The sequence below is a fragment of the Chryseobacterium sp. AC417 genome (assembly GCF_979258215.1).
Genome location: NZ_OZ409845.1, coordinates 1,266,266 through 1,496,951, shown reverse-complemented (window position 1 = coordinate 1,496,951; position 230,686 = coordinate 1,266,266). Strand labels below are relative to the sequence as shown.

Annotated in this window: 215 protein-coding genes, 4 tRNA genes, 3 rRNA genes and 1 pseudogene (2 of these 223 cut by a window edge); 113 read left to right on the top strand and 110 right to left on the bottom strand. The window is 35.1% G+C overall.

Features of this window, described 5'->3' with window-relative positions:
• The 7 genes from ACZZ9T_RS07255 to kduI form a co-directional block, all read right to left on the bottom strand.
• A protein-coding gene (locus tag ACZZ9T_RS07255; RefSeq protein ID WP_463441507.1) for a tagaturonate reductase crosses the window boundary here: on the bottom strand, nucleotides 1–530 show its 5' portion. The gene continues 934 nt to the left of window position 1, outside the view; only the first 530 of its 1,464 coding nucleotides appear in the window; the start codon lies at nucleotides 528–530; its stop codon lies beyond the left edge, outside the window.
• A gap of 271 nt (nucleotides 531–801) precedes the next feature.
• A complete protein-coding gene (locus tag ACZZ9T_RS07250) occupies nucleotides 802–2,331 on the bottom strand; it encodes an MFS transporter (RefSeq protein ID WP_463441506.1) in 1,530 nt (509 codons plus the stop codon).
• An 11-nt stretch (nucleotides 2,332–2,342) separates the two neighbouring features.
• Nucleotides 2,343–3,002, bottom strand: a complete 660-nt coding sequence (locus tag ACZZ9T_RS07245; RefSeq protein ID WP_463441505.1) for a beta/alpha barrel domain-containing protein — start codon at nucleotides 3,000–3,002, stop codon at nucleotides 2,343–2,345.
• A gap of 205 nt (nucleotides 3,003–3,207) precedes the next feature.
• The gene (locus tag ACZZ9T_RS07240; RefSeq protein WP_463441504.1) at nucleotides 3,208–4,215 is read right to left on the bottom strand and encodes a sugar kinase; all 1,008 of its coding nucleotides are present in this window, start codon (nucleotides 4,213–4,215) and stop codon (nucleotides 3,208–3,210) included.
• A gap of 208 nt (nucleotides 4,216–4,423) precedes the next feature.
• Nucleotides 4,424–5,821: a glucuronate isomerase gene (gene uxaC / locus ACZZ9T_RS07235; protein ID WP_463441503.1), complete on the bottom strand. Its 1,398-nt coding sequence runs from the start codon at nucleotides 5,819–5,821 to the stop codon at nucleotides 4,424–4,426.
• Nucleotides 5,822–5,839: 18 nt separating this feature from the next.
• Complete coding sequence (locus ACZZ9T_RS07230; protein WP_463441502.1) at nucleotides 5,840–6,622, bottom strand: gluconate 5-dehydrogenase; 783 nt, start codon at nucleotides 6,620–6,622, stop codon at nucleotides 5,840–5,842.
• 10 nt (nucleotides 6,623–6,632) lie between these two features.
• Nucleotides 6,633–7,469: a 5-dehydro-4-deoxy-D-glucuronate isomerase gene (gene kduI / locus ACZZ9T_RS07225; protein ID WP_463441501.1), complete on the bottom strand. Its 837-nt coding sequence runs from the start codon at nucleotides 7,467–7,469 to the stop codon at nucleotides 6,633–6,635.
• Nucleotides 7,470–8,330: 861 nt separating this feature from the next.
• Between kduI and ACZZ9T_RS07220 the strand changes: the two genes are divergently transcribed.
• The 16 genes from ACZZ9T_RS07220 (at nucleotide 8,331) to ACZZ9T_RS07145 (ending at nucleotide 29,071) form a co-directional block, all read left to right on the top strand.
• Nucleotides 8,331–11,339 carry a SusC/RagA family TonB-linked outer membrane protein gene (locus ACZZ9T_RS07220; RefSeq protein ID WP_463441500.1) on the top strand — a complete coding sequence of 1,003 codons (3,009 nt, stop codon included), beginning with the start codon at nucleotides 8,331–8,333 and terminating at the stop codon, nucleotides 11,337–11,339.
• 10 nt (nucleotides 11,340–11,349) lie between these two features.
• Nucleotides 11,350–13,188, top strand: coding sequence for a RagB/SusD family nutrient uptake outer membrane protein (locus ACZZ9T_RS07215; protein ID WP_463441499.1), 1,839 nt, complete (start codon nucleotides 11,350–11,352; stop codon nucleotides 13,186–13,188).
• Between the two features lie 85 nt (nucleotides 13,189–13,273).
• Nucleotides 13,274–14,299: a pectinesterase family protein gene (locus ACZZ9T_RS07210; protein ID WP_463441498.1), complete on the top strand. Its 1,026-nt coding sequence runs from the start codon at nucleotides 13,274–13,276 to the stop codon at nucleotides 14,297–14,299.
• A gap of 28 nt (nucleotides 14,300–14,327) precedes the next feature.
• Nucleotides 14,328–15,746, top strand: a complete 1,419-nt coding sequence (locus ACZZ9T_RS07205; RefSeq protein WP_463441497.1) for a pectate lyase family protein — start codon at nucleotides 14,328–14,330, stop codon at nucleotides 15,744–15,746.
• A gap of 47 nt (nucleotides 15,747–15,793) precedes the next feature.
• Nucleotides 15,794–16,804: a DUF4861 family protein gene (locus ACZZ9T_RS07200; RefSeq protein ID WP_463441496.1), complete on the top strand. Its 1,011-nt coding sequence runs from the start codon at nucleotides 15,794–15,796 to the stop codon at nucleotides 16,802–16,804.
• Between the two features lie 11 nt (nucleotides 16,805–16,815).
• Nucleotides 16,816–18,075 (top strand): glycoside hydrolase family 88/105 protein, encoded by a 1,260-nt coding sequence (locus ACZZ9T_RS07195; RefSeq protein WP_463441495.1) that lies wholly within the window; start codon nucleotides 16,816–16,818, stop codon nucleotides 18,073–18,075.
• Between the two features lie 139 nt (nucleotides 18,076–18,214).
• On the top strand, nucleotides 18,215–19,855 hold the full coding sequence (locus ACZZ9T_RS07190; RefSeq protein ID WP_463441494.1) for a glycoside hydrolase family 43 protein: 1,641 nt from the start codon (nucleotides 18,215–18,217) through the stop codon (nucleotides 19,853–19,855).
• 130 nt (nucleotides 19,856–19,985) lie between these two features.
• Nucleotides 19,986–20,825, top strand: a complete 840-nt coding sequence (locus ACZZ9T_RS07185; RefSeq protein ID WP_463441493.1) for a rhamnogalacturonan acetylesterase — start codon at nucleotides 19,986–19,988, stop codon at nucleotides 20,823–20,825.
• Nucleotides 20,825–22,486 (top strand): glycoside hydrolase family 28 protein, encoded by a 1,662-nt coding sequence (locus ACZZ9T_RS07180; protein WP_463441492.1) that lies wholly within the window; start codon nucleotides 20,825–20,827, stop codon nucleotides 22,484–22,486. The genes ACZZ9T_RS07185 and ACZZ9T_RS07180 overlap by 1 nt, the downstream gene beginning before the upstream one ends.
• 12 nt (nucleotides 22,487–22,498) lie before the next feature.
• On the top strand, nucleotides 22,499–23,401 hold the full coding sequence (locus tag ACZZ9T_RS07175; RefSeq protein ID WP_463441491.1) for an alpha/beta hydrolase: 903 nt from the start codon (nucleotides 22,499–22,501) through the stop codon (nucleotides 23,399–23,401).
• A 41-nt stretch (nucleotides 23,402–23,442) separates the two neighbouring features.
• Nucleotides 23,443–24,420, top strand: a complete 978-nt coding sequence (locus tag ACZZ9T_RS07170) for a pectinesterase family protein (protein WP_463441490.1) — start codon at nucleotides 23,443–23,445, stop codon at nucleotides 24,418–24,420.
• A gap of 96 nt (nucleotides 24,421–24,516) precedes the next feature.
• Nucleotides 24,517–25,254, top strand: coding sequence for a rhamnogalacturonan acetylesterase (locus ACZZ9T_RS07165; protein WP_463430845.1), 738 nt, complete (start codon nucleotides 24,517–24,519; stop codon nucleotides 25,252–25,254).
• Nucleotides 25,255–25,270: 16 nt separating this feature from the next.
• Nucleotides 25,271–25,612 (top strand): cupin domain-containing protein, encoded by a 342-nt coding sequence (locus tag ACZZ9T_RS07160; RefSeq protein WP_463441489.1) that lies wholly within the window; start codon nucleotides 25,271–25,273, stop codon nucleotides 25,610–25,612.
• A gap of 46 nt (nucleotides 25,613–25,658) precedes the next feature.
• The gene (locus ACZZ9T_RS07155) at nucleotides 25,659–26,561 is read left to right on the top strand and encodes an alpha/beta hydrolase (RefSeq protein ID WP_463441488.1); all 903 of its coding nucleotides are present in this window, start codon (nucleotides 25,659–25,661) and stop codon (nucleotides 26,559–26,561) included.
• Between the two features lie 34 nt (nucleotides 26,562–26,595).
• The gene (locus ACZZ9T_RS07150) at nucleotides 26,596–28,815 is read left to right on the top strand and encodes a glycoside hydrolase family 95 protein (RefSeq protein ID WP_463441487.1); all 2,220 of its coding nucleotides are present in this window, start codon (nucleotides 26,596–26,598) and stop codon (nucleotides 28,813–28,815) included.
• Entirely contained in the window at nucleotides 28,784–29,071 is a 288-nt protein-coding gene (locus ACZZ9T_RS07145) for a hypothetical protein (RefSeq protein ID WP_463441486.1), read from the top strand. Before ACZZ9T_RS07150 ends, ACZZ9T_RS07145 begins: the two co-directional genes overlap by 32 nt.
• Nucleotides 29,072–29,305: 234 nt before the next feature.
• Here the strand turns inward: ACZZ9T_RS07145 and pelA are convergent, their stop codons facing one another.
• The 6 genes from pelA to mce form a co-directional block, all read right to left on the bottom strand.
• The gene (gene pelA / locus ACZZ9T_RS07140; RefSeq protein ID WP_463441485.1) at nucleotides 29,306–30,319 is read right to left on the bottom strand and encodes a pectate lyase; all 1,014 of its coding nucleotides are present in this window, start codon (nucleotides 30,317–30,319) and stop codon (nucleotides 29,306–29,308) included.
• A gap of 7 nt (nucleotides 30,320–30,326) precedes the next feature.
• The gene (locus tag ACZZ9T_RS07135; RefSeq protein WP_463441484.1) at nucleotides 30,327–31,514 is read right to left on the bottom strand and encodes a DUF4861 domain-containing protein; all 1,188 of its coding nucleotides are present in this window, start codon (nucleotides 31,512–31,514) and stop codon (nucleotides 30,327–30,329) included.
• A gap of 158 nt (nucleotides 31,515–31,672) precedes the next feature.
• On the bottom strand, nucleotides 31,673–33,475 hold the full coding sequence (locus ACZZ9T_RS07130) for a metallophosphoesterase family protein (RefSeq protein WP_463441483.1): 1,803 nt from the start codon (nucleotides 33,473–33,475) through the stop codon (nucleotides 31,673–31,675).
• A 384-nt stretch (nucleotides 33,476–33,859) separates the two neighbouring features.
• A complete protein-coding gene (locus ACZZ9T_RS07125; protein ID WP_463441482.1) occupies nucleotides 33,860–34,621 on the bottom strand; it encodes a GLPGLI family protein in 762 nt (253 codons plus the stop codon).
• Nucleotides 34,622–34,789: 168 nt separating this feature from the next.
• Nucleotides 34,790–34,863: transfer RNA gene (locus ACZZ9T_RS07120), tRNA-Ile, on the bottom strand.
• A gap of 62 nt (nucleotides 34,864–34,925) precedes the next feature.
• Nucleotides 34,926–35,324, bottom strand: coding sequence for a methylmalonyl-CoA epimerase (gene mce, locus ACZZ9T_RS07115; RefSeq protein ID WP_463441481.1), 399 nt, complete (start codon nucleotides 35,322–35,324; stop codon nucleotides 34,926–34,928).
• A 92-nt stretch (nucleotides 35,325–35,416) separates the two neighbouring features.
• On the opposite strand from mce, the gene rbfA reads away from it, so the two are divergent.
• From rbfA to ACZZ9T_RS07080, 7 genes are all read left to right on the top strand, one after another.
• Nucleotides 35,417–35,776 (top strand): 30S ribosome-binding factor RbfA, encoded by a 360-nt coding sequence (rbfA, locus tag ACZZ9T_RS07110; RefSeq protein WP_463430803.1) that lies wholly within the window; start codon nucleotides 35,417–35,419, stop codon nucleotides 35,774–35,776.
• 6 nt (nucleotides 35,777–35,782) lie between these two features.
• Complete coding sequence (locus ACZZ9T_RS07105; RefSeq protein ID WP_463441480.1) at nucleotides 35,783–36,988, top strand: ABC transporter permease; 1,206 nt, start codon at nucleotides 35,783–35,785, stop codon at nucleotides 36,986–36,988.
• A 49-nt stretch (nucleotides 36,989–37,037) separates the two neighbouring features.
• Complete coding sequence (locus ACZZ9T_RS07100; RefSeq protein WP_463441479.1) at nucleotides 37,038–38,813, top strand: endonuclease; 1,776 nt, start codon at nucleotides 37,038–37,040, stop codon at nucleotides 38,811–38,813.
• A gap of 60 nt (nucleotides 38,814–38,873) precedes the next feature.
• A complete protein-coding gene (locus ACZZ9T_RS07095; protein ID WP_463441478.1) occupies nucleotides 38,874–39,611 on the top strand; it encodes a shikimate dehydrogenase family protein in 738 nt (245 codons plus the stop codon).
• A 70-nt stretch (nucleotides 39,612–39,681) separates the two neighbouring features.
• A complete protein-coding gene (locus tag ACZZ9T_RS07090) occupies nucleotides 39,682–41,484 on the top strand; it encodes a DUF349 domain-containing protein (RefSeq protein WP_463441477.1) in 1,803 nt (600 codons plus the stop codon).
• A 56-nt stretch (nucleotides 41,485–41,540) separates the two neighbouring features.
• The gene (ribD, locus tag ACZZ9T_RS07085; protein WP_463441476.1) at nucleotides 41,541–42,566 is read left to right on the top strand and encodes a bifunctional diaminohydroxyphosphoribosylaminopyrimidine deaminase/5-amino-6-(5-phosphoribosylamino)uracil reductase RibD; all 1,026 of its coding nucleotides are present in this window, start codon (nucleotides 41,541–41,543) and stop codon (nucleotides 42,564–42,566) included.
• Nucleotides 42,567–42,576: 10 nt separating this feature from the next.
• Nucleotides 42,577–43,182: an IMPACT family protein gene (locus tag ACZZ9T_RS07080; RefSeq protein ID WP_463441475.1), complete on the top strand. Its 606-nt coding sequence runs from the start codon at nucleotides 42,577–42,579 to the stop codon at nucleotides 43,180–43,182.
• Between the two features lies 1 nt (nucleotide 43,183).
• Here ACZZ9T_RS07080 and ACZZ9T_RS07075 read toward each other — a convergent pair whose 3' ends face one another.
• Nucleotides 43,184–43,873 carry a zinc metallopeptidase gene (locus ACZZ9T_RS07075; RefSeq protein ID WP_463441474.1) on the bottom strand — a complete coding sequence of 230 codons (690 nt, stop codon included), beginning with the start codon at nucleotides 43,871–43,873 and terminating at the stop codon, nucleotides 43,184–43,186.
• A 106-nt stretch (nucleotides 43,874–43,979) separates the two neighbouring features.
• On the opposite strand from ACZZ9T_RS07075, the gene ACZZ9T_RS07070 reads away from it, so the two are divergent.
• The 19 genes from ACZZ9T_RS07070 to ACZZ9T_RS06980 all read left to right on the top strand — a co-directional run bounded on the left by ACZZ9T_RS07070 (nucleotide 43,980) and on the right by ACZZ9T_RS06980 (nucleotide 62,996).
• Nucleotides 43,980–45,104 carry a GNAT family N-acetyltransferase gene (locus ACZZ9T_RS07070; RefSeq protein WP_463441473.1) on the top strand — a complete coding sequence of 375 codons (1,125 nt, stop codon included), beginning with the start codon at nucleotides 43,980–43,982 and terminating at the stop codon, nucleotides 45,102–45,104.
• A gap of 1 nt (nucleotide 45,105) precedes the next feature.
• A complete protein-coding gene (locus ACZZ9T_RS07065; RefSeq protein WP_463441472.1) occupies nucleotides 45,106–45,282 on the top strand; it encodes a hypothetical protein in 177 nt (58 codons plus the stop codon).
• Between the two features lie 121 nt (nucleotides 45,283–45,403).
• Nucleotides 45,404–45,775 (top strand): NADH-quinone oxidoreductase subunit A, encoded by a 372-nt coding sequence (locus tag ACZZ9T_RS07060; RefSeq protein ID WP_047447213.1) that lies wholly within the window; start codon nucleotides 45,404–45,406, stop codon nucleotides 45,773–45,775.
• A 101-nt stretch (nucleotides 45,776–45,876) separates the two neighbouring features.
• Nucleotides 45,877–46,437, top strand: coding sequence for an NADH-quinone oxidoreductase subunit B (locus ACZZ9T_RS07055; protein WP_229985859.1), 561 nt, complete (start codon nucleotides 45,877–45,879; stop codon nucleotides 46,435–46,437).
• A 4-nt stretch (nucleotides 46,438–46,441) separates the two neighbouring features.
• Entirely contained in the window at nucleotides 46,442–46,936 is a 495-nt protein-coding gene (locus ACZZ9T_RS07050; RefSeq protein WP_463441471.1) for an NADH-quinone oxidoreductase subunit C, read from the top strand.
• 60 nt (nucleotides 46,937–46,996) lie between these two features.
• Nucleotides 46,997–48,220, top strand: a complete 1,224-nt coding sequence (locus ACZZ9T_RS07045) for an NADH-quinone oxidoreductase subunit D (protein WP_463430778.1) — start codon at nucleotides 46,997–46,999, stop codon at nucleotides 48,218–48,220.
• A gap of 121 nt (nucleotides 48,221–48,341) precedes the next feature.
• Entirely contained in the window at nucleotides 48,342–48,851 is a 510-nt protein-coding gene (locus ACZZ9T_RS07040; RefSeq protein WP_463441470.1) for an NADH-quinone oxidoreductase subunit NuoE family protein, read from the top strand.
• An 86-nt stretch (nucleotides 48,852–48,937) separates the two neighbouring features.
• The gene (gene nuoF, locus ACZZ9T_RS07035) at nucleotides 48,938–50,293 is read left to right on the top strand and encodes an NADH-quinone oxidoreductase subunit NuoF (protein WP_463441469.1); all 1,356 of its coding nucleotides are present in this window, start codon (nucleotides 48,938–48,940) and stop codon (nucleotides 50,291–50,293) included.
• A gap of 14 nt (nucleotides 50,294–50,307) precedes the next feature.
• The gene (locus ACZZ9T_RS07030; RefSeq protein WP_463441468.1) at nucleotides 50,308–51,144 is read left to right on the top strand and encodes a hypothetical protein; all 837 of its coding nucleotides are present in this window, start codon (nucleotides 50,308–50,310) and stop codon (nucleotides 51,142–51,144) included.
• A 55-nt stretch (nucleotides 51,145–51,199) separates the two neighbouring features.
• The gene (locus tag ACZZ9T_RS07025) at nucleotides 51,200–52,198 is read left to right on the top strand and encodes an NADH-quinone oxidoreductase subunit G (RefSeq protein WP_463441467.1); all 999 of its coding nucleotides are present in this window, start codon (nucleotides 51,200–51,202) and stop codon (nucleotides 52,196–52,198) included.
• Between the two features lie 88 nt (nucleotides 52,199–52,286).
• The gene (gene nuoH, locus ACZZ9T_RS07020) at nucleotides 52,287–53,348 is read left to right on the top strand and encodes an NADH-quinone oxidoreductase subunit NuoH (RefSeq protein WP_463430770.1); all 1,062 of its coding nucleotides are present in this window, start codon (nucleotides 52,287–52,289) and stop codon (nucleotides 53,346–53,348) included.
• A 63-nt stretch (nucleotides 53,349–53,411) separates the two neighbouring features.
• On the top strand, nucleotides 53,412–53,969 hold the full coding sequence (locus ACZZ9T_RS07015; protein ID WP_463430769.1) for a NuoI/complex I 23 kDa subunit family protein: 558 nt from the start codon (nucleotides 53,412–53,414) through the stop codon (nucleotides 53,967–53,969).
• A complete protein-coding gene (locus ACZZ9T_RS07010) occupies nucleotides 53,969–54,466 on the top strand; it encodes an NADH-quinone oxidoreductase subunit J family protein (protein WP_242804485.1) in 498 nt (165 codons plus the stop codon). The genes ACZZ9T_RS07015 and ACZZ9T_RS07010 overlap by 1 nt, the downstream gene beginning before the upstream one ends.
• Before the next feature lie 3 nt (nucleotides 54,467–54,469).
• The gene (nuoK, locus tag ACZZ9T_RS07005) at nucleotides 54,470–54,799 is read left to right on the top strand and encodes an NADH-quinone oxidoreductase subunit NuoK (protein ID WP_047447237.1); all 330 of its coding nucleotides are present in this window, start codon (nucleotides 54,470–54,472) and stop codon (nucleotides 54,797–54,799) included.
• A gap of 3 nt (nucleotides 54,800–54,802) precedes the next feature.
• A complete protein-coding gene (nuoL, locus tag ACZZ9T_RS07000) occupies nucleotides 54,803–56,716 on the top strand; it encodes an NADH-quinone oxidoreductase subunit L (protein ID WP_463441466.1) in 1,914 nt (637 codons plus the stop codon).
• Nucleotides 56,716–58,209: a complex I subunit 4 family protein gene (locus ACZZ9T_RS06995; protein ID WP_463441465.1), complete on the top strand. Its 1,494-nt coding sequence runs from the start codon at nucleotides 56,716–56,718 to the stop codon at nucleotides 58,207–58,209. Before nuoL ends, ACZZ9T_RS06995 begins: the two co-directional genes overlap by 1 nt.
• Nucleotides 58,210–58,367: 158 nt before the next feature.
• Nucleotides 58,368–59,753, top strand: a complete 1,386-nt coding sequence (locus ACZZ9T_RS06990) for an NADH-quinone oxidoreductase subunit N (protein ID WP_463441464.1) — start codon at nucleotides 58,368–58,370, stop codon at nucleotides 59,751–59,753.
• Between the two features lie 244 nt (nucleotides 59,754–59,997).
• The gene (locus ACZZ9T_RS06985) at nucleotides 59,998–60,525 is read left to right on the top strand and encodes a hypothetical protein (protein ID WP_463441463.1); all 528 of its coding nucleotides are present in this window, start codon (nucleotides 59,998–60,000) and stop codon (nucleotides 60,523–60,525) included.
• Between the two features lie 167 nt (nucleotides 60,526–60,692).
• Nucleotides 60,693–62,996, top strand: coding sequence for a GAF domain-containing protein (locus ACZZ9T_RS06980; RefSeq protein ID WP_463441462.1), 2,304 nt, complete (start codon nucleotides 60,693–60,695; stop codon nucleotides 62,994–62,996).
• 9 nt (nucleotides 62,997–63,005) lie between these two features.
• Here ACZZ9T_RS06980 and ACZZ9T_RS06975 read toward each other — a convergent pair whose 3' ends face one another.
• Nucleotides 63,006–64,178 carry a Pycsar system effector family protein gene (locus tag ACZZ9T_RS06975; protein WP_463441461.1) on the bottom strand — a complete coding sequence of 391 codons (1,173 nt, stop codon included), beginning with the start codon at nucleotides 64,176–64,178 and terminating at the stop codon, nucleotides 63,006–63,008.
• Between the two features lie 26 nt (nucleotides 64,179–64,204).
• Here ACZZ9T_RS06975 and ACZZ9T_RS06970 point away from each other — a divergent pair, with 26 nt between their 5' ends.
• The gene (locus tag ACZZ9T_RS06970; RefSeq protein WP_463441460.1) at nucleotides 64,205–67,915 is read left to right on the top strand and encodes a metallophosphoesterase; all 3,711 of its coding nucleotides are present in this window, start codon (nucleotides 64,205–64,207) and stop codon (nucleotides 67,913–67,915) included.
• Between the two features lie 81 nt (nucleotides 67,916–67,996).
• Here the strand turns inward: ACZZ9T_RS06970 and ACZZ9T_RS06965 are convergent, their stop codons facing one another.
• From ACZZ9T_RS06965 to ruvX, 6 genes are all read right to left on the bottom strand, one after another.
• Nucleotides 67,997–68,776: a hypothetical protein gene (locus tag ACZZ9T_RS06965; RefSeq protein ID WP_463441459.1), complete on the bottom strand. Its 780-nt coding sequence runs from the start codon at nucleotides 68,774–68,776 to the stop codon at nucleotides 67,997–67,999.
• A 48-nt stretch (nucleotides 68,777–68,824) separates the two neighbouring features.
• Nucleotides 68,825–69,700 (bottom strand): hypothetical protein, encoded by an 876-nt coding sequence (locus ACZZ9T_RS06960; protein WP_463441458.1) that lies wholly within the window; start codon nucleotides 69,698–69,700, stop codon nucleotides 68,825–68,827.
• Complete coding sequence (gene mazG / locus ACZZ9T_RS06955; RefSeq protein WP_463441457.1) at nucleotides 69,697–70,425, bottom strand: nucleoside triphosphate pyrophosphohydrolase; 729 nt, start codon at nucleotides 70,423–70,425, stop codon at nucleotides 69,697–69,699. Before mazG ends, ACZZ9T_RS06960 begins: the two co-directional genes overlap by 4 nt.
• Nucleotides 70,426–70,765: 340 nt before the next feature.
• The gene (locus tag ACZZ9T_RS06950; protein ID WP_463430715.1) at nucleotides 70,766–71,329 is read right to left on the bottom strand and encodes a DUF5606 family protein; all 564 of its coding nucleotides are present in this window, start codon (nucleotides 71,327–71,329) and stop codon (nucleotides 70,766–70,768) included.
• 76 nt (nucleotides 71,330–71,405) lie between these two features.
• Nucleotides 71,406–71,978: a peptide deformylase gene (def, locus tag ACZZ9T_RS06945; protein WP_463441456.1), complete on the bottom strand. Its 573-nt coding sequence runs from the start codon at nucleotides 71,976–71,978 to the stop codon at nucleotides 71,406–71,408.
• Nucleotides 71,975–72,391, bottom strand: coding sequence for a Holliday junction resolvase RuvX (gene ruvX, locus ACZZ9T_RS06940; protein WP_463430711.1), 417 nt, complete (start codon nucleotides 72,389–72,391; stop codon nucleotides 71,975–71,977). The genes def and ruvX overlap by 4 nt, the downstream gene beginning before the upstream one ends.
• Nucleotides 72,392–72,505: 114 nt before the next feature.
• On the opposite strand from ruvX, the gene ACZZ9T_RS06935 reads away from it, so the two are divergent.
• Nucleotides 72,506–72,988, top strand: coding sequence for a SixA phosphatase family protein (locus tag ACZZ9T_RS06935; protein ID WP_463430709.1), 483 nt, complete (start codon nucleotides 72,506–72,508; stop codon nucleotides 72,986–72,988).
• Nucleotides 72,989–73,049: 61 nt separating this feature from the next.
• On the opposite strand, the gene ACZZ9T_RS06930 is transcribed toward ACZZ9T_RS06935, so the two are convergent.
• On the bottom strand, nucleotides 73,050–73,496 hold the full coding sequence (locus tag ACZZ9T_RS06930; RefSeq protein WP_463441455.1) for a hypothetical protein: 447 nt from the start codon (nucleotides 73,494–73,496) through the stop codon (nucleotides 73,050–73,052).
• Nucleotides 73,497–73,589: 93 nt separating this feature from the next.
• Nucleotides 73,590–75,131: a serine hydrolase gene (locus ACZZ9T_RS06925; protein WP_463441454.1), complete on the bottom strand. Its 1,542-nt coding sequence runs from the start codon at nucleotides 75,129–75,131 to the stop codon at nucleotides 73,590–73,592.
• 82 nt (nucleotides 75,132–75,213) lie between these two features.
• Between ACZZ9T_RS06925 and ACZZ9T_RS06920 the strand changes: the two genes are divergently transcribed.
• The 4 genes from ACZZ9T_RS06920 to ACZZ9T_RS06905 are packed head-to-tail and all read left to right on the top strand — an operon-like array spanning nucleotide 75,214 to nucleotide 77,691.
• Nucleotides 75,214–75,711: a metallophosphoesterase family protein gene (locus tag ACZZ9T_RS06920; protein ID WP_463441453.1), complete on the top strand. Its 498-nt coding sequence runs from the start codon at nucleotides 75,214–75,216 to the stop codon at nucleotides 75,709–75,711.
• A gap of 22 nt (nucleotides 75,712–75,733) precedes the next feature.
• A complete protein-coding gene (locus tag ACZZ9T_RS06915) occupies nucleotides 75,734–76,303 on the top strand; it encodes a Smr/MutS family protein (protein ID WP_463441452.1) in 570 nt (189 codons plus the stop codon).
• A gap of 16 nt (nucleotides 76,304–76,319) precedes the next feature.
• Nucleotides 76,320–77,036: a DUF3822 family protein gene (locus tag ACZZ9T_RS06910; protein WP_463441451.1), complete on the top strand. Its 717-nt coding sequence runs from the start codon at nucleotides 76,320–76,322 to the stop codon at nucleotides 77,034–77,036.
• Between the two features lie 58 nt (nucleotides 77,037–77,094).
• A complete protein-coding gene (locus tag ACZZ9T_RS06905; protein ID WP_463441450.1) occupies nucleotides 77,095–77,691 on the top strand; it encodes an RsmD family RNA methyltransferase in 597 nt (198 codons plus the stop codon).
• A gap of 57 nt (nucleotides 77,692–77,748) precedes the next feature.
• Here ACZZ9T_RS06905 and murI read toward each other — a convergent pair whose 3' ends face one another.
• The 5 genes from murI to ACZZ9T_RS06880 all read right to left on the bottom strand — a co-directional run bounded on the left by murI (nucleotide 77,749) and on the right by ACZZ9T_RS06880 (nucleotide 83,020).
• On the bottom strand, nucleotides 77,749–78,579 hold the full coding sequence (gene murI, locus ACZZ9T_RS06900; RefSeq protein ID WP_463441449.1) for a glutamate racemase: 831 nt from the start codon (nucleotides 78,577–78,579) through the stop codon (nucleotides 77,749–77,751).
• 66 nt (nucleotides 78,580–78,645) lie between these two features.
• Complete coding sequence (gene hemW, locus ACZZ9T_RS06895) at nucleotides 78,646–79,770, bottom strand: radical SAM family heme chaperone HemW (protein WP_463441448.1); 1,125 nt, start codon at nucleotides 79,768–79,770, stop codon at nucleotides 78,646–78,648.
• Nucleotides 79,771–79,821: 51 nt separating this feature from the next.
• Nucleotides 79,822–80,772 carry a PorP/SprF family type IX secretion system membrane protein gene (locus ACZZ9T_RS06890; RefSeq protein WP_463441447.1) on the bottom strand — a complete coding sequence of 317 codons (951 nt, stop codon included), beginning with the start codon at nucleotides 80,770–80,772 and terminating at the stop codon, nucleotides 79,822–79,824.
• 51 nt (nucleotides 80,773–80,823) lie between these two features.
• Nucleotides 80,824–81,888: an RluA family pseudouridine synthase gene (locus tag ACZZ9T_RS06885; RefSeq protein ID WP_463441446.1), complete on the bottom strand. Its 1,065-nt coding sequence runs from the start codon at nucleotides 81,886–81,888 to the stop codon at nucleotides 80,824–80,826.
• Between the two features lie 70 nt (nucleotides 81,889–81,958).
• On the bottom strand, nucleotides 81,959–83,020 hold the full coding sequence (locus ACZZ9T_RS06880) for a PASTA domain-containing protein (RefSeq protein WP_463441445.1): 1,062 nt from the start codon (nucleotides 83,018–83,020) through the stop codon (nucleotides 81,959–81,961).
• A gap of 155 nt (nucleotides 83,021–83,175) precedes the next feature.
• Here ACZZ9T_RS06880 and ACZZ9T_RS06875 point away from each other — a divergent pair, with 155 nt between their 5' ends.
• From ACZZ9T_RS06875 to ACZZ9T_RS06860, 4 genes are all read left to right on the top strand, one after another.
• Entirely contained in the window at nucleotides 83,176–84,165 is a 990-nt protein-coding gene (locus tag ACZZ9T_RS06875; protein WP_463441444.1) for a D-alanine--D-alanine ligase, read from the top strand.
• Between the two features lie 72 nt (nucleotides 84,166–84,237).
• Nucleotides 84,238–84,705 carry a pantetheine-phosphate adenylyltransferase gene (gene coaD / locus ACZZ9T_RS06870; protein ID WP_463441443.1) on the top strand — a complete coding sequence of 156 codons (468 nt, stop codon included), beginning with the start codon at nucleotides 84,238–84,240 and terminating at the stop codon, nucleotides 84,703–84,705.
• A gap of 40 nt (nucleotides 84,706–84,745) precedes the next feature.
• The gene (locus tag ACZZ9T_RS06865; RefSeq protein WP_463441442.1) at nucleotides 84,746–85,105 is read left to right on the top strand and encodes a four helix bundle protein; all 360 of its coding nucleotides are present in this window, start codon (nucleotides 84,746–84,748) and stop codon (nucleotides 85,103–85,105) included.
• Between the two features lie 55 nt (nucleotides 85,106–85,160).
• Complete coding sequence (locus ACZZ9T_RS06860) at nucleotides 85,161–85,793, top strand: trimeric intracellular cation channel family protein (protein ID WP_463441441.1); 633 nt, start codon at nucleotides 85,161–85,163, stop codon at nucleotides 85,791–85,793.
• A 71-nt stretch (nucleotides 85,794–85,864) separates the two neighbouring features.
• Here ACZZ9T_RS06860 and ACZZ9T_RS06855 read toward each other — a convergent pair whose 3' ends face one another.
• Both ACZZ9T_RS06855 and ACZZ9T_RS06850 read right to left on the bottom strand, forming a co-directional pair.
• Nucleotides 85,865–86,431, bottom strand: coding sequence for a DUF2892 domain-containing protein (locus ACZZ9T_RS06855; RefSeq protein ID WP_463430679.1), 567 nt, complete (start codon nucleotides 86,429–86,431; stop codon nucleotides 85,865–85,867).
• A gap of 69 nt (nucleotides 86,432–86,500) precedes the next feature.
• Nucleotides 86,501–87,001 (bottom strand): dihydrofolate reductase, encoded by a 501-nt coding sequence (locus ACZZ9T_RS06850; protein WP_463441440.1) that lies wholly within the window; start codon nucleotides 86,999–87,001, stop codon nucleotides 86,501–86,503.
• Between the two features lie 168 nt (nucleotides 87,002–87,169).
• Here ACZZ9T_RS06850 and ACZZ9T_RS06845 point away from each other — a divergent pair, with 168 nt between their 5' ends.
• The 5 genes from ACZZ9T_RS06845 to ACZZ9T_RS06825 all read left to right on the top strand — a co-directional run bounded on the left by ACZZ9T_RS06845 (nucleotide 87,170) and on the right by ACZZ9T_RS06825 (nucleotide 91,643).
• A complete protein-coding gene (locus ACZZ9T_RS06845) occupies nucleotides 87,170–87,778 on the top strand; it encodes a LemA family protein (protein WP_463441439.1) in 609 nt (202 codons plus the stop codon).
• On the top strand, nucleotides 87,778–88,206 hold the full coding sequence (locus ACZZ9T_RS06840; RefSeq protein WP_463441438.1) for a TPM domain-containing protein: 429 nt from the start codon (nucleotides 87,778–87,780) through the stop codon (nucleotides 88,204–88,206). Before ACZZ9T_RS06845 ends, ACZZ9T_RS06840 begins: the two co-directional genes overlap by 1 nt.
• Nucleotides 88,187–88,984 carry a TPM domain-containing protein gene (locus tag ACZZ9T_RS06835; protein WP_463441437.1) on the top strand — a complete coding sequence of 266 codons (798 nt, stop codon included), beginning with the start codon at nucleotides 88,187–88,189 and terminating at the stop codon, nucleotides 88,982–88,984. The genes ACZZ9T_RS06840 and ACZZ9T_RS06835 overlap by 20 nt, the downstream gene beginning before the upstream one ends.
• Nucleotides 88,985–89,174: 190 nt before the next feature.
• Entirely contained in the window at nucleotides 89,175–89,756 is a 582-nt protein-coding gene (locus tag ACZZ9T_RS06830; RefSeq protein ID WP_463441436.1) for an NAD(P)H-dependent oxidoreductase, read from the top strand.
• Nucleotides 89,757–91,643 carry a monovalent cation:proton antiporter-2 (CPA2) family protein gene (locus ACZZ9T_RS06825; RefSeq protein ID WP_463441435.1) on the top strand — a complete coding sequence of 629 codons (1,887 nt, stop codon included), beginning with the start codon at nucleotides 89,757–89,759 and terminating at the stop codon, nucleotides 91,641–91,643.
• A 1-nt stretch (nucleotide 91,644) separates the two neighbouring features.
• Here the strand turns inward: ACZZ9T_RS06825 and ACZZ9T_RS06820 are convergent, their stop codons facing one another.
• The gene (locus tag ACZZ9T_RS06820) at nucleotides 91,645–92,445 is read right to left on the bottom strand and encodes a head GIN domain-containing protein (RefSeq protein WP_463441434.1); all 801 of its coding nucleotides are present in this window, start codon (nucleotides 92,443–92,445) and stop codon (nucleotides 91,645–91,647) included.
• Nucleotides 92,446–92,581: 136 nt separating this feature from the next.
• On the opposite strand from ACZZ9T_RS06820, the gene ACZZ9T_RS06815 reads away from it, so the two are divergent.
• The 3 genes from ACZZ9T_RS06815 (at nucleotide 92,582) to ACZZ9T_RS06805 (ending at nucleotide 95,592) form a co-directional block, all read left to right on the top strand.
• Nucleotides 92,582–94,723, top strand: coding sequence for a M3 family metallopeptidase (locus ACZZ9T_RS06815; protein ID WP_463441433.1), 2,142 nt, complete (start codon nucleotides 92,582–92,584; stop codon nucleotides 94,721–94,723).
• A gap of 132 nt (nucleotides 94,724–94,855) precedes the next feature.
• A complete protein-coding gene (locus tag ACZZ9T_RS06810) occupies nucleotides 94,856–95,194 on the top strand; it encodes a superinfection immunity protein (protein WP_463441432.1) in 339 nt (112 codons plus the stop codon).
• 20 nt (nucleotides 95,195–95,214) lie between these two features.
• Nucleotides 95,215–95,592, top strand: coding sequence for a YchJ family protein (locus ACZZ9T_RS06805; protein ID WP_463441431.1), 378 nt, complete (start codon nucleotides 95,215–95,217; stop codon nucleotides 95,590–95,592).
• A 70-nt stretch (nucleotides 95,593–95,662) separates the two neighbouring features.
• Here the strand turns inward: ACZZ9T_RS06805 and ACZZ9T_RS06800 are convergent, their stop codons facing one another.
• On the bottom strand, nucleotides 95,663–96,163 hold the full coding sequence (locus ACZZ9T_RS06800) for an FKBP-type peptidyl-prolyl cis-trans isomerase (protein ID WP_463441430.1): 501 nt from the start codon (nucleotides 96,161–96,163) through the stop codon (nucleotides 95,663–95,665).
• Nucleotides 96,164–96,275: 112 nt separating this feature from the next.
• Nucleotides 96,276–96,527 (bottom strand): VF530 family protein, encoded by a 252-nt coding sequence (locus ACZZ9T_RS06795; protein ID WP_463441429.1) that lies wholly within the window; start codon nucleotides 96,525–96,527, stop codon nucleotides 96,276–96,278.
• Between the two features lie 121 nt (nucleotides 96,528–96,648).
• Here ACZZ9T_RS06795 and ACZZ9T_RS06790 point away from each other — a divergent pair, with 121 nt between their 5' ends.
• From ACZZ9T_RS06790 to ACZZ9T_RS06780, 3 genes are read left to right on the top strand one after another with little or no spacing between them, the layout of a single operon-like run.
• Complete coding sequence (locus ACZZ9T_RS06790; protein ID WP_463430653.1) at nucleotides 96,649–96,801, top strand: hypothetical protein; 153 nt, start codon at nucleotides 96,649–96,651, stop codon at nucleotides 96,799–96,801.
• A complete protein-coding gene (locus tag ACZZ9T_RS06785) occupies nucleotides 96,798–97,997 on the top strand; it encodes a metallophosphoesterase family protein (RefSeq protein ID WP_463441428.1) in 1,200 nt (399 codons plus the stop codon). Before ACZZ9T_RS06790 ends, ACZZ9T_RS06785 begins: the two co-directional genes overlap by 4 nt.
• 48 nt (nucleotides 97,998–98,045) lie before the next feature.
• A complete protein-coding gene (locus ACZZ9T_RS06780) occupies nucleotides 98,046–101,084 on the top strand; it encodes an AAA family ATPase (protein ID WP_463441427.1) in 3,039 nt (1,012 codons plus the stop codon).
• A 56-nt stretch (nucleotides 101,085–101,140) separates the two neighbouring features.
• Here the strand turns inward: ACZZ9T_RS06780 and ACZZ9T_RS06775 are convergent, their stop codons facing one another.
• The 3 genes from ACZZ9T_RS06775 to ACZZ9T_RS06765 form a co-directional block, all read right to left on the bottom strand.
• On the bottom strand, nucleotides 101,141–102,160 hold the full coding sequence (locus ACZZ9T_RS06775; RefSeq protein ID WP_463441426.1) for an LLM class flavin-dependent oxidoreductase: 1,020 nt from the start codon (nucleotides 102,158–102,160) through the stop codon (nucleotides 101,141–101,143).
• 81 nt (nucleotides 102,161–102,241) lie between these two features.
• Complete coding sequence (locus ACZZ9T_RS06770; RefSeq protein WP_463441425.1) at nucleotides 102,242–103,333, bottom strand: acyltransferase family protein; 1,092 nt, start codon at nucleotides 103,331–103,333, stop codon at nucleotides 102,242–102,244.
• A gap of 15 nt (nucleotides 103,334–103,348) precedes the next feature.
• Nucleotides 103,349–105,490, bottom strand: coding sequence for a S9 family peptidase (locus ACZZ9T_RS06765; protein WP_463441424.1), 2,142 nt, complete (start codon nucleotides 105,488–105,490; stop codon nucleotides 103,349–103,351).
• 233 nt (nucleotides 105,491–105,723) lie between these two features.
• On the opposite strand from ACZZ9T_RS06765, the gene ACZZ9T_RS06760 reads away from it, so the two are divergent.
• The 3 genes from ACZZ9T_RS06760 (at nucleotide 105,724) to ACZZ9T_RS06750 (ending at nucleotide 108,367) form a co-directional block, all read left to right on the top strand.
• Nucleotides 105,724–106,236 carry a YceI family protein gene (locus ACZZ9T_RS06760; RefSeq protein WP_463430637.1) on the top strand — a complete coding sequence of 171 codons (513 nt, stop codon included), beginning with the start codon at nucleotides 105,724–105,726 and terminating at the stop codon, nucleotides 106,234–106,236.
• A 75-nt stretch (nucleotides 106,237–106,311) separates the two neighbouring features.
• On the top strand, nucleotides 106,312–107,139 hold the full coding sequence (gene ygiD, locus ACZZ9T_RS06755; RefSeq protein WP_463441423.1) for a 4,5-DOPA-extradiol-dioxygenase: 828 nt from the start codon (nucleotides 106,312–106,314) through the stop codon (nucleotides 107,137–107,139).
• 58 nt (nucleotides 107,140–107,197) lie between these two features.
• Entirely contained in the window at nucleotides 107,198–108,367 is a 1,170-nt protein-coding gene (locus ACZZ9T_RS06750) for a carboxypeptidase-like regulatory domain-containing protein (protein ID WP_463441422.1), read from the top strand.
• 67 nt (nucleotides 108,368–108,434) lie between these two features.
• On the opposite strand, the gene ACZZ9T_RS06745 is transcribed toward ACZZ9T_RS06750, so the two are convergent.
• On the bottom strand, nucleotides 108,435–109,934 hold the full coding sequence (locus ACZZ9T_RS06745) for a S8 family serine peptidase (RefSeq protein ID WP_463441421.1): 1,500 nt from the start codon (nucleotides 109,932–109,934) through the stop codon (nucleotides 108,435–108,437).
• A gap of 264 nt (nucleotides 109,935–110,198) precedes the next feature.
• A complete protein-coding gene (hutH, locus tag ACZZ9T_RS06740) occupies nucleotides 110,199–111,689 on the bottom strand; it encodes a histidine ammonia-lyase (protein ID WP_463441420.1) in 1,491 nt (496 codons plus the stop codon).
• 127 nt (nucleotides 111,690–111,816) lie between these two features.
• Here hutH and ACZZ9T_RS06735 point away from each other — a divergent pair, with 127 nt between their 5' ends.
• Both ACZZ9T_RS06735 and uvrC read left to right on the top strand, forming a co-directional pair.
• Nucleotides 111,817–112,581 (top strand): hypothetical protein, encoded by a 765-nt coding sequence (locus ACZZ9T_RS06735; protein ID WP_463441419.1) that lies wholly within the window; start codon nucleotides 111,817–111,819, stop codon nucleotides 112,579–112,581.
• An 86-nt stretch (nucleotides 112,582–112,667) separates the two neighbouring features.
• Nucleotides 112,668–114,461 (top strand): excinuclease ABC subunit UvrC, encoded by a 1,794-nt coding sequence (uvrC, locus tag ACZZ9T_RS06730; RefSeq protein ID WP_463441418.1) that lies wholly within the window; start codon nucleotides 112,668–112,670, stop codon nucleotides 114,459–114,461.
• 53 nt (nucleotides 114,462–114,514) lie between these two features.
• Here the strand turns inward: uvrC and ACZZ9T_RS06725 are convergent, their stop codons facing one another.
• Both ACZZ9T_RS06725 and ACZZ9T_RS06720 read right to left on the bottom strand, forming a co-directional pair.
• Nucleotides 114,515–115,339: an anti-sigma factor gene (locus ACZZ9T_RS06725; RefSeq protein WP_463441417.1), complete on the bottom strand. Its 825-nt coding sequence runs from the start codon at nucleotides 115,337–115,339 to the stop codon at nucleotides 114,515–114,517.
• 6 nt (nucleotides 115,340–115,345) lie between these two features.
• Nucleotides 115,346–115,912: an RNA polymerase sigma factor gene (locus tag ACZZ9T_RS06720; RefSeq protein ID WP_463430623.1), complete on the bottom strand. Its 567-nt coding sequence runs from the start codon at nucleotides 115,910–115,912 to the stop codon at nucleotides 115,346–115,348.
• 128 nt (nucleotides 115,913–116,040) lie between these two features.
• Here ACZZ9T_RS06720 and msrB point away from each other — a divergent pair, with 128 nt between their 5' ends.
• Together msrB and ACZZ9T_RS06710 are read left to right on the top strand one after the other, a co-directional pair.
• On the top strand, nucleotides 116,041–116,520 hold the full coding sequence (gene msrB / locus ACZZ9T_RS06715) for a peptide-methionine (R)-S-oxide reductase MsrB (protein ID WP_463441416.1): 480 nt from the start codon (nucleotides 116,041–116,043) through the stop codon (nucleotides 116,518–116,520).
• A gap of 136 nt (nucleotides 116,521–116,656) precedes the next feature.
• On the top strand, nucleotides 116,657–117,226 hold the full coding sequence (locus ACZZ9T_RS06710; RefSeq protein ID WP_463430621.1) for a fasciclin domain-containing protein: 570 nt from the start codon (nucleotides 116,657–116,659) through the stop codon (nucleotides 117,224–117,226).
• Nucleotides 117,227–117,290: 64 nt separating this feature from the next.
• Here ACZZ9T_RS06710 and ACZZ9T_RS06705 read toward each other — a convergent pair whose 3' ends face one another.
• The 3 genes from ACZZ9T_RS06705 to ACZZ9T_RS06695 are packed head-to-tail and all read right to left on the bottom strand — an operon-like array spanning nucleotide 117,291 to nucleotide 120,055.
• Entirely contained in the window at nucleotides 117,291–118,055 is a 765-nt protein-coding gene (locus ACZZ9T_RS06705) for a hypothetical protein (RefSeq protein ID WP_463441415.1), read from the bottom strand.
• 25 nt (nucleotides 118,056–118,080) lie between these two features.
• Entirely contained in the window at nucleotides 118,081–119,163 is a 1,083-nt protein-coding gene (locus ACZZ9T_RS06700; RefSeq protein WP_463430617.1) for a putative type IX sorting system protein PorV2, read from the bottom strand.
• 13 nt (nucleotides 119,164–119,176) lie between these two features.
• Nucleotides 119,177–120,055: a DMT family transporter gene (locus tag ACZZ9T_RS06695; RefSeq protein WP_463441414.1), complete on the bottom strand. Its 879-nt coding sequence runs from the start codon at nucleotides 120,053–120,055 to the stop codon at nucleotides 119,177–119,179.
• Between the two features lie 387 nt (nucleotides 120,056–120,442).
• Between ACZZ9T_RS06695 and ACZZ9T_RS06690 the strand changes: the two genes are divergently transcribed.
• Nucleotides 120,443–122,071 carry an acyl-CoA carboxylase subunit beta gene (locus ACZZ9T_RS06690; RefSeq protein ID WP_463430613.1) on the top strand — a complete coding sequence of 543 codons (1,629 nt, stop codon included), beginning with the start codon at nucleotides 120,443–120,445 and terminating at the stop codon, nucleotides 122,069–122,071.
• Nucleotides 122,072–122,255: 184 nt separating this feature from the next.
• On the top strand, nucleotides 122,256–122,726 hold the full coding sequence (locus tag ACZZ9T_RS06685) for a VanZ family protein (protein WP_463441413.1): 471 nt from the start codon (nucleotides 122,256–122,258) through the stop codon (nucleotides 122,724–122,726).
• Nucleotides 122,727–123,316: 590 nt separating this feature from the next.
• On the opposite strand, the gene rrf is transcribed toward ACZZ9T_RS06685, so the two are convergent.
• From rrf to ACZZ9T_RS06625, 12 genes are all read right to left on the bottom strand, one after another.
• Nucleotides 123,317–123,424 (bottom strand): 5S ribosomal RNA (gene rrf / locus ACZZ9T_RS06680).
• Between the two features lie 149 nt (nucleotides 123,425–123,573).
• Nucleotides 123,574–126,333, bottom strand: a 23S ribosomal RNA gene (locus ACZZ9T_RS06675).
• Nucleotides 126,334–126,537: 204 nt separating this feature from the next.
• Nucleotides 126,538–126,611: transfer RNA gene (locus tag ACZZ9T_RS06670), tRNA-Ala, on the bottom strand.
• Between the two features lie 88 nt (nucleotides 126,612–126,699).
• A tRNA-Ile gene (locus ACZZ9T_RS06665) sits at nucleotides 126,700–126,773 on the bottom strand.
• Nucleotides 126,774–126,992: 219 nt separating this feature from the next.
• Nucleotides 126,993–128,509, bottom strand: a 16S ribosomal RNA gene (locus ACZZ9T_RS06660).
• Together the 16S, 23S and 5S rRNA genes with 2 tRNA genes alongside form the textbook arrangement of a ribosomal RNA operon.
• Before the next feature lie 947 nt (nucleotides 128,510–129,456).
• Entirely contained in the window at nucleotides 129,457–129,816 is a 360-nt protein-coding gene (locus ACZZ9T_RS06655) for a VanZ family protein (protein ID WP_463441412.1), read from the bottom strand.
• Nucleotides 129,809–130,186 carry a glycine cleavage system protein GcvH gene (gene gcvH, locus ACZZ9T_RS06650; RefSeq protein ID WP_463430608.1) on the bottom strand — a complete coding sequence of 126 codons (378 nt, stop codon included), beginning with the start codon at nucleotides 130,184–130,186 and terminating at the stop codon, nucleotides 129,809–129,811. Before gcvH ends, ACZZ9T_RS06655 begins: the two co-directional genes overlap by 8 nt.
• A gap of 157 nt (nucleotides 130,187–130,343) precedes the next feature.
• Nucleotides 130,344–137,468 carry a T9SS outer membrane translocon Sov/SprA gene (gene sov / locus ACZZ9T_RS06645; RefSeq protein ID WP_463441411.1) on the bottom strand — a complete coding sequence of 2,375 codons (7,125 nt, stop codon included), beginning with the start codon at nucleotides 137,466–137,468 and terminating at the stop codon, nucleotides 130,344–130,346.
• 6 nt (nucleotides 137,469–137,474) lie between these two features.
• Nucleotides 137,475–138,059, bottom strand: a complete 585-nt coding sequence (gene ruvA / locus ACZZ9T_RS06640; protein ID WP_463442987.1) for a Holliday junction branch migration protein RuvA — start codon at nucleotides 138,057–138,059, stop codon at nucleotides 137,475–137,477.
• Nucleotides 138,060–138,227: 168 nt separating this feature from the next.
• Nucleotides 138,228–140,516 (bottom strand): NADP-dependent malic enzyme, encoded by a 2,289-nt coding sequence (locus ACZZ9T_RS06635; RefSeq protein ID WP_463441410.1) that lies wholly within the window; start codon nucleotides 140,514–140,516, stop codon nucleotides 138,228–138,230.
• A 17-nt stretch (nucleotides 140,517–140,533) separates the two neighbouring features.
• The gene (locus ACZZ9T_RS06630) at nucleotides 140,534–141,385 is read right to left on the bottom strand and encodes an ATPase (RefSeq protein ID WP_463441409.1); all 852 of its coding nucleotides are present in this window, start codon (nucleotides 141,383–141,385) and stop codon (nucleotides 140,534–140,536) included.
• Between the two features lie 86 nt (nucleotides 141,386–141,471).
• Nucleotides 141,472–141,735 (bottom strand): hypothetical protein, encoded by a 264-nt coding sequence (locus ACZZ9T_RS06625; protein WP_463430598.1) that lies wholly within the window; start codon nucleotides 141,733–141,735, stop codon nucleotides 141,472–141,474.
• A gap of 229 nt (nucleotides 141,736–141,964) precedes the next feature.
• On the opposite strand from ACZZ9T_RS06625, the gene ACZZ9T_RS06620 reads away from it, so the two are divergent.
• The 5 genes from ACZZ9T_RS06620 to ACZZ9T_RS06600 all read left to right on the top strand — a co-directional run bounded on the left by ACZZ9T_RS06620 (nucleotide 141,965) and on the right by ACZZ9T_RS06600 (nucleotide 146,422).
• Nucleotides 141,965–142,423: a GtrA family protein gene (locus ACZZ9T_RS06620; RefSeq protein ID WP_463441408.1), complete on the top strand. Its 459-nt coding sequence runs from the start codon at nucleotides 141,965–141,967 to the stop codon at nucleotides 142,421–142,423.
• A 3-nt stretch (nucleotides 142,424–142,426) separates the two neighbouring features.
• Complete coding sequence (locus ACZZ9T_RS06615) at nucleotides 142,427–143,152, top strand: lysophospholipid acyltransferase family protein (protein WP_463441407.1); 726 nt, start codon at nucleotides 142,427–142,429, stop codon at nucleotides 143,150–143,152.
• A gap of 49 nt (nucleotides 143,153–143,201) precedes the next feature.
• Complete coding sequence (locus ACZZ9T_RS06610; RefSeq protein WP_463441406.1) at nucleotides 143,202–144,647, top strand: MFS transporter; 1,446 nt, start codon at nucleotides 143,202–143,204, stop codon at nucleotides 144,645–144,647.
• Nucleotides 144,610–145,692, top strand: coding sequence for a DUF3810 domain-containing protein (locus ACZZ9T_RS06605; RefSeq protein ID WP_463441405.1), 1,083 nt, complete (start codon nucleotides 144,610–144,612; stop codon nucleotides 145,690–145,692). The genes ACZZ9T_RS06610 and ACZZ9T_RS06605 overlap by 38 nt, the downstream gene beginning before the upstream one ends.
• A 406-nt stretch (nucleotides 145,693–146,098) precedes the next feature.
• A complete protein-coding gene (locus tag ACZZ9T_RS06600) occupies nucleotides 146,099–146,422 on the top strand; it encodes a glycoside hydrolase family protein (RefSeq protein WP_463442986.1) in 324 nt (107 codons plus the stop codon).
• Between the two features lie 80 nt (nucleotides 146,423–146,502).
• Here ACZZ9T_RS06600 and ACZZ9T_RS06595 read toward each other — a convergent pair whose 3' ends face one another.
• Nucleotides 146,503–147,450, bottom strand: coding sequence for a hypothetical protein (locus ACZZ9T_RS06595; protein ID WP_463441404.1), 948 nt, complete (start codon nucleotides 147,448–147,450; stop codon nucleotides 146,503–146,505).
• A gap of 195 nt (nucleotides 147,451–147,645) precedes the next feature.
• On the opposite strand from ACZZ9T_RS06595, the gene ACZZ9T_RS06590 reads away from it, so the two are divergent.
• The 3 genes from ACZZ9T_RS06590 to ACZZ9T_RS06580 all read left to right on the top strand — a co-directional run bounded on the left by ACZZ9T_RS06590 (nucleotide 147,646) and on the right by ACZZ9T_RS06580 (nucleotide 149,591).
• Nucleotides 147,646–147,807, top strand: coding sequence for a hypothetical protein (locus tag ACZZ9T_RS06590; protein ID WP_463441403.1), 162 nt, complete (start codon nucleotides 147,646–147,648; stop codon nucleotides 147,805–147,807).
• Nucleotides 147,808–148,173: 366 nt separating this feature from the next.
• Nucleotides 148,174–148,779 carry a hypothetical protein gene (locus tag ACZZ9T_RS06585; protein ID WP_463441402.1) on the top strand — a complete coding sequence of 202 codons (606 nt, stop codon included), beginning with the start codon at nucleotides 148,174–148,176 and terminating at the stop codon, nucleotides 148,777–148,779.
• Between the two features lie 8 nt (nucleotides 148,780–148,787).
• A complete protein-coding gene (locus ACZZ9T_RS06580; protein ID WP_463441401.1) occupies nucleotides 148,788–149,591 on the top strand; it encodes a CPBP family intramembrane glutamic endopeptidase in 804 nt (267 codons plus the stop codon).
• Between the two features lie 12 nt (nucleotides 149,592–149,603).
• Here the strand turns inward: ACZZ9T_RS06580 and ACZZ9T_RS06575 are convergent, their stop codons facing one another.
• From ACZZ9T_RS06575 to greA, 9 genes are all read right to left on the bottom strand, one after another.
• Entirely contained in the window at nucleotides 149,604–150,140 is a 537-nt protein-coding gene (locus ACZZ9T_RS06575; RefSeq protein ID WP_463441400.1) for a tyrosine-type recombinase/integrase, read from the bottom strand.
• 16 nt (nucleotides 150,141–150,156) lie between these two features.
• Nucleotides 150,157–150,819 (bottom strand): hypothetical protein, encoded by a 663-nt coding sequence (locus ACZZ9T_RS06570; RefSeq protein WP_463441399.1) that lies wholly within the window; start codon nucleotides 150,817–150,819, stop codon nucleotides 150,157–150,159.
• A gap of 43 nt (nucleotides 150,820–150,862) precedes the next feature.
• Nucleotides 150,863–150,936 (bottom strand) — tRNA-Met (locus ACZZ9T_RS06565).
• Between the two features lie 44 nt (nucleotides 150,937–150,980).
• Nucleotides 150,981–152,264 carry a TlpA family protein disulfide reductase gene (locus ACZZ9T_RS06560; RefSeq protein WP_463441398.1) on the bottom strand — a complete coding sequence of 428 codons (1,284 nt, stop codon included), beginning with the start codon at nucleotides 152,262–152,264 and terminating at the stop codon, nucleotides 150,981–150,983.
• Between the two features lie 60 nt (nucleotides 152,265–152,324).
• Nucleotides 152,325–152,534, bottom strand: coding sequence for a signal peptidase (locus ACZZ9T_RS06555; protein ID WP_463430574.1), 210 nt, complete (start codon nucleotides 152,532–152,534; stop codon nucleotides 152,325–152,327).
• Between the two features lie 8 nt (nucleotides 152,535–152,542).
• Nucleotides 152,543–154,534, bottom strand: coding sequence for a T9SS type A sorting domain-containing protein (locus ACZZ9T_RS06550; protein ID WP_463441397.1), 1,992 nt, complete (start codon nucleotides 154,532–154,534; stop codon nucleotides 152,543–152,545).
• A 71-nt stretch (nucleotides 154,535–154,605) separates the two neighbouring features.
• Nucleotides 154,606–155,793, bottom strand: coding sequence for an ATP-dependent Clp protease ATP-binding subunit ClpX (gene clpX / locus ACZZ9T_RS06545; protein WP_463430570.1), 1,188 nt, complete (start codon nucleotides 155,791–155,793; stop codon nucleotides 154,606–154,608).
• 62 nt (nucleotides 155,794–155,855) lie between these two features.
• Nucleotides 155,856–156,245, bottom strand: coding sequence for an HIT family protein (locus ACZZ9T_RS06540; protein ID WP_463441396.1), 390 nt, complete (start codon nucleotides 156,243–156,245; stop codon nucleotides 155,856–155,858).
• Nucleotides 156,246–156,282: 37 nt separating this feature from the next.
• Entirely contained in the window at nucleotides 156,283–156,753 is a 471-nt protein-coding gene (gene greA, locus ACZZ9T_RS06535) for a transcription elongation factor GreA (RefSeq protein ID WP_463430566.1), read from the bottom strand.
• A gap of 108 nt (nucleotides 156,754–156,861) precedes the next feature.
• Between greA and ACZZ9T_RS06530 the strand changes: the two genes are divergently transcribed.
• The 3 genes from ACZZ9T_RS06530 to ACZZ9T_RS06520 all read left to right on the top strand — a co-directional run bounded on the left by ACZZ9T_RS06530 (nucleotide 156,862) and on the right by ACZZ9T_RS06520 (nucleotide 158,907).
• Nucleotides 156,862–157,320, top strand: a complete 459-nt coding sequence (locus ACZZ9T_RS06530) for a hypothetical protein (protein WP_463441395.1) — start codon at nucleotides 156,862–156,864, stop codon at nucleotides 157,318–157,320.
• Nucleotides 157,321–157,770 carry a D-aminoacyl-tRNA deacylase gene (dtd, locus tag ACZZ9T_RS06525; protein WP_463441394.1) on the top strand — a complete coding sequence of 150 codons (450 nt, stop codon included), beginning with the start codon at nucleotides 157,321–157,323 and terminating at the stop codon, nucleotides 157,768–157,770.
• Nucleotides 157,771–157,992: 222 nt separating this feature from the next.
• The gene (locus tag ACZZ9T_RS06520) at nucleotides 157,993–158,907 is read left to right on the top strand and encodes a hypothetical protein (RefSeq protein WP_463441393.1); all 915 of its coding nucleotides are present in this window, start codon (nucleotides 157,993–157,995) and stop codon (nucleotides 158,905–158,907) included.
• A 75-nt stretch (nucleotides 158,908–158,982) separates the two neighbouring features.
• Here ACZZ9T_RS06520 and ACZZ9T_RS06515 read toward each other — a convergent pair whose 3' ends face one another.
• The 9 genes from ACZZ9T_RS06515 to ACZZ9T_RS06475 all read right to left on the bottom strand — a co-directional run bounded on the left by ACZZ9T_RS06515 (nucleotide 158,983) and on the right by ACZZ9T_RS06475 (nucleotide 164,843).
• Nucleotides 158,983–159,504 (bottom strand): hypothetical protein, encoded by a 522-nt coding sequence (locus ACZZ9T_RS06515; protein ID WP_463441392.1) that lies wholly within the window; start codon nucleotides 159,502–159,504, stop codon nucleotides 158,983–158,985.
• A gap of 46 nt (nucleotides 159,505–159,550) precedes the next feature.
• Complete coding sequence (locus ACZZ9T_RS06510; protein ID WP_463441391.1) at nucleotides 159,551–160,090, bottom strand: hypothetical protein; 540 nt, start codon at nucleotides 160,088–160,090, stop codon at nucleotides 159,551–159,553.
• 38 nt (nucleotides 160,091–160,128) lie between these two features.
• Nucleotides 160,129–161,502, bottom strand: a complete 1,374-nt coding sequence (locus ACZZ9T_RS06505; protein WP_463441390.1) for a DUF4153 domain-containing protein — start codon at nucleotides 161,500–161,502, stop codon at nucleotides 160,129–160,131.
• A gap of 39 nt (nucleotides 161,503–161,541) precedes the next feature.
• The gene (locus tag ACZZ9T_RS06500) at nucleotides 161,542–162,027 is read right to left on the bottom strand and encodes a Coq4 family protein (RefSeq protein WP_463441389.1); all 486 of its coding nucleotides are present in this window, start codon (nucleotides 162,025–162,027) and stop codon (nucleotides 161,542–161,544) included.
• 123 nt (nucleotides 162,028–162,150) lie between these two features.
• On the bottom strand, nucleotides 162,151–162,990 hold the full coding sequence (locus ACZZ9T_RS06495) for a metallophosphoesterase (protein WP_463441388.1): 840 nt from the start codon (nucleotides 162,988–162,990) through the stop codon (nucleotides 162,151–162,153).
• A gap of 21 nt (nucleotides 162,991–163,011) precedes the next feature.
• Nucleotides 163,012–163,299 (bottom strand): hypothetical protein, encoded by a 288-nt coding sequence (locus ACZZ9T_RS06490; protein ID WP_463441387.1) that lies wholly within the window; start codon nucleotides 163,297–163,299, stop codon nucleotides 163,012–163,014.
• Between the two features lie 64 nt (nucleotides 163,300–163,363).
• Nucleotides 163,364–163,654 (bottom strand): winged helix-turn-helix domain-containing protein, encoded by a 291-nt coding sequence (locus tag ACZZ9T_RS06485; RefSeq protein WP_463441386.1) that lies wholly within the window; start codon nucleotides 163,652–163,654, stop codon nucleotides 163,364–163,366.
• 255 nt (nucleotides 163,655–163,909) lie between these two features.
• Entirely contained in the window at nucleotides 163,910–164,224 is a 315-nt protein-coding gene (locus ACZZ9T_RS06480) for a hypothetical protein (RefSeq protein ID WP_463441385.1), read from the bottom strand.
• Nucleotide 164,225: 1 nt separating this feature from the next.
• Nucleotides 164,226–164,843 carry a hypothetical protein gene (locus tag ACZZ9T_RS06475; protein ID WP_463441384.1) on the bottom strand — a complete coding sequence of 206 codons (618 nt, stop codon included), beginning with the start codon at nucleotides 164,841–164,843 and terminating at the stop codon, nucleotides 164,226–164,228.
• 101 nt (nucleotides 164,844–164,944) lie between these two features.
• Between ACZZ9T_RS06475 and ACZZ9T_RS06470 the strand changes: the two genes are divergently transcribed.
• The gene (locus ACZZ9T_RS06470; RefSeq protein WP_463441383.1) at nucleotides 164,945–166,546 is read left to right on the top strand and encodes a class I SAM-dependent methyltransferase; all 1,602 of its coding nucleotides are present in this window, start codon (nucleotides 164,945–164,947) and stop codon (nucleotides 166,544–166,546) included.
• A 102-nt stretch (nucleotides 166,547–166,648) separates the two neighbouring features.
• On the opposite strand, the gene ACZZ9T_RS06465 is transcribed toward ACZZ9T_RS06470, so the two are convergent.
• From ACZZ9T_RS06465 to ACZZ9T_RS06380, 18 genes and pseudogenes are all read right to left on the bottom strand, one after another.
• A complete protein-coding gene (locus ACZZ9T_RS06465) occupies nucleotides 166,649–167,380 on the bottom strand; it encodes a hypothetical protein (protein WP_463441382.1) in 732 nt (243 codons plus the stop codon).
• Between the two features lie 125 nt (nucleotides 167,381–167,505).
• Nucleotides 167,506–168,270, bottom strand: coding sequence for an enoyl-CoA hydratase/isomerase family protein (locus ACZZ9T_RS06460; RefSeq protein ID WP_463441381.1), 765 nt, complete (start codon nucleotides 168,268–168,270; stop codon nucleotides 167,506–167,508).
• Nucleotides 168,271–168,622: 352 nt separating this feature from the next.
• Nucleotides 168,623–169,153, bottom strand: coding sequence for an SMI1/KNR4 family protein (locus ACZZ9T_RS06455; protein ID WP_463441380.1), 531 nt, complete (start codon nucleotides 169,151–169,153; stop codon nucleotides 168,623–168,625).
• A gap of 305 nt (nucleotides 169,154–169,458) precedes the next feature.
• Nucleotides 169,459–171,954 carry a phenylacetic acid degradation bifunctional protein PaaZ gene (gene paaZ / locus ACZZ9T_RS06450; protein ID WP_463441379.1) on the bottom strand — a complete coding sequence of 832 codons (2,496 nt, stop codon included), beginning with the start codon at nucleotides 171,952–171,954 and terminating at the stop codon, nucleotides 169,459–169,461.
• A 75-nt stretch (nucleotides 171,955–172,029) separates the two neighbouring features.
• Nucleotides 172,030–172,860, bottom strand: a complete 831-nt coding sequence (locus ACZZ9T_RS06445; RefSeq protein ID WP_463441378.1) for an alpha/beta hydrolase — start codon at nucleotides 172,858–172,860, stop codon at nucleotides 172,030–172,032.
• A 25-nt stretch (nucleotides 172,861–172,885) separates the two neighbouring features.
• Nucleotides 172,886–173,713, bottom strand: a complete 828-nt coding sequence (locus ACZZ9T_RS06440) for an alpha/beta hydrolase (protein ID WP_463441377.1) — start codon at nucleotides 173,711–173,713, stop codon at nucleotides 172,886–172,888.
• Nucleotides 173,714–173,732: 19 nt separating this feature from the next.
• On the bottom strand, nucleotides 173,733–174,326 hold the full coding sequence (locus tag ACZZ9T_RS06435; protein WP_463441376.1) for an acyltransferase: 594 nt from the start codon (nucleotides 174,324–174,326) through the stop codon (nucleotides 173,733–173,735).
• A 162-nt stretch (nucleotides 174,327–174,488) separates the two neighbouring features.
• Nucleotides 174,489–175,697 carry a 3-oxoadipyl-CoA thiolase gene (gene pcaF / locus ACZZ9T_RS06430; RefSeq protein WP_463441375.1) on the bottom strand — a complete coding sequence of 403 codons (1,209 nt, stop codon included), beginning with the start codon at nucleotides 175,695–175,697 and terminating at the stop codon, nucleotides 174,489–174,491.
• 53 nt (nucleotides 175,698–175,750) lie between these two features.
• Nucleotides 175,751–176,104 carry a four helix bundle protein gene (locus ACZZ9T_RS06425; protein WP_116097637.1) on the bottom strand — a complete coding sequence of 118 codons (354 nt, stop codon included), beginning with the start codon at nucleotides 176,102–176,104 and terminating at the stop codon, nucleotides 175,751–175,753.
• Nucleotides 176,105–176,152: 48 nt separating this feature from the next.
• A complete protein-coding gene (locus ACZZ9T_RS06420) occupies nucleotides 176,153–176,566 on the bottom strand; it encodes a PaaI family thioesterase (RefSeq protein WP_463441374.1) in 414 nt (137 codons plus the stop codon).
• Between the two features lie 88 nt (nucleotides 176,567–176,654).
• On the bottom strand, nucleotides 176,655–177,785 hold the full coding sequence (locus ACZZ9T_RS06415; protein ID WP_463441373.1) for a 3-hydroxyacyl-CoA dehydrogenase NAD-binding domain-containing protein: 1,131 nt from the start codon (nucleotides 177,783–177,785) through the stop codon (nucleotides 176,655–176,657).
• A gap of 110 nt (nucleotides 177,786–177,895) precedes the next feature.
• A complete protein-coding gene (locus ACZZ9T_RS06410) occupies nucleotides 177,896–178,696 on the bottom strand; it encodes an enoyl-CoA hydratase/isomerase family protein (RefSeq protein WP_463441372.1) in 801 nt (266 codons plus the stop codon).
• A gap of 120 nt (nucleotides 178,697–178,816) precedes the next feature.
• The gene (gene paaD / locus ACZZ9T_RS06405; protein ID WP_463441371.1) at nucleotides 178,817–179,281 is read right to left on the bottom strand and encodes a 1,2-phenylacetyl-CoA epoxidase subunit PaaD; all 465 of its coding nucleotides are present in this window, start codon (nucleotides 179,279–179,281) and stop codon (nucleotides 178,817–178,819) included.
• 169 nt (nucleotides 179,282–179,450) lie between these two features.
• Nucleotides 179,451–180,200, bottom strand: a complete 750-nt coding sequence (gene paaC / locus ACZZ9T_RS06400) for a 1,2-phenylacetyl-CoA epoxidase subunit PaaC (protein WP_463441370.1) — start codon at nucleotides 180,198–180,200, stop codon at nucleotides 179,451–179,453.
• A gap of 89 nt (nucleotides 180,201–180,289) precedes the next feature.
• Nucleotides 180,290–180,571 carry a 1,2-phenylacetyl-CoA epoxidase subunit PaaB gene (paaB, locus tag ACZZ9T_RS06395; protein WP_463430523.1) on the bottom strand — a complete coding sequence of 94 codons (282 nt, stop codon included), beginning with the start codon at nucleotides 180,569–180,571 and terminating at the stop codon, nucleotides 180,290–180,292.
• Between the two features lie 105 nt (nucleotides 180,572–180,676).
• Nucleotides 180,677–181,616, bottom strand: a pseudogene (gene paaA / locus ACZZ9T_RS06390) (1,2-phenylacetyl-CoA epoxidase subunit PaaA).
• A gap of 81 nt (nucleotides 181,617–181,697) precedes the next feature.
• Nucleotides 181,698–182,783 (bottom strand): 2Fe-2S iron-sulfur cluster-binding protein, encoded by a 1,086-nt coding sequence (locus tag ACZZ9T_RS06385; protein WP_463430521.1) that lies wholly within the window; start codon nucleotides 182,781–182,783, stop codon nucleotides 181,698–181,700.
• A 94-nt stretch (nucleotides 182,784–182,877) separates the two neighbouring features.
• A complete protein-coding gene (locus ACZZ9T_RS06380) occupies nucleotides 182,878–183,450 on the bottom strand; it encodes a TetR/AcrR family transcriptional regulator (protein ID WP_463441369.1) in 573 nt (190 codons plus the stop codon).
• A gap of 347 nt (nucleotides 183,451–183,797) precedes the next feature.
• Between ACZZ9T_RS06380 and clpB the strand changes: the two genes are divergently transcribed.
• The 4 genes from clpB to ACZZ9T_RS06360 all read left to right on the top strand — a co-directional run bounded on the left by clpB (nucleotide 183,798) and on the right by ACZZ9T_RS06360 (nucleotide 189,097).
• A complete protein-coding gene (gene clpB / locus ACZZ9T_RS06375) occupies nucleotides 183,798–186,392 on the top strand; it encodes an ATP-dependent chaperone ClpB (RefSeq protein ID WP_463441368.1) in 2,595 nt (864 codons plus the stop codon).
• 163 nt (nucleotides 186,393–186,555) lie between these two features.
• Nucleotides 186,556–187,044, top strand: a complete 489-nt coding sequence (locus tag ACZZ9T_RS06370; protein WP_463441367.1) for a hypothetical protein — start codon at nucleotides 186,556–186,558, stop codon at nucleotides 187,042–187,044.
• Nucleotides 187,044–188,459 carry a sensor histidine kinase gene (locus ACZZ9T_RS06365; protein ID WP_463441366.1) on the top strand — a complete coding sequence of 472 codons (1,416 nt, stop codon included), beginning with the start codon at nucleotides 187,044–187,046 and terminating at the stop codon, nucleotides 188,457–188,459. The genes ACZZ9T_RS06370 and ACZZ9T_RS06365 overlap by 1 nt, the downstream gene beginning before the upstream one ends.
• Nucleotides 188,456–189,097, top strand: coding sequence for a response regulator transcription factor (locus ACZZ9T_RS06360; RefSeq protein ID WP_463430515.1), 642 nt, complete (start codon nucleotides 188,456–188,458; stop codon nucleotides 189,095–189,097). The genes ACZZ9T_RS06365 and ACZZ9T_RS06360 overlap by 4 nt, the downstream gene beginning before the upstream one ends.
• A gap of 114 nt (nucleotides 189,098–189,211) precedes the next feature.
• On the opposite strand, the gene ACZZ9T_RS06355 is transcribed toward ACZZ9T_RS06360, so the two are convergent.
• From ACZZ9T_RS06355 to ACZZ9T_RS06315, 9 genes are all read right to left on the bottom strand, one after another.
• Nucleotides 189,212–189,916, bottom strand: coding sequence for an FKBP-type peptidyl-prolyl cis-trans isomerase (locus tag ACZZ9T_RS06355; protein ID WP_463441365.1), 705 nt, complete (start codon nucleotides 189,914–189,916; stop codon nucleotides 189,212–189,214).
• Nucleotides 189,917–190,058: 142 nt separating this feature from the next.
• Nucleotides 190,059–190,886 (bottom strand): endonuclease/exonuclease/phosphatase family protein, encoded by an 828-nt coding sequence (locus ACZZ9T_RS06350; protein ID WP_463441364.1) that lies wholly within the window; start codon nucleotides 190,884–190,886, stop codon nucleotides 190,059–190,061.
• Between the two features lie 68 nt (nucleotides 190,887–190,954).
• Complete coding sequence (locus tag ACZZ9T_RS06345; protein WP_463430512.1) at nucleotides 190,955–191,158, bottom strand: hypothetical protein; 204 nt, start codon at nucleotides 191,156–191,158, stop codon at nucleotides 190,955–190,957.
• Nucleotides 191,159–191,160: 2 nt separating this feature from the next.
• Nucleotides 191,161–192,417, bottom strand: a complete 1,257-nt coding sequence (locus ACZZ9T_RS06340; protein WP_463441363.1) for a S8 family peptidase — start codon at nucleotides 192,415–192,417, stop codon at nucleotides 191,161–191,163.
• A gap of 11 nt (nucleotides 192,418–192,428) precedes the next feature.
• Nucleotides 192,429–193,007, bottom strand: coding sequence for a hypothetical protein (locus ACZZ9T_RS06335; RefSeq protein ID WP_463441362.1), 579 nt, complete (start codon nucleotides 193,005–193,007; stop codon nucleotides 192,429–192,431).
• Nucleotides 193,007–193,705 carry a hypothetical protein gene (locus ACZZ9T_RS06330; protein WP_463441361.1) on the bottom strand — a complete coding sequence of 233 codons (699 nt, stop codon included), beginning with the start codon at nucleotides 193,703–193,705 and terminating at the stop codon, nucleotides 193,007–193,009. Before ACZZ9T_RS06330 ends, ACZZ9T_RS06335 begins: the two co-directional genes overlap by 1 nt.
• A gap of 18 nt (nucleotides 193,706–193,723) precedes the next feature.
• Nucleotides 193,724–194,608, bottom strand: a complete 885-nt coding sequence (locus ACZZ9T_RS06325; RefSeq protein WP_463441360.1) for a DUF2589 domain-containing protein — start codon at nucleotides 194,606–194,608, stop codon at nucleotides 193,724–193,726.
• 169 nt (nucleotides 194,609–194,777) lie between these two features.
• On the bottom strand, nucleotides 194,778–195,659 hold the full coding sequence (locus ACZZ9T_RS06320) for an SDR family oxidoreductase (RefSeq protein ID WP_463430507.1): 882 nt from the start codon (nucleotides 195,657–195,659) through the stop codon (nucleotides 194,778–194,780).
• Between the two features lie 182 nt (nucleotides 195,660–195,841).
• Nucleotides 195,842–196,255, bottom strand: coding sequence for a DUF1573 domain-containing protein (locus ACZZ9T_RS06315; protein WP_463441359.1), 414 nt, complete (start codon nucleotides 196,253–196,255; stop codon nucleotides 195,842–195,844).
• Between the two features lie 165 nt (nucleotides 196,256–196,420).
• On the opposite strand from ACZZ9T_RS06315, the gene ACZZ9T_RS06310 reads away from it, so the two are divergent.
• The 5 genes from ACZZ9T_RS06310 to ACZZ9T_RS06290 all read left to right on the top strand — a co-directional run bounded on the left by ACZZ9T_RS06310 (nucleotide 196,421) and on the right by ACZZ9T_RS06290 (nucleotide 200,391).
• On the top strand, nucleotides 196,421–197,668 hold the full coding sequence (locus ACZZ9T_RS06310; protein ID WP_463441358.1) for a sensor histidine kinase: 1,248 nt from the start codon (nucleotides 196,421–196,423) through the stop codon (nucleotides 197,666–197,668).
• 15 nt (nucleotides 197,669–197,683) lie between these two features.
• Complete coding sequence (locus ACZZ9T_RS06305) at nucleotides 197,684–198,364, top strand: response regulator transcription factor (protein ID WP_463441357.1); 681 nt, start codon at nucleotides 197,684–197,686, stop codon at nucleotides 198,362–198,364.
• 111 nt (nucleotides 198,365–198,475) lie between these two features.
• On the top strand, nucleotides 198,476–199,477 hold the full coding sequence (locus tag ACZZ9T_RS06300) for an aldo/keto reductase (RefSeq protein WP_463441356.1): 1,002 nt from the start codon (nucleotides 198,476–198,478) through the stop codon (nucleotides 199,475–199,477).
• A 16-nt stretch (nucleotides 199,478–199,493) separates the two neighbouring features.
• The gene (locus ACZZ9T_RS06295) at nucleotides 199,494–199,778 is read left to right on the top strand and encodes a hypothetical protein (protein WP_463441355.1); all 285 of its coding nucleotides are present in this window, start codon (nucleotides 199,494–199,496) and stop codon (nucleotides 199,776–199,778) included.
• Nucleotides 199,753–200,391 (top strand): helix-turn-helix domain-containing protein, encoded by a 639-nt coding sequence (locus tag ACZZ9T_RS06290; protein ID WP_463441354.1) that lies wholly within the window; start codon nucleotides 199,753–199,755, stop codon nucleotides 200,389–200,391. Before ACZZ9T_RS06295 ends, ACZZ9T_RS06290 begins: the two co-directional genes overlap by 26 nt.
• A 34-nt stretch (nucleotides 200,392–200,425) precedes the next feature.
• Here ACZZ9T_RS06290 and ACZZ9T_RS06285 read toward each other — a convergent pair whose 3' ends face one another.
• A complete protein-coding gene (locus ACZZ9T_RS06285) occupies nucleotides 200,426–201,763 on the bottom strand; it encodes a dihydroorotase (protein WP_463441353.1) in 1,338 nt (445 codons plus the stop codon).
• A 122-nt stretch (nucleotides 201,764–201,885) separates the two neighbouring features.
• Between ACZZ9T_RS06285 and ACZZ9T_RS06280 the strand changes: the two genes are divergently transcribed.
• The 8 genes from ACZZ9T_RS06280 (at nucleotide 201,886) to ribA (ending at nucleotide 208,798) form a co-directional block, all read left to right on the top strand.
• Nucleotides 201,886–203,340, top strand: a complete 1,455-nt coding sequence (locus ACZZ9T_RS06280) for a lipopolysaccharide biosynthesis protein (RefSeq protein WP_463441352.1) — start codon at nucleotides 201,886–201,888, stop codon at nucleotides 203,338–203,340.
• 29 nt (nucleotides 203,341–203,369) lie between these two features.
• Nucleotides 203,370–204,389, top strand: coding sequence for a sugar phosphate nucleotidyltransferase (locus tag ACZZ9T_RS06275; protein WP_463430499.1), 1,020 nt, complete (start codon nucleotides 203,370–203,372; stop codon nucleotides 204,387–204,389).
• Between the two features lie 89 nt (nucleotides 204,390–204,478).
• The gene (lolB1, locus tag ACZZ9T_RS06270; protein WP_463441351.1) at nucleotides 204,479–205,324 is read left to right on the top strand and encodes a lipoprotein insertase outer membrane protein LolB1; all 846 of its coding nucleotides are present in this window, start codon (nucleotides 204,479–204,481) and stop codon (nucleotides 205,322–205,324) included.
• Complete coding sequence (locus tag ACZZ9T_RS06265) at nucleotides 205,321–206,874, top strand: murein hydrolase activator EnvC family protein (protein ID WP_463441350.1); 1,554 nt, start codon at nucleotides 205,321–205,323, stop codon at nucleotides 206,872–206,874. Before lolB1 ends, ACZZ9T_RS06265 begins: the two co-directional genes overlap by 4 nt.
• A gap of 27 nt (nucleotides 206,875–206,901) precedes the next feature.
• Entirely contained in the window at nucleotides 206,902–207,117 is a 216-nt protein-coding gene (locus ACZZ9T_RS06260; protein WP_463430496.1) for a twin-arginine translocase TatA/TatE family subunit, read from the top strand.
• A 14-nt stretch (nucleotides 207,118–207,131) separates the two neighbouring features.
• Entirely contained in the window at nucleotides 207,132–207,743 is a 612-nt protein-coding gene (locus ACZZ9T_RS06255) for a DUF4254 domain-containing protein (protein WP_463441349.1), read from the top strand.
• Nucleotides 207,740–208,204 carry a hypothetical protein gene (locus ACZZ9T_RS06250; RefSeq protein WP_463441348.1) on the top strand — a complete coding sequence of 155 codons (465 nt, stop codon included), beginning with the start codon at nucleotides 207,740–207,742 and terminating at the stop codon, nucleotides 208,202–208,204. The genes ACZZ9T_RS06255 and ACZZ9T_RS06250 overlap by 4 nt, the downstream gene beginning before the upstream one ends.
• Nucleotides 208,205–208,798: a GTP cyclohydrolase II gene (ribA, locus tag ACZZ9T_RS06245; protein ID WP_463441347.1), complete on the top strand. Its 594-nt coding sequence runs from the start codon at nucleotides 208,205–208,207 to the stop codon at nucleotides 208,796–208,798.
• A gap of 83 nt (nucleotides 208,799–208,881) precedes the next feature.
• Here the strand turns inward: ribA and ACZZ9T_RS06240 are convergent, their stop codons facing one another.
• Complete coding sequence (locus tag ACZZ9T_RS06240) at nucleotides 208,882–209,433, bottom strand: hypothetical protein (RefSeq protein WP_463441346.1); 552 nt, start codon at nucleotides 209,431–209,433, stop codon at nucleotides 208,882–208,884.
• A gap of 115 nt (nucleotides 209,434–209,548) precedes the next feature.
• Here ACZZ9T_RS06240 and ACZZ9T_RS06235 point away from each other — a divergent pair, with 115 nt between their 5' ends.
• Entirely contained in the window at nucleotides 209,549–211,279 is a 1,731-nt protein-coding gene (locus tag ACZZ9T_RS06235) for a glycoside hydrolase family 3 protein (protein WP_463441345.1), read from the top strand.
• A gap of 65 nt (nucleotides 211,280–211,344) precedes the next feature.
• Nucleotides 211,345–212,493, top strand: a complete 1,149-nt coding sequence (gene bshA / locus ACZZ9T_RS06230; protein WP_463430490.1) for an N-acetyl-alpha-D-glucosaminyl L-malate synthase BshA — start codon at nucleotides 211,345–211,347, stop codon at nucleotides 212,491–212,493.
• A 167-nt stretch (nucleotides 212,494–212,660) separates the two neighbouring features.
• Here bshA and ACZZ9T_RS06225 read toward each other — a convergent pair whose 3' ends face one another.
• Nucleotides 212,661–213,053, bottom strand: coding sequence for a helix-turn-helix domain-containing protein (locus ACZZ9T_RS06225; RefSeq protein WP_463441344.1), 393 nt, complete (start codon nucleotides 213,051–213,053; stop codon nucleotides 212,661–212,663).
• 157 nt (nucleotides 213,054–213,210) lie between these two features.
• Between ACZZ9T_RS06225 and ACZZ9T_RS06220 the strand changes: the two genes are divergently transcribed.
• From ACZZ9T_RS06220 to ACZZ9T_RS06180, 9 genes are all read left to right on the top strand, one after another.
• A complete protein-coding gene (locus tag ACZZ9T_RS06220) occupies nucleotides 213,211–214,545 on the top strand; it encodes a hypothetical protein (RefSeq protein WP_463441343.1) in 1,335 nt (444 codons plus the stop codon).
• A gap of 17 nt (nucleotides 214,546–214,562) precedes the next feature.
• Nucleotides 214,563–215,111: a DUF6705 family protein gene (locus ACZZ9T_RS06215; RefSeq protein WP_463441342.1), complete on the top strand. Its 549-nt coding sequence runs from the start codon at nucleotides 214,563–214,565 to the stop codon at nucleotides 215,109–215,111.
• 191 nt (nucleotides 215,112–215,302) lie between these two features.
• Nucleotides 215,303–215,890, top strand: a complete 588-nt coding sequence (locus tag ACZZ9T_RS06210; protein WP_463441341.1) for a DUF6705 family protein — start codon at nucleotides 215,303–215,305, stop codon at nucleotides 215,888–215,890.
• A 282-nt stretch (nucleotides 215,891–216,172) separates the two neighbouring features.
• Entirely contained in the window at nucleotides 216,173–217,183 is a 1,011-nt protein-coding gene (locus ACZZ9T_RS06205) for a hypothetical protein (protein WP_463441340.1), read from the top strand.
• A gap of 24 nt (nucleotides 217,184–217,207) precedes the next feature.
• Nucleotides 217,208–217,612, top strand: a complete 405-nt coding sequence (locus ACZZ9T_RS06200) for a DUF6794 domain-containing protein (protein ID WP_463442985.1) — start codon at nucleotides 217,208–217,210, stop codon at nucleotides 217,610–217,612.
• A gap of 4 nt (nucleotides 217,613–217,616) precedes the next feature.
• The gene (locus ACZZ9T_RS06195; RefSeq protein ID WP_463441339.1) at nucleotides 217,617–218,501 is read left to right on the top strand and encodes a hypothetical protein; all 885 of its coding nucleotides are present in this window, start codon (nucleotides 217,617–217,619) and stop codon (nucleotides 218,499–218,501) included.
• A gap of 139 nt (nucleotides 218,502–218,640) precedes the next feature.
• Nucleotides 218,641–219,915: a DUF2851 family protein gene (locus ACZZ9T_RS06190; protein WP_463441338.1), complete on the top strand. Its 1,275-nt coding sequence runs from the start codon at nucleotides 218,641–218,643 to the stop codon at nucleotides 219,913–219,915.
• A complete protein-coding gene (locus ACZZ9T_RS06185) occupies nucleotides 219,908–220,129 on the top strand; it encodes a PspC family transcriptional regulator (protein WP_463430488.1) in 222 nt (73 codons plus the stop codon). The genes ACZZ9T_RS06190 and ACZZ9T_RS06185 overlap by 8 nt, the downstream gene beginning before the upstream one ends.
• 2 nt (nucleotides 220,130–220,131) lie before the next feature.
• Nucleotides 220,132–220,644, top strand: coding sequence for a GNAT family N-acetyltransferase (locus ACZZ9T_RS06180; protein ID WP_463441337.1), 513 nt, complete (start codon nucleotides 220,132–220,134; stop codon nucleotides 220,642–220,644).
• Nucleotides 220,645–220,655: 11 nt separating this feature from the next.
• Here ACZZ9T_RS06180 and ACZZ9T_RS06175 read toward each other — a convergent pair whose 3' ends face one another.
• On the bottom strand, nucleotides 220,656–221,429 hold the full coding sequence (locus tag ACZZ9T_RS06175) for a carboxypeptidase-like regulatory domain-containing protein (RefSeq protein ID WP_463441336.1): 774 nt from the start codon (nucleotides 221,427–221,429) through the stop codon (nucleotides 220,656–220,658).
• Between the two features lie 32 nt (nucleotides 221,430–221,461).
• Complete coding sequence (locus ACZZ9T_RS06170; RefSeq protein ID WP_463441335.1) at nucleotides 221,462–222,205, bottom strand: hypothetical protein; 744 nt, start codon at nucleotides 222,203–222,205, stop codon at nucleotides 221,462–221,464.
• A 180-nt stretch (nucleotides 222,206–222,385) separates the two neighbouring features.
• Between ACZZ9T_RS06170 and ACZZ9T_RS06165 the strand changes: the two genes are divergently transcribed.
• The gene (locus tag ACZZ9T_RS06165; protein ID WP_463441334.1) at nucleotides 222,386–225,523 is read left to right on the top strand and encodes a UvrD-helicase domain-containing protein; all 3,138 of its coding nucleotides are present in this window, start codon (nucleotides 222,386–222,388) and stop codon (nucleotides 225,521–225,523) included.
• Between the two features lie 78 nt (nucleotides 225,524–225,601).
• On the opposite strand, the gene ACZZ9T_RS06160 is transcribed toward ACZZ9T_RS06165, so the two are convergent.
• The 4 genes from ACZZ9T_RS06160 to ACZZ9T_RS06145 form a co-directional block, all read right to left on the bottom strand.
• Nucleotides 225,602–226,111, bottom strand: coding sequence for a ferritin (locus ACZZ9T_RS06160; RefSeq protein ID WP_463430483.1), 510 nt, complete (start codon nucleotides 226,109–226,111; stop codon nucleotides 225,602–225,604).
• Between the two features lie 135 nt (nucleotides 226,112–226,246).
• Nucleotides 226,247–226,711 (bottom strand): hypothetical protein, encoded by a 465-nt coding sequence (locus ACZZ9T_RS06155; protein WP_463441333.1) that lies wholly within the window; start codon nucleotides 226,709–226,711, stop codon nucleotides 226,247–226,249.
• 179 nt (nucleotides 226,712–226,890) lie between these two features.
• Nucleotides 226,891–227,853: a hypothetical protein gene (locus ACZZ9T_RS06150; protein WP_463441332.1), complete on the bottom strand. Its 963-nt coding sequence runs from the start codon at nucleotides 227,851–227,853 to the stop codon at nucleotides 226,891–226,893.
• A 189-nt stretch (nucleotides 227,854–228,042) separates the two neighbouring features.
• On the bottom strand, nucleotides 228,043–230,686 hold the 3' portion of the coding sequence (locus ACZZ9T_RS06145) for a 4-alpha-glucanotransferase (RefSeq protein ID WP_463441331.1). The gene runs 8 nt beyond the window's last position; 2,644 of the gene's 2,652 nt are visible here — the last part of the coding sequence; its start codon lies beyond the right edge, outside the window; it ends in the stop codon at nucleotides 228,043–228,045.

Sequence of the window (230,686 nt, the reverse complement as noted above, 5' to 3'; positions counted from 1 at the left end):
AGTTCGCAAGGAATAATTCTTAAACCTTTATCGGTCGCTCCATTGAAATGCTTGTACCTTTCATGAAGTAAAACCGCCACTTTCGCCGGGAAATTTTTGTGCGGACCTTCGTAAGTATTTTCAGTTTCGTCGTAAGCAATTCCGGTTTCTGTTGTATTCGAAAAAACAAATTCAAGCTCTTCTTCTTTTGCTAAATCTAAGAAATCGCTGTAATCTGCATAAGGATTGATCGACTTTTGAATCGCCGAAATCACGCATTTCTCATCAATGATTTCTCCTTTTTTTATTCCTCTTGAAAATAAAGTGTACAAATTTCCCTGTTCTTCAAGTTTGTGAACCGAACCGTTTGGTGTTGGCTGTACGTTGACAATACCTGCATTGAAATCTGCTTCTTTATTTAATTTGTCAATCACATAATCTGTAAATCCGCGCATGAAGTTTCCTCCGCCGAATTGTACGATCTTGATTGGTAATTTTGTATTTAATCCGCTGTTTTGACGGTTTAATTGTTGTTTTGTCTGATTTTCCATCTTCTTGTTGATGATTTTTTTAAAGCAAAGTCCGCAAAGATTGTTTTGGACAAAATGCTGTATATTTTTAAGTTCGCAAAGGCGTTCTACTTAGCGAAGAACTCCATGTCTTTATTTGGACTGTTAAGAGTCTGCTTAAAATTTCATCAAAATTAATTTACCCCGACCCTAAAGGGAGTTAATTTGATGAGATTTTCAAGGCATTTTCCACCCTTTAGGTTTTGTGGAAAAGAAAAATGCTTTGAAAATTTTAGTTTTTTAAATCTTAAATTTATTTACTGATCACTTTATATTTTGGAACCAATGTTTTCATTACTACCCATGCAATCAAATAAGCGACTGCACAGATGGAGAAAATAATCATGTATCCTTTGTCGATACCATCTGAAACTACTGCACCTGATTTTTCTAATTGTTTGAAAAAATCATCCGGTAAACGGCCATTGATATACTGAGGATATTTTTCCAGCAAAGGAACTCCATCAACGGTCGACCAGGCTTTGTGAGCGTGATCAAACAAAACTCCGGAAGATTTATTAATGATAAAAGAACCGATTCCTCCAGCCATTCCGCCAATTCCTGTGATGGTTGCGATGGCTTTTTTAGGGAACATATCGCCTACTGTTGAGAAAATATTTGCCGACCAAGCCTGATGAGCCGCTCCTGCAATCCCGATAATTAAAACCGGAATCCAATACGTTGCTTTTCCTAAAGGTTGAGCTAAAAGTGCCAACAGAGGGAAAAATGCGAAAATCAACATCGCTTTCATTCTTCCGTTATAAGCGTTCATTCCTTTCTTTTCAACAAAATATTTTGGAAGCCATCCTCCGATGATCGATAGCAAAGTAATCATATATAATACAAATAATGGCAATGCACTTTCAGTAGAATCCATTCCGTAGACCGAACTTAAATAAGCCGGAGTCCAGAATAAAAAGAACCACCAAACACCGTCAGTCATAAACTTTCCAAAAGCAAACGCCCAAGTCTGTCTGTAACTGAAACATTCTTTGAATGTAAAAACTTTTTCAGGAACTGAAGTATCTTCGTTGGGAAGATCATCCTGATCCTGGTTGATATATGTTAATTCTTCTTCATTGACTCTCTTATGCAAATGCGGTTTTTTGTAAACGAATACCCAAAGTGCCATCCAGACAAATCCTAAGGCACCAATAATGATAAATGCCCATTCCCAGCCCATTGATCTTGCAATAAACGGAATCGTAAGCGGCGCAGCTAAAGCTCCGACTGTTGCTCCTGCATTCCATATACTCGTAGAAAATGCTCTGTCTTTTTTAGGGAAATATTCTGCAGTTGTTTTGATCGCCGCCGGAAAATTTCCTGCTTCACCAATTGCCAGTACAAAACGTGCAAAAACAAATAAAGTTACACTCGTACTGATGATTGCAGATGTGTTGGAAACCGTACCGATTAATTCTTTAGAACCATGAAAACCGGCTGCCCATTCTCCGGTAAGGATTCCTGAAGTTGCGATTCCACAAAACGCATGTAAAACTGCACCCACAGACCAAACTCCGATTGCCCAAAGGAAACCTTTTTTGGTATCCATCCAGTCAACAAATTTTCCTGCGAATAACATTCCCACTGCATAAAAGATAGAAAATAATGCGGTGATATTTCCATAATCGTTGTTATTCCAGTGAAATTCTGGTGCGATGAAGTCTTTCCACGTCAAAGATAAAACCTGACGATCCAGATAATTGATCGTGGTGGCAAGAAATAACAGCAGACAGATCGTCCATCTGTATTGTGTCGGCTTAAGAGATTTAACTGAACTCATAGTCAATTTATTTATTTTAAAGTCTGGATAATATCCAGCACTTTTTTGGTTTCACTTTCTATTGTCGCATAGTCTTTTGCAAGCATCAATTCTTTGCTTACCAACTTGCTACCCATTCCTACTGCAGAAACTCCTGCTTTGAACCAGCTGTCAATGCTTTCTTTGGTGGTATCAACACCTCCTGTCGGCATAAATTTAAGATTCGGGAAAACATCTTTAATGGCACTCATAAATCCCGGTCCCAAAGCATTACCGGGGAATAATTTAATAAAAGTAACGCCTGCAGTTTCCGCAGCGATAATTTCTGTAGGAGTCATACAACCCGGACTGTACAATAAGTCTTTTGGAATTAAAAATACTGCAACTTCTGCTACAAAACCCGGACTGATAAAGAAATCTGCACCTGCTATGTAATATTCTTCGGCTTGTTTTACATTTTTGATGGTTCCGATTCCGAGAAGCATTTCAGGCATTTCGGCATTACGAACTTCTACCATTTTTGTGAAATTACTCAACGCAGCTTCTCCACGGCTTGTATATTCTACCGCACGAATCCCGGCTTTGTAAAGCGATCTCAATATTTCTAAAGTTACCGTCTCATCAGCATTGTAATAAAGAGGCAAAGCTCCCTGATTGATGATGGTGTTTGTAACTAACTGAATTTTTGTCATTTTTGTTGAATTATTTTGTTAAAATAATCTTTGATTAGGATTTATCTATCCTTTGGTATGCTGTAACTTCAACACTTCATTTTTTTAACGCAAAGGGCGCAAAGATTTTCTTTTTAAACTTGATGTATATTTTTAAGTTTGCAAAGGCGTTTCACTCAGCGAAGTCCACTATGTTTTAGTTGTAGCAATAAGCCAAAGGCAAACTCTATCTTTTGATGCGCCCTCCGGAATTTCCGTTCATTACTTCTTCAATATCTTCAGCGCTGCAATAATTGATATCCCCTAAAATGGTGTGCTTTATTGCACAGGCTGCATTGGCAAAATTTAAAGCTTTTTCGTCATCGAAATTTAATAAACCATAAATCAAACCTGCTGCAAACGCATCACCAGTTCCGATTCTGTCGACAACATTGTCTATTTCTAAAAATTTAGTTTCAAAATACTTTCCGTCAACCAAAGCTCTTCCCTGCGTTTGCTGAGAACTCGCTGTAACCCCGATTCTTATTTTATCGAAAATTTTATGAATAGAAGGACATTGTTTTTTTAATTCTTCACAAGCTTCCATGAAACCTTGCTGATCTGATGAAAACTGAGTTCCCAAAATTTCATTAATCTCATTTACCCCACCGATAAAAATCGTTGAATAAGAAACCAATTCTTTTAAAACTTCATTTCCTTTTTTGCCATATTTCCAAAGGTTGGAACGGTATGCAGGATCTGTTGTCACTTCAATTCCCATTTCACGGGCTGTCAACAAACCTTCTTTCAAAGTTTTGTAAGCATCCTCAGAAATTCCCGGACTAATGCCTGTCCAGTGGAAATATTGGCAACCTTCCAGGGCTTTTTTCCAGTCTATCTGTTCGGGTTTAATGTTGGCAAAAGAACCGTTCAGTCTGTTGTAAGCAATTCTGCTCGCACGGACGGATGCACCTACTTCGAGGAAATATAACCCTAAAGGATGTTCGTTTTTATGAATGAAAGTCGTATCAATCCCAAAACTTTTGATGAAAGACAATGCAGATTCTCCCACAAAATCATCAGAAACATTGCTGATGTGCGTCACATCGCAACCCATTGTCGCCAATGAAGAAGCTACGTTGAGCTCAGTTCCGCCGAAAAAGAATTCCATTTCGTGGCTCTGTTTCATTGTTTTGTTTCCGGGAGGTGAAAGCCTCATGATTACTTCACCGAAAGTGACTATTTTATTGTTCATTTTCTTAATTTAAATAGACTTTATTCTATTTTTAATTTTGACATTTCTTTTTGGAATCACAAAAGCACAAAGGTTTTTTAATTTTAATATTTTTTAAGACATAAAACACTTCGACAAGCTCAGTGTGACATTCCTAATACTAACTGTTCATTTCAACGCTGTCATGCTGAGCTTGTCGAAGCATTTTGCGAGTTCCAATTTTAATTATTTAAAAATCAAAATAATTTTTAGCATTATGATAACAGATATCGGAAATGGTTTTTCCGATTAATGCCATATCATCCGGCAATTCGCCGTTTTTCATTTCTTCTCCGAAAAGATTACACAACACTCTTCTGAAATATTCGTGTCTCGGATAAGATAAGAAACTTCTGGAATCTGTCAACATTCCAACGAAACAGCTGATTAATCCCATATTTGAAAGGGCATTCATCTGCTTGATCATTCCGTCTTTCTGATCCAGAAACCACCAGCCCGAACCGAACTGCACCTTTCCTTTGATACTCCCGTCATTGAAATTCCCGATCATTGTAGCGAAAATTTCGTTGTCGGCAGGATTTAAGTTATATAGAATTGTTTTGGTTAATTTATCTTTTCCGTCTAAAGCGTTTAGCAATTTAGACAAAGTTTCAGCCTGTACGAAGTCACCGATAGAATCCCATCCTGTATCCGGACCCAGAATTCTGTGCATTCTTTCGTTGTTGTTTCTCAAAGCTCCCAAGTGGAACTGCTGAACCCATCCAAATTGATGATATGTCTCGCCTAAGAATAATAAAATGGCAGTTTTGAACTGATTGACCTGCTTTTCAGCAATTACTTTTCCTGAAATTTTATCATTAAAAATGGCGCTTACTTCTGCTTCGGAAGCTTCTTCAAAAGAAATATTGTTCAGTCCGTGGTCGCACAATCTGCATCCGTTTTCATGGAAATACTCTACTCTTTTTAATAAAGCATCACACAAAGTCTGGTAAGAATTGATTTCGATTCCTGCTGACTCGCCTAATTTAGAAATATAATCTGCGAAGTTGTGGTTTTCAATTAAAATTGCCTTATCAGGACGGAAAGCAGTACTTACTTTGATACTGAAATCACTTTTCGCCAAATCCTGATGGTAGTTTAAAACATCAATCGGATCTTCTGTTGTACACAAAGATTCTACGTTCATCATTTTCAGCAAACCTCTTGTAGACTTTTCAGGAGTCTGAAGCTGAGCTGTGATGTTATCGTAAATATCTGAAGCGTTTTTTTCGTTTAATAATTCATCAATACCGAAATAACGCTTTAATTCTAAATGCGTCCAGTGGTACAAAGGATTTCTCAACGTGTAAGGAACCGTTTTTGCCCAGGCTTCGAATTTTTCTTTATCTGTTGCGTCACCCGTGATGAATTTTTCGTTCACTCCCATCGTACGCATTGCACGCCATTTGTAATGATCGCCCGCAATCCAAACTTTAGAAATATTTTCGAAAACCGTATCTTCAGCGATATCTTTTGGTATCAAGTGATTGTGATAATCGATGATCGGCTGCTTTTCTGCAAAATTGAAGTATAGTTCTTCTGCGTATTTATTTTGTAATAAAAAGTTATCTGTAATAAAAGATTTCATTTCTGTAAAATTCTTATGTTATTCATTAGCAGGTTTCCCGATGGTCGCCAAAATACCTCCATCCACATAAATAATGTGTCCGTTGATAAATTTACTTGCATCTGAAGCTAAGAAAATAGCTGTACCTGCAAGATCTTCGGGATTTCCCCATCTGCCTTCCGGAGTTCTGCTGATGATAAAATCGTTAAACGGATGCCCGTCTACTCTGATTGGTTCTGTTTGGGTTGTCGCAAAATAACCGGGACCGATACCGTTTACCTGAATATTGTGTTTTGCCCATTCTGTTGCTAAATTTTTAGTCAGCATTTTCAGTCCGCCTTTTGCAGAAGCATACGCTACTACATTGTCACGGCCAAGCTCACTCATCATAGAGCAAATATTGATGATTTTACCGGATTGTCTTTTGATCATGTGTTTCCCAACCAGTTGAGACATGATGAAAGGACCGGTAAGATCTACATCGATTACTTTTCTAAAGTCTTCCACCTCCATCTCAATAGCCGGAACACGTTTGATGATTCCTGCATTATTAACCAAGATGTCTATTTTTCCATGCGTTGCAAGCATTAATGCTACTTTTTGAGCGGCTTCACGTTCGTCTGTCACATCGAATAGATAACCTGTAGCATTATATCCTTTACTGCGATAATATTCTAAGGCTTCATCTAATTTTGAAGGAGTCGTACTTGTGATTGCCAATTCAGCACCTGCAGAGGCAAGACCTTCAGCCATTGCCATTCCTAATCCGTGAGTACCGCCTGTTACAACAGCTACTTTTCCGGATAAATCGAATAAATTCATGTAGAGAAAATTACTTTAATTCGTTAGTTTTAACAGCGTCCATGTCGCCATAATCCATATTTTCTCCTGCCATTCCCCAGATAAAAGTGTAGTTGGAAGTACCAACTCCTGAGTGAATAGACCATTCCGGAGACAAGACAGCTTCATTGTTTTTCATAAAGATATGACGAGTTTCATTCGGCTGTCCAAGAAAATGACTTACCGCCTGTCCTTCTTCAAGATCAAAATAAAAATAAGCTTCCATTCTTCGGGTATGCGTGTGAGAAGGCATCGTGTTCCAAACACTTCCTTCGTGCAACTCAGTCATTCCCATTTGTAGCTGACAGGTTTCCAAAACGCTGTTGACGATCAGTTTGTTAATGGTACGTCTGTTGGCGTATTTTGCTTCACCTAATTCTACGATTTCGGCCTCATTTTTAGTGATTTTCTTTGTAGGGAAAGTGTGATGCGCAGGTGCAGAATTGAAATAGAATAAAGTCTGACCTTCATTTCCGTTTTCAAAAACAACCTCTTTTGCTCCTTTTCCGATGTATAAAGCTTCTTTATTTCCAAGTTCGAAAACTTCTCCGTCAACGGTTACCTTTCCGGCAGCACCCACGTTGATGATTCCCAATTCTCTTCTGTCTAAGAAGTTCTCTGCCTTCAGATCATCAGTAGGTTCCAGTTTCAACGCACTTTTTACAGGCATTGCACCCCCTACGATCATTCTGTCGTACATAGAATACACTACATTGATTTGATCTTCATTAAATAAATCATTGATAAGAAACTCCCTTCTTAAGTCTTCAGTTGTATATTTTTTTACATCTTCAGGATGATGGGCGTATCGAAATTCTGATTTTGTCATACTCTAGATTTTAAACTTAAATTATGGTTTCTAAAAACCTTTTAAACATTGTGTAATCGATTGCATTAAATTACACTGAAATTGTACAGAAATACTTGTCGATAAATATATAGATAATATGTATTCCGTTAACAAAAAATTCATTTAAATTTTTATTGAACTGATTTTCAATACAATAAAATTAATATTTTAAAAATTTTCAGGAAGTTTTAAGAATGTATGGCTCGAATTTTTAACGAAATTGAGTAGCAAAGCTTAAAGAAATAAAAATCATGCCACAAAAAACGATTCTAATTGCTGTTATATAATATTTATAATGATATTTCAAAAAAAATAAAACAAGAATGTTAAATTATGGCAATTTGGCAACAATTAGAAAATACACATTTTATTCTACTCTTGAAAACTGATAAAAATCACATAATTTTTTCAATAAACCATCCTTGAGTGTCTGTTTCGGGAATTTTTTTGTACCAAAAAACTCATTTTTTACTTAAAACTGTTGGATTTATATGTGAAAAATGATTCATTTTTTAAATTTTTTTATCATTAAAACACATACAAACAAAATTTATAAAATATTAAAAATCAATTGTTTAATAAAAATCACCTCTTAAGAATTTAATAATTTTAACAAATTAGACACTTTCAATTCATAAAAAAATAATATTTTATTCTTTGTGTATTGGAAAATAATATTAGTTTAGAAGCCACAGATAATTATCTGTTGTAAAAATTACGCAATCGATTGCACAAGAATAGCGTAAAACATAAAAACAGACAGAAGTACTTAAAAATCCACAAAAACTAATTGGAAAGATAACCTTTCCAACCCACATTAAACTATATAAGGATATAATAATGAATAAGAAAGTACATTCAATAAAGTGGTTATATTTAACTGTTTTCTTACTTCCGGTACTTGGCTTTGCGCAGGAGAAGGATAAAGAAAAAGAAACCAACATTGACGAAGTTGTTTTAGTTGGTTACACTAAGGTTTCTAAAAAAGATGTAACCAATGCGGTATCATCTGTAAAAGCCGAAGCTATTAAAGATATGCCATCAAACAGCGCAGCAGAAGCAATACAGGGAAGAATGGCCGGAGTACGGGTTTCGTTAAGTGAAGGCTCACCGGGTGCTGATGTTGATATCGTAATCAGGGGTGGTAACTCCATTACGGGCAGTAATGCACCTCTCTATATCGTAGACGGAGTGCAGATGGATAACGCCTTATCTATTTTATCCCCAAAAGAAATTGAATCTATTGAAGTTCTGAAAGACGCATCATCCACCAATATCTATGGAGCACGAGGAGCTAACGGAGTAGTTTTGATTACAACAAAAGGAGGTCGTAAAAAAGCAAAAACATCGATTAATTATAACGGATTTTTGGGAGTAAGAAAAATACAAAATACGATTGATGTACTGGATCCTTACCAGTATGTTCTTTATCAATACGAATTGTACAACAAAGCTGGCGTGCAGACAGATATTGATGCTTTTAAGACAAGATACGGTACGTACGACCAACTGGGAAAATATAAAGACATCAAAAAAAGAGACTGGCAGGATGAAGTTTTCGGCAGAGAAGCTTTTAACTTTACTCATAATGTAGGAGTTACGGGTGGATCAGAGAATTCTGCTTTCTCATTAACTCTCAATAATGTACAGGAAGATGGTATTATGATTGGTTCCGGTTTCAAAAGAAACATGGCTAATTTTAAATATGACTATGACATTTCAAAGAAATTAAGTATTGGTCTGAATACCAGATACAGCAGACAGACAATTTATGGTGCAGGAACGTCATCTACGGGCTCTCAAAGTTCTAACAGACTAAGAAATGCTGTAAGATATCAGCCATTTGAGGGAGGTTCTACCGTAAACGTGGATGAGTTTGACCCATTATTTGCAGATCAGACAAATCTTGTTAATCCGGTGTTATTAGCTAATAATGAAGTTAGAGAAAACAGCAGAAATGACTTGTTGCTTAATGGAACGATAGAATATAAATTCAACAAAAATTTCACCTTCAGAAGTGTTATTGGTTATGTGCAGAGAGATGAGTCTGTTAATCAGTTTTCAGGGACGGTAACTAGCCTTGCAAGACAAAACAATGATCAACCTGTTGTTTTCCTAAGCAAAACTCAAACAAGAAGAATCACAAATACCAATACTTTAAATTTTAAAAAGACATTTGGAAAGCATAAGCTGGACTTATTAGCTGGACAGGAAATTGTAAAAACAGATGGAGAATCATTGACAATGAATATCAAATGGTTTCCAAAATCGATAAGTGCTGAAGAGGCATTTGCCAACATTCAGTCTGCTTCACCTCCATCGGGATTGGTACAGGATGCTCCAAGAGCAGGAAGAGTACCTGATCGATTAGCGTCCTTTTTTGGTAGAGCCAACTACATTTATAATAACAAATATATCTTTACCGCTTCGATGAGAGCAGACGGCTCCAGTGTATTCGGACCAGGAAACAAATGGGGGTACTTCCCTGCCGCTTCTGTAGCATGGAAAATCGCCGAAGAAAATTTCTTAAAGGACAGTAGAACAATCAGTGAATTAAAGCTTCGTGCAGGATACGGTTTATCCGGAAACAACAGAATCGGTTCTTTCTTATATGATACATTTTTTACTACCTCATCTGATTACGGATATGCTTTCGGAACCAATGTAACTCCCGGTGCTACTACCGGAAATATTCTGGCTAATAAAGGCGTAAAATGGGAATCGGCAACATCCAAAAATATCGGTTTAGACTTTGGTTTATTCAATGGAAGAGTATATGGTAATATTGATTATTATCAGACCGATACAAAAGATTTATTGCTTTTAGCTAAAATTCCTCAAACCACAGGATATGAGTTTCAATACCAAAACTCTGGAAGTACTACCAATAAAGGAATTGAATTCACTGTTGGAAGTACAATCATCGACAAAGAAAACTTCACCTGGAAAATTGATGCCAATATATCTTCTAACGAAAACACAATCAAAAGCTTAGGAAACAATGCATCTGCAAGTGCCAATTATTATCTATATCCTTCTGGGTGGCAGAATAATTTAAATGACTTCTTGGTACAGGTAGGCAAACCGGTAGGTACTTATTGGGGCTATGTTACAGCAGGAAGATATGAGTTAAGCGACTTTGATTATAATGCAGCAACACAAGTTTACACATTGAAAGCAGGTGTCCCAAGTGCTGCCTCTGCAGCAAACGGAGCTAGAGCAATACAGCCGGGAGATCTTAAACTTCAGGATTTGAATGGTGACGGTGCTATTGATAACAATGACATGACTGATTTAGGAAATGCCCAACCTAAATTCTATGGAGGATTTAATCAGACTTTCCGTTACAAAAACTGGGACATGAGTTTAATGTTTAATTTTTCTGTCGGAAATAAAGTATACAATGCCAATAAACTTGAATATTCTACCCAGTATCTATACAGAGACAACAATATGTTGACAGAAGTAGCAGACAGATGGAGATGGTTTGATGATAACGGTGTTAAAGTAAATGATCCTACAGCGCTGGCTGCATTAAATGCTAATACAACGATGTGGACTCCTCCTGCCGGCGCTTATTTCTTACATTCTTATGGTATTGAAGACGGATCTTTCTTAAGATTAAATAACCTAACACTAGGTTATTCACTTGGAAAAGACTTTACCAAGCAGCTTGGCCTTTCAAATTTCAGAATGTATTTCACTATGAACAATGTATTTACGATCACAGGATATTCTGGATATGATCCTGAGGCAAATACAAGAAGAAACCCTTTAACACCTGGTGTTGACTATGCTGCATATCCAAGAAGCAGATTTATCTTATCAGGAATTGATATCACTTTTTAAACCTAATATTATGAAAAAATATAAATATCTAAAGCTTTTATTTTCTGTTGCGGGAGTTTTAACTCTAAGCTCTTGCAGTGACTATCTTGAGGTAGAAAGTTTATCCAATACAGCAGAACAACAACAGTTTGACTCTGCTTCAGATACATTTTCTGCATTAGTCGGCGTTTACAACAGTACCATGGGAGATAATACCTATGGTCAAAGAATGAATCTTATCCTTACACAGTCTGGTGATGACTTTAGAACTTCCGGCGATTACAATGCCAATGACAGAAGAGGTATCAGCTGTTTCGGAGCAATTCCTACAAATACAGAACTTCTCAGACCGTTCTTAGATACCTATGCCGGGATTGAAAGAGCAAATCTTGTTATTAAAAATATTCCGATTTCACCCGTTTATAAAACAGGATCTGAAACAGATAAAAAGCTAATGGATCGTTATTTGGGAGAAGCTTTAACGCTAAGAGCACATTTCTATCATGATTTGATTAAAAATTGGGGTGATGTGCCTTTTCAGGATGTACCTTCTGCTGATCTTCCTTCGCTGTATCTTCAAAAAACAGACAGAGATGTTATATACGACAAGATGCTTGACGATTTACTGAAAGCAGAAAGCTTAGTTCCATGGAAATCTGAAGCAGGTACTACCGCCCAAAGAATTTCCAAGGGAGCGGTAAAAGGTTTAAGAGCAAGAATCGCTTTAGCCCGTGCAGGATATTCTTTAAGAAGAAATCCTCAACTGATGATGCAGGGTTCAAATCCTCAAAAATACTATCAGATTGCTTACGATGAGTGTAAATCTATCATGACTTCCGGTCAACATGGTTTAAATCCAAGTTACGAAGGGATGTTCAGAAATTTACATACCAACACACAGGATGCTACCAATGAAGTGATTTATGCGATCGGAGCTTTTGGTGGAAACTCCAGAACAGACAGTAAAATTGGTTACTACAATGGTTTGAGACATGATGATACAGACTGGAAATCTTCAGGAGGTATCAATGCAATACCTGTATATTTTTATGAGTTTACAAAATTCGATTTAAGAAGAGATGTTAACGTTGCCATCTACAGAGTAAGTACTACAAAACAGGAAGAGCTTCAAACATCTGTCAACTGGAATGACGGAAAGTTCAGAAAATCATGGACAAGTATTACCGGAACATCCCAAAATCTTGGAATTGACTGGCCTTTACTCAGATATGCTGACATTCTTTTAATGTTTGCTGAAGCTGATAACGAATTAAACAACGGTCCTTCTCAGGAAGCTATCAATGCCGTTTTATCGGTAAGACAAAGAGCTTATGCCGGTAATTTGGGACAGGTTGGAACAATTCCTACAGACAAAACAGGTTTTTTCAACTATATTGTAAAAGAAAGATCACTGGAATTTGGTGGAGAAGGTCTTAGAAAGTATGACCTGATCCGTTGGAACTTACTGGAAACTAAAATCAACGAAACAAGACAAAAACTTACCCAATTCATGAACGGTACGGGTATTTATGCCAACGTTCCGGAATATATCTTCTATAAAAAACCTGCGTCTACCATCGTTAACTATGTTCCTTCAAAAACCGCACAGCAAAACGTTTTAGATATCGATTTTTATACAACCGGCGGCGTTGCTAAAGCTGATATTTTCTACAGCCCTAATCAATCAGTTGCGACCCCTTCAGGTTATACAAAGGTTAACTGGAGACTTGCAGTAACACAACCATACATCAGTGGAGATCCTGTAAAAAGTTATGCACATTTCTTTCAGCCAAATAAAAAAGAATTGCTGCCAATTGCACTAGACGTTATCAACTCTAACTACAATCTTACACAAGATTACGGTTATTAGAACAAAGATACATTCATATTAATTTTGATACAGACTTTCTCCTTAATTGGAGCAAAGTCTGTATTTTCCTAATGAAATTTAATCTATGAAGATTTCAAGTTTTAACAGAAAAATAAAATTTTTATTCCTGTTATCAGCAGTTGTAATCAGTATTCTTTCTTTCAAGGTTAATGATGATAAAACCATCATTGTTTCGAAAGACGGAAAAGGTGATTTCACTACCATTCAGCAGGCAATAAATTCTGTTCAAGATGGAAAAACACTAAGAACAAAAATCATTGTAAAACCCGGAACTTACAGAGAAAAGATCACAGTATCTGCTACAAAAAGCCCCATAAGTTTAATGGGAGAAAATGCAGAAAGCACCATTTTAGTGTACGGCGATTACGCTTCAAAACAGGATACTGAAGGTAAAAACATCGGCACAACAGGTTCGTCAACTATTTTTATTTTCTCCAATAATTTTTCAGCTAAAAATATCACCTTTCAGAACGATGCAGGTCCCGTTGGACAGGCAGTTGCAGTTTTGACAACAGGTGACAAAATATCTTTTGAAAACTGTAGATTTTTAGGATTTCAGGATACACTTTATACAAAAGGAACTCAGGATAATCCTGATAAAAGCAAAACTTCACGCAATTATTTTAAAAACTGCTATATCGAAGGAACTACCGACTATATTTTCGGAGCCGGAACTGCCGTTTTTGAAAATTGCACAATTTATTCTAAAAAAAATGCGTCTTATATTACCGCTGCATCTACTCCACAGGGAAATGAGTTTGGTTATGTATTTTTTAACTGTACTTTAACAGGTGATGCCGAACCAAATTCCGTATATTTGGGAAGACCTTGGAGGCCATTTGCAAAAACAGTTTATATCAACTGTGCAATCGATTCCACAATAAAAAAAGAAGGTTGGCATAATTGGTCGAAACCAGAAGCTGAACAGACTACTTTCTATGCAGAATACAAATCTCAAGGAGTTGGAGCTGATGTTTCAAAAAGAGTTTCCTGGTCGCATCAATTAACAAAAAAGCAAAGCAAGAAATATAAGGCAAAAAATATTTTAAAAGGAAATGATAACTGGAATTTTAAAGAAAGTTTGAAATAACAACCATAACCTTCACCTACTTTTTTAAATGAAATTAAATCTTAAAAATATAATCTCTTACGCAGGAATTCTTCCAAGTATTTTGGCAACCCTTTCCGCACAGGAAAAGGTGATAAGTTTTCCGGGTGCAGAAGGTTTTGGGAGATATACGACAGGCGGAAGAGGCGGAAAATTTTTTACAGTAACCAAAATAAGTGATGATGGATCTGAAGGAACTTTAAGATTTGCTTTAAACCAGGAAGGGCCGAGATATATCATTTTTAAAATTGCCGGAACTATTTTCCTTGAATCTCCATTAAAAATAAAAGAAGGTAACGTTACAATTGCCGGACAAACTGCTCCCGGAGACGGAATTACCGTTGCCAACTACGAAACTTTTGTAGCAGCAGACAATGTCATCATCCGTTACATGAGATTCAGAATGGGTGACAAGAAAAAGTTTGAAGGTGATGCTTTTGGTGCAAGATTTATCAAAAATCTGATGGTCGATCATTGTTCGATGAGTTGGTCAACAGACGAAACGGTTTCAATGTACGTTAATGAAAACACCACGCTGCAATGGTGTTTGATTGCAGAAAGTCTGAGAAATTCTGCCCATCAGAAAGGCGCTCACGGATATGGCGGAATTGCTGGTGGAAAATCTGCATCTTTTCATCATAATCTATATGCCAATCACGATAGCAGAAATCCGAGATTGGGAGAATATGCAGGAAGCAAATTTGCACTGACTGATTTGACGGATTTCAGAAACAATGTAATCTATAATTGGGGACACAACAGCATCTATGGCGGAGAAGGAATGAATGTAAACCTCATCAACAATTACTACAAACCCGGTCCCGCTACAATGAACAAGAAAAGAATTGTTGCTATCGATAAAAATGAAAAACCCGAAACTGAAGTTTACAATATCTGGGGAAAATATTACATCAACGGAAATGTAGTTGAAGGAAGTCCGGAAGTCACAAAAGACAACTGGAATTTAGGCGTTTTTAATCAAATGAAAACTTCATACAATATAACAGATTCAGATAAAAATTCTATCAAAATCAATCATCCACACGATATTCAGAATAATATTAGAACACATTCTCCAAAAGAAGCTTACGAAAAAATATTAAAAATCGGCGGAGCGAGTTTAGTGAAAGACGCTGTAGATACAAGAATTGTAAAAAATGTAAAAAACGGAACTTTTTCTCATCAAGGTTCGCTCGGAAGCGACAACGGAATCATCGATTCGCAGGAAGATGTAGGAGGATTTCCCGATTTGAAATCAGGAAAAATTCTTTTAGATTCAGACAATGACGGAATGCCAGATGAATGGGAAATTAAAAATAATCTTGACCCGAAAACTTCCAGTACCAACGGAAAAGATTTAGATAAAAATTATGATAATATTGAGGTATATATGAATAGCCTCGTTAAAAAAATAACCGATCATCAATGATAGTCACTTAACTTTCAGACCAATCAAATGATCCAAATTAAAAAATAATGTCAGTACAAATAACATCAAACGTATTCAGAATATTTTTAGCGGCAGCCGTTTTCGCCGGCGGTTCCTCTTTCGCACAGAAAAATGTGATTGAAAAAATCCGTAAAAATCCAAAAGCTCCTTTTTCTTACGCTGAATTATCCGTAAAAGAAGGCGGAAAATGGCAGGAAAACGAATATATCGGAGGAAGTTTTAAAAACGTTAATGAGTTAAGACTTCCCGCAGAACATACCGACCATTCCTACTACATCCGATACGAAGGCATCGGTTTAGAAAATAATCAAATCGGCTACAGACTGTATTTAGACTGGAGAAATGCGACAGATATTTTTGGTAAAAAAGTAAATACTTTAGTTTTACCAGAAGTTGGGCAAGACGGTTTTGAATCTTATCACCACGATTCAACTTGGGGGCAGGATATTTTGAAATCAGGTCGTACCATCGGCGTTGGTTCTTACGGAAGATATGATGAGCAGAATGATTTTGTGGAAACTTTTAAAACTGTAAAAAGCACCACTGCAAAAGTCGTGAACGAAAGCGACAAATCTTTTGCAACCATCGATTACAAAGGCTGGAAAACATGGGGAAAATCAGTTGACCTTCAATCTAAGCTGACAATTTTCAATAAAGACCGTTTTGTAAAAGTTGATTTAAGTTTAAATGAAACACTTTCAGGTTTGTGTACAGGGATTGTTGCATTTAAAGACATCCCAATGAAACAGGCGGTCAGCAAAAATAAAAAATGGGGCTACATTGCTACTTACGGAACGCAGACTTTGGCCAAAAAAGAGGATAATTTAGGAATGGTGATCTTCTACCCTGTCGAAAGTTTCGACAAATATGTGAAAACAAAATCTACGCACACGGTAATTTTTAAAAAGACTAAAAATGTTTCGTATTATTTTATGGGAGCATGGTCACAGGAACCGAACGGAATTAAAACCGAAGCAGAATTTTACAAAGATTTAGATAAAAAATTAGAAATTCTAGATAATAACAATCAACTTTAAAATTGAATACAATGAATTTTATTCTTCAAAAATTAAAAATATATTCTGTTGCTGTTTTAGGTTCAGGAATATTCTTAGCTTGTGCACAGACAAAAACTGCAACTGCTTCGAAACCTTCTTCCGAAACCCTACAATCAGGAAAAGTAGTTCCTACCAATCTAAAATGGTCAGAAAGAATGATGCTTTCAGAAATGCAGAGATTTCCTGAAGCATGGATGCTTGATTTTAGCAAAAGCCCGAAATGGACATATCCTTCAGCCATCGTTTTAGACGGTGCAGAGCAACTTTATATGAAGACAGGTAAAAAAGAATACTATACGTATATCAGCGATTTTGGAGAAAAACTGATCAAAGAAGACGGTACTATTCTTACTTACGACCTAGACAAGTACAACATTGATATGCTGAACAGCGGAAATGTGTTGCTTTATCTTTATGAAAAAGAGAAAAAAGAGAAATACCTGAAAGCCCTTCAGACACTTCGTTTACAAATCGACGGTCAACCGAGAACCAACGAAGGTTCTTTCTGGCATAAAAAAATATATCCTTACCAAGTTTGGTTAGACGGTCTTTACATGGGAATGCCTTTCTACACGCATTATACAAAAGATTTCGTAAAAGGTGATGCTGCTGCAAAAGCGTATGACGATATTGTTTTCCAGTTTGATTCGGTTCAGAAAAACCTTTTAGACAAAAAAACAGGATTGCTGTATCACGCTTGGGACGAAAGCAAAGAACAAGCATGGGCAGATAAAAAAACCGGACTTTCACCTAATTTCTGGGGAAGAGCAATGGGATGGTACGGAATGGCAATGGTAGACGTTCTTGATTACTTACCTGAAAATCATCCGGGAAGAGCGAGAATTATATCTTACATCAAATCCTATTCTGATGCTGTTATTAAATATCAGGATCAAAAATCAGGACTTTGGTATCAGGTTTTGGATAAGCCTTTGGCTAACGGTAACTATGAAGAGGCAACGGCTTCGGCAATGTTTGTCTATACAATGATTAAATCGGTGAACAAAGGATATCTTCCAAAATCATACAAAGCTGCTGCTAAAAAAGGCTACGACGGAATCATCAAGAACTTAATCACCGTAGACGAAAACGGAGTGGTGAATTTAAATAAATGTTGTGCGGTTGCCGGTTTAGGCGGGAAACCTTACAGAGACGGCTCTTATGAATATTATGTGAATGAAGAAATCCGTTCAAACGACGGAAAAGGAACGGGACCTTTCATTCTGGCAAGCTTAGAATTTGAAAAATAATTAAAAGCTAAGAATTTAGCCTTTGCTAAGTGAAATCGAAAATTCGAAGAAGTCAAACACCTTTCCGAACGAAAAATATTAGGGGAACAAGAGAACTTTTCGCCTATTGCGTTTAAACCCAGATTAAAAATCTGATTTTATGACAAACAAATTTTTAAATATACTTTCAATCACCGCATTTTCAATTGCATCAACTTATCTGAATGCACAGGAAAAACCGTACGTATCAGAAGTCTGGACTGCCGATCAGGGGAAAAACTTTAGAAACCCTATTTTATATGCAGATTATTCAGATCCCGACGTTACCCGAGTTGGTGATGATTATTACATGACCGCTTCAAGTTTCAACGAAGCTCCGGGATTGCCTATTCTTCATTCAAAAGATATGGTCAACTGGAAACTGGTTAACTACGCCATTCAGGATGTTTTGCCAAAAGAACATTTCTCTGTTCCAAGAAGAGGAGATGCAGTCTGGGCGCCGAGTATCCGTTTTCACAAAGGTGAATTCTACATCTACTGGGGCGACCCGGATTACGGAATTTACATGGTGAAAACAAAAGATCCCCTTGGAAAATGGGACGAACCTGTTTTGGTGATGGAAGGAAAAGGTTTAATTGATTCTTGTCCTTTCTGGGATGAGGATGGGCAGGTCTATTTGGTTCACGGTTGGGCAGGAAGCCGTGCCGGAGTTAAAAGTATTTTGTCATTGAATAAGATGAATCCCGAAGGAACAAAAGTTTTAGACAAAGGTGTTCATATTTTCGATGGTCACGATGCGCATCCTACAGTTGAAGGTCCGAAAATGTACAAGAGAAATGGCTACTACTATATCTTCGCTCCGGCGGGAGGGGTAGCAACAGGATGGCAATTGGTTTTAAGATCAAAAAATATTTACGGTCCTTACGAAGAGAAAATTGTTCTTGAGCAGGGAAAAACAAAAATCAACGGTCCGCATCAGGGAGCTTGGGTTGATACACCTTCTGGTGAAGACTGGTTCTATCATTTTCAGGATGTAGATGCAGGAGGAAGAATCGTGCATTTGCAGCCAATGAAATGGGAAAAAGACTGGCCTGTAATGGGAATCGACAACGATAAAAACGGAATCGGCGAACCTGTTTCAAATTATAAAAAACCGAACGTTGGTAAGACATACCCCATCGTTACCCCAACTGAAACGGATGAATTTGATGGTGAAAAATTAGGTTTACAATGGCAATGGAGCGCCAACGAAAATATCGTCTGGTCATCTAAACTTCCCGGACAGAAATTCCTGAGATTATTCTCAATGAAAGTTCCTGAAGGTGAAGTAAACCTTTGGAATGTTCCGAATTTGTTAACTCAGAAATTTCCGGCTCCTAATTTTGTAGCTTCCACTAAAGTTAAATTAACACCCGAAGATGCCAAAGAAGGAAAAACTGCCGGACTTTTGGTTATGGGATTAGATCATGCTTCAATCGTAATTACCAACAAACCAGACGGATATTACGTTCAGTTAAGAAAAGCTGAAAAAGCAGATAAAGGAGGTGCAGAAAAAATATTATTTGAAACAAAGTTAAAAGGAAACGAAGCTTATTTTAAAGTAAACGTTAGTGAACCAAACGGAATTTGTACATTCAGCTACAGCGAAAACGGTAAAAATTTCATCATAGCAGGCGAGCCATTTCAGGCAAAACCCGGAAAATGGATTGGGGCTAAAGTGGGATTATATTCTGTTAGCACACAGAAAGCAAACCGAGGTGGTTACGCAGATTTTGATTGGTTTAGAATTACTAGAAATTAATAATTATTTCCCGCTGATTACACAGATTTTCAAAGATGATTGCGCATAGCTTTTAAAGTTCATAAATAAAAATATATAAACATCTGTGAAATCTGTGGGTAAAAAAACATTAGATTTTAAAATTAAATCAATGACAAAAAAAATAAAGAAAATCGTTTCATTTTTAATCGTCGTTTTATTGTTGTCTGCATGTCAGTCACAAAACAATGCTCAAAAAGAAACCATAAAACATAATAAAAAAGTCACTCATATTTACCTCATCGGCGATTCTACAATGGCAGATTACACCGGAGATTATGAGCCTGGAAAAGATTACATGAAAGTGCGATATCCCATTACAGGATGGGGACAGGTTTTTCAGCCGTTTTTTGTAAAAGACAGTTTAAAAGGTTTAACAGCATTAAAAGATTCAGTACAAATTATCAACCGAGCGCATGGGGGAAGAAGTACGAGGACTTTTTTTCAGGAAGGAAGATGGCGATATGTTTATGAAAATCTGCAACCAAATGATTACGTGATCATGCAGTTCGGGCACAACGACGGTTCAGAAAAACATACAGAACGTTATGTTAATATTCAGGGTTACAAAGAATTTTTAAGATTATTCGTAACTCAGACTCTGCAGAAAGGCGGAAAACCGATAATTCTCACTCCGGTTGCAAGAAACTATCCCTGGAAAGAAGGAAAATTAGAAAATATTCACGGAGAATATTGGCAAGCTCCGATTGATATTGCGAAGGAAATGAATGTTCCTTACATCGATTTAAACAAATTATCAATGAATTTTTTCACCAGAAAAGGTCAAGATTACGTAACCAATCGTTATTTTATGAATTTTCCGGAAGGAATTTATGAAGCTTATCCTAAAGGACAGAAAGACAACACGCACTTTCAGACCGAAGGAGCAAAAGTAACCGCACAGATGGTGTTCACCGAATTTAAAAATATAATTAAACTAAATAATAAATAATGAAGAAGTCATTCAAAATAGTTGCTCTCATTGCAGCAATGATGTTTTCGGGACAGACATACGCACAAAACGTAGACATTTACAAAAATATTGAATTTAAAATGCCGCAGGTTGCGGAAACGTCTTTTCCTGCAAACACGGTTTCCATTAAAGATTTTGGTGGTATTTCTGGCGGAAAAGTTAAAAATACAGAAGCTTTCAAAAAAGCAATCGATGCATTGGTAAAAAAAGGTGGCGGTAAACTGGTTGTTCCCAGAGGAATGTGGCTGACTGGTCCTATTGAATTAAAAAGCAATATCAATCTTCATGTGGAAGAGGGCTCTTTTTTGGTTTTCAGTAAAGATAAAAATGATTATCCTTTGGTGGATGTAAGTTTTGAAGGTTTAGAAACGATCCGTTGTACCTCTCCCATTAATGCCAAAAATGCCAAAAATATAGCCATCACCGGAAAAGGTGTGATTGATGGCAGCGGTGACGCATGGAGAGCCGTTAAAAAAAGTAAACTGGCAGAAGGTGAGTGGAAAAAATTTGTATCATCCGGCGGTGTTCTATCTGCAGACGGAAAAACTTGGTTTCCATCAGAAAGTTATAAAAAAGGATTTGAAAGCAGCTCAAATTTTAATGTTCCGGACAAAATTTCAAAATCAGATTTAGAATCTGTAAAAGATTTTCTACGTCCGGTTATGGTTAGTTTGGTAGGATGTGATCAGGTTCTCTTAGACGGCCCTACTTTCCAGAATTCTCCCGCATGGAATCTTCATCCGTTGATGTGCTCGAATGTTATTTTAAGAAATCTTACGGTAAGAAATCCTTGGTATTCTCAGAACGGTGACGGTGTAGATTTAGAATCTTGTAAAAATGTTTTGATCTATGACAATACTTTTGATGTGGGTGATGATGCGATCTGTATAAAATCCGGAAAAGATCTGGACGGAAGAAAAAGAGGAATGCCTACCGAAAATGTAATCATTAAAAACAATGTAGTGTACCACGGTCACGGAGGTTTCGTTATCGGCAGCGAAATGTCGGGAGGCGCAAGAAACATCCACGTCTCAGATTGCACCTTTATCGGCACAGACATCGGTCTACGTTTCAAAACTACTCGGGGAAGAGGTGGTGTGGTAGAAAATATTTATATTAAAAATATTGATATGATTGATATCCCTACACAGACGATTGGCTTTAATATGTTCTACGAAGGAGCTTCTCCTGTTTTGGAAGACGGACAAAAATCTGAAGGCAATAAAGTTCCTGAAAAAGTATTTCCGGTAACAGAAGAAACGCCGGTTTTCAGAAATATTTATTTTAAAAATATCAATGCGGTAAATTCTTATGAAGCACTTACCATCAACGGTTTGGCTGAAATGAATATTAAAAACATTGTGATTGAAGACTCTCAGTTTGACACAAAAAAAGCTTTAACAATAGTTGATGCAGACGGAATTACATTAAAAAATGTAAAATTAAATTATACTGAAGGTACTGGCGCAGTGATTTACAACAGTAAAAATATAGATCTTTCAACATTGCAGTTGACATCATCCCAAAAGCCAACCATTAAGGTTTTAGGAGCTAAAACTTCGGCAGTAAAACTTCCGAAAGAAGTAAAAGGCGAGCAATTGCAGATTTCGAAAGAGATTGCAAAAAATGCAGTTAAATAATTTCATTTGAATATGAGTTTTCACAAACTATATTTTCTTTTTGTTTTTTTTGTAGGAGCAAAAGCATTCGGACAGATAAAGCCGAATGCTTCTCCTTACACCAACGAAGCAACCTACGAAAAACTGAAAAAGAAACATCCTTTCATCACTCCTTTGAACAGACCTGTTCCGCAAAATATCGGGATCGATAAAGACGTGGAATACGCCAATATCAACGGATTATCTTTAAAAGCAGATATCTATTATCCTCTTGATCAATCAGACAGGCATCCGGGAATTGCTTTGGTTCATGGGGGCGGCTGGATTTCCGGAAGTAAAGAAAACGAAAAATATATGGCTCAGGAATTGGCTGCAAAAGGGTATGTTGCCATTGCAGTCGGTTATCGTCTGAGTGAAGTGGCAAAATATCCTGCAGCAATAGATGATGTGGAAAGTGCCATTCAGTTTTTAAAGAAAAATAAAAAAAAATATTTTTTAGACCCTAAAAAAATCGCAGTTTTGGGAGAATCAGCAGGAGCACAAATTGCTACGTTGGTTGGGGTAAAATCTAAAGGTAAAATAAAAGCTATTGTGAACATAGACGGAATTGTTTCGTTCATTCATCCAGAAGCCGAAGAAAGCACTTATGCAGCATTCTGGCTGGGTGGTGACAGAAATGTGAATCTCAAGAACTGGACAGATGCCTCACCTTTGGAATTTGTAAATAAAAATACACCTCCTACCCTTTTCATCAACAGTTCACAGCCCCGCTTTCACGCCGGACGGGATGATATGATGAAAAAACTGAGGAGTTTTAATATTCCGACAGAGTTTCACGAAATAAAAGATACGCCCCACTCATTCTGGTCTGCTGAACCTTGGTTTACAGAAACATTAAATTTGACGGTTAACTTTTTAGATAAAACATTAAAATAAAACTGAAACTGAGGCTAAGTTTAAATAAAGATGAGAAATTTATGAAGAAATTAATTTTAATATGGTTCATTTCTGCAGCCAACTTTCTTTTTGCCGGAACAGATCCGTATATCACGATCACTGTTGCCAAAGACGGAAGCGGAGAATTTACATCCATTCAGAAAGCCATTACTTCGATTCGGGATTTGGGTCCAGGAGAAGCTTTGGTAAAGATAAAAGCAGGCACCTATCACGAAAAAATTGTTATTCCGTCCTCAAAACATCAGATAACTTTACAAGGCGAAAATAAAGAAAACACCATTATCACAAACGATGATTATTCCGGAAAACCGGATGCTTTAAACGAGAAAATGACTACGTTCAATTCGTACACGCTTTTGATCATGTCGGATGATATTAAAATTTCTAATTTAACCATTCAAAATAGTTCTTGCAATCAGGGACAGGCAGTTGCCCTTCATGTAGAAGGTGACCGGTTTGTAATTAAAGATTCTAAAATCTTAGGTTGTCAGGACACTATTTATACAGGCGGAAATCACAGCAGACAGTATTACGAAAACTGTTATATTGAAGGAACAACAGACTTTATTTTCGGTTCAGCAACAGTTGTTTTTAAAAATTGTACCATTAAAAGTTTAGCCAATTCTTTTATTACTGCTGCTTCAACAGATCAGTCTAAACAATTTGGTTATGTTTTTTTTGATTGTAAATTGATTGCAAAAGATGACATTACAAAAGTATTCCTAGGAAGACCCTGGAGACCGTATGCAAAAACAGTCTTCATCAATACAGAAATGGGAAAACACATCCTTCCCGAAGGCTGGAATCCGTGGAAAGGTGACAAAATGTTTCCCGATAAAGATAAAACCGCATATTACGCAGAATTTAAAAGTAAAGGTGAAGGCGGAAATATTTCTCAAAGAGTTGCGTGGTCGCATCAACTGACAAAAAAAGAAGCAAAAAAATACACCATCAAAAATATTTTCAGCGGTTGGAATCCTAATATGAGTAATAAGTAATTAGAAACGAATCATTATTACTGCAATAAACGACATAGGAAAATGAAATATCATGCTGAGCTTGTCGAAGCATCTCCTAAAAAATCAATTTATAAAATGAAAAAAATACTTTTAATTCTAAGTTTCGTAATTTCAGTAGTATCGTCAGCACAGAAAAAGCCTACTTTATTTTTAATTGGCGATTCTACCATGTCAAATAAAGATAATCCCGATAAAAATCCTGAACACGGTTGGGGACAGGTTTTACCTCAATTTTTAACAACAGGTATTGAAATTCAAAATCACGCAATGAACGGACGAAGCTCAAAAAGTTTCCGAACAGAAGGCAGATGGGACAAAGTGGAGAAACAGCTTAAAAAAGGCGATTTCGTCATCATTCAGTTTGGGCATAATGATCAGAAACTGAAAGACTCAACAAAATTTACAAATCCTCACACCCAGTACAGAGCCAATCTCGAAAGATATGTGAATGAAACCAGGGCAAAAGGAGCAACACCCATCCTGATGACATCCATTACAAGAAGAAATTTTAATGAAAATGGAGTTTTGATTGATACTCACACAGATTATCCTTTGATGGTAAGAATGGTTGCCGATAATATGAAGGTGGATTTTGTAGATATGCAATTACTGACCGAGCAAATGGAAATTTCTTACGGTCCGGAGAATTCAAAAAAACTTCATTTATACTTTAAAGAAGGTGAAAATGCATATTACACCAAAGATAAAGCTGATGACACGCATTTATCAAAACTAGGTGCAGAGACGGTTGCAAAACTGGCTTTGAAGTCTTTGAAAGGTCTGAAAACTGGTTTAGAAAAATATATAAAATAGTTTAACACAAAATAAAATGAATTTCAAAAAAGAATCATTCTTCGATGGGAATTCCGAATGGGAAGATTTAGGAAACGGTGTTTCACGACAATTTGTAGGATACAATTCTCAGATTATGATGGTCATCGTAAAATTTGAGAAAGATGCCATCGGAGTTTTACATCAGCATTTTCACTCGCAGATCACGTATGTTGCTTCAGGTCAATTTGAAGTAACTGTGGACGGTGAAACAAAAATCTTACATCAAGGCGACGGATTTTTTGCCCAGCCTAATATTTTTCATGGGGTAAAATGTTTGGAAGCCGGTCAGTTAATTGATTCTTTTACACCTTTCAGAGAAGATTTTCTAAAAGATTAATTCTAATCATTCGAGGATTTTTTTTAATATCTAAAATTACCAGGCCATGAAAAAAACGGTTTTCTTACTTATGATTTTACTTTTTAATCAGTTTTCAGCTCAGGAAAAAATCATCGTCTGGCCAAAAGGTCAGATGCCCAATTCTAAAGGGCTGCAATTGAAGACAGAAGAAAAAGACGGCAGAATTGTACAATTAAAGGAGACTGAACTTTTCGCATTCTTACCACCCAAAGAAGACAGAAAACAGATGGCAGTAATCGTAATTCCTGGTGGCGGATATTACAAACTTACTTACGATCTGGGGGGTTACCAAATTGCAAAATGGTTTAATACGTTGGGAATTTCTGCTTTTGTTCTAAATTACAGACTTCCCACTTCGCCCGATTTAAAACAGAAAGAAATTGCTCCTTTACAGGATATTCAGGCGGCGATAAAATACATCAGAAAAAACGCTTCACAATATGGGATTTCGCCCGATCAGATTGGTGTGATAGGTACTTCTGCAGGAGGACATCTTGCTGCGACAGTGAGTAATATTTCTACAGATTACACAGAATTAAAAGGCGATTGGGAAGGTATTTCAACCATTCCTAATTTTGCTATTCTGGTTTCTCCTGTTATTGATCTGGGAGAATTTGCTCACGTAGGAAGCCGCAACAGTTTACTTGGTGAAAATGCTTCGCCGGAAAAAATCAGCGAATATTCTATGCAAAACCGAGTAACAGAAAAAACACCGCCTACCATTTTATTTCATGCACAGAATGACCGTACAGTTCAGGTTACCAACAGCATTCTTTATTATCAGGCAATGACAAAAAACAAAGTAAAAGGCGCAATGTTTATTTTTCCTGAAGGTGAACATAAAATCGGTATTACAAACAAATCTGAACTGACAGACAACTGGAAAAAAATATGCTCAGACTGGCTTAAAACGCTCATTAATAAATGATAATTTTAAAAAATGATAACAATTAAATGAAATCATGCGTAAAAACATTCAACATAAAAGATTTTTACTGGCTTTTGGATTATTGATTTCAGTTTTCACATTTGCACAACAGAATTTAAAATTAACCTACAACATACCTGCAGAAAACTGGAATGAAGCTCTTCCCATCGGAAACGGAAAATTGGGTGCAATGGTTTTTGGAGGTGCAACTCAGGAACACCTTCAATTGAATGAGGAAACGATCTGGGCTGGTGAACCCGGAAATAATGTTCCGAAAAATACTTTTGACAGCATTCAGAAAGTCAGACAACTCATTAATGAAGGAAAATATGAAGCCGCACAGGATTTAACAAACAAAACCTATCCAAGACAAGCACCAAAAAATTTAAATTACGGAATGCCGTATCAGACGATGGGCGATTTGTTCTTAGATTTTAAAGGTCATGAAAATTATAAAAACTACAATCGCACTTTAGATATTGAAAAAGCAATCAGCACGGTTTCTTATGAAGTGAATGGAGTGACTTTTAGGCGTGAAATTTTCTCCTCATTTGCCCATAATGTGATCATGATCAGATTATCTTCCAGTAAAAAAGGAAGCTTAAATTTCAACATCAATGCCTCTACTCCCCATTTGAAAAAATCTATTTTCACAGAGAAAAATAAATTGGTCATCAACGGAACAAGCAGTACGGTTGATAATAAAACTGGAAAAATTAATTTCAAAACGGTGATCTTTCCTGTTCTGAAAGGAGGGAAGCTGACATCAACACAAGATCAACTAGAAATAACAGACGCTGATGAAATCATAATTTATGTTTCCATTGCAACCAATTTCAAAAAATACAATGACCTTTCCGGAAATTCTGATGAAAGAGTTTCACAATATTTAAATAAAGCTACAAGCAAAAAGTTCGATGATGAATTGAAAGCTCATGTTGAAAAATATCAAAAATATTTTAACCGGGTAAGTTTATATTTAGGAACAACCGAACAGGGAAAAAAGACAACTGATATCAGAATAAAAGAATTCCGGAACTCAAATGATCCTGATTTGGTAGCTCTGTATTTTCAGTTTGGCCGCTATCTTTTAATTTCGTCATCACAACAGGGAACTCAGCCAGCCAATTTGCAGGGAATCTGGAATTATCAGTTAAATCCTGCATGGGATAGTAAATACACGGTTAATATCAATACAGAAATGAATTATTGGCCTGCCGAGAACACCAACCTCAGCGAAATGCACGAGCCTTTGTTTGATATGATTCAGGATTTGTCGGTGACCGGACAGGAATCTGCTAAAGAAATGTACCATGCAAGAGGCTGGAACATGCATCACAACACTGATCTCTGGCGAATCACCGGAATTGTTGACGGCGGTTTCTACGGAATGTGGCCCATGGGTGGAGCATGGCTTACCCAGCACATTTGGAATCATTATTTATACACCGGAGATAAGAAATTTTTGAAAAAATATTATGAAGCTTTAAAAGGTTGTGCTCTGTTTTACTTAGATGTTCTGCAGCAGGATCCTTTAAAAAAATATCTGGTCGTTTCACCATCAATGTCTCCCGAAAATAAATACTTCAAAAATGTAAGCATCACAGCAGGAACAACGATGGATAATCAGTTGATCTTTGATGTGTTTAATAATTTTATTAATGCTTCAACAATTTTAAATCAGGATAAAAGCCTTTCGGATGAAATAAAAACAGCTTTAAGCAAACTTCCCCCTATGCAAATCGGGCAGCACAATCAGTTGCAGGAATGGCTGACCGACATGGACAGAACCAATCATAAACACAGGCATATTTCGCATTTATACGGATTATTTCCTTCGGGACAGATTTCGCCTTTCAGAAACGCAGAGTTAGCTGAAGCAGCAAAAAATTCAATGATTTACCGTGGTGATAAATCTACAGGCTGGTCGATGGGGTGGAAAGTTAATTGGTGGGCAAGATTATTAGACGGAAACCGGGCTTTCAAGCTTATTTCAGACCAATTATCACCTGTTCCTGTTGATAACAAAGGAGAATCCGGCGGTACGTATCCTAATTTACTAGATGCGCATCCGCCGTTCCAGATCGATGGAAATTTTGGCTGTACTTCAGGAATTGGAGAGATGCTTTTGCAAAGCTACGATGGTTATTTATATATTTTGCCTGCACTTCCTGATGCTTTACCACAAGGTTCAGTAAATGGTTTGAAAGCGAGAGGTGGTTTTGAAGTTGATTCTGGAATGGAAAAATTCTAAATTAACGAAACTGACTGTGAAATCTTCTTTGGGAGGCAATGCGAGAATCAGATTAGGGAACGATGTGCAGCTTCAATCCAAAACCCAGTTAAATCCTGCGGTCGGCGAAAATCTGAACGAATATTATCAGGTAAATGCTATTAAAAAACCTTTAAAATCTACGGGATCAACTTTAAAAGGATTCGTTGTGAAACAAACTCAGCTTTTTGATTTTAAAACTGAAAAAGGTGGTGTTTACATCTTTAAAGCGAAATAATTTTTTGCCGCAGATGGCACGGATTTTCACTGATGTTTGTATGTGAAAATCTGTGAAAATCTTTGGGGGCGTTATTTTATGCTCTCCCGGATTTTGCGGATTCAGGAGATTCTTTAATCACAAAATCTGCATGAAAAACTGCACAAAAAATCCTGACACTTTTCTGCGTCAGGATTTCGTATTATATCAAACCTTATAAGTTTTAAAAACTATGAGGTTTCTTTTATTATTGTGTCAAATTATTTTCTTCAGCCACTTTTGATATTCGCTGTTAATCAGTTTCGTTCCCGATTCGTTGTACCAGCTGTAGCCCATTCTGCGCTCTTCTGATACTTCTTCGTAGTTGAACTTCACACTTCCGTCACGATCGCCAAAGACTGGTTTGTTGGTAGGAATATCATAAAATCTCGCCCAAACTGTTGATCCTTCTTTTTTATTTAGAGTACGCACTGCTTTTCCATTTACATTTGAAACCTCATACATATAGCCATCGATTTTGCTTTCTTTAAACCATTGTACTGCACATTTAATTGATTTTTCGATCTCAGGATTTACAGGCTGCATCATCAGAAACTTTACAATATTTACCGATTCTCCGGTGGCCAAAGACATCGGTTCGAAAGCTCTGGCTTTTTCAGGTTTTAAAGTAATTTCGTTATACTGATCTGCCCAAATAGACAATTTTCCGTTTTGTATAATCTGAGTTTTCAAAATACATCCAATCCCTTTTTGCAAAGCGATTTTTGACTTTTCTTTTAACTGAGACTTTACAACGTCAAAACCATCTTTTCCTTCAGAAATTTTGTTAAAAATCGTCAATACATTAATCATCGCATTATCATTATACGTCACTTGCTTTCTGTAAATCGATGAGTTGGGAAAATACTGAGGAAAACCACCATTATCGTATTGCATAGAAAGCAGATATTCAATTCCTTTTTCTGCTGATTTTAAGTAGGCAGGATTTTTTGTCGATTGATAGGCTTTGATTAAACCATTAATTTCCTTTGTCGTTGCATTATTATCAATCGTTGCAAAATCATTGTCAGCCGTTTTGATTATTTTTAAAAGTTTAGGGTCAATCTTTTTAGTATAATCTACATTTTGTTTATCACTGGTATGTTTTCCCCAACCACCATTTGGCAGCTGATAAACCATCATTTTTTCGGCTAAAGTATCTTTTACCTGTGCAAAAGATGCAGTTGTTATCAGACAGAAAGAAGCTATCGTCAATTTTATATTCATCATTTTAAATTTATTTAATAGAAATTAGTAACGGATTGGCAATAAGCTGAGCTTGTTTTTTCAATAAGCTTTCCCAATCTTTTTGTGTTTTTATCTGTCCGCTTTTCTGCCATGCAAATCCTGCGTAATACGTCAGTTTTTTCTGAGGTTTTGTTACAACCAGCAAATTACTCTGATCAGGAGTTTCAGATTTGAAAGCTATGGATTTTTCAATAATTTTCGGATCAACGACAATACCTTCACCAACAAAAGCATCATCAATTTTTTCCCAATGCAGGTAATATCCGTTTTTATCATTGAGTTTGCTTTCTCCTTCGTTTTTGTGAAGTGTGATTCCGATCGTGTAATTCGGGGCAGATCTTTCAGATTCAAAATTTGATTCAAACTTAGAAAAATTTGAGCCGAGATCAAGAGAAATTCTTTTTGTTTCTTTCACTCCAAATTCACTCCATGGAGCATAAGTTAATTCGAAAACCGTTCTTAGCGGACCTTCTGCAATGGTTTTTGAAGTCACGAAATTTTGTGAAACCTGTAATTTTTCATCTTTCCATATTCCGATTCCGCCTGTTCCACGGCTGTCTCCTACGTGATATGGGTCATAACCCTCACCTCTCGTGTCTTTGTGATAATACATCGGATCAGTTAAATAACCTTTGTACCAATCATTAATAACAGATTTCTCGGTTCTTTTTAACCAAATATCAACTCCGCTGGACAATGTACTTCCTTTTACTTTAGCCAAAGCTTCTGCCTGACCTTTCGGACCATAAACCCGGAACGCAATTTTATCATTTTCCCAGGTATAATCGTCAACTCTTTCCGGAACCAGTCTTGAATAAGTTGTCAATTCACTTTTGGGAACTGGCGTTTTTGAATCTGCAACAATCGTATATCTTGCGGTTTTCTCTGCATCAATTTTTGCCTGAAAAAGAAGTTCGTCACTTCTACCGTCGCCATCATCATCCACCCACTGTATCGGAAGATACTGATTCTGAGCATTTTTTATTCTTAACTCTGATTCTTTATTTTGATTTAAAAAAGATTTCAATTGACTGACAGAAATTGAAACTACTTCATTTCTCGAAAAACTCTGAGTATTTTTCACTTGAATTGAAGATTGAGCTGATGCGAGATTGACACCAACAATGCAATCGATTGCGCATATCAGTCCGAAAACTGATCTTTTGCTTACATACATCTTATATAGTTTTTTGTAAAAATAACAAAATTATCGAATATCCATTGATGAAAGTATTGTAAATTTTGTTAAATAATTTTACGTTTGATTCTATTTTGATGTAAATGTTAAGTTGAATTTCGGATAAATATTGATTTTAATTTGATTTTAAAGACATTTTACAGCCTTTTGATTTCATTCGTTTTAAAATTTATTCGAAAATGATGTGCAGGTTCCCCGGAAGAAAGCTTATTTAAAATATTAAAAAAAGTGGTAAGCTGAAGAAGAAACTCATCTTTGGTATTCAATTTTTCGAAGTTTTTATTCAAAATTTCAAACTGTAAAAGTCTTTCTTTAGAAATGTCATTTTTTGCCAGTTCATCTGCTGATTGCAATTGATACAAATTCACTAAGGCGTCTTCAAAATTCCAATTTCTATATTTTTTTGAATCTTTAAGGGTTGACTTTTTATTGTTTAGACTTAAAAAAAGTAAATCTTCACCGGAAATTTTTTGAGCCTTTTCTATAAAATCTTTTGGCCAGTCTGAAGGAACAAATCTCATTCGCACCAATTCTTTTAAATGAAATAAAGTGAAATCATGATAATTTTTAGTTTTCAGAATATCGGCGTTCCAGATATCTTTTGTATCCCTGCTTTTTAAGGCTTCGAATTCCTTTTTATACAACGGGAAAAGTTCATCAAATCTTGGAACGTGGGTGATAGAAACCGTTTTTACCTCAAACTGATCCTTCGAATTTACAGTCAGAATTGTATATCCCGGAAGATAAGCCGCCAATGACGGAACCTGAATATTGACCAGCATTTTCCCATTTTCAAATTTTTTCACTCCGGTATCATTGATGTGCATATGACCAGCAAAATGCAATTTTATGCCGGCTTCAGAAAAAACCTCAGCAACTTCGTTGGTGGGAACTCTCTCCAGTTGCCATTTATTTTTGCCTAATAAATTCTTAATGTCAGCAGAAGCTCCGTCATTAAAATCCAACATCGGATAATGTGTAAAAGCAATCAATACTTTACCTTTTTTCTCTGCTTCCTGAGAAATATTCTTAACCCATTCAATGAGGTGCTTTTTGTTTGATAAGACCTTATTATACCCAACATATGCGCCTTGAAGATTATTCGGATCTTTAGGATTTCCTTTGATGTTTTTGGGTAAATACGTATTTCCGTCAATCGCCAAAAGCCAAATTCCATCAACTGGTTCTACAACATAACTCAGATCTGGTATCACAAAACCCGGACTGACTTCGTACATCCGTTTGGTATAGTCTGAGCTTTTCAGAGCATTTTCAAAATTATAATCCTCATAAAAGTCTTTATTAAAAGGGGTCTGCCAGAATACATCATTTCTGGAAGGTAAAAAACCGAATTCTTTTAACTCGTTCATAATTTCAAGATAACCGGACATAGCGATATCTTTCGTTATAATGGTTTCCACATTCTTATTTTGAACTAAATTCTTATCACTGAAAATATTGAACGGACTTCCATTTTCGCCTAAAAAATCAGATTTACCTCCATCCTTCAAAAATGGGCTTACCGGATCATGATTTCCTGTTGTGATAAAAAACCTTATCCCATATTTGTTCTGATATTCATTGAGGATTTGCTTAAGTCCGCGCAAATTATAGGCTTGTCCGTCATCTGTGTAATCTCCGGGAAGAGCTACTAACTTAATCCCTCTTTTTGCAACGTCATCCAATGCCGCTAAAAATGCAAAATAATTTTCATTAAAAATTCTTGTAGAATGCAGCTGCGAATTCATCGTTCTCAGCAGAGTTTTCTTTTTGGTTTTAGGATTTTCAACTCCCTTGAAAGAGTTATCTGAAAAATCACCGTACAAATCCTGAAAATGGACATCTGCAAGAAAAGCAATCTGAATAGGTTTTTGCTGAGCATTTAGCGTTCCCAAAAGAAATAAAAAAAGAATAAAAAAGCATGTGAAATGTTTCGCCAAAACTGAAAATTTTAATTCTTGAAAAGTAGTGTTTCCGTATCAATTGAATGTTGCCGTAAGTTTATTTTTGTTTTAAGTTTATTTGACAATTCTATCTGATGATACTTTAAACTTATACTAAAATGAAATGTTTTTTCTATAGTGAAACAAAAAAGCACCTACTTTTTGTAAGTGCTTGATTTGATTTTGGTTCCACCTTATCAAATAATTTTTATTTTCCCCTTTATTTATGGGCTTTCAAGTATTTTAATTTTGATATATAAATAAGTACTAGATCGAATTCATGATTCTTGTTTAAAAATCTTCAAAAAAAAACCGCTCTCTAAGAGAACGGAATATAAAAATATTTTAAAAAAACATAATTTACAAACAGTTATGCAATATTTACGGTTGAATCTCGATAGGATTATTAAACATCTTTTTAAGAGCCGTGGTAGTTTCGTCATATTCTCTCTTCATATCACCATACATCGGAGGAAAAGCAGCACCTTCAAAATCTAACGAAAATTTTGCTTTAAGGTATTTCGACTTTGGAAAAAGCTTAAATTTTCTTTCATTAAAAACTAATTTTTCACTGAATTTCTCAATTTTTGAAAGTGTAAAATGATAATCATCTCTTGTATCAAAAACTTCAAAAACCAAATCTGGTAAGCCATAAAATTTATATGGTCCAATGTTTTGTTTATATTCTTTTGAAAAAAATGCAATCCATCTCATTCCAAATGCATTTGTAGCAGCTTTCTGGCATTTAACCCCAGCAATGATTTTAGTATCAGAATAAAGCACCCATTTTAAAGGTACATCTTCAGAATAGTAAATATTGACATCAGCACGGGAATAAAATACGTTTAAATCTGTACTGGTTTTAATTATTCTTTCCTGAAAATAATCACTTATTGCTTGTAAATCTACACCAGATTCTTTATACTTTTTAAAGTCATTAAGATAATTCTGATATCCTGCAAAATAATATTCTGTTGAATTACCGACTAAAATAAAAGATTGCTTCTTTCTGAATTTCTCACCTAATTTTAGTGAAGATTCATAAGACATTTTTATTACAGTCTCAATATTGAATTTTTGTGAATAAAAATTATGACTAACTATTATACATATAATTAAAATAATCCTCAATAACAACTTCATAATTATATTTAAAAATTAAAGATAATATTCATCAAAGAATTTATTCTCCTCCGTCTTCCCAACCTGAATTTCTAAACTACTTTAAGTCAAATTTACAAATTGTTGCAGTATTGTTGCAGCCTAAAATAAAAAAGCACCAACATTTCTGTAAGTGCTTGATTATAAAAGTGGTCCCACCTGGGCTCGAACCAGGGACCACCTGATTATGAGTCAGGTGCTCTAACCAACTGAGCTATAGGACCTCAAAATTTGGTTAAATTTTGTGATTGCAAAAATAGTAAAATTTCTTTCATTACAAAATTTTTTATCGCTTTTCTTGGCAAAGTTCTATCAGCACTCCATTCGTAGATTTGGGGTGCAGGAAGACAACTAATTTATTATCAGCTCCTTCTTTGGGTTGTTCAGAGATAAATTCAAAACCTTCATTTTTTAACCTTTTCACTTCCTCAACTATGTTTTCTACACCAAATGCCAAATGATGGATTCCTTCACCTCTTTTTTCTATGAATTTAGAAATCGGGCTTTCTGCGTGAGTTGCCTCCAGCAACTCAATTTTGCTTTCACCTGTCTGGTAAAAAGATGTTGTGACTCCTTCCCTCTCCACAGTTTCATTTTTATATGATTTTTTTCCTAACAGCTTTTCAAAAAGTTCGTCAGAAAAGCCTAAAGTTTTTACGGCAATACCGATATGTTCTAGTTTCATAAAATAATTTTACAATGATTAATCATAGATTTGAATGTTGTCTACATTTTCAAACAGGCAATTCAAACAAAAATAGTAAATTTGCAGAACTTATGGAAAGTAACAGACAAAGAAAAGTAGCACAAATAATACAGGAAGATTTCGCAGAACTTTTCCGAAAACAATCAGCAGAAAGCAAACAGAGTTTTTTAGTTTCGGTTTCTGATGTGAAAATTTCACCCGATTTGGGAGTGGCAAAAATTTATTTAAGCATATTTCCGCAAGAGTTCAGAGCTTCGATCATGAAAGAAATTGAGCTTAATAAAGCACAATACAGAAATTTCCTTGGTCAGAAGATGGCTAAACAAGTGCGTGTAATCCCCCAGCTTAACTTTTATCTGGATACAGCTCTTGATGATGTAGAAAAGCTGGAAAAAGAACTCAGAGGTGAAGGCGACAATCCTGTATTGTAAACTATTTTGAAAAACATTGCATTTTATATCGCATCACGCTACCTTTTATCTAAAAAAGGAAGTACAGCTGTCACGTTTATTACGTGGTTGGCTGTAGGAGCTATGATGGTTGCTGTTGCAGCAATGTTTGTTATCATCTCGGTATTCTCCGGGTTAGAGGTTTTTAATCAGAATCTTATTTCAAATCTGCATGCCGATTTAACGGTAAAAAGTACTTCAGGCAAAACAATTAAAGATTTTAATAAGATAAAAGACATCTTACATAAAAATAAAGAAATTCAGGATTTTTCTCGTGTTATTGAAGAGAAAGTATATCTGAATTACAACGGAAAAGGTGACATCGGATATCTAAGAGGGGTAGATTCTTCATATATCAAAGTAAATCCTATTGATAAAACTATTTTCTTCGGAAAATATCCCGGGTTTCAATATTCGAATGAGGTCATTATGGAGCATTCGTTAGAAATGCGGCTCTCAATACCTGTAGATACTTTAAATAATTTTGCTACCGTTTTTATGCCAAAATCCGGAACAGGAATTATTAATAAAGAAGAAGATATTTACAATAAAAAAAATATTCTGGTTACTGGTATTTTTCCGGGAAATGATCAGCTAAACAATTATATCATCGCACCGATTGAGTTATCTGAAGAATTACTTGATCTTCCAAAGAATTCAGCATACCAAATTGTTATTAAGCTCAAAAATCCTGACAAAATAGATAAAGTAAAAAAAGATTTGCTTTCATCAATCGGGAAAGGAATTGAGATAAAAACCAAACAGGAAGAAAATGCCGCTTTCTGGAAGATGATCAATACAGAAAAACTTTTCATTTATTTAATATTCGCTTTGGTAATTTTCATTACCACATTCAACTTGGCAGGAGCAATTATTATCTTGCAGCTTGATAAAAAACAACAGGCAAAATCCTTAGTCTCTTTAGGATTTCCTTTAAGTCATTTAAGAAAAACATATTTCTACACTGGTATTCTGATTGTTGTTCTGGGTGTTATCTCAGGCTTAATTTTGGGAACAGCATTATGTTTTTTCCAACTGGAAACTGAGTTTTTTAAAGCAGTTGAAACACTCCCTTTTCCAGTAAAAATTGTTGCAGAAAATTATTTCATTGTAGCTGCAACGGCATCTTTATTCGGAATTTCCATTTCCTGGTTCTTCTCTAAAATCAGTAAAGATTATATTACTAAAAATTAATATATTACACTTCAATTTTTTCGTAGATTTGCCATCCAATTAAAAAAAAATGAAGCGAATTTTATATTCTTTAATATTAAGTATTGTATTCATCAATGCTTTTGCACAGATTCCTGCGGGATATTATAATGGGACAGCTACTCTTACGGGTGCAGCTCTGAAAAGCCAACTGAAAACCATTATTACCAATGGTCATACAGATAATGGATATGGCGGATTGTGGATCGCATACCAAACTACAGACCGCGATTATTATTACGAAAACGACGGTTCTATTTTAGATATCTATTCCGAAAGACCAACCGCTGCAGATCCGTACAACTTTACCGTAGTTACCAACCAATGTGGAAATTATACTGTAGAGGGAAACTGCTACAACAGAGAACACATCGTACCACAAAGCTTATTCAACGAAGCATTTCCTATGAAATCAGATGCACATTTCGTAAGGGCAACTGATGGAAAAGTAAATGGTATGAGATCTAATTATCCGTTCGGTGTCGTGCAGACCTCATCATTCGTATCTTTAAATGGTTCAAAATTAGGAACTTCAGCATCAGCAGGATATTCAGGAACTGTTTTTGAACCAATCAATGAATTCAAAGGCGATGTTGCAAGAATGATATTTTACTTCGTTACAAGATACGAAACACAACTTTCAGGGTTTTCTTCGGGAGACATGCTTGGAAGCACAGCATTCCCGGGATTGCAAACATGGGAACTTAATCAACTGCTTGCTTGGCATGCTCAGGACCCTGTTTCACTAGCTGAGATTAGTAGAAACAACGCTACATATTCTTTCCAGGGAAATAGAAATCCATATATTGACAATCCGCAATTTGTAAATGCGGTTTGGGGAACTCCTGTAGTAGACACTCAGGCTCCGACAGCTCCAACCAATCTTGTAGCAAACAATCCTACTTCCAATTCAGTTTCATTAAGCTGGACAGCTTCTACAGACAATATAGGTGTTGCAGGATATGCAATTTATGTTAACGGAACATTCAATTCAACCGTAACAGGAACTACTGCAACGGTTCAGGGATTAAACCCACTCACAACCTATACATTCTATATCATTGCCACAGATGCTGCCGGAAACCCATCGCCACAAAGCAATACTGCAACCGCAACAACTTTAGCAGGACAACCCGGAGGCGGAAGTTGTGGAACCGAAGATTTTACAAATATTCCGGCAAGTGCAACGAACTATACAACAAGAACATGGACTAGTAATAACATTACATGGACTGCCACAGATGCGCGAACAGACCAAACCATTACAGGAAAAGCAATCACGATTCAGAATGGTGATCTTACAAGCAGCTCACTTTCTGGTGGTATTCAAAGCTTAACAGTAACAACACAACGTAAATTTAGTGGTACTTCAAACAGTTTGAATCTACAAATCAATGGCGTAACTGTAGGTACAGTTCCTTACGGAGATAATGTGGTTACTACAACCATCAATAATATCAATGTTTCAGGTAACATCATCATCAAACTAATTAATCCTGTTTCGTCAAACAGAGTGGCAATTGATGACCTGAGCTGGACTTGTTTCAATACTTTAAGCACAGTAGAAACTACAAAAGGAAAATCTTTCAGCATTTATCCTAATCCTGTGAAGAATAACGAACTTTTTGTAAAAGGTGAAAATTTAATTAAAATTTCAAAAGCTGACATTTATGATGTATCCGGAAAATTAATCATGTCAGTTTCAAATCCTTTCAAAAATTCAAACAAAATCAATCTCGACGGTATTACAAAAGGAATTTATATTCTGAAAACAGACCATACTTCTTCAAAATTCATTGTCGAATAATTAAAAAATATATTCTCATTTAAAGACCGATTTTTTCGGTCTTTTTTTTATTTTTGATCTATGAATGCTAATAAAAAACTAGGTCTCATCGGGAGAAACATTTCTTATTCTTTTTCTAAGAAATTTTTTGAAGATAAATTTCAGAAACTCATGCTTAATGAGTTTTCGTACAATATTTTCGATCTTCAGGAAATTGATGAGGTGGAAAATTTATTTAAAGATCCTGAACTATTAGGTTTCAACGTCACCATTCCGTATAAAGAAAAAATCATTGATTATCTGGATAATCTAAGCGATGAAGCCAGAGAGATAGGTGCCGTAAATTGTGTTTTGATTGAAAACGGTAAAAGTACAGGATACAACACCGATGCCTTTGGATTTGAAAAAACGCTCAAAATCCATAGAAAATCTCATCAGAACACAGCATTGATTTTAGGAAATGGCGGTGCTGCAAAAGCAATACAGTATATTTTAAGTAAAAATGGAATTTCAAATCAGATCGTTTCCAGAAACTCAGATTTAAATTTCGAAAATTTAGATAAGAAAACTGTAGAAGATCACAAAATTATCGTGCAGTGTACCCCTGTAGGAACTTTCCCAAATACTGATGCTTGTTTAAACTTTCCTTTCAACGGGCTATCAAAAGATCATTTGGTGATGGATTTGATTTACAACCCAAATTATTCGAAATTTATTCTGAAATCAGCAGAACATGAAGCTAAAACCGTGAACGGATATTATATGTTTGAACAGCAGGCAGAAAAAGCATGGGAAATTTGGAATAATAAAAAAAAATAACATAAATTAGTACTTTATTTGGTTTTTACTCTATAAAGAGAAATAACACCACTCACACAAAAGATTTGCTATGATTACAGAAAACAATCTTTCTGAAAACGAAGAAAATACAATTTCTACCGAGGAAACTCAACAGGAAATACAAGAAAACACAGTTTCTTCTGAAGAAACTGCACCTGAAGAGGAAACTGAGCATGCAGAAGAGCATGTAGACGAAGCTATTTCTTTAGCTGATGCTCTCAAAGAAATGGAAAAAATCATCAATTCTACGACTGCAGGAGAAAATTTCAGACAGTTCAATTTACTAAAAGAAAAAGCAAGTCATGCCATTCATGATGAGATTGAAGATAAGAAGCACGAATATACTGACGCAGGAAACGCACCTGAAAATTTCAGTTTCGAGCATCCTGCACAATCTAAACTTTCTGCGTTGATTCACATTTTCAAAGAAAAACATGATACCTTCCAGAAAGGTCAGGAAGAAGAGCAGAAAAATCTGGATCATCGCCAAGGATTGATCGACAGACTGAAAAATTTGTATACCAATTCTGAACCCGGAGTTAATCTTTTTAAATCAATTCGTGAGATTAAAGAAGAATGGTCAAAAGCCGGACAGGTTGCAAAATCTGAATTTAAAATCCTCAACAATAATTATTTTCACCATTTGAATCAGTTTTATCAAATGTTGGATCTGAATAAAGAATTTCTTGAGCAGGAATACAGCCATAATCTTGAAAAGAGACAGCACATTATTGCCCGTGCAAAAGAGCTTGAAAATGAGCCCGTTGTACAAAAAGCTTTAAATGAATTACAATATCTTCACAAACTTTGGAAAGAAGAGGCAGAACCTGTAGCTGAAGAATTTCGTGAAAAAACATGGGATGAATTTAAGGAAATCTCAAATAAAATTCACGAAAGAAAATCTGAACTTTCTGCCGCTATTGAAACCGAGCAGAATGCCAATCTTGAAAAGAAAAATGAGATTATTGGTGAGATTAAAAAATTATCTGAACCAACAGACACTCCAAACCATAATTACTGGCAGAACGCCATCAAAAGAGTTGAGGAACTTCGTTCTGAATTTTTAAAAACAGGAAATGTCCCGAGAAAATTATCCAACAACAACTGGAATGATTTTAAAGCTACCTTAAGAAATTTCAATACGACTAAAAATAATTATTACAAATCTTTAAAAGGTTCTCAGCAGGAGAATTTAGATGAGAAATTAAAACTCATCCAGACTGCGAAAGACAATATGCTTTCGGAAGACTGGGAAATGGCAGTGGCGCTTTTCAAAAAACTTCAGGATGACTGGAAAAAAATAGGTCACGTACCAAAAAGCATGACCAATAAAATTTGGGATGAGTTCCGTGAAGCCTGTAATACATTCTTTAATAATTTCCGTGAAAAAAGCAATGCATCTACCGATAACTGGAAAGAAAATTACAAGCAGAAAAAAGAAATTCTTGAAGAACTGAAAACCATTTCTGATGAAGAAGGAAGTATTGAAAAAATTGAAAATATAAAAACTTCCTGGAACAACATCGGTAAAGTTCCAAGAGATAAAATTGGAATCAATTCTGAATTTAATAAGACTTTAAGAGAAAAATTAAAGCTGAATAAAATCAACGAACTTGAACTGAAAGAAGAAGGTCTATCTGAAAACCAATTAACTGATAAAGCAAGAAAAATCAAGAGCCAAATCTCTGATCTTGAGGCTGAAATCGTAAAATTGGAAAACAATCTGGCATTCTTCAAAAAACCGTCAAGAGACAATCCTATGCTTGCAGATACGTACAACACGATCGATAACAAGAAAGCTCACCTGGAAACTTTGAAGCAGAATCTTCACAGCATCATTTCAGGAGATTAAAATAGAAATTACAATTATACAGGCGAAGCAAAGAAATTTGTCTTCGCTTTTTTATTATGCAAGACGAATTTTACATAAAAAGATGCATCGAGCTGGCAAAAAAAGCTCTGGGAGACACTTATCCAAATCCTTTGGTGGGGAGCGTGATTGTTCATGATGGGAAAATCATTGGTGAAGGGTATCATCACAAAGCAGGAGAAAACCATGCAGAAATTAACGCCATCCATTCGGTTGAAAATAAGAGTCTAATTCCGGAATCTACCATCTATGTTTCGCTGGAACCTTGCGCTCATTTTGGCAAAACTCCGCCTTGTGCTTTGAAAATCGTAGAATTGGGATTCAAAAAAGTAGTTATCGGCGCCATGGATTCTCATGATAAAGTAAATGGAAAAGGAAAAAAAATTATTCAGGATGCAGGAATCGAAGTAGTATCCGGAATTTTGGAAAATGAGTGTATTGATCTAAATAAAAGATTCTTTACTTATCATCAGAAAAAACGTCCTTTCATTGTTTTAAAATGGGCACAATCCGCTGACGGATTTATGGATAAAGATTTTAAACCTTATCAGATCAGCAATTCGCTTACGAAACAGTATGTGCACGAATTGAGAAATAATGAACACGCTATTTTAATTGGAACGATGACTGCTCTTCGCGACAACCCTAGTCTGACAACGAGAGAAGTTACAGGCAGAAACCCAGTTAGAATTCTGATTGATATAGATTTGAAAGTTCCAAATGATTATCATATTTATAATCATGAAGCAGAAACTTTGATATTTAACTCGGTGAAAAATTCAGATGAAGGACATATAAAATTCATCAAAACCGAAAGAGAAAATTTCATCGAAAAGCTTTTAAAAAAATTGCACGAGTTACAGATACAATCTGTTATAGTTGAAGGTGGCGGTATGGTTTTGCAGCAGTTTATTGATACTGATTTATGGGATGAAACCATTGTTATAAAAAATAAAGAACTCGTCGTAAGAAACGGAACCAAAGCTCCCAAATTTCTGCATGAACCTTTCGAGACCAAACAATTCAGAGATAATCTGGTAGAATTTCATAAAAATTCTCATTAGAAATTAAGAAATGCAGCACGAATATAAAACTATAGAAGAACCTGTTGAAAATATATTTCTTAAAGAAAAAGGAAGCAAATTTATCGGTTTTGCTTTCCCTGTAAACAATGAAGCTGAACTAAAAAATGCTTTAGAAAAAGTAAAATCAGAACATCCAAAAGCAACCCATCACTGCTATGCTTTCAGAATGGGTTTAAGTGGAGAAAATTACCGTGCTAATGATGATGGCGAACCTTCCGGAAGTGCAGGTTTACCAATATACAATCAGCTTTTAGCAAACGAAATCACCAATGTTTTAGTCATCAGTGTCCGATATTACGGAGGAACCAAACTAGGTGTTTCAGGTTTGGTAAAAGCTTATAAAGAATCTGCTAAAATTACTTTAGAAGAAGCAAACATCATTACAAAAGAACTGGAAACTGAGATTGAAATTAAGTTTCAATTTGATCAGCAAAATGTTATCTTCACTTTGCTATCAAAGTTTGATGCTAAAGTTGTGAATTTTGACGCTAATGAAAACTGTATTTTGAAGGCTGTATTAAAAATTGCCCATAAAGAAAACATCTCAGAAAAACTTTCTGAGATGCAACATATTTCTTTTGATTTTCAGGATTAGGTTAATCTCTGCGACCTCCCATTAACAGGGATGCAAAATAAAGCAGTTGCGCTAAAGAACCGATTGCTGCAACAAGATAGGTTCTCGCCGCCCAAGTCAAACTGTCTTTTACACCAACAAATTCTTCTGTAGTTACAGTTCCTGTATCTTTCAGCCATTTCATGGCTCTGTTACTGGCGTCGTATTCTACAGGAAGTGTTATAAATGCAAAAAGTGTAGTTAATGCAAACATAATAACACCAATCAATAAAACAATTTTGTTCCCACTTGCTACCATCAGTACAACACCACCCATGATGACAAACTGCATTAAATTTGAACTGATACTGACAACCGGAACCAGTTTTGATCTCAGCTGCAGCATAGAATATCCTACAGCATGCTGTACAGCGTGACCACACTCGTGAGCTGCGACCGCTGCCGCTGCAGCATTTCTCTGCATATAAACACCTTCAGAAAGATTTACTGTTTTGTCTGCAGGATTATAATGATCTGTCAGCTGTCCCGGAACTGAAATTACCTGTACGTCATTAATTCCGTTGTCTCTCAACATTTTTTCTGCTACTTCTTTACCTGAAAGTCCATTTCTAAGGTGTACTTTAGAATAGTATTCGAATTTGGATCTCAATCTTGAAGAAACCAGCCAGCTTACAAGCATTGAGATTCCTATAATAAGGTAATAACCTGTCATAATTATTTTTTTTTAAATCATTTTATAACAAAAGATCATGTAAAAACTGTGCCAAAGGTTTGACATTATTTATTTATATTTGTAATAGAAATTACCCTCAAATACTATGTCAGCAGTTTCAGTTCTTGAAATAAAAACACCGAACGAATTAAAACAATTTGTAAAATTCCCGATGGATTTGTATAAAAACAATCCATATTATGTGCCTTCATTAATTAAAGATGAATTGAATGCCTGGAATTCTCAGGAAAATCCTGCGTTGCAATATTGTGAGGCGAAGCAGTTTTTAGCTTGGAAAAACAATAAAATTGTTGGTAGAATTGCGGTAATTATTAATCATAAAGAAGAAAAAGAGCTCGGCATCAGAAAAGTTCGTTTCGGATGGATTGATTTTATTGATGATCAGGAAGTTTCAAAAGCTCTGATTAATACAGTCATTGATTATGCAAAATCGCATCAGATTGACCGTATTGAAGGACCCATGGGTTTTACAAATCTTGATAAGGCAGGAATGCTGACTTTTGGATTTAAAAAAATCGCCACGATGATCGGAATTTACAACCATGAATATTATCCTAAGCATATTGAAAGTCTCGGTCTGGTAAAAGAAAAAGAATGGGTAGAATTTGAAATGAATTTCCCTAAAATCCTGCCTCCTAAAGTTGAAAAATTCAGTAAACTGATTGCTGAAAAATACAATTTAAGAGTTTTAGATTTTAATAGTAAAGAAGAGATTTTACCTTACGTAAAACCGATGTTTAAGTTGCTTGACGAGACGTACAAACATCTTTCCACCTACACTCCTATTTCCGAAGAACAGATTAAAACTTATAAAGAAAAGTTCTTTCCCATGATTGCTAAAAACTACGTAATCTGTGTAGTGGATGAACATGATGAATTGGTTTCCTTCGCCGTGACGATGCCTTCTTATTCGAGAGCATTGCAAAAAGCTAAGGGCAAGCTTTTCCCGTTTGGATGGTGGCATTTTCTTCAGGCTCAAAAGAAAAACGATCGCGCTAACTTTTATCTCATCGGAATTCATCCGGAATATCAGAGACGTGGTGTAACTGCAATTATTTTCAAAGAAATTTTCGTTCGTTTCAATAATATGGGGATCGATTTTGCAGAAACTAACCCGGAATTGGAGGAAAACAAAAGCGTACAGGTACTTTGGCAGGATTACAATCCCGTTAATCATAAAAGAAGAAGAACGTATTCTTTAAAATTTTAATATGAAAATACATCTGATTTTTTTCGCCATTCTCATCGCAGGATTCATCTCATATAATGTTTTTTTTAAGATAGAAGACGACAGAATAAACACGATTGTCAACATATTGTATGCAAGTATACTTTTTGCTTACATCTCTTTCATGGCGTTTGCTCTGCTTAAGAAAATGAAAAAGTAACTCCTATTTTTATTGATTCTAAATTATCGGTTTTCTCCATTTTCATCAGACTTTTAAGTTGATTAATTTCATGCTTTATTGTTTATTGTCTAAATTTGCAACTTGAGATAATAATGTAAAAATGAATTTACCCGAAAGTTATATTCCGATACTCATACAAGCCGGTGTAGCCATTGGTTTTGTTGCCATTTCTTTGCTTGGAGCTCATTTTTTGGGACCGCAGCAGAAAAAAGGGAATTCTGTAAAAAACTCAAGCTGGGAATGTGGTATTCCTGTTGAAGGAAATGCGAGAACTCCGTTTTCTATTAAATATTTCTTAACAGCAGTGCTTTTTGTATTGTTTGATATTGAAATCGTATTCTTTTATCCATACGCTGTCAACTTTAGAGAATTCGGAGTTGAAGGTTTTTTCGCAGTCCTAATGTTTGTAGCAATTTTCTTTCTGGCATTTTTTTATGTCTGGAAACGCGGAGCATTAGATTGGGATAAATAATTAATTATAATTTTAAATAAGAGATTTAGATAAACACAATTGAATTAAAGTTAACATTAACCGTAATTTTAAATCTAAATTAAAATCTTAAAATCAACAAAATGTCAGATCAAAAACCAATTATAAGAACAGATGCACCGGCTCCCGAAGGATTTGAAGGAGAAGGTTTTTTCGCAACAAAACTGAGCAGCGTAATCGGAATGGCAAGAAAGTTTTCACTTTGGCCCTTACCTTTTGCAACTTCTTGTTGTGGCATCGAATTCATGGCAACCCTAAACCCAACTTATGATGCTTCAAGATTTGGTATGGAAAGAAACTCTTTCTCACCAAGACAGGCAGATATGCTGATGGTTTGCGGAACTATTTCTAAAAAATTAGGACCTGTTTTGAAAGAAGTTTACACTCAGATGGCTGAGCCAAAATGGGTTGTAGCTGTTGGGGCATGTGCTTCAAGCGGTGGTATTTTCGACAGTTATTCTGTTTTGCAGGGAATTGACAAAATTATCCCGGTAGACGTTTACGTTCCTGGATGCCCGCCAAGACCAGAGCAGATCATCGAAGGGGTAATGCAGGTTCAGGCATTGGCAGAAAGTGAAAGCCTGCGAAGAAGAGATGCACCGGAATATCAGCATTTACTAGACTCTTATAACATTAGCAACTAAGAGAATGACGAACGAATTTGTATTAGAAGCCATTACAAGAGAATTTCCGGATACTGTAATCTCTAGTTCAGAACCTTACGGAATGCTGACCATTGAAGTTAAAAAAGAAGATATTAAAAAAATCATTCATTATTTGAAAGATTCATCTTTAGAAATTAATTTTCTTACGGATGTTTGTGGAATCCATTACCCGGAATTTCCTGAGAAAGAAATCGGTGTAGTGTATCATTTACAAAATATGATGACCAACTTCAGACTGCGTTTGAAGATTTTCATGTCAAGAGAAAATATCGAAGTTGACTCTCTCACAGAATTATATGCTGGAGCAAACTGGATGGAAAGAGAAACTTTTGATTTCTACGGAATTAAATTCAAAGGACACCCCGATTTAAGACCTATTTTAAATATGGAAGATCTGGGTTACCACCCAATGTTGAAAGAATATCGTCTTGAAGATGGTACAAGAACCGACAAGGACGACGCAATGTTCGGAAGATAAAAATAATGCAGTAAGCAGTAAGCAATAAGCTTAAAGCCTAAAGCCTAAAGCATTTAAAATATGAAAGATAACTCATTATCTAATATACTTAACCAACACGAAAGTAAAGAACAGATTGACGGGCAGTTATACACCTTGAATCTGGGTCCTACGCACCCTGCAACACACGGTATTTTCCAGAATGTGTTGACAATGGATGGAGAAAGAATTCTTCATGCCGAGCAAACGGTTGGTTACATTCACAGAGCTTTTGAGAAAATTTCTGAAAGAAGAAACTACGCTCAGATTACTACCCTTACAGACCGTATGAACTACTGTTCTGCCCCTATCAACAATATAGGATGGCACATGACAGTAGAAAAATTATTAGGTATCAAAGTTCCGAAGCGTGTAGATTACATGCGCGTTATTTTAATGGAACTGGCAAGAATCGGTGACCATTTGATTTGTAACGGAGTAACCGGAATGGATGCAGGTGCAATTACAGGTCTTACTTATATGTTTATCGAAAGAGAGCGTATTTACGACATGTACGAGCAGATTTGTGGTGCTAGAATGACTACGAATATGGGTAGAATCGGAGGCTTTGAAAGAGATTTCACTCCAAAATTCCATGAATTATTAAAAGATTTCTTAAAAACTTTCCCTGCGAGATTTGCTGAATTCGGACAACTGCTGGAGAGAAATAGAATCTTTATGGACAGAACTATTGGCGCAGGAGCAATTTCTGCTGAACGTGCTTTAAGCTATGGTTTTACAGGTCCAAATCTACGTGCAGCCGGTGTAGATTATGACGTAAGAGTTGCTGAACCATATTCATCTTACGAAGATTTTGATTTCATCATTCCTGTAGGAACGGCGGGTGATACTTATGACAGATTCATGGTTCGCCAGCAAGAAATCTGGGAATCATTAAAAATAATCAATCAGGCTTACGATAATCTTCCAGAAGGAGATTTCCATGCGGATGTACCTGACTTCTATCTTCCTGAAAAGGCGGATGTTTATCAGAAAATGGAAGCTTTGATCTATCATTTCAAAATTGTAATGGGAGAAACTGATGTTCCGAAAGGAGAAGTATACCACGCTGTTGAAGGAGGAAACGGAGAACTGGGATTCTATTTGGTAAGTGATGGTGGAAGAACACCTTATAGACTTCACTTTAGAAGACCATGTTTCATCTATTATCAGGCTTATCCTGAAATGATTACAGGTGCTGTGATTTCTGATGCAATCGTTACGATGTGCAGCATGAATATTATTGCAGGAGAATTAGACGCATAATACATTAGATAAAAGAAGAAAGACAAAAGACTTTCTTCAAACAATATAAATACGAATTTAGAATAATGGACCTTCAGAATCTTTTTTCTTTGTTCCTTACTCTTTAATCTTAGATAAAAAAATGAGCGAAACAATAGCTTTTAAACCGGAAAGTTTACAGCAGGTACATAAAATTATCGCTAGATACCCTGAAGGAAAACAAAAATCTGCTCTTCTTCCTGTTCTTCATATAGCACAGAAAGAATTTGGAGGTTGGTTAGACGTCCCTGTAATGGATTATGTTGCTGAATTATTGAGTATTAAGCCAATTGAAGTATATGAAGTGGCAACCTTCTACACCATGTTCAATATGAAGCCTGTCGGTAAATATGTTTTAGAAGTATGCAGAACCGGACCTTGTATGGTATGTGGAAGCGAAAAAATATTAGACCATATCAGAACAAAGCTTAACATTAAAGACGGTGAAACAACTTCAGACGGAATGTTTACATTGAAACCTGCCGAATGTCTGGGAGCTTGCGGATATGCTCCGATGTTACAGTTAGGAAAGTTTTATCACGAAAATTTAACCATAGAAAAAGTAGACGAAATCCTTGATCTTTGCAGAGAAGGACAAGTTGATTTGGGCTAAATAAATTTTAAACTAATTAAAAAAAGTAGAGCTGTCACACTTAGCTTGTCGAAGTGTAGAAGCCATTCGCTAAAAGCATATTAAAAATGAGTAAAAAACTTTTACTTAAAGACGCACATATTGAAGGCATCCGCTATCTGGAAACTTACCGCAAACAGGGAGGTTATGGAGCAGCAGAAAAAGCCCTAAAAATGACACCTGATGAAATTCTTGAAGAAGTAAAAGTTTCAGGTCTTCGTGGTCGTGGTGGCGCAGGTTTCCCAACAGGGATGAAGTGGAGCTTTCTGGCAAAACCGGAAGGCGTGCCGAGACACTTGGTCGTAAATGCAGATGAATCTGAACCTGGAACTTTCAAAGACCGATATTTAATGGAATTCCTTCCTCATCTTTTGATCGAGGGAATGTTGATTTCATCCTATTGTTTAGGGTCAAACGTTTCTTACATCTACATCCGTGGAGAATATTCATGGATTCCTGATATTTTGGAAGAAGCTATTGAAGAAGCTAAAGCAGCAGGATTTTTAGGTAAAAACATCTTGGGAACTGGTTTCGATTGTGAAATTTATGTTCAGAGAGGTGGCGGCGCTTATATCTGTGGCGAAGAAACTGCACTTCTTGAATCCCTTGAAGGCAAAAGAGGAAACCCAAGATTAAAACCACCTTTCCCGGCTGTAAAAGGACTTTGGGAAAGACCAACTGTTGTAAATAACGTTGAATCTATCGCAGCAATTGTTCCGATTATCGACATTACAGGAGCAGAGTATGCTAAAATAGGTGTTGGGAGATCTACAGGTACAAAATTGATTTCTGCCTGCGGAAATATCAATAAGCCAGGAGTTTACGAAATCGACATGACTATTACGGTTGAAGAATTCATATATTCTGATGAATATTGTGGCGGAATTCCAAACGGGAAAAAGCTAAAAGCTTGTATTCCAGGAGGGAGTTCGGTTCCGATTGTTCCTGCAAACTTATTATTGAAAACCGTAAATGGTGAACCAAGATATATGAACTATGAATCTCTTGCTGACGGTGGTTTTGCTACCGGAACAATGATGGGTTCAGGAGGTTTTATTGTTTTAGACGAAGACCAGTGTGTTGTAGAACACACCATGACTTTGGCAAGATTTTATCACCACGAAAGTTGCGGACAATGTACTCCATGCCGTGAAGGAACAGGATGGATGCACAAGATTTTAAAGAAGATAGAAAAAGGAGAAGGAAAAATGGAAGACATCGATCTACTTTGGGACATCCAGAGAAAAATTGAAGGAAACACTATTTGTCCTTTAGGTGATGCGGCAGCATGGCCCGTTGCAGCAGCAATTCGTCACTTCAGAGATGAATTTGAATGGCACGTAAAAAATCCTGAATTAAGTCAAACACAAAACTACGGATTGGCAAATTATGCAGACCCTATCCCAGTTGCAGCTAGTAATTAATAGAGTCTCAAAAATTGAAAAAAATTATCGTTCTTTTATTATTAATCGGATTTAATTCTATTAATTTAAAAGGACAACAACAGGAGGAAAACAGCAGAGTTTTCAAAAAAGGAAGCTTTATGGTGTTCTGGGGATGGAATAATGCAAAATATTCAAAATCAGATATTCGCTTTAAAGGCGACGGGTATGATTTTCAATTAGATAATGTAGTTGCAAATGACAGACAGACCAAATTTGATTGGGGAACCTATTTTAATCCGGGAAGTATAACGATTCCTCAGGTTAATTATAGAATTACCTATTTTCCGAAAGATAATTTTGGAATTACCCTGGGAATGGATCATATGAAATATGTGATGGATCAAAACCAGAGTGTAAATTTAAAGGGGTACATCAACGATCCTAAATATGCAGATATGGTGAATGATGATAAAGTAGACTTAAGCAGTGAAGAGTTTTTAACATTCGAACACACTGATGGTCTGAATTACATCAATATCGGGGCTCAAAAGTATCATAACGTTTTAGATAAAAAACATCTTGATATCTTCCTGAGTTATGGAGCTGGATTAGGTGCTTTATTACCTAAATCTAATGTTAGACTGATGGGAAATGAAAGAAGTGACAGATTTCATTTAGCCGGGTTTGGATTGGATGCAAGAGCAGGTTTAAGTATGGTAGTCATTAAACATATTGTACTTCAGGCAGAAGGAAAGTTTGGATATATCAATATGCCGGATATTAAAACGACACTGAACAACAAGCCAGATAAAGCTTCTCAGGATTTTGTATATGCACAATTCAATTTTGGAGTCGGATATACTTTTAATACAACAAAAAAGTCAAATTAATTTGATTTTAATTAATAAATAGAACTATTGCTTACCGCATATAAAGCGAAAAAATATGAGCGAAGAGGTTAAGAAATTTAAAATAACGATAGACGGACAGACTGCCGAAGTTTTGCCCGGAACTTCTATTTTAGAAGCAGCCAGACAAATAGGAGGAAAATCTGTACCACCTGCAATGTGTTATTACAGCAAATTAGAAGCAAGTGGAGGAAGATGCAGAACGTGTTTGGTGGAAGTTTCTAAAGGTTCAGAAGCAGATCCGCGACCGATGCCGAAATTGGTAGCAAGTTGCAGAACCAATGTAATGGACGGAATGGAAGTGAAAAATCTTTCTTCTGATAAAGCACAGGAAGGCCGTAAAGCCGTTACCGAATTTTTATTGGTGAATCACCCGTTAGATTGCCCGGTTTGCGATCAGGCAGGAGAATGTCATCTTCAGGATTTAGGATATGAATATGGAGATCCTGACACAAGAACTGATTTCGAAAGAAATACGTATGATGCAGATGACTTAGGTCCTAATATCAAACTGAATATGAACCGTTGTATCTTGTGTGCAAGATGCGTTCTGGCAGCAAATCAACTGACTGGTGAGCGTGAACACGGAATACTTTTCAGAGGAGATCATGCTGAAATTTCAACGTATTTAAATAAAGCATTAGATAATGATTTCATCGGAAACGTAATCGACGTTTGTCCGGTTGGAGCATTAACAGACAGAACTGCACGTTTTACAAGCAGAGTTTGGTTTACAAAACCAATGAATGCTTCTTGTAAATGTGATAAGTGCTCTGGTAAAACTACTGTATATTTGAAAGGTGATGAAGTGGTAAGAGTTACTGCAAGAAAAGATCAGTGGGGAGAAGTCGAAGAATTCATCTGTGACACTTGCCGTTTCGAAAGAAAGAGCCTTAGCGACTGGAACATTGAAGGTCCAAGACATATCGACAGACATTCAGTAATTTCATTGAACCATTACGAGAAGCCTAAAGACGAATTAAGAGTTTTAGACAATCCGATGGCGAAAGAAATCAGCGAAAAAGACGAAAAATAATTTTAAAGACATCAGATTTCAGACATTAGATAACAGATTTAATCTAACCTCTAATTTCTAACTTCTCATATCTAATATCAAATAAAAAATGGATTTACTTACATTTAAATTAATACTTGTACTGGCACTTTTCCTGTTATCATTAACGATAGCGGCCTACTCTACTTGGGCAGAAAGAAAAGTGGCGGCTATTATGCAGGACAGAATCGGGCCTAACAGATCAGGACCATTCGGTTTGCTGCAGCCTCTTGCAGATGGTGGAAAATTTTTCTTTAAAGAAGATTTTACTCCGCAAAATGCAGAAAGATTCCTTTTTGTATTGGGACCAGCATTGGTGATGTTTATTTCATTGATTACCGGAGCCGTTATTCCTTGGGGAAAAACTTTGAATATTGGTGGTGAATCTTTCGATTTACAAGTGGCTAATATTGATGTGGGTGTACTATTCATCATCGGTATGGCTTCTATCGGAGTTTACGGCATTATGATCGGAGGTTGGGCTTCCAATAATAAATATTCATTATTAGGTGCAATTCGTGCTTCTTCGCAGATGATTTCTTACGAATTGGCGATGGGTTTAGCCTTGCTTTCTATTATCATGATGACGGGAAGTTTAGATTTAAAAGTGATTACCGAAACTCAGACTTCAGGTAAAATCTGGGGACTTTTTGAAATAGACGGATTAAACTGGAATATACTTTATCAGCCTTTAGCATTTTTAATTTTCTTTGTTGCGGCTTTGGCAGAAACCAACCGTCACCCTTTCGATTTACCTGAATGTGAATCTGAATTGGTTACAGGATATTCTACAGAATATTCTTCAATGAAGTTAGGATTGTATATGTTTGGTGAATATGTGAACATGTTTATTTCAAACGCATTTATCGTAGTTCTTTTCTTCGGAGGTTACAATTATCCTGGAATTGAGTGGGTAACTCAGAACTGGGGAGAAAATGCAGCTGGAATTTTAAGCATTGTAGCATTTTTAACAAAAACGATTGTCGGAATTTTGATCTTTATGTGGATCAGATGGACGTTACCAAGATTCAGATACGATCAGTTGATGCACTTAGGATGGAAAACTTTGATTCCATTAGCATTGGTTAATCTGATGATTACAGGAGCAGTAATTTTAGCTTTTGGAAATTAAAAAAATTGAATATAAATTAAGATAACAGACAAGATTGGTCTAACATCTAATATCTATAAATAAATGAAACTTACAAACAGATCAAAAGTTGTTTCGAATAAAGAGATGACCTTTTCTGAGAAAATCTACCTTCCGGCGATTTTTAAAGGAATGGGGATTACTTTTAAGCATGCTGTGAGAACCGTTATAAAAGGCGCACCTGCAGTATATTCTTATCCGGAAGTACAGAAACCGAGAGCAGATATCTGGAGAGGTCAGCATGTTTTGAAAAGAGATGAGGAAGGCAGAGAAAGATGTACAGCTTGCGGATTGTGCGCAGTCGCATGTCCTGCTGAAGCAATCACCATGACTGCTGCCGAAAGAACTAAAGAAGAAAAAGATCTTTACAGAGAAGAAAAATATGCATCCGTATATGAAATCAATATGTTGAGATGTATTTTCTGCGGAATGTGTGAAGAAGCTTGTCCGAAATCTGCAATTTATCTTACAGACCGTTTGGTGGATGTAGAAACCAACAGAGGTTCTTTCATTTACGGAAAAGATAAATTAGTTGAAAAAATTAATGAAAGGATTGACATCACAGAAAGACAGTCCGAGAAACAAAAAAATGCGGTAAAATAATGGATCAGTTTTTATTTTTCTTGGTGGCGTTTTTAGCAGTGTCAAGTGCGGTTTACTTCGTATTTGCGAGAAATCCTCTCTATGCTATTCTGTCATTAATTGTTACAATGTTTTCAATAGCCGGAATGTACATTCTTCTGAATGCTCAGTTCCTGGCCATCATACAGATCATCGTTTACGCAGGTGCAATAATGGTTTTATTCCTTTACATCCTGATGATGCTTAACCTTAATAAAGAAGACGAAAGTAAGAAGAACAATACTTTAAAGTTTGTTGGAGTTTTTACTGCAGGTCTTTTATTAATTGGGGTTTTAGGTGTTTTCAGAGGAGTTCAGGAGAAACATTTGGTTGTAGAAAATGTAGATAAAGGCGTTGGTCTTACCAAGAATCTGGGAAGACTTTTATTCAACGAATATGTTTTGCCGTTTGAGCTTGCTTCCATCCTGATTTTAGCAGGTATTGTAGGTGCGGTATTAATCGGTAAAAAAGATTTATAAATTATGGGAGAAGTAAATACTTTTATGCAAAGCGTCCCTCTGGAATATTTCATTATCCTTTCGTCAGTATTATTCTGTCTTGGGGTTTTGGGAGTATTGCTGAGAAAAAACGCGATTGTAATTTTGGGTTGTGTGGAGCTTATGCTGAATTCTGTAAACCTTTTGCTGGCTGCATTTTCAGCGTACAACGGGAACAGTGACGGGCAACTTTTAGTTTTCTTCATTATGGTGGTTGCTGCTGCAGAAGTTGCTGTAGGTTTGGCAATTATTGCGATGCTTTATAGAAATACCCGTTCTGTGGATGTAAGTATATTTAATAAATTAAGAGGATAAAGAATGGAGAATTTAGTGTATGCAATAATACTTTTACCACTTTTAGGTTTTCTTATTAACGGTTTATTCGGGAAAAATCTTCCAAAAATAGTGGTTGGAAGCTTGGCTACAATTGCTGTTTTCGGATCTTTCTGTATTGCGGTAAGCTTATTTCTGAATTTCGATTCTGAAAGCCAGCCCGTTATCGTAAAAGCTTTTGAATGGTTTAGAGTAAACGGAATTCAAATCAACTTCGGTTTCCAGATTGATCAACTTTCATTAATGATGATTATGGTCATCACAGGAATTGGATCTTTGATTCACCTCTACTCTATCGGATATATGAGCCATGATAAAGGTTTCTACAAGTTTTTTACTTATTTAAATCTATTTATCTTCTCCATGTTACTTTTGGTCATGGGAAGCAACTACTTAATCTTATTCATCGGATGGGAAGGGGTAGGTTTATGTTCTTACTTATTGATTGGTTTCTGGTACACGAACGAAGAATATGGGAAAGCAGCAAGAAAAGCTTTCATCATGAACAGAATTGGTGACCTTGCTTTGTTGATCGGAATCTTTATGATTGCCTCTCAAACAAACGCAGTTGATTACTTAACTGTTGCTCAGAACGCAGGAAAATTTGAATTAGACGGAACAATCATTATATTCATTACATCAAGTTTATTTATCGGTGCTACCGGAAAATCTGCTCAGGTTCCTTTATATACTTGGTTACCTGATGCGATGGCTGGTCCTACTCCGGTTTCTGCATTGATTCACGCAGCAACGATGGTAACGGCGGGTATTTATTTGGTGGTAAGATCAAACTTCTTATTTACTTTAGCACCAACCGTACAAGACGGAATTTTATTAATTGGATTCTTAACTGCATCATTGGCTGGTTTCTATGCGCTTCGTCAGAACGATATCAAAAAAGTATTGGCTTATTCTACGGTTTCACAGCTTGGTTTTATGTTCATTGCTTTAGGTTTGGGAGCTTATACAACGGCAATGTTCCACGTAATGACGCATGCTTTCTTTAAAGCTTTGTTATTCCTGGGTGCAGGTTCTGTAATCCACGCAATGAGCAACGAACAGGATATGCGTTTCATGGGAGGTTTGAAAAAATACATTCCTATTACGCATGCGACTTTCCTGATCGGTACATTGGCAATCTCAGGATTCCCTTTATTATCCGGAATGATTTCAAAAGACGAAATTTTAGTAGCGGCTTATGCTAAAAACCCGATTTACTGGGTGATGTTATTCATCTTAGCGGCTGTTACTGCAACCTATATGTTCAGATTGTATTACCTGACTTTCCACGGAGAGTTCAGAGGAACAGAAGAACAGAAACATCATTTACACGAAAGTCCATTAAACATGACTTTACCATTAATCGTATTGGCTGCCCTTTCAGTGGTTGGAGGTTTTATTAATCTTCCTCACTTTATCGGTCACGGTCATTATGCTAAATTAATGGAATGGTTAAAACCGGTTCTTACTGAAGAAAGTTATAACCAAATGGAAACTACTCTTTCCGGAGTTGACTTTAATACCGAGATGATCCTTTTAGGAGCAACGGTTCTGATGTTCTTCTCGGTTTGGTTTATTGTGAAAAACACTTATGTAAATAAGAAAAAGAGAGCTATCGCTGAAGACGATTATACAGGATGGGAAAAACTTTCTGCTAAGAAACTGTACGTTGACGAACTTTACAATGCATTGATTGTAAAAACTGTTGAAGGACTGGGACGTGGCGGAAAAATGTTTGATAAAGGCGTTCTGGATCGTTTTGTAGACTACGTGGGAGAAGGCGCTGAAGACAGCGGAAGATCGATGAAGCGTATACAGAACGGAAATGTAGAAAACTACATTCTGATCATGTCTTTAGCTGTGGGAATTATATTAATTGTTAACTTTATATTACAATAATGTCTTATTTACTATTAACATTATTACTTTTACCTCTAGTAGGTTCGGGATTGGTCTTTGCATGGAGGAATACTTCCAGCAAATACCTGGCATTAGGAATTGCTTTGATTCAAATGCTGCTTACCTTTTATGTTGTTTCGGATTTTGATTTTAATCCGACCGTAGACAGCGTATTGCAGTACGAGATTAACGAGCCTTGGTCGCAATTTATAAAAAGTAAACTTCATTTCGGAATTGACGGGATGAGTTTGCTTCTTTTACTGTTGACCAATATTTTGATGCCGATCATTATTCTTTCATCTTTCAACGAAAATGTAAGCTATAAAAATTCTTTCTACGGTCTGATTTTGCTGATGCAGTTCGGATTGGTTGGTGTTTTCACCGCTTTAGACGGATTGTTGTTTTACATTTTCTGGGAAGTAACTTTGATTCCGATCTGGTTTATCGCTGCACTTTGGGGTCAGGAAAACAAAAGACTGGAGTTCACTACAAAATTCTTCGTGTATACTTTCGTAGGATCTTTGTTTATGTTGGCAGGTTTAATCTACGTTTACAACCATTCAGCATCATTTGCTTTAACAGATTTGTATAACGCAGACCTTGGCGAAACTCAGCAAATCGTTGTTTTCTGGTTTATCTTCTTTGCATTTGCAGTTAAACTTCCGGTTTTCCCATTTCATACCTGGCAGCCGGATACTTATACCTACTCTCCTACTCAGGGATCGATGTTGTTATCAGGGATTATGCTTAAAATGGCAATCTACGGTGTACTTCGTTACTTAATTCCGATTACGCCAACGGCAATTTTCGGAATTTCCGGACAAATCGTAATCATTTTAGCAATTGTAGGAATTGTGCACGGAGCATTAATCGCAATTGTGCAGACCGATATGAAGAGAATCATTGCATATTCTTCTTTCTCTCACGTTGGATTGATGGTGGCAGGTATTTTCTCATCAGCGGTTCTTACTTTAAGAGGAACATTTACCATCGAAGGAGCTGAAGGAGCTTTGGTACAGACATTTGCTCACGGTATCAACGTGGCTGGTTTATTCTTCTGTGCTGATATTTTATATAAAAGATTTAAATCTAGAGACATCAGACAGATGGGAGGTTTGGCGAAAGTCGCTCCTAAGTTTGCCGTTTTGTTTCTGATTATCATATTAGGATCAATGGGCGTTCCATTAACCAATGGTTTTATCGGAGAATTTATTTTGATTAAATCGATCTTTGATTTTAATGTATTGGCTTCTGTAATTGCAGGTCTTACCGTTATTCTTTGCGCAGTTTATCTTTTAAGATTCTACGGAAAAGCAATGTTCGGACAGGGAGACGAAGCAGTCTTAAGCACAGCAAAAGATTTATCGGCAGTAGAATTTTCGGTATTGGCTAGTATTGCAGTATTTGTCATTGTATTAGGAGTTTTTCCTCAGCCGGTCATTGATATGGTAAGTAGTTCACTGAAGTTTATTTACACTTCAATGATTAACTAAAATTTAAATAGTAAAAGATTAAGAATTATTCAGAGAGCGTATAGATTAAAGAGAAAAGATAATAGATTAAGATTTTAAAGACTGTATTCTGACAACTTTAAACTTAAACAAACAACTTTACCTTTAAACCTTTCGATCTCCAATCTCAAATATAAATTATGAGTGTTTTAATTATTGTTTTCCTAACTGCAGTTGCTGCGTTATTTTCAGGAGTTTTTGAGCAAGGAAAACTCGCAAGATACATTGGTGTTTTTGGATTAATCATTGCCTTGTATGTGAGTTTCTTACCTGAAGCTTCATTTTTTGCGCAGTACAGACACATGTATGAATACAGTCTTAATACCGCTTTATTCACAAAAATATCTATAGTAACAACTTTGCTGCTGTTCTTCCTGGGAGGTTTTGCGTTTAGCAATCACAGAAGTCATCAGTCAGAATTGTATGCTTTGATGCTTTTTGCTCTTTGTGGCGGGATTATCCTTTTCGGTTTCCAAAACTTAGTGACTTTATTCTTAGGTATTGAGATTCTTTCTATTCCGTTGTACGTAATGGCAGGAGCGAACAAAACAGATTTAAGATCAAACGAAGCTTCTATTAAATACTTCCTGATGGGTGCATTTGCAACAGGTTTCTTGTTGTTTGGTATCGCATTTATCTATGGAAGTACAGGAACTTTTGATTTATATAAAATTCAGGAATTTACGGAAACCAACCCTAAAAACATCATGTTGATTTTAGGAGTTATTTTAATGCTTTGTGCAATGTCATTCAAAGTTGCTTTGGCACCGTTTCATATGTGGAGTCCTGATGTTTATGCAGGTTCGCCTTCACTGATTACGGCGTTCATGGCGAGTGTAGTGAAAATCTCCGGTTTCTTTGCACTGTTCAGATTAATGACCATCGGATTCTCTGGCGTAACTGCTGAATGGATCAATATTCTTGGAGTATTCCTGATCATCACTTTGGTTCTTGCGAATGTAATGGGACTGGCTCAAACCAATGCAAAAAGAATGTTGGCGTACTCATCAGTTTCTCACGCAGGATATATCGGTTTGGTTTTCTTCGGAATGAACGCCCTTTCTACGTATACATTAGCATTTTACTTATTCGCTTACTCACTTTCTACGGTTGGAGTTTTTATGTGTCTGATATGGGTAGAAAAAATAAAAAGAGAAACCTCTTTCGGAGCTTTCAAAGGATTGGCAAAAACAGAACCGTTATTGGCTGTTGTAGCAACCATCTCTTTATTATCAATGGCGGGAATTCCTTTGACGGCAGGTTTTATGGGTAAATTCTCATTGTTTGCTCAGGCATTGACAAAAGATGACAATACTTTCTTAGTCATTGTAGCAGTTCTAGGTTCGGCAATTTCTATTGCTTATTATTTAAGATTAATTATTGCGATGTTCTTCTTTAAAGAAAGCACTTTCAAAACTGCAGAAAAAGTAACGATTACTTACAATGTTGTGGCAGTAGTGATCATTGCTTCTTTAGTTGTACTTGGAGTTTTCCCTGATCTGTTTGCGAAGCAATTCGGATTGTAAAAATCAACTCTAAAAAATATACTCAGCCTTTCAATTTATTTTGAAAGGTTTTTGTTTTAGAATTCTCTTTAATTTCTACTATCTTCTTCTTTAATAATTTCATTCCTTAACAACTGCCCTCCCTGAAAAAAAGATTAAACATATTTTTTATCTTTATAAAATATAATATTTGATTTAATAATAGGACCACACGGAACAAGTACACAGTGACAATGGGATAAGTTAATTTAGATAAACAATGAATATGAGATTTTTACTAATAATGACTTTTTATCCCATGTTTTTCTTTAGTCAGAAAAAGGATACAATTGAGAACAACCTGTTATCATTATATTATAATGCTAATAATGATCTTTTTAGAGTTGTGGAAAAAAAAACAGGTAATGATTTTACAGGATGGGGAAAATATAAATCCTATGATGGTATGGAGTACAGATACTATGAAAATAATAAATTAGTGTATCTAGACTTTAGAGATTTTAACGATAATATTATAAAAAGAGTACTTTATTGTAACAATTATCGTAACTGTTTAGAGGAGCTTGAATTTTATGATTATAATGTAAAAAAGGTAAAGAGAAGATATTTTATTTGTGGTGATGTAGATGATGAAGGCGAAATAGAAGAACAAAAATGTGGAAAATATTATGAATACTATATAAACGGTCAAATAAAAGTAAAAGGTAATTATAAGAAAAATAAAGAAATAGGAGTATGGTTCTATTATGATGCTAAAGGGAAAATTAATAAAAAAGTTAATATAGATAAATAATTTTACGACGTATTTCCCGCTGCCGCACGAATGTTTACGATTTCATTTTATAAAGATATTTATTTTTGAAGTCTGACCTAAAAATAATTCACCAAAATTTCCATCTGCCAAACACCTAAAATAACTTACCGTTTTCATACCTTTACCTCCACAATTTTTTTCAGATTTTGTCGAATTTTTACAAGAAAGAAAGTCCGTTTCAGGTTTTTATATCGTTCAGAAAATATTTGGATGTGCTGGAGCATATTCGCTACAATGACCGTTTAGAATACCGTGCAAACTATGCAGAATCTCTGATTGAAAAAACCAAGAATTTTAAAGAATTACGAGATGGTTTTCAGGATCTTTTGGTGTTTGAAAAACATAAAGATCTCATCAGACTACTTTTGGCAGATCTATTCCCTACCGGATTGACGAGAAATGAAATAAAAGCTGCAGGAGTTCCGTTGACCAATCTTACCTTCAATTATACCGAAAGGTTTCAAAGTATTTTAAATGATGCCGGAAAAAATTTCGAAATTGAATTCCGGGACATCAGCGACGACGAATATTATGTGTTCTGCTGTTGCCTGATTTTGCAGACTTACCTGAAAAAAGAAGTTAAACTTACCATACCGTTCTATTACGACATTCCCGACAAACAGGGGATCATGAAGCATTATAAAATTACAGTCAATTCAGATTTCAGTGACGTTTATCCCGCAGAAGGCACAAAAATACCGTCTGATGAAGTTCTGGATATGCTTCTGGAAAATTTAGACGATTTACCGCTTTGGAAAAAATATTTCCCATCAGAATCTTGGATTTTAAACGGATTCAGCATAATTTCACTGGTCGACTGTACGTCCGAAGTTGCATTGTCTGATCTGAAATCGAGTATGATTAAAATAGATCTTGAAAATCCTACTCCCGACGAAAACCTGAAAGAAATTTTCAAGTCCTACTTCGACGTTGCCGACCTTAATTTCGGTTTAATGCTTTTTAATACTAAAAATAAAAGGCTTGAAAAACTTCCTATTTATGAGAGTATTTTCACCAATTATCTTCTTGATTTCTGGATCAATACTTTCGACGAGGAAGTACGAAAAACTGCTTTTGAGAACATCAGTTACAACTCAAAACCTGTTGTCGTTTCCAATGTAGATAAACTTGATGAGGAGATCAAAAAACTTCCGTCTTTCAGCATTTTAAAAGATCACAACATCAACAGCTTCATGGTCATTCCGATTATGAAAGACAACGAACTTCTTGCGATGATGGAGTTTACTTCACCGATAGCCAATAGTTTGAATGGGTTGAAACTTAAAAAACTGGAGTTCGTTGCAGACATGATCATTTTCTCTCTCAGTAGATTTTCTTACGAAAGAAACAATCAGATTGAAGCCATTATTCAGCGCGAATACACCACGATTCACGACAGCGTTATCTGGAAGTTCAGAAATGAAGCTGAACGTTATTTTAATGCTTATTTATCGAAAAAAATATATACTTTAAAAGAGATTTCGTTTAAAAATCTCACTCCTTTGTTCAGCTTTTCAGATATTCGTTCGTCATCAGACAAACGTTTCAAACTGATGCTTGAAGATATTAACCAGCAAATGGACGGACTTCAGGAAGTCATGTCGTTACTGAGTTCTTCAGATGCAGAAAAGTATTCTTTAGCTTTGGATATTTTTGAAAACGAATTGAATAACGAAATAAAAGCAGATACAGAACAGCGTTTTCAAAGACTTTTGCGTGAAGAGATTCATCCTTTTCTGCAAGGTCAGCTTGAAATAAAAAGTGATGAAATTATTAAAGATAAAATCAAAAAATATTTCAGTCAGGTTTTTACTCAAAATGATCTTTTTTATGCCAACAGGAAAAATTTAGACGATTCTATTACGCTTCTCAATCGCAAACTGGCAGATATTCTAGACCAAAAACAGGTCATTGCTCAGGAGATTTTTCCGCATTATTTTGAAAGGTTTAAATCTGATGGCGTAGAGCACAATCTTTACATCGGTCACAACATCGCTCCGGAATTACCGTACTCTGCAAAAGTTGTTCACGAGTTGAGATATTGGCAGCTGGAAACCATTTGCACGATGGAACAGGAATTTCATTTGTTTAAAAAAGATCTTCCGATTTCGCTTGATATTGCTTCATTGATTTTTGTTTATAACGAAAAAATAGACATTCGTTTCCGAATGGATGAAAAACGTTTTGACGTAGACGGAGCTTTTAATTCAAATTTTGAAATCATCAAAAAAAGGCTGGAGAAAGCCCACATCAAAGATTCTACAGAAAGAATTACCTGCCCCGGAAAAATCACCATCGTTTATTTCGGGATGGAAAATCAACGCGAATATTTACAATACATCAACCGACTTCAAAAGCAAAATGTACTGAAAGCTGATGTTGAATTTCTAAGAGTTGAAGATCTGCAGGGAATTACGGGATTATTGGCTTTGAGAGTTTCTTTTGTTTAGATTCTACAATCACAATCTAAGAAAAGCATAAGCAAAAGAAAGCACAGAAATAATAATTCCTGCCATGAAAATTTTGTAGGTAATCGACAGAAGCTTGTATTTTCTGTCTAAAACTTTCCCCAGGAAGTAAAGATCTTTTACCATAGAATCATAAATATAATCTCTGTCCTTGATCAAATCATGCATCGCACTGAGGTACTTGCCAAATTCCATCTTATGAAAATTTCCGAAGAACAGAAGGTTAACTTTTCGATCTGCGATATCCTTATCGGTAAACGTTGTTTTGGTGACATTCGGTTTTGTAGAAAGAATGGCAAAAATAATCGTTAAAACACTCGAAATCAACAGAAAAAATGTCGGAATAATCAAATGGGCATTTTTCGGTGTATCTAATTTAGGAACCAAAACAGAAAGACAAACTGAAATGATGATTGCATTCACAGACAATAAAATATTTGCTTTGCTGTCTGCAATATCACTTAATCTTGTATGATTGTTCAATGTAACCCGAAAAAGTGTGTCTACGCTTCTGTCAGATTTTGAGTCTTTATCTTTTTTGGAATCAGAATTTTCTTTTTTAGGTTTTTCTTCTTTATCGAAACTTTTTTCCAGTTTTTTTATGTTTTTCATCTTCAAAGGTTCCCAATTTTTCTGAGCATATTCTGTAAAATAACGGTGCTTGTTTTTCAGAAAATCTACATTCATTTTATGCCATTCTTCATTTGAAAAACACATCCCACCGGTAAGTTCCCACTCTTTTCGTAAAGCTTCTGCAGTGTCATTGTAAAACGGACTCGAAAAATGACTAAAATCCGCATCTTTCATTATTTCTTCCAAAAGGTTTTGAGGCTTGTAATATTTTTCCGTAGAAAGAATCAGTTGAGAAACATCTTTAATATATTGATCAGAAACATTTTCGGATGCAAGAAATTCTTTCATTAGAACTACCCCTCTATCTTCATGACCTTCGGCTTTGCAGTCTGTAAAACCTACATCATGAAACCACAGTGCAAGTAGAACTCTCTCACGCTCTTCATCAGAAACATTGGTATGATTCATAATTTCCTCTGCTTTCTGAACTGCAAAAGTGGTATGAATAAAATTATGATAAAAATATACAGAAGATAACTTATCTTTGAATAAGTTTTCTACATGATTTTTAGCGCGTTCTAAAATGGTCATTGCTGAATTTTTCTTAATGTAAATGTATGAATTTATCCTCAAAATGTTTTCTAAAAATATGCTCCGTAACGGCAAGAACTTTATTGCTTTCGGGATTTCTATTTTCGTGTGCAACCTATAACGTACAAAAAGGAAAAAACTTACATGAAACACAAAATTCTGATATAAAAAATGAAAATGATTTTAAAATATTTCTGGTTGGTGATGCCGGAAACGCAGATGAACCTCAAGCACAGCAGACTTTAAATTTCATTAAAAATAAACTGGATTCCGCAGATAAAAACTCCTTGCTTGTGTTTTTGGGAGACAACATTTATCCTCTTGGTATGCCCGGAGAAAGTGACAAAGATTATCCTTTAGCCAAAGAAAAGCTGGAAAATCAGTTGGCAATCACCAAAAACTTCAAAGGAAAAACATTGATTATTCCCGGAAATCATGACTGGTATCACGGTTTGGAAGGATTGAAGGCACAGGAAGAATTTGTAAAATCTTATCTGAATGATAAAAAAGCATTTCTGCCCAAAAACTCCTGTCCGATTGATGATATTAATCTTACCAAAGATATTAAACTTATTGTTATAGATTCTGAATGGGCTTTAATCAATTGGGATAAACATCCGGGAATCAACAAAGGCTGTAACATCAAAACCAAAGAAGATTTTTATGCAGAGTTTAAAGATTTAATCCTGAAAAATCAAGACAAAAGAATTATTGTAGCGTTGCACCATCCTGTGATTAGCTCCGGAACGCATGCAGGTTTTACCTCTGCAAGATCGCATCTTTTTCTTTTTGGAGGTAAAATTCCACTTCCGGGGATTGCAAGCTTAGTCAATATCTTGCGAACTACATCCGGAGTAAGCATGGAAGATCTTAGCAACAACCATTACACAGAATTTGCCGGCAGAATAAAAAGCATTATTCAGGATAAAGAAAATGTAATTCTTGTTTCCGGTCACGATCATAATCTGCAATATCACGCCAACAGAAATATCAGACAAATTGTAAGCGGTGCTGCATCAAAAACTGAACCTTCAACCATTTTTGAAAAAACAGACTTCTCTTATGGCGGAAGCGGTTTCGGGATTTTAAATCTAAGAAAAGATTTAAGTTCAGATGTAGAATTTTTCTCTACCAGGAACAATAAACTTGAAAAGCTTACGCAAATTTCGGTGATTGAAAAACCAAAAAAGTTTGAAAATAACTTTTCTGAAACTTTTCCGTCAACAGTAAAAGCTACAGTTTATACCGAAAGACAGGCAAAAGCGGGTAAGTTTTATTCATGGCTTTGGGGAAATCATTACAGAGAATACTATGCAATTCCTGTAGAAGCTAAAACTGCAAATATTTCTATTTTAAATGGTGGATTCACCCCTTTCAGAGAAGGCGGCGGAAATCAATCGAACAGCTTGCGGATCAAAGCGAATGACGGGCAGGAATTTGTAATGCGAAGTCTGAAGAAAAGTGCCACACGATTTCTTAACAATATGGCATTCAAGAAAAATACTTTCGGAAATGAACTGGAAAACACCTTTCCGGATAGGTTTTTAATGGATTTTTACACGACAAGCCATCCGTTCACTGGATTTTCAGTTAATAATATGGCTGATAAAATAGGGCTTTTCCACAGCAATCCCCAATTGTATTTTATTCCCAAACAAAAAGGATTAGGTGAATTTAATAAAAATTATGGCGATGAATTGTACATGATTGAAGAGCGTTTTTCATCAGATCCTAAAACTTTGGCATCACTTGACAATGCAAAAGATATTTTATCAACTGATGATGTTTTGAAAAACCTCAGAAAAGACCATCAATATTCTGTAGATCAGGAGTCATATCTTCGGGCTAGAATTTTTGATATGCTCATTGGAGATTGGGACAGACACGAAGATCAATGGAAATGGGCAGAATATCAGGACGGAGAAAAAATCATCTACAAACCGATCCCGAGAGATCACGATCAGGCATTCAGCAGGTACGACGGAACAGCTTTTAAAGTTCTGATGAACATTCCGGCAATCCGTCATATGAAATCATTCAACGATGATATTAAAAGTGTGCGTTGGATGAATATGGAACCGTATCCGCTAGACGTAATTATACTAAAAAATGCCAATCAGGAAGATTGGATTAATCAGGCAAATTATATTCAGCAAAATTTAACAGATGCAGATATTGACCGTGCTTTTGATAATTTACCCAAAGAAGTTCAGGATAATACCATTACAGATATTCAGCAGAAATTAAAAACAAGAAAAACAAAACTAAAAGATTTTGCAACCCGATATTTTGATGTTTTACAGGAAAAAGTTCCATTGGCAGGAACGATTAATAAAGATAAATTTGTTATTACTAAAGTTGATAATTATGTAGAAGTAAAGCAATATCAATTCAAGAAAAACGGTGAAGAACTGGTTTTTGTAAAAAAATATGACGAAACCAAAACCAAAGAACTTTGGATCTATGGTTTGGAAGACGATGACATCTATGAAGTTTCAGGAGAAGGGAAATCAAAAATAAATATCCGTCTGATCGGAGGTTACAATCATGATATCTATAATGTAGAAAACGGTAAAAAGGTGAAGATTTATGATTTTAAATCTCAAAAAAACACCTACAATGAAAGATCGGCAAGCAAGCATATTACCAATGATTACAATGTCAACACCTACAATTGGAAACACCCGAAATACAATTTCTTTGCAGGGTATCCCAATGCCAATTTTAATCCTGATGATGGAGTGATTTTAGGTTTTGTAGCGAATTATACCGTTAATAATTTTATAAGAGATCCATTTACCCAAAAGCACATGTTCAGCGCCAATTATTACACCTCAACAGGTGGATTTAATGTAGGCTACAAAGGAATTTTCAAAAAAGCCATTGCGGGATGGGATGCCGAAATTGATGCGACTTTCACGACTCCGTTTTTTTCAAGAACATTTTTTGGTTTAGGAAACGAAAGTGTAAATAATGTGGATGAAGACGAAAGAGATTACAACAGAGTGCGAATTTCTCAGTTTAAACTGGCGCCATCCATTTCAAAAACAAGCTGGCTGAATTTCAAACATCAGTTCCAACTGAATTTTGAGCATTCGAAAGTACAGTATAATGACGACCGTTTCATTGCTGTTTCTCCCGATGTAAATCCGGAAGTTTTTAACGGACAGCAGTTTGCAGGAGCCAATTACACCTTAAGTTTTAAAAATTTAGATAATAAAGCCTTCCCTACTTTAGGTTTAGAGTTAGAATTAAATGCAGGTTGGAAAGCAAACATTTCAGAATTCAACCAAAATTTCGCAAGCTTCAAAGGAACCTTAAATCTTTTTCACAGAATTGACAAGCGAGGAAAATTTGTATTTGCCAACTCAAGCAATGTAATGATGATCAACAATAATAATTTTGAGTTCTACCAAGCTGCAGCCATCGGAGGAAAAAACGGAATGCGCGCTTACAGAAATGAAAGATTTGCAGGAAAATCGTATGTTGTGAACAACTCAGAGATTCGTTGGGATTTTGGACGTGTAAAAAATAGAATTGTACCTGCTAATATGGGAATTTTAGTCGGTTACGATTTAGGAAGAGTTTGGATGGATGGTGAACAATCTGACAAATGGCATCAAGGTGTTGGTGGAGGATTCTGGATGAACATCTTAGAAATGTTCTCTGCGAGAGTAGATTATTTTACCGGCGAAGATGGCGGCAGAATTTCCGGTGGTGTGGGATTGAGTTTTTAAGATTTTTCACAACACATTTCAAAAGTTGCCAAAAAATTAATATGAAAAAAAGGAAAATCTTCGAATTGATTTCCCTCTTTTTTATTCATGATACATAAGCACCTGTCCGTTAGAATCGTACTGATAAGTCCATTCACTATTGCCTGAACCGGGAGTTGATGGCGGATTTTCCAGGTACTGAATGGTATATGTAATTTTTCTATAATTATTTGCTGAAAGACTTTTTATGAAGAAATTATCATTCATGAGATACAATTTTTTGTATGGATTTTTTGCAGTATCATAATTAGAATAATAAGTTGTAGTTAGTTTTGTACTTATATTACTTGACTTTTCTAATTTTTCACTTTTAGTAAGATTATTGCTGGCATTAAAAAAATATGTTTCATAAGTATCCCATGAATATATTTTAGAATGAACAAGAATTTTATCTGTCTCATAAGAAAAATTCTTAACCATGATGAGTTCATTAAACTGGCTGTACGTTTCGGATTTTTTTAATCTATTATTTTCCAAAGTATGAATAACTTTTGTCACATAACCATTGCTTTCTACATGTTCAATAGTCACCATATTCGCTGAATAATACAATAAAGAATACACATTGGTGAAAAACATTTGCTGTCCATTAAGTTGCTTCACCAATTTGCCAGTCATTTTCTTCAACATTCCGTTTTCATAAGTTAACTCATGATAATAAGAAGGATTTAACATTCCCACTGTAGGCAATTCAGCGTAAAAACTAAGAATCCTTTTCGGTTCCAGTTCTACAGAAGTATTAGATTGATTTTCGAACACGTCATCATTTCCACCGCAAGAAATTAGACAAAAAACAAGTAACAGATAAAAATATTTTTGCATAAGATTGTCAATTATGTGCAAAGATAATTTTAAATAAATTAAAAAAGTTTATAATGTAAACTCATACACATTTCCGCCTTCACTTTTATCCTTTTCATCGGCAATCAATAACGTTTTATCATCAACAAAAACCACAGCTTCTTTTTGCGAATTGTGATTTAAAAATATTTTCTGAATCTGTGAAGAATTAAAATCATTTGCAGTAAATCCCGAAAGCACATGAACATTTTTGTGCGTCAATAAAACAATCTGATTTTTAGAATTGATAGAAGCCGAAGTAATCGCCGCATCATCATAGCTGCCTTCCAACTTTAATTTTCCTACTAATTTTGCTTCAAAATCTCCAGCCTGATTAGGAATTTGAAAAACCAAAAACGTTCCGTCAAAACCTTTGCTTCTGTTTTTGGTGAACAGATAAAAATTGCCGCCTTTTTCTACAAAAGCTTCACAATCATACAACAGATTTGATTTTTTTGGTGGAAATTCTGTCTGTCCTTCATAATGAAATTTTGTCGTCTGAATGACACTTGCAGATTTCTGAGAATCGCTTTTTAAATCTAATTTTAATATCGAAAGATTCTGCCTGTCATTATCGTTATTCCCGAAATCTCCTACGTAAATATTTCCGTCTGCATCTTTTGTAATATCTTCCCAATCGTTGTTTTCAGCATTTTCTATTAAGACATCTGTAACTAATTCGCCTTGTCGGTTGAGTCCGTAAACTACATTTTTATTCCCTGCATCTTCGATTGCCCAAATGGTTTTCTGATCCTGAGAAAGAGCAATTCCGGAAACTTCTTTCAGTTTTTTGGGCAGAGAAAACGCTGTTTTTAAGGTATCTTCCTTAGCCTGTATATTTTCAGTTTTTGGATTGCAACCTATGAAAAGAAGCGAACAGATTGAGGAAAGGATATTCATTTTCATATATTATTTTTATTTAAAAGTTTTACTTCATCCCAAAGCTCATCCATCTCTTCCAATGTCATATTTTCTAATTTGAGATTTCTTTCCAGAGCTAAATTTTCCATTTTCTGGAATCTTGAGATGAATTTCAGATTTGTTTTTTCTAAAGCAGAATCCGGATTTAAGCCTGAAATTCTGGCGTAATTGATTAATGAGAAAAACACGTCACCCAATTCAAGTTCTTTTTTATCAACATCTGTTTCATCATGAAATTCCTGAATTTCTTCATCTACTTTTTTCCAGGCATCTTCGGCATCGTGAAATTCAAAGCCAATTCCTTTCACTTTATCCTGAATTCTATACGCTTTTACCATACTTGGCAAACCTTTCGGAACTCCGCCCAAAATCGATTTATTACCTTCTTTCAGTTTCAATTTTTCCCAATTCTGTTTTACTTCTTCTTCATCTTTTACTTCTACATCACCATAAATATGAGGATGACGGAAGATCAGTTTTTCATTTAATGAATTGATGACATCTGCAATATCAAAACTTTCTTTTTCTGAACCTATTTTAGCATAAAAAACCAGATGCAAAAGCACATCCCCCAATTCTTTTTTAATTTCGGTTAAATCTTCCTGCAAAATGGCATCAGAAAGTTCATATGTTTCTTCCAACGTCAGATGACGAAGTGTCTGGAGCGTCTGTTTCTGATCCCACGGACATTTTTCACGAAGGTCATCCATAATATCCAAAAGTCTGCCGAAAGCTTCGAGTTTTTCCTGTCCTGGTATTCATAAATTGAGAATTAAAAAGTAGTACAAATCTAAGTAAATCTTTATTAGTTCTTCAGTTTTGAAACAAAAGTTCAAGACTTGGGAACTTCCGCTAAAAATTAAAGTAAATCCTAAATTCCCAAAACTTGCGCAAGTTCAAAATTAGTGTCGTACTTCAAACAGCGGAATTGTTGACGGATTAACTTCTAATTTTCTTAACGTTCCATTTTTCGCAGTCATTTTTATTTGCCTTAAAATAAAAAACCTCATCATTGCTGATAAGGTTTTGTTTACATTTAAGATAAATTAATTATCCCATTTTTCTGTGTGTACTTTTAGTAGCTGCTTTTGCTCCTGTACTAGCTTTCACTTTCGGAGTTGCAGGCTTATCTGCTTTTGGAGCTGCTTTTTTCGGAGCTGCTTTATCTGCAGTGATATCACCTTCAGCACTTTCACCTTCTACAGTTTCAGGCTCAGCTTTTACGAAGCTTTCCGGAGTAATATATCCTGCTTTGTGAAGAATATTGTACCACTGAGCCAATTTTTTAATATCAGAAAAATATACTCTTTCTGTATCATAATTTGGAAGTGAAGCGCTCATAAACTCTTTCAGCTCATCTTCAGTAGATTTGTGAGAAATGGTTTCTTTGTACTCGTAGTTTTTTGCAATATTTTCAAAAACTTCAAACAATGGAACTTCTTTGTCGAATGTAAACATTGCGATATTATCTAACAAGCTCACCTGACTCGAATTACCGATGCTTACTTTCTTTTTTGTTGTAACGTCTTCAATAATAAATCCGTTTTTCAATTGCGAAACTAATTTGTAAAGACCTGGTTTACCAGAAATCGAAATTATTTTTTCTAACAGCATAATCTTATTTTTTTTAATTTTTCAGCAATTTGTTTAAGGCAAACTGCGTTTTATTATTTATTATTTTTCTTTTTAATTACTTTGGAAACCTCATTTTGTAGTTGATCGCTACATCACCCTGAGATATTTTAACCAATTTACCTTTTACCAGTTTTTTCTTTAATGAACTTAAATGATCGGTAAACAGCGTACCTTCAATATGATCGTATTCATGCTGAATTACGCGGGCTCTAATATCGGAAAAAGTTTCTGTATGCTTCACAAAATTTTCGTCATAATATTCTATAACGATTGTACTTTTTCTTTTCACATCTTCTCTCACATCAGGAATCGACAGGCAGCCTTCATTAAACTTCCATTCTTCACCCGATTCTTCAAGGATCTGAGCATTGATGAATACTTTTTTGAAATCTTTCAGCTCTTCGGCTATATCTTCATAGTCTTCATCTTCCGCCAAAGGACTTACATCTACAATAAACAAACGAATATCTAAACCAATCTGTGGTGCAGCCAGACCAATGCCATTGGCACTGTACATGGTCTCAAACATATTGTCTATGAGATCCTGCAAACCAGGATAATCTTGATCTATCTCTTTTCCTACTTTTCTCAAAACAGGATCTCCAAAGGCTCTAATTGGTAAAATCATCTTGTTCTTTGTTCTAAAAAATTCTGCAATATGATGGTTGCACTCACTTTATCTATTAATCCTTTCTCCTGTCTCTGTTTTTTACTTTTCCCGCTTTGGGAGATAAAAAACGAAGCCATTTTTGACGTAAATCTCTCATCCAAACGATGAACCTGAATATCTGGAAATTCTTTTTGAAAAATATCTATAAATTTCAGAATATCTGCTTCCACTTCAGAAATATTTCCCCGCAAATCGACCGGAAGACCCACTACAATCTCATCAACTTTGTTTTCTTTGAAATATTTCTTCAAAAATTCCATCAAAAATCTAGTCTCTACAGTTGGTAGTCCGCTTGCAATAATCCTCATATCATCAGTCACTGCAATGCCGCAACGCGCTTTTCCGTAGTCTATCGCAAGGATTTGTCCCATAAGTCTGCAAATTTAAGAAATTTTAATGATTTTATTCATAACGCAGTTTTTTTTATAAAATGATGTTACATTCCACTATTTTTTTTATAATTTTAATATTCCAAACTCATCACTATGAAGAAACTCATCTTAGTAAGACATGCCAAAAGCGATTGGCCGGAAGAAATGGAAGATTTTGACAGACCGTTGGCAGACAAAGGTTTACAAGACGCACTCAAAATGTCTAAGTTTCTCAAAAATCAAAATATCTTGATCGATCAATTCGTTTCCAGTCCTGCTGTGAGAGCTTTAAATACGTGTAAAATTTTCAACCAGACTTATCGATTAGATGTAACGACCAACGATAAGCTATACAATCCTTCTGAAAATAATTTCACTTCCGTTATTTATAATCTGGATGATCAGGTAAATTCAGTAGCCTTATTTTCCCACAATAATGGTATTTCAAATTTTGCCAATTACATTACCGATCACATTTTTCATTTTTCAACTTGCGGAGTCGCAGGTTTTGAAATTGATTGTAAATCTTGGTCAGAATTTGACGGTGCGAACAAAAAGTTTTTGTTTTATTATGAACCAAATAAGATTCAATTATAATTTTTTTTTAAATTTACTCATGAGAGACAAAATTTAAAAGAATTTCAGATGGGGATTATAGTTACTCACCCCAAAAATGATACATTTTCATTTCTGTACCGTTAGAATTTAATATTACATAGCCGTTTTGAAAAGTCTCTCTAGAATTACCAGGTTCAACGTTAAGCCAATTGGTTTTAAAAATAAATATTTTTGTATCATCCAATTTTAATTTCGGTAAGACATTTTTTTTAAGAATATCTAATGAGTAATCATTCACATTAAGTTTAGATAATTTATCGTCATTTAAATAATTTGAAAATGAAATGCTGTCAACAAATTTCCAATCATTTTTGTTCGCAAATTGAAGCATTTCATAATCGGAAAAAGTATTAGCAGTTACATTTTCCCAAGAAACTGTGGTTTTTCCACCCCACGGACCATGGTCACTACTTTTTGAAACAATAAAGTTTTTGTAAAAATCAGTCCAAAAACCAGAGGGAGTTATTTTTGTGACAACATGTAACAAAAACTAAGATTATTACAGAGATCAGGAAGTATTTTATTTTTTTAAGCATATTAAATTTGACATGATCTTATAGAATCTACATGGTCAAAAAATCTATTTTCTCTTTAGATCCAAATCATCAAAATCAAAACTGAAATCTGTAATATCTGAAATTGCTTTCATCTTTGCAGATTCTGCTTTTCCGTTTTCGTCATAGCTGAAAGTAATGTAAGCATCTGCATCGTAGCTTCTGTCATCCCATTTGATGATGAAAGAATTGTTTGAATATGGCAACAACTCGCCTTTTAACCTTGGAGAGTTTTTACAAGAAATTCTGTACGAGTTTCCTTGCTGAGTAATTTCTACATCACCAAACCAGACATCATTGTATTTCCCAACAAACTGTTCAGCTTTAGGCTGAAGATTTTTATCTTTTTTAAAGATTTCTGACTTTGCAAATGCATCTTTTTTCTGTTTTTCATATTCAGCGTTAGCTTTTGACATTCTGTCGCCGTAGGTTTTCAGCCAGTTTCTATCGGCAACTCCTAAATAAGAATCTTTCAAAGTATTCGTAATCGTGTTGAAAGCTGCACCAGACTGTTGATTGGTTAGAACTACAATTCCTAATTTCATATCCGGAATCAAGGTAAACTGAGTCACCGTTCCGATCAAACCTCCTGTATGCTGAACTTGCTTATGACCTTTCACATCACTCAAAAACCAACCTAATCCGTAACCGTAAAAACCTGTATCGTAAGGATTCTTCATCGCAACCGGACTTGCAATCTGTACATTCCAAAGCTGCTGAATCTGTTTGTCTGAGACCAGTTTTTTACCGTCTTTCGTTGTAAATCCGTTCAGAAGAAAATCTGCCCAAGTCGTCATGTCTTTGATGTTGCTCATAATTCCGCCCGCAGCATTGGCTGTTTCATTCCAATCGTGAGGAACGGCAATTACTTTTCCGTCTGCAGGAGCGTGAGCATCTATTTTATTGGCAGTAGCTTTTGCTCTGTTGTAACTTCCAAAACTTGAGGTCATCCCGACAGGTTTCATAATTCTCTGCTCAATAAATTCTGCCCATGTCAAACCGGAAACTCTATGAATAACTTCTCCTGCAACGATGAACATTACATTATTATAGTCTAAAGTTGTTCTGAAGGGATTTTCGGGTTTTAAATATCTTACATTATGAACAATATCATTCACCGTCAAACTTCCGCCTTCAGGAAAAAACATCAAATCGCCTTGTCCCAAACCTAATCCTGCTCTATGCGTTACCAAATCTTTGATGGTTACATTTTGAGAAACATAAGCATCATTCATCTGAAATTCAGGAATGTGTTTTGAAACTTTATCATCCCAGTTTAGTTTTCCTTCATCTGCTAAAATTGCCAGAGCAACACAAGTAAATGCTTTTGAGTTGGAAGCGATACCTACCAAAGTCGTATCATCCATTGCTTGCTTTGACGCTAATGAACGAACTCCGAAACCTTTAGAATATATAATTTTTCCGTCTTTGATGACTCCGACAGACATACCGGGAACGTCGAAAGTTTTTAAGGTATTTTGAATAAGTTCATCTAACTTTTTTTCTTCAACCTGTCCGAATGAGATTAAAGATAAAAGAAGAAAGAGCAAAGAGAATTGATGCTTCATTATTTTTAAATTTTTTCAAAGTTAATCAATTCGGGATTATTGAGTAAATTTGGAACTTTAAAAGAAATATTTTCACTCAGCAATGACCAAGATCCTCCTTCTCTCCGATTCCCATTCATATATTGATGACAGAATTTTAGATTATGCAAAACAAGCTGATGAAATTTGGCATTGCGGAGATTTTGGAAGTTTTGAAATCATTGAACAATTAGAAAAAATAAAACCGCTAAAAGGTGTTTACGGAAATATTGACGGAGCAAAAATACGTTCTGAATTCACTGAAGTGAGCCGTTTTTTCTGTGATAAGGTAGAAGTTCTGATGATTCACATCGGTGGTTATCCCGGGAAATACACCCCTTTGGCTAACAAAGAAATTTCAGAGAAAGCACCGAAATTATTTATTTCAGGGCATTCTCACATTTTGAAAGCGATGTATGACAATAAGAACAATCTGCTGCATTTAAATCCGGGAGCTTGTGGAAAGCAAGGTTGGCATAAAACGAGAACGATGATGCGGTTCGTGATTGATGGGGAAGAAATAAAAGATTTGGAAGTAATTGAATTGGGACCGAAAGTTTAATTTTAAAATAAAAAGATCACTCATGATTCTCACTAATAACACTAAAAATGTTTGTGGAATTTGTGATATAATTGGTATCAATGAGTATTTAAAATATATGATAATAGGCGATAAAGTTTCGGTGGTAGATGAAGATTTGAGCGGAGTGATCACTTCTGTAAATGGAAATATAATAGTTTTCAAAGACGAATATGGTTTCACTTATCAATATCCGAAAGAAAAACTGGTTCCTAAAAATGCTTCTATCTATGATAATATGAAAGTGATTCAAAAAGCAGAGCCAACAAAAGTAACTTCTAAAAAACATGATAAAACCCCATTGATTCTTGACTTACACTTTCATAATCTGGTTAAAAACCCGAATGAATATGATAGTTTCGAAAGATTGTTTATGCAGAAAGAAAAATTGATTCACACAATTAATTTCTGTCGAAAAAATCATTTAAAAAGATTAGAAATCATTCACGGAATCGGCGACGGCGTGCTTCAGAAATTAGTCTGGGACGTTCTTGAAAGTCAAACCGGTCTGGATTTTTACAACAAAGAAATACTTCATCATCAATCGGGTGCGGTAATGGTAGAATTTCACTAAATTTGCAGCAATTGATATGAATTTACTTACTTTACTTTTTACCAAAGACGGGCTGATTTATCAGATTTCCAAGAACAAAAATGTTTTGGAAGAGAAGTCTTATCTCGTGAATGAAGAATCTTCTGCAAATTTTATTGCTGATAAACTGGAAGAAGTTTTGCTGAAGCAAAGATATGATGAAATCTCTGTCATCTCTGCACTCAACCATTTCACTTTGATGCCGGAAGGTTTTGCAGAGCACGATGCAGGATATGATCTGATTGCGTTCAATGCTCCTGTGGATAAGGAAAACGAAGAATTAATGCTTTCGGTGAATAAGAAATTTCAGGTTCAGTTTTACTATACTTTTCCGAAGGATTTTTACAAGAAGATCAAAGATCTTTCGATTCCTGTGAGGTTTAATTTTTCAGGTGAAAAGTTTTTAAACTCGATTCACAATAAAACCAATAAAGAAATTCACATCAATCTTTATCATAATCAATGTGAGTTTTTTGCGATTGCCAACAAAAAAGTAATTTTATACAATAATCTTGATGTCAACTCAGAAGTAGATTTTCTTTATTTCGTGATGTTTACTTTAAGCAAAATCGGTTTCGGGATTAATGATACCAACTTTTTTGTATACGGTGAAACGACAGAAAACGAAACTTTTATTTCAGAACTTCAGAAGTTTGTGAAGAATCTGAGAATTGTTTTTGACAATATACCGAATAAGAATTTCATTCTCAATTAGGTTGCAGATTTCAGGACTTAATTCCTTTTTCAAAACCTAATCATTTAACAACTCAACTATGTACAGAATCATTGCCGGCAAGTGGAAAGCCAAAAAAATAGCAGCTCCGAAAAACTTTGATGTAAGACCGACCACAGATTTTGCTAAAGAAGCTTTGTTCAGCATCATCGAAAATAAATATGACATGCAGGCGAGTTCTGTGCTTGATCTTTTTGCAGGAATCGGCTCTATCACTTTTGAATTTGCTTCAAGGGGCTGCAAAGATTTAACTTCTGTGGAACTAAATCCGAAACATACATCATTTTTAAATTCAACTGCTTCAGAATTGGGATTTAGCCTCAATGTAAGTGTGCAGCGTGGCGATGTTTTTGACTGGCTGAAAAAATTCAGAAATAAAAAATCTTACGAAATCGTTTTCTCTGATGCACCATTTGAGACAGAGGAGAAAAAATACATGGAACTGATTTCTTTGGTTTTGAATAATAAATATCTAAAACCGAATGGAGTTTTCATCGTAGAGCACCAAAGCAGAATGAAGTTTGATCATCCCAATCTGATGGATACCAGAAAATACGGAAATATAAGTTTCAGCTTTTTTGAACCTAATCAGGAGGAAGAAACAGATTTAGAAATAACAGACAATCAGGAACTTTAATTCCTGATTTTTTTTGTTTAAAATATATTCAGTAAATATAGAAAGGGTTAATTTTTTCTACAACACCTTCAATTCCAAATCAATACTTTTTCCAAAGAACTTTTTTGAAATTTTTTCAAAGTTTTTGGTAATATCCGAAAGGTAAAACTTATAAGCGGGTTTCGGATTACTCGTATTAAGCAGATGATACTTATCTAAAATAATATTCAGATGATTTGCCACAATATTGGGCGAATCTATCACACGAACGCGGTTTCCGTAATATTGCTTAATCTCATCGATCAGCAACGGATAATGCGTACAGCCCAAAATCAAGGTTTCTATATTTTTTAATTTGGCATTGCTCAGATAATTATAAATGATAGAATGCGTAATAGGATGATTTTTAAAACCTTCCTCGATTGCAGGAACTAATAACGGAGTTGCTAACTCATCAACTTTGATAAATTTATTATGCTTTCTGATGCTTTTCTTGTACAAACCAGAATTCACCGTAGCTTTGGTAGCAATTACCCCTACATTATTATGGATTTCATACGCCACTTTTTCAGCAACGGGATTGATTACGTCAACGACAGGAACTTTTCCGGCAACAGACTGCATCACGTCATTTAAAGCATTTGCTGTTGCCGTATTGCAGGCAATTACAATCGCTTTACAGTTCTGCTCCAATAAAAAATTGGTGATCTTGGTAGAATATTCTATAATTGCTTCTTTGGATTTTTCACCATACGGCAGATGTTTGGTATCTCCAAAATAAATAAGATCTTCATGAGGAAGAAGTCTTTTGATTTCTTTAGCCACCGTTAAACCTCCTACACCACTATCAAAGATACCAATAGGCTGTTTAGGGGAAAGGTGTGAATAGTCCTGTTTTTTAGTTTTCAAACGGAGTGAAATTTAGTGCAAAAATACTTAAAGATTTTAGATTTTAGATTTTAGATTCTACATTTTTTAAACCTGAAATAAATCTGAAGCAATTCCATCTGCCATAAACCAATGTTTTTCAGAAATTTTGAGGTGATTGTTTTCTTTAATCAAAACTCCATCAGCGATTTTCTGCTGAATTTCTTTTTGAAACTGATCTAAAATATCATTTTTAAATTTATTCTTTAAACTTTCGAGATCAACGCCCCAAATTGTTCTCAGGCCAATCATAATCATTTCATTAAACTGATCTTTCTGTGAAAGAATTTCTGTTTCTTTAGCCAAAAGATTCGAGTTTAATTTTTTAATATACTGCTGATTATTGGCAACATTCCAGCTTCTGACATCGAATCCGTTGTAAGAATGTGCAGACGGACCGATTCCTAAGTATTCTTTATACCTCCAATAAGCTGAATTGTGTTTAGAATGAAAGCCTTTTTTTGCAAAATTAGAAATTTCATAATGCTCAAAACCATGATCTTTCAGAAAATCGATCATATAATAAAACTCTCTGTTCTGTTCTTCTTCCTTCGGTTTTGAAACTTTTCCGTTGGCAATCCAACTTTCAAGAGCAGTTTTTGGCTCGACAGTCAATGCATAAGAAGAAATATGAGGAATATCAAGAGCTATCGTTTTGTTTAAATTCTGTTTCCAGATTTCTAAGCTTGAAGTTGGTGAGCCATAAATTAAATCAATACTTAAATTTTCGAAGCCAAAATCTTGTGCTCTTTTGATAGAACCTTCTGCTTCGGAAGCATTATGAGCTCTGTTCATGAGTCTTAAATCTTGCTCAAAGAAACTTTGTGTTCCAATAGAGAGTCTATTTACAGGAGAATTTGATAATTGTTTTAAAAAATTTTTGTCTAAATCATCCGGATTTGCCTCTAAAGTAATTTCAATATCAGTATTAAAACTAAAATATTTCAAGACCTCATCAATTAAAGACTTGATTTCGTCGCCGGAAAGGATAGATGGTGTGCCGCCGCCAAAGTAAAGTGACTGTAAATTTTTGTTTTCGAGTTCATCTTTACGGAGAAAAATCTCTTTTTTCATCGCAGCAATCATTTCATCTTTAAAATTTAAAGAAGTTGAAAAGTGAAAATTGCAATAGCTGCATTTCTGTTTGCAGAAAGGAATATGAATGTACATCATAAAAAAAGCTCTGAAAAAATCAGAGCCCAAATTTATTTAAATTAAATCAGATTAATATCTAAATCCTCTATTATTAATAAAGTTATCAAAGTTGTAACCCAGACCCAGCATAAAGCTGTTTCCACCGTACTCCTGAATGTCAGACATTCCCAGGTTGTAAGTAGCACCCACCATAAATTTGTTGAATCTTACTTTTACAACTGGTGAAATACTCAATTGTTGGTTATCAAATCTGTTTTGTACACCTCTGTAGCTTACCCCGAAAGAGAATGCGTTGATGTCGTTTGAGAATGTTGCCATCAAGTTTAAATCCATCATTCTTGTAGAATTGGTATTCAAATTGATTAAAGCTGAAGGAGTAATAGCAATGTTATCTGCGATTTTCCAGTCGTATCCTAAGTTTAAGAAGAATTTGATAGGCGATGGTTCGTAGTTATTTACAATAGATTCGTCATTGCTAAGAGCAATATCGTTTACAGAAATACCTCCGAATAAACCTTTGTAAGTTGCTGCCAAACCGAAGTTTGCATACGCCATAAAGATATTACTTTCATTTCCTTGTAATAAAGGATCATAACCGTCTTCAGTATTAATTTTAGAATAATCGAAATTCATATTATAAAAATTAACACTTGTACCAAAAGAAAACTGATCTTTTCTATCACCTTCACTACTTAAAGGGATAAAATAAGAAGCTCCCGCTGTAATACCTCCTGCAGATATAGGACCGTTACTATCTCTGAAAACGGAAATACCCGCTCCCACTCGATCAAAAATATTCGCGTTGATCCCCACCGACTGAACGTTTGGCGACTCGCTAAATTTTGAAAATTGTTGTTGATAGTTTAGATTAAGCTGTACATAGTCCGTTTTACCATATTGTGCAGGGTTGAACAGGAACTCACCATCCAAAAGATATTGCTGATAGTATGGTAATGATTCTTGTGCTTTGTACGCATTAGACAAAAGAGCTAAACATACGATAGCATATAGTTTTCTCATAACAAATCTTGATTTCAATTCAACAAATATAAAAAAATTCTCAATATATTTTTAGTTTTCTAAATAATTTCTCCATTTTTTTACGGCATCCGTCATATCTTGGGGCATTGGGCTCTCAAAATACAATTCCTGTTTGGTCGTGGGATGTATAAAACCCAAAGTGTGGGCATGAAGTGCATGTCTTGGCAGAATATCAAAAACATTTTTCACAAACTGCTTATACTTAGGGAGATTAACTCCACGAAGGGCGATATTCCCCTCATATCTTTCATCATTAAAAAGAGTATGACCGATATGTTTAAAATGTGCACGAATCTGATGAGTTCTTCCGGTTTCCAGTTTACATTCTACCCAAGTCATGTATTTAAATCTTTCTAAAACTTTATAATGCGTTACGGCATGCTTACCAGCGCTTCCGTCTACATACGTATACATCTGCATTCTATTCTTAGGATGCCTTCCTATATGCCCCGTTATGGTGCCTTCATCTTCTTTTACATTTCCCCAGACAAATGCCCAGTACAATCTTTTTGTTTTTCTTTCAAAAAACTGTTTTGCAAGAAAGCTTAAAGCATACTCATTTTTGGCAATTACTAAAAGACCCGATGTGTCTTTATCAATTCTGTGAACAAGCCCTACTCTATCCAAATCTGATTTTTCACCTTTTTTATTAAAATGAAAAGCCAAAGCATTCACTAAAGTACCATCCCAGTTTCCGAATCCCGGATGCACAACCATTCCAGGATCTTTGTCAACCACCACCAAGTCATCGTCTTCATACACAATATTGATGGGAATATCCTGCGGAATAATTACATTGAGTCTAGGAGGATGAGCAAGGAGTAGAGAAATCTGATCTCCCGGCTTCACTCGGTAATTTTGTTTTACAGGAATTCCGTTGACAACAACATTTCCGGCTCTGCAGGTTTGCGAAATTTTATTTCTTGAAGAATTCTGACGAAAATTCAAAAGAAACTTATCGATTCTTAAAGGCTCCTGCTTACCATCTACGGTGATGTTTACATGCTCATAGAGACCTTTATTTTCCTCATCAATATCTACATTGTTGGGATCTAGTAATTCTTCGTCTAAAAAATCTTCGTTATCTTCTGTCATCCTTCATTTTTTACGTAAAAGGCTCCAACATTTTAAAGTTGAAGCCTGAATCTTATGATAAAGTAATCACTTAATTAATGATCATCTTCTTAGCTTTTGGCTTATCTGCTGTAGGCGTTGCCGTCTGCGTAGATTTATCAGCATTCGCAGCTGAAGTCGTTTTAGGCTTTGTATCCGTTGTTTTGGTAACTGTTGTCGGTTTTATGGTTGATGTTACACTGGGCTTTGGAGTTTCCTTTCTTGGAGTAACTGGTAGCGGTGGAATATCATTCGCTGGTGCATCTTCAAAATTAGGAACTTCTTCATATCTTATCGGAGGCAGCGTTGTATCAATTTTCATTCTGTATGTAGAATTCAGCTGTTCTATTCTGTCACGGAGTTCTGCCGGAGTTTTTTTACTTGCCCAAAGATCGATCTGCATTCCCTGATCTCGTACATCTCCCGAAGCAGGATCTTGATAATAAACAATATCTGAATCATCATTTCCTCCATCTTCATGCTCTACAATTCCTACCTCAAAAAGATTTCTTGCGATGTAAGCTTTTGCATCCTTCACCGTTAATCCAACCAAATTAGGAATCGTAATATTTCTCATAGGCCCTGAACCTACTACGACATCAATGATAGAAAATCTTGGTATTTTAGTTCCCGGTTTTATAATAGTTCCTTTAAATAAAACTCTTAAAACAGCATCCTTCTGAATACTCGGTTCAAAGATGGTATCGCCAACTTTCAGACCCACCTGATCCAATCTTTGAAATGCCAATCCGGAATATTTATTAAGAACATCCGGAACTGCAACAGGAGCCCAGCTTCTCGGATTTACTTTTAAGGTAATCGCTCGGCCGTCTTTCACACGAGATCCCGGAGAAGGATAGACCTGCAGAACCTGAAAAGGTCTGTATTTTGGATTATATGTAGCACTGTCTACTTCGTAGTCGAGCCCTGTGTCTTCTAATATTTTGACAGCATCATGTACAGACTTATTCACAACGTTAGGAACAGGAATTTCCTGACCATGATTGGTATGATATTCCAGCCAGCGAAATGTAAGCCATACTAATCCCACAAAAAGTGCGATTGCCACTGCCAAATTAACTAAAACTTTCCAATTGAAAAGTGATTTAAGCATACTTAAAAATACTTGAATTATAACGGCAAATATAACTAATAATTTTTGAATGCACTTTTTATTTAACAGAATTAGCATTTGCTTTCAATTTTTCTGAAATTCAATTCCTGCGTGATATTATTTCATTAAATTTGCCTTAATTGATACAAACCGATATGAGCAAAAAACATGTTGCCGTAGTGATGGGAGGCTATTCTGATGAATATAAAGTTTCTCTGAAAAGCGGACAATTAATCTATGATTCTTTAGACAGAGATCTTTATAATGTATACAAAGTGTTCATTCTGAAAGACGAATGGTATTTTTTAGATGAAAATGAAAATAAATTTCCTATTCAAAAAGGAGATTTTTCGGTTACTTTAAACAATAAAGAAACTTTGAAATTTGATGTCTGTTTCAATATCATTCATGGAACCCCCGGTGAAAACGGAATTTTGCAAGCGTATTGGGATGCAATCGGACAAACCTACACAGGTTGTGATTTTTACCAGAGCGCTTTAACGTTTAATAAAAAAGACACTTTAGCGGTTTTATCAAAATACGGAATTCCTTCTGCTAAAAGCGTTTATTTAAGAAAAGGTGAAGATATTAATGTTGACGAAATCATTGAAAATCTGAGTCTTCCTGTTTTTGTAAAACCGAATCAGTCTGGTTCGTCTTTAGGAATTTCTAAAGTAAAAGAAAAGTCTGAATTGATAGCAGCAACCGAAATTGCGTTCAAAGAAGATGATGAAATTTTAATTGAAAGTTTCTTAGATGGAATGGAAGTTTCAGTTGGTGTGATTGGCTTCAAAGGCGAAACCATCGTTTTGGGAATCACAGAAATTGTTCCTCAGAATGAATTTTTCGATTACGAAGCTAAATACGAAGGCGCTTCAGAAGAAATTACGCCTGCAAGAATCGACGACGAAACTACAAAAAGAGTAGAAGAAATTGCAAAAAAAGCTTACGATTCTTTAGGAATGAGCGGCTTTTCTAGAAGTGAATTTATTTTGATGAATGGCACACCATATATGTTGGAAATGAATACCAATCCTGGGTTTTCACCAGCAAGCATCCTTCCTCAACAGGCAAAAATCTACGGAATTTCTATCAAAGATCTTTGCGGAAATGAAGTTGAAAAAGCTTTACAAAAGAGAAACTAGATATTAGAAATCAGATATTAAAGTTACAACCAACTTATAATTGATGACTCAAAACTTATAACTTATTTGCGCATGAAAATTGCTGTTTTTCCGGGATCTTTTGATCCGATAACATTAGGGCATTACGATATTATTGAAAGAGCTGCGGCACTATTTGATAAAGTGATTATAGCCATTGGACAAAATTCTCAGAAAAAATATATGTTTCCCATTGAAAAAAGAATGGAATTCATACAAAATTCTGTAGCCGAATTTCCTAACGTAGAAGTTGATTTTTTTGAAGGCTTAACGGTAGATTACTGCTTCCAAAAAAATGCTCAGTTTATTCTCAGAGGTCTTAGAAATCCTGCTGATTTTGAATTTGAAAAAGCTATTGCCCACACCAACCGCACTTTAGCTCACAAAAAACTGGAAACTGTTTTTCTTTTGACCTCATCAGGAAAATCATTCATCAGCAGCAGCATTGTGAGAGAAATCATCAACCACGGCGGCGAATATGAATTATTGGTTCCTGATGCAGTAAGAGTTGAACATAAGTAATGGGTAATTGGCAATGAGCAATTCTGACAATTGATATTTTATGGATTTTAATCAAATTTTTAGGGATCGAACAAAAATTTTTTCGATTTCTATTATTAAATTATTATCTTCTCTACCCTATTCTGATGCTCTTTCAATTATTAGAAGACAAATTATCAGATCATCGACTTCTGTTGCCGCAAATTACAGAGCAGTTTCACGAGCAAGATCGGATAAAGAAAGATTTGCTAAAATCTGCATTGTCGTTGAAGAAATAGACGAAACTCAACTTTGGCTAGAAATTATTGAAGAATTACAATATGTAGATTCAGATGAATTATTAAAATTAAAATCAGAATGCGAAGAACTGGTAAAAGTAATGACAACTTATAAATTTAAATTATCTCAAAACTTAAAATAGCAACCTTATACTTATTACTTATTACTTATTACCCATTACCCATTACTCATAAAAAATGCATCAACAGCTCAACTTCATTATAGAAATTCTCGGTACGATATCATTTGCGATGTCGGGGAGTTTTGCTGCGATGCAAAAGCGGCTTGATCCGTTCGGTGTTTTGATTATTGCATTCGTTACTTCGGTTGGTGGCGGAACTGTGAGAGATTTACTTTTAGATATTCCGGTTTTTTGGATGCATGATCTTTTGATGTGCGGGTTGATTTTGGCGACCAGTATTTTTTCAATGGTATTTAAATCTATGGAAAAAAATTTCAAAGTCACCTTGTTTATTTTCGACAGTTTCGGTTTGGGATTATTTACGATTATCGGTGTACAGAAAGGTTTAAATGCAGACATTCATCCTTTGATTTGTATTGGTTTGGGAACAATAACCGGCTGTTTTGGCGGGATTATCCGGGATATTTTATTGAACAGAATTCCTTTAATATTCAGAAAAGAAATTTATGCAAGCGCTTGTATTGTTGGCGGTTCAACATTTTTATTGCTTACCCATTTTACAGCGCTTTCTTATACATTTATACAAGTTTTTACGATTTTAATGATTGTAAGCGTGAGAACTTTAGCCGTTAAATACCATTGGCAGATCCCTAAGTTTTATGGATATGAAAGTAATTCTGAAATGTAGATTTGCCTAAAAAATAAAAAATGCACCAAACAATTTGGTGCATTTCTCTTTTATTTAAATGAGTTGTTTTATTAAAACTTTCCTCTGTTTCTCATATGAGGATTGTGTATATGTTTCTGCATAGTCGGCATTTTCAACTGGTCTTTCATCATTTTAATCTGATCGGTCATCATACCTGCGGTGTCGAGTGCTTTAGCTTCATCCAAAAGTCTTTGTCCTTCCTGTCTTCTGCCTTTAGAGATTGCTCCTGCAGCCAGATTTAAAGTTGCCATCGCTCTGTCGTGCTTCATATTTAAACCATATTCCAACGCCTTTTTCATCAGAGGTTCAACTTTCGTCGGGTGATCCTGAGCTAAAACTAAACCTTGTAAGTAATGATAATACCCATATTGATTTTTGTGAAGCTGAGATTGGTAATCGGTAATGTTATCTAAAAATTTTGAAGCTTTTACCATATTCTGTTTTCTCAATTGCCAGAATGCCAAAAGGATATTCTCATTTTTAAAGAAAAGGAAGATTGGTAACGCAGATAAAAGGAAAATAACAATTCCCCATCCTAAGTTTCTTGTGAAAAACATCATATAAAGACCTCCCAAAATAAGAAGTGCTGCAACTGCGATTTTTATATATTTATTCATTATTAAAATTTAGAAGTGCAAAGATATAGAATTTAGAGGTTAGAAGCTAAAAGTTGGAAGCCAGAATTATCACAACGAATAGGTCAGTATTTTCTCATAAGTCTGAAAACAAAAGTCATATTCATTTTTATCATCTTTTTCGTGACAGATTTCTTCGGATAACTTCCAGATTTTAGAATCAATTTTAGGAAAAAAAGTGTCGGCATTTAATTGCGTTTTCACTAAAGTAACTTCCAATTTATCAGCGATTTCCATGGTTTGTTCATAGATAGTTCCCCCACCGATGATGAACACATTTTCATCAATTTTTTTGGCAAATTTTACCGCCTCTTTTATACTTCCTACAATTAAAATTCCTTCCTCAAACCAGTTTTTCTTTTTTGAAATAACAATATTGGTGCGGTTCGGGAGTGCTTTCCCAATACTCTCATAGGTTTTTCTTCCCATAATGATAGGATGCCCCGATGTAAGATCTTTAAAATGTTTTAAATCTTTCGGAAGATGCCAAAGCAATTGATTATCAGAACCAATCTCATTTTTTTCGCCCATTGCAACCACAATTGTTGTCATTCAATTAATTTTCTGCAAAATTAGCACATAATTTGTATATTTGGGTAGCACAATAAAATTAAAAAATAAATAACAAGCCATTTATAAAATCACCTGATTCATTAATAGTAAGAGATGAAAAATGGTTCGATTAAATAAAAAACTATTAAAACAATTAAAAACTCATTTATGAAAAACAAAGGTTGCCTAAGCGCAGGAACAATCGGTATTGCTTTACTTATCATCGTTGGTGTATTATTTTTCTGGGGAAAAAGCGGATACAACAATTTTGTTACGAAAGAACAAAATGTAAACACAAAATGGTCTAACGTAGAAACAGTATATCAGAAAAGAGCCAACTTGATTCCTAATCTGGAAAGAACGGTAAAATCTTATTCTAAATTCGAACAGGAAACTTTAACACAAGTAGTGGAAGCTCGTTCAAAAGCTACCTCAATCAACATCGACCCAACCAATATGACCGAAGCTGATTTGGCAAAATTCCAGGCAGCTCAGGGAGAATTATCCGGAGCTTTAAGCAGATTGATGGCAGTTGTGGAAGCTTATCCCAATTTGAAAGCAGATCAGCAATACATTAATTTCCAAAGAGAATTTACAGCTATTGAAAACAGCATCAGAAGTGAAACTGTGTATTTCAACAGTGCGGCTCAGGATTACAACACATCGATCAAAACTTTCCCGAATAATATTTTAGCAAACTTCACCAATTTTAAAGAGAAACCTTACTTTAAAGCAGCGGCAGGAGCTGAAAAAGCACCGGACGTATTCACAGAATAATGAGCCAGTATCTTACAGATCAACAAATAGCTTCCCTTGTGGAAGCTATTCAGTCGGCAGAAGATCATTCTACCGGAGAAATCAGAGTGCATATAGATTCTACCACAGATAACAATAATGCAGAAACTGCTTTCGAGGTTTTTAATAAACTTTGTAAAAACCAGACAAAGGAGAAAAACGCAGTGTTATTTCATGTTAATTTCGAACAAAAATATCTTACGATCATTGGTGACACAGGCATTCATGCAAAAGTACATCAGTCATATTGGGATCATCTACACGATTTTATCACTTCAGAATTTGCAAAAGGCAATTATCATAAAGCTTTAAAAAGCGCCATTCTGGAAACCGGTCTCGAACTCAAAAAACATTTTCCTGTAAAAGGAGAAAATCACAACGAACTTCCCAATGAGATTACGTTCTCTTAAAATACTGTTATCATTTTTACTTATTGGCTTTTACAGTTTTGTATCGGCGCAATATACCATTCCTGCAAAACCTACAGTTTTATATCCTGTCTATGACGAAGGCAATTTGCTGACTAGCCAGGAGAAAAATGAACTCAATAATAAGCTCATCAAATTTGCAGATTCTACCTCAACGGAGATCGAAGTCATCATCATTCCTTCAACCAAAGGCGAAGACATCAATTATCTTGCAACGATGTTTGGTGAAAAATGGGGAATCGGGCAAAAAGATGTTGATAACGGAGTGGTTTTCCTGATTGCCACTCAAGACAGAACCATGTCAATTCAGCAAGGACGTGCCGTTGAACAATATTTAACAGCTTCAGTTGCCGGGCAGATTTTAGATTATATTGTTACTCCAAAATTCAAGCAAGGAAAATGGTATGAAGGAATTAATGGCGGAACATCTGCAATCATGGAAGCAGTGCAGGGGAAATTCAAACCTTTAGCCAAACAAAAAAAATCCGGAGACACCAGCGTTTCAAAATTACTGATAATCGGATTTGTTATCTTCATTATTCTCATAATCTTCTTCAGAAATAGAGGTGGTGGTGACGATGATGGCGACATTCTATTGGGACGCAGAGGACGCAGAAATTATCCCGGTGGATTCTTTCCATTCCCAGGTAGTTTTGGAGGTGGCGGTTTCGGTGGCGGAAGTTCAGGCGGCGGAGGCGGTTTTGGAGGCTTCGGTGGTGGCGGAAGTTTTGGAGGTGGTGGTGCTTCTGGTGGATGGTAGTTTTTAAATACTGCGCCTACATTCTAAGAAATGACAAACAAGAATATTTTTTCAGATGGAAAAAACTTAATTCAATTTAAACAAATTATACAATCGGTCATTTGCAGGCCGATTTTTTTTTAAATTAAAAACTCTGAAAAGTCTTAATCTGACATAAAATTCAATTATCTATATTAAAAAGTTAACGAAAATGTCTTTTGAAGGATTTTCATCTAATATTTTTTCATTAAATTTACTGAAAACAGGTCCTATGAAGAAAACGCTGGTAGTTTTTGCGCATCCTTATCTGGAACACTCAAACTCCAATGTAGAGTTAATCAACTTCTACGTTCGTCATCAGCATTTTACTTTACGCGATCTTTACGAAGAATATCCCGATTTTCACATAGCTGCATTTCGTGAACGAAAACGCCTTAAAAATTACGACCGATTTATCTTTCAGTTTCCGATTATCTGGTTTGGAATGCCACCTCTATTAAGACTTTGGATTGACGAGGTTTTCGACAGAAACTGGCTCAACGAAGGAGAAGAAAATCCTTTGGAAGGCAAAGAAGTTTATATTGTCGTGACGACTGGCGGAAAAGAAAGATCCTTCAGCAGAGAAGGAACTTATCATTACACCGTAGAAGAGCTCATCAGCGGATTAATTGTTTCTTTAAAAGTTTTTAAAGCCAACATAAAAGACATTATCATTGTTTATGAAGCCAATAAACTTTCTAAAAAGGAAATTATTTTACACAAACAAAAATTTGCTAAACTCTTAGATCAATAAATGGAACCTACCTTAGCCATGAATACCCTTCTTTTTCTGGGCGTTGCCATTATCATGGTTCCGCTGGCGAGAAAATTGGGGTTAAGTTCGGTTATCGGCTATATCTTAGGTGGGATTATTATTGGACCTTATGCTCTTAAACTCACAGGAAAAGACGTTGACGATATTATGCACGCCAGCGAATTTGGTGTTATCATGCTTTTATTTTTGGTAGGACTTGAATTAGAACCCAGGAAATTCTGGGGCATGCGAAAGAAAATTCTCGGACTCGGAATGACACAAATGGTGCTGACAATTCTCCTTCTCTTTCTCATATTTGTCACTTTTGGATGGAAAACCGATAAAGCGATTGCGATTGCAATGTGTTTTGCACTTTCTTCTACTGCGATCGTTCTTCAGACCTTACAGGAAAAAGATAATTTTAAAACTGTTGCCGGCGAAGCATCTTTTTCAACATTGCTGTTTCAGGATATTGCGGTGATTCCTATTTTGGCGATATTACCATTACTTGCTCATTCTAAAGTCAGTCATAATGAAAATGAAGTACAGGTTTTAATTCAAAAACTTCCGGAATGGCTTCAGGCAGGAACTGTAATAATGGGAGTAATTATCCTGATTTTATTAGGAAGATATGTTTTTGTACCTTTTTTAAGATATGTTTCAAAAGCAGGAATGACCGAATTGCTCACTGCTTCTTCCCTATTTTTAGTAATTGGAGTTTCAGAACTGATGATTTCTATCGGGCTGTCTCCTGCACTCGGAGCTTTCCTTGCGGGAGTCATGTTGGCAAATAGCGAATTTCGTCATGAGCTGGAAGCGCAGATTGATCCGTTCAAAGGATTACTGCTTGCCGTTTTCTTTGTAAGCGTAGGCTCTACAATGAATTTTAATGTGATTGCAGACGATCCATTGTTTATTTTCACGACAGTATTTGCTGTTCTTTCTGTAAAATTTGCCGTTCTATTTGCAATAGGAAAGTTTTTTAAATTGGATAATCCTCAAGGCTTATTCTATGCATTTGCACTTTCGCAGGTTGGTGAATTTGCTTTTGTATTGATTAATTACGGATCTGATTTATACCTTTTCGGAGCAGAATTAAATGCTCAGATGATGGCTGTAACAGCAATTACAATGTGTATTACTCCGTTTCTTTTAATTATAAACGACAAAATCATCACACCAAGATTTATAAAAAAAATACCGGATGAGCAAAGTGACTTCAATATTCTCGACAATAATATTGCACAAAAGAAAATCATTATCGTTGGTTTCGGTCACTTTGGAAGTACAGTAGGACGCCTTTTAAAAGCAAATAAAATTACTGCAACTGTTCTCGACAGAGATTCTGACCGGGTAAAACTTCTGAGAGACTATGGTTTCAAAGTATATTACGGGGATGCCACCAGAATTCCTGTCTTGAGAGCTGCCGGAATTGAAGATGCGAAAATTTTACTGCTTTGTTTGGATAATTCGGGTGACAATAAATTCATTGCAGAACTGGTGAGCGAACATTATCCTGCCGTGAAAATTTTTGTTCGTGCAAAAAACAGAATTGATGCTTACTCTTATTTAAATAATGGTATTGATAATATTTACCGCGAAACTTTAGGAACCGCCGTAGATATGGCAGTTGATGTACTTCACGAAACAGGAATGCGAAAATATGCAGCGAGACGTCTCGGTCAGCGTTTTATGGCGATTGACAAAGCTTCCATAAGAAAATTGGCAAAAGCTGATGACGACGATGAAATCCGCCTGTTTACCACAAAAGAAATCCTCCAGAGAGAGGAGGAATTATTGGCTTACGACAATCTCAATTTTGATGGTAAAAACTGGGAAGGTTCATCATCATCTGCCGAAGAAGACGATGACGAAACCAAATATTAATCTACTGCAAAGAAACGCTTCCACCACTGTTTTCTTCTTTGTTCACCGTATTTACATTTCCTTTTTTGATTCCGTTCACGCTTCCACCGGAAGATGCATGCCCTTCAAATTTTGTTGAAACGCCGATATCAACGGTAGAACCGCTAGAAGCTTCAGCTTTCACATTTTTAGCAACCACTTCGCCTGCAGAAATATTACTTCCCGAAGAAGAATTGAGATTTGCATTTTCAGCTTTTCCGGAAATAGCTACTCCTCCTGCTGAAGAGGTTTCAACATTGAGATTGACAGCCCAGATATTTCCCTTAAAAGTTCCGCTGCTTCCTGCATCAATATCCAGTTCATTGGCTTCAAGTTTCCCGGAAATATGTCCCGCACTTGAAATCTCCACATCCGTTTTATCTTGGGTAAATTGATCTCTGACCACTATAATTGCTGCAGAATTTGCTTCCAGCTTTTTAAAATCTTTAGCATATATTTTCGCTTTTACATTATTCGTATTCATCACCCGGAATCCTGTTTTGTAATGTATATGAAGTTCACCACCATTACGATCAACCAGAACTTCATCGATGATATTTGCCGGTGCAGAAATCACTACTTTTTCTACATCAGATTTTATAATTTCAGCTTCGATCGCCTGAGAAACTTCAATCTCTTCAAAATCACCGCTGAATTCTTTTTGTTTTAAAGGTCCGTGATCTTCATTCGTGATATCGGGAAGCCATTTTGATTTTTCAGACTTTTCGTTGCAGGCGGATAAAATAACCAAGCCGGAAAGAAGTAAAATTGTAGTACATTTCATGTTTTGATGTTTAGAAGATTAGTTTTTAATATCTTTATACTTTAATAACAACTAATTTATGAAATCTCTTACAACTAACAATAAGTAAATATATAAGAGACTGAATATGAATAACAAAAACAATAAAAGACTGTATATGAAAAACATTTCATCAGTATTGTTAATTTCTGCTTTGGCATTTAATTACTCGTGTACCACCATGAAAACAAACGATATCAAACAGGAAATTCCTGTACCGGATTCTTCACTTTCTTCGAATCCGTTTATGAAAAAAAGCAAGCTTCAGTACGAAGCTCCGGAATTTGATAAAATTAAAAACGAACATTTCAAACCAGCTTTTGAGTTTGGTTTAAAACAGCACGATGCAGAAATTCTGAAAATCGCAAACAATTCTGAAACAGCAACTTTTGAAAACACCATTGTCGCTTTAGAAAAAAGCGGTGAAATTTTAAAAAGAGCTGTAACCGTTTTTTCAAACCTGACAGGTGCGAATACAAACCCAACTTTACAGGCTTTGGACGAAGAATTTGCGCCTATTTTTGCGGCGCATTCTGATAAATTATATCTGAATGAAAATTTATATACAAGAATAAAAGCAATTTCAGATAATGGTTTAGATTCGGAAAGCAAAAGATTATTGCAGTTTTATAAGCAGAATTTTGAAATTGCTGGCGCAAATCTTTCTGCAGCCGACAAAGAAAAACTGAAGCAGATCAATCAGGAAATGGCTTCATTGTCCACACAATATTCCAACAAACTGCTTGAAGCAAGAAAGGAAGGCGGAATTATCATCGACAATGTAAAAGAACTAGACGGATTATCGGCTGACGAAATAGCAGCCGCTGCAGCTGATGCCAAAGCCGCAGGCAAAGATGGTAAATATCTTTTAGCTCTTCAAAACACAACCCAACAACCTGTTTTACAAAACTTAACCAACCGAGCAACTCGTGAAAAAGTGTTTAAAGCTTCATGGATGAGAGCGGAAAAAGGCGGAAACAGTGACACGAGAGAGACCATTGAAAAACTGGCGAAATTAAGACTGAAAAAAGCACAGATTTTAGGTAAAAAAAGCTTCGCAGAATGGAAATTGCAAGATCAGATGGCTAAAAACCCTGAAGCAGCTGTAAAATTGATGAATCAACTGGCAACTCCGGCTGTAGAAACGGCGAGACGTGAAGCAAAAGATATTCAGGATTTGATTGATCAGCAAAAAGGTGGTTTTAAACTGGAGCCTTGGGACTGGAATTTCTATGCTGAACAAGTGCGAAAAGCCAAATTTGATTTAGATGAAAACCAGATCAAACCATATTTTGAAATCACAACGGTTTTGGAAAAAGGTGTTTTCTTTGCTGCTGAAAAATTCTACGGACTGACTTTCAAAAAGAGAACAGACCTTCCCGTTTATCATCCTGATGTGGTGACGTACGAAGTGTTCGACCACGATGGAAAATCTTTAGCAATTTATTATCTTGACTTCTACACAAGAGATTCTAAAAATGGGGGTGCATGGATGAGTAATTTCGTTGAGCAGTCTTATCTTTTAGGTACAAAACCAGTGATCGTTAACTGCTACAATTATCAAAAACCTGCTCCGGGAAAACCTTCTTTAATCAGTTATGATGATGTAACCACTATTTTCCATGAGTTTGGTCATTCTATCCACGGAATGTTTGCAAACCAAAAATATCCTTCCCTTTCAGGAACCAATGTTCCTAGAGATTTTGTGGAATTTCCGTCGCAGATTAACGAACACTGGGCTTTAGATCCTGTGGTTCTGAAAAATTATGCAATTCATTACGAAACGAAACAACCCATTCCTCAGGATTTGGTTGATAAAATAAAGAATGCAGCAACCTTCAATCAGGGTTATATGACTTCCGAATTGGTTTCTGCAGCTGCTTTGGATATGGATTGGCATTCTGTAACCAATGAAAGTCAATTACTTCCGGTTTTAGATTTTGAAAAGCAATCTCTAGTCAACCACGGATTTACTTTATCAACTGTTCCGCCAAGATATCATACTCCTTATTTTGCACACATTTGGGGAGGTGGTTATTCTGCAGGATATTACGCTTATTTATGGTCTGAAACTTTAGACAGCGATGCGTGGGAATGGATTTCAAAAAATGGCGGGTTGACCAGAGAAAACGGTGACCGATTCAGAAAATATATTTTGTCTGTAGGAAATTCTGTTGATCTGAATCAGGCCTTCAGAGATTTTACAGGACATGATCCTGATATCAAACCTTTATTGAGAAACCGAGGTTTCATTAAATAATTTTTAGGAAGCATTCATTATTGAGTGCTTCTTTTATTTAACTTCTAATTCAATCATACTATTTCAGAAGAAATAAGATTGTTATGTTTGAGAAATAAATATATTTGTCATGAAATAAAATTTATACTCCCTATGACTTCTTTACTATTTTTAATTATCTCTTGGCAACATATTTTAATTTTATTATTACTTGTTGTCCCTTATTTTATCCCAACATTTATAGCATATAACAGAAAAAAAACAAATGCCGGAGCAATCTTCGCATTAAATTTATTTTTAGGCTGGTCATTAATTGGGTGGGTAGCTGCATTGGTTTGGGCTTTATCCAATCAACAAATAATTATTAATTCTGATCACTCTCAAAATTACAATTCTACTATTGATCAATTGACTCAACTAAGTGCACTTCATGAGAAAGGTATAATAACTAATGAAGAATTCACAAACCAAAAAAACAAATTATTCAGTTAACTTTTGTAACTAAATAGAATATGAACTGTCCCTGTTGCTCCGGAAAATCCTACGAAGAATGCTGCAAACCTTATCACACAGGAAAAAAACATGCACCAACTGCAGAAGCACTCATGCGTTCCAGATTTTCTGCATTTGCGATTCCTAACGGAGAATATTTAATGGAAACAACTCTTCCTGAAAAAAGAAAATTTCACAACAAAAAAGATTTCCAGGAATGGGGAGAAATCAATGAATGGACGAAACTGGAAATTATAGAAACGGCCGATTTACATCAGGTAGAATTTAAAGCGTTTTACAACAATGAAGACGGAGAATCACAAATTCATCACGAGTTTTCAATGTTTAAAAAAATAAATGAACGGTGGTATTATGTTTCGGGAAAGTTTTTAGATTGAGATCATCATTAAAATTTACTCAAAAAAAATGTCCGGAAAAAATCCGGACATTTGTATTATTCAAATATTGTTAGTGAGCTTCATTACCGTCAACTCCATGAGCGTGACCATGAGCCAACTCCTCTTCTGTTGCAGGACGGGTGTTTAAAATTTCCACCTGAAAATCTAAAACTTTCCCTGCCATCGGATGGTTAAGGTCTGCAATTACAGCTTCAGGAGTAACTTCTACTACAAATGCCTGAAAATTATTCCCTTCATTATCCGTTAAAGGCAAAATAGCTCCCAAAGGCGGAGTTCCTGCTTCTTTGAACATATCAATCGGCAATTGTGCGATTGCTTCCGGATCTTTCTCACCGTATGCTTCTTCCGGCTGAATGACAAAAGCTGCTTTATCACCAACTTTTAAACCAAGAATATTTTGTTCGAATTTTGGAATCATCATTCCCAAACCGTATAAGAATGTAAGCGGATTTTCTGCTGTCGTTTCTTCTACAAGAATCTTGCTTCCGTCCTCTTCAATGGTGTGAAGTATGTAACTTACAGCCACAACGTGTTTCTGATCAATTGTCATATTTTTTCTTTTTTTCGTGATGTTTTTCACGATTAACGGCACAAATATACTATTTTTAATATCATTGAACGAGGAATTCCATTAACGGAATATTACGAAAACAAATTTTGTTTTAGTTTCCACCTTTAGCTTCGTTTCTTTTTTTCTGTCTCAGAACGTAGAGATATAAGCTCTCCACTTTGGTTCTTGCCCAATCAGTTTTGCGTAAAAACTTTAGCGAAGAATTAACGCTCGGATTATCTGTAAAACATTTGATATTAATTTGTTCGCCCAGTTTTTCAAAGCCCTGATAATATTCTACCAATTCTTCAAGAATCGCATCAAGTCTTTTTCCGTGAAGCGGATCTTTTGATTTTTCTTCCATAACGCAGTAAAATTAAATATTTTATCAGACTTTACGACTAAAATTGTTTATACTCCTAATCTTTAGTATTTTTGATAAAGGTATTTCTTACCTGTAAAATCACTCGTTGCGAAAAAAAAATATGGGCAAAAATAACGAAGCGAACAGAAAAAAAAACAAAGATAAAATCGATCAGAAAAAACGTAAAATACAAAATGCGGAAGCAGAAAGAAAAGCACGTTTAAAACAAATTCGAGAAGATTTTAAAGCAAAAGAAGCCAATAGTAAACTATGAAAATCCTCCACACCGCCGATTGGCATTTGGGTAAACGTCTCGATCGTTTTTCAAGACTGGAAGAACAGGTTTTGGTGATGAACGAAATAATAGAAATTGCTGACGAACAAAATGCTGATTTGGTTTTGATTGCAGGAGATTTATTTGATAATTTCAATCCGAGCGTTGAAGCTACAGAACTTTTTTATAAAACTCTGAAACGTTTATCACTGAACGGAAAACGTCCTGTTATCGCTATTTCCGGAAACCATGATTCGCCCAGTCTGATTGATGCTCCAAACCCTTTGGCAAGAGAATGCGGAATTATTTTAATCGGTCACCCGAAAGCGGATATTACTCCGTTTGAACTTGAACATTTTAAAATTTCTAAGGCTGCAGCAGGCTTTATTGAACTGGAATTTAAAAACCACAATTTCCCTCTTAGAATTTTACATACACCTTATGCGAATGAAATTCGTTTAAAAGAATATTTTGGTGAAAGCAAAGAAGAAAATCTGAACAATGTTTTAAGAGAAAACTGGAAACAAATTGCAGATGAGTTTTGTAATGAAGACGGCGTTAATCTTTTAATGGCACATTTGTACATGAACAAAAAAGGTGCTCCTATTCTGGAAGAACCGGAAGGTGAAAAACCGATCAAAATCGGAAACGCAGATTTAATTTGGTCGGATATCATTCCTGAGCAGATTCAGTATACGGCTTTAGGGCATTTACACAGATTTCAAAATATAGGAACCGCTGAAAAACCTGTTATTTATTCATCTTCGCCTTTGTGCTACAGTTTTAGTGAGGCAGGACAAACAAAATATGTTTCCATGATTGAAGCCAAGCCCAATCAACCTGTTTCATTTGAAAAAATTGCCTTAAAAAAAGGAAAATCATTGGTCAGAAAAACATTTGATTCTGTTGAAAAAACGATTGAATGGCTTCAGGAAAATCCAAATACTTTGGTCGAACTCACTTTAGAAAGCGAAACTTTTCCAAAATCAGAAGAAACAAAACAGATTTACCAATCTCACGGTGGAATTGTACATTTGATTCCGAAAGTAAAAAGTCAGAATTTTACTGAAAATCAACTGAGCGAAATTAATTTGAACCAGGACATTCAGGCATTGTTTAAAGATTATTTTAAGTCTAAAAATCAAGGTCAGGAACCGAATGAAGACCTGATGCAGATCTTCAAAGAACTCACGTAGCAAAAATCTCACTCTATAAACCAAAACCCTCCAACCAACAACTGATCAATGATTCCAATTCAACTTACCTTAGAAGGTTTATATTCTTACCAGGAACGTCAGAAAATCGATTTTACAGAACTTACGGAAGCAGGTCTGTTTGGAATTTTCGGATCGGTAGGTTCGGGAAAATCTTCTATTCTGGAAGCCATTTCTTTTGCTTTGTATGGCGAAACGGAACGCCTGAACGCAAGAGACAAACGTGCTTACAATATGATGAATTTGAAATCAAACAAATCATACATTGAGTTTGATTTTATCAATTTTGAAAATAAAAGATTCAGAGCAACAAGAGAATTCAGAAGAAATTCTAAAAATTTTGAGGATGTAAAAACACCCAATGTTACTTTTTATGAATGGAAAAATGAAAATTGGATTCCTTTGGATCATTCGAATTCGGAAAAAATAATCGGTTTAAGTTATGCGAATTTCAAACGCACGATAATTATTCCGCAAGGTCAGTTCAAAGAATTTCTGGAACTCGGAGCCACCGAAAGAACGAATATGATGAAGGAGATTTTCAATCTTCAGCGTTTTGACCTTCAGAATAATGTTTCAATTTTAAATGCAAAAAACAGATCAGAACTTGATCAGTTGGAAGGTCAGCTGAAAGGTTTTGAAGAAGTGAATGAAGAGCAGATTTCTGCGCAAAAAGAAAATTTAAAGCTAGAACAACAAAAATTTGAAGAAGTAAAAATTCAGTTTAAAAATATTGAAGATAAATATCAACGGTTCAAAAATTTAAAAACCGATTTTGAATCGCTGAAACAGAAGAAAACAGACTTTGAAAAACTTAATTTTCAGAAAACAAATATTGATGAATTAGAAATTAAAACAGAACTTTTCGATACAGTTTTCAGGATTTTCACACCGATTATTACAGAGAAAAACAAACTTCAAAAAGAAATTTCGGAGCAACAGAAAAATAAAGACCATCAATTTAAAATTGTACAGGAAACAGAGGTAAAATTTGAAAATATTAAAAATAAACTGGCTGCAATTTTACCGAAATTTGAAGCTTTGGAACAATCGAAAATTCAGGAAAACGATCTGGAATTAATTCTTAAAATGCTTGAGTTTTCGAATGATATAAAAACTTTAAAAGACCGAACAGAAAAAGGTTCTGAAAAAGTAAAGGAAGTTGAAGTAACACAAAATGTAATTCAGAAAAAAATAACGGTACTTTCTGAAAATGCAGAATTTTTGAAGCCAAAAAAAATAGAATCCCATATTTTAATGAATGTGGGGAACTGGTTTCTGGAACAGAAAAACTTAACAGAATCTGCAAAAAATCAAAATATAAAAATTGAAGATTTTCAAGTAAAGATTGAAAAATTAAATACTGATTTAATTCCTTTCGCAATTCATCAGGAAACTTTTAAAGAAGATTTTAAATCAAAAACGGAAGCTTTAGAAAATGAAGCTAAACAACTGTCTGAAAGAAAAAACCAGCTTGAAGTTCAGCAAAAGCTGGCACATTTTGCTGGTGAATTGCATGACGGAGAATCTTGTCCGCTTTGTGGTGCAATCGAACATCCGAATATCGTGGAATTTGATGATGTAAATACAGAATTGACTGAATTGAAAAATCAAATTCAGAACAATAAAAACCGATCTGATGAAACGCAAAAACAGCTTTCTGAAATTGAAAAAATCCTTGACCGGAAAAAGATTTTTGAAGAACAGCAAAAAGCTGAACAGGAAAATTTAAATCAGATCAGAATTAAAATTGAAAATCATAGGAAAAACTTCATCTGGACAGATTTTGATCTTGAAAATAACGCTGAATTTGAGCAAAAACGTCAACAGTCTTTTGAGATTGAAAAGCAGATTGAAGAACTGAACCTGCAAGTTGCGGAGCACCAAAAAACTTTGGAAAAGGAACGTGAACATCTGGAAAAATATAAAAAAGCTTTGGAAGAATTTAAATTGGACGAAGCAAAAAAAGAAGAACAGATAAAAACCAACCAATCCAATCTGAAAATTTTGAAATGGTCAGATTATCAGGATCAAAAAATTACTGAAACAGAAGAAATTTATAAAAAACTGGCACAATCAAATCTTGAAACGGAACAAAATTACCATCAGCTCATTAAAGATGAAAAAAGTATTTCTCCAAAATTAGCCGAGCAAAAAGCCATCGTTAATCAATTAGAAAAACGAATTTTGGATTTGGAAAAGGAAATTTCAGACAATGAAAGTATTATAACAAAATCCTTAATCGATCATCAATTCAATGCTTTAGACGAAGTTCAGAATGTTTTATCGCAGGAAATGAACGTTCAGGATGTGAGAAACAAAATCCAGAAATTCAGGATAGATTTTGAAACTCTTAAAAACGGAATTTATGAATTGGAAACGAAGCTCAAAGATTTTTCTTTTGATGAAGAGCAGTTTGCGGAAGCTGAAAACCAGTTTAAAACCTCAGGAAATGATTTAAAAACAGCCAATGATACTGTCGTGAAAATCAGTTCTGAAATTGAAAGACTGGAAAAAGAATTTAAGAAAAAAGAAGATTTGTTAAAAAATTTAAGTCAGCTTCAAAAACGCGCAGACAATCTGAAGATAATGACCCATCTTTTTAAAGGAGCAGGTTTTGTGCAGTATGTTTCTTCGATTTATCTTCGTCAGTTATGCGACCATGCCAATGTACGCTTCCACCGAATGACGAGAAATCAGCTCAGTTTACAGTTGAATGACAACAACGATTTTGAAATCATCGATTATCTGAATGAAGGACGAAGCCGAAGCGTGAAAACACTTTCCGGAGGACAGGCTTTTCAGGTTTCGCTAAGTCTCGCCCTGGCTTTGGCAGAAAGCGTTCAGGCAAATGCACAATCAGAGAAGAATTTCTTTTTTATTGATGAAGGTTTTGGAACACAGGATTTGGAATCGGTAAATATCGTTTTTGAAACATTAATGAATCTGCAGAAAGAAAACAGAATTGTGGGTATCATTTCTCACGTTGAAGAACTGAAAGAAAAAATCCCGGTGTCTCTTAATATCACAAAAGATGAGGAGAGGGGAAGCTTGATTGAAGTCATATAATTAAAAACCCCTTCAGTTTGAAATGCTGAAAGGGTTTGTATTTAGGTATTGAAATATTATCTCACTTTGGGAGCCACCTTTTTACCGAAAAGTTCAATAGATCTCATCATCACATCATTTTCAGGAGCACCTACATCCATATGACCTATGAATCTTGTGATGCCGAAAATCTCTTTCATGTAATTGATTTTATCTGCAACCTCATCTGCATTTCCTATGAATAATGCACCTTCTTTTGCTCTGCCACCATCGTACTGCATCTTTGTATAAGGCGACCAACCACGAGACTTCCCAATCCTATCCATTTGAGATTTGTAGTTATTGAAATATCCATCGATAACATTTTGGTCTTCACTTACGAAAGTATGCGAATGTATGGCAATCTGCATTTCCGATTCTGCGTGACCGGCTGCTAAATATTCTTGTTTATAAAAATCAATTAAATTTTTAAACTGTATCGGCATTCCGCCGATAATTGCCACTACTAAAGGCATTCCTAATTTTGCTGCACTTAAAACTGATTGGGGAGTTCCGCCAACGGCTCTCCAAATAGGAAGCTTTCCGTTATTGGTTGCTCTCGGATAAACGGTTTGGTTTTGCATCGGAGCACGAAGTTTTCCTGACCATGAAACGTTTTCTTCTGAGTTTATTTTAAGCAGTAATTCTAATTTTTCGTCAAATAATTCTTCATAATCATTCAGAGAATATCCGTACAAAGGAAAAGATTCTATAAAACTTCCACGACCCACATATATTTCGGCTCTTCCATTTGAGATTAAATCTAATGTTGCAAAGTCTTCATAAACTTTCACGGGTTCTGACGAACTTAAAACCGTAACACCACTTGCTAATTTTATATTTTTTGTAATGCTTGCCGCCGCAGCCAAGATCATTTCAGGTGAAGAAACGGCATAATCTGCGCGGTGATGCTCTCCCATTGCGAAAACATCAATTCCCACTTCATCCATTAATTTTACCTGCTCAAGAATTTCACGGATTTTCACTCCCGCATCTTTATATTTTCCGGTGGTTTGGTCAAATGCCAAGTCGCCAAACATTCCTATTCCTAATTCCATATTGTTGATTTTTATAAGACAAAATTAGGGTAATGAATGATTAAAAACGTTGATGTTTGGTAAGAATAAACAAAATGATTACTATGGCTGAACTTGTTTTTCTGACCTGTTTTTTAATTTCAAAAATTGTTTTTCAAACAGATGATACGATAAAAACGCAAGTAATACTGAACAAAGAAATGACAGCAGAAGAGTGACATACCACTCAAATTGATATTTTTCGCCGATTTTCCGGAACAGCATGATAGGCACTAAATGGATAAGGTATAACCCATAAGTATATTTCCCAAGCCAGGCTAAAATGGATTTATCCGAAATTTTGAATGTATTTTTATCGCCAAGCGTGACTAAAATTAACACCGAAAAAAAGGAGCCATAAAGCAAGGGTCTTAGATTTAAATTTCCAAATATAAACCAATCTAAAGGTAAAGTGATCATATCAATAACAGCAAGAAAATAGATGTATTTATGAACAGCAGAAATTTGTGTGATTTTATCAATAATATCTTTCCTGAAAACAAAAAGATAAGCAGGGATTGCCCCAAAAGCAAAATAATCAATATTAGAGAAAACATCAAGAGAACCGATACTCAACATACTGTAAACGAATCTGAAAACTAATGCAACAGCAAGACAAATTACAATCAACCCGGGAATTTTTTTTAAAGGAATGCAGTAAAGGAGAAGTCCCCAAATGATATAAAAATGTTCTTCCACACACAATGTCCAGATTACAGGCAATGGCGAAACATTCGGATGTCCACCTGTATACAGCACCATGTAATTTTCGAGAAAGGTGAATGTAAGAAGCCAGTTGGGTTCATATCCGTCATTAGAATATGGAAAATGCACAAAACTTAATATATAAGGAGTAAAAAATGCAAATAAAACCATGGCATAATACAATGGCCAGATTCTTAATATCCTTCTTTTAAAAAATGGTTTCAGCGGAATCTTTCCCTGATTGTTAATTTTATCAACAATCAAAATATATGTAATTAAAAACCCGCTCAAGACAAAGAAAAAAGACACACCAATTTCTCCTCTAGAAAAATAACTTAAAAAACTATTCTCCGGAACTCCCGCATGATGAATGAATACTAATAAAAATGATAAAAACCTTAAAGAATCAAAAGTATGAAAGTGTACCCTATCTATTTTTGTTAAGTTCATATTTTAACCAATCCATTACTTCTTCAGATTCTGATCAAAATAATCAGTCACCTTTTGCATCAGATGCACTCTGTCTTTTCCGATCACATTATGTGGATGTCCCGGATAAACGAAATAATCCAACTGTACGCCATTGTCAACAGCAGATTTGATGAATTTCATAGAATGCTGCCAAACGACAACATCATCCTGCGCTCCGTGAATCATCAATAGTTTTCCTTTCAAATTCTGAACTTTATCCAAAAGATTTGATGTTGCATAGCCTTGCGGGTTCTCCTGTGGAGAATCCATATATCTTTCGCCATACATGATCTCGTACATACTCCAGTCGATTACAGGACCTCCTGCAACTCCTACTTTGAAAACATCCGGCTGACGAAGCATAAAACTTGTTGTCATAAAACCACCAAAACTCCAACCGTGAATTCCCAGTTTTTCAGAATCTACATAAGGTAGAGATTTCAAGTATTTTACACCCTGCATCTGATCGTTCATTTCTGTGGTTCCCAGATTTCTGAAAACAGCCTGCTCAAACTTCATTCCACGGTTAGAAGAACCTCTTCCATCCATCGTGAAAATGATGTATCCGTTTTGCGCCATATATTCATACCAAAGGTTTCCCGAAGCTGGAAAACTGTTTGTAATCAACTGCAAATGTGGACCATTGTACAAGTATACGATTGCAGGATATTTTTTATTAGGATCAAAATTGGTCGGAAGAATGATTTTTCCATACAGTAAAGTTCCGTCGTCTGCTTTTAGATTGATGTTTTTAATTTCCGGACGCTGATAATTTTTCAACGGATTTTCTGATGTGAGAAGATTCGTAGATTTTAATGTGGCAGTATTGATGATATTGGCAACTCTTGGTGTATTGGCATTGCTGTAAGAATCATACAAATAATTTCCGTCGCTGCTCAAAACTGCTGCATGCATTCCTTCTCCGTTATCTAATTTTTGAGTTTTGAATGTTGCCCAGTTGATTCTGTACAAATGTCTTTCTGCAGGACTTTCCTGAGTAGAGACATAGTAAATATCTTTCTTCTTTTCATTAAAACCTAAAATATCAGTTACCAGCCAATCTCCTTTGGTGATCTGCGCAATCAAACCTTTTTCTAAATTGTAATGGAACAAATGATTGTAACCCGTTCTTTGGCTCTGCCATATAAAATCTGTATTGGAATTTGGGAAAAACAATAAAGAATGTTGTGGCTCCACATATTTGCTATCGGTTTCTTCAAATAAAGTTTTAATAAAATTACCTGTCACAGCATCGTATTGATTCATTTTTAAATGATTCTGACCTCTGTTTAAAACTCCGACGAATAAAAATTTAGAATCCGGACTCCACGTGATTGACGTTAAATACTGATCTTTTTCACCTTCAATTTTTAAGAAAGTGGTCGATTCATTTTTAATATTGTAAACTCCAAGGGTTACTTCATGAGAAGTCTTTCCCGCCATTGGATATTTAATGTTTGTGTTGACTGCAGGTGTTACAGACCAGTCGATTACAGGATAATCTGCAACCATCGTCTGATCCATTCTATAAAAAGCTATATTTTCTGAATTTGGAGATGGAAAAATTCCCGAATCAATTCCGAATTCGTTTCGGTGTACGTTGGACGAACCGTTGAGAATATTTTCGTTGGTATCATTCGTTACCGCAACTTCTTTTCCGTTTTTGTTCATGAATAGATTATTTCCTTTTGTATACACCAAAGTCTGATTGTCGGAAAGTGTTTTCATATTAGCGGGATTATCTCCCAATGCTACCGAACGTTTCATTTTCCAGTCATTTCCTGACTTTGTGAACCAGTACATTTGGTTATTAGCAGAGAAATAAGCGTCTGAACTGGTTATAAACTTTACAGGCGGAAGACCTTTTAACTTTTTGTCAGCAAAATTTTTACTGACCTGATGAAGAGACATTAAAGTATCCTGTTTGCTGGTTTTCAGATCAGTCAAAAGATATCCGCCTTTTACCGCCTGAATATATGATTTGTTGTCAGCTGACCAAGAAAACTGAGAGATGTTTTTCACAGCCAGGTTGCTTCGCATTCCGTTAACAGCTTCTGCCATAGTAAATTTTTGAGTCTGTGCAAAAACAGTTCCACCCAAAACAACCATCAATAAAGAAAATTTATGTAATTTCATTGTATAAAAATTGAATCTGTCAAAAGTAAGAAATAAAAATCAACCGTTAATAAATGTTAAATAAAAGATGAACTTATTCAAAACAAAAACGATTATGGCTCATCAATAGTTGATCAATTAAAGTTTATTGTTAAATTTTTATTAAATATAATTTCTTATCCTAAATCAATGAATCGCATATCATTCATGTCTTAGATTTGCAGTATTAATAACAACAAATAAAAATAAATACAATGGCTACAAAATGGAATTTAGACCCCGCTCATAGTGAAATTACTTTCAAAGTAAAGCACATGATGATCTCCAACATCAAAGGAAACTTCACCAACTTTACTGCAGAAATTGATGCTGAAGACGATACTTTTGCAAATGCGAAAACTACAGCAACAATTCAGACAGATTCTATCTCAACAAACAATACCGACAGAGATAATCACCTGAAGTCTGCAGAATTCTTTAATACAGAAGCTAACCCGACAATTACTTTCGAATCTCAGGCTTTAAACAATTCTGTAACCGGAAATCTTACGGTAAATGGTGTTACTAAACCCATTACTTTAGATGTAGATTTCGGAGGAATCAACGTAGATCCGTGGGGAAATACAAAAGCCGGTTTTTCTTTTGAAGGGAAAATTAACAGAAAAGACTTCGGATTAAACTGGAATGCAGCTCTGGAAGCAGGAGGCGTGATGGTAAGCGACGAAGTAAAGATTGCAGGTGAACTGCAGTTTGTAAAGCAAGCATAGTAAATTAAATATAGTTTTTGAGATTCGGTGGTTTGCTATAATCGCCGAATCTTTTTATTTTAAAAAATACAGATCATGCAACTTAACGACTTACAAAATATCAGCGATCATTTTAAAAACACTCAGAAAATGCCCGTACTTTTTCTTGGTCACGGCTCGCCTATGAATGCAATTGAGGAAAATCAGTTTGTGCAGGGATTTAGAAACGTGGCAAAAGAAATTCCGAAACCGAATGCTATTTTGTGTATTTCTGCGCATTGGTTCACAAATGGGACTAAAGTTACTGCGATGGATATGCCTAAGACGATTCATGATTTTGGAGGTTTTCCGCAGGCTTTGTTTGATGTACAATATCCTGCTCCCGGAAATCCTGAATTGGCTAAAGAAACTGCCGAACTTTTAAAACCGATTTTGGTAGAAGAAGATCACAATTGGGGTTTGGATCACGGTGCATGGTCGGTTATTAAGCACATGTATCCTGAAGCAGACATTCCTGTGATTCAGTTGAGTATTGACTACACAAAACCGCCGCAGTATCATTTTGATTTGGCTAAAAGACTAAATAAACTCCGTGAAAAAGGAATTCTGATCATCGGAAGCGGAAATATTATTCATAATTTAGGATTAATAGACTGGCGAAACATCAATACCGTTGGAGCCGGCTGGGATTGGGCGATAGAAGCGAGAGAGAAAACCAACAATTGGCTTCTGGATGGCAATTTCCAGAATTTGATTGATTATCATAAACAAGGTGCTTCGCTGCAGTATTCTGTTCCTACTCCTGATCATTATTTACCTCTGATTTACAGTTTAGCTTTAAAAGATAAATCTGAAGATTTGGTTTTGTTTAATGATGAATTAATTGCCGGAAGTCTTAGCATGACGAGTGTGAAAATTGGTTAAAATAAAATTTTTGTAACAGTCTTTTTTTATCACTATAAATTTAGTAATATTGTTTACCATGAAAAAAACAGTATTATTTTTATTGATCATTCTGCCGATTTGCCTTTCGTTTGCTCAGACTATTAAAGGAAAAGTGGTCAATGATATTGAGAAACCAATTTCAAATGTCAACATTTATCTCGACGGTACAAAAACCGGAACAGTTTCTGCACCAGACGGAAGTTTTACTCTTAATTTAGCTTCTGCTAATAACAGCACTTTGGTTTTTCAGAAAGATCATTACACTACATTTACAATTAATACTTCGGAAGTAATAAACAAAATATTAAAGGTTGTTTTAATAAAATCTCAGGAAATTGAAGAAGTGGTGATTATTCCTTTTACAGAAGCGGCATATAAAAATTATATTCAGTTCTTTCTGGATTCTTTTATCGGTTATGACAAACAAAACGTGAAAATTAAAAATCAGCGGTCACTAAAGTTTTCCTACGATAAAGAAAATAAAATTTTAAAAGTAAAAGCTCCCCAAACTTTAATCATTGAAAACAAAAATTTAGGATATACAATAGATTATAATCTGATTGAGTTTTCAGCTGATTTTGAGAACAAGACTTCATTATTTATAGGTACCAGTTTTTTTAAAGAAACCAAAACGACTGATAGAGTAAAATTAAACAGAATGAATGCTTATAATGGAAGTCAGGTACATTTTTTCAGGAGTGTTTTTGCTAACAAGGTTGCAGATGAAGGTTTTATCGTCAACCAGATTACCAAATTTCCTAATCCAAAATATCCGACAGAAGAGGAGTTACAAAGACTAAAAGAGTATACCAAAACGTTTAAATCTAAACAAATCATTAGTATTCCTGAAGATATTTCGGATATCTCAAGCAGAAAAAGAAACGAGTCACCCTACAAAATTGCCATAACAAAAACTCAGATTCCCGAGAATGATTATACTAAAAAGACCGGTGAAAAGCTTTTTCTTGATTACAATTTTATGATGCAGGTTAATTTTAAAAAGTACTTTTATGAATCAAAAAAAGGGCAATTTGTTAAAAGCGGTTTGCCTGTGATTCAGACCTCATTTCTTCATCCGGAAAATGATACTTTTGAAATTTTTTCAGATGGAAATACTTCAAACCCTAGTCAATTAATCAATCAGGGAGAATTTACAAAAGATAAAATCGAAAAACTTTTGCCCCTGGATTATCAGTTGGGAGACTGATCAATTTCTTTAAAAAAATAAAGCTTCCAGGACGAAAGCTTTATTTGATTATTTCTGAAAATTAAGTTTATTGAACGGCCTGTAAAACATTGATATTTCCGTATCCATAATCTGCATTTTTTGTAGGATAATAAGTGGAAGACTGTCTCATTTTATTTAAAACCTGATCTCTTGTCCATGAAGGATTTTTTGACCAGACTAAAGCAGCAATTCCTGCTGTGGAAGCAGTAGCAACAGAGGAACCACCTACATAATCTGCCTGCGCACTATAATAGCTCAATACAGGAATATTACTTCCGGAAGCTCTTTCCATTTGATAAGTGAAATCAATCTCACTACCCGAATGACAGACATCGCATTTCTGATTTGATGTATTTTCTTTTACGCCTGTGATTGCTTGCGTTTCTGGCATCCAAGCCGGGAAAATCACTCCAACGAAAGTAGTGAAACTGGTAGACGTTCCACCGGCACAGAAAATCAGTTTTCCTTTTGAATAAGCATATTTTACCCCGTCTTCAATTTTTCCGACTGAGAAAATGTGTCCCATCGACATAGAAATAATTTTCACTGAAGTATTATTTCCTAAAGCCGTAAAAGCTGTTTTTACTCCTTCCTGCTCATGATAACCATCCAAAACTACATTTGAAGCGGCACGATAAGAAATTAAATTGGCGTTATAAGCTACCCCAACAGGTTGTCCCTGATTATTTCTGGGAGCCGCCATCGCTGAAGCCATACTTGTTCCGTGACCGCATTTATCGTCTGACCCGTCGTAACCCGAACTCCACGGCCAAACAGAATCTACATAGACTCCGTTTTTACTGATTGTTCTTCCGGAAGACAAACCATTATTAAAGCTGCTTCCCAAAAGACTTTGATTGGATGAAACTCCAGAATCAATCACTCCGATGGTAATTCCCGCTCCTGTACTGTAATTCCAGGCAGTGATAATATTGTGTTTAGCGAATGACCACGGCGCTTTTGCATTAGGACTTACTGTTGTGAAATCTGCTGAGTTTAGAGCTGTCGACTCATATCCGCAACCAGAACTGCTGCTTGATTTTGCGACACCATTTACTTTATTTTCATTTTCAAAATACCGGTAATCAGCCGGCTCAAAATAGCGGATTGATTTTAATTTTCGCAATGCAATTACAGTTTCCTGCTTTTCAATGTAGACATCAATTTGATTCAAATATTCATCAGATGCCATGAGAACACGGTCTTTTTTACCTTCATATTTTGAAATTACGTCAAGAATTTCGTTCTGTAAAGTTTCAGAATTTGAGGATTTACTTCTGTCGAAATCATCTTTATAGTCTCCGAAACCGATTGAAGCAATTTTATTTCCCTGGAAAATTCCACTCCACAAAAAATGAGATGAAGATTCATTCCAGGAAAATTTCCCTTTGACTTTGGTGGTTTCGTTGATTTTTTCGTTGATCTGTCTTGCACTCAGCGGATCGGTCTGTACAATTTCATTTTCAACAGCGGATGTCTGAAGATCATCATTGTTGCATGAACTCAAAGCGAAAACCGTGAGCAGGAGGAATACACATTTTTTCATAGTAAAAATATTTTGATTTGGTTGAACCAATTTAATATTTTCTATTGAATTACAGACACTTGATGATTGAAATTTAATATTGAAAGCATAAAATTTTTAAGCTTAACATTAAACGCAAAGACAAACTAAGATGATTTAAAATATTAATTCTTTTAAGATAAACTAAGGCGTTTCACTTATTTTTGAAAACAAGGTTTACTCATTACTTCAAAATAAAAAAGCTTCCGAGGTGGAAGCTTTCATTTATTTAAAAATGTATTAAACTTAAAAATTTACAATAAACTTTCTCTCATTAATCAATTCAGCAATCGCTAAAATATCTTTCCCAATTAATCTGTCATCCTCAAGCTTGTCAACTTTTGTACGAAGAATTGCATAATTTTCTTCAATGATTTTCGAGCATTTTGCGGGTCTTCTGAATTCTAAACCTTGCGCTGCAAACATCAATTCAACTGCTAAAATATTCACCAAATTTCCTAAAACCTGATTAAATTTTCTACCCGAAATACTTCCCATTGAAACATGATCTTCCTGACCCAAACTTGTAGGAATAGAATCTGCCGAAGCCGGGAAACAAAGTGTTTTATTCTCTGTAACCAACGCTGCAGAAGTATATTGCGGGATCATAAATCCTGAATTTAAACCTGAACTTTCCGTTAACAATCTTGGTAAACCATATTTTCCTTCCAATAATAAATAACTTCTTCGGTCTGAAATATTTCCCAATTCAGCTGCCGCCAAAGTTGCATAATCTAAAGGCATTGCCATCAATTGCCCGTGGAAATTACCCCCGGAAATAGATTCTTCAGCACTTAAAACAATCGGATTGTCGGTTACAGAATTCAATTCTGTTTCAGCCATTAACTTTAAATGTTCAAAAGCATTTCTACTTGCACCGTGAACCTGAGGAACGCATCTCATTGAGTAAGGATCTTGTACTCTGTCGCAATATTCATGAGCTTGTAAGTTATCAGAATTCTTTAAGAATTTAACCATTCTCGCCGCTACTTTTTTGCTGCCTTCAAATGGTCTGATGTCGTGAAGCTCTTTTTTAAACGGACTTGCAGAACCTCTGTATGCTTCAAGACTCATTGCCGCCGTCATATCCGCTAAATCTAAAAGATATTCGAACTTCTCAAGACCTTTTATAGCATGGGCTAAGATAAATTGCGTTCCGTTGATCAATCCCAAACCTTCTTTCGGACCTAAAACCAAGGGTTCAAGATTGTGTTTTTCAAGAATTTCAGCAGTTTCGAAAATTTCATTTCCAACCCAAACCTGACCTAAACCTAAAAGTGGCAAAACCAAATGTGACAAGGGTGCCAAATCTCCCGAAGCGCCAACAGAACCTTGCTCCGGAACAACAGGAATGATGTCTTTTTCGAGCATCAAAATTAATCTTTCAATCACTTCCAGAGAAACTCCCGAAAAGCCTTTTGACAAAGCATGAACTTTAGCAATGATCATGATTTTAGAAAATTCTTTGTCAATAGGTTTTCCAACGCCGACAGCATGAGAAATAATTAAATTATACTGCAGCTGCGCCGTTTCGTCAGCTGAAATTTTAACATCACAAAGTGGCCCGAACCCTGTATTAATGCCATAAACACAACGATCTGACTCTACAATTTTCTTTACATTATCCTGAGATCTTAATATCTGTGCTCTTGAATTTTCATCTAACTGTGCTTTATTAGGTGTTTTACAGATTTCCAAAACATCATGGAAACTCAAAACGTCTACTCCGTATATCATTTCAAAAAATTTGCTTAAAAATACACATTTTGAAGAGAACTGAAAATGCAAAACAGAGGTCTTAATTTATTTTTAAAAACAAACAAATTATTTATTATTTTTACGCCTTAACATTAAAACTAAATGTATGAAAATTAAAGCTTTATTATTGGCTCTTTCTTTGATGAGCATTTCAACTTTTGCACAGGAAAAAGTAAAATACACGAAAGAACAAATCAAAAAAATGGAACAATATCTTTTTAACGAAGGATTTCCTGGTCCATCAACAAAAAAAATCTCAACCATCATTTCAAAAGACGGAACTATCAACAAAGGATATTGCGACAATATTGAAACCAAAAAAGGTCAGATTTATGAAATTTCTATAAAAGACAGTGCCACGAAAAAGCAGATGGTTTTTAACGCAGACAATGTGACCGAAATGTACATTTACCCTACGAAATTGGCGAAAATTTTGAAAGTTGGAAAACACGTGACTAACGTAAGAAGCTTAAGCACTAAAAAACTGAGTAAAAATACAACTGATGGTCAAATTCCATTTGTAAACCAAACCGTTTCGTTGAAAAACAAAAAAGATGACAAAGAGTTTTTGATGCAATTGATTAATCCTGAATTTAGCGAAATTATTTCTGTTTATCATGATCCAAGAGCAAAGGAAACTTCGGGTATGACTGTAGGATTTGGAATGCAACTTGGTGGCGGACTTGCAAAATCGTTTTATGTAAAAAAAGGAGAGAAAGTTCTTTGGCTTCATAAAGATGATTTTGAAGACAACTATGATTTCCTTTTTGGTGACAACGCAGAATTTATGAAAAAATATCCTAAAAAATCTGTAGAATGGGGATTTTTCAGCTTTTTAGTAAATGAATACACTGAGATGACAAACGGATAAAATTATTTAAATATAAATCTGAAAGCTGTAGAATTCTGCAGCTTTTTGTGCTTTTAAATAACAGCAGGATTCCGTAATTTTGTTTTATGAATCCTTCTTTAGAATTACAGCTTAAAACTTTACCTTCAGAACCCGGCGTTTATCGTTATTACGATAAAAACGGAAATCTATTGTATGTAGGCAAGGCAAAGCATTTAAAGAAAAGGGTTCTCTCCTATTTTAATAAGAATCTTCCAGGATATCGTATCAAAATAATGGTTGGTAAAATCCATCGGCTGGAAACTACAATTGTCAACAGCGAATATGACGCACTTTTATTAGAAAATAATCTGATCAAAGAACATCAGCCTTTTTACAATGTGATGCTGAAGGATGACAAAACGTATCCTTGGATTTGCATTAAAAATGAAGATTTTCCAAGAATTTTTTTAACCCGGACAAAGATTAAAGACGGTTCGGAATATTATGGTCCTTATGCAAAAGTGCGTCCCGCAAAAATTCTTTTAGATACCATTAAACATATTTACAAACTCAGAACCTGTAACCTCAATTTAGCTCCAAATAAAATTGATGAAGGTAAATATAAGGTCTGTCTGGAATTTCATATCAAAAACTGTCAAGGACCTTGTGAAGGTCTGGAAAGCAAAGAAGAATATGATGAAAAGATTGATGCGATAAGAGGAATCATCAAAGGTGATTTCCAGACTGCGAAGAAATATCTGACGAATCAAATGATGAAATATGCAGAAAACCTAGAGTTTGAAAATGCACAAACCATCAAAGAACGACTGGATATTCTGGAAGATTATCAGGTAAAACACACGGTTGTAAATCCCAATATTGATGATGTGGATGTTTTTGGGATGACAAGTGATGAAACTGCAGCTTACGTTAATTATTTTAAAATAAGAAACGGAAATATCATCCAGAGTTTTACCACTGAGATTAAAAAGATTATTGAAGAAAGCGACGAAGATATTTTGGAAGAAGCTTTAATTGAAATCCGTCAGAAATTTGAATCTGATTCTAAAGAAGTTCTCATCCCGTTTCATTTAACGCTTGAAATTCCGAATGTGAAATTGATAGTTCCAAAAATGGGTGACAAAAAACGCATCGTCGAACTTTCTGAAAAAAATGCAAAAGAATACAGAATCGAAAAACTGAAGCAGGTACAAATTGTAGATCCGGAGAGACATTCAAACAGAATCATGGCAGAGATGCAAAAACTCTTGAGAATGCCTGTGGAACCTCGTCATATTGAAGGTTTTGATAACTCAAATATTCAAGGAACCAATCCTGTTTCAGCGTGTGTTGTTTTTAAAGACGGAAAGCCCAGCAAAGCAGATTACAGGATTTTTCATCCTAAAACGGTTGTCGGCCCCGATGATTATGCTACGATGGAAGAAGTGATTTTTCGACGGTACAAAAGAATGCTGGATGAGGGTGAAAACTTGCCACAACTGATTCTGATCGACGGTGGAAAAGGACAACTGTCATCTGCCATAAAAAGCTTAAAATTACTTGGATTATATGGTAAAATAACCATTGTAGGTATTGCAAAAAGACTGGAAGAAATTTTCTTTCCGGAAGATCCTATTCCATTATATCTTGACAAAAAATCTGAAACTTTAAAAATTCTCCAGAGAGTACGTGACGAAGCCCATCGCTTTGGAGTAAGGCATCACAGAACCAGACGAACCAATTCTACAATAAAATCTGAACTTGAAGAAATTCCGGGAGTTGGTGATCGCACTATTGAAATGCTTTTATCTAAATTAAAGTCGGTTAAAAGAATCAAAGAAGCTAATCTCGAAACTTTAGAAGAGATTTTAGGAAAAAGTAAGGCGAAAATTGTACACGATTTTTTCAATAAACCATAAAAAAACAGCTCAAAAATTTGAGCTGTTTTTATTTATTATTTTAATCTGATCTCCTAAACTCCGCCCATCACATACATATTCTCCATTGTAGGAGCTGCACTTCCGCCCTTTTTCTCAAGAGTGATTGCAAATGCCTGTGCGTTGGTAATATTTGAGATCGCGATCATGCTGTCTATGTCTTCAGAATACATTCCTGCACTTACAGGTTTGCCGTCTGCAATCGCCCAAAGCTGATATTGCATCCCTTCAGGAGCTTTTGGCAGAGTATTTGCAGATAGATAAATATCTTTAGAATTAGTATCCCATAGTACAGTTGCTTTAGCTTCAGGATGTTTTTCAACACCTGCCAATACTACCTTTTTCATATTCGGGTTTGCAAAAACATCTAATTTTTGCTGCATATTTTTCATAGCAACTTTATTAGCATTTCTTTCACCTTCCATTTTCGCTAACTGATCATCAATACTAGATTGATTGCTCATCCAATAAAGATTAGTTCCCATACTTATTAAAAATAATAAAGATGCTGCGACTGCGAAATTCTTCCAAATGCTGCCTTTGTTATCTTTAACATCCTGAACATTTACCTCCTCATTAATTTTATGAACATTATTTTGGATCGGAATGACAGGTTTTTCAATTTCAACTTTTTGTTCAAACTGAATTTTCTCCCAGATTTTAGATTTTAAATCAGCGGGTGGTGTCACAGCCTGCGCAGTGGCAAGCATTTCGAAAGTTTTTTGAGCCTCTTCAAAAGCTTCTTTTACTTCATTATTGTTCTTCATCACACACTCCAGAATACCTGCTTCCTCGGGAGAAGCATGACCTAGAATGTAAGATTCTAGAATTCCGGATGATATGTATTCTTTGCTATTCAATTTATTTTATTGATAATCTTTTAATAAATCTTTTAATTTCATCAATGCATTACGCATTTTCGTTTTTACAGTACCTAAAGGCATATTCAGTTTTTCTGATATTTCACTCTGCGTATAGCCCTGATAATAAGCTAAATTTATAAGCTCTTGTTTATCAGAGTCCAGTGTTTCAAGCACATTACTAAAACCAATAAAATCAGAATTGTTTGTGGTTGAAAGTTCCGCTTTGTTATATACGAAATCAGGTAGTGATTGGTTTTTTAATTCGTTCTGAAAGCTTTTAGATTTCAAATAATCAATTGCTGTATTTCTAGCAATATTGATCATCCATGTATAAAATCTACCTTTAGCAGTATCATATTGGTGGATAGAATTCCAGATTTTCATAAAAACATCCTGAATAATTTCTTCAGTATATTCTTTTGACTGCACAATACGAAGGATAACACCATATAATGCCCCAGAATAGTGGTCATATAAGTGGTGAAAACCAGATTCGCTCTTATCTCTGAGCAAAGCGATTAGTTCGTCCTCCGAATAGATTGTTTTAATATGATTTATTTTACATTTCAAAAATAACAAAATAAAACTTACCATCACCAAAATCTTTCAAAAATTTTATCTCGTATATAATAATAAACAATTATTATCTATATAATGAAAAATACGATCTACAAAATACTTTCAGGTATCCTTTTTTTATGATGTTTGGAAATTATGCAGCACAGGCAGAAAACTTTAAGACAAAAAACCCATACTATTCAAAAAAAAATACTGCTCCTTTGAAAGTGAGCAATAAAGAATGGAAGAAAATTCTAAAACCTGAATTGTACAAAGTTGCCAGAGAAGGCGCAACGGAAATGGCGTTCACAGGTAAATATTATGAATTTGATGTAAAAGGAACTTACTATTGTGCAGTCTGCGGAAACGCTTTGTTTTTATCTACTTCAAAATTTGCTACAACCTGCGGATGGCCATCATTTTATGAACCATTAAGAAAAGACGGTGTAAAATATAAAAAAGACCTTTCTTATAATATGGAACGTACAGAAGTTCTTTGTGGAAGATGCGATTCTCATCTGGGTCATATTTTTGACGACGGACCAAAACCTACCGGAAAAAGATTTTGCATGAATTCTGTTTCTCTGGAATTCGTACCTAATCCAAAATCGAAGAAATGAAATTAATTTATTGATTTACAATTAAATACAATAAAAAATAAAAAAAATTAAAACTAAAATTCATAGACTGTCGTATATGCTAGTAACAGAGAAGGAAACTCACAACTCAAATAATAATAATTTAAAAATCAATACAATGAATACTAGATCAAAATTTGTAGCATTAGGAATGGTAGCATTATCATTTGCATTAAGTGGAAATGTAGCTGCACAAAAAATGAAAGAAAAGACGGTAATGGTTGGCGGAGCACCAATGTATCCTTCTAAAAATATCGTTGAAAACGCAGTAAATTCTAAAGACCACACTACTTTAGTTGCTGCAGTAAAAGCAGCAGGTTTGGTAGAAACTTTACAAAGCGCTGGTCCTTTTACAGTTTTTGCTCCAACTGATGCGGCTTTCGCAAAATTACCTGCAGGTACTGTTGAAACTCTGGTAAAGCCTGAAAACAAAGAGATGCTTACAAAAATTTTAACCTATCACGTACTTCCCGGAAAATATAGCTCAAAGCAAGTTAAGGCAGCTGTAAAAGCTGGAAATGGAAAAGCAATGATGAAAACTGTTGCAGGAGAACAGCTGACATTTTGGACAAAAGGGAATGATGTATATGTTACTGATGCAAAAGGTAACAAAGCAAAAGTTACAATTGCTGATGTTAATCAGTCAAATGGTGTTATACATGTAATAGACACTGTACTATTACCTTAGTTTTAGTTTTTTATGGTTTATTTTAAGGAAGCCTTATCTGAAGTTCAGGTAAGGCTTTTCTTATTTATTTTAAAATGAAAATTTCTTTAGAATAATCATCGTTGCCCTTTGGCATTTCAATCACGATGTTTCCGTTTTCATAATACCCGATGGTAGATTCTCCGGACTTTAGTTTTACTTTAAAAGTATCTTTTTTACTTGTCGATCTGAAAGTTGCAAAAGGTACAGAACTATTACTTTCCACCAAAATAAATTGGCTATCGTCAATCTGAACTTTTTGTAAGCTTATTTTTCCGTTGCTATATTTCCCGGTTTCATTTGAAGCAGTATTTACAGTTTGAGCAACAACTTCTTTTACGGGTTCAGACGACTGCACTTCCTGAACAATTGCCACCTCAGTCTGAGCAGCAATCGCTTTCGGTACAGAAACCGGAATAGCTACTAATGACTGCCTTAAAGCATCCTGATAACCTTCCAGATATTCTTTTATTGAAGTACTTCCTTTTTGGTTTGCAATAGTCTTCCCGTTGCAGTCTTTGAATTCTAAGATTACTTTGTTTCTTAGAAATCCACTATCATTAATTACATCGGCATTTAAAACTGAGCATGGGTTTGAATTAGCTTCAGCAGGCCATTGATTTCTATTTCCAGAAACTACGACGTATTGCTTTTGCTTAAGGGTTTTAGTAAGCAAAACATCCATCTTGTACTGATCACCTTTAAAACCGCTGAATTTCTCCGGCAGTGCAATATACTTGTAATCGGAAACTTTTTGTGCATACGAAAAAGTAAAACACACTGTTGCGATTATTATTGAAAGTTTCTTCATTTTTTATTTAAATTACTTCTGAATTTTAATCATTTCTAAACTCTCCCATATCCAATTTCAGAGAAAAGAAATTAGAAAAGAAGTTGGATCCGCCAATCCCTGAATTACTGATGGCATAATCAAGGGTAAGACCCCTGTATCTGATTCCTAAACCTGCACTCGGCTGAAAAGAAACTTTTCTACTCAAATCTTCAATATCAGTAATCGACTGAAACCTGTTGACTCCCAGTCTTACAAAAATCATCTTTTGATATCCTATTTCTGCACCTGCATAAGGGGTAATACTGGCAAAATCTGTTGAAAGAAGCGCTGCCGTTTTAGCAAAATCTACATTAATTCCTGCTTCGGGCAAAATATAAACGCTGCTGTTGATCTCAAATAACTTACTTGCACCGGCATTTAATTTTGGCATCGTCAATTCCATTTTATCTGTAGGTGCAGGGTTAAACTCTTCGCCATTAACGACTGTTGTAAGCTCATCCTGGTTAATGCTCCAGAAATTGACCGTTGTAGTGGCATCCCGAAGCATACCTCCGAATTTCCATCCGTTATCTGCTTTATATATTGCTCCTACATCAAAACCGAAACCGTAGCCGCTTGCAAATTTCCCTACATTCCTGTAGACAATTTTCGCATTGACACCCACGTCTAATTTAGGATTTCCACCCGGATGAAATGCGTAGGAAATGATGCCCGCATAATCGGACTGAGAAAATTTGGTGATTTTATCATAGTCAATATTTCCTTCAGTATCAATTAGCTGAGTTGTATTCAAAATATTATCAACTCCCAATCTAACAATTGATACACCAAAAACTCCCTCTTCCAGAACTTTAGCATACGCCAGGTAATCATATTTCGCAATCGATTCAAAATATTCTGCATGCATCGCAGCTCCTTGCCAGTCTTTAGTAATTCCATTTAAACCTGCAGGATTCCACATCGGTGAATAGACATCATCCTGATTAGAGATTACTGCACCACCCATAGCCAAACCCCTCGCTCCTGCGCCAATATTTAGGAATTCATTGGAGTATTTTCTGATAATCTGAGATTGAGAAAACCCAAATAATAGGGAAAATAGTAGTAAAAGATATTTTTTCATCATGCAAATTAGATGCTTAGTTAATTGTTTTTTGTTTCTTACTTTTGATCAGAGCGTTGGCTACAATGGCTAAAATCATTACGAATGATGCCACGTAAAATATAGAGCTCATATGTTCTGATTCTCCAAAGATAAAAAAAGCTAGTATAATTCCGTAGACTGGTTCCAAATTTACTGTTAAAATTAATGTGAAAGGAGAAATATATTTCATAAGCTTCACCGATTCCAGCATTGGGAATGCTGTGAAAACACTTGCCAATAAGCATATTAACGCTAAATCCTTATAATTTATTTCGTTCATTTGAAATATTTGTCCTGATAATAAATAAAATACAGACAAAATAAGCCAACCACTGAAAATTTCGTAAAAAATAATGTTTCCCGGACTGGTTTTACCAAATAGTTTTCCATTAAAAACAGAGAATATCGTCCCAAAAACTGCGCAGAGAATTCCAAAGAAAATGCCTTGTTTATATTGAAATTCTGTTTTAAAAATAAGCAGAATACAGGCAACAATAACAATCCCCATGACGACTTCTGAAACATCAACTTTTCGCTTAAAAACCAAAGGTTCTAAAATTGCTGCAAACAATGTCGACAATGACAAACAACTGAGCGCAATTGAAACATTAGAGACTTTAATCGAATAAAAAAAACAAAGCCAGTGCAACGCCATAAAAAAGCCTATGGCCGCAAGTTGTAAAAAAAGTTTTTTTGAAACTTTAATACTTTCTTTTTTAAAAATTCTGATGAAGATAAATAGAAATATTGCAGCAAACAACATTCTGTAGAAAACCAGAATATGAGCATTTGCAGTAATCAGTTTCCCTAATAATGCAGTAAATCCCCACAAAAAAACAATCAAATGCAATCTGAAAAGAGCTAATTTTTGCATATTTAATGTATCATATTTAAAAGATCAAATTTACAAATAGCATTTTATTAAAACGTTACTATTTAACGATGATCATAAGAAAATTTAGACAGAAACTAAATGATACTAAATTTTAAAAAAATCCACAAAAAACCCTGAAAGTCTATAGAACTTTCAGGGCCTTCAAATAATAAACTATTAAAAAAATAAACTAGGAACAGAGGATTTATAACGGAGTAATCAGCTCCTTTCCTCTTATGTAAAAATATAAAAAAAACAAACATAAAAAAACTTATCTATGTTAAATATTTCATAATTTTCTGATTTTCATCATGTTAAATCATAAAAACTTATCGAAAATTATTTTTCATAAAAGTAGTATCTTAGGCACATTAAAATAGAAGTTTCATGGATATTGAATTCAACAAAAGGGAAGATCAAAACAAATTAAAATTATCTGAAATAAACCGTCTACTTGCTGAAATAAAAAAAGGTGGTGGAGAGAAGAGGCTTCAGAAGCTGCGTGATGAAGGAAAAATGACGGCAAGAGAAAGAATTGACTATCTTCTTGATAAAGATTCAGATTCTATTGAAATCGGAGCTTTTGCAGGTTACGAAATGTATGAAGAACATGGTGGTTGCCCAAGCGGAGGTGTTGTTGTAGTGATGGGATATGTTTCCGGAAAACAATGTCTTGTAGTTGCCAATGATGCTTCTGTAAAAGCGGGCGCATGGTTTCCGATTACAGGTAAGAAAAACCTGAGAGCACAGGAAATTGCTATGGAAAATAAGCTTCCGATTATTTATCTGGTGGATTCAGCAGGAGTTTATCTTCCAATGCAGGATGAGATTTTTCCTGATAAAGAACATTTCGGCAGAATCTTTAGAAATAATGCTAAAATGAGCGCAATGGGCATCATTCAGATTTCAGCTGTAATGGGAAGTTGTGTTGCAGGTGGTGCTTACCTTCCTATTATGAGTGATGAGGCGATGATTGTTGACAAAACAGGATCTATCTTCCTCGCCGGAAGTTATTTGGTAAAAGCTGCTATCGGTGAAAGTATTGATAATGAAACTTTAGGTGGTGCCACAACTCATTGTGCCATTTCCGGGGTTACTGATTATAAAGCTAAAGACGATCAGGATGCTTTAAACAGAATAAAAAACATAATGAAATCTATCGGAAGCTATGATAAAGCTGGTTTCGACAGAATTGAGAGTTTTCCACCAAAAGAAAAAATAGATAATATTTTCGGAATTATGCCGGTTTCTCGTGCTGACCAATATGACACTTTAGAAATCATAAAATGTTTGGTTGATAATTCTGAATTTGAAGAATACAAATCTGATTATGGTAAGAGTATCATTTGTGCCACAGCAAGAGTAGATGGCTGGTCTGTAGGTATTGTTGCCAATCAAAGAAAACTGGTAAAAAGCGGTAAAGGTGAAATGCAGTTTGGAGGGGTGATTTACTCCGATTCTGCTGACAAAGCAACGAGATTTATTGCCAATTGTAACCAAAGAAAAATTCCATTGATTTTCCTACAAGATGTGACTGGCTTTATGGTCGGTTCTAAATCTGAACATGGCGGAATCATTAAAGATGGTGCAAAAATGGTCAATGCAGTTGCTAATTCTGTAGTTCCTAAGTTTACTATTATTACAGGAAATTCTTACGGTGCAGGAAATTATGCAATGTGCGGAAAAGCTTACGATCCGCGACTGATCGTAGCTTGGCCTTGGGCAGATTTAGCAGTAATGGGTGGTTCTCAGGCTGCAAAGGTTTTAGCTCAAATCCAGGAATCAACATTGAAAAAACAAGGAAAAGAGATTACCGAAGAAGCACATAAAGAAATTTTAGACTCGATCTCTAAAAAATACCTGAAACAAACTGAAGCTACATATGCTGCCTCAAGATTATGGACAGATGCCATCATTAACCCAATTGATACTAGAAAATGGATTTCTATGGGAATTGAAGCTGCAGATCATGCTCCTATAACAGAAAAATTTAATTTGGGAGTTATTCAAGTCTGATTACAAAAATCACAAATACTAAATCAAGCCTTACTTTAACAAGTGAGGCTTTTTTATTATGTTAAATATTATTAAACAATTATAAACTGTCTTAAAGGCATAATATAAGGGTAAGATTCTTGTTGTATAAAGGAAAACTAATAGCATTCACCTCTTTTTAATTACTAATCCCAAAAGGAAACCTATGAAAAGATATTTTGCAGTATTTATCATCTTATACACAATTGTTTTATTATATATGATGTTTTATGCTTCCGGAAGAGAGCCATCTGAAATATCGTACATTCAGCATCATCCATTTACTACAATACAACATTTTTTTAATGATCATAATATAGATAATCAAGCTTTTATAGTCAATATTTTTGGTAACATATTTTTGTTTAGTCCATTTGGTTGGCTAGGCTTATGCGCTAAAAAATTCAATCGTTTAGTTCCAATTACTTTCTTTTTTTTAATTATGATAAGTATTATCGAATCTATACAGTATTTTTCAGGCCGCGGTGTTGCAGATATTGATGATGTATTTCTTAATACTATAGGAATGCTTTTAGGCTTTATTTTATTCAAATATGCAACTTGGAAAAATATTGCAAATATTAAATTTCACTTTGAGCTATTAGAACACAAAAAAAGAGCTTCAACAACTGTATAAAAATTAATCTATTAAGTGTAATAGAATGCAATTATATAATTTGTACAAAGTAGAATAAAATTATGGAGTAACTAATTCTCAATATTAAAGGATGCCTTTACTTTATAAAAACAGACTACAAAAGGTTATATAGCTAAATATTAGTATATTATGTAAATTTTCTTTCTTATTTATAGCACATTATATTTTTTGATATCCTTGTGAACAAAAGAGTGCTGTATAAAATTGTACGGACGTATGTATTTTACTTTTATATAAATCTTTCTGTACAGCTATTTCTACTTTATCTTAGTTCAGACTTTTGCATATAGCTTTCTATTTTCAGTTTAAAGTTTTCCAGGATCTATTTGCGTAAACCGGTTTTTACTTTTTTTTAGGATATAAAAAGACTTATAACCAGATACTAACAATAAAAAGTCCCATACTACTGAGTACAGGACTTTTTTGGGTTTCATTATTTAGTAATTGATTATTTGTTATAACAAAAAAGACTCCTGTTTTTCAGTAGGAGTCTTTTTGGGAGTGTATTGTTGAATGTATTGCATAAAAAAAGCTCCTCAATCTTTCGATTGAGGAGCTTTTAAAAAAAAAACTGGCGGCGACCTACTCTCCCGCTTTCGCAGTACCATCGGCGCTGGTGGGCTTAACTTCTGTGTTCGGAATGGGAACAGGTGAGCCCCACCGCTAAAACCACCCTAAAGGTTGTATATAAGATATCAGAGGATAGATTTCAGATTTCAGACTTTTCTAGTCTGTTATCTGATGTCTTATTTCTGACATCTGTTTTAAGCGATAAGAATATTCACAAAGAGAGAACCTTGATTGCGCAATTAAGCGATGCCAATTAGGCTATAAATCTACGGGTAATTAGTACTACTCGGCTATGCTGTTACCAACTTTACACCTGTAGCCTATCAACGTCGTCATCTCCAACGACCCTTAAAAGATGTCTCATCTTGAGGCGAGTTTCGCACTTATATGCTTTCAGTGCTTATCTCTTCCAAACGTAGCTACTCAGCGGTGCTCCTGGCGGAACAACTGATACACCAGAGGTTTGTTCAATTCGGTCCTCTCGTACTAGAATCAAGCCCTCTCAAACATCTAACGCCCGCAATAGATAGAGACCGAACTGTCTCACGACGTTCTGAACCCAGCTCGCGTGCCACTTTAATGGGCGAACAGCCCAACCCTTGGGACCTTCTCCAGCCCCAGGATGTGACGAGCCGACATCGAGGTGCCGAACCTCCCCGTCGATGTGAGCTCTTGGGGGAGACTAGCCTGTTATCCCCGGAGTACCTTTTATCCTATGAGCGATGGCCCTTCCATACGGAACCACCGGATCACTATGTCCTGCTTTCGCACCTGATCGACTTGTAGGTCTCACAGTCAAGCACCCTTATGCCATTACACTCTACGCACGGTTACCAAGCGTGCTGAGGGTACCTTTGAAAGCCTCCGTTACTCTTTTGGAGGCGACCACCCCAGTCAAACTACCCACCACGCAATGTCCTTCTAAAAGAAGTTAGGCTCCAAGTAAGTAAAGGGTGGTATTTCAACGTTGACTCCACAAACACTAGCGTGCCTGCTTCAAAGTCTCCCACCTATCCTACACATTACTTACTCAAAGTCAATACGAAGTTATAGTAAAGGTTCACAGGGTCTTTTCGTCCCATTGCGGGTACTCGGCATCTTCACCGAGACTACAATTTCACAGAGCTCATGGTTGAGACAGTGCCCAGATCGTTACACCATTCGTGCAGGTCGGAACTTACCCGACAAGGAATTTCGCTACCTTAGGACCGTTATAGTTACGGCCGCCGTTTACTGGGGCTTCAGTCAAACGCTTCGCATTGCTGCTAACGCCCTTCCTTAACCTTCCAGCACCGGGCAGGTGTCAGACCCTATACAGCATCTTTCGATTTAGCAGAGTCCTGTGTTTTTGATAAACAGTCGCCTGGGCCTCTTCACTGCGGCCAACATTGCTGTTGGCGTCTCTTCTTCCGAAGTTACGAGACTATTTTGCCTAGTTCCTTAACCATGATTCACTCTAGCACCTTAGGATTCTCTCCTCGACTACCTGTGTCGGTTTTGGTACGGGTTGCTTCACTTCGGCTTTTCTTGGAAGCACTTTCCTTACAGCAACTTCGCCCGAAGGCTAGGTCTTGACTATTCCGTCAGTCTCCAGTAAGTACGGCACTCCGTCCCCTTTTTAGTGTGAGCAAGTATGGGAATATTAACCCATTGTCCATCCACTACCCCTTTCGGGTTCGCGTTAGGTCCCGACTAACCCTCAGCTGATTAGCATGGCTGAGGAAACCTTAGTCTTTCGGTGAGCGGGTTTCTCGCCCGCTTTATCGTTACTTATGCCTACATTTTCTTTTCTGTACGCTCCACAATAGCTCACGCTACTGCTTCTGTGCAAACAGAATGCTCCCCTACCAGATACAACCCGAGGTTGTAAATCCATAGCTTCGGTACTCTATTTATGCCCGATTATTATCCATGCCGGACCGCTCGACTAGTGAGCTGTTACGCACTCTTTAAATGAATGGCTGCTTCCAAGCCAACATCCTAGCTGTCAATGCAGTCCAACCGCGTTGCTTCAACTTAATAGAGATTTGGGGACCTTAGCTGTTGGTCTGGGTTCTTTCCCTCTCGGACACGGACCTTAGCACCCGCGCCCTCACTGCCGTGGAACATTTATTAGCATTCGGAGTTTGTCAGGAATTGGTAGGATTTGACTCCCCCGCATCCAATCAGTAGCTCTACCTCTAATAAACTTATACACGACGCTGCACCTAAATGCATTTCGGGGAGTACGAGCTATCTCCCAGTTTGATTGGCCTTTCACCCCTACCCACAGGTCATCCGAAGACTTTTCAACGTCAACCGGTTCGGTCCTCCACTTTGTGTTACCAAAGCTTCAACCTGCCCATGGGTAGATCACAAGGTTTCGCGTCTAATCCTACTAACTATACGCCCTATTCAGACTCGCTTTCGCTCCGGCTCCGGACCTGAAGTCCTTAACCTCGCTAGTAAAATTAACTCGTAGGCTCATTATGCAAAAGGCACGCCGTCACCCAACTTGTGGGCTCCGACCGCTTGTAGGCGTACGGTTTCAGGTTCTATTTCACCCTTCTATTCGAAGTGCTTTTCACCTTTCCTTCACAGTACTTGTTCACTATCGGTCTTTCAGGAGTATTTAGCCTTGGAGGATGGTCCCCCCATATTCAGACAGGATTTCACGTGTCCCGCCCTACTCATTTATCATCTATGTATGCCTTTCAAATACGGGGCTATCACCCTCTATGGCTGTTCTTTCCAGAACATTCTTTTAAACATATAAAGACTTTTGGGCTAATCCGCGTTCGCTCGCCACTACTTACGGAATCTCTTCGATTTCTTTTCCTCCGGGTACTTAGATGTTTCAGTTCTCCGGGTTTGCTCTCCTTGCGGAGTGACTGGTCTTCAACCAGACGGGTTGCCCCATTCGGACATCTGCGGATCAATTCGTGTGTGCCGATCCCCGCAGCTTTTCGCAGCTTACCGCGTCCTTCTTCGCCTCTGAAAGCCTAGGCATCCGCCATACGCCCTTAACGATTTCTTTCCTAATTATTAATTAGTTCAGTATTTTGTCTAATATTACTATTAAACTATTTTGTAAACTCAAACGCTTAATTGCGCTCGGTTTTCTCTTTGTGATATTTTTACCGTTAATGTCAATGATCTTTAAATTCTTTCTGCTCGTCTGATAAATGGATATTTGTTTTGGCTCTATCCATCTTACTTTTAAATCAAACTCGCAAAACTGTGGAGAATAAGGGAGTCGAACCCTTGACCTCCTGCGTGCAAGGCAGGCGCTCTAGCCAGCTGAGCTAATTCCCCCTCTAGTTAGACTTGGAGAGTAAAGAATAAAGAACAAAGACGTATCTTTTTTCTTTTCTCTTTCTTCTTCCCGTCTTTTTTAAATTAGTAGTCTCGGGCAGGCTCGAACTGCCGACCTCTACATTATCAGTGTAGCGCTCTAACCAGCTGAGCTACGAGACTTTGTTTAGATGTTAGATTTTAGACACTAGATGTTAGACTAATCTCTAACTTCTAATTTTCTAACCTCTATTTTCTAAATCTCTCCCTCTGATACTAATTTCTAGTGGGTTTTGTATTTTTATAATATAAGCAACCGAGTAAAAAACTAAAACGTCTTCTTTAAGTAAGTACATGATACATTTAAGTATCTTTTTTTGTTTATCGTCTAATGACGCTCTAAAATGAGATGTTCCAGCCGCACCTTCCGGTACGGCTACCTTGTTACGACTTAGCCCTAGTTACCTGTTTTACCCTAGGCAGCTCCTGTTACGGTCACCGACTTCAGGTACCCCAGACTTCCATGGCTTGACGGGCGGTGTGTACAAGGCCCGGGAACGTATTCACCGCGCCATGGCTGATGCGCGATTACTAGCGATTCCAGCTTCATAGAGTCGAGTTGCAGACTCCAATCCGAACTGAGACCGGCTTTCGAGATTTGCATCACATCGCTGTGTAGCTGCCCTCTGTACCGGCCATTGTATTACGTGTGTGGCCCAAGGCGTAAGGGCCGTGATGATTTGACGTCATCCCCACCTTCCTCTCTACTTGCGTAGGCAGTCTCACTAGAGTCCTCAACTTAATGCTAGCAACTAGTGACAGGGGTTGCGCTCGTTGCAGGACTTAACCTAACACCTCACGGCACGAGCTGACGACAACCATGCAGCACCTTGAAAATTGTCCGAAGAAAAGTCTATTTCTAAACCTGTCAATTCCCATTTAAGCCTTGGTAAGGTTCCTCGCGTATCATCGAATTAAACCACATAATCCACCGCTTGTGCGGGCCCCCGTCAATTCCTTTGAGTTTCAATCTTGCGATCGTACTCCCCAGGTGGCTAACTTATCACTTTCGCTTAGTCTCTGAATCCGAAAACCCAAAAACGAGTTAGCATCGTTTACGGCGTGGACTACCAGGGTATCTAATCCTGTTCGCTCCCCACGCTTTCGTCCATCAGCGTCAGTTAAGACATGGTAACCTGCCTTCGCAATTGGTGTTCTAAGTAATATCTATGCATTTCACCGCTACACTACTTATTCCAGCTACCTCTACCTTACTCAAGACCCGCAGTATCAATGGCAGTTTCATAGTTAAGCTATGAGATTTCACCACTGACTTACGAGTCCGCCTACGGACCCTTTAAACCCAATAAATCCGGATAACGCTTGCACCCTCCGTATTACCGCGGCTGCTGGCACGGAGTTAGCCGGTGCTTATTCATACTGTACCTTCAGCTACTTACACGTAAGTAGGTTTATCCCAGTATAAAAGAAGTTTACAACCCATAGGGCCTTAGTCCTTCACGCGGGATGGCTGGATCAGGCTCTCACCCATTGTCCAATATTCCTCACTGCTGCCTCCCGTAGGAGTCTGGTCCGTGTCTCAGTACCAGTGTGGGGGATCACCCTCTCAGGCCCCCTAAAGATCATTGACTTGGTGAGCCGTTACCTCACCAACTATCTAATCTTGCGCGTGCCCATCTCTATCCACCGGAGTTTTCAATATCAACTGATGCCAGTTAATATATTATGGGGTATTAATCTTCCTTTCGAAAGGCTATCCCCCAGATAAAGGCAGGTTGCACACGTGTTCCGCACCCGTGCGCCGCTCTCAAAGTCCCGAAGGACTTCTACCGCTCGGCTTGCATGTGTTAGGCCTCCCGCTAGCGTTCATCCTGAGCCAGGATCAAACTCTCCATTGTATGTTTGTCTGACTCACTCAAAGTTATTGACGCTTTAGTCTTTTCCTTACTTGGTTGTTATATCTATGTTTCAATGATCTCTTCTCTTACGCTCCCTCGGCTACCCTTTTCTGTCGTTGGGCGTTGCCGTATTTGCGTGTGCAAAAGTAATAATTTATTTCGTCCTGACCAAATGTTTTTTGAAGAAATTTTAAAGTTTTTTAAGTAACCCTAAACACCCTCTTTCTAAACATCCAATCTACTACTCCTGCGCTCCCCGTATTGGGATTGCAAAGATACAAATCTTTTTAAACCTCACAAATTTTTATCGCTAAAAATTTATTAATTATTAAAAAGTTTCTCTCTATCCTAAAGTAATATAAACTACAGCCCTAAAGCTCTCCTGCGCTACTGTCATACTCTCGTTTTCAGTGGGGCAAAGATAGAAACTTTAACCCATCCAACCAAAAGAAGTTAACATAATGTTGATCTTTAATTCATATTTAAACCTAAAATACTGAAAATGTGAGAGAAAAATTTTAAAGGAGAAGGACTGTCGTGAAGCTGGTGACGGGAGCGTAGGAGAAATGAGGCGTGGCGAATGGGATCGGTTATAGAAAGTATATAAAGTAAGTGGAATTGTTTTTAAAAATCTATCTGGGATGGATGCGTTCAAAGGATTTGTAGTGGTATTTTGGAGAACGCGGTATCAACATCAGAGAGAAACCTTACATATTATTAGATAGTATAGGGTTGTGATTATTCTTAATCCTTATATTTCATTATCAAATTCTGCTACAAACATTACACTCCTTTGGAATGAAAACCATTTAACCAATATATAATGTTATATTATACAAGTGCTCAAAAATATTAACCCTGAAAAAAATTTAAAATACAAACACAAATGAACTACTCTTTTCCAAAAACAACATTATTTAAGAAAGTGAGAAATATGAGAAACTATTCTAAAAATAACGTTTGATAAGTACCTTATATATATAGTATCCGATTAGGCAGCCAATAGTATCTGCTACAATATCTAAACTTTCCATAGATCTGCCGAGATGCATCTCTTCCTGCAGGATTTCTGTGAGGAATGCATATATAAGGATAATCTGAAAGAAGTAGGAGAACCGGATTCTCGGGAAAGCTGCCATGAATGAAAAACCAAGCATTGAAAATATTCCCAAATGCAAAACTTTATCGATCCCATCGAACATAAAGAAATATTCGTGGTTTTCTTCGCCGGGACGAAGGAGCATATAGGTAAGAAATGCCCAGTAAATGGGCAGTATCTTTATAAATATGTTTGAAATCTTATCCAATGATTGCTTGGTATTCTTCGGCAGAAAGTAATTCTGACTGATCCGCACCTTCAGCAATTTCTAATTTGATAATCCAACCGTTTCCGTAAGGTTCTGTGTTAAGTAACTCCGGCTGATCTTCTAAAGCTGCGTTGAACTCGATCACTTTTCCCGAAATCGGCAAGAATAAATCTGAAACTGTTTTTACAGCTTCTACACTTCCGAAAACGTCTCCGCCATTGATGTCATCATCTACTGTATCTACATCTACGTAAACAATATCTCCCAACTCTCCCTGTGCAAAGTCTGTAATACCAATGGTAGCGACATTACCTTCGATCTTTACCCATTCGTGATCTTTAGTGTACTTTAATTCTGATGGTGTGTTCATTTTAATTTTTTATTTAATACTGACAAATTTATTCAAAATAGAGATATGCTCAAAGAAAAATAAATGATTATTTAATACACCGTGAAATCTGGTTGATTAATTCATATTTAATAAAAAATCCCTCTCTGATTCAGAAAGGGATTGTCATTATATTATTCTAGAATCCTCCGGAATCACCAAAAGTAAATGTCGCTGAAATACCAGCTCTGATGGTTGATAACGGGAATGCTGTAGAAATTTTATATTTTGAAGTCATCTGCTCGTAGAATAACCTTAAGTTTAAGTTTTCTGAAACGTTGTAATCAGCAGAAAGCTTGATATTCATCAATCTCTGACCACCGGTAACCTGCGAATCATTCAGTAAAATATTCATGATGCTTGTACGACTGTCTCGAAGAGAAATATCTCCTCTAATGTTAAGATCACTTCCTTTTGCTCTTCCGCCTCTTGGGTTACCCATGTTTCCTAATCTAAAGTTTCTTACAATATAGCCTAATCTAACAACATATTCTGTGTTCGAATCTTCTGTTAAAGTATGATTCACTAATCCTAACAATAAAGTTCTCATTCTGTTATACTGTAAACCGAACTGCATATTGTTTCTCATCGTCACATCGATTCCGATAAGCGGTGCGAAAGCTTCCACATAACCTACCTGTGAAAATGTATATGGATTGATTACATCACCATTTATATCAAATCTTTCCGAAGGAGGTTGGCTCAGACTATTAAAATGATCAATACTCGACTGTATACCGGTTGCCGTGTAGGTTGCATTATAGCTGTGCAGAATATCAAATTTAGTAAACTGACCGCTAATTATCGGAATATTTTTTAAACCTGAATAGATAATTCTCCAGTTTGGTATAGGAAGACCTGATTTTTTAGCATCACCCATTCTTTCCGGACTTTTACCTTCTACTGCTGCCCGGAACGCAGGAATCAAAACATAAGCATTGGCTATACTGTAACCATCGGTGAAACCATCCGTACCAGGATTTGTTCCTAACTGTTGCGAGATCAATCTTGCATTTTGTCTGATCGATTCGTAAACAGCCTGCCCGGTTTGGAAAGCTGTACTGGTAATAATAACTGAGTTTGAGTAACTCACCATATCACTGGCAAAAGTAAGATTCGGGTTAGAGAAACCATCACTGTCCCGGAAGTTGAAACCGGTTTGTGAGAAGTTTCTGTTGTATGTTTGTAAAACATTGAAGTCTATCCTGAAATCGTTGACCGGCATCATTTGTAAATTTGCCCTCAACTCTCTTGTTGACATTTTTACATAAGGATCGATCATAAAGTCAGAATCACTTACCCAACCATTTTCGATAACCGTACGTCTGATGTCTGCCTGAGATCCTAAAAGGAATCCAATCGTAGGACCTCCTGCAGTTTGCCCGTAACCGTAACCGTTCGGCGCAGATAATAATCCCGGAAGAACAGTACCGTTGTTTTCAGAATAATTAACGTCTAGTTGTTTAAATGAAGTTAATACAAATGCTGCACTCTGTAAAATCGACAACTTATTTTTAAACTTATAGCTTTTAAATTTATATCTTTTTTTGTCCCAAGCCTGAGTATAGGCGTTGTTTAAAGAATCCATTTCCTGCTTACGTTTCTGGAGGGTGGTAGACATTCTTTTGAAATATCCGAACTGACCAAAGAACTTCGGAATATCAGCCGTTGCTGTAGCCTGAATAATATTGGTATTCTGACCGATAGAACCTAAGCTTTCTACATTTCTAGTTTCAGGATTGGTAAATCCACTTAACACCGTTGATCTCGCATTCCAGTTATACGTAAACCCATACTGTAATTCGGCATCAATAAAATCTAAATACGGAATCAGCTGGAAAGGCAATTTATAATTTAGCTGCACTCTGTGATTGTATAATACAGGTCGTCCTGCTCTGAACATATTTCCGAAAATGGAAGAATTATCCATCGTGTTGACATCCACATTATCATTTAATGTTCTGGTAAGCGAGTTGATTTCCAGTTTTAAAGATTTGGTAAAATTAAATCCTAAACCATACTGCCATCCGAAATAGAAGTTTCTGTTTTTGATGGCCGCAAAATCGTCTCCAAGGTTTCCGCTTAAGATTGCATCAATGTTTCTGAATTCAAGCTCGTTGTAATTCCTGTCTAATTCTGTTCTGAACGACAATCTTGTAGGAACCGGATTAAAATTAAATTCTTTGATCCATCTTAAATACTTTGTGGACTTGGCTGTGTCGCTGATCATTTTATTGAAAGGCTTAATCACCCAAGGTTTGAATGTGTAATTGTAATCTAAGAAACCTCTGAAATACTGTCTGTAATTCTTTTTGGTGTAGATATCTCTATAATAGTCGTCATTGTAAACTGCGGTAAGTGAAAGGTTTTCTACATCATAGAATCGTGGTTTGCTGTTTTCTTTCACACGCTCTTTACGCATATTCACCACACCTAAACTTCTTTGTTGTGTATATGTTCTTGCTACTTTTTTCAGTTCTTCCCTGTTAACTGCTTTGCTAAATTCTACATCAGTATCCAAAGGATTGTATTTTGGATCTTCGATGGTTTGTGAATACGAATAATTCACCGGAATTTTCACTCCCGTTTTTTCAGGTAAAAATTTATCTACATTCACCTGTGTATTGATACTAAAGGCTGATTGTGTCGATTGATTTCTCTCGGCAGGTTTAGAATCTATATTTCCGAAACCTACTGAAGTATAAGAACCACTTGCATTAACGACAGCAAAATCACCAAGGTTGAAATTTAAACTTGCGTTTCCGGCATATCCACCGTCATTTTCAATTTCTGAAAGACGGATCTCATTAACCCAAAGAATTCTGTCCATAGTACCACCAATTCTTTCACCTGCATTTCTAATACCAACCATTATGGTAGTCACATTTCCTAAGCTTGGACGACCTTTGATATAGATTTTTTTGAAGGTATCTCCTCCTCCAAATTCTGAATCTTCTGATCTCTTAATAATCTCAGTTGGAGAGTTTTTATCTCTTCTCAACTTGGCATCTACAAAATTCTGAATATCAAAATCAACTTCATTTTCAAAAGGCCAGATATCCATAGGAGCGGTCGCCGATCTCGGAGTAAGTTTTAATGAAGATTCATATTCATAATAATTATCTGTTGCATCACTTCCGAAACGGATAAAGAACTTTGTTTTCTCATCTATTCTTCCAATATTTAGATCACTATTAGTGGGATCTTGAGCATGTACAAAAAGTTTTAGCTTTTTATATCTTCTCATATCTAAAGTCATATTCTTAAAAACACCTTTTGCTTCATTAGCTGGAAGTGAAGTTGCTTTTAAATATAAAGAAGCTTCATTCTGTCTTTGCGCACCTGCATTTCCGCTTAGTACCTGTCTGTCAATTCCCGGAGGCAATACGTAAGGTGGCAGATTCAATGCATTTTCTTCAATGTTTACACTTCCAACTTCAAAATCATCAATGTTTAAATCGTTTATAGTTCCTTCATCTGTCGCCGGATCTGGCGTTTCAGGAACTGGAGGAACAGCTGCTGTATTTATAAATTTCGCAATATTTTTAGGATATCTTCTCCAGTCTGATCTCACTAAATCTATTGTACCAAATCTTAAAGTTGACGTCTGCTCAAATCCTGTCATTAATAATCTGGCAAATCTTACATTATTAAGTATGGATTGTTCTTTATCACCGCCTGCATCTGGTTCAGCATATTTAGAAACCGGGACTCTGAATAAATACCATTTAACATCATCTGTCTGACCATTCTGGAAAGTTGCATTAACCGTTTTTACGTCAACAATATTATTCTGACCTAAAGTTAAACTTGCCGGATCAAGCTTAATGACATATTCGTTATAATTTTCGCTTTGATCTAAGTTGTAATCTCTGTTGATATCTTCTGCATCCGGAGTTTGGGAAGCTACTTCCAAAGAATTACTTTGAGAATTTCCGTCCGGACCTCTGAAATATTTGTATCTCTGAACAATTGATGCCGCCTGACTTCCTGTAAATCTTTCAGACATATAAAAGATGAAATCATCAACTGCAGGATCCGTAAGATTAAGAACCGGATTCACAAATGTACTGGTCGGGAATTTTAAACCTTCCTGATCAGAGCGTAAACCGTCATATCCTGCATCCTGAACTAAACGATCATCGCCTTCACTCGAAAATGCATAAAGAATAGGTGGCTGATTCGGCTGGGTTCCCCAGTTTGAATTGGAAGTTGACGAAGCTTGTGACGGTGTTGGCAATCCGTTTTCGTACTGCATTAATCCGTCTTTCAGAATATCTTCGCTTACGTTTCCTAATTGCAACAAAAGTCTAGGGTCTGTACCTAAATTATTTCCGTCAGCATAAGGATCCATCATCCAGAATTCAACATACTCAATATTTGAATTGATAAAGTTGGACACCTGAATCGGTCTCATGATTCCCGCCCATCTCTGCTGAGGAGTTTCGTTATTTGGGTTGACGTTATAAGGACCTTTTTCTAAAGGATAATATGAAATATCAAAAGTATTGGTAAACGTCTGCTCACCCGCCACAAAATCTCTGTTGTTGAAAATTTCTGAAAACTGAACTCTTCTGGATGCGTGATTGGAAACCGACTGTGCCGTAATTCCTGCAGGGGCTTTGCCTCCTACTCCCCAAAATCTCGGGTCAATATTGTACCATGAAAGCAAACCCCTCCCATAACCATTTGTTACATTATCGTTGACTCCGGCTCCGGCAAAAACAGGATTACTCTGGTTTTTTTCAGGTTTTGAAGCTAAACTCCATGCCGCAGGTTCTTTTAATGAAATTTTTGAAGTCGTCTGTTCAAAATCATCGACATACGACTGATCATTAGTTCCTTTATTGATGCCCGGAAGCAGGTAAGCTCCTTCCATTTTGAAATTTAAATTGGATGGCGCCTCTGTATTGATACCCGGGATTTTATCTGTCAATCTCGTCAGGAATGGAAGCTGATTGTTGTACATCAGGTTCAATCCTGCCATTGTATTGTTAACGGCTTCCTGACCGTAATTTACTTTTTGGGTAAGCGGAGATTCAGAATAATTAACCACAGTACCACCAAAAATAAAGTTTTCGCTCACTCTTCTTTCTAAATTAACACCCAAAAATCTTTTTCTCTGAGTATTGAATGTCAATTGATTTTCTAGTGAAATATTAATTGCCTGGCCTGATTGTTTTACGTTTTCATTAATAATAGTTACAGTTCCAAGCATATAATCTACAGTGTAGTCTACACCCTCAGTAAGCTGTACTCCGTTTGCAGCAACTTTTACAGAACCTTGAGGCACGTTTACTGCGCCTAAAGAAATACCTTGTCCCTGTGCTCCTTTGTAACGACCTTCCATGGTGTATCGCTGAGCAAGATTGCTGGATGTAGCCACTTGTTTTTGTTGAGAATATAAATCGCTGAAAACATACTGAGGATTATTCCCTACAAGACCCGCCATATAACTTCCGAAAGGTTCTACCTTGGTATATATTAATTTTCCTAATTCGGGACGGATGGTAATTCCGGGTACAAAATCGAAAACTCCGTCACCTAAAACTCCGTTGTTACTTTGTAAATCGCCATGTACATTCAGACGATCCCAGTTTAATAATTTTAATAAATTGGTATCCTGAACAGGTGTGTTTGGTAGATAGTTTACTTTACCTCCTGTCTGTGCGTCTCTGTAATAAATATTTAAGATAAAACCATCCTGATCAATCTGACCTGCATCTAATGCGTAGATGTTCTTCATCATCAATTTCCACATCGGTGATGTAGTCTTTACGGTTGTATTGGGTTTCAAAACTTTGGTTACTAAGACAGGACTTTCCTCAGAAAATTCTCCGACTTTGTAAACCTGGTTGGTTCCGTTTACTGTATAAGAATAAGAAACTGCTAAAAGCTGATTGTCATTTAATCGTTGATTTAATGAAATATATCCTAACTGTGGATGAAAGGTAAACTCATTGTTGGCTAATCTTCTTGCTTTTCTGTTGTAAATAAACTGTTCGCCGTCTGCATATGTTTCGGTACCACCCGTAGAATTGGGAAGAACCTGTCCGTTGATTGTATTATAAGCAGAATTCACATCACGCAGACCTGCACCCAAACCGGTAACCGCTGCATAAATACCGTTTTGTGAGTTATCTGGTGTGCCGGAAACTCCATCTCCCAAATCTCGTATACCAACAATACTTTTCTGATACGCAAGATTAGAATTTCCTTGATCCAGAACCCAGACTTCCATTCTGCTAATGTTGATTCTTGAGTTGATCTGGGGATAATTCAGTAATGCATTGTCATAATTATTAAGGAAATAATGCCCGATAAAGTAATGCTGATTGTCTTCGTAATCGATGGCATTTACTTTAAATGTATTCATTACGCCACCACCCTGTACAACGATATTTCTCGCCTCACCCTGCTGTTGAGAAAGAACGACAGTTCCGAAAGTTTTTCCTAATTGAAATTCAGTTTTTACCCCGAATAATGATTCTGAACCGCGTATCAAACTGGTTGAAAGCGGCATATTTACATTACCGAATTCAACTCTTTTTATAATTTTATCTTCACCACCGGCACTCGGTTTATTTACATCACCCAAACCTTTTGTCTGAAGATCTTTCCAGCTTCCTTTTGCCTGCCAAACCAAATTCATTCTGTTCTCAAATGCAAAACCGCTCTGTGTATCATAATTGGCTTTCAGCTGTAGGTTCTCTCCTACTTTTCCAATCAAACCCAATTGAATTCTCTGGTCGATATCAAAGGTAAAACTTGTTCTGTTTTGAGGTAGAATCAAAGGATTATCAATTTTCTGATATAAACCCGCTAAATCAAAAGATGCGTATCCTGAAGGAATAATCTCAATTTTATTACTCCCGAAAATGGTTTCAAAAAGTCTGTTATTGATCGTCAATGAAGGAATCAACCCTTTTCTCTGAGCCTCTGAAGTATCTCTTCTGAAAAGTAGATTGTAACGTTCAGATTTATCTTTGTAATATGCTTTTGCCTGTTGAGCAAGCATAAATTCTTTATAATCTTCCGGCGACATCGCAGTAGGCTGACCGACTACCGTGTTTCCGATCTTAGGATACACGTAGTACATCCCGGTTTTGATGTCGTAGTAGGCTTCGTAATAGGTTGGATCAGTTACCTTGTAATCTTTCTTAATCGAAAACCCTTGCTGCGGATTTTCCTGTGCAGACAAATTTATTGATAAGAATAAAAATGCCAGAAACGAATATATCTTGAGAAACTTATTATTTTCCACCAAAAGTTAAATGTTTTTTAAAATTTGTTTTACCAATTCTTCAACAGAAATCGCTGGATCCAGCTTAATGATACGATCTGCAATCTTCTCACTCATTCTCTTAGAAATCCCTAAAACTTCTAATGCAGATAACGCCTCATCCTTGATTTTATTATTAATTGCATTAGAAATATTTTCTTCAGCAGTTCCGAATTTCTGTACTTTATCTTTCAAATCAACAATGATTCTCTCAGCTGTCTTTGTTCCCAAGCCTTTTGCTTTCTGAATTACGGCACTATTTTTGGAAAGTATTGCTGTAGCGACCTCTGAAAGGCTTAGAGTTGACAGTAAAATCAATGCTGAAACAGCACCGACACCGTTGACACTTATGAGGAGATTAAACATTTCTTTTTCTGAACGGGTCTTAAAGCCAAAAAGCAAATGTGCATCCTCGCGTATAATTTGTTGAATGAAAAGCATGGTTTCCTGATTCAAAGTCAGGGTTTGTGAGGTCATTAAACTGATGCCTACATAATACCCAACGCCATTGACGTTGATCACTGCATAAGTTGGAGTAAGCTCCTGAACAATTCCTTGTAAAGAAAATATCATCATTAATTTTTATAACTTCCAAATATAGTAATTTAAACTAAGTAATAAATTCATTTAACACAAGAATGCTATTTAACTTTTTTTGTATTGGTAAAGACAATGATTGAGTATAAAAAAACAAAAACTCCAAAATTGATTTGGAGTTTTATATTTATAAAATTGATGTATTTACTTTTTACCTTCTCTTCTCTGAGCATCCAAAACTGCAACTGTTGCCAAGTTTACAATCTCATCTACGCTTGATCTCATTTGTAAAACGTGAACAGGCTGTTTCAGTCCCATCAAAATCGGTCCGATTACCTGCGCCACCTTCATTCCTCGGATGATTTTGTAAGATAAATTGGCAGATTCAAGATTCGGGAAGATGAATGTATTTGCCGGAGTCGTTCCTAATTTTGAGAACGGGTAATCACTTAAATGATCTGCATTCATCGCAAAATCAGGCTGAATTTCTCCATCCACAATCATTTTCGGAAATTTCTCATGAAGGATGCTTACTGCTTTTGCAACCTTTTTTGAAGTATCAGATATGGCTGAAAAGTTTTCAAAGCCTAGCATCGCAATTCTTGGTTCGATCGCAAAAGATTTCACCGTATGTTCTGCCATTTTAGCAATATTCACCAGATCTTCAGCAGAAGGATTTTGATTAATCGAAGTATCTGCGAAGAAAATCGGTTTCTTTTCAGACAAGATCATCATCATTGCAGCAACTTTCTCAACACCTTTTTCTTTTTCAATCACCTCTAAAACAGGTCTTAAAGTAGAAACATAATTTTTAGAAAAACCTACGATCAATCCGTCTGTATCTCCATGTTTCAGCATCAATGGTCCAAAGTAATCTCTCTGGCGAACGTATCTTTTTGCTTTGTACTCATTCATTCCTTTTCTCTGACGAAGTTTCCAAAGTGTTTCTCGGTATTTTTTTCTGTTTTCTTTCTGGTCGTCGTCACTCGGATCGATAATCGGAACATCAAGCGTAATTCCGAAACGAAGCATTTGTTCTTTGACGTATTTTTTATCTCCTAAAAGACTTGGGTAAGCAATTCCTTCTTCATAAAGAATTTGTGCCGCTTTCAGAACATTGTATTCTTCAGCATTGCCCAAAGTGATTCTCTTAGGATTTGCTTTGGCCCGGTTCTGCATCATTCTCACCAACTTCTCATCTCTTCCCATTCTGTCAAGAAGCTGAGTTTCGTATTCGTCGAAATCTGCAATGGTCTTTCTTGCAATTCCGCTGTCGATGGCAGCTTTTGCCACTGCGCTTGAAACTTTGGTGATCAACCTGTTATCAAATGGTTTCGGAATAAAATATTCTCTTCCAAATTGTAAGTTCTGAACATTATAAGCCAAAATCACCGCTTCCGGAACCGGTTCTTTCGCCAGATTAGCAATTGCGTGAACGGCTGCCAATTTCATTTCTTCATTAATACCTTTTGCCTGAACATCCAGCGCACCACGGAAAATATACGGAAAACCCAGAACATTGTTTACCTGGTTAGGATAATCACTTCTTCCGGTTGCCATGATGACATCTTTTCTTGTCGCCATTGCCAGATCGTAAGCAATCTCAGGATCAGGATTTGCCAATGCAAAAACGATCGGGTTTTCTGCCATGCTGCTCAACATTTCGGGTGTCATCACGTTTCCTTTAGACAAACCAATGAAAACGTCTGAGCCTTTGCAGGCATCTTCTAAAGTTTCAAGATCTGTATGAGCAACAAAATCTATTTTTTCAGGGGTAAGATTTTCTCTTTTATGATTAATCACGCCTTTGCTGTCGCACATCAAAACATTTTCTCTTTTTAAACCTAAAGAAATATAGAGATTGGTACACGCAACTGCCGCCGCTCCTGCTCCGTTTACCACCATTTTTACTTCTTCGATGTTTTTGTTGGCAATCTGAAGTGAGTTGATTAACGCAGCTGCAGAAATAATCGCTGTTCCGTGCTGATCATCATGCATCAAAGGAATATCCAATTCCTCTTTTAATCTTTGTTCGATATAAAAAGCTTCCGGAGCTTTGATATCTTCAAGGTTGATACCTCCAAAAGTCGGGGCAATACCTTTTACAATCTGAATAAATTTATCGGGATCTTTTTCGTCAATTTCAATATCAAAAACATTGATATCTGCAAAGATTTTAAACAAAAGACCTTTCCCTTCCATTACCGGTTTTGAAGCTTCTGCTCCAATGTCTCCCAAACCAAGAACTGCCGTTCCGTTTGAGATTACGGCAACCAGATTTCCTTTTCCAGTATAATCATAAACTGTTTCAGGATGATGATGAATTTCCATACAAGGCACTGCAACTCCCGGAGAATATGCCAATGACAAATCTCTCTGCGAAGAGTGCGGTTTAGAAGGAATGACTTCAATTTTTCCTTTCGGTTCAGCTTTATGATAATCTAGCGCGGCCTGATTGAAATTTTTTTCGTCGCGTTGAGTTTTATTCGACATAGAATTTTCTGTTTATTTTAAAGTATATATTTAATATGGTAGTTGACCAAGCTATCGATCGGTTTTTGTACAACATGTCCCACATTGAGGTGAAGTTCTGAAGCTACAGAACGGAGAATATCTTCGTAGTAATATGCAATAGATCCGATAAAATTGATCTCAGATTCTTTTGATTCTTCATAAGGAAGAACCTGATATTCAAAGAAATTTTTCATCTCTTCGGAAACCATTTGAACAAAATAAGGATGATTTTTTCTCTCGACTACAAATTTATTGAAATCTGCCAGGAAAGCATTGGGTCTTGAGCCATGATACATATTTTTCAATGCAACATCAATGGTTAAATGGTAGGTGTTTTCAAACTCTTCATGAAGGTCTTGCGGAAGTTTCTGCATAAAAAATCTGCGTACCAATTGCTTTCCAATAGCACTTCCACTTCCTTCGTCACCGATTAAAATACCCAATGAGGGAAGTTTTATTTTTAAATTTTCTCCGTCGAAATAACATGAATTGGAACCTGTTCCCAAAATACAAACGATGGCAGGTTTTCCGTTGTACGCCGCAAAAGCAGCTGCAGCCAAATCTTCTCTTACTGTAATTCTGGCATTAAAAAATACCTTTCCAACTTCTTGTTCTATCGTTTCGCAGTTTTGCTTAACGCCACAACCTGAACCATAGAAATAAATCTTGGTAATTGAATTTTTTACTGATATTAAGCTTGTATTTTTTTCAATTTCCGGAATGATAAGTTCTCTGCTGATAAAATTGGGATTAAAACCAATGGTTTCTGTTTTTAAGAAAACATTTTTAAATTCATCTAAAATTATCCAATCTGATTTTGTAGAACCACTATCAACAATAGCAATCATAATTCTTATTTTAAGAGTGCTAAATTATGAATTAATCTTCAAATAGTCTTTAAAACACAGATGCAAACCCACTAAAATGATTTAGTTCAGCTTTTGATTTCGCTTTTATTTTGATTAAATTTTACGAGCCAGTCTTCTATTTCTTCTTCAAGATAAGATGTCTGCATCACCATAGCGTTAATAAAGTCATCAGGAATTGGTTCTCCCTCTTTATTTTCAAGATTCCAAAGTTCATTAGACATATTTTCGTATTCCGAATAAACTCTTTTAAAACGAATGTTTTCTTTTTCCAAAGCTTCAATATTTTGTTGCTGAAGCTGAAATTTCCTGTATTTGTTTTGAGATTTCATAAAAATATCTGATTGTTATTATTGTGTAAAACTTGAGCTAACGGTCTCAATCACTTGGTACAAGATAGAAAAACCATCAACAGAAAAAGTTGAAAATGAATTTAGTATCAGGTAAATTTTGTTTCGTTCTGAAAATTAAATTTAGAAATTATTTTCTTTCGAAAAAAAAAATTAACAACTTTTTTCACTGTTTAACATATAGTTATAAATTTGTGCATTATTAAATCTAATGAGAGAATTACTTCTACGCCAGAAACAGGTCTTACTTTTTATCATTGCGGGCGGATTGAGTGCAATTGTAGAGATCGGCAGTTTCAAAATCTTCAGTACCTATCTGCCACAGATATTCTCTCAGGAGCAGAATTTCCATGGAGTACATTTCCCTTTAAGTAATATCTTATCTACCAGTTGTGGGATTTTGGTCAATTATTTTCTCAGCATCTGGTTTGTATTTGAAAGAGGAAAACATTCTAAAAACAGAGAGTTTGTCTATTTCATGGGCGTTTCTTTTTTTTCTACTCTGGTAAGTTTATTTTTCTTCCAGATATCTTACAGCTTTATATTTAAAGATAATATTGATTTAATTTTTTATACCTTGAGTCCGGAAATGATCAGTAAAATCTCAGCGATTCTTTTGGTTTCCATTCTTAACTATTCGGTGAAGAAAAAAGTAATTTTTAACGGTTGATTTGTGGTAAAGATTTTAAATTATCTCTGGAGGTTTTGGCTTGTCGTTTTGGCATTTTTGCTTACAATTATATTAGGTTTACCTGTTTATCTGTTTTCTCTTAACAAGAAAACCTACAAATATGCCTACATTTTTATCAGAATATGGTGCTATGGAGTTTTCTACGGGATGGGAATGAGATATCAACTCATCAACCTTACAGATAAAAAAATCGATAAAAACACACAATATGTTGTGATCTCAAATCACACCTCGATTATGGATATTATGCTGCCATGTATTTTATTTCCCAATCATCCGCTTTGTTATGTAGGAAAAATTGAATTGTTGAAAATTCCAATTTTCGGAACTATTTATAAAAGAATATGTGTGATGGTAGACCGCAGCAGCCCGAGAAGCCGCGCCGATGTTTACAGAAGATGCGCAGAAAAAATGGAGGAAGGCAACAGCATTGTTATTTTCCCCGAAGGTGGTGTTCCCGATGACACTTCTGTAATTCTTGATCAGTTCAAAGACGGAGCATTCACATTATCCTCGAAACATCAGTCTCCAATTGCCGTGTTTACTTTCATAGGTTTAAAAGAAATGTTTCCGTTTGATCATTCCAAAGGTTTCCCCGGAAAAGTAAAAGTTTACTTCAACGACATTCTAGAATCAACAGACTCTCCGAAAGATTTAAAATTGTCTTCATTTGAGACAATAAAAAAAACATTAACAAAACACAGTTAATCAAAGAAAAAAATTATATTTGTTGTTCAGATATTATTAAATAACAAATATGTCAAACTATTCTAAACAAACTAACTGGGGACAATTTATCCCTTTGGTAACTGTATTTTTTTTCTGGGGATTTGTTGCTGCAAGTAACGATATTTTAATCCCTGTTTTCAAGGAGGCTTTCGATCTATCCCAAACCGAAAGTATGCTGGTACAAATATGCTTCTACGTTGCTTATACAGTAGGATCTTTAATTTATATGGCAGTTTCGAAAGGTATAAAACAGGATTTAGTCAATAAAATAGGGTATAAAAACGGACTGATCGCAGGTCTTTTAATCTCCGCTTCAGGTACACTACTATTCTATCCTGCTGCTAATATGGCATCATTTCCATTAATGATTTCCGGTTTGTTTATCGTAGGTTTAGGATTTTCTCTGCAACAAATTGTTGCCAATCCTTTAGCGATCGAAGTGGGACCATCAGAAACAGGCTCTCAAAGACTGACGATGGCGGGAGGAATTAATAATTTAGGAACAACCATCGGACCTCTTATTGTCTCCTTTGCTATTTTTGGTTCTGCAACTGCAGCTAGCGATGAAATAAGCATTGAAAGCGTAAAAATTCCTTATCTGATTTTAGGAGCAGCATTTGTCTTGGTTGCTATTATGCTAAAATTTTCTTCACTTCCTGCTATTACGCCAACTATTCTTGAAGACATTAAAGAGGAAACTGCAGGATCACATAAAAAATCTGCCCTTCAATTTCCACAACTTGTTTTAGGAATGATTGCAATATTCGTCTATGTAGGTGTGGAAGTTTCTACAGCGAGTAATCTTCCTGCATATATGGAAAAAGATTTAGGATTTTCAACCAAAGAGGTTGCCCCATACATTTCATTATATTGGGCATCAATGATGATCGGACGTTGGACCGGAGCGGTAGATGCTTTTGACATCAAAGCCGGATTCAAAAAAATATTGAGATTTTTGGCTCCTTATTTAGCATTTGCAGTTTTCTTATTAGTTAACGCTATTGCCAATCATGATTTGAGTCCGTTTTATGTATATGGATTAATAATTATTGCGATGATTATTTGCGATGTCCTGAGTAAAGGAAACCCTGCAAGAATGCTTCTTATTTTCTCAACAGCGGGTATTGCGGCACTCATTATAGGAATGCTCACATCAGGAATGACCTCTGTATACGCCTTTACAAGCGTTGGTCTATTTTGTTCTACACTTTGGCCATGTATCTTCGCTTTGGCAATCAATGGTCTTGGTAAACACACCAACCAAGGTTCTGGTCTTTTGATTATGATGATTATGGGTGGTGGAATTGTCAGTCTTCTTCAAGGTTATGTTGCAGATTTAACGAATATTCACTTCAGTTATATCGTTGGTGTTATCTGCTTTGCTTATTTGGCATTTTATGCCATCCGTGTAAGTGGAATTTTAAAATCTCAAGGAATTGATTTGGATAAAATCTCTAAAGGAAGTGGTCATTAATACAACAAAAACATATCATAAAAAGAGATTTTGGGCAACTATTTTAGTTGTCCAAATTCTTTTGTTCTACCTATTTTCAAAGCTGAAAATTATAATTTCTGCATTTGAAGTTTTCTATGAATTACAGAAGAAAATACATCAGTTATTATTTTCGTGGATTCCGGTTTCAGTCGGAGATGTTTTGTATATCCTGTTAGGAATTTCACTTTTCTATTTTTTGATAGAATGCCTGAAGAAAAAAACCACAAATCCATCTCTTGTAAAAATATTTATTCTTATCAATATTTTTTATTTTATCTACCAGATTTTTTGGGGAATGCTTTATTTTCAAAAACCAATCATAGCAAAACTTACTGAGACGGAAATCACATTAGAAAAAAAGAAAAAATTAGCTTTAAAGTATCTTGAAAAATGCAGGCAGACCAGAATATTACTCAAGGAAGACCAACAAGGAGTTTTTATTGTTTCGGACATTAAAAAGATACAATCAGAAATCATCAATCAGCAAAAAAAACTTCCATTATCTATTTCAGATAAAAAATCAACTGAAATCAATTCTTTTAAGCCAAGCATATTTAAAAATGTCATGAGCTTTTCGGGTATTTTGGGATACTACAATCCATTCACAGCAGAAGCACAATATAATTCTGAATTACCATCCTCTTACCTACCTTTTACATTAGCCCATGAAAGTTCTCACCAACTTGGCTTTGCCCGAGAGCAGGAGGCCAATTTTATAGGATATTTAATTGGGATACATTCTTCAAATACGGAACTTAGATACAGCACAGAATATTTTACTTTAAAAAGCCTTCTAAACTCGATTGTTTACGAAGATGAAAAGTTTGTCGAAAATATGCTTAAAAATTATTCTGAAGGAATGAAAAGAGACAGATTATATGAAAAGAAATTTGTTTTGGAACATCAAGGCTGGCTCAACGATTTTTTCGGATTTACAAACAATATGTTTCTCAAAAGCAATCAGCAGGAAGGCGCTGTTACCTATTCTTACTTCATTGATCTCTTAATTCGATACGAAAATTAGGGAAAAAAAAAGAACCGTATCAGATGATACGATTCTAAAAACACAAATGATGAAAAAAAATTTATTACCTTGACTTGTTCCCTCATTCAAGGCACTGTAAAAGTACAACAATATTTCTTATTTCAAAACGATCTACCATCTTTTTAATTAATTTTAAGAAAAATTTATGATTTATAAGTTTAACAGTTCATTTACCCCTTTTAACATATTTACTATATAACAATATTTCATATTATATTTTAACAATAATAAAACAATAATAAAACATTGTTATTAAGTTAATAAAAATTATAAGATATTTTTAAACTAAATTCTTAAGAGAATATTAATGATTTGAATGAAAAAAAAGTGCTAATATGTTTATTTTCTAACTAATTATTGATATCAGTAATCATTTCGAGACAATATATTTAACCTAAATCAAAATCAACATTGCTTACGTTTATTTTTTTGTGTAAAATTTGAAAAAAATGAAACAGCAACTATAAAAACAACTGATGAATCTGATGCTGCATTAAAAAAAGATTTAGAATCTTTTGAAGCTTATGTTGGAAAACTGAAAATTCTAGTAACTCAATATCAATTTGATGCTTTAGTTTCTCATACATACAATACCGGAGGATCTTCTACATTGTTTGATTTGATTAATAAAAAATCACCAAAGGATGTTATTAAAGATTGGTTTGAAAACAGATACATTACTGCGCGAGGTGTAAACTTCGAGGATTAGTGAGACGTAGAAAGGCAGAAGCAAATTTATATTTTTTGTAGAATATTAAAATAATAATCCACACTCTATGGTGTGGATTATTATTTTAATTTTTCCCTATAATTAATATCACTAAATGTTGTTCCATTATTTATACCTAAAGGAACTTCTCTAATAGGTTGGTTTTTCATTAAATAGTGGATTATATTTATATTATTTGCTGGCTTTAAATTAGTTTCAAGATATACTACTTGCGATGCAATATCATAAGTTTCAATTACATCTAAATCAGCAGTTAAATATAGATATTTGTCAGTAAGAACTCCATATTTTTTTATATCGGAAATTATTCTTTCATGAGAAAATTTTCTCTCACCCATCCCTAAAATATTGGATTCAAATTGATTGCGTAATTTGTTGTTTTCATTTTGTAATTGATCTATCAGTAATTTGTTAGAGTATTCAAATTCGGTTTTACTATCATACTTATTTTGCTTTCTAACTAAATTCAAAACTTCTTCTAAAATATCTCTCTCACTTCTTTTCGGTGTTGAAATAACGGTAGTTGAATTTTTAAGAATTCCTTGAACGTTCTTTTCTAATATTGGATAGAAGGTTTCAAACATTTCTGTAAGGAGCGGTAGTTCTACAATATTTGATCCCATAGATTTATTTATTGAAGTTATTAATTTGAACATATCTTCTTTGTCAAAATGTGTAAGCTGCAATATTGAAAGAGGACCTTTTACTTCAGACTTATCAATTCCAAAAACAATAGGACATACTTTGGAATTATCCAAACTATAAGACAAAGCTCCTGCTTCAAATAGTATCCAAGGTTTTTCAGAGTTTTCATTTGTGAGGCAAATTATTCCAGCAATACATTCACTCAGTTTATGATTTAGCTCTGCCTGCCACTTTGTGCCTTTATCTATATCATCTGGACTATAGAATGGTTTTGCAGATTGAATAATCTTTGGAATGAACTTTTTTATTTCTTGTGCGATTTGTTTGCTTATATCACCAGACCAGCTAATAAAAATATTCATGATTTTAATTTTAACGAATATAGAAATATTTATTAACTTTACTTAACCGGTTTATTTCAACCGTTTAGAATTCTCATTGGGCTTTCAGTTTTGGAAGTCTAATTTTATTTTAACACGTCAAGTTTTGTCGCATTATCAATTCAAATTTGAAAAATATTTAAATTTACTTTATGAATAGATATCAAAAATTGGAAAATGAACATCAAACATCTTACAGAATTTCTGATGAGTTACGTTTCAGCTATGAAAGATGATAACAAGGAGGAAACAGAAAGATTAATGGTAGAAATCACACCAATTTTTGACATATTGCATAGTGATTCAGAAGAGGATAAAAAAGAAGAAATTAAACTTTGACTTCTTCCCGGATTACAGCTTTAAGTTTCATGTTACAAATTTTTATTACACATAGTTTTCAAATATACAAGTTCAAACAAAGTTTTTATTGACACCTCTAAAATCCCTCCAGATCTTTATTTTAAAAAAATGTTAAATTAAACATTCACCTTGCAATGAATTAAAAAATAATTGTATACTTGCACCAATATAAAAAACCAACAATTACAAAATTATCTAGGTATAAAGGGACTTACCATCCAAAATCAAAACATGTGAAATCCCATTAAAAAGAAATAAAAAATAGTATGGGCGAGTATAATCTGAAAATCGAAAGAGTAGGATAAAAAATTACAAAACAACAACTAAACAAAATATTTCAATATTATGAAAAATTTATTAAATTCTATTTTTGCTACCTTATCAATGTTATTAGTATTAAATTCTTGTCAGGATGACAATGATGCAGTACAACAAAAAGAAACTCAGACTTCAGCTACTAACAATGTTGCTAAAACATTTGCGACACCAGAGGAATTTGTTAATTCCGTTGCTATAATAGGGCAAGGTGGTTATGAAGATCCTTCTAATCCGGAAAACACTTTTCTTTTAATGGAAATCAAAGATTTTAGTGGAAATATTCAACTAAATGAAGCATACCAAATAAAAGGAATAGAGTATAATGACAACGGAAAATTCAACGATAAAGTTGCTAACGATGGGATTTATACATCTGTTAAAAGTTACAAGGTTATAAACAAAGAAGTGGTAATGAATACCATTATCGTTAATAAAAGCGAATTCTTTAATTACGAAACTGCACTTTCCAAATACCTATCTGATACAAATGCTAAAAGATTAATTAAACTTGGTTGTAAAGTAAGAAACATTAAATGTCCACAAACATCATGGTACAATACATGTATTTGGGGTAGTTCATGTACTTGCGTTGACTTCTATGATTGTGAATTATCAGTAGAAATCGAATTCTAAAGTTTAATATGAATTTTAGTCTCAAAAGATTAATAATAATATTTGTGGCAATTATTGCCACAAATATTTTATTTAAAGAAATCAATACAAAATTTTTTGACGACAATTTGATAATAAAAATTGTCTCTAAGTTGTTACTAGTAATAGTTACCGCTATACTTTTATTTAAACACGACTTATTCACAAAATTTAAATACACTAAAAGATATATTTTCTTTACAGTTATTTCATTTACGTTAATATTATCATCCTATCTTTTTATTAGAGATGAGATATTGACTAGTCGATTAAATATTGATGATTACTCCCACTCTGTATTTTTATTTTCCTGTTTCGCTGTAGCCCTATTTGAAGAATTATTTTTTAGAATATTTATGTTCCTATTTATTCTAAAAATTTTCGAAAATGATAAACGAAAATTATTAAAATCAATTGTTTTGACATCTGTCTTTTTTGGGGTAGCTCATTATTCAAATTTTTTAAATCCTGAGTATTATCCACTTTCAGTTATTAATCAATCATTATTTGCAATTGCCATAGGCATTCTATTACAAAGCATATATATCCGATTTAACAGTTTAATATTTATTGTAACTATACATACTTTAATAAATTATTTCGGAAGCTACAGATCAAAACTTTTAGTAATAAATAATAATTTAAACAGTGATTACGAACCAGGTGAATTTTCAACAACCCTTTTATCAATTGCTATATTTTTACTTATCGTAATTGTTGCCAGCTATTTTCTTGTTCGCGGAAACAATGTTTACACAATTTCAGAAGAAAAATCAGGAAATATAAAGAAATAAGAGACTAAAAATTTACTTTAAAAATCTTGAATAGTCATCTGCAAGTTCTGCATCAATATCTCGCAAATATGCTTTCAAAGCTTCCAACGTTGTATGTCCTGTTATTTTCATTAAAAGGTCATAAGTCTCAAGCTCCGTTTTTTCTTTACGTATTTCTCTAAAAAGCTTTGTAATAAACGTATGTCTGAAAGAATACATAGTGTATTCATCTCCTAAACCCAACTCATCTTTAAATATTTTAAATTTTTTAGAAAAGAAGTTTCTTTTATTTGTTTCCGTTGTTTCAATTCCTTTTTCGTTTGTCACAAAAATGTATTCTGCATCTGGCTGTTTTTTAATCAACCTTAATTGTTCAGCAAAAAAGCTCGGGATCAATTTTACCTTAAGTTCTTTATTTTTTGCCTTCACCTCCAGATAAGCAGGATTTTCATTTAACTTCAGATCGTTCCATTTCAGTCGCACCACTTCAACTGGTCTAAGAATATTATAACATACGAAATTTAAAAACAAAGACAGCTGAGGATCATTAACCTGTATTTTTTCAAGCAAAAGGTTTAGAAGCTCATCAGATATATGTTTTGTTTTTTTTAGGCTTCGCTTTGACGTTTTTGACGCTCGTAATGAAATTTTCTGAAATCATTTCGTTATCCTTAAGCACATTAAAAATTGATGATAAAACACTTTTGTGATTATTGTATGATTTAGCGGATCCTGCGACCATCAGTTCGTTAAAATATTCAAAGATGTATTTCTTCGGAAAATCATTTACATCAATGACATCGTACCCCTTTTTTGCTAAAAAATCCTGAAGTTTTTTAACTCTGGAACTGTAATCAACTTTTGCGGAATCTGATAAGTTGACCTTTTTCAATTCAAACGCCCAATCCAAAGCACTTTTAATTGTGTAACTATCTTTTTGGTCTGTAGCAGGATATGGTGAGAATCCTTTTTTAAGCAAATCAGTTAGATTTTTCTGTATAATTTTAAGCCTGGTAAGTCTTTCTTTTACTGTTGTAAAATCACGATTTACATTCATATATACGGCAGGCTGCCTGGTCATTTCACCGGTTAACGGATTCCTGTAAGAATAGTACACATACCATCGCTTAGAAAGGTCAAAATTCTTTCCACCGTGGTATATTTTGGGTAAAAGGTACTGTCTTTCAGTCATCCCATTATAGTATTCAAAATAGTATTCGGTCTTCAAAACCTCTGTTATTGATAACATAAAAAATCGATGTATCTAATTGATACACCGACATTTATTCTTGTAGCGAAGACGGGAATTGAACCCGTGACCTCAGGGTTATGAATCCTGCGCTCTAACCAACTGAGCTACCTCGCCTTTTTGGTGGTGCAAATATATAAAATATTTAACATTCACCAAAATTATTTTATACTTAAATCTGTCAAAACATCGCCAACATGTTCCGGCTTACTGATAATCTTATTGTTAGCATCTAAAATAAAATAACTAGGCGTAGCATGTACGTTATAGGTATCTGCATACGAACTGTTCCAGCCTCTTAGTTCTGAATCATTGATCCATGGAAATGCTGCGATTTTATTGGTATAAGCTTCTTTCTCGCTGTCTAATGAAAGAGCAATTACCTGAATGTTCTGCGCTTTCAACTGAGCATATTTTTCTAAAAGTTTTGGCAATTCACTTTCACAGTGAGAACACGTTGAAGACCAGAAAACAATCACTTTTTTGTCAGCTTTAACATCTGCAATAGATTTCGCTGTAGTATTCACAGGGGACTGAAACTTGTAATTTGGAAATACTGCTCCTATTTCAACGTTTGCATTAGATTTTAACGTTGATGCTAATCTGTCTGTAATTGTACATTTTAGATTTTTTGCTAATGACAAATATTTAGTTTTAAAATCTTTCATTTCGTAGACATCAAAAATGTCAATAAGCTCAGATAAAACAGTTTGCCCGCGTGGTGTTTCCACTTTTAACCGATCTAATAATTTGTCTACCGATTGACTTACATTTGTATTTCCACCGTTATTAAGGTAGGCCACTAAAATTGGTCTTACTAACGATGAAGACTCAAGCATGTCATTGGATTTATCAAAGAAATCAATAACTTCATCCTGAGACACTTTTTTAGCGGGATCATTTGAAAGAAATTTATTGTAGTTTGAATTATAAAAGGAAATAAATGGATGTTTTGTAACATCCTCACCGCTTGTCCCCGACAGGTTTGCAATTTCTGTTGATAATGCTTTCCCAAAGTCTGTATTATCCTTGTAATATTCTTTAATTTGAGCTAATGCAGGAAGGATCAATTCTTTTTTCTGGGAAGATTCTTGAATAGAATTCATCATCTTATTAGCTTCATCTAGATAAGTCACAGTTTTTAATTTATTATTTGCTGTTTCTAATTTGATATTGACGTTTTTATTCTCGGAAATAAAACTTACCGTGTTATTGGTATTGGGAAAATAAAGTTTCATCATTCCAAAATAGCTTTTTGGATATTTAAATGTCCAAGAATTATTTTTGTTCTGTTCTTTTGTAACAATATTATCTTTAGATCCATTAAGGGTATATAATATAACATCAGTTTCACTAAAATCTGCTGTGGACTGAACATTTATTGAAAATTGTGCATGCATTGAGAGCGTACATATCAATCCTGATAATATTACTATTTTTTTCATAATGTAAAAATAAAAAAACTCCCTGACTAATCAGAGAGTTTCAAATATTTTAAGAATTTTTTATATTTTTTGAATCTTAAATTTTTTTGCAAAATAGACAATCATTGAAATTGCTATAATTGCCAGTACATAGACATACATATCGATTGGTGATGCCTGCTGACCCGGAGTGGTACCTCCTACGCCTCCGCCAGGGTTTGGTGGCTGTGCGTTAGTAAATAAAACTGCAAAAAAAAGAAAAGCAGTTATTACTTTATTAAAATTTTTCATATTTGTGTTTATTTTAAGATTTTAGCATTAACGGTTTCACCGTTATCAGCAACAATTTTTACAACATAAGAATTTTTGATTGAATTATCCAGTTCTATAACAAAATCCTGAGAAGTATTAACACCTGTTTTAGAGATAACTACTTTACCACTCATGTCATATACCTGAATATCTGCTTTTTTCCAGTTAGGATCAAACCTTACAATGTAGTTGGTGATTTGAGGGTTGTACACCACCATTGTTCTGGAAGGTTTAACTGAATTATTTGTTCCTAATACAGCACTATTTGGTTCACCGTAATACAAATCAAATTCTGCATTTGCCACCGGTATCACAGCTCCCTGAACTGCCGCCTGTGCAGTTCCGTTTGGTGCTTTGTAATAAAATCCGATTCCTGTAGATAATTGATGAGTTCCGTTTGAAACTAATTCTGCATTTTCTCTGATCTCAAACTTATAAGATTTAATTTTATTAAGATCGTAATTTACCAGTTTCACGTTTTTCCCGGTGAAGTTAGCTTCATTAGCCTCATTAATATATAACCAATATGAACTTGTATAATTATTGTCATACCCGCCAGTCAAAGCTTCTTCGAAAGTTCCTAAGACACTTCCCTGAGCAGAACCTACCTGAGTATAAGAATCATTAGAATGACCAGTAGTTCCACCAGGATATACTACATAATAAGTTCTTCCTACTTCATTTCCGTTAACATCAAGACCAATCACACCCAGCTGTTTTACAGTGCTTGTATTTTTAGAAGCATTTTTACTTGCTGCGATGCTATAATCTGTTGCATCTGCTCTGCTGTAATAATTGAATCTTCTCAGATTTGCAAAATTAAGAACCTGGTTAGCTGCTGTATTATCTTTAAGCTTTAGTACAAATGTACCCATAGGTCTTACTACCATATAATCAATATCTCCTGTAGGTACTGATGGAGTACCACCTCCTGTGGCAAAAGATACAAACTTATATGAAGTAGAGCCACCACCACCAAGATTGGCATTGGTGTACTGAACCCCGCTTACCTCAAATCTGATTGCCTGAAGATTGCTTAAATTGATCCCATCACCTGTAGTTGCAGCTTCGTTGTAGGCAATTCTTCTTAAATCAAGATTCGTTAAATATGGGTTTGAGAATTGATATATATTTTTTCCGTAATTACCCTGCCATACTAAACCACCTGCCGCCAAATGGAAAGCATCCTGTAAATATGACCAGTATTTTTCATTATATTGGTTTAAGTTACCTCCACCGGTACCAAAACTCACACCTAATCCGGCATTTGCTAAGGTTACTGATGCCCCAATATCAGAGTAAGGGCGTCCTTTTAATGTTCTTGTTAAAGTATTGGCATTAAGTCCTGTACCTCCTACCGCATAGTAAGAGTGAAACTGGGAATCAATTCCAGTTCTGTAGGTAAGATTGGTAAAATGGTTGAAAACAACAGTTGCGTTATTCCATTGCAGGATATCATTTTTTGATCCTCTTACACCGGTAAATGTTTTACCCAGCTCAGCATTAAGTGTTGATAATGTCTTGCTGTAAAATGGCAAACCCATTTGTTGGTAATCTCCCTGATTGACCTGTCTGTATTCCTGATCAACAATACCTGTAATATTTGTCTGGGGAATGCCGGTAATGTACAATTGTCCGAATGTGAAAGTTGGAGTAGCTGCAGATGAGTTTGTATTTACAGTAGCAAATGCAGTGGGCTCATTAAGGCTATTTACAAAATTTCCGCCTCCGTTCGCTTCAGTTTTATCAGCGTTTGCTCCGTCTATTGTTTTGAAAACATCTGTTGCAGAACCTGCAACCATAACATTCCCGTGATTTTCAATATTTCCGGAACTTTTGACTTGGAGACCACCACCATTGTATACGAGGGTACCTTTGCTTACATACATTTTAGCTGTATCATCTACATGAAGTAGAATCTGTGCATTAATAGAGACAGCTAAGGATAAAAGTCCTATTGTTAATAAATTTTTTTTCATTGTATATTACTTTTGTGTTAATATAATATTCAATTGCAAATATATAATTTTTTTTTAAAAAAACATCAAAATCATTTATTAATCAAAACATTATCACTTGTTAACGTTATTTCGTCATCCTCCCCTATTGAGAACATATAGTCTTCTAAAACTTTTTCAGTAGTTCCTCTAAGCCCTCTAGCACCCAAACCTTTTTCCATGGTTTCATCCACAATTTTCTCGATAGAACCCTCTGTAAAGACCAATTTTGTACCGTCCATTTTAAAGAGTTCAACAAACTGATTGGTGATAGAATTTTTGGGCTCGGTCATGATTCTTATCATGGTTTCTTTCGTCAGTTTTTCCAGATAAGTGATGATCGGGAATCTTCCTAAAAGTTCCGGAATCAACCCAAACGAACGAAGATCTATTGCATTAAGATGAGTCAATACATCATCATCGTCACCTACTTTATTGATTTTTTCTGAACTAAAACCAATCGCCTGCTTATTCATTCTTCTCTCAATGATCTCTTTAATACCATCAAAAGCACCACCTGCAATAAACAGTATATTCTGTGTATTTACCTGAATATACTTCTGATCAGGATGCTTTCTTCCTCCTTGTGGCGGAACGTTCACAATACTGCCCTCAAGTAATTTCAACAAACCTTGCTGAACACCTTCTCCGGAAACATCTCTGGTAATACTCGGGTTATCAGATTTTCTTGCTATTTTATCAATTTCATCTATAAATACGATTCCTTTTTCTGCTTTTTCAACATCGTAATCTGCTACCATCAGAAGTCTCGACAAGATGCTTTCTACATCTTCACCTACATAACCTGCTTCAGTTAAAATTGTAGCATCTACAATGCAGAAAGGAACATTCAGCTCTTTTGCAATTGTTTTAGCCAATAAAGTTTTACCTGTTCCCGTTTCACCGATCATGATGATATTGGATTTCTCAAGTTCTACTTCTCTGTTTTCATCTTTTGCGTGCAATAATCTTTTATAATGATTATATACAGCAATTGACAGTTGTTTTTTTGCCTGATCCTGTCCGATTACGTACAGATCAAGGAATTCTTTTATCTGCTTTGGCTTTTTTAATTCTTCTATGCTTTCTGCCGGGGAATATCCCGCTGGAGAAACACTTTCTTTCACGATAGAATGTGCCTGTTCGATGCAGTTTTCGCAAATAAATCCGTTTTGTCCTGAGACTAACATTTGCACTTCATTTCTTTTCTTGCCACAGAAAGAACATTGGTTTGAATTCATTTTGATATAAATATGATTAAAGAAAATCGTAAAAAATTTCTTTTTTACGACTATCTGTTTTGTTAAGAATTGATAATTAAATTTTGAATTTCTGTATATTCTTCTACAGATAATTTAAGCCGCTCATTTTTAAAATTCATGTCCTCTACTTTCTGCAAAGGTATCAGATGAATATGAGCATGTGGAACCTCAAGCCCCACCACAGCAACGCCTACTCTAACGCAGGGAACTGCATTTTTTACTTTTTTTGCCACTTCCTGAGCAAAACCCCAGAGGTTTTTAAAATCTTCACTTTCCAGATCAAAAATCAAGTCAACTTCTTTTTTCGGGACAACCAGCGTATGCCCTTTTACCAAAGGCATTGCATCAAGGAATGCTATAAAATCATCGGTTTCCGCAATTGTATAAGCAGGAATATCTCCGTTGATGATTTTGGTGAAAATTGAACTCATTCTTATTAGAAATTAGATGTTAGAATTTAGATATTAGTTATAAAGTAATTTCCAATACTTCAAAAGAAAGTTTATTTCCGTTTGGTAAAACAATTTCTGCTGTTTCGCCGATAACTTTCCCCAGTAAACCTTTCGCAATGGGTGTATTTACTGATATCTTACCTGTTTTCAGATCACTTTCATTATCCGGAACCAATTTGAAAATCTGTTCTTTTTTGGTATCATTATTCATCAATCTCACCGTTGTTAAGATTGAAACTTTTGAAGTATCAAGCTGAGTTTCATCAATTACTTTAGAAGTCGTCACAATATCTTTAAGTTTAGAAATTCTCATTTCCAACATTCCCTGAGCTTCTTTGGCCGCATCGTATTCTGCATTTTCAGACAAATCTCCTTTATCTCTTGCTTCTGCTATTTGCTGAGTAATTTTAGGTCTCTCTATCTTTTCCAGTTGCTCAAGCTCGGTTTTCATTTTTTCTAATCCTTCCTTAGTTACATAGCTTGCCATAATCTTTAAATTTTGTTTTAGTATAAAAAAATTATCCGACATTTGTCGGACAATGTTTTAGCGTGTTAATCGTTATTGTTTTACAAATATATAAAAATTTATATTCTAATGAAAAAAACTTTCTCAATCATATCATTTTTCATCTTATTGACTTTCAGTTTATTAAATGTAAACTCATGCGGAAGCCGTGAAGATACGGTAAGCTGTTTTCCCGACTCACCGATAAACGTAAATTTAAACTTAAATCTTGCCAGTTACAACAACCTCAACTTCGTAGGACAGCCAATTTACGTAGATGAGCAGCAATCCGGAACACGCGGACTTATAGTCGTAAGAACTTCAGATTCACCGGCATCTTTTAAAGTATATGACAGAAATGCACCTCATCTTTGTCCGGATGAAGATACCACTTTAGAAATCAAAGATAATATCAGTATTGTCTGCCCGAAAGATAACGCTACGTGGATTTTAATTACAGGTCAGCCAACAGCCATTTCTTCAGTTCCGCCGAAAACTTATTTTTGGAATTACGATCCTGCAACAAAGAATCTTAATCTTTATAATTAAATGAAAGCTGTCATACAAAGAGTTTCTGAAGCGAATGTAAAAGTTGACGGCAAAACTGTGGGTGAAATTGGGAAAGGACTCATGCTTTTGATCGGTATTGATGAGCAAGATGAAAAAACCGATGCCGACTGGCTCATCCAAAAAATTTTAAATCTCAGGATCTTCGGCGACGAAAATGAAAAACTGAATCTTTCCGTAATAGATATTTCGGGAGAAATCCTTTGCATTAGCCAGTTTACACTGATCGCAGATTACAAAAAGGGCAATCGACCATCATTCATCAAAGCAGCAAAACCTAATCAGGCGACTCCATTATTTGATTATTTTAAAGAAGAAATAAAAAAATCTGGTCTTAGAACCGAAAGTGGAATTTTTGGCGCAGATATGAAAGTTTCACTCATCAATGACGGACCTGTTACGATCGTAATGGATTCTATTACTAAAATCTGATATTCTCCTTTTTTTCCACCAAAAACAACATTAAAAAACACAATAATTCACCATCATATATTAATTTTATATCACTAATCAATGATTAGTTACAAAAAGTAACTTTAGGAATTACCCATTACAAAGGGCTTTTAACGTATTATCCTTTAAAATTATCAACTTTTTATTGCAAGTATTATAATTATTTAATTAAATTTAAGAACGAAAAAAAATTAAACAATTATGAAAAAAAATTATTTTAAGCTTATCTTCATTCTATGGGGATATAGTATTAGTGGACAAGTTGGTCTTAATACGGAAACACCAAGAGCAACATTAGATGTAGAAGGCAGACCAGAAATTACAATTCCTGACGGAATTATACCCCCTCGACTCACAGGAAATTTATTGGAAGCAAAGGAAGCTGCTTATGGCCCCGATCAACATGGAGCTATTGTATTTGTGACAGAACCTGTAACGACTGCGGGACCAAAAACCATCGCCGTCACAACCAGAGGAATTTTTGTGTATGATGCAAATGCAAACAATGGTAGTGGATTTGGCCTTTGGAATGGGTTACAAATGGGAGGCAACTCTCCTTCAACAGGAACCGGTGACGGAGCTTATGCCGCAAGACTGAGAGGTACATTATCACTTCTTAATCTTGGGAGCAATCTTCTTGGGAGCAATATACAAACAATACCTTTACCGACAGCAACCAGCCTGCCTAATGCTAATCTAGACATCTCTTCAACACAGATAACAACTACAGAGACTGATTCGTACTACACGATTCCTTCAACAGGTATTTATCAAATCAATTACAGCTACCGTACCGGTCAAGGTCTTCGATTAGAACTTCTGGGAGCAAACCGCCCTGGACTGATTATTACAAAGACAGCATCGGGTGCAGCTGCAACAACTGCAACAACGGTTGATTACAGATATTTTGGCGGTATAAATTTAGTAGCATTATCAGGAGTTCCAATTTTGGGGGGATTAACACTTGCAAATCTTGCATTAACCGAAGGACAAATCAGCCATATCCACCAATTTACTGCAGGAGACAGGGTGAGATTTGGTGTTGTTACAGGTGGTTTAGCGGCAGGCGTTTTAAGCGATTCTTCTGCTGAATTATCAATTTATAAGATCAGATAATAAAGAAAAATATAAAAGAAAATGCTTTCTCAGAATAGTGAGAAAGCATTTTTTGTATTTTAGATAAGTCTGGTTTTATCTTACAGGAACGCTGCTGAAATTCAATGCAACCTTAAGATTCATATCAGAAGTAGTCTGGTTTTTCAATTCATAAACCGTTCTCACCGTAACTCCTGTACTTTTTACAATTTCATCTAAAAATCCGGTACTGCTTAAATCTAAATTCAGGCTTGCCGAATCTGTTGAAATATCAGAACGTGAAGCCACTAACTTCTCATTAGTCCCGTTAGAAGAAATGTAAACTTTTACAGATTTCAAAGCACTGAGATTACCTCCAGTTGGAGAAACTACAGATATTTTCGCATCAGAGATTCTTACATCCTTAATCTGAGCATTATTGTTACCACCAAACCAAGTCTGCAGATTTGCAGCCGTAGCTGTAGAAGAAACTTCCTTGTTTGCAGGAACTCCGGTAGAAATCAACACATTTGCAGTGTAAGGAAATGTATTCTGAACTATTGATTGTACGGTTCCACAACTCACCAGAGCTGCAGAAGCTATAGAGGTAATGATAGCTATTGAGAATATATTTTTCATAATAAATTATTATTGTATATTATTGAATTACACAAACTGTACCAATTTATTCTATACGAACAGAGAATTTTCCGGTAGTTTTACCATCCGCCATATTATTTTTCCCAACGATTAGCCAAACTTCCCCTGGTTTTGGTACGTCATAAATAACTTCTCTCATGAATGGGCCGTTCATTTTGCCATCCGGAAGCTTAATCTGGTTGAATCTTATATTAAAATCCTGCTGTTCTGTAGTGATTTTCGCAGTGATTTTCGGTTTGGTGAAATTGGTGATTTTAAGAATTAATTTATCGTGTTTCTCAGTAAATTCTTCTTCAATGGTGAAAGGAAGTTTTTTACCTTCTGCCATTCTTATAATTACCCTGTCTTTTTCTTCACGCATTACATCATCTTTCGAGACTTTTTGTGTTTCTGCAGAGCTGCTGTCTGGAGAATCATTAGTAACCTGATCAGAAGAATCATTTTTCTGAATAATGCTTTCTTCGTTTGCCATTAAAGAGTCTTTATCTGACCTCTCAGTCACAGCTGCTTCTTTCTTACAAGACATCATCATCAAAGGAATGAGTAACAAAAGTGATTTTTTCATATTAAAATATTTTAATGGTGATCAAGATTTTGCACGATTTATTTATTAATGGTTTCGTAAAACAAAACTTTTGAAAGAAACGTTCTTGGCTCTTCATAATTTACCTTTGCCAAAACATCTTTTTTTAATTGTTTATTTTGTTTTTCCTCAGCATATTTCAACAAATATTTTTCGCTGAAATTAATAGATTCAAGATGATAATTGATCACAAAATCATTTCTTTTCATATTTTGAGAAGTGATCACCCCGCCCCAATTGATGAAACTGCAAGCCAAAACCGTTCCATAAACCGACCAGACCATCGAATTGAAAAGATAAGCGTTCGTTTTCTTTTTTTGAATTTTGATCAAGGTAAGCATTAAACCAATGAGAGATAAAGTAAGAAAAGCATACACTCCAAGTCGCTTGTAGGTAAAGCCGTAATTGACGATGTATTCTGTATTTTTCAACATGGCAGAAACCACTAAAATGCCATTCAAAATGATCCAGACTTTGACTAACAGTTTCATTAAACCTGCTTTCTGATCAAAATTAAAGTTAGATTTAAAATAAAACATAATTACCAGAATTGCCATTACGATTGACATCATTACTGCGCCTACTCTTTCATGCGTTTCTTCTGACAATTGATTGGGAGTTTTTACGGCTTCATAAAACTGTTCGTAATTGAAAGTAATAATAAAAAACACCAACAAAACATTTAAACAAAAGAAAGATATCACGCCACTCATTCTTTCAGAATTTAAATCTAAAAATGAATACGTTGCCTTTTGAATTTTGGCTTTTTCACCGAATTCATTATCAAGAATATTATTTTGTTTATAGATGAGTTTTTCGACAGAATAATTCCAATAATTGAATGCAATAAAAAATCCTAAAACAGAGATACACAACAATTGCCAAATGTTAATATCTAATTCATAATCTGTAAAAATACTGGCAAAATGATCACTTCCGGCAGAATAAATTCCGAAGAATATTGAAATTAATAAAACCGGAATTAAAATAAATGCTAAGGTTTTCTGCCACAATCCTGAAGTATTTGTTTTGGGCAACCAGGAATCAAAACTAAAAAATCTGCAGATAAAAGTAAAACAATTGACCAAAAATACCGGGATCAACAGAAGAACTTTCATCCTCCTGTTTTTCGAACGGTAAGCAAGTAATAAAACTGAACTTACAACTGCCAAAAATGAAGGAAAATCTCCGTACCAAGCAAATGCAATACCCGAAAGTACGCTTGCTACAAAAAGAATCATCAAAGTTTTTGTCCTGTTTTTCTCAGGAGTTCTGAAGAGAGTGAGTACAGCATAAACAATTGTTAAAATTCCGAGATTAAGTCCTACATCTTCATTGTAGAAAAGAGCTACAAATAAGACAGTTGTAAGCAATATATAGTGATGTGTTTTCATGAGAAAAATTTTAAGATTAATGATAAGTTGATGTTGAGTTTAATAGAGAACCTGGATTTCTTTTTGCCGGATAAAATCTTTAAGGTGATCGAAATTCTGCCAAAGGAGTTCTTCAAAATCCCAATGGTGAAAAGCTCTCATGTTCTGACCTTTACGAAAAGCTTTAAGATATATTTTAAAATATTCCGGAAAAACAATCGTTCCCAAAGCCAAAACTCCCAGGAGATAAGCGCTGCGTTTTCCGTTCCCGAAAAGCAGATACTGCATTGTAATTTCGTCCTGAATATTGGTTCCTAAATCTGTGATCAGATGATAAACATCGTGATTTTCCATTTTGGGAATCATCCTGAAACCGTGATTATGATAAAATTCGCCCATTATCCTTCCTAAAGAATCTTCATTGAAACTCAGCAATTGTTCTTCATTAAACTGCCATTGTCTTTTTTTCTTTTTAAAATATTTCCTATACTGTTTTTGTGAATTTTCGTACATAAAAATGATAAAGCGGACGCGTAGTTTTTTCATAATTAAAAATTTAGAAGTGATGTTGCATTGAAGAAGTATAAAATGAAATAGGAATATTTATATGAATACTTAATGAAAGCCAAAAGAAAAATTTCATATTGATGTTTTTTTATCATCCATAATTTAAGCTTGGGTTAAAGTAAAAACAGTAATCTCTGGTCTTACCATAAACCTTACCTGAAAAGAATGGCCAATTGCGCGGTTGATGTAGAGCATTCTTCCATCATTCAAATCAATTTCGCCGGAAACATATTTTTTATTTTCCACGGGAAGAATAGGTGTCACCACTCCCGGAATTCTGCATTGTCCGCCGTGCGTATGACCGCTTAAAACCCAGCCTTGATAACCGTTCCAAACATCTCTGTCGCAGACATCCGGATTGTGACAAAGCACAAGGTTGGCTTTTTCAGCATCATAATCTTTCATTACTTTCATCGGATCGAAATTGGGCGACCAAAGATCATCAAAACCGATAATGTTCAAACCGTGAGATTCTTTTTGCTCATTTTTAAGCATCGTCACCCCATTATTTTCAAGAATTCTAGTGATTTCTTCTGACGAACCTAAATCTTTCCAGGCTTTTCCATAATCATGATTTCCGAGAATTCCGAAAGTTCCCAATTTTCCGTAAACTGCTTTTGCCATTACTTTTTTCAGGCTTTCATGATCTTCAGAAGTGCCGTGGTTGACAAAATCTCCGGTATAGACGACAAAATCCGGGTTGAAATTTTGAGCTTCCTGGAATGATTTGATAAGAAAATTCCAGTCGAAACGGTTTCCGACGTGCAAATCTGAAATCTGCATCAGAATTTTACCTTCTAAATCTTCTGGTAAATTTTTAATCGGAAGTTTTTTTTCAACAAATTCTACCCAAAATGGTTCAACCTGCCAAGAATACAGAAAAGGCAACGCTCCAACTGCTGAAAGCTGTAAAAGTCTTTTGAGAAAGTGTTTTCGGGTCATCGCTTTATATTTTTAATACATTTAATTTCCTGCGAAAGGAGTTCCGAATATCCCCACTGCCAATTCTGCCCAAATAAGCATTAGCAGCAAAACAATCACTGCGCAAATCACAATTCTGTAAGTTTTGTTTTTTACAATCCTTTGAATTAAATCAATAATAAAAGCCGTTCCGAATAAAAGTAATCCGCCGATTATAAAATCGCTTAGAGACCAGTTAAACTCTTTAGAAATAAAATTTCCGATCAGAGGAATGCATAATAAAACTGCAGGTACTGCATAAACGATTGTTGTTTTTTGTTTTTGTGTCATTTTGTTAATTTTAAATTTATAAAGTACTTTGTTTTTCAAAGCTGATTTTCAAAAAAATATAGAGTTATCTTCCAATTAATTTTTCCAAGGCATCTAAATGTTCTGTAAAAGCAATTCTTCCCGATTGAGTAACACGATAAGACGTCTTGGGTTTTTTGCCTACAAATTCTTTTTTTACTTCTATATAATTGGCTTTTTCCAAAGCATTGCTGTGGCTTGCCATATTTCCGTCTGTGATTTCAAGAAGGTTTTTCATTTCAGAAAAATCAACCCAATCGTTGACCATAAGAACAGACATAATGCCTAATCTTACACGGCTTTCGAATTCTTTGTTGAGTTTTGAAATGTTGATCATTAGTCTTCTATTCTATTAATAATTAAAGTATCAGAATCCGTTTTTACACTTACTGTTATTGAAACTGGAACATATCCATTTTGTTTAACATAAAGTTCCCTTACTAGTGCATTTTTAGATCGATAATTCCAAATTTCTTTTTTCTCTATTAGCAAATTTTGAGAGTACAACATTTTATTTATCAATGTACTATCATTTGACTTCAAATTTTTAAAATCTTCAGATTTTTCAATTTCATAAATGATCCTATTTCTATCATTTTCTGTTTATCTTAAGATATGTAGTTTGATAATAATCTGACATTCCTATAATTTTATTTGACTCAATTTTATAATTATCTTTTAAAAACAGATTTACTAATTTTAAATCTTTTTTTACATCAGACTTAGAATAAAGCTCACTTTCAAAAACAAATATTATCACGGGTACTATAACAATTCCTGCTAAAAATACTGAAACAAAAACCGCTGTTTTAAAATACCCTCTATTCTTTATAACATAAAATAAAATCACAGAGCAAATGAGTAAAAGCAAGCAAAGAAAACCAAGAATGATAAAACCCACTCCCATTCTACTTATACTTCTTATGCATAATTAATCCATACACAATATGCAACACACCAAAACCGATCGTCCATGCGACTAATCCCCACCCCAAAAACAGGAAGGAAAGCAATCCTAAAACAATCTGGCAATATCCTAAATATTTGATATCTGTCAAAGTATATCTTTCCGCACTTACTAAAGCCAATCCGTAAAAAATCAACGTTGCAGGTGCAACCAAAACAAATAAATGGTGATACAAAAGTATCAGACAAAACAAACCGCCCGTTACCAGCGGAACTGCGAATGTAACCAGAAGTCTTCTCGTGGTGGCATCCCAGATTTTCAGTCCTTTCTTTTTGCTTTTATTAGCCGTTAAAATATATCCGCTTAAAAGCGCAATAATCAAAATTACAGCTCCCGTAAGAACAAGTTCTTGCACTAATTCTTTTCCGAAGATATTTCTGTCACCGTCAAAATAATCAATGCCTTCTCTCTGAAAAACAAAATAAACATACACTGCTCCGATAATCGCAGCCAAACCTGCAACAACCCCCGACAAACCACTTAATGATATAAAACGAGACGAACGCTCCATCATGGTGCGGATGTGTGATAAATCTTCGTGATAGTTTTTCGATTCCATATAAAAGAACTTTGAATTGCAAAGTTATATTTTATTTTTAATTATCAAAACTTTTTTTAAAATAATTTGTTCAAATTCTTAACTTTAGAAAAACGTATGGTATGGACAAAGAAATTCTTCGCTCAGAAATTTTCAGACATTTGGACGGTGTTGTTACTGCGCCTGTAGTAGCTTCGCTGTTGAAAAGAGAAATCATTGCTTTCATTATCGAACGCAAAAAAATATTTCTGAGTGAGCTTTCGGAAGAATTTAAAGCGAATGAAGGCTACCTCAATGTAGCAATTCGGGCATTGGCGTCACAAGGCTTTTTAGAGTATGAGGTAAATAATGAGAATGACAGCATTACAATTTCTGCAAACAACACAACTCAATTGTTGCAAAAATATGGTTTGCTTTATGTTAAAGTGATTCCGTTTTTAAAGTTTTCTACAGATATTAAAAATCAAATCAATGAAACTTCTTTTATCGAAGAATTTTCGCAACTGAGTGATACTGTAAAAAAACATTTTGGAATTCAGCTTTCTGATGATGTCGAAGAAAAAATCGTACAGGAACAGATTTTAAAGCATATTGAAGGCTGCATCATCGGTCCGGTTATTGTTTATTTGGGAATGACAGGAATGTTTCACAAATATTTTATGGAAACTTCTTTTCAGGCTGCAGAGTTTCACAAAAACTCAGAGAATTTTGAAGTAATTCTAGATTTCCTTACCTACTTGGGCTGGTTTAAAAAAACCGGTGACAACTATAAATTTACAGAAACCGGAATTTATTTTGCCAAAAGAGCCGCATCATATGGTGTTACGGTATCTTATCTGCCCCTCTTGAATAAAATGGATGAACTTCTGTTTGGAAATGCATCCAAAATAAGAGAAATCTCAGATGGCGAAGATGAAATACATGTAGACCGTGCAATGAATGTATGGGGAAGCGGCGGCTCACACTCCAATTATTTTAAAGTAGCGAATGATTTTATTATTCAGATTTTTAATCAGCCCATACATTTACAGCCAAAAGGTGTTCTGGATATGGGTTGCGGAAACGGCGCATTTATTCAGCACATATTTGAGACGATTGAAAGATACACACTTCGAGGGAAAATGCTGGAAGAGCACCCTCTTTTTCTTGTAGGTGCAGATTACAACCAAGCCGCTTTGAAAGTGACAAGAGCCAACCTCATCAACAACGACATTTGGGCTAAAGTAATTTGGGGTGATATTGGAAATCCTCAACAACTGGCTGAAGATTTAAAAGAAAATTATGAAATTGAACTTTCAGATCTGTTGAATATCAGAACGTTTCTTGATCATAACAGAGTTTGGAAAGCTCCTGCAAACAGTCAGCCTGAAAGAATCAGCACTTCAACAGGAGCATTTGCGCATCGTGGAAAAAGATTGCCTAATCATTTAGTAGAAGAAAGTTTAAAAGAACATCTTGAATTGTGGCTGCCTTATATCAGGAAAAACGGACTATTAATCATTGAGCTTCATGCTTTAGATTCAAAACTGACGAGTCAAAATTTAGGAAAAACTCCGGCAACAGCTTATGAAACAACACATGGTTTTTCTGATCAGTATATTTTGGAAGTGGAAGTTTTTAAAAAGATATGCCTGGAAACTGGATTGCAGATTGATAAAGAATTATTCAGGAAGTTTCCGAATTCTGAGTTGGCTACGGTTTCAATTAATCTTTTGAAAAGCTGATGAGAAATTACATTGTATAGAAAGTTTTTACTACATTTTTATACAGCAAAAAAATCCACTCTGATATTCAGAATGGATTTTTAGATTTGGTTTTGATTATTATTAGTTTTTAAGTTTGGTTCCTGAAATTTCAAATGGGAAACTCACTCTTTGTCCGCCGTCATCCAGATTTACCCATGTAGAGCTTGCAACAACAAACTGCTGCGCATTGTTTACTTTACCTGCATCATGAGGTAATTGTGGGTAGAAATGAGTTCCTGTAGAAGTTTTTGATCCCCATTTTATCCAATAAGTACCTGCAGCAAGATTAAGATCAGGCGCATTTATTTTCATTTTATAAATTTTTCTGGTGGTGTTATCCGTTTGTCCCTGCAATATTCTGTACCATTTTGTTTCTTCGGCAGAAACATAACGGTTGCTGGTTATATCTCCATATACTTTTACAGCTCCTGCTACAGAAGGATCTGATGAATAAATTTCGAAGTAAAACTCATTTACAGGAAATGTAGCTCCTGCGAAACTTGTTTGATAAGCATAGAAATAAAAATTCTGAATGTTCCATTTTTCACCAGCAGGAATCTGGAAGTCGTCTGCAAGCATACGGTCGGTTACAGTTCCGTTAAGTCCCCAAGTGCTTTGTGGCGCTTTAACCTCACTCCAGCTATATCCTGCCGGAGAAGTAGTTCCTGCAACAGAAGTAGTTCCTGTACTCATTCCGGTTACTGCGCTGTAGGTAAATGTTTCCGGCTCTGGTACAACTTCGTCGTCATCACTTTTACAGCTTAAAACCAAAGTGGCGATAGACATCAGGCATAAAAAAAATCTTGATTTCATAATAAAAAGTTTTATAAATTATTTGATACAAAACTACTTCGCCCGGTCATTTCTTTATAGAGGAAAACCACCCTTTATACAGAGTGGTTTCCTTGTTTATTTCAATAATGATGATATCTGAAATTTTATTTGGCTCTTAATCTTTCTTTGATGGCTCCAATATTTTTCTTTGCCGAATCTTCCAAAATCAAACTTGCGCTCATGTGAATTCTTGCAGGCATCAATTCATTAAAGTGCTCTGTACCTTCCCACGAAACTTTTTTGATTAAAGCTAAAGCGTCCTCACTTCTGGTTGCTAAAGTATTCAGAAACTTTTCAAGTTTTGAATCCATTTCGGCAATAGTTTCAGAAACTGAATGGTAAATATTGTGCTGCTCTGCCCATTCTGAAGATCTGAAATCTGCATCAATTGCTATTGCAGAAAACTGAGATTTCCCGATTTTTCTTTCTACGTAAGGCCCGATTACAAAGGGTCCGATTCCCAGATTGATTTCCGTTAAAGCCAACGCAGCATCTTTGGTTGCAAAACAATAATCTGCACCACAAGCCAATCCTACTCCACCTCCTGTAGTTTTGCCCTGTACTCTTACGATTACTATTTTTCCGCAGTTTCTCATTGCATTGAGCACTTTAGCAAAACCTCCGAAAAACTTGGTTGAGGTTTCAAGCTCATCAATTGACAGAAGCTCATCAAAACTTGCACCGGCACAGAATGCTTTTTCTCCTTCACTTTTTACCAAAATAGCTTTTACTTCATTTTTTGCGCCTTCGTCTAAAATAGTTTGAGCCAGTTTTTCAAGAATTGCTCCCGGAAGAGCATTGCTCTTTTGCGTTCCGAATGTAATCTCCGCAATATTGTTTTTAATTTCTGATGTTACAAAATCACTCATTTTTTCAAAATATAGTTTGGATATTATTTAGTGCAAAAATAGATTAATCTTTGGACAAATAAATAAAGTCTTACTTTTTATCAATTTATTAAATATCAAAGTATATGACATCAAAATTTAATAAAATAAGTAAATTAAATACCACTATGAATCATCAAAATCTTAGACTTTTGTTTTCAATCATCAGCTATCAACCATTAAAACTTAAGAATAGTTTCATCATATGATTCTATTACATGAATGATTAAACCTTTGAAATTTCTCAAAGGTTTTTGTTTTATAATTTTCAGATGTTTACAACTTTATAATCATATCACATCTGAAATGAGAACATTGAAGTAGATCATATTGCTTAATCGAATTTTTCTTCCGGCTCAAGACCTTTAATGAAAGTCTCAAAATCTTTTGCCAAAAATGTCTTTTTAAACTCAGATTCCTGGTCTATGTGTACCACTTCAGGTTCACCATCTTTGCCACAATTTGTATAATCAAGCAAAATCATATCATGACCTGCTGAAGGACAATCTGCAATGTAAATTCCGGTTGCCGGGTAACCCCATTCTTCGATCATAAACTGACTTCCGAGTGATCCGCAGAGCGAATTTTTTTTTGTTCTTCCGATTCCCATAAAACCCGTCATTGCAACATGGTCTTCTGCCCAGGAATTACTTTCAGTGGTTGGAAAGCAAGGTCTGTTGACCAATCCGCCGTTTTGTATTCTCATTAACTCAATGTAAGAATCCGGGAGTTTATATCCAAGTTCTTTTTCAATCGACTCAATCATTTCCTCATCCGGTACATCTTCAATGTAATCTCTTGAAGAGTAGCTACATTCACTCCAAAAATTTGTAAGATCAAAGTCTTTAAAAAATTTTAAATCCATAGTATTAGTTTATTGAAAAAGGGAGCTTATTTGCCGTGACAAATTTATAACTATTTTATGTTAAATCCATCCAAACTATTTAAAATGATGCATAAAATGTTTTTTCTCCTGAAATGGTTTCTCAATTATTTTTATTTCCTAATATAAAATTTACAATAATTTCACATTTAATTTCTCTCCATGATAATTAAAATGATAAAAAAGATCGAATTTTTATACCTTCATCTAAAGAACAATGTTTCAAATTAAAAAAAATCCCTTTCAGTAAAAGCTAAAAGGGATGATAATTTTATTTATAATTTGAATTAAACCAATCCAAACTGTTCAAAATGATGCGTGAAATGTTTTCTTTGGAAAAGCTCCATCATTTCTTTATTCAGATGCCCGAACCTTGGATGATAATGTTCTGCAAAAGGATTTTCTTTGTAATAAACTGTAAACTCTTTTAAAGTTTCAATTAATTTCGACTTCGCTTCATCCAGATTTTTATTTTTATTCTGCGGAACTTCACCTTCTTTCCATAAAGGATATTGCGCTCCCGGACGAATCTTCTGGTCGGTGTACAACCAATCCTGAAGTTTCTCTAATTTCTCAGCAGGAATCTCGTCAAAATCTTGTGGTTTCAAATCACCGAAGCCGTTTCTCAATACTTCCTCTAAATGTTCAACCATCAGTTGCGGTGTAAAATCCCCGAAAACAGGTTGAGTTCTTTCCGTAAGTGCATTTAATTTTTTCTGAATATTCTGAACTTTAAAATCAATAAACGGCGAATGCTTTGCAACTAAAGTTAAAATCGTAGCTACACAAACCACCTCATCTCTCTGATTGACAACTTCCACCAGCCATTTCACAACACCGGAAGGAATATTTCTGCCTTTTACTCCACGGTTGATTTTTTCTTTTGCCGTTAAATAAACCGTAATCGTATCTCCCGCATAAACAGGCTTGAAGAAGGAACAATTTTCCAACCCATAATTGGCGATAACAGGTCCTTTTTTACCAGAAACAAACAATCCTGCTGCTGCAGAAAGAATAAAATATCCATGAGCAACGGTTTTATCGAAAATAGTTCCGCTCAGACTTGTTGCATCGGTGTGTGCGTAAAAATGATCCCAAGAAACGTTTGAGAAATTCACGATATCTGCATCCGTAACCGTTCTTCCCGCTGTTTCCAAAGAATCTCCAATCTCAACATCTTCAAAATATTTCTGGAAAGGATGCTTGTCTGCAAATTTTTTCTCTGCTCCTTGCTGATAAACTTTTGTAATCGCCGTTAAAATATCCGGTGAACCCTGAATTGCTGTTTTCTGAAGGAAGAAATGAAGACCGTTTAATCCGCCCATTTCCTCACCGCCTCCTGCTCTTCCGGGACCGCCGTGCATTAACGTAGGAAGTGGAGAACCGTGACCTGTACTTTCTTTTGCGTTGTCTCTGTTTAACACGAAAATTCTACCGTGCTGAGAAGCCATTTTCCAGGAAGTTTCAGCAACAAAATTTTCATCGTGAGAAACAATTGAGCCTACCAAACTTCCTTTTCCTCTTTTTGCCAAGGCTGCAGCTTCTTCCGCATCTTTATAAGGCATCAAAGTAGAAACCGGACCAAAAGCTTCGACATCGTGAGATATATTTTTAGTAAAAGGAGAATCGTTTAAGAACAATTTCGGACTCATAAATGCACCATTTTCATAATCTGCATCTATAAGTTCGTGCTTTCCGTCATAAACAAGTTCATTTTCAGTTTTTAAGATATTTACTTTTCTTAAAACCTCATCATACTGCTCTTTTCCGACCAAAGAACCCATTCTTGTATCTCTGCTTAAGGGGTTTCCAATTTTTGTCTGATCCAAAGCTTTAGATAAAGCATTCTGAACCTCACCAATTAAGTTTTCAGGAACGATAATTCTTCTGATTGCCGTACATTTCTGACCAGATTTTGTGGTCATTTCGTTACGAACTTCTTTGATGAATAAATCAAATTCGGGAGTTCCAGGTTTTGCATCCAATCCAAGAATTGAACAGTTCAAAGAATCGGCTTCCATGTTGAAACGAACAGAATTTCCTGATACAGAAGGCAATGCTTTTAGTTTTCTACCGGTTGTTGCAGACCCCGTGAACAGTACAGAATCCCCATCCTGAACATAATCCAGAATATTTCCCGGCTCGCCACAAACCAATTGAAGAGCACCTTCAGGCAGTACTCCACTTTCAATCATATCGTGAAAAACTGCATTGGTTAAATAAGAACCGTAAGGTGATGGCTTCACAATACTTGGAACACCCGCCAATAATGAAGTTGATAATTTTTCCAGCATTCCCCAAACAGGAAAGTTATACGCATTAATTTGCACAGAAACTCCTTCACTTGGCGTCAAAATATGAGTTCCCAGGAAAGTTCCGTTGGCGGAAATCTTCTGAGTTTCTCCATCTACCCAAAACGGCGTGTTCGGAAGCATTCTCTTTGCCAATCCTGAATACGTGAAGAAAGTACCGAAACCTCCTTCGATGTCTACCCAGGAATCTGCGTGGGTTGCGCCTGTTTTATATGATAATTCGTAATATTTTTTCTTTCTTTCTAAAAGGTAAAGCGCTACTTTTTTCAGCATCTCTCCACGATCATAGAAAGTCATCGATGAAAGATTTTTGTAACCTACTGTTCTTCCGTAATCAAGAGCCTGTTCGAAATTAAGCCCTTCAGTATCAGAAATGGCAACCTGCTCTCCTGTCACAGCATTGTATAAAGGGATTCCGTTTCCGTTACCTTCTACCCATTCGCCGTGGATATAGTTTTTTAATTTTTCCATATAGTTTTTAATTTAACAATGTATCAATTTAACCGTTTACCAATTACTGATACACTTTAGATTTATTTTTTAAAATTAATTTTCCGAAGTTTTTATAAATTCCAAAGCTTCATCAAATCTTTTACTCCACGGAAAAAAATATTGTATGACCATCGGAATATGTTTTTTATTAATCAATTTAGGTTTTACACTGGGTTGAAAAGGATGAAGTGCTTCCAGAAAATTTTCGTTAGCAACTTTAATCGAGGGATATGTTTTTTCGCCTACATAAATTAAAAAGGGCGGAGTCTTTTCATTGATAAAATAGATGGGAGATGCCTCTTTCCATTTTTCCGGATTTTTGCTCCATGTAGCGTCATAATTATTTTCTGCGGTTGGAGGATTTTTTTCTAAATAGTTTTTCATATCAATTCCTGCAGCATCAATTAAAATAATACCGGAAACCGTATTTTCAGGAATATTATATTTCGGATTCATCACTGCAGAAGCTGCCAATTGACCGCCCGCCGAATGACCTGAAACAAATATCTGCTGAGAATCTCCATTATATTTTTGAGCATTTGCTTTTGTGAATTGTATAGCCGCTGCTATTTCTTTTGTCATCTGATCGACATCTGCCTTCGGACTTAAGGTATAATTTGGAATAACTGCAATGATGTTTTTACGGGCAAAATTTTTACCCATCAAATTATATGTTTTTTTATCACCTGTATTCCAATTTCCTCCATGTACAAAGATGAGTACAGGATATTTTTTATTAACAGCCTTTTTTGGAGCGAAAACATTCAATTTAACTTCTTCTCCTGCATTGTTTTGAGTAAATGAAACATCCTTATAAACAGCCGTTGATTTGCAGCTGCTTATCATCAGACCCATTAAGAAAACTATGCAGAATGTACATTTCATATTACTACTATTTTGATAAAATAAGTTATTTGGGTTCCTGATAAGGAAACATTTTCACCAAACCTTCATACAAACTTCTGTGAAGAATTGTTGCATGATTGTCTGTTTCCATCATTTTATATTCTACCGTCCAGTTTTTTTTATTTGATTTTTTAAGAATATCGAATAGATTTTCTGCATCTTTTATCATGACAGGATGTTCCCCTTTTCCGACAGAAATATAAATGAATTTCTTAGTATCCTGAATTTTAGATAATAACTGATCTGCCTTTTTCAAAAGACTTTGATCATCCCACCACAAACTCGGACTGATGATAAAATAATGATTAAATAGTTCAGGTTTTTTCAACAAAATCTCTGTTGCCAAAAGTCCGCCAAGTGATTGTCCGAACACATAAGTATCGGTAGTTTTAAACTGACTTTCTATATAAGGCTTTAATTCTTTTTCAAGGAAACTGATGAACTTTTCCGAATGCCCCGTCGTAGGATAATCTTTTTGTAAATCTTTTAAATCTGTATGAAAAGTGAAGTCTTTTTTCCTGTCGACATTGGCAATTCCTACTACAATCGTTTCCGGCATTGCATACATTAAATTGAAGAACTGAACCAATCCTGTCACGTGAATAAAATCTTCATTCATGCTTCCATCCAGAAGATAAATGATCGGATAAGATTTTGTTTTATCAAAATTCTGTGGAAGATAGATGTTTAAGGTTCTTTCTTCGTTTAAGATTTTAGACTTAAATGTTCTGATTTCTCCAATCGTTAATGGTTTTACATTTCCATTCTGGGCAGAAACCATGAAGTGAAATACAAACAGAATACTGAAGGAAATGAGAAGTTTTTTTAACATATTAAATTTTGAAGCTCAATTATTTCACATCATCCCAAATGCTGTAATCAACAACTTTCGTAGGAATCTGCTGTACATATTCTGTAAATGGTTCGCAAGGCAAAATCGCATCTTTCCCTTCTCTTGCCAATTCCTGATAAAGTTTTGTTCCTTCCGTTTTCCATTTGATCATTTCATCAGAAACATCACGGATAATTTTTGCCGGACTTCCGACAATCAGCTTTCTTGCATCACATCTGAAATTTGCAGGAACAAACGCTAAAGCTCCAATGATACATTCATCACCGATAACGGCTTTGTCCATCACAACAGCGTTCATTCCAACCAGACAATTTCTACCGATATGTCCCGAATGAATAATAGCACCGTGACCTATGTGTGCAGATTCTTCCAAAATGGTTTCAATACCCGGAAAAACGTGCAGTGTACAGTTTTCCTGAACATTTGCCCCGTCTTTGATGATAATTTTACCCCAGTCGCCACGAATCACAGCATTTGGACCAATATAAACCTCTTCGCCGATTTCTACATTCCCGATGATTACCGCTTGCGGATGAACGTAAGCGGATGATTTGATAATGGGACGAATACCGTGATATGAGTAAATATTCATAATTTTTTAATTAAAAAATTAATTTAACAATGTATCAATCTAACAGTTTACCAATTGAGATTCTTCGACAAGTTCAGCATGATAGTGTGTAAAATTGGTACATTCATACATTGTCATATTGGTACATTGTTATACTGTTATATTGTTACATTATTGAAAAAGTTATACTTTTTCAATCACCATTGCATACCCTTGACCGACACCGATACAAAGCGTACATAACGCATATTTTTTATTTTGTTTCTGTAGCTCAATTGCCGCAGAACCAATGATTCTAGCTCCGGAAACTCCAAGCGGATGACCGATTGCAATTGCTCCTCCATTTGGATTGACTCTTGAATCATCATCCTGTAAACCTAAACTTCTGGTTACCGCCAAAGATTGAGCAGCAAAAGCTTCGTTCAATTCGATAACATCCATATCTTCTAATGAAAGATTCAGTCTTTTTAATAATTTCTGAGCCGCTTCAACCGGACCAATTCCCATGATTCTTGGTTCAACACCGGCAACTGAAGATCCTAAAATCTTAGCTTTCGGTTGTAAACCATATTTTTTTACCGCTTCCTCACTTGCTAAAATAAGAGCTGCTGCTCCGTCATTCATTCCGGAAGCATTTCCTGCAGTTACGGTTCCGCCTTCTTTTCTGAAAGCCGGACGCAGTTTCCCTAAACCTTCCATTGAAGATGTTGGCTTGATAAATTCGTCTTTATCGAAAATTTTTGGTTCGCCTTTTTTTTGCGGAATTTCAACGTTTACAATTTCTTCCGCCAGTCTTCCGCTTTCCTGTGCTTTTGTTGCTTTTTGTTGTGACCACAGCGCAAATTTATCCTGATCTTCACGGTTGATGTTGTGCATTTCTGCTAAGTTTTCAGCGGTGTCTCCCATTGCGTCAACGCCGTACATTTCTTTCATTTTTGGATTTACAAATCTCCATCCGAAAGTGGTATCAAACATCTGGCTGTCTCTCCCGAAAGCTGTACTTGGTTTTGACATTACGTAAGGTGAACGCGTCATGTGTTCTACTCCACCAGCAATATAAATTTCACCTTCTCCGGCTGCTATAGAACGGAAAGCATTGGCAACCGCCGACATTCCTGAAGCACATAATCTGTTGACGGTTTCCCCTCCAATCTTATACGGAAGTCCGGCCAATAAAAGTCCCATTCTTGCAACGTTTCTGTTGTCTTCACCCGCTTGATTTGCGCACCCGAAAATAACATCTTCAATTTCCTCAACAGGAACTTCAGGGTTTCTTGCAACAATTTCTTTCAAAACGATTGCTGCCAAATCATCAGCTCTCACTTCTGACAGACCTCCACCTAATTTTGAAATGGGAGTTCTGATGTAATCTATGATATATACGTTGTTCATGATATTTCAATTTAACAATGTAGCAATCTAACAGTATAACAATGTTAAATGCCTTAATTTTTATTTAAACTTGTACTTAATATTTTATAAATAATTTTTCCTAATTCTACAATTTGGTGTTCTAGTTTTTCATCAAATGGATAATTTTTGGAATGTTTACACAGATAAAGCCAATATTTGGTTTCTTCCAATTCTTTGGCTGAAATTTTTATCTTGTTGATAAAATCATTTTTACTATGAGGATTTTGTGCTTCAAATGCATTTGCACCAATGCTTGTTCCAGAGCGTAACAATTGTTTTGCAATAACAAATTTTCTTTTCTCCTCTAACAATTCACAGAATTCAATAATATCCAACGAAAACTGGACTGTTTTCTGAATTAATGGATTATTTTCAAAATTGATCATCATTATTAAATTGTTAGATTGGTAAATTATTACATGGCTAGATTGAGCTTAGAGCTCCGTTACTTTTTTTCCAATTTTATAAACTGTTCCCACAAATTTTGCAACCAACTCATCATTCTGATTGGTAATTTTGATGTCGTAGATGGCCGTTTTTCTTGTATTGTTGACCAAAATGCTTTCTGCTCTAAAAATATCGCCTTCTTTTCCTGCTTTGGTAAAATTGATGATACAATTCAGTGCAACAGCAGCTTCTCCGGAATTGTTGGATGAAAATGCCAGTGCAGAATCTGCAAAAGCAAACGTAACGCCTCCGTGAACAGTTTTAAGCCCATTAATCATATCTTTTTTGATGGGCATTTCTATCAAACAATAGTTTTCTTTGACTTCGATGATTTTGATATTCATCCATTGGGAAAAATAATCCTGATCGAGCATATATTCTGCAACCTGTCTTGGTGTCATAAATTTAATTTAACAGTGTAACATTTTACCAATTGATGCTTCGACAAGTTCAGCATGACAGTAGGTGATTGTTACATGGATGTATTTTTTACATTTTTCTTAACAAAGGGCTTTGTCTGTATCTCTCTTCCTGATATTCTTCATAAAGATTCTGCAGAGCTTCTGAGATTTTTGCATAACCGATTTCTTTTCCCCAAGCCAATAATCCTTTTGGATAGTTTACGCCTTTCTGCATTGCCAATTCTAAGTCTTCATCGCTTGCAATTCCTAATCTTTTTGCTTCTACAGCTTCGTTGATCAGCATTGAAATAATTCTTAAAAAGATTGGTTGATAAAGAGCGTTGTCTTTCGTTGGTTCTGTTTTTACAGCGCCGTCAGCATAATCGTAAAATCCTTTTCCTGTTTTTCTGCCGTGAAGTTTTGCTTCAGACATTCTTTGCTGTAGAAGAGATGGTTTGTATTTCGGGTCGTAGAAATATTCTTTGTAAACCGTTGTGGTAACAGAGAAATTCACATCAACACCGATTAAATCCATCAATTCAAAAGGACCCATTTTGAAGTTTCCGATTGTTTTCATCGCATCATCAACCTGTTCTATAGTGGCAATGTTTTCTTCAACAATTCTTAATGCCTCACCGTAATAGGGACGAGCAATTCTGTTGACAATGAAGCCGGGAATATCTTTGGCAATCACAGGCGTTTTGCCCCAATCCTTCATAAGATTGTACATTTTTTCGGCTAAAGATTTTTCGGTAAGTAAAGACGGAATAATTTCAACCAAAGGCATTAAAGGAGCCGGATTGAAAAAGTGAATCCCTATAAAACGCTCCTGTTTTTGCAATTCTGCACCGAGAGAAGTGATGGATATGGATGATGTATTGGAAGCAATCACACAGCTTTCTGAAATATGTTTCTCTAATTCTGTGAAAACTTTAGTCTTTATTTCTTTATTTTCGATGATGGCTTCAATGATCAACCCGCAATCCTTGAAGTCCTTCAATTCTGTCGCAATGGAAATATTAGATAAAATTTCGACCATTGTCTCTGACGAAATCTTCTGTTTGTCTACCAATCTGGTTAAGGTTTTTTCTAAACCTACAGTTGCCGTTTCTACCTGTTTTGCATTGGCATCATAGACCCAAACTTTACATCCGTTGGTTGCGGCTACTTGAGCAATGCCAATTCCCATTGTTCCTGCACCGATAATTCCTATATTCATAATCTAACCGTGTATCAATGTAACAATGTAACAATTACGCCCTGTCATGCTGAACTTGTTGAAGCATTTCATTGGTAAACTGCTACATTGGTACATTGTTATATTAATTCTTATTTTCCCAAATAATTAGGTTTTCTTTTTTGTAAAAATGCACTTACTCCTTCTTTGAAATCTTCCGTTTCGGCAGCTTCCTGCTGTAAATCTCCTTCCAGTTCCAACTGTTCCTTCAAAGTATTATTATACGAATTTGCAAAGGCTTTTTTGGTTAATTTTAAACCAACAGTCGGCATATTGGAAACTTTCTCTAAAATTTCCATTGATTTTGAATTGAATTCTTCTTCAGTGAAAACCTCAGCAACCAAACCATAAGATTTTGATTCTTCAGCCGATAATTTTTTACCGGTAAATGCTAAATAGTTTGCCAATTGTCTTCCCAATAATTTAGGCAAAAAATAAGTTCCGCCTGTATCAGGAATCAAACCTATATTGGAGAATGCCTGAGCAAAATATGCTTTATCACTTGCTAAAACGAAGTCACAAATCAACGCCAACATTGCACCGGCTCCCACTGCAGGACCGTTTACCAAAGCAACAACAGGTTTTTTGCAACGCGTAATTTCTAACACCAATGGATTGTAATAATCGGTTACAATTCTTCTGATGATCTCGTTATCGTGATGTTCGTTGCCCTGAACAAATGCATCATCCAGGTTCTGACCAGAGCAGAACGCTTTTCCTCTTCCTGAAATGGCAACACATCTTACCGTAGGATCATTACTGCACTCTTTTACAAAATCTCTCAAATCTGACAACGAAGGCTTCGTTAAAGCATTCATCGTATCAGGTTGATTGAGATAAGCGATTTTTAATTTTCCGTCAAAATGCGATTCAATATCGAGTTGTGTGTACATAGTTTTAATTTTATGATTAATGTAAATTTACATATAAAAATGTGGCAAAGTATGAGTTTAGCCTAATAACAATATTTACAGCATTCAAAATTGTTACATTTCTAGATGATTACATTAATTTTAGTGGCATTTGAAATAATCAAAAGGTTCCAAACAATCCAGACATTGATAAGAGGCCTTACATAAAGTAGACCCGAATCTGCTGATCTGCTTAGAATTCATAGAACCACAACGAGGACATTTTTTGGGTTTCCCGATGTGATTTTCGTCTGCTCCTTTTTCGGGCGGCGAAATTCCATACACATGAAGTTTTTCTCTCGCTTCATCTGTCAACCAGTCTGTGGTCCAGATCGGAAACATTTTGGTGACTACTTTTGCATCCCATCCGTTTTCCTTCATGATCTTGATGATGTCTTCCTCAATGGTAAACATTGCGGGACAGGCAGAATAAGTAGGAGTAATCGTTATTTCACAAGAATTCTCGCTCGTCACTTTCGCTTCTCTTACAATGCCCAATTCCACGATATTGATTACCGGAATTTCCGGATCGGGGACTAATTCTAATATTTCTAAAGGATTTTTCAATCTTCTTTTATCTCAAAGTTTTTAACGCAAAGTGTGCTAAGATTTTTTTAACTACTAACTGCTTTTAAGTTCGCAAAGGCGTTTCACTCAGCAAAGTCAACAAAATATAATTCCAATGCCAGTTCAAATTGTTACATTGATAAACTGCTACATTGTTACATTCAAAAACCTACCACGTACATCCCGGATACGCTCTCTGCATATACTGCAATTCACAAAGCATAAATCCGAAATATTCTGTATGGTATCCTGTTCTTGATTTTGGCTGCATGAAAGGATTTGCAGGATATTCCAAACCAAAATCTGCAAAATCTTTTGTTGTAATCGAAAGGAAGTCTTCATACAAAGCATCAACATTCGGAGCGATATTTAAAGCAATTAAATCATCTTCACCTTCTGTTTTTGCAAATAAACCTTTGGTATATTCCCAGATGTTTTCGATGGATCTTTCCAGACGCATTTTACTTTCTTCTGTTCCCTGTCCGAAAATTTTCATCCATGAAGCGGCATGAGTGTAATGATATCTTACCTCTTTCAAAGATTTCTGAGCGATGGCAGAAAGTTCTTCGTCCGTTGAGTTTGACAAAGCTTCATACATTAATTTCTGATACACAGAAAAAACATATACTTTCAGAATGGTCTGAGCATAATCTTCGTTGGGAAGTTCTGTCCAGTGTGCATTCAGATATTCGTGCTCGTATCTAAGGAAAGCCAGGTCATCTTCACTTTTTCCGTTATCGGCAACTCTTGAAGCGTAAACATAAAAATTGTTGGCTTGCCCAAGTTCATCCAAAGCAATATTCGTCAATGCAATATCTTCCTCCAGATAAGGACCTTCACCGCACCACGCAGATAAACGCTGTCCCATAATGAAACTGTCGTCCGCTAGTTTTAATAAATAATTATATAATGGGTTCATTGTTTAGTAGATTTCAGATTTCAGATATTAGATTTCAGATTGACAATAAGTCTATTATCTTATATCTCACATCTTAAAATCTTTATTAATTACATATTTTTCACATCGTTTGGAATATCGTAGAACGTCGGGTGACGGTATAATTTGTCATCAGCCGGATCGAAAAATGCTTCTTTGTCTATTCCTTCCGAAGTAACCATATATTTACTTGGAACTACCCAAACAGAAGTTCCTTCCTTTCTTCTTGTATAAACGTCTCTTGCGTTCTGCAAAGCCATTTCTGCTGTTGGTGCCTGTACAATTCCAACGTGTTTGTGAGATAATCCCGGTTTAGTCTGAATAAACACTTCCCACACATCTAAATTTGCCATAAATAAAATTAAATTTAACAATGTATCAATGTACCAGTTTACCAATGAAATGCTTCGACAAGCTCAGCATGACAATGATTGTTACATTTTTACATTGGTATATTGTTATATCGAAATTTTTTCTTGTTTCTCAGCAAAAGCAATCGCCGCTTCTTTTACCCATAGGTTTTCCTGCTGCGCTTTTACTTTGGTCTGCAATCTTTTTTTGTTGCAAGGCCCGTTTCCTTTTAAGATTTCCATGAATTCACCCCAAGGAAGTTCCCCGAAATCGTAATGTTGTCTTTCCTCATTCCATTTCAGATCTTTATCAGGAACGGTTAAGCCTAAAAATTCAGCCTGAGAAACCGTAACGTCAATAAATCTCTGACGAAGACTGTCGTTACTTTCTCTTTTCACTCTGTAATTCATTGAGATTTTTGAGTTTGGCGAACTGTCGTCATTCGGACCAAACATCATCAAAGCCGGCCACCAGAAACGGTTTAACGAAGCCTGAGCCATTTCTTTCTGCTGTTTTGTACCACGGCAAAGTGCCATCAAAATTTCATACCCCTGTCTTTGGTGAAAAGATTCTTCTTTACAGATTTTTACCATCGCTCTGGAGTAAGGACCGTAAGAATTCCCCATCAACATAACTTGATTCATAATCGCTGCACCATCAACTAACCAACCGATTGCACCAATATCTGCCCAGCTCAAAGTAGGATAATTGAAAATACTTGAGTATTTTGCTTTTCCTTCCAGCATATCTTCATAGGTTGCATCTCTGTCTGCTCTGATTGTTCCGTTTCCTAACGTTTCGGTGGCAGAATACAGGTATAAACCGTGACCTGCTTCATCCTGTACTTTAGCCAAAAGAGCCATTTTTCTTCTTAATGAAGGTGCTTCTGGAAACCCAGTTTGCTTCCGGCAACATTCCGACAATCTCAGAATGTGCGTGCTGTGAAATCTGACGAACCAATAATTTTCTGTAATCATCGGGCATTACATCTTTTGGTTCTACTTTATTTTCGTCGTGTACGTATTGTACGAATTTTTCTAAGTCCATAATTTTTCAATTTAGCAATGTATCAGTCTAGCAATGTACCAATGATTGTTACATCGGTAAACTGGTAAATTGTTACATTAATTATACATCATAATTTAGCATCACCACATTGGTCGTCGGATGACACTGGCAAGTCAGAACAAAACCTCTGGCTACTTCGTCTTCGGTCAATGCGAAATTTTTCTCCATGAAAACTTCTCCTTCGAGAACTTCCGCTTTACACGTACAGCAAACTCCTCCTTTACAAGCGAAAGGTACGGGGAGATTGTCTTTCAATGCTTTATCTAAGATACTCTCTTTTTTTGAATTCAAATGGAACGAATATTCATCATCATCGATAATCACCGTTACCATACTTTCAATATTGGCAATTGCCTTGAATTCATCACTCATTTCCGCAGAATCTTCTTCATCCGGAGCCGAGAAATATTCAAACAAAACCTGAATGGCAGGAACTTTCTTTTCTTTTTTCAAATAGTCAGAAATCCCTTTGATCATATCAGAAGGTCCGCAAATAAAATAAGTAGCTTCTTTGATGTCAATGTCTGTATATCTTTCAAACAAATGTTCTAATTTTTCCGGAGAAATTCTTCCTTCAAAAATAGGGTCTGCGTGTTTTTCACGGCTTACCAGATAAACTACTTTCAGCCTGCCGTTGAACTGCTCTACCAATGCATCTATCTCAGCTTTTTTCATCACATGATTCATGCTTCTGTTGCTGTAGAAAAGATAGGCGTTTGAGTTGGGCTCCTGGTAAAGACTTTCTTTTAAGTTAGAAAGAATCGGGCTGATTCCGCTTCCGGCTGCTAATCCAACATAGGTTTTTGTGTTGGTCGGATGATAAGAAGTATTGAAACCGCCCATCGGAGGCATTACTTCCAGCAATTCATCCATATGAAGATGCTCATTGAAATATCCTGAAACTTTTCCGTTTTCTAAAAGCTTTACCAGAACTTCAAGCGTATTGCTTTTTTCGCTCGGCGCATTGCAGATAGAGTAAGAACGGCGTTCTTCATTACCGTTTACCATGAGTTTAAAGTTCAGATACTGCCCTTGTTTGAACCTGAATTTATCTTTCAGCTCCTCAGGAATTTCTAACGCTACATTTACAGCATCATTGGTATCTTTCTGAACTTTTACAGTTTTTAATTTATAAAATGAATTCATTTTTGATATGCTAAATAAAACTAACTAACACTTGTTAGGTACAAATGTAAAAATATTTTCTGTGATGACAAAATTTTTATAATTCTTTGATATTCTATGATTTTCCTATAAGACCGAAAAGTATTTTGTTCCTGATTTCATCTTTAATTTCAACGGTAGATTCTACATTTCTTTTAAACCAGAAATAAGAATTGTTTAAAGTATGAAGAATAAATCTTGTCGTAAAAGCAGGAGATTTCAATTCCCAGTTTTCGGCCTTATAGATTTCAATCAGCAATTTTTCGACTTCCAGCTGATAATTTTTTCTCATTTCGACAAATTCAGGAAGTCGACCGTCCAAATGTTTCCATTCATTGGAATAGATGTGAGTAACATCCCGGTTTTCAAGAACCACAGATAAATGTTTGTCGATAAATAAATTCAATTTTTCTGTAGGAGGAACATCGGTATTTTTGATTTCCTGAAGCTGCGCAAAAAATTCATGAGCGATTCCAAAGCAAATCCATTCCAGAATTTCTTCTTTTGAACGGATGTGTGCGTATAAAGAAGCAGCTTTGATGTTCAGTCTTGTTGCCAAATCTCTTACAGAACTGCCCATATAACCTTTTTCTTTAAAAAGTTCTACCGCAACGTCTAAAATTTTCTTTTGTTTTTCTTTAAGCTCCATGATGTAATACAAAAGTAACTATTCTGATTTAAAATTTATTTCTGAAAATTGATAACATACGAATGTCAAAATATACCGTAAAAATTATGGTGTAAACCTCTTTTTCGGAAAATTTGTCAATAAAAATAATCATAAAAATACAATATTCGGAAAATTTGTCTTAAAAATTTATAAATTCAATAATAGAATACTTTTTGCGATCAGTTAAGTGAATTAAATGATTAAATAGGATTTAAGGACATCAGAATTTAGAAATTCGATTTAAAATTAGCACTTATTAGACTCTTATGGTCTGAAATCTGATGTCTGAAATCTTATATTGACAACAAAACCAAAATATACACGATATGAACTTAAATCAATATACCGTAAAATCACAGGAAGCCATCCAGGCCGCTCAGCAAGTAGCAATGGAACTTGGCAACCAGCAAATAGAACCTCAACATCTTTTGGAAGGAATTTTTCAAATAGATGAAAATATATCGCCTTTCCTGCTAAAAAAATCTGAAGCAGACGCCACTTTGGTAAGAGAGCGAAACCGTGAAAATCTTGCAAAACTGCCAAAAGTACAGGGTGGAAATATTTACCTTTCACAATCTGCCAACAAAGTTTTGCTTGATGCACCCAACATCGCCAAAAAAATGGGAGATGAATTCGTGACGATCGAACATTTATGGCTTTCATTATTAGAAACCAATTCCGAAGTCTCTAAGACACTGAAAGATTTGGGCGTAACCAAAAGTCTTTTGGAAGGCGCAATTAAAGAATTAAGAAAAGGAAGTACTGCGAATTCTGCAAGCTCAGAAGAAACGTATCAATCCTTAAAAAAATACGCAAAAAACTTCAACGAACTCGCTGCAGAAGGAAAACTTGATCCCGTCATCGGTCGTGACGAGGAAATCAGAAGAGTTTTGCAGATTCTTTCCAGAAGAACTAAAAATAATCCGATTCTGATTGGTGAACCCGGAGTGGGTAAAACTGCCATTGCTGAAGGAATTGCGCACAGAATTATTTCCGGAGACATTCCTGAAAACTTACAGGATAAAACCTTGTATTCCTTAGATATGGGAGCTTTGATTGCCGGAGCAAAATACAAAGGTGAATTTGAAGAACGCTTGAAATCTGTGATCAACGAGGTCACAAAGTCGAACGGACAAATTATTCTTTTCATCGATGAAATCCATACTTTGGTAGGAGCCGGAGGTGGCGAAGGTGCAATGGATGCCGCCAATATTCTGAAACCCGCGTTGGCAAGAGGAGAATTAAGAGCGATCGGAGCCACAACTTTGAATGAATATCAAAAATATTTTGAAAAAGATAAAGCATTAGAAAGACGTTTCCAGAAAGTGATGGTGGAAGAACCTGATACGGAATCTGCCATCTCCATTCTTCGTGGGATTAAAGATAAATATGAAGCACATCATAAAGTAAGAATCAAAGATGAAGCTATTATTGCTGCGGTAGAAATGTCTCAGCGATATATTTCAGACCGATTTTTACCGGATAAAGCGATTGATCTGATTGATGAAGCTTCGGCAAAATTGAGAATGGAAATCAATTCGAAACCTGAAGAACTTGATGTTCTCGACAGAAAACTGATGCAGATGGAAATTGAATTGGCAGCCATCTCAAGAGAAGGAAATCAGACGAAAATTGACCATTTGAAAGAAGATATTTCAAAAATTTCTGAACAACGAAATGAAATTAATGCAAAATGGCTGAAGGAAAAACAAAAATCTGAGGATCTTACATCCATTAAAAAAGATATTGAATCTCTGAAACTGGAAGCCGAAAGAGCTTCAAGAGCAGGAGATTATGCAAAAGTTGCTGAAATACAGTATGGGAAAATCAAGGAAAAAGAAGATGCTTTGCAAAAACTCGAACTGGAAATGCAAAACCATCAGAATGAATTGATTAAAGAAGAAGTGACCTCGGAAAATATCTCGGAAGTGATCGGAAAATGGACAGGAATTCCTGTTACCAAATTGCTACAGTCTGAAAGAGAAAAATTATTACATCTGGAAACCGAACTTCATCACAGAGTTGTAGGTCAGGAGGAAGCAATCCAGGCGGTTTCAGATGCGATCAGAAGAAACAGAGCGGGATTGAGCGACGAGAAAAAACCAATCGGAAGTTTCTTGTTTTTAGGAACAACCGGTGTTGGTAAAACTGAGCTGGCAAAAGCTTTAGCAGAATTCCTTTTCGATGACGAAAACAATATGACGAGAATTGATATGAGTGAATATCAGGAAAGACACAGCGTGTCCAGGCTTGTTGGTGCGCCTCCTGGATATGTGGGTTACGATGAAGGTGGACAATTAACGGAAGCAGTGAGAAGAAGACCTTACTCAGTTGTGCTTTTAGATGAAATTGAAAAAGCGCATCCTGATGTTTTCAATACTTTGCTGCAGGTTTTGGATGACGGAAGATTAACAGATAATAAAGGCAGAGTGGTAAATTTTAAAAACACGATTATCATTATGACTTCGAATCTCGGTTCGCACATCATTCAGGAGAATTTTGAAGATATCACTGAGGAAAATCAAGATGAAATTGTTGACAAAACTAAAATTGAAGTTTTCGGCTTATTAAAACAAACTTTGCGTCCAGAATTTTTGAACAGAATTGATGAAACGGTATTGTTCCAGCCTTTAAGAAAAAAAGAAATCGGAAAAATCGTTCAGTATCAGTTGAGAGGTTTCAATGATTTGTTGTTAAAACGAAACATCATTATGACAGCAACACAGGATGCTTTGGATTATCTGACCAATAAAGGTTACGACCCAAGCTTTGGAGCAAGACCTTTGAAAAGAGTAATTCAGCAGGAAGTTCTGAATAAATTATCAAGAGAAATCCTTGCAGGAACCGTGAATGACGGGGACAGAATCACTTTAGATTATTTTGAGGAAACAGGTTTGGTTTTCAGACCATTAGACAAATAACAGAGTAGTTTTTTTCATATATATTATTTTTAAAGAAATAACCGCAAACTAAAATTTGCGGTTATTTTATTTTAAAAGTACCGTAAAATCACGGAATTTTAAGCTTAGGGAAAAAACATATCCTATTTTTCTTTAATTTGCAGTAAAATTTAGAACTAATACTATGGAAAACAAAACTGAAACAACAGAAAAAAAGAGACTTAGTGCTGCGAATTTGATGCCTACAGAAATAATTCAAACCCAGGTTGACAATTATCGTAATAACCAGCTTTTGACAATCAATGAAAACATGAGAATAGATGATGCGCATTCGATCTGGTTTGATCTGGTTACTATGAAAAAATTTATTGCAGATATTGAAGAAGAAGCGACTAATGTAGATTCTGCAGTAAAAACTGAAGATTTGGGCATCCGTTTTTATTATGCAGCATATCCTGAGCAACCTGCAGAACCAATTCCTGAAGATTATGCCAAAAGACACACTCTCATCATGGTTCCTACAAAAAGGCAGGATGATCTTAACTATGACTTTAATCCTTATCAAGAAATCGGTCAGGCATTGGCAATGACGTTAGAAGTTTCAGGAAGAGCGGTTGCTCAGAATCATGGGGCACTTATTCCTCCGGGAACATCTATTGTAGAGTCATACTAATGAAAGACCTCCAATTATTGCTGCAGGATTCGATGATTTTCACTGAAGGTTTTGCAGCATTTATTGCTGTTTTTATGACTTTCAAAAAAAGCAAGAAAACGACATATCGTTATTTTGCGGGTTATCTCGTATTTATTTTTTGCTGTGAAATGCTTGGAAAATTCGGTGCAGAATACAGTCCGTTTCCTATAAATTTAGTTTTTAATTATTTTGTGATCCCATTAGAATTCATATTTTTCTTTTGGCTTTATGCTTATGTTTCTTTACAGAAAAAGGTTTTATTTTGGAGTTTTACAGCCTTATTTTTATTAGCTTATATACCCAATGAACTTTATTTTTTGAAAAATAAGTATATCTTTTCTTTCAATTATACTTTTGGGAGCGTACTGTTGATGTTTTTAGTTGTTATGGAATATTATAAGCAGATTAATTCAGATCATATCCTGGAATTTGCTAAAAATCCTATGTTTTACACCAACCTCGGAGTAACGTTATTTTATATTGGGACTCTTCCATATTGGACGTTTTATCTTCAAATCTTCGAACACAGACAAATTCTGGAATATATATACTTTATATTTCCAGACTTCGGCGATTATTATGTATCTTATGTTCGCAAGTTCTTTTATATGGGGAAAACAGAATTATTCTTAACAATTTTTTTATTCAACATTTTCTTTGTCTTTTTTATTGTTGCCGTAATGGTTTATATAAAAAAATACAAACAGAGAAAAGTAGAATATTTAAGTGAAATTCAAATCAAGAACGAAATTCATCAGAGAGAACTTTTAGCCACTCAATTAGAAATTCAACAGTCTACAATGCAGCAAATAGGTCGTGAGCTTCATGATAATATTGGTCAGAAACTCACTTTGGTAAGTCTTTACACTCAACAGCTTTTGTACGAAAATAAAGTTCCTGAAGTGGTTGAGAGAATAGATCAGGTTTCACAAATCATTAATCAGTCACTTCAGGATTTACGAAATCTGTCTAAAACTCTTACAGATGATAATATCAACCAGAAAGAAATTGTAGCTTTAATTAAAGAAGAGGTTGAGACCACCAATACCATTAAAAAATGCATCATAAGTTTTGAACACAATTTTGAGGATTTAGATTTAGATTTCATGCACAAAAATGTTTTACTCAGAATTACGCAGGAGTTTATTCAGAACAGCATTAAACATTCACAATGCAAAAATATTTTTATTCATCTGAATACTTCTGAAACCAATTTATGGGAACTTATTATTAAAGATGATGGGGTTGGCTTCGATGCCTCTACAAACCTCAGCAATGGAATTGGGCTAACAAATATGAGAAACCGTGCTAAGATCATCGGAGCCGAATTTAGTCTCGAAAGTAAAAAAGATTCCGGAACCACACTCAGCATATCTTTTAAAAAACAATCATGAAAACAACCATAATTATTGTAGATGATCATCTCCTGATTGCAAAAGCATTAGAAGGAATCATCAATAATTTCAAAGATTTTACAGTAATAAATGTAGCAGAAAACGGCCAGGATCTTATTGATAAGTTTGAGAATAACTGCAAGATTCCTGATATTATTCTGATGGACATCAGTATGCCCGTAATGGATGGTTTTGAAACTGTAATTTGGCTTAAAAACAATCATCCGGACATTAAAGTAATGGCATTAAGTATGCAGGGTGATGAACAAAGTCTTATTAAAATGATAAAAAACGGAGCCAAAGGGTATTTATTAAAAAATACGCATCCTAAAGATCTTGAAGAGGCTCTTATCAAAATAAAGGATAATGGTTTTTTCTACCCGGAATGGGCTTCAAAAATTATATTTAATGTAAATGACGAAAAAAATAATGAAAAAGCAGTGCGGATTTCCACCCGGGAAAAAGAATTTCTCAAATACACCGTAACTGAGCTCAGTTATAAACAAATTTCCGATATAATGTGCTGCAGCCCTAGAACAGTAGAAAGTTATAGAGATCAGCTTTGTGAAAAATTAAAACTGAAAACAAGAGTAGGTTTGGCGATTTTTGCGCTAAAAAACGGTTTTGCAGAATCTTAATTCTCAAATCTTTATAAGTAAGATTTTAATATTTAGTAATCTGGAATTTTTAAACAAAAGAAGGAACTTTTCAGCTCCTCCTTTTTGAATATAATTTTGAAAAAATATCTTAACTTATTGTATACTCACCAATTCTACATCAAAGATGATCGTAGCACCTGCGGGAATTGCCGCTCCGGCTCCGCCATCTCCGTAAGCCAAATCAGAAGGAATGTAAAATCTGTATTTAGATCCTTTGCTCATGAGTTGGATACCTTCTGTCCATCCTTTTATGACAGCGCCAAGATTAATATCCATTGGTGCGCCTCCATTTTTATCGGTAGAGTCAAAAACAGTTCCATCAAGCAGTTTTCCGGTATATTTTACCTGTACAACATCTGATGCTTTTGGTTTCGTTGTACCATCACCTTCCTGTAAAACCTCGTACTGTAAACCGGAAGCCGTAGTTTTCACTTTAGGATTGCTTTTATTTTTGGCAAGAAAATCCTGACCTTTTTTCTTGTTTTCAGTTGCCTGTACTAATGCTGAAGAATGTTTCTTTTCATTTTGCTTTTGCATAAATTCCTGCATAAAGGTATCCATCTCTTCTGCAGGCAACAGCTTTTTTTTGCCTTCCATTTCCTCTTTGATAGCCTGAGCCAAAAGATCTGCATCTACTTTGAAACCTTCCTGCTTCATATTTTGTGCAATATTAAGGCCTATATAATAAGAAGCTTTTTGGTCATCGGTATATTTGCTGTCTCCCTTTGTATCGTCTTTCTTGTCACATGAAACACTAAATGCTGCTATACAAAATAATGCTATAATCTGTTTTTTCATTGATAATTTTTATTGTTGATCAGTAATTAATTAATGGCTGCAAATCTATCATTAATTATAGAAATTTTCTTATTACAAAAAAGTTTTTCTACCATTAATTTTTAAATTAATGGTCATCTGAATTCATATGATTACATTATTTTTAAAATTGCAGATCTACCAATACCGGGAAATGATCTGACGGATACAACAGATTTTCTCTTCTGTCGTTGATATGTCTGTGAGATTTTATTTTAAAACCTTTCACAAAAATATAATCGATTCTGTTTTGCGGGATTTCAGTTACATTAAAAGCGGTAAAAGTCCCTACCGGACCATAATGTTTCTTTTCTGAATTGTAAAACGTGTCTTCCAGGTTTTGCGAAAGAATTTTAATTGGTTCCGAATCTTCCGTTAAATTAAAATCACCAGTCAACACCAACGGTAAGTTTTTTGGATTCAGTTCTTTAGATTTCTTCAAAATTAATTCTGAAGATTTTACTCTTGCGATATTTCCTACATGATCGAAATGGATGTTCATTGCCAAAAATTCTTTCTCAGATTCTTTATCTTTAAAAACAGCGTAAGTACAAATTCTGTTCAAAGCCGCATCCCAGCCTTTAGATGGTTTTTCGGGAGTTTCAGAAAGCCAGAATGTTCCGGATTTAATAATCTGAAGTCTTTTCGTATCATAAAATATTGCAGAAAACTCGCCTTTTTCTTTTCCGTCATCTCTTCCGACTCCTACATAATCGTAGTTTTTTAGACCCATTTTAATATCTTTCATCTGCTCAGGAAGCGCTTCCTGCACACCAAAAAAATCCGGATGATAATAGGTCAGCAGATCTGAAACATCTTTTTTTCTGTTGGGCCAAGCATTTTCTTTGTCGGAATCTACATTCAGCCTGATATTGAAACTCATTACTTTTACATCCTGAGAAAAGCCTGCTGCAAAAAACATCAGTAAAACGATTGAAAATCTGAAATTCATTATGGTCTTTATTTAAATTGAAAACAAAAATAAAACTTCTCTTGTACAGAAAAGCCTTATTGTGATGATTAAATTGTTAAATTATCTTTTTCCTCTTCAATGCCTGAACAAAATTTTTCAAATTCTTTCTCTGAAATTGTCTTATCGCTCTGAAATTTTACGATTCCCAGGATCTTGTAATGTTCCAGAAATTTATTTTTTTTCTCTTTAAGAATCTTTTTAAATTCTTCAATATTCACATTTTCTTTAAGAACAGCAAGGTAAATTTTCATGATTAAACTATTTGAATTAAACCACTCCCAATATCTCTATACTTCAAACCTTCGATAGGTTTTGCCTGTGTTTCTATCATTTCCCAAATTTCTTTTGCTGTTTTATCCGGAAACTGCTCCATATTCAAAGCTGCAAGTCCGGAGACATGTGGTGTTGCCATACTGGTTCCGCTTAAGGCAAGATAATTATTTTTATTCTTTGCATTTTTGGGATAACTGCTAAAAACATCTACTCCCGGAGCGCAAACATTAATATTTCCTCCTGTGGAAGGATTTAAACCGGCATTAGAAAAACCTGCAACCCGCATTTGTCCGTCGATGGCAGCAACAGCAAGGATTGAAAGAGAATTTGCCGGCGCAGAAACAGGTTTTGGGAGAGAAGGTCGGTTGCTGTCGTTTCCTGCTGCTGCAATGATGAGACAATTGTTTTCTAATGCTCTCATTCCCACAGTTTCAAAAAGTACGGAAGGCTTTTCGTTTAAACCTACAGGAGCTGCAAGTGAAAGCGACAAAACTCTGAACTGCTTGGTAATTGCCCAGTCGATAGCATCAATAACGCTGCTTGTTGTTCCTTTTCCTTTATTGGAAAGCACTTTGGCTATTTTCAGATTGCAGTCTTTTGCAATTCCGTAGCGTTTGCCTGTATCGGATCTCAGATTTCCGGCAGCAACACCGGCGCAGTGCGTTCCATGACCATTGGGATCTTTGTTCCATTCTTCTCCTTCGATGAAGGATTTACCTTCAATTTCGCGGGCAGAAAAATCGGGATGGGTCATTTCTAAACCTGTATCTAAAATGCAAACATTAATTCCTTTACCTGTAAAAATTGTTTTCTCTATTCCTACCGCTTTCAGCCCCCATTCCATTTCCATAAAATTCTTTGGCGGAATTGGTTTATTGTTGAGGTATTTTTCGAGCTCCGAAATTTTAACTGAAAGTTCTGTGGTTTGTTGTTTTAATTCAGCTATGATTTTCATCTCATCTGCAGGAAAAAACTCACGCTCTTTTTCGAAATAGATGATAGGATTTGTATCATCATTCACTGCTTTTTTAAGCTGATCTTCATCCATATTTTCTACTACTACCACTCCCAGATTTTTATACAAAACTCCGTTATCATGATCAATCACCTGAAAAGAGCGGTTTTCTTTTGAAAGCAGTTCTGAAGAGGTGATGCTTACCTGAAGCTCTTTCTCTACTTTTCTGAGTGATGTTTTCTCCTGATTTCTGAGCAGGACGATGTATTTTTCTTTTTTCATGGCTGGTTTTTTTATGAAATTTTGGTACATATTTTTTCGATAATCAAATAGATATCTTCTGCTAAAAGTGTAAGTCTCAGTTTTTTGTTGAGCCCTGCAATAGTTAAATTCTGTGGAAGAAGCTGATTCCAAAAAGTTTCAATTTTTGCGACTGAATTCAGAGCTTGTATTTTTGCATCATCTAAAATTCCGTTTTGGTACATGGAGATGATTAATCCGGAAAGCAGTTCTTCCGATTCGTCTAGTTTTCTTTGTTCTTTAGAAAGTAAACCGGTCAGGAAACCGTGAATATTTTCAATTCCGTTAAAAGAAAATCCATGCACAAGATCTCTCTTTCCAAAATTTACTTTTTCCATTTTCACGGGATTAAAACCACGCTTGACAGTGGAAATCATACTCATTATTTTTAAAACTTCAGATTCGTATGTGGTATTTCCTTTTGCTTTAAAATATTCTAAAAGATCACGAAGAAAAGTATCGAAACGGGCATCAAAATCAAAAGATTTAGAGAGATACAACTCCTGAACTTTATTGAGCTGATCTAAATGAAACTCTAAAGTCTGCGTGCTGTGGTGTATGAGTTCCTGCATTACTCAAAAGTTATTTGTTCGACCTCGTTACCGTCTTTATCTTTATAAGACATTATTCTTATGCCTTCAGCTTCCATAGACACTTGCAGATTGATGAAAAGTTTGTCTTTGTCTTCTGCTGCTGTCGTGTTAGGATCAATGTAGATATTGTTGAGCTTAGCATTCACCAATGTATATTTATTCACCAAAATGTTCGAAAAAATGTCTTTCAGCTCATTGACTTCTTCATCTGTCGTTCCATTCTGTGGTCTGAAAACGCCTGTATTCAAAGTCTGTATTTTAGATTTCAGATCAATTTTTATAATTTCTGCAACAGGAAGTTTGCCAAATTTCTGGTCGTGAGATTCGAGCTTTTTAAAAAGAGTTTTAAAATCGTCATTTTGAATCTGCTTTTTTGTGATCTCAGAAATATTGAGCTTTTTTTCCCGGTTTACCAGTCGTATTCTTTCGTTAACCTCGCCGATAAGCTGATCTTCGTTGAGTTTAAAATTATATTTAGCATCAGAATCAATGTCGGTTATTTTCAGAGGAATATCCATTTTCACACTGGGCAAAGCATATCTTGGTGCCGTAAAAAATTTGAGGTAAGGATGTTTTGCGTATTCTTTTGCGATGGCAACAGCATTTTCGTCAGCCTTTTTACGAGCCTGAATTATCTCGTTGTTGAGATAATCCAGGTAATCTGATAATTTGATCATGATCGTAAAAATTTGAAATTACTGAGCGAGTATTCCCAAAACTTTTTCAAGTCCGGCAGGCATTTCGTCATTCGTGGCTCTTACCTTCACTCCCAGAGAATATTCTTTTTCTACTTTGATTCCTGTGCTTGAAGATCTTTTATAAGACACATCTACACTCAGTTTCACAGGTCCCCATCCACCGGAAGCTCCTACTTTTAAACCAAATTCGTCACTCACATTTTTAGTGTATGTAGAATTTAATTTAACATTGAAATCAACTTCGCAAGATTCTATTCTGAAGCTTGGAACATTCAGCAGAGCGATGAACGGAACAGAAAGTTCTACATCAGTAGGAATCATTGGTTCTTCATTCGGAGTTTCTGTTTCGTTGATATAATCGGGATTTGGCGCATTTTTTTTGTATTTAAAATCTGCCATTCTCAATTTTTTTGCACTTGCAGGATCATTAGGATCGGAAAGTTCAAAACCAACTTCATTGATAAAGCTTACAGTCGCAATTGAAGCATTTGACTGCGCTTTTACACAGGCATCCAAAGGACCACCGATGATGGTTGCGAAATCTATACTGCCCAATTCTGATGCAAAATCTGCATTTGCTGCATCCGAAGTTTTAAAAATATTTTCATCTGCAGCCATCTTCAAAGAAATCATTTTAAGAACTTCTGAAGATGCGTTGGCTAAAGATTTTTCCCACTTTTCATCATAGCCATTTTTAAACTGATCTACAATTGAAAGAATCTCTTTTAACGAAAGATTTTTCAGTTCTGAAACTTCCACTCCTGAAATTTTTTCATAAACACCTGGAGTAAGAACTTTTTCTACTCCTGATAAAAGATCAATTAATTCATTTTTTGATTTTTTGGCGTGATTAGATTCTAACGCCGCTTTTAATGTTTCCATTTTTGTTTTGTTTTTAGGTTAATACTAATTTGTAGTACAAATCTAAATCACTAAATATGAAAACATTACAGGACTTTCACCTAAAAGTAAAGGGTGAAAACACCTTAAATAAAAAATGCAGAATATCCTTATTGGAAATCTGCATTTTTATGAATTAAACGAAATAAATTTAATTCGATTTTTTAGCTTTAATCATTGCTTCAAGCATATCCCACATTTCCTGCGGTACATCTTCGAGCATGTTAAATTCTCCTGCGCCCTGCAACCATTCTCCACCATCAATTGTCACTACTTCACCATTCATGTACGCTGAATAATCTGACACCAGATAAGCAGCAAGATTTGCCAGTTCCTGATGTTCTCCTACTCTTCTCAAAGGAACTTTTTTTCTCATATCAAATTTTTCCTGCAAATCTCCCGGCAGCAATCTGTCCCACGCTCCTTTTGTAGGAAACGGTCCCGGCGCAATGGCATTAAAACGGATTCCGTATTTTGCCCATTCAACGGCTAGAGATCTTGTCATTGCCAGAACACCTGCTTTTGCACAAGCTGACGGAACAACGTAGGCAGAACCTGTCCAGGCATAAGTGGTGACGATATTTAAAACCGTCCCGGGTGTTTTAGAATCAATCCAGTGTTTTCCAATGGAAAGTGTGCAGTTTTTTGTCCCTTTTAAAACGATATCTAAAATGGAATCAAAAGCAGAATGCGTCAGTCTTTCAGTTGGAGAGATGAAATTTCCGGCTGCGTTATTCAATAAGATATCAATTCTACCGAATTCTTTCAGAGTCGCTTCTTTCATGGCTTCTACCTCATCCCAATTTCTAACATCGCAAGAAACACACAGAACTTTTCCGCCGGTTGCATCTTCCAGTTCTTTTGCTGTGGCTTGCAATTTTTCTAAATTTCTCGAAGTAATGACTACTTTTGCCCCTAATTCTAAGAAATATTTGGTCATCGCTTTTCCGAGACCGCTTCCGCCACCTGTAACGATGGCTACTTTATCTTTGAGAGCACCCTCACGCAACATGGGTTGTGTATAAAGATTCATAAATTTTATTTTTCTTAAAAATAATAAATATAAACCTGTTGCAGCCTAAAATCTGTTGATAAATGATGTTATAAATAATTGTTCTTTATATTGATCTCAGAAAAAAGGTATCTGATACCGTTCTTACATAAAAAAAACAGCTGATCAATTACGATCAGCTGTTGATTATATTTTTTTAATTCTTATGAAGCAGTAACCACACCTTTAAAAGAAAGGGTTTTTGGTGTTTTGCTGTCACTTGTAGTAACATTTACTGTTTTCACAAATGCACCTGGACTTGCAGCATTATAGCTTGCTTCTACAAAGCCTTTTTTTCCCGGTTGTATTGGCGTTTTTGTGTAATTGGCCGTTGTGCAGCCACAAGATGGTGCAACGTTTTCGATAATAATCGGTTTTGAAGAGGTATTTGTGAATTCAAATCTGATTAACTTTGGTTTTCCCTGAGGAATACTTCCTACGTCGATAGATTCTGATTTCCATTTGATTGCTTCGGCAACTGCTTTCACTAAAGAAGTACCTTCAACAGGAAGTACATTTGCATAAAATGGTGAAAATGCCATAACTGCAAGTAATGCTGTAATTTTTAAATTTTTCATAAGTATAAATTTTGAATAGTTAATAAAGAAACCTATAATTGTATTTCAATAGAGCAAATGTATTGATGATTTTGATGAGAAGTTGTTAACCAGTCTCAAAGATTTGTTAACAAGTTGTTAATGACAAAATATTAATAAATATTTTGAATAATATTGCTTCTGAAAATGGAAATAAAAAAGCTCAATATCATTATAAGTCTCGGGTTTGTCGCTATTGTCGGAATTCTTACGGCTCAGCTTCTGTGGGCAAAACAGGCCTATAATCTTGAGGATAAAAAATTTAACCAAAAAGTAAATATCGCTTTACTGCAAGTTGCTGAAAAATTATCTGTAGGAAAAACCTCTTTCACAGAAAACCCTGTACAGAATATTGCCAACGACTATTATGTAGTCAACACCAATAATGAATTTCATCCTTCCATTCTTGAATATTATCTAAAAACAGAATTCACGCGTCTTCATATAGAAACAGACTACGTATATGCAATGTATAATTGCCAAAGTGATAAAATGGTGTACGGAAAATATATTTCAGTTGATGATGAAAACCTAAAAAATCAGTTCATAGAATTTCCGAAACATAAAAATCTGGTGTATTATTTCTCGATACGCTTTCCCGATAAAACCACTTACCTGATTAGTTCACTGAGGTTTTGGTACCTGCTTACACTAGCATTGATTATTATTCTTCTGGTCTATGTTTATTCAATTTATACCATCATTCAGCAAAAAAAATTCTCAGAACTGCAGCGTGATTTTATCAATAATATGACTCATGAGTTTAAAACTCCGCTGTCATCAATTCTTTTGGCTACAGAAGCTCTTAACAAACAACAGATTATTCAGGAGAATTCCAAGCTTCAAACCTACACTTCAATCATTATCAACCAAAGCAATAAGCTCAACAATCATATTGAAAAAATACTGAATATTGCTAAAAATGATGCTTCCGGATTGTCTTTAAAAACTCAAAAAATCATGTTGTTGCCTTTTATTCAGGAAATTGCTGAGACTATGAAGCAGAAAAATGAAAATCTTACGATTCATGTAAATGTAGAAAATAATATTTCGGTGATGGCAGATGAGTTTCATTTCACCAATATCATTTACAATATTTTAGATAATTCTATTAAATATTGTGAAACCAAACCGGATATTACAATTTCAGCAAAAAAAGATTCAAAAGGTTTATATTTAAAGTTTAAAGACAACGGAATAGGAATTCCCAGTAAAAATATCCCTCATATTTTTGATAAATTCTACCGGGTGAATACTAAGAAGAATAATGAAATCAATGGTTTCGGACTTGGTTTATTTTATGTAAAAAAAATCGTTCAGCAACATCGCTGGAAAATTTCTGTTGAGAATAATGCAGATCAGGGAATTACCACGACACTGCTTTTACCCTATTGAAATACTGCTTAATAAATGGAAAAACCTAAAATTTTGTATGCAGAAGATGACCAGACAATTGCTTTTCTGATTCAGGACAGCCTTGAAACTCATTACCATATTGATTATCATGCAAATGGCAAGTCTGCTTTACACGCATTTGACTGCAAAGATTTTGATATTTGTCTGCTCGATATCATGATGCCCGAAGTAGATGGTTTTGAGGTGGCAAAACATATTCGGGCTCATAATTCAGAGATTCCCATTATTTTTATTTCTGCTAAAGCTTTAAAAGAGGACAGAATCAAAGGACTGAAAATTGGCGCCGATGATTATTTGGTGAAACCTTTCAGTATTGAAGAATTGATTTTAAAAATCGAAATTTTCTTAAAACGCACAAGAAAAACAGAAACATCTGTAATTAAATATAAAGTCGGAAAATATCAATTCGACCCGAAAAACTACACTCTTCAGGAAGAAAATAACATCATTGCACTTACACAAAGAGAATCTGAATTGCTTTTATATTTTATCAGACACAAAAATTCTGTTTTAAAAAGACAAGATATTTTAAAAGCCATTTGGGGAGATGATGATTATTTCATGGGACGAAGTCTGGATGTTTTCATCTCAAGACTACGCAAAGTTTTTCATAATGAGGACAATATCACCATAGAAAATCTTCACGGAATTGGTTTTCGTTTTTCTGAAAAATAATTAAAACCTAAAAAACACCATCCGTAATTCGCATACAACATTCATCGTTTTGCATACATCCGAATCTTTATTTCTGTTCAACTTTGTTCTATTAAAATTAATATTTAAAATATGAACAAAGTAAAATTAGGAAATCAGGGTTTAATCATTCCAAATATCGGTTTAGGCTGTATGGGAATGACGAGTTTTGGTGATAACGACATCTATGGAAAGGCAGATGAAAAAGAAGCTATTGCAACCATTCACCGTTCATTAGAATTGGGAGGCAACTTTCTTGATACGGCAGATTTGTACGGCCCTTTTACAAACGAAAGACTCGTTGCCAAAGCTATTGAAGGGAATCGTGACCAGTATATCATTGCAACAAAATTCGGTTGGGAAATTGATGACAGCGATCAGATAACATGGGCGATCAATGGAAAGAAAGAGTACGTAAAAAAATCAGTAGAACGTTCGCTAAAGAACCTGAAAACAGACTACATTGATCTTTATTACATGCACCGTCTCGACAAAAATACTCCGGTTGAAGAAACGGTAGAAGCGATGAGCGAATTGGTAAAAGAAGGAAAAATTGGATACATTGGTTTGTCTGAAGTTTCATCTGAAACGGTTAAAAGAGCACACGCTATTCATCCGATTACTGCAGTACAAAGCGAATTTTCTCTTTTTGAGAGAACTGTAGAAGAAAAGGGGGTCATCAAAACATTAAACGAGTTGGGAATAGGTTTTGTTGCATATTCACCACTGGGAAGAGGGTTTTTATCCGGACAGATCCGTTCGATTGATGACATCCCGGAAAATGACTTCAGAAGAGGAATTCCACGTTTTCAGGAACAGTATTTTCATAAAAACATTGAATTGGTGGAAGCTATTGAAAATCTTGCCAAGGAAAAGAAGATTACTTCTTCTCAATTAGCATTGGCCTGGATCATCAGCAAAGGAATTGTACCGATTCCGGGAACCAAACGCACAAAATATGTGGAGCAGAATATTGAAGCTGGTAAAATTGAACTGACAGAAAACGAACTTACAAAACTGGATAGTATTGTACCTTTAGGAACCGATACCGGAGCGCCTTACGATGAATTTAGTATGGGACTTTTGGATTATTAAATTTAAATTTGAATTAATGAATACAATTCCGTCCATCTCAGCTTTCCACAGATTATTATCTTTGCCAGAACCAAAACATCCGTTGGTAAGCGTCATCAATTTATCCGAAAGTAATTTCATAGAAGATGAGGTCTGGAAGGGTTTCACCAACAGATTTTATTGTGTTGCCCTGAAAAGAGAAGCAACGGGAAAGATGAAATACGGACAGCAACATTATGATTATGATAAAGGTGTTCTGAGTTTTACGGCTCCCAATCAGGTGCAGTATCTGAATTATGGAAACGATGGATTGCAACAATAATGGTTATCTATTGATTTTTCACGAAGATTTTCTACTGAAGCATCCGTTGGCAAAAACAATTTCATCTTATGGGTTTTTCTCTTATGCCGTGAATGAAGCTTTGCATTTATCTGAAGATGAGGAAAATGATCTGATCGAAATTCTTCATAAAATTGATAAAGAAAGTCAGCATATTGACCGACATACACAGGAAATTATTTTATCCCAAATAGATCTTCTGCTGAATTATTCTCATCGTTTTTATGAGCGCCAATTTATCACGAGAAAAAACAACAACCATCAGTTGCTGGTAAAATTCGAAAGGTTTCTGAACGATTATTTTGATGAGAAAACTGCAGAAAAAGGACTTTTGACTGTTCATCAGATTGCTGAAGCGATGAATCTCTCACCCAATTATTTAAGTGACCTTTTGCGGGTTCACACGGGACAAAACTCTCAGCAACACATTCATGAAAAGCTGATCAGCAAGGCAAAAGAAAAACTGTCGACCACAGAACTTTCTGTAAGCGAAATTGCTTACGAATTGGGATTTGAACATTCGCAGTCTTTCAGTACGCTTTTCAAAAAGAAAACCAATATGTCGCCTTTGGAATTTAGGCAGTCTCTTAATTAACATAAAACGACTGCATTTTAGCAGTCGTTTTTGTTTATTTCTGAACTTCAAAAAGCAATCGCTCTCCGAATTTTTCTTCATTGATTTTTCCGTTATCATACACCAGGTTTCCGTTGACAAAAGTATGGGTCACTTTCGAATGGAATTCGGTTCCTTCAAGCGGGCTCCAGCCACATTTGTAAAGAATATTTTCTTTAGCAACCGTCCAGTTTTCATTTAAATCTACCAAAACCAAATCTGCTTTATACCCTTCTCTTATAAAACCTCTTTTCTCCACTCTGAAAAGAATGGCAGGATTGTGAGCCATTTTTTCAACAATTTTTTCCAGTGAAATTTTTCCGTTGATATAATTTTCAAGCATTACGTTCAAAGAATGTTGAACCAAAGGCGCTCCGGAAGGACATTTTGTGTAAACATTCTGCTTTTCTTCCCAAGTGTGTGGCGCATGATCTGTTGCAATTACATCAATTCTGTTATCCAGCAAAGCTTCCCAAAGTACATCTTTATCTTTTTGAGTTTTTACCGCAGGATTCCATTTGATAAGTCCGCCTTTTGTATCGTAATCTTCATTCGTGAAAGTCAGGTGATGAACACAAACTTCTGCCGTAATTTTTTTATCTTTTAAAGGAATATCATTTCTAAAAAGTTCCATTTCTTTCGCTGTAGAAAGATGGAAAACATGAAGTCTTGCACCTGTTTTTTCGGCCAATTCAACCGCTTTTGAAGAAGATTTGTAACAAGCTTCTTCACTTCTGATCAGATGGTGAAATTTCACAGGAATATCTTCACCATATTCATCCAGATATTTTTGGGTATTTGCTTTAATCGTTGCTTCATCTTCGCAATGAACGGCGATCAGCATTTTTGTATTGCTAAAAATATTTTCCAGCGTTTCCGGGTTATCAACCAACATATTTCCTGTGGAAGAACCTAGAAACAATTTAATTCCGGGAACATTTCTTGGGTTTGTCTTTAAAACTTCCTCCAGATTGTCATTCGTTCCACCCATCATAAAGCCATAATTGGCGTAAGCTTTCTGAGAACCAATTTCGTATTTATCAGCCAATAATTCCTGCGTTACAGCATTAGGAACAGTGTTTGGCTGGTCGATGAAACTTGTAATTCCGCCAGCAATTGCAGCTTTAGATTCGGTTTCAATATCACCTTTCTGCGTCAATCCAGGTTCACGGAAATGCACCTGATCATCGATAATTCCCGGCAAAAGATATTTTCCTGAAGCATCGATAATCTGATCCGCTTCTTCAGAAATAAGAGAATCTATTCTGGTAATTAAATCATTTTCAATAAGAATATCATTTTCAATAATTTTTCCTTCGTTGACGATTTTTGCATTTTTTATAAGGATTTTCATGTATTTATTTTAAATGTGGAAATTTATATTGCACAAATTTAATATTTTCAACAATGATTTTTAGGCATCAATCAGAAATTTGTGAATTCTAATATTTACATTTGCATTTTAAAAAAATAAATTTGTACAAGAAATTATTTGGTCAAACCGCTGTATATGGGTTGAGTTCGGTCTTAGTAAGGATATTTCCTTTCCTGATTGCGCCTATCGTGACCAATGCATTCGGACCTTCTGCATCATCACCTTTTGTAGATTGGTACTCTATTGCAGGAGTAATTACCGTTTTTTTGACCCACGGAATGGAAACTTCTTTTTTCCGTTTTGCACAGGAAGGCAGTATTGATAAAAAAACTTTAGTATCTACCACTTCATTGAGCATTCTGGGATTTGGTTTCATCTATCTTATTTTAGGATATGTTTTTAGGCAGGATCTTGCGAATGCTTTCGAAACTCCGGATCAAGTTAATTATCTTGTTATTTTTCTTTTTATTCTTTCTTTTGATGCATTTGCAACAATTCCTTCAGCTGTTTTGAGATTAGAAGGAAAACCTGTTTTATATACCGTTTCAAAAGTTGCAGGATCGTTAGTTTATTATTTTCTGATCGTGTTTTTCATAAAATGGCTTCCTCATTACCCAAAAGGAATTTTAGGTTTACAATATGACCCGGAAATTGGTGTCGGATATGTCTTCATTGCCAATTTGGTACAGAGTATCATCACATTAGCGATTGTAGGAAAAGAATTTGTGAACTTTAGTTTTAAAAAGTTTGATTTTAATCTTTGGAAAAGAATCATGAGTTATTCATGGCCAGTGATGGTTGCAGGACTTGCAGGAGTGATCAATCAGACTTTAGACAGACAGTTTCTAAAATATTTGCTTCCGAAAGAAGAAGCCAAACATCAGATTGGTGTTTACGGAGGCGTTTATAAAATTGCAACCTTCATTACAGTTTTCCGGCAGGCATATCAGTTGGGAATTGAACCCTACTTTTTCTCAAGTTTTAAAGATAAAAACAATCATAAAACTTATGCGGTTTTAATGGATGTTTTCGTCATTTGCAATTGCTTAATCTATGTTGGGTTGATGGTCAATCTGCAATGGATTTCTGAAAAATACTTAGGAAACCCGCTTTATTTTGAAGGAATTGAAATTATTCCTTTTGTCATGTTGGGAGCCTTATTTTTAGGAATTTACCTCAATCTTTCGATCTGGTACAAATTATCTGATCAGACGAGAGTGGGCTTATACATTTCTCTTATCGGAGCTGCTATTACGATATTTATCAACTTTACTTTTATCCCAGAATACGGATATTGGGCAAGTGCTTTTGCTGCATTGATCACGTATACAAGCATGATGATTATTTCCTATATTTGGGGTAAAATACAATATCCCATTCATTACAATATAAAAAAAATAGCAACATATTTAGTATTGTCTATTGTTATATCAATGATTTCTTTTTATTATTTTCGTTATAATTATTTTGTCGGGAATGGATTATTCTTGCTATTTATTGCGTTTTTAATATATAACGAGAGAACAATGATCAGCAAAATTCTTAGAAAATCTTAAATTTAAATTAAACTATATAAAATTCATCTATGAAAATAATCGTTCCTATGGCTGGACGTGGCTCCAGATTACGACCACATACATTAACCGTTCCAAAACCTTTGATTCCTATTGCCGGAAAACCTATCGTACAGAGATTGGTAGAAGATATTGCCAAAGTTTGTGGCGAAAAAATAGAGGAAGTAGCCTTTATCATTGGAGATTTTGGAGATGAGGTTGAGAAATCTTTGCTTCAGATTGCCGAAAGATTAGGTGCAAAAGGAAGCATTTATCATCAGGAAGAAGCATTAGGAACTGCTCACGCAATTAAATGTGCTGAACAATCGATGACCGGAAATGTAGTTGTAGCGTTTGCCGACACTCTTTTTAGAGCTGATTTTACATTAGATACAAATTCTGACGGTGTAATTTGGGTAAAAAGCGTTGAAGACCCTTCCGCTTTTGGCGTTGTCAAGTTAAACGAACAAGGTTTTATTACAGATTTTATAGAAAAACCTGAAATTTTTGTTTCAGATTTGGCAATCATTGGAATTTATTATTTTAACAGTGCCGAAAAACTGATGGATGAAATTAACTATATCATCTCAAATGATATCAAAAACGGAGGTGAATATCAGTTGACACTTGCTCTTGAAAATTTAAAAGCTAAAGGTGCAAAATTCAGATCAGGACAGGTAAATGACTGGATGGACTGCGGAAACAAAAATGCTACTGTAGAAACTAACAGTAAAATTTTAGCCTACGAAAAAGAAGAAATGTCTACTTTTACTTCTACCGCAACGATTGAAAATTCATTGATCATTCCGCCATGTTTTATCGGTGAAAATGTAAAAATTATGAATTCAAAAATTGGTCCCGGAGTTTCGATAGGAAACAATACCGTTATCATCAACTCAAATATTGAAAACTCTTTAATACAGGAAAACACAAAAATCAACCACGGAAACCTTTCAAATTCTATGATTGGAAATTCTGCCCAGTATTTTGGGGTAGCCAGAGAAATTTCTTTAGGCGATTTTTCAGTTTTAGATTTCCTGAATAAAGAATAGTTTCACATAAAATAATTGACCTCAAAACCACACAAAATGTTTTGTGTGGTTTGGCGTTAATATTGTAAAGTATTAATTTAAAAGAAAATATGAAAAAATGGATTGCGTTATTGCTGGTCACACTGGTTGTGCTTTCATGTAAAACCAGAAAAAACGTTGTGCAGAATACATCTGAAAATGACAGCACTGCAGTCGAAAACTCAGCTGTAAAAGATCCTATTGATACGGGAAAAAACATATCAGACAGGCTGACTTTTTACGAAAGCATTTATATCCATCCGAAATTTGAACATGTAAAAATCAATAGTAAAATAACAGCAGACAATATCAGAGTCAGTCCATTAGATGCCACCATTTACATTGAAAGTAATAAAAAAATCTGGTCGAATATTAATTTTCTTTTCTTTAACGCTGCAAGGGCAATTATTACCCCCGAAGGAATCAAAGCGGTCGACAAATACAACAAAAATTATATAGATTCTGATTTTGAATATTTAAATAATCTGCTCAATATCAATTTTATCGACTACAAAACTTTAGAAAAAATCCTTTTAGGGCGTACTTTTTTAGTGGTAAGCGACAGAAATTCTAAGATTACAAAAAACATGGAGGGTTATGAACTGACATCCATTGTTAATCAGAAAATCGTAACCAATGAGCAGGAAAGAGAGTATAAAATCAATATGCGATATTCTAATGATTTTGATTTAATTTATGTTAATTTGCAGGATGTAAAATCCGATGATGCGATAGAAATCGTATATGACCAGTGGGAGACCTTCGAGAATAATCTTAGATTTCCGCAAAATGTTAAAATAATTATAAAAGGGTCAAAAACAAGTCAGATTTTACTGGAAAATACGAAATTTGGATTCACTAAAATGGAAACACCTTATTCAGTTCCAGCCAATTATAAGAAAATCGAGATTAAATGATCAAAAAATTTAGCTTTTTAATAGTAATTTTGCTGTTTTCGTTGCACTTCGGGCAAAAAAAAGAAGAATTACAGCAGCAGAATGCAGAACTTAAAAAACAAATTGCAAAAATAAATTCTGAGTTAGCCAAAACCAGAAATGAGTCTAAACTTTCGATATCTTATCTTACAAGTGTCAATCAAAAGTTGGCTTTAAGAGAAAAAGTTTATAATAATACTCAGAAAGAAAAACGATTTATAGAAGACGAAATTTATCTTCGTCAGCTTGAAATCAACAGACAGAACCGGGAATTAGCGGTATTAAGAAAAAACTACGCTCAGGTTTTGGTTAATGCATATAAAAATAAAGGGGTACAGAATAAAGTGACTTTTATTCTATCTTCAAAAGGCTTCGGAGAGGCTTTACGCAGGGTACAATATCTAAAGCAGTATTCTGATTACCAGGATAAAAAAGCAGCAGAAATCACCAATGCAGCTGTAGAATTAAAAAAATCTGTTGATAAAAAAAGAAAATCTGCTGTAGAAAAAGAAAATCTTTTAGCGAATCAGCAAAAAGATTTAACGACAATTAGTGTTGAGAGAAAACAGAAAGAGCAGTTAGTTAATGATTTTAAAAAGAATGAAAATAAGCTTGCTGGTGAATTGAGACAAAAGCAAACTCAGTCTAAAGCACTTGAAGGACAAATCAGGTCAATTATTGCCGAAGAAATAAGAAAAGCAAAAGCGGAGGAAGAATCAAGAAAAAAAGCTGAAGCAGAAAAAATTCGTTTAGCTAAAATCGCTGCCGACAGAGAAAAGGCGAAAATTGATGCAGAAAATAAAGCTCGTGCTGAAGCTTTGGAAAGAGAAAGAAAACTTGCTGAAACGGAAGCCAAGAAAGCAGCAGAATTTGCCGCTAAAAAAGCAGAAGATGAAAGAAGAAGAAATGAAGATGCTGCAAAAATTGAGGCGAGTGCAAAAGATGAGGCCAGAAAGATTGCCGCTAAGAAAGCTTCTGATGATGCCGCTTTAAAATCAAGAGAAGCCGCCACCAAATTAGCCGCAGCAAAGGCAGCAGAAGCTGCGCTTGAAAAGAAAACCGGCGAAGATAAAAAAGCAGCAGAAACGAAAGCAATGACAAGTTACGGAGTTTCTACAGCAGCTGGAAATAACTTCGCAGCAAACAAAGGAAGATTGGCGATGCCTGCATACGGTACAATTACGCATCGTTTTGGAAGACAGCCACATCCTGTTTTTAAAAATATTGTAGAAGAAAACAACGGAATTAAAATTTCTGTAGCAAAAGGTACCGGTGCAAAAGCTGTGTTTCCGGGAACAGTTTCATCAGTAATGGCAGCAGCAGATGGTACAAAAACAGTTTTAATAAAGCATGGAGATTATTTCTCTATTTATTCTAACTTAAGCAATAATACAGTTTCGAAAGGTCAGCAAGTTTCCGCAGGAACTTCAGTAGGATCTGTGGCACAGGATTTTGATGGTTCATATACCTTAGATTTCCAGATTTGGAGAGGAGATACACCAGTAGATCCGTTAGGATGGGTTTCAAATTAAAATATTAACTTTATAAAAATTTTTAAAATGTATACACTTACAATATTGTCATTATCTTGGCAACACTTATTGATCGTAGCGATCATTCTTTTACTTCTTTTCGGAGGAAAAAAAATTCCGGAATTGATGAAAGGTCTAGGTTCAGGTATCAAAGAATTTAAAGATTCTGTAAAAGAAGAAGACAAACCAGTAACAAAAACTGAAAATCCTGCTTCTAATACTACAAACAATACCGGAAACTAGTTTTTTCAGCCAAAATGAATTTCACAGATACCGCTTGGAAAATCTTCAATACATCAATTGAAGATTACCATGTTTTAGACAACATAGAAACTCCTATTAATAATACGTTTCCTACAGACAGTTTGGAACGAATTTTGTATGCTAAAAACTGGATTGACACCGTTCAATGGCATTTGGAAGATATTATTAGGGATGAAAATATAAATCCTGTAGATGCACTGCAGCTCAAAAGAATGATCGACGCTTCTAATCAGAAACGAACAGATTTGGTTGAGTTCATAGACAGTTGGTTTTTAGATAAATATAAAAATATTACTCCGAAACCTGATGCAAAGATTAATACTGAAACTCCCGCTTGGGCTGTAGACAGATTATCAATTCTTTCGCTGAAGGTTTATCATATGTCATTGGAAGCTCATAGAGATTCTGCTTCAGAAGAACATCGTTTAAACTGCCAACAGAAACTGGATGTACTTCTTGATCAAAAAGAGGATTTATTTACTTCTATAGATCAATTGCTTACTGATATTGAGAATGGTGATGTTAAGATGAAAGTGTACAAACAAATGAAAATGTACAACGATGAAAGTCTTAATCCAATCCTTTATCAAAAGGAGCAAAAATGAAACGATTATATTTTTCCGGATTACTTTTAATACTTATTTCTTCCTGCGCTACAGAAAAACCAAATGTTTCTCCACTATCCAGCAACTTCTATGTTGAAGCAAAAAAAGCTGAAGCAGAATCTGGAAATAATTTTTCGATTAATATCCATCAAAATATTAATGCAGCTGAAATAACAAATCTTATTTCTTCTTTCCCAAAATTTAAAAATACAGCCGTAAACGAAGAAGTAGACGCATTAAAATATTCTTTACAAAATTATCTGTATGCAATTGATGCAGGCAATATTACCGGAAAAAACAAAACACTCAAAAACTTAGAAAAGTCTTACAAAAAAATTCAGACGCTCAGAAAATATCTTAACAGAGATGAAGATGCAGTTCTCAACAGATATTTGGTAAGATTAAAAACTAATGTTGCTTTCATTGAAGACTCAATAAACAGTAAAATAACCAACAATTAAATGATTAAAATTCAGGCGGAAGCTAATGTCCCAACAGACCACGGAAATTTCCGAATGATAGCTTTCTCAGAAGATTCTAATGACTGGATGCCTCACATGGCCATCATAGCCGAAAATACAGATTTCTCAAAACCGGTGAATGTGCGTTTTCATTCTGAATGTATTACTGGTGAAGTTTTCCATTCCCAAAAATGCGAATGCGGACAACAATTGGATGCTGCTATGAAATATACCCAAGATCACGGCGGAATCATTGTATACCTCCGTCAGGAAGGCAGAAATATAGGCATTATCAATAAGTTAAAGGCCTATTCTCTTCAGGAAAAAGGTTTTGATACTGTTGCCGCCAATTTAGAGCTGGGATTGCCTGCTGATGACAGAAACTTTGGAGTTGCTATCGAAATTCTCAATATCCTACAAGTTGACAACATTAATCTTTTAACCAACAATCCTGAAAAAGTAAAGTTTGTAGAAGAGAGCAGCATCAATCTCAACTCAAGAATACCTTTGCAAATTCCTGCGAATGATTCTAGCCGTGGATATTTACAGACAAAGAAAGATTACTTCGGTCATCTTTTAGATGATCAGAATTAATTAAATTTACTTACACAAAAAACAAAATCTCCGGAATTAATTCCGGAGATTTTTTCATTATAAAACTGAAAAGATATATTTTATTAATTTACTTTTGAAACCGGTACTTTGGTATCATTTAAATTATAATATTTAATTACTGCATTGTAGTCATTATGATCAACTGCATTTGCATTCTTTCCTGCAACCGTTGGAATTAAGACAACTCTAAACATCTGATTGTTTAAATAAGCATTGGTTTCTGCTGCAGTGATTTGAGTAGCTTGATTAAAATTTGCTTTCGAAGTAATTTCAACATCTAAAGTTGTAAAATCGAAATTATAATCTAATTCTCTATTTGCAGGAAATGCTATATTGTTATCTAGATAATATGTTTTAGGAATTAATTGCCAAACTGCGTTAACACCCGTTCCCGAACCAACATTTCTATATACCAAAACAACATCAGTTACAGGAATATTAATTGGTACAGATAAAGTGTAGTTATTGGTCGAGTTTAAACTCCCCGTAAAATCTTTCACTGCGGGATATTCATATTGTTGTGTATTGTCAATCACCTCATCATCACTATTATCACAGCTGTATATAAGGAAACTAGCGAAAGCCAGTGTTAAAATTGAAAGAAATTTTCTCATCTTATTAAATTTAAAATTGTTAGTTACTTACGCAGATCAAATCATATACCAAAAAACTAAAAAACATTGTTTCTACTGTATTTTTTAATCGTATTTTTGTTCTTATTCAAACATCATGAACAAAGTAGGTTTTCAATTACTCTTCATCATACTTTTTATTAATTCGCAAATTTCAGCACAGTATCAGCCGAAGAACATTTCTCAGTCAGATCAAAACAAAGCGCAGCAATGGGTTGATAAAACCTACAACTCACTTTCTCAGGACGAAAAACTAGGTCAGCTATTTATCGTTGCACTTTACACCAACAAAGATGAGAACCACATCAGCCAGGTAAGAAATATTGTTGCCAATGATAAAATTGGAGGTTTGATTCTTATGCAGGACGATGCAGCAAGAGAAATTAATCTAGTCAATGAATTTCAACAAAAATCTAAAATCCCCTTAATGATCGGGATGGATGCTGAATGGGGATTGTATCAGAGAATCGCTAAAGCTCACAAATTTCCGTGGGCAATGACTTTAGGAGCGATTCAGGATAAGAACCTGATTTATCAGATGGCAGCAAAAATCGCTGAAGACTGTAAGAGAATGGGAATCAACTGGGATTTCGCACCTGTTGTAGATGTCAATACCAACCCAAACAATCCGATTATCGGGAACAGAAGTTTCGGCTCAGAAGTTTCTAATGTCACGCAATCTGCACTCTCCTACTCCAATGGTTTGCAGGATAACAATATTTTAGCGGCAATGAAACATTTTCCGGGACACGGTGACACCAATACCGATTCACATTTAGACCTGCCCGTCGTTTCACATAATATGGAAAGATTAAATTCAATCGAGCTGGCTCCTTTTAAAGCTTTGATGGATAAGGGAATTGGCGGTGTGATGGTAGCACACCTGTACGTTCCAAGTTTAGAATCCGGAAAAGGAATTCCTGCTTCTATTTCAAAAAATATCATTACAGGTTTATTAAAGGAAAAATTCGGATATAAAGGTTTGATTATTACCGATGCTTTAAATATGGGAGCGGTTGCCAATAAATACAAACCTGGCGAACTGGACGCATTGGCTTTCAAAGCGGGGAACGACATTATGCTTTTTTCTCAGGGTGTCGCAGAAGGTAAAAAATTGATTCAGAAAGCAATTGACAACGGAGAAATTTCGCAAAAAAGAGTGGAAGAAAGTGTAAAGAAAATTTTACTGACAAAATATTTTTTAGGTTTAAGTCAATACACTCCGAAAAATCCTGAAAACGTCAACCAAGATATCAACAATGATTCTCATAAAACATTGGTTCAGAATCTTTATTCTAATGCTTTAACTTTAATAAAGGATGAGAAAAAACTACTTCCTCTGAACTGCAAGAACACTTGCTACTATGTTCCGTTGGAAGAAGCACCCTATCAAACTTTTGTAGATCAGCTGAATTTAAATTCTACGGTCATTATTAAAAAGGCTTCAGAAATCAATAGTATTCCGGCAAACTCTACAGTGATCGTTGGTTTTCATAAAGACAATTCAACAGCTTATAAACCTTATAAAATTTCAGCCGAATCTAAAAAGGTGTTGGCAGATTTAGCAAAAAATCAAAATGTGATTCTCAATGTTTTTGGCAGTGCTTATGCTTTGAAAGATCTTGATTTATCTAAAGTTTCCACGGTTTTGGTTTCATATGAAAACAACGAAGACTCTATGACGGCAACAGCAAACGCCATCAACGGAAAAACAAAAATCTCTGGAAAGCTTCCGGTTTTAGTAAATGACCAACTGAAACCTGGTATGGGAATCACATTAGAAGCTCCGCAATTTTCAAAATCTACAGAATTCACCACATCAAAATAATATTAACCAATGAAACGCATCTTTAAAGCGTTCCGCCTTATAACTGAAAAAATAAAAATAAACAGATGAAAATAGGCATACTTTGCTACCCAACATACGGCGGAAGCGGAATTGTGGCAACAGAACTCGGGATGTCTCTCGCCAACAAAGGCTATGAGGTACATTTCATCAGTTCGGCACTTCCGGCAAGATTAGATATTACAAACCCCAATATTTTCTTTCACAAAGTCAATGTGCAGACCTATCCGCTTTTCCAGTATCAGCCTTATGATATTGCATTAAGCTCGATGATTTACCGAGTTGTGAATCTTTATAAATTAGATCTACTTCATGCACACTACGCAATTCCTTATGCTTATGCGGCTTTTACAGCAAAGCAAATGTTGAAGGAAGACAATAACGATATTCCTTTGGTTACAACGCTCCACGGAACAGATATTACATTGGTTGGGCAGCATCCAAGTTATAAACACGCCGTAGAGTTTTCTATCAATCAATCGGATGCCATTACATCCGTATCTGAAAGTCTGAAAAAAGACACGCTACAGTTTTTCCGCATCAAAAAAGAGATTCAGGTTATTACCAACTTCATCGACAATTCAGAATTTGCAGATCTTAACGAATGCCAAAGAACGCAGTTTGCAAGTGCAGACGAGAAAATCTTGATTCATGTTTCCAATTTAAGACCGGTAAAACGTATTGAAGAAGTGTTGCAAATTTTTAAAAGTGTTGAAAAGAAAGTAAAATCTAAGCTCATCATCATCGGTGAAGGTCCGGATATGGAGAAAGTGAATTCTTTCTTAGAAGAAAACCCGGAATTGATCTCTAAAATCCGTCTTTTGGGTAAAGTGAATGATCTGTACAGAATTTTAAGACTTTCAGATGTATTTTTATTACCATCTGAGCAGGAAAGCTTCGGTTTGGCAGCTCTAGAAGCAATGGCGGCAAATACACCCGTTATCAGTTCAAACGCAGGTGGAATTCCTGAAGTAAACATTCAGGGAGAAACAGGATTTTTAGCTGAAATCGGAAATGTAGAAGCCATGAGCAATTATACCATCAAACTTCTCAGCAACGAAGAATTATTGGCTCAGATGAAGATCAATGCTAAAGAACAGGCGATTAAATTTGATCTGAAAAACATTCTTCCAATTTACGAGGAAATGTACAAAACAACGATTGCGAATTTTAAAAAGGAAACTGCGAAGGTTTAAAATCTTCATTGAAATATAAAATGAAATCAGGGCTAGTTGCTCTGATTTTTTTTAGCTTTAAATTTAAATTTCCCGAAACCATCTCGCTTGGCTGCGACAAACTTTCGGACATTTCCGAAAACGTGTTACAGGGTTGCAGTAAGCTTTCCGAGATTGAAGGTAACTATTTATTTCTGAGACTTCAGAAGATCGTTTTCTTCCTGTAACTCTTTATTCTCCTGCTTCAGACTTTCGTTTTCTTTTTTGAGAAGATTGATGTAATCTTTTTGGTTTTCAAGGATATAATCTGGGATATTAAAGTATGTATTATTATTTCCAACATAGTTTCCGTAGCTATTATCAAAATTCTGTATCATATTAGTTGCTTCAGAATTTTCTCTTATTTCTTCTATATCTACATCCAGAAGTCTTGCAATACGCTCCCACTCCATATCGGTAATTCCTACTTCTCCTTTTTCTTTTCTCTGATAATGGGTCTGGCTGATATTCAGATGCTCGGCAACATCCTGCTGAGAAAATTTCTTTTGCTTCCGTACTCGTATTAAGTTTTCTTTTACCATCGGGTTATTTTTTACAAATATACCATTATGCGAATAAACCCGAATAAAACCCGAATAAAATTCGGTGATTTTTTGAATTTTTTATTCTAGTTTTGTCACAGTTCTCTTCATGACGAGAATTTTCTATATATTTAACCCATTAAAACACACAATGATTATGAAAAAAAATCTATTGTTCAGGCTCTGCCTGATGATGACAGTGCTGCTGTCGCTCTACTCCTGTATTCATGATGAAGTCTATTCTTCATCTGACCCCTCTTCTACAGAATACACTAACAAAAGTCTTTGGAAACAAGACGAGAAGTACATTACCAATGTCATGAAAGTCTATGCCGAAAACGAGGCAGACATCAAAAAAGTAAACGGAATTCCTTACTGGAACTTTGCCACAACAGTAGACAGCTTCGACGAAAGCTTCGTTGCAGTGCCAATCGTAGATAACGGAAAAGTAACCTCGGTGTTGAAAGTACCGAGACACGGCAAAAAGATCTACTTCTATTACACACAAGATGAAAGTGATCTTTCATTTTTCCAGGCTTTGGTTTTTGCCAAAATTAAAAAAGCAGGAATGCCTGATGGTTCTACGGCACAGACCAACACCATTACCTGTACCCGGCAATGGGTAAGTATGTGGTATCCCGATGATGAAAATAACCCTGAAGGACCGGGATCTTGGGGATCTCCGGTGTCGATCATCAAATGCAAAGCATTAAAAGACGAATGTCTTGGCTTTATCAACGAGTACGGACAATGTGACGGTGGTAATGGTGAAGGTGGCTACACGTATCCCGGAGGTGGCGGTGGCGGTGGAACAGAGCCGGTGGAGAAAACCCCTTGTGAGAAAGCTAAAAACACATTTACAAAAACAGCTATAAAATCAAGATATGATATCCTGAAAGGGAAAGTAAATGAAGGTGCGGAAACAGGATATGGCTTTAAATTTGCAGCAGATGGATCAATAGTAACCAATCCTATGAATCCTGACGCTATGAGTGTAGATGCTATGAATCTAAGCCTAACTTCTACAACTTTTGGATACAACCATACCCATCTGAATAAAAACAATGGCAGGGTTTCTATAAAGATATTTTCACCAAGAGATGTTAGTACTTTCTTAGAAATTCTCAGAAATGCTATAGCTAATGGTATTCCTATTGATCAGGTATTTGGTGGCATGGTATCTCCTGATCCTGATCACATCACCAATACCTACCAGATACAATACATCGGTGACGGGTCTGATCTTCCTCCTGCTTTTACAGAGACACAATTGGAGAATCTGAAAACTTGGTATACGAGAAAGGCACAAAAAATTATGGAGAATACAGGAGAAGCTTTGAGCCATACAGATATGCAAAAGCTATTTGCAGAAACGCTTGAAAAAATGAACATACACAATACCTTACTATTTAAAATAGAAGGAAACGCTACCAATCCTGAGAAAGTAAACTATGACGAATACGGCAACCCTTCTGAAAACCAATGTCCTTAATTACTAAAATTACTATTATGAAAAATATATTATTGATACTAAGTATTGTATTTGTTTGTGCTAATTGCAAAGCACAGCAAGAACAAATTATTCCATTAGGAACAAAAGGATGGCCTTTAGAAAATACATATTACAAAGATCTGAATAATGAACTTGATCCCTATACAGGAACATGGAAAGGTACTTTCGAAGGTAAAACATTTACTATAACTTTTACTAAAATAAAAGATTATGAACCTTATGATAAATATTATGAGGATAGAATAATGGGTCGGTATAAAATGCTGGATGCCAATGGAAATCAATTATACTCAACCTATAATCTTCCTGTAGAACAAGCAAAAGTGGCAAGTTTGGGGTTTGTAAACAGGGCTATAAGAGATAAAATTTCGCTTATGTTTACCGATCATTGCATTGATGGAGAAATTCATCTGAATTTTGATAATCCTCAAAAAACACAGATGCATTGGCAATATTACACAAATCAGACTATAACAACTGATAATTCCAATTGTGCACCTTTCAATGAAATGCCCAGAGGTGAAATGACTTTGATCAAGCAGTAATGTAAAGCCTCCAATTGGAGGTTTTTAAATAATAATGGGACTAGTTGCAAAGACTATTTTTCAAAGATGAACATACACAACACGGTATTATTCAAAATAGAAGGAAACGCTACCAATCCTGAGAAAGTAAACTATGACGAATATGGAAACCCTTCTGAAAATCAATGTCCTTAATTATTAAAATGACTATTATGAAAAATATAATCTTGTCATTGCTATTGATGATTTCCTGCAAATCATTTCCACAGTCTACCTGTGCGCAATATACCGTTGTCCCGTTAAGAACATTTACAGATATTCCTGAAAATGAATGTTACTATAGAAAAGACACACAAAATGAACTCAATGATTACGAAGGGACTTGGAAGGGGACTTGGAATAATAAAACCATTTATATTACTTTCAAAAAAGTAATCAATAAATATGATGATTCATTAGGCTTTAATTTGGATAATTTGGTGGGGAAATTTAAAATATTAGACAGTAACGGAAATATTCTATTTAACAATACTTCATTAACGGATAGTAATGCTAAAACCTTCGGTATTGGATTTCACCATATCACAGACAAATATCACATGATTTATATAGACAATGATCTTTGTGGCATAACGGGAGATGTTAAAATATCATTTGCCAATGCTGCCAAAACACAATTGAATATTGATTTTGATCAGGATAAAAATATTATAGATACCGATTGTTATTATTACAGCTACCAACCAAGCCAATATCCGGAGCCGTTGCCAAAGAATAATATTGTGCTGACGAAGCAGTAGGATGAAAATAATATTTATTAAATATATATTAATTCTTGTTTCTGCTTTTGTTTCGTGTAGTATTTGGAATTAATAAATTTAAATAAACTACTAAAAAAGTAACTTTTTGTTACCAAAGTAATAATTTAAAAACCTCCAATTGGGGGTTGTATTTTTTGCGAAAAGAACGGGGGTGGGATAAAACTTTTCAAAGTAGAAAACAGCAGCAATACAGAGTTACATCTTGAAAACGGAACAGAAAAACCAAAAGAATGTTCTCAATAAAATTACATACTTATTCATATGAAAAAAAAGTACCTTATATTATTCTTCTTAGTTTTATTGTTTAAGAATCTATATTCACAAATATCAACGGAAGTTGTTCCAATTTCGGAAACTTATTCATCTAATGGAAAATTTAAATTGTTGTCATTTTCCTACGATGATGAATTTCCAAATTTAAGAGGAGAATCATTTGTATCGTATACTCAAAAATACGACAGTATTGGAGTTAGAAAAAAATTTTATACGGTTAATAGGTCGTTTGATATTTATGAAGGAAATCCTTTTTTCGTAGCTATCAGTAATGATGGTAGGAAAATCATATACATCACTAATTACGTTTATGAAAAAGGGCTGGAAAATAGAAACGTAACATATTATGTAGATGGTAAGCTAGAGAAAACATATACAACTGTAGAGTTTACAAACTGTGAAAAAGATAAAGAAAAGTGTGAATTATTTTATGACAACCAATATCAAATATACAGTGGTAGAAGTTCGACCATTAAAGAATACAAAAAGACTGCTTCTGATAAAGATGTTTTTTTGAATAAAAGTTTTGTTTTCAATAAAAATGACACGATATATGTTACTGATGCAAGAAAAAAAATAACCCTTTTTGATTTAGATAAAGGGAAAATTGTCGGTTCAAAAATTGATTTTGATTCTGTTTATCCAAAAATTAAAAACATTGAGGCTATTAAAAGTAGAATTTCTTATTATAAATATCCCTATAAGTATGTAACAGATATTCAAAATTCAACAAATAATGAAAAAATCACTGAAAGCATAGGTAAAATGGTTGGTTTGAAATTTATTTCTATAAATGATTCCACTTTTCACAAATACAAACTTTTCAGAATTGAATTAAGTGGATATATGGATCGAAAAGGAAAGTTTGAAATTGAAAGTTTGAAGACTGATTCTGTGTTTAATAAAAAATTAATTGAAGAATTTATAGCAATAACTACATTCAAAACAGAATTTATTCCTCGGGAAGTTGACAAGATTTATTTAACAAATTTTTTATGAGGCTATCGTAGTTATGATGAGAAAATTGCAGAAAAAGAAACTGTTAAAGAAAAAGAAAGAAAAAAAGAAGAATTTAAAAAACGCCTTACTCTTGAAAAAATTGACAATATTTACATTCCTAAAAACTTATATGAATGTCTAACAGAATTAGACCGTATTCTGAATTTCGAAAATAAGAAACAATTACTTGAAGCAAAAAATTATTGGCAATTTAACTCACATATGGGCGGATTAGGAATGTGGATTAGAAACAATTGGGGAATTAACGGTGGTTCCCGACTTTTAAATTACTTTAACAAACGAAATATTGGAAAAGAAATATTTGATAATGATGAAATTTCGGGAATAATTATTAGTCAGTACATTATTTGGTTGAAAGGAGATAAGAACTCTTGGGAAAAATGGGAGAAACAAAATGCTCATAAATAAAATTATGAAAGTATTACTACCAATAGCATTATTAATATCAAATTTATTTTTTGCACAACAATATTTTTTTATTGATAGTCTGAAAGCAGGATTCAAAGTAAATGAATACACTTTAGAAACTGACGAGATTTATAATATTAAAAAAGATATTAATATTTATAACGTATTTATATCAAAAAAAAACATTCTATTAATCTCACAATTACCTGATTTAGATGAAAAAATATTACCTAAAACAAATGAAAGAGGAAGCAATTGGGTAATTATTGACTATGAAAAAATAAAAGGAAAAATATTTTCAAATAAAGATATATATAACCTAGCGTATAATTGGAAAATGAATAATAATCCTGATAAAAAAACGCTAAAATATAAAATTATAAGAAAAGAAAAAGGAAATTATTATGTTTCCAAAATGTGTTTAACCGAATTTTTCAGTATTGAAAATTTTAGGTATCCATTTATTTCAATCTATGGCACAATTAATATTGATGAACCAAAAATTTCTATTAAGGAAATGGAAAATCAATTCAAACAACAATTTCCTGAAAAAGAGTTTATAATGGATGTAAGAAACGATATTTCATTTCAAGATACTGAATCTTATAGTTTTAGAAATTATTTATCTAAAGAATTTTATATTAAAAAAGATAAAGCTTACCAATTTTGGACATTTGATGGATGGTGGATTGAAGATGGTTATGATGAACATCGCGGTATAGATAGATTTTTGTACATTCCAGAAAAAGGTATTGTAGGAGGTTCTTATGATTTTTATTTTAAATTAAAGCCTAAAATTTCATCTTCTGAGTACTATACTGCTCCAAAAGGATTACTGTGGAACAATATTATCAATGAAAAAATAATGATTGCAAAAGAATTAAGATAGATAATAATACAGAAAATTAAAACACTGCAAAGTATCCATACTTTGTAGTGTTTTAATTTTAAAAAGAAACAAATCTGAATATATTGCTTTTGTACTCGTTCAAATTTTTCCTAAATTAGTGGTAACACAAAACACCAAGATGAACGAAAAATTATTACAATATCTTTGGAATTTTAAGATATTCACTCATTTCAACTTTAAAGATCTTGAAGGAAATGCTATCGAAATAGTAGATTTCGGGAAATGGAACAAAGATTCCGGACCGGATTTTCTGATGGCGAAAATCAAAATCAACAATATAATCCTCGCAGGAAATATAGAACTTCATGTGAAATCTTCCGACTGGATTTTCCACCAACATTCAAATGACCCTAATTACGACAATATTGTTCTTCACGTAGTTTATCAAAATGATGCAGACATCGATGAACTTAACAAAAAGAATATTCCTACGCTTGAGCTGAAAAACCACATCGATGTAAGTGTATTTGGGAAATATGAAAAACTTTTAAATGACAGCCAGTTTATTCCGTGTGAAGATTTGTTTAATCCAGATAAAATTCCGGTTCATTTTTACGAAGAAAGTTTGTTGAAAAAGCTTGAAGAGAAATCTTCAGAACTTCAGAAAGACCTTGAAATTTATAAAAATAATTACGAAGCCGTATTATTTCACAGCCTCGCCTACTCTTTCGGATTGAAAGTGAATGCGCATCTCTTCAAACAGATTGCAGAAAGTATAGATTTTACTGTTTTAAATAAAATTCGTCAAAACAAAACCCAGCTTGAAGCTTTATTGTTCGGGATTTCCGGCTGGCTTGAAAAACCCGAAGACGAGCAAATGAAAATCTGGAAAAGAGAATTTGAATTTCTAAAAGCAAAATATCAGATTTACAGTGTAGTTATTCGTCCGAAATTTTTGCGATTACGCCCACCCAACTTCCCTACAATTCGTTTGTCGCAATTGGCGGATCTTTATCATCAGCATCAAAATTTATTTTCAAAAATGATCAATGCTAAAAATTCTGAGGAATTGGTGGAGATTTTCAGCAATACAAAAGCATCTGAGTATTGGGATAATCATTTTAATTTTGAAAAAATTTCGCCCGTCGATCAACCCAAAATTTTATCTAAAGATTTTATTGAACTCATTATTCTTAATACAGTTTTACCTTTTAAATATCATTACCATAAATATCATAATGAAGAAATTGCAGATGAAATTCTTGCATTTTACAAAGAACTTTCCTCTGAAAAAAATTCGATTGTTGAAGGATGGAAAAATTTAGGTTTAAAAATTAAAAATACATTGCAAACTCAAAGTCTGATTTATCATTACAAAAATTACTGTACAACAAAAAATTGCTTAAATTGCAGCATCGGATTTAAAATTTTAAAAGAAACTCATCATGTTTAACAATTTGCGTCACAAGATGGAAAGAGAATGGTTTGGAGTACTCACAAGAATGGGTGCGAAGCTTGGAATTCCGGTATCTAAACTACGCGTTTTCTTCATCTACTCTACTTTTGCAACGGCAGGAGTTTTCTTTTTAATCTATTTAGGATTGGCATTTACTTTGTGGGTGAAAGATATTTTCATCACCAGAAGACCCAGTGTTTTTGATTTATAACTATGGAATTTTTACAGATTAATTCACCTGACGATTACCGTATAAAGAAGATTTATGATTCTTATGCTTCAAGTTTTCCTGAAGATGAGAGGCGAGATTGGTACAAATTTGTACGTTTATTTGAGCATCCGCAAGTGAAAGTAGTGTCGGTTTTACACAATACGGAAAACATTGGATATTTGGTACTTTGGGAGCTGAAAAATCATGTTTTTGTGGAACATTTTGAGGTTTTTGCAGAATTCAGAAATCAAAAATTGGGTTCACAGATTACAGATTATCTATTTGAAAACCATCCAAGAATAGTTTTGGAAATTGAGCCAGAACACCTCAATGAAAATTCGCAGCGCCGTTTCTCTTTTTATCAAAAAAACGGTTTTCATCTGATTGACGAAATGTACATTCAGCCGAGTTACGGTGAAGGCAAAAAGCAGCTTCAGCTCTGGCTTTTATCAAATTATCATCCGGAAAACATTCATGAAGTGAAAGATGAAATCTACGATGTAGTGTATCATTAAACTACCGAATATTATTTTTTTGTCTGAGATTTCATTCTTTCAATATATTGGGGAGCTACTTTTTCAATTTCGAAAACTGTTCCGTTAATATTCTTCGACTTCACAAAATCTAATGATCTCGGATTTTCGAGAAAAGCAAATTGTAAAAACTCGTTAATATTTTCTTTGGAAATCCCCAGAGAGTCGAAATACTCAGTATCTAGCCTGCTTACTAACCATTTTAAATGCCTTTGCAAATCTTCAAACTTATAGAGATTCTTCATTCTGCGTGCATCGCCGCTTATCACTTTGTATAAAGCATCTACATTGATTGCTGCCATAGGAAAACCGACAACAAATGCATCTGAAAGATCAGGAGCTTTTTCTCTAGCCACTTCAGGCGGTCTTGGAAGACCAATATCTTTCTGCAATTGTGACACTTTACTTTCTTTGGCAAGCCTTCTAGAATCTTTATTTAAGTCTCCTGTAAGATTCAGAATTTTAACTTCTTCTATTTCTTGGGAAATTCTGATTAAAATAATATTCAACGAAGAATCGTAATCTGAAATCTTTTTGGAAGCTCTTTCATATCCTGCTTTTGAGAATCTGATTTCGTCATTTACACCTGCTTCAATTTCAAAATTTCCGGAGGCATTGCTGGAGGTTTTTTTACCATTTGAAATATTTACCACCAAAACGTTACTAATGATCATATCATTTTCACTTAATATATTACCTGAAATTTTCTGCTGAGAAAACAAAAAATTACTTGCCAGTAACAAAGTAATCAAAAAATACGCTTTCATATAAAATTTTTCTTATCATTTGTGTTTGTTTATTATTTCTCTTGCGGGGTCTTATAAGAAGATATTCTCAGTAAAACTGCCCTTTGAAATCTCATTAAATCTGCATCGCTGACGAAGCCATATTTCAATATGCTTGTCCGCTCAAAACCACCTACCAAAACGTAATAGATAAAATGCTGAACCTGGGAATTTTCAATTTTCAAATCATTAAAATACTGGTAACCCAATGCTGTTACCATATAATTCATAAAATCTACATCATCCCATTTGTTCTTTATTTTACCAATCGAAAAACCTTGTCCTTTCGGTTGTACAAATTCGCCTGGTTTTGCAGCAAGAATTCTTGGATCAGATTTTTGAGCAATGTAAACGTCTAAATCTTTCTTCAGTTTTTCAACTTTTCTTGGCGGATTTAATGTTTTAGTATCAATTTTCAAATCGCCTGTCAGCATTTTTTTTATCTCGACTTCGTCAATCAACTGCGCAGTTCTTACCAATTTTACATTAATGGGTGAATCAACGTTATCTTTAGTAATATTTTTATTGACTCTTTCGTAACCGATTTTGATGAATCGCAGGTTATCACCCTGTCTTCCGGAAATCATAAAGTGTCCGTCCCGATTGGTTGTCACACGCTCATCTGTTCGAATGTTGATTACGCTAACTTCAGACATTTCTATATTTTCTTCAGAAGTGACCTTCCCGAAAATAAAATCCTGAGCATCAATATTAACGAAGAAAAACACGGATAAAATAAAGAGTAGTTTTAATTTCACGGATTATTGTTTTATAGAGCAAAACTAAAGTAATTTTTATTGAATTTCAGAAGTTTAACCACCGTTAACGCTTTTAGTAATTTTTTGGCATCTTTCTTTTTAAAACTGTTAAAAACCAATCTGCAATTGTTAAAATTTCATTTTAATTTTAATTAAATTGCAGACTTAATCTCTCAAAAAATGAATAATTCGTATACGGTCATCAATGCTTCTGCAGGTTCAGGTAAAACCTATGCTCTTGTTCAGCGGCTTCTGATGATTTGTTTGCGATATCCCAATCAGCAACATTCTATCCGTAATATTCTGGCATTGACGTTCACCAATAAAGCGGCCAATGAGATGAAAGAAAGAATCTTGTCTTGGCTGGGGAATTTTACCGCTGAAAACTATACAGACAACACAGATTTAAAAAATATTCAAACAGCTTTTGAAAGTGAAGGTGTAAAAATTACCATTGACGAGCTTCATTTCAGGTCAAAAAAATTACTGGATTACGTTCTTCATAATTATTCTACTTTAAATATCGGAACAATTGACCGTTTCAACTCAAGATTGGTTCGAAGTTTTTCTTACGAATTGGGTTTGGCTAAAAATTTCAACCTTGAGATTGATGCAGAACCTTTTCTCATTGAAGCAGTAGATAAAATGCTCGACCAGATTGGCGAAAATGACAGTATTTCCAATTCTTTTATGGATTATGTGGATTACAGTCTTGAAAATAATGAAAGAATCAATTTAAATAAAAACCTCTACGATTCTGCAAAAGAATTTGTAAAAGATATTCATTATGAACATCTTAAAAACAATAAAAGCTTCGATGACAGTAAATATGAAGACATCAAAAATACACTTCGGAAAGAGATTGTCTTCAACAAAAAGCGTTCTTTAGAAATCGCAAAGCAATCTATTGAGCTTTTTAAATCAAGAAATATTGATGTAGAAGATTTTTCACAAGGAAAAAACGGGATTGGTGGATTTTTCACTAAAATTTTAGATTTTTACGATAAAAAAAGACCGGGATTTCCTTTTCCTACCAACGAAGAAAGTGCTTTAAACAATATTCAAAAAGGAGCTGCAACAAAATCAAAACATAAAGAGTCTGAGATTTTTGAAATTCTAGAGCAACTTTTGGAAAACAGAATGCAACTGATTCTTTTATTTATAGAAACTCAGAAAAAAGAGAAAATCTTGTCTGCTTTACTTCCTTTGAAAGTTAATAAAGATATTCAGGACGAGCTGAAAAAAATTGAAGATGAAAATGGTCTGGTTTTGCTTTCAAAATTCAATATTCTCATCAACGAAAATCTCAAAAATGAGCCTTCTGCATTTATTTATGAAAAAGTAGGTTCACAATTTCAGCATTATTTCTTTGATGAATTTCAGGATACCTCAGAATTGCAGTGGCAAAACTTCATGCCGCTGAGAGACCACAGTGTTTCTACCGAAAACACATCTTTCACTTTGGTTGGAGATCCGAAACAGAGCATTTACAGGTTTCGAGGTGGTGAGAGTAAACTAATGCTTGACATTATTAATAAAAAAGAAATTTCGCCTAAAGAAGCTGAATTATTGGTTTTAAAAGACAACTGGCGAAGTGCAAAAAATATTGTTCAGTTTAATAATGAGCTGTATCAATTTCATTCTATAGATTTAGAAGAAGAACATAAAAATATTTTCGGAATTGATGCCGAACAGAATTCAAAATCTAACATTGAAGGTCGGGTAAAAGTAAATCTTATTGAAAATCTTACGAAAGATGATTTTTATAATGACGTTTCCGAAAAAATGCAAAACGACATTCAGGAATGTATTGATAACGGATTTACATTTTCAGACATTACGATTCTCTGTCGTGGAAACTTTGATATTTTCAGTTATTCACAGAAATTGGGGAATTTAAAGGTTAATTACAAAGGAGAAGAAACAAACATTAAAACGATTTCAGATAAAGGTCTGACGTTAGAATTATCGAATACTTTACAAGCGGTCATTCAGTTTTTGAGATGGGAAACCAATCCTAAGAACAAACCTCATCTGATTATGCTGATGTTTTACCTGAACCGTTTAGGCAGAATTAACATGGCTGATTTTAGTTTTGATATGAAAGAAATTCTGGCAATTGATTCTCATGAGGAAATTTTAGAATTTATTCAAGCTCAATATGCTTTAAAACTGAAACAGGATAATTTTCCTAAATTTAATCTCTACAATTTTGTTGAGTATTACATCAACGAATTTGCGGTAGAAAATAAAGAAACCGATTTTCTACTCAACTTTTTGGAAATGTTGTTTAATTTCACTCAAAATGCAGGAGCAAGCACGAAAGAATTTTTGAAATATTGGGACGAAGAAGCTTCAAAACATACCATCCAGGCTTCTGAAAATATTGATGCCATTCAGATCATGACGATTCACAAAGCGAAAGGTCTGGAATTCCCGATTGTTTTTATTCCTTTAGAAAATAAAAATGCGGACAGCCAGTTTAATAATTGGTTTGATACGGATGAAGATGAAGCTCTGAAATCTGTGAACATCAATCAGTTCAATAAAAATCTGGAAGCTTACGATCCTGAAATTGAGAAATTTAACAAAATTAATTCCTATAAAAACTTTGTAGACCGACTTTGCCTGCAATATGTTGCGACAACAAGACCTGTGGAACAGCTTTTCTTTTATCTGCAAAAAGCCAATAAAACGTCAAACAATCTTGAGATTTTAGAATTTATTCAATCTAAAAATACCGAAAATCTTGATGAGTTTGATTTGTATAAAACAGATCCTGAAATGTTGGTAAAGCAGACAAAACATAAAAGTGCTTCTTATAAAACCAAAGACATCCAAAATCTAAATAATAAGCACGAAAAAAGCACTTCAATAAAAATTGCAACGCCCTCTAAAACCTATCAGGAACGAAATAAAAAAGTGCGAACCGGAATTTTCGTTCATGAATTGTTATCAAAAATCAATACTGAAAAAGATATTGAAAAAGTATTGGAATGCTATACTTTGGAAGGTCAGATAACTCTAGAAGAAAAGGAAGAAATTTATCATGCTTTAATTGAAATCATTACCAGACATTCTGAATTTTTTGATGAAAAATGGGAAGTGATTAATGAAAAAGACATCATGATCTCCGAGAGAGGTATAAGTAAAATTTATCGTCCAGACCGTATTCTAAAAAGTGATGAAGGTTGTATCATTGTTGATTTTAAAACCGGACAGGAATCTGAAAAGGACATAAGACAGATTGAAACGTATAAAATTGTGTTGGAGAATTTAGGAATGAAGGTTCTGAAAACGCAGTTGATTTATTTGTAGAAATATTTTAAATCTTAATTTCATTGAATAGAATCGGCGGCACCAAAGGTGCCGCCGATTATTATTTATCTCAAAAATTTAAGCTTTCGTATCCGGAACAAAAACTCTCTGCGAAAGTTCCTGATCAAAAAGATACAATGCAGATGGATTATCACAAACCATTTTGATTTTAGTAACATACTGTGAAGCGCTCGCTTCCTCTTCTACCTGCTCATTGATGAACCACTGTAAAAAAGAAGTTGTAGCAAAATCGCCTTCGTCGTTGGCATTCTTTACAATATTAAAAATGCTTCTGGTTACTTTTTTTTCATGTTCCAGTGCTTTTTCGAAAATATCCACTGCATTTTCGAAGTCATAAGGTGGTTTTGCAATCTCCCCGATGATGATCTGACCTCCGACATCATTCAGATAATCAAACATTTTATCTGCATGCATGAGTTCTTCTTTGCTTTGAACTCTGAAGTAATTGGCAATTCCGTCCAAGTCTTTGGCGAAAAACCAAGCAGACATTGAAAGATAATATTGAGCAGCATATTGCTCGTGAGCTATTTGTTCGTTGATGAGTTGTGCAATTTTTTCGCTTACCATAATAAAAATTTATACTCAAATTTACGCATTAAAAGGCAACTTGAAAAGTTTTCCTAAAATTTAGATTTAGATTGAATATAAAAAAGGATGGAATTGCTTCCACCCTCTAGCATTAAAAATCAAAACTATAAACTATTAATTCATTTGAGACTGAACCGCCGGCTTCATACCGTGTCTCATCATTTTTCTATCTCCCTTTACTCCTTTTTCTTTCATCATCGCTCTTCTTTGTTCCATTTTTGCCTTTTTACCGGCTTGCCATTTTTCGTACTGATCAGGAGAAAGAATTTTTTTCATGTCATTATCCATCTGCTGTCTTTTGGCCTTCATCTGCTCTATTTTAGCCTGTCTCTGCTCTTTGTTTTTCTCAAAATTGTTCTTCATTTCAGATTTTCTCTTTTCATGAAGATCATTTATCTGAACCACCTGACTTTGGTTCAGATTAAGTTCCTTCTGCATTTCAGCCATTCTTTCCTGTTCCTTCTGCTGCATTTTCTGTTTCATTTCTTCCCTGTTGAATTTTTTATCTTGTGGAACTTGTTGTGCCATTGCAAAACTTCCCATTCCGATCATTGCGATTGCTAATACTAATTTTTTCATTATGTTTAAATTAATTGGTTTGTTATGTCTTTTTGATACATTAAAAAAGCATTAGTTAAATGCGAAATTCATAAATAATGTTAAATTTTAATAAAAATATTTTTATAATATTTATTAAATAAAAAGAGATCAGATAACAAAACCTGATCTCTACACCACTCAAATATAATATATGAAAACTAATTTTTTACTAAGCTGTTTCTGAATCCTCCAGAACTTCTTCCTTCACTTCTTTTATTTTCCTGTCTTGGTGAAGAATTCTGAATTCTCGGGCTAGAACTCTCACTTCTTTGCTGAGATCTAAATCCTCCATTTCCTCTTGTTCCATTATTTTCAGACCTTGGAGTAACTGTTCTCGGTGCGCTGGCTTCAGATTTTCTGTTATTATTGTTTCGGAATCCTCCTGCATTTTCATTTCCTCTCACTCCATTATTTCCGTTATTACTTCTTACACCACTGTTATTTCTTACACCATTGTCAGAATTTCTGAATCCTCCGTTGTTTCCATTATTTCCTCTTACTGCATTATCTTGATTTCTGAATCCACCGGAAGAATTGTTATTTCCGTTTCTTAAACCAGAATTTCTGACCACATTCAAGGTTGGGTTATCATTACGTCTGAAACTGTTTCTATCAACTCTATAAACATTGATATTCACGTTTCGATATCTTGGTGTTACCCTAAATCTCGGTGAATAATATGACCTTCTGTAATTTTGAAAATATGCAATCGGTCTGTGTCCATGGTAATAATTGTTTTGAAAAACAACAAACACTCTCGGTCCCAAAATTCTCTCCATTGCATAAAATCTGTCATAGTACCATCTGTCTGGGTTGTATCTGTAAAAATTATTCCAGTTAGAGAAATTTGCGTACAGATTATTCAGATATAAGATCTGATCAATTTGCCAGCGATTGAGTCTGTTCTGTTGAAAGAAAACATTCCAGTTGATATTGACAATGCTGTTTCTGTAATCATTGTAATAACTTTGATAATAATCTTGAGGATAATAATCCTGAGGATAATTGTAGTAATAATCATCAGGAAAATAATTTTGATCGTCCTGATCAGAATAATATCCGTCATTATTACCGTAGTCATCATTGTATCCGTTGTTTGGATATTGCTGTGCAAACGACAAAGTCGCCGAGAGTTAAAGCAAATCCCAAAAATATTTTTTTCATTTCGATAATCATTAATTGTTAATTGTTAATTAAGAGAACTCTCATTCTTGTCTTTTGGATGTAAAGAAAAAAAAGAAGTTAAACCCTAGAGTAAAACTTCTTTATAAATATTTTTAATCAATTGATAATCAATATCATTATTTTTGTTAAGCACGACCGCTATCTTTAACCCAATCTGAAATTTTCTGATTAAAAGATGTATTTTCCGTTAAATTTTCTACATTTAAATGCATTCTGTATCGCCAATAATGCGGAAACACTGCAGGATTATTAATTCTCTCATGGTCCATATTGGGATTGGTCAAATTTTGATCCGTTGCAAAAAATTCTTGAATGGGGAAAATAGCCAACATTGCATCATTATACAAATGCTGTTTCATGATGATTTCTGCTAAATAAGGGTCAAGATTTTCCATTGCTTTGCCATACTGCATCAACTGTTGATTATAAAATCTTTGGGTTAAATCATCATTCTCATTCCACCATTGTCGCAAGGTTGAGCTATCATGCGAAGAAGCCGTAACAACATTAAGATAACCAGCATTTTTAGGATTGTAAAAAGAAATCTGTTCTGAAGGCATACGCTGCACTTTCAAAGCAACAATTGCCAATTCATCCATCACATCAGGTACACAATCCGGAACCATTCCCAAATCTTCACCACAAATCAACATTTTTGTAGAATTTAAAATGACCGGAAGTTTTTCCATTGCCTTTTCTTTCCACATAAAATCTTGTCTTTTGAAGAAATAATCCAGGTACAATTCGTAGATTGCTTTTTTCTCCCAATCTGAAAGATATTTGTAAGATTCAGTTTTAAATGCATTAAATCTCGGATGATAAACAGTTTGCCCATCTTTCTCCTCAGTTAAAAATAAAACGTTGGCACAAAGTAATATCAATTGCTCTTCAATAAAACCTGTCGGTTTTTTCTTGAAATAGTCTGATAGTTTTCTTTGCGTATCAAATTCTTCTTTGAAAGAATAAGTTCCGTCTAAATTATTATTTAAAAAATCCAAAGCTTTATTGCTCTGTTCTCCGAAATAATTCCAAAGAATCAAATCATTGATAAACGGTTTGCAATATCTGTCAAAATCAAAAGGAATATGTCTTGCTTTAAACTCTTCTAAAACAACAGGTACAGCAGGATAAAAATATCCTAAAATACCTTGTGTAGCAGAAATGGGCATTCTCCAGATTCTGAAAAACCCAAGAATATGATCAATCCTCATTGCATCAAAGTATTGTTCTAATGCTTTGAACCTGTTTTTCCACCATTGATAATCATCAGCTTTCATAGCTTCCCAGTTATAAGTCGGGAATTCCCAATTCTGTCCCAGTTCTGTAAACTGATCCGGCGGTGCACCCGCTTGGAAATCCATCCCGAATAATTCAGGTTCTGTCCAGGCTTCTACAGAATATCTGTAAATTCCAATCGGCAAATCTCCTTTTAAAGAAATTCCTAAACTATGAATATAGTCGACAGAATCTTTCAACTGTTTATGAAGTTGAAACTGTACCCAGGCATGAAGCATTGAAGAATCATAATCTTTACTTTTAGCCGAGAAAAAAGGTGCTATTTTTCCGGCAATGTATTTCTTATGCGTTTTCCAATCGTTGAAGTTGGGCGTTTTGTATTTATCTCTTAAAACACAAAATGCAGCATAAGGCAGAAGCCATGTTTCATTATCTTTTATGAACTTTTTAAAGTTTTTGTCTTTATAAATTTTCTCTTTTTCGAGATTAAAAATTCTTTCAAGATACTTCCATTTAGCAGAAATCATCTTTTCATAATCGATTAAATCCAATGAATTTAGTTCTGATTTCTCCGTTTGATATTCTTCAACTAATTCTTTAGGTAATTTGTAATCTAAATTTGTAATTGAAATATATTGCGGATGTAAAGCATAAACAGACACGGCTGCATAAGGGTAAGAATCTGTCCAGGAATAGTTTGCAGTGGTATCATTGATGGGTAAAATCTGAATAATTCCTAATGAAGTTTCATTTGCCCAATCTGCCAGTTTTTTTAAATCTGAGAATTCACCTACCCCAAAACCTTCTTCACTCCGCAAAGAAAAAACAGGAATTGCAACTCCTGCATCGTGATACATTTGGTAAGATTTAAATTTAAAATAATGATCTGCTGAAATTTGCAAAACATCTTTCTGAAGATTGGGAACCGTATATCTGTTATCACCATTTTCAATATCAATTACTTTACCTGTAACTTTATCGAAAATGGCATATTTGTACTCAATCAAATGATTTTCAGAAATCTCAACCGAGGTTTCCCAAATTCCAAAATCAGTCTGAGATAGATGAACCACTTTGCTATAATCCCAGTTTCCTAAAGATTCTGTATTTCCAAATAAAACAATTTCCCAGTTTGGATTGTACACAGGCGCTTCAAGTCTGAACAGATGAGTATGTTTTTTGAGTACCGATAACTTTTTCGGAACAAACTGATTCAGCTTATTGTATAAAATTTTATTATTCAGATAGTTTTCGGGGAAATTCTTATTATTCCATTTGTCAAAAATCAAAAACTCTTTATAGTTATGAGGAAAAATCAGTTTGTGTGAAACAAATTCTTGTCGTACTACATTATTTTTATCATCAACAAGCTGGTAATGGTAAGCAATTGATTTTGAGAAATAATCGACCTCACATTTCCAAAAACCATCTTCGGTATAAAACATGGTATGAAGTTTAGGAGCATTGCCATCTTCATTAATCACCAACTGCAGGTTTTCTCCAGCATTTGCCCGATAGCCAATGTTAAAATAT

Coding starts and splice junctions, on each gene's coding strand:
- ACZZ9T_RS07250 (WP_463441506.1), bottom strand. CDS start 2,331: ATGAGTTCAGTTAAATCTCTTAAGCCGACACAATACAGATGGACGATC.
- ACZZ9T_RS07245 (WP_463441505.1), bottom strand. CDS start 3,002: ATGACAAAAATTCAGTTAGTTACAAACACCATCATCAATCAGGGAGCT.
- ACZZ9T_RS07240 (WP_463441504.1), bottom strand. CDS start 4,215: ATGAACAATAAAATAGTCACTTTCGGTGAAGTAATCATGAGGCTTTCA.
- uxaC (WP_463441503.1), bottom strand. CDS start 5,821: ATGAAATCTTTTATTACAGATAACTTTTTATTACAAAATAAATACGCA.
- ACZZ9T_RS07230 (WP_463441502.1), bottom strand. CDS start 6,622: ATGAATTTATTCGATTTATCCGGAAAAGTAGCTGTTGTAACAGGCGGT.
- kduI (WP_463441501.1), bottom strand. CDS start 7,469: ATGACAAAATCAGAATTTCGATACGCCCATCATCCTGAAGATGTAAAA.
- ACZZ9T_RS07220 (WP_463441500.1), top strand. CDS start 8,331: ATGAATAAGAAAGTACATTCAATAAAGTGGTTATATTTAACTGTTTTC.
- ACZZ9T_RS07215 (WP_463441499.1), top strand. CDS start 11,350: ATGAAAAAATATAAATATCTAAAGCTTTTATTTTCTGTTGCGGGAGTT.
- ACZZ9T_RS07210 (WP_463441498.1), top strand. CDS start 13,274: ATGAAGATTTCAAGTTTTAACAGAAAAATAAAATTTTTATTCCTGTTA.
- ACZZ9T_RS07205 (WP_463441497.1), top strand. CDS start 14,328: ATGAAATTAAATCTTAAAAATATAATCTCTTACGCAGGAATTCTTCCA.
- ACZZ9T_RS07200 (WP_463441496.1), top strand. CDS start 15,794: ATGTCAGTACAAATAACATCAAACGTATTCAGAATATTTTTAGCGGCA.
- ACZZ9T_RS07195 (WP_463441495.1), top strand. CDS start 16,816: ATGAATTTTATTCTTCAAAAATTAAAAATATATTCTGTTGCTGTTTTA.
- ACZZ9T_RS07190 (WP_463441494.1), top strand. CDS start 18,215: ATGACAAACAAATTTTTAAATATACTTTCAATCACCGCATTTTCAATT.
- ACZZ9T_RS07185 (WP_463441493.1), top strand. CDS start 19,986: ATGACAAAAAAAATAAAGAAAATCGTTTCATTTTTAATCGTCGTTTTA.
- ACZZ9T_RS07180 (WP_463441492.1), top strand. CDS start 20,825: ATGAAGAAGTCATTCAAAATAGTTGCTCTCATTGCAGCAATGATGTTT.
- ACZZ9T_RS07175 (WP_463441491.1), top strand. CDS start 22,499: ATGAGTTTTCACAAACTATATTTTCTTTTTGTTTTTTTTGTAGGAGCA.
- ACZZ9T_RS07170 (WP_463441490.1), top strand. CDS start 23,443: ATGAAGAAATTAATTTTAATATGGTTCATTTCTGCAGCCAACTTTCTT.
- ACZZ9T_RS07165 (WP_463430845.1), top strand. CDS start 24,517: ATGAAAAAAATACTTTTAATTCTAAGTTTCGTAATTTCAGTAGTATCG.
- ACZZ9T_RS07160 (WP_463441489.1), top strand. CDS start 25,271: ATGAATTTCAAAAAAGAATCATTCTTCGATGGGAATTCCGAATGGGAA.
- ACZZ9T_RS07155 (WP_463441488.1), top strand. CDS start 25,659: ATGAAAAAAACGGTTTTCTTACTTATGATTTTACTTTTTAATCAGTTT.
- ACZZ9T_RS07150 (WP_463441487.1), top strand. CDS start 26,596: ATGCGTAAAAACATTCAACATAAAAGATTTTTACTGGCTTTTGGATTA.
- pelA (WP_463441485.1), bottom strand. CDS start 30,319: ATGATGAATATAAAATTGACGATAGCTTCTTTCTGTCTGATAACAACT.
- ACZZ9T_RS07135 (WP_463441484.1), bottom strand. CDS start 31,514: ATGTATGTAAGCAAAAGATCAGTTTTCGGACTGATATGCGCAATCGAT.
- ACZZ9T_RS07125 (WP_463441482.1), bottom strand. CDS start 34,621: ATGAAGTTGTTATTGAGGATTATTTTAATTATATGTATAATAGTTAGT.
- mce (WP_463441481.1), bottom strand. CDS start 35,324: ATGAAACTAGAACATATCGGTATTGCCGTAAAAACTTTAGGCTTTTCT.
- rbfA (WP_463430803.1), top strand. CDS start 35,417: ATGGAAAGTAACAGACAAAGAAAAGTAGCACAAATAATACAGGAAGAT.
- ACZZ9T_RS07100 (WP_463441479.1), top strand. CDS start 37,038: ATGAAGCGAATTTTATATTCTTTAATATTAAGTATTGTATTCATCAAT.
- ACZZ9T_RS07095 (WP_463441478.1), top strand. CDS start 38,874: ATGAATGCTAATAAAAAACTAGGTCTCATCGGGAGAAACATTTCTTAT.
- ACZZ9T_RS07090 (WP_463441477.1), top strand. CDS start 39,682: ATGATTACAGAAAACAATCTTTCTGAAAACGAAGAAAATACAATTTCT.
- ribD (WP_463441476.1), top strand. CDS start 41,541: ATGCAAGACGAATTTTACATAAAAAGATGCATCGAGCTGGCAAAAAAA.
- ACZZ9T_RS07080 (WP_463441475.1), top strand. CDS start 42,577: ATGCAGCACGAATATAAAACTATAGAAGAACCTGTTGAAAATATATTT.
- ACZZ9T_RS07075 (WP_463441474.1), bottom strand. CDS start 43,873: ATGACAGGTTATTACCTTATTATAGGAATCTCAATGCTTGTAAGCTGG.
- ACZZ9T_RS07070 (WP_463441473.1), top strand. CDS start 43,980: ATGTCAGCAGTTTCAGTTCTTGAAATAAAAACACCGAACGAATTAAAA.
- ACZZ9T_RS07065 (WP_463441472.1), top strand. CDS start 45,106: ATGAAAATACATCTGATTTTTTTCGCCATTCTCATCGCAGGATTCATC.
- ACZZ9T_RS07060 (WP_047447213.1), top strand. CDS start 45,404: ATGAATTTACCCGAAAGTTATATTCCGATACTCATACAAGCCGGTGTA.
- ACZZ9T_RS07055 (WP_229985859.1), top strand. CDS start 45,877: ATGTCAGATCAAAAACCAATTATAAGAACAGATGCACCGGCTCCCGAA.
- ACZZ9T_RS07050 (WP_463441471.1), top strand. CDS start 46,442: ATGACGAACGAATTTGTATTAGAAGCCATTACAAGAGAATTTCCGGAT.
- ACZZ9T_RS07045 (WP_463430778.1), top strand. CDS start 46,997: ATGAAAGATAACTCATTATCTAATATACTTAACCAACACGAAAGTAAA.
- ACZZ9T_RS07040 (WP_463441470.1), top strand. CDS start 48,342: ATGAGCGAAACAATAGCTTTTAAACCGGAAAGTTTACAGCAGGTACAT.
- nuoF (WP_463441469.1), top strand. CDS start 48,938: ATGAGTAAAAAACTTTTACTTAAAGACGCACATATTGAAGGCATCCGC.
- ACZZ9T_RS07025 (WP_463441467.1), top strand. CDS start 51,200: ATGAGCGAAGAGGTTAAGAAATTTAAAATAACGATAGACGGACAGACT.
- nuoH (WP_463430770.1), top strand. CDS start 52,287: ATGGATTTACTTACATTTAAATTAATACTTGTACTGGCACTTTTCCTG.
- ACZZ9T_RS07015 (WP_463430769.1), top strand. CDS start 53,412: ATGAAACTTACAAACAGATCAAAAGTTGTTTCGAATAAAGAGATGACC.
- ACZZ9T_RS07010 (WP_242804485.1), top strand. CDS start 53,969: ATGGATCAGTTTTTATTTTTCTTGGTGGCGTTTTTAGCAGTGTCAAGT.
- nuoK (WP_047447237.1), top strand. CDS start 54,470: ATGGGAGAAGTAAATACTTTTATGCAAAGCGTCCCTCTGGAATATTTC.
- nuoL (WP_463441466.1), top strand. CDS start 54,803: ATGGAGAATTTAGTGTATGCAATAATACTTTTACCACTTTTAGGTTTT.
- ACZZ9T_RS06995 (WP_463441465.1), top strand. CDS start 56,716: ATGTCTTATTTACTATTAACATTATTACTTTTACCTCTAGTAGGTTCG.
- ACZZ9T_RS06990 (WP_463441464.1), top strand. CDS start 58,368: ATGAGTGTTTTAATTATTGTTTTCCTAACTGCAGTTGCTGCGTTATTT.
- ACZZ9T_RS06985 (WP_463441463.1), top strand. CDS start 59,998: ATGAGATTTTTACTAATAATGACTTTTTATCCCATGTTTTTCTTTAGT.
- ACZZ9T_RS06975 (WP_463441461.1), bottom strand. CDS start 64,178: ATGACCATTTTAGAACGCGCTAAAAATCATGTAGAAAACTTATTCAAA.
- ACZZ9T_RS06970 (WP_463441460.1), top strand. CDS start 64,205: ATGAATTTATCCTCAAAATGTTTTCTAAAAATATGCTCCGTAACGGCA.
- ACZZ9T_RS06965 (WP_463441459.1), bottom strand. CDS start 68,776: ATGCAAAAATATTTTTATCTGTTACTTGTTTTTTGTCTAATTTCTTGC.
- ACZZ9T_RS06960 (WP_463441458.1), bottom strand. CDS start 69,700: ATGAAAATGAATATCCTTTCCTCAATCTGTTCGCTTCTTTTCATAGGT.
- mazG (WP_463441457.1), bottom strand. CDS start 70,425: ATGGATGACCTTCGTGAAAAATGTCCGTGGGATCAGAAACAGACGCTC.
- ACZZ9T_RS06950 (WP_463430715.1), bottom strand. CDS start 71,329: ATGCTGTTAGAAAAAATAATTTCGATTTCTGGTAAACCAGGTCTTTAC.
- def (WP_463441456.1), bottom strand. CDS start 71,978: ATGATTTTACCAATTAGAGCCTTTGGAGATCCTGTTTTGAGAAAAGTA.
- ruvX (WP_463430711.1), bottom strand. CDS start 72,391: ATGGGACAAATCCTTGCGATAGACTACGGAAAAGCGCGTTGCGGCATT.
- ACZZ9T_RS06935 (WP_463430709.1), top strand. CDS start 72,506: ATGAAGAAACTCATCTTAGTAAGACATGCCAAAAGCGATTGGCCGGAA.
- ACZZ9T_RS06925 (WP_463441454.1), bottom strand. CDS start 75,131: ATGAAGCATCAATTCTCTTTGCTCTTTCTTCTTTTATCTTTAATCTCA.
- ACZZ9T_RS06920 (WP_463441453.1), top strand. CDS start 75,214: ATGACCAAGATCCTCCTTCTCTCCGATTCCCATTCATATATTGATGAC.
- ACZZ9T_RS06915 (WP_463441452.1), top strand. CDS start 75,734: ATGATTCTCACTAATAACACTAAAAATGTTTGTGGAATTTGTGATATA.
- ACZZ9T_RS06910 (WP_463441451.1), top strand. CDS start 76,320: ATGAATTTACTTACTTTACTTTTTACCAAAGACGGGCTGATTTATCAG.
- ACZZ9T_RS06905 (WP_463441450.1), top strand. CDS start 77,095: ATGTACAGAATCATTGCCGGCAAGTGGAAAGCCAAAAAAATAGCAGCT.
- hemW (WP_463441448.1), bottom strand. CDS start 79,770: ATGATGTACATTCATATTCCTTTCTGCAAACAGAAATGCAGCTATTGC.
- ACZZ9T_RS06890 (WP_463441447.1), bottom strand. CDS start 80,772: ATGAGAAAACTATATGCTATCGTATGTTTAGCTCTTTTGTCTAATGCG.
- ACZZ9T_RS06885 (WP_463441446.1), bottom strand. CDS start 81,888: ATGACAGAAGATAACGAAGATTTTTTAGACGAAGAATTACTAGATCCC.
- ACZZ9T_RS06880 (WP_463441445.1), bottom strand. CDS start 83,020: ATGCTTAAATCACTTTTCAATTGGAAAGTTTTAGTTAATTTGGCAGTG.
- ACZZ9T_RS06875 (WP_463441444.1), top strand. CDS start 83,176: ATGAGCAAAAAACATGTTGCCGTAGTGATGGGAGGCTATTCTGATGAA.
- coaD (WP_463441443.1), top strand. CDS start 84,238: ATGAAAATTGCTGTTTTTCCGGGATCTTTTGATCCGATAACATTAGGG.
- ACZZ9T_RS06865 (WP_463441442.1), top strand. CDS start 84,746: ATGGATTTTAATCAAATTTTTAGGGATCGAACAAAAATTTTTTCGATT.
- ACZZ9T_RS06860 (WP_463441441.1), top strand. CDS start 85,161: ATGCATCAACAGCTCAACTTCATTATAGAAATTCTCGGTACGATATCA.
- ACZZ9T_RS06855 (WP_463430679.1), bottom strand. CDS start 86,431: ATGAATAAATATATAAAAATCGCAGTTGCAGCACTTCTTATTTTGGGA.
- ACZZ9T_RS06850 (WP_463441440.1), bottom strand. CDS start 87,001: ATGACAACAATTGTGGTTGCAATGGGCGAAAAAAATGAGATTGGTTCT.
- ACZZ9T_RS06845 (WP_463441439.1), top strand. CDS start 87,170: ATGAAAAACAAAGGTTGCCTAAGCGCAGGAACAATCGGTATTGCTTTA.
- ACZZ9T_RS06840 (WP_463441438.1), top strand. CDS start 87,778: ATGAGCCAGTATCTTACAGATCAACAAATAGCTTCCCTTGTGGAAGCT.
- ACZZ9T_RS06835 (WP_463441437.1), top strand. CDS start 88,187: ATGAGATTACGTTCTCTTAAAATACTGTTATCATTTTTACTTATTGGC.
- ACZZ9T_RS06830 (WP_463441436.1), top strand. CDS start 89,175: ATGTCTTTTGAAGGATTTTCATCTAATATTTTTTCATTAAATTTACTG.
- ACZZ9T_RS06825 (WP_463441435.1), top strand. CDS start 89,757: ATGGAACCTACCTTAGCCATGAATACCCTTCTTTTTCTGGGCGTTGCC.
- ACZZ9T_RS06820 (WP_463441434.1), bottom strand. CDS start 92,445: ATGAAATGTACTACAATTTTACTTCTTTCCGGCTTGGTTATTTTATCC.
- ACZZ9T_RS06815 (WP_463441433.1), top strand. CDS start 92,582: ATGAAAAACATTTCATCAGTATTGTTAATTTCTGCTTTGGCATTTAAT.
- ACZZ9T_RS06810 (WP_463441432.1), top strand. CDS start 94,856: ATGACTTCTTTACTATTTTTAATTATCTCTTGGCAACATATTTTAATT.
- ACZZ9T_RS06805 (WP_463441431.1), top strand. CDS start 95,215: ATGAACTGTCCCTGTTGCTCCGGAAAATCCTACGAAGAATGCTGCAAA.
- ACZZ9T_RS06800 (WP_463441430.1), bottom strand. CDS start 96,163: ATGACAATTGATCAGAAACACGTTGTGGCTGTAAGTTACATACTTCAC.
- ACZZ9T_RS06795 (WP_463441429.1), bottom strand. CDS start 96,527: ATGGAAGAAAAATCAAAAGATCCGCTTCACGGAAAAAGACTTGATGCG.
- ACZZ9T_RS06790 (WP_463430653.1), top strand. CDS start 96,649: ATGGGCAAAAATAACGAAGCGAACAGAAAAAAAAACAAAGATAAAATC.
- ACZZ9T_RS06785 (WP_463441428.1), top strand. CDS start 96,798: ATGAAAATCCTCCACACCGCCGATTGGCATTTGGGTAAACGTCTCGAT.
- ACZZ9T_RS06780 (WP_463441427.1), top strand. CDS start 98,046: ATGATTCCAATTCAACTTACCTTAGAAGGTTTATATTCTTACCAGGAA.
- ACZZ9T_RS06775 (WP_463441426.1), bottom strand. CDS start 102,160: ATGGAATTAGGAATAGGAATGTTTGGCGACTTGGCATTTGACCAAACC.
- ACZZ9T_RS06770 (WP_463441425.1), bottom strand. CDS start 103,333: ATGAACTTAACAAAAATAGATAGGGTACACTTTCATACTTTTGATTCT.
- ACZZ9T_RS06765 (WP_463441424.1), bottom strand. CDS start 105,490: ATGAAATTACATAAATTTTCTTTATTGATGGTTGTTTTGGGTGGAACT.
- ACZZ9T_RS06760 (WP_463430637.1), top strand. CDS start 105,724: ATGGCTACAAAATGGAATTTAGACCCCGCTCATAGTGAAATTACTTTC.
- ygiD (WP_463441423.1), top strand. CDS start 106,312: ATGCAACTTAACGACTTACAAAATATCAGCGATCATTTTAAAAACACT.
- ACZZ9T_RS06750 (WP_463441422.1), top strand. CDS start 107,198: ATGAAAAAAACAGTATTATTTTTATTGATCATTCTGCCGATTTGCCTT.
- ACZZ9T_RS06745 (WP_463441421.1), bottom strand. CDS start 109,934: ATGAAAAAATGTGTATTCCTCCTGCTCACGGTTTTCGCTTTGAGTTCA.
- hutH (WP_463441420.1), bottom strand. CDS start 111,689: ATGATATACGGAGTAGACGTTTTGAGTTTCCATGATGTTTTGGAAATC.
- ACZZ9T_RS06735 (WP_463441419.1), top strand. CDS start 111,817: ATGAAAATTAAAGCTTTATTATTGGCTCTTTCTTTGATGAGCATTTCA.
- uvrC (WP_463441418.1), top strand. CDS start 112,668: ATGAATCCTTCTTTAGAATTACAGCTTAAAACTTTACCTTCAGAACCC.
- msrB (WP_463441416.1), top strand. CDS start 116,041: ATGATGTTTGGAAATTATGCAGCACAGGCAGAAAACTTTAAGACAAAA.
- ACZZ9T_RS06710 (WP_463430621.1), top strand. CDS start 116,657: ATGAATACTAGATCAAAATTTGTAGCATTAGGAATGGTAGCATTATCA.
- ACZZ9T_RS06705 (WP_463441415.1), bottom strand. CDS start 118,055: ATGAAGAAACTTTCAATAATAATCGCAACAGTGTGTTTTACTTTTTCG.
- ACZZ9T_RS06700 (WP_463430617.1), bottom strand. CDS start 119,163: ATGATGAAAAAATATCTTTTACTACTATTTTCCCTATTATTTGGGTTT.
- ACZZ9T_RS06695 (WP_463441414.1), bottom strand. CDS start 120,055: ATGCAAAAATTAGCTCTTTTCAGATTGCATTTGATTGTTTTTTTGTGG.
- ACZZ9T_RS06690 (WP_463430613.1), top strand. CDS start 120,443: ATGGATATTGAATTCAACAAAAGGGAAGATCAAAACAAATTAAAATTA.
- ACZZ9T_RS06685 (WP_463441413.1), top strand. CDS start 122,256: ATGAAAAGATATTTTGCAGTATTTATCATCTTATACACAATTGTTTTA.
- gcvH (WP_463430608.1), bottom strand. CDS start 130,186: ATGAACACACCATCAGAATTAAAGTACACTAAAGATCACGAATGGGTA.
- ruvA (WP_463442987.1), bottom strand. CDS start 138,059: ATGATATTTTCTTTACAAGGAATTGTTCAGGAGCTTACTCCAACTTAT.
- ACZZ9T_RS06635 (WP_463441410.1), bottom strand. CDS start 140,516: ATGTCGAATAAAACTCAACGCGACGAAAAAAATTTCAATCAGGCCGCG.
- ACZZ9T_RS06630 (WP_463441409.1), bottom strand. CDS start 141,385: ATGATTGCTATTGTTGATAGTGGTTCTACAAAATCAGATTGGATAATT.
- ACZZ9T_RS06625 (WP_463430598.1), bottom strand. CDS start 141,735: ATGAAATCTCAAAACAAATACAGGAAATTTCAGCTTCAGCAACAAAAT.
- ACZZ9T_RS06620 (WP_463441408.1), top strand. CDS start 141,965: ATGAGAGAATTACTTCTACGCCAGAAACAGGTCTTACTTTTTATCATT.
- ACZZ9T_RS06610 (WP_463441406.1), top strand. CDS start 143,202: ATGTCAAACTATTCTAAACAAACTAACTGGGGACAATTTATCCCTTTG.
- ACZZ9T_RS06595 (WP_463441404.1), bottom strand. CDS start 147,450: ATGAATATTTTTATTAGCTGGTCTGGTGATATAAGCAAACAAATCGCA.
- ACZZ9T_RS06590 (WP_463441403.1), top strand. CDS start 147,646: ATGAACATCAAACATCTTACAGAATTTCTGATGAGTTACGTTTCAGCT.
- ACZZ9T_RS06585 (WP_463441402.1), top strand. CDS start 148,174: ATGAAAAATTTATTAAATTCTATTTTTGCTACCTTATCAATGTTATTA.
- ACZZ9T_RS06580 (WP_463441401.1), top strand. CDS start 148,788: ATGAATTTTAGTCTCAAAAGATTAATAATAATATTTGTGGCAATTATT.
- ACZZ9T_RS06570 (WP_463441399.1), bottom strand. CDS start 150,819: ATGTTATCAATAACAGAGGTTTTGAAGACCGAATACTATTTTGAATAC.
- ACZZ9T_RS06560 (WP_463441398.1), bottom strand. CDS start 152,264: ATGAAAAAAATAGTAATATTATCAGGATTGATATGTACGCTCTCAATG.
- ACZZ9T_RS06555 (WP_463430574.1), bottom strand. CDS start 152,534: ATGAAAAATTTTAATAAAGTAATAACTGCTTTTCTTTTTTTTGCAGTT.
- ACZZ9T_RS06550 (WP_463441397.1), bottom strand. CDS start 154,534: ATGAAAAAAAATTTATTAACAATAGGACTTTTATCCTTAGCTGTCTCT.
- clpX (WP_463430570.1), bottom strand. CDS start 155,793: ATGAATTCAAACCAATGTTCTTTCTGTGGCAAGAAAAGAAATGAAGTG.
- ACZZ9T_RS06540 (WP_463441396.1), bottom strand. CDS start 156,245: ATGAGTTCAATTTTCACCAAAATCATCAACGGAGATATTCCTGCTTAT.
- greA (WP_463430566.1), bottom strand. CDS start 156,753: ATGGCAAGCTATGTAACTAAGGAAGGATTAGAAAAAATGAAAACCGAG.
- ACZZ9T_RS06530 (WP_463441395.1), top strand. CDS start 156,862: ATGAAAAAAACTTTCTCAATCATATCATTTTTCATCTTATTGACTTTC.
- dtd (WP_463441394.1), top strand. CDS start 157,321: ATGAAAGCTGTCATACAAAGAGTTTCTGAAGCGAATGTAAAAGTTGAC.
- ACZZ9T_RS06520 (WP_463441393.1), top strand. CDS start 157,993: ATGAAAAAAAATTATTTTAAGCTTATCTTCATTCTATGGGGATATAGT.
- ACZZ9T_RS06515 (WP_463441392.1), bottom strand. CDS start 159,504: ATGAAAAATATATTCTCAATAGCTATCATTACCTCTATAGCTTCTGCA.
- ACZZ9T_RS06510 (WP_463441391.1), bottom strand. CDS start 160,090: ATGAAAAAATCACTTTTGTTACTCATTCCTTTGATGATGATGTCTTGT.
- ACZZ9T_RS06505 (WP_463441390.1), bottom strand. CDS start 161,502: ATGAAAACACATCACTATATATTGCTTACAACTGTCTTATTTGTAGCT.
- ACZZ9T_RS06500 (WP_463441389.1), bottom strand. CDS start 162,027: ATGAAAAAACTACGCGTCCGCTTTATCATTTTTATGTACGAAAATTCA.
- ACZZ9T_RS06495 (WP_463441388.1), bottom strand. CDS start 162,990: ATGACCCGAAAACACTTTCTCAAAAGACTTTTACAGCTTTCAGCAGTT.
- ACZZ9T_RS06490 (WP_463441387.1), bottom strand. CDS start 163,299: ATGACACAAAAACAAAAAACAACAATCGTTTATGCAGTACCTGCAGTT.
- ACZZ9T_RS06485 (WP_463441386.1), bottom strand. CDS start 163,654: ATGATCAACATTTCAAAACTCAACAAAGAATTCGAAAGCCGTGTAAGA.
- ACZZ9T_RS06480 (WP_463441385.1), bottom strand. CDS start 164,224: ATGGGAGTGGGTTTTATCATTCTTGGTTTTCTTTGCTTGCTTTTACTC.
- ACZZ9T_RS06475 (WP_463441384.1), bottom strand. CDS start 164,843: ATGGAATCGAAAAACTATCACGAAGATTTATCACACATCCGCACCATG.
- ACZZ9T_RS06470 (WP_463441383.1), top strand. CDS start 164,945: ATGGACAAAGAAATTCTTCGCTCAGAAATTTTCAGACATTTGGACGGT.
- ACZZ9T_RS06465 (WP_463441382.1), bottom strand. CDS start 167,380: ATGAAATCAAGATTTTTTTTATGCCTGATGTCTATCGCCACTTTGGTT.
- ACZZ9T_RS06460 (WP_463441381.1), bottom strand. CDS start 168,270: ATGAGTGATTTTGTAACATCAGAAATTAAAAACAATATTGCGGAGATT.
- ACZZ9T_RS06455 (WP_463441380.1), bottom strand. CDS start 169,153: ATGGATTTAAAATTTTTTAAAGACTTTGATCTTACAAATTTTTGGAGT.
- paaZ (WP_463441379.1), bottom strand. CDS start 171,954: ATGGAAAAATTAAAAAACTATATCCACGGCGAATGGGTAGAAGGTAAC.
- ACZZ9T_RS06445 (WP_463441378.1), bottom strand. CDS start 172,860: ATGAAATGTACATTCTGCATAGTTTTCTTAATGGGTCTGATGATAAGC.
- ACZZ9T_RS06440 (WP_463441377.1), bottom strand. CDS start 173,713: ATGTTAAAAAAACTTCTCATTTCCTTCAGTATTCTGTTTGTATTTCAC.
- ACZZ9T_RS06435 (WP_463441376.1), bottom strand. CDS start 174,326: ATGAATATTTACTCATATCACGGTATTCGTCCCATTATCAAATCATCC.
- pcaF (WP_463441375.1), bottom strand. CDS start 175,697: ATGAACAACGTATATATCATAGATTACATCAGAACTCCCATTTCAAAA.
- ACZZ9T_RS06425 (WP_116097637.1), bottom strand. CDS start 176,104: ATGATCAATTTTGAAAATAATCCATTAATTCAGAAAACAGTCCAGTTT.
- ACZZ9T_RS06420 (WP_463441374.1), bottom strand. CDS start 176,566: ATGACACCAAGACAGGTTGCAGAATATATGCTCGATCAGGATTATTTT.
- ACZZ9T_RS06415 (WP_463441373.1), bottom strand. CDS start 177,785: ATGAATATAGGAATTATCGGTGCAGGAACAATGGGAATTGGCATTGCT.
- ACZZ9T_RS06410 (WP_463441372.1), bottom strand. CDS start 178,696: ATGTACACACAACTCGATATTGAATCGCATTTTGACGGAAAATTAAAA.
- paaC (WP_463441370.1), bottom strand. CDS start 180,200: ATGAACCCATTATATAATTATTTATTAAAACTAGCGGACGACAGTTTC.
- paaB (WP_463430523.1), bottom strand. CDS start 180,571: ATGGCAAATTTAGATGTGTGGGAAGTGTTTATTCAGACTAAACCGGGA.
- ACZZ9T_RS06385 (WP_463430521.1), bottom strand. CDS start 182,783: ATGAATTCATTTTATAAATTAAAAACTGTAAAAGTTCAGAAAGATACC.
- ACZZ9T_RS06380 (WP_463441369.1), bottom strand. CDS start 183,450: ATGGAGCTTAAAGAAAAACAAAAGAAAATTTTAGACGTTGCGGTAGAA.
- clpB (WP_463441368.1), top strand. CDS start 183,798: ATGAACTTAAATCAATATACCGTAAAATCACAGGAAGCCATCCAGGCC.
- ACZZ9T_RS06370 (WP_463441367.1), top strand. CDS start 186,556: ATGGAAAACAAAACTGAAACAACAGAAAAAAAGAGACTTAGTGCTGCG.
- ACZZ9T_RS06365 (WP_463441366.1), top strand. CDS start 187,044: ATGAAAGACCTCCAATTATTGCTGCAGGATTCGATGATTTTCACTGAA.
- ACZZ9T_RS06360 (WP_463430515.1), top strand. CDS start 188,456: ATGAAAACAACCATAATTATTGTAGATGATCATCTCCTGATTGCAAAA.
- ACZZ9T_RS06355 (WP_463441365.1), bottom strand. CDS start 189,916: ATGAAAAAACAGATTATAGCATTATTTTGTATAGCAGCATTTAGTGTT.
- ACZZ9T_RS06350 (WP_463441364.1), bottom strand. CDS start 190,886: ATGAATTTCAGATTTTCAATCGTTTTACTGATGTTTTTTGCAGCAGGC.
- ACZZ9T_RS06345 (WP_463430512.1), bottom strand. CDS start 191,158: ATGAAAATTTACCTTGCTGTTCTTAAAGAAAATGTGAATATTGAAGAA.
- ACZZ9T_RS06340 (WP_463441363.1), bottom strand. CDS start 192,417: ATGAAAAAAGAAAAATACATCGTCCTGCTCAGAAATCAGGAGAAAACA.
- ACZZ9T_RS06335 (WP_463441362.1), bottom strand. CDS start 193,007: ATGCAGGAACTCATACACCACAGCACGCAGACTTTAGAGTTTCATTTA.
- ACZZ9T_RS06330 (WP_463441361.1), bottom strand. CDS start 193,705: ATGATCAAATTATCAGATTACCTGGATTATCTCAACAACGAGATAATT.
- ACZZ9T_RS06325 (WP_463441360.1), bottom strand. CDS start 194,608: ATGGAAACATTAAAAGCGGCGTTAGAATCTAATCACGCCAAAAAATCA.
- ACZZ9T_RS06320 (WP_463430507.1), bottom strand. CDS start 195,659: ATGAATCTTTATACACAACCCATGTTGCGTGAGGGTGCTCTCAAAGAT.
- ACZZ9T_RS06315 (WP_463441359.1), bottom strand. CDS start 196,255: ATGAAAAATTTAAAAATTACAGCATTACTTGCAGTTATGGCATTTTCA.
- ACZZ9T_RS06310 (WP_463441358.1), top strand. CDS start 196,421: ATGGAAATAAAAAAGCTCAATATCATTATAAGTCTCGGGTTTGTCGCT.
- ACZZ9T_RS06305 (WP_463441357.1), top strand. CDS start 197,684: ATGGAAAAACCTAAAATTTTGTATGCAGAAGATGACCAGACAATTGCT.
- ACZZ9T_RS06300 (WP_463441356.1), top strand. CDS start 198,476: ATGAACAAAGTAAAATTAGGAAATCAGGGTTTAATCATTCCAAATATC.
- ACZZ9T_RS06295 (WP_463441355.1), top strand. CDS start 199,494: ATGAATACAATTCCGTCCATCTCAGCTTTCCACAGATTATTATCTTTG.
- ACZZ9T_RS06290 (WP_463441354.1), top strand. CDS start 199,753: ATGGAAACGATGGATTGCAACAATAATGGTTATCTATTGATTTTTCAC.
- ACZZ9T_RS06285 (WP_463441353.1), bottom strand. CDS start 201,763: ATGAAAATCCTTATAAAAAATGCAAAAATCGTCAACGAAGGAAAAATT.
- ACZZ9T_RS06275 (WP_463430499.1), top strand. CDS start 203,370: ATGAAAATAATCGTTCCTATGGCTGGACGTGGCTCCAGATTACGACCA.
- lolB1 (WP_463441351.1), top strand. CDS start 204,479: ATGAAAAAATGGATTGCGTTATTGCTGGTCACACTGGTTGTGCTTTCA.
- ACZZ9T_RS06265 (WP_463441350.1), top strand. CDS start 205,321: ATGATCAAAAAATTTAGCTTTTTAATAGTAATTTTGCTGTTTTCGTTG.
- ACZZ9T_RS06260 (WP_463430496.1), top strand. CDS start 206,902: ATGTATACACTTACAATATTGTCATTATCTTGGCAACACTTATTGATC.
- ACZZ9T_RS06255 (WP_463441349.1), top strand. CDS start 207,132: ATGAATTTCACAGATACCGCTTGGAAAATCTTCAATACATCAATTGAA.
- ACZZ9T_RS06250 (WP_463441348.1), top strand. CDS start 207,740: ATGAAACGATTATATTTTTCCGGATTACTTTTAATACTTATTTCTTCC.
- ribA (WP_463441347.1), top strand. CDS start 208,205: ATGATTAAAATTCAGGCGGAAGCTAATGTCCCAACAGACCACGGAAAT.
- ACZZ9T_RS06240 (WP_463441346.1), bottom strand. CDS start 209,433: ATGAGAAAATTTCTTTCAATTTTAACACTGGCTTTCGCTAGTTTCCTT.
- ACZZ9T_RS06235 (WP_463441345.1), top strand. CDS start 209,549: ATGAACAAAGTAGGTTTTCAATTACTCTTCATCATACTTTTTATTAAT.
- bshA (WP_463430490.1), top strand. CDS start 211,345: ATGAAAATAGGCATACTTTGCTACCCAACATACGGCGGAAGCGGAATT.
- ACZZ9T_RS06225 (WP_463441344.1), bottom strand. CDS start 213,053: ATGGTAAAAGAAAACTTAATACGAGTACGGAAGCAAAAGAAATTTTCT.
- ACZZ9T_RS06220 (WP_463441343.1), top strand. CDS start 213,211: ATGAAAAAAAATCTATTGTTCAGGCTCTGCCTGATGATGACAGTGCTG.
- ACZZ9T_RS06215 (WP_463441342.1), top strand. CDS start 214,563: ATGAAAAATATATTATTGATACTAAGTATTGTATTTGTTTGTGCTAAT.
- ACZZ9T_RS06210 (WP_463441341.1), top strand. CDS start 215,303: ATGAAAAATATAATCTTGTCATTGCTATTGATGATTTCCTGCAAATCA.
- ACZZ9T_RS06205 (WP_463441340.1), top strand. CDS start 216,173: ATGAAAAAAAAGTACCTTATATTATTCTTCTTAGTTTTATTGTTTAAG.
- ACZZ9T_RS06195 (WP_463441339.1), top strand. CDS start 217,617: ATGAAAGTATTACTACCAATAGCATTATTAATATCAAATTTATTTTTT.
- ACZZ9T_RS06190 (WP_463441338.1), top strand. CDS start 218,641: ATGAACGAAAAATTATTACAATATCTTTGGAATTTTAAGATATTCACT.
- ACZZ9T_RS06185 (WP_463430488.1), top strand. CDS start 219,908: ATGTTTAACAATTTGCGTCACAAGATGGAAAGAGAATGGTTTGGAGTA.
- ACZZ9T_RS06180 (WP_463441337.1), top strand. CDS start 220,132: ATGGAATTTTTACAGATTAATTCACCTGACGATTACCGTATAAAGAAG.
- ACZZ9T_RS06175 (WP_463441336.1), bottom strand. CDS start 221,429: ATGAAAGCGTATTTTTTGATTACTTTGTTACTGGCAAGTAATTTTTTG.
- ACZZ9T_RS06165 (WP_463441334.1), top strand. CDS start 222,386: ATGAATAATTCGTATACGGTCATCAATGCTTCTGCAGGTTCAGGTAAA.
- ACZZ9T_RS06160 (WP_463430483.1), bottom strand. CDS start 226,111: ATGGTAAGCGAAAAAATTGCACAACTCATCAACGAACAAATAGCTCAC.
- ACZZ9T_RS06155 (WP_463441333.1), bottom strand. CDS start 226,711: ATGAAAAAATTAGTATTAGCAATCGCAATGATCGGAATGGGAAGTTTT.